A 227,108-nucleotide genomic window follows, 5' to 3' on the forward strand; every position below is an offset into this window, starting at 1 on the left:
AGCTCGATAGCTTGTGGGCGGCTGCCGGCCATCCGCATGCCGTGTTCAATCTCTCGCCCGAGGAATTGATCGCGCTGACGGGCGCACCGGTGGCCGATGTGGCGCTGCGGGCGTGAGGCCGTGCGGCGCCGCTGGCCCAGCCCTGGTTCGCGCTCGAGCGCGAACCGCTGGCCGCAAAAAGAAAAGCCGCTCGCCATAACGGACGAACGGCACAATTTTTTCGACGTGATCAGCGTCATATGGATGATACCGACGCGCGCTGCGTCGCCGCATCGGTGAAATCCCTGCACAGCCTGGCGCAGTTCGAGGCAAAGTAGCCGCGCTGGCGGCGGCGCGTCTCCGGGCAAGCCGGCCAGTCGCGAATTACTCGATTCCCCTGGCCAAACGGCGCCGCAGCTTGCCCTGCTTCATCGCCTGAGCCAGCTTCGATTTCCCCAAAGCCGGCCCCAAGTTGACGCCGGCCGCCGCCATCAGAATCATCGCCGCGCCGATCCATTGGATCCATTGCAGCGTCTGCCCAAACGCAATTCGATCGACGATGATCGCAACAACCGGGTAAATGAAAGACAGCGCCCCCGTCATGGCTGTCGGCAACTTCTGGATCGCCCCGTAGAGCAGGACGTACATCAACCCAGTGTTGACGATGCCCAGCGTCGCGAGATTCGCCCAAGGCCCGGCCGTCCGAGGCAGCGCATGAAAATCGACGAACGGCATCAGCATCAACGCACCGAGTGCGACCTGAATCAACGCGATCAAATGCGGTGGCGTGCCGGCCAGCCGCTTCGTGATGATCGACGAAACCGCGTAGCACAGCGCGGCGCCGAGTGCGAGACCGATGCCTTCGAGGTATTCGCCGGGCAGAGCCAGCACACTCGGTTCCACCTTTACGACGAAGACGAGCCCGACGAACGCGACGACGAGCCAAAGTACCGTGGACACCGTGATGCGTTCGCGGAAAACGATCGCTCCCAGCGCCACGAGCATGAACGGCTGCGTGTTGTAGGCAGCGGTCGCCATCGAGATCGAAGCCCGCGAATAGGCGGCGAAGAGCAGGACCCAGTTCGCCACGATAGCCGCGCCGCCGACCGAGGCCCAGCCGACGACGCGCCACGACAGCGCGTCTCGCCGGATCAATCCGAGCCGCGCGCAGACGATCGCGAGCGTGGCCGCGCCGAGAACGCAGCGCACGAATACGATATTCAGCGGCGATTGCCCGGATGTCACGACTAGCCAGCCGATCGTGCCCGACATCAGCATCGCCGCACTCATTTCAAGCGCGCCGCGCCGGATTCCCTGGTTTTGATTCGTCATTGCTTGGCTCCCTTCGGCATCGGTTTCGGTGCAGGTTCGACGCACTCCAGTCTAGCGATGACACACGCTCGAACACAGAGCTAAACTAAGGCCGTTTAGCGTATCGGACTTCGAAACGAAGGAAAAAATGGGCAAACGCCTTTCAGACCCGCCGGAGACGGCTGGCGGTGCGCTCGACGCGATCGATCGCACCTTGCTGCGGCTACTCGCCGAAGACGGGCGTGCGGCCATCGCCGATCTGGCCCGTGAGGTCGGCCTGTCGGCACCGAGCACGGCCGAGCGGCTGAGACGACTCGAAACGCAAGGGGTCATCGGTTGTTTCACGATCGAAATCGACCCGCGCGCGCTCGGTTACACGATGCAGGCCATCGTGCGCGTGCGGCCGCTGCCCGGGCAGCTTCATCTCGTGGAGGAAGCGATCCGGCGCATCCCGGAGTTCGTGGAATGCGACAAGGTCACCGGCGAAGACTGCTTCGTCTGCCGGCTCTATCTGCGTTCGATCGAAGACCTGGACGGCATTCTGTCGAAAGTCGCGGATCGCGCGGAAACGAACTCGGCCATCGTCAAGTCGACGCCGATTGCCCGCCGGCTTCCACCGCTCGACAAAGCTCCGGAGCCGGCATCGCGCGTCGCCAAACGGCCACGGTGAGGGAAAAGCGCAAGGAAGCCGTCGAATGAGATCGGCGCGGAGCCTTCGCCCGCCCGCGTTGATTCTTTTGCGCCGGGTTCAATGCATACGGGGGCTGGCTTCCGGCTCGAGCGCCTCGAAAAACCCGAGCATCTCGGCGACCAGCGCATCGGGCGCCTCCTCCGGCACGTAGTGGCCGCATTCGAGCGCGCGCCCGCTCACGTCGCGCGCAACGCGCCGCCACTCGGCCAGCGGGTCGAAGCATTTCGCGACGGTGCCGTCGGCGCCCCACAGCACGCGCAGCGGACACGCGATACGATGACCGCGCTCGATGTCGGCACGGTCGTGTTCGAGATCGATCGTCGCCGAGGCACGGTAGTCCTCGCACATCGCATGGACGGCACCCGGTTGACGCAGTGCGTCGATATAGGCGCTCAATGCCTGCGGCGCGAACGGCGCGAGCCCCGCATGGCGAGACCCCATGACACGCTCGATATAGACCTTCGGATCCGCGCCGATCAGCGTTTCGGGCAGCGGCTCCGGCTGAATCAGAAAGAACCAGTGAAAATACGCGGTCGCGAAAGCCCGCGTCGTGCCCTCGTACATCGCGAGCGTGGGCGCGATGTCGAGCAGCATGAGCCGCTCCACGGCATCGGGATGATCGAGCGCCATGCGATGCGCGACGCGCGCCCCGCGATCATGGGCGCATACGAGGAAACGCTCGAAACCGAAGTGCCGCATGACGGCCACCTGATCGGCCGCCATCGTCCGCTTCGAATAAGGCAGATGCGTTTCGTCGCTCGCCGGCTTATCCGATGCGCCGTAACCGCGCAAATCGGTCGCGATCACGGTGAAATGCTCGGCGAGCCGTTCCACGCACCGATGCCAGATCATATGCGTCTGCGGATGCCCGTGCATCAGTAACAGCGGTGCGCCCGAGCCGCCCTTGAGACCATGGATCTCGGCTCCGTCGGTCGCGACGCGAAACGGGGTAAAGTCGGCGAATGTCATCGGTTCGCTCCTGCCTCTTCTCATTGTTGGCGTAGCTTCACATTCTACGGATGTGGCCGCGCCCGGTTCGTTCTACGGCACACCAATCCTAGAACCTGAACACTCCCTCCAAACCTCTGCGCCGTATCGCGAACCGGCGCTCGTATAATCGAACGATCGTTCTCTTACCGATCGTTGCCGAAGGAGGCTGCACATGGCCTTGCCCGCCGTCCTCAAGAATCTGGCGCTGCCCGTCATCGCATCGCCGATGTTCATCGTCAGCTACCCCGAATTGGTACTTGCGCAATGCAAGGCGGGCATCGTCGGATCGTTTCCGGCGCTCAATGCGCGGCCGGCCGAGTTGCTCGACGAGTGGCTCACGCAAATCGGCGAAGGGCTTGCCGCGCATAAGGCGGCCCATCCCGACGCAATCGTCGGACCGATTGCCGTCAATCAGATCGTTCACCAGTCGAACGCGCGGCTCGAACAGGATGTCCGTGTGTGCGTCGAGCACAAGGTGCCGGTTTTCATTACGAGTCTGCGCGCGCCGGTGAAGGAAATGATTGACGCCGTGCACAGCTACGGTGGAATCGTGCTGCACGACGTCATCAATCTGCGTCATGCGCAAAAGGCGCTGGAAGCGGGCGTCGACGGGCTCATCCTCGTCGCGGCGGGCGCGGGCGGCCATGCGGGCACGCTGTCGCCGTTCGCGCTGGTGGGCGAAGTGCGGCGGATGTTCGATGGGCCGATCGTGCTATCGGGCGCGATCGCGAATGGCGGCTCGATCCTCGCCGCGCAGGCGATGGGTGCGGATCTCGCCTATATCGGCACGCGCTTCATCGCGACACGGGAAGCGCATGCGTTGGATAGCTACAAGCATGCGATCGTCAATGCCACGGCGGCCGACATCATTTATACGAACCTGTTCACCGGCGTGCATGGCAACTACATCCGCGAAAGCATCGTGAACGCCGGGCTGGACCCAGATGCACTGCCCGCGTCGGACAAGACGAAGATGAACTTCGCGGGCGATAAGGCGAAGGCGTGGAAGGACATCTGGGGCGCGGGGCAAGGCGTCGGTCTAATGGACGATATCCCGACCGTGGCTGAACTCGTGGCGCGGCTGGCGCGCGAATACGACGAAGCGCGCTCACGCCTCGCGGGGCGTGCGTGAGCTTCTTGCCCGTCGCGCTCACATCGTCCGCCGATACTGCCCGCCCACCTCGAAAAGCGCATGCGTAATCTGCCCTAGCGAGCATACGCGCACCGCATCCATCAGCACGGCGAACACGTTCTCGTCGTCGATTACGGCCTGCTGCAAGCGCGCGAGCATGGCCGGGGCCTCGTCGCGATGACGCGCCTGGAACGCAGCCAGGCGCGCGAGCTGGCTTTCCTTTTCCGATTGCGTCGAGCGCGCAAGTTCGAGCGGCGGCGGCGCCTCATGCCCGTGCGCACCGATAAACGTATTGACGCCCACGATCGGATAAGAGCCGTCGTGCTTGCGATGTTCGTACTGCATCGATTCGTCCTGAATCCGGCCACGCTGGTAGCCCGTCTCCATCGCTCCGAGCACGCCGCCGCGCTCGGTCAGCCGATCGAATTCGGCCAGCACCGCGGCTTCGACGAGATCGGTCAGTTCCTCGATGATGAAGCTGCCCTGATTCGGGTTCTGACTCTTCGCCAGTCCCCACTCGCGATTGATGATGAGCTGGATCGCAAGCGCGCGCCGCACCGACTCGTCGGTCGGCGTGGTGATGGCTTCGTCGTACGCGTTGGTGTGCAGCGAATTGCAGTTGTCGTAGACCGCGATCAGCGCCTGCAACGTCGTACGGATATCGTTGAAGTCGATCTCCTGTGCGTGCAGGCTTCGTCCCGAAGTCTGCACGTGGTACTTCAGTTTCTGGCTTCGCTCGCCGGCGCCGTACCGCTCGCGCATCGCAACGGCCCAGATGCGCCTCGCCACACGGCCCAGGACCGTATATTCGGGCTCCATGCCGTTCGAAAAGAAAAACGAGAGGTTCGGCGCGAACGCGTCGATCGGCATGCCGCGCGCCAAGTAAGCCTCCACGTAGGTGAAGCCGTTTGCCAGTGTGTAAGCGAGCTGCGTGATCGGATTCGCGCCTGCCTCGGCGATGTGATAGCCGGAGATCGATACCGAGTAGAAGTTGCGCACCTCGTGCTCGATGAAGTACGCCTGAATGTCGCCCATCACCTTGAGGCTGAATTCGGTCGAAAAGATGCAGGTGTTTTGTCCCTGGTCCTCCTTCAGAATGTCCGCCTGCACGGTACCGCGCACGTTGCGCAGCGCCTCGGCGCGCGCAGCGGCACGTTCGTCGGCGCTCGGCTCGGTGCCTGCCTCGGCCGCGCGCGCGGCAAGGCGTTCGAGCGCCTGATCGATCGCGACATTGAAGAACATCGCGAGAATCGTCGGCGCCGGACCGTTGATCGTCATCGACACCGACGTGTTCGGCGCGCACAGATCGAAGCCATCGTAGAGCGCCTTCATGTCGTCGAGCGTCGCCACCGATACGCCGGAATTACCGACCTTGCCGAAAATGTCGGGCCGTTCGTCCGGGTCCTCGCCGTATAGCGTCACGGAATCGAACGCAGTCGAGAGCCGCACCGCAGGCATGCCCTTCGAAAGGAGCTTGAAGCGGCGGTTCGTGCGCATCGGATCGCCCTCGCCCGCGAACATCCGCGTCGGATCCTCGTTCTCGCGCTTGAACGGAAAGACGCCGGCCGTGAACGGAAAATAACCGGGCAGATTCTCGAGCGAGAGCCAGCGCAACGTCTGCCCGGGATCGACGAACTTCGGCAGCGATACCTTGCGCATCGTCGTACCGGAAAGCGTCGTCACCGTCAGTGCATTACGCATTTCGCGACCGCGCACGGTCACGGTATGCTCGTCGCCCGAGTAGGCCGCCTGCGTGCGCGGCCATGCTTCGAGCAACGCTTTCTCGCGCGCGCCCAACTGCGTTTCGCGCGCCTCGATCAGCGCGTCGAGCCGTGAAAGATCGGCGGCCAGCGGAGCCCACGCGGGCGGCTGCGCGCCGCGCGCCGAGACATCCGCCTCAGCGAGCATGCGCCGCGCTTCGAGCAACTGCCAACGCTCGCGCGCGAGCGTCGCCTGCGCCTCGACCCGCTCGCGGTAGCGGCGGACGGCCTCCGCGACGTCGGACAGATAGCGCACGCGCGCAGTCGGTACGATCGCGCCGCGCGCGCTCGAATGGCGAACACTCACGCGCGGCAGCCGCCCGCCGCCCTCGGGCTGCGGCAGTCCGAGTTCGTGCAGCGATGCCGCGATGCGCTGATAGAGCGCGGTCACGCCGTCGTCGTTGAAATGGGCCGCTATGGTGCCGAAGACCGGCATCGCATCGGGCGACTCGCTCCATGCCTCACGGTTGCGCTGAACCTGCTTGGCAACGTCGCGCAATGCATCGGCCCCGCCGCTGCGGTCGAACTTGTTGATGGCAACGAAGTCGGCGAAATCGAGCATGTCGATTTTTTCGAGCTGACTCGCCGCGCCGAACTCAGGCGTCATCACGTAAAGCGAGCGAGCGGCGTGCCGCACGATGGCCGCATCGCCCTGTCCTATTCCCGACGTCTCGACGACGATCAACTGAAAGCCCGCGACCTTGCATGCGGCGATCGCATCGGGCAGCACGTCCGGGACTTCAGTCGCGGCCTCGCGCGTGGCGAGCGAGCGCATGAAGACACGCGGCCCGTGACCCCAGTCGCCGATCGCATTCATTCTTATGCGGTCGCCGAGCAGTGCGCCCCCCGATTTGCGGCGCGACGGGTCGACGGCGAGCACGGCAATCGGCAACGCATCGCCGTAGTCGAGGCGAAACCGCCGCACGAGCTCGTCGGTCAGCGAGGATTTGCCCGCGCCGCCCGTGCCCGTGACACCGAGTACCGGCACCTGTGCCGCGGCGGCGCGCGCGGCGAGCGCGGCACGCGTTGCGGCATCGACATAGCCGCTTTCCAGCGCCGAAATGAAGCGGGCAAGCGTTCTCCAGGCGCGCTCGCCCTCGGCGCATGGGAGATCGTCGAGATTTACCGGCACGCCGTGCTCTTGCGCCGGCGCGGGCGAGTGCTCGCGGCAGCGGGCGATCATATCGTCGATCATCCCTTGCAAGCCGAGCCGCTGGCCTTCGTGCGGCGAATAGATGCGCGCGACGCCGTAGCGTTCGAGCGCCTCGATTTCGTCGGCGACGATCACGCCCCCACCGCCCCCGAATACCCGAATACGCTCGCCTCCGCGTGCGCGCAGGCAATCGATCAGATAGCGGAAATACTCGATATGTCCGCCCTGATAGCTCGATACCGCGATGGCATCGGCGTCTTCGTCAAGTGCGGCGCGCGCCACTTCGTCGACACCGCGGTTATGGCCCAGGTGGATCACCTCCACCCCGCCCGTCTGCAGGACGCGGCGCACGATATTGATCGCGGCGTCGTGGCCGTCGAAAAGCGCGGCCGCAGTCACGAAACGCAGGCGGGCAGGCGCTTTCGGCGCCAAATCGCCGACGGGCTGCGGCGTCGATAAATCGGTCATGTCTCCCCCATTCTCACGGGTGCTTTTCGCAGTATAGGCAACTGCCGCGAGGGGGCTCGGCGCTCCCCGCGCCGTTATGCGAAACGGAGCACCGGGGGAGCGCAGCAGGGCATCAGAACTTCGCGCGGATGCCGGCGCCCACGGTTTGCCCCGTCGACAATCCGCTCAACTTGTCGTAGAGGTAGGCCGCGTAGACGTCGGTTCGCTTCGAGAGCGGGTAATCGTAGCCGAGCGCCCATGAGCGGCGCGTTTGATCGAGGCCGCCGCCATCACGCGAATAGGCGAACGAAGCCATGATGGAACCGGGCCCGGCCGGCACCGTCACGCCGCCTTGCCCCGTATTGACGTGCCAGCTGCCGCCGCCGAGCTGGTCGCTCTTCGTATACATGTATTGCGCATAGAACTTGGCGAACTTCAGATCGTAGCTGGCGCCGAGCTGGCCTACGCTCTGGCTCTTGAACGGCACGACGCTGCCGAACGCCGGCGGCACCGCGAGATCGCCGGGGCTGTTATTGAAATTGACGTACTGGAATACGCCGGTCGCGGCAAACGGCCCATGGAAGTAAAGAAATTGCGCGCTCCACTTTTTCGCGCCGTTCTGGCCCGCCTGATTCCCGAGCCCATACATCACGCTACCCGATAACCCGTTGAAATCGGGCGTCGAGTACTGCACCGCATTGTTCCATCCCGAGTCGCCGACCACGCCGATATCGGTTGCGTAGGTCGCGCCGGTCGGCACCGCCGTGTTGCCGAGGAACACGTGGTAGACCATCGGCGAGAACGTATACGAATCGATGAACGGGTTGAACAGGATCGTCGAGACGAACAGATGCGTCGTCAGACGGCCGGCCGTGACGGTCCCGTAAGGCGACTGAATGCCGACGTAAGCATTGCGCGAGAAAAACGAATCGCCCGTGAAGCGGCCGTAGTTGCCGTTTTGAGCCCGGAAGAAATCTTCGAGCGTGAAGACCGCCTTGTAACCGCCGCCGAGATCCTCCGCACCCTTCAAACCCCAGTAGGACGTGGACATTCCGCCACCGCCGACGGTCCATGCCTTCTGGATGCCAGGAAATTGCTGCATGCCAACCCAGGTATCGACCTGGCCGTAGAGTTGCACACTCGACTGCGCGTAGGCGGCCGAGCCTGCCGCGGCCACGCTCGCGGCGGCGGCCAGTCGCAAACTGATTTTCAGCGCACGGCTGACAGTGCTTTTCATGAATTCTCCTATCGACGGACTCGGCGCTCGCGCACTGTCCCGGTCAATGCTGTGGTTGATTGGCATACGTCCGCGCGAACCGCTATGCCCGGTTCGCTCCCGGTTGGGGCGATGTCATCGTCGCGGACCATTTTTCCGGACAAAAATACGTTTGCTTATTGCGGGTATAGCGGTTCGCATAACCGCGCGTTTTGGCGCGCCGATTTCGGGCTTGGGGATTATGTTGACGCAGGCCGATGCGAGGTCAAAATTGTTTTGTCTTACCAGTGCGATACGGCGGCGCGCAGCGCTGCTCGCATGCAAAAAGTGTGGCGTGTTTGCATCACCCGTGAACGCGACGCGGGCGCACGCGGCCAATACCTCCTACCGGCCTAGTTGCGGTAGATGGAGGGGTCGGGCGGTCGCGAGCTGGGCGCGGGGGGTCGGGGAACAGGGCGCGAGGTATCGCGCTCTTCGTTGTAGCGCGTCACCGCATCGCGGATCGAACCGGCGCGCAAATACGTGGCATTGCCTTGCGCCCGCGGCACGTTGCGTGCGTCCTGACTGATGGGCCGATAGGGGAAGCCGGAGGGCGACGCGCTCGGCGCACCGACGAGACGCCCGCCGCGGCGAGCGCCGCGAGCGAGGGGGCGCTTGGGGCCGCGCCGCTGACCCTCCTCGGTATGGGCAGTCTGATAGAAGCCGGGCTCGGACCGCCCGGCGGGACGCGGCGCCTGATCGAGCCCGAACTGGCTCGCATGCGGCCTGAAACTGATGTTGTCCGCGTGCGGCTGCGCCCGCGCGAGCGGAATCGCGGCCGCGCAAAGCGCAACTGCCGTCCAACGTAAGAGGGTGTTGAAACTCCAATCCGCCATGATCGATTCAATCGCCCCCAAGCCCGGCACCGGGCGGTGCCGCACGCCATCCTTACCTAAAGATCGTCGGAAGATCGGCTTTCGGGGGCCGCGTCCTGGTGTAATTTATGGGCCCCCCGGAAACGTGTCGAGGCAAAAAGTGTTAGGTGGGCGACGCCGTTGTAACGCGTTGTTACCGGTGGTGGTACTGTGGCGTCTTTTTCCTCAAACGTGGCGCGGCGGGCTGCCTCGATGAGCGCAGCATGCGTTCGTCGCCTGCCGTACGTCTCGTGGCCGCCCCATTCGAAAGGTCGTCATGCCCCGCCTGCCCTTCGTGATTCCCGATAACTTCACCCTCTCGCTCATCGGCACGGTCGCGCTGGCGAGCGTCTTGCCCTGCCGCGGCGAAATTGCCGTCGCCGTGAACGTCGTCACGAATGTGGCGGTCGCGTTGCTCTTCTTTCTGCACGGTGCCAAGCTCTCGCGCGAAGCCGTGATCGCGGGCGCCACACATTGGCAATTGCATCTGCTCGTGCTGGCGAGCACCTTCGTGCTCTTTCCGCTGCTCGGCCTGGCGCTGAAGCCGCTCATGGCGAGCTTCGTCACGCCGACGCTCTATATGGGCGTGTTGTTCCTCTGCACGTTGCCCTCCACCGTCCAATCGTCGATTGCCTTCACGTCGATCGCAAAGGGCAATGTGCCGGCTGCCGTTTGCGCGGCATCGGCCTCGAGCCTGATCGGCATTTTCGTCACACCGGCACTCGTCAGCCTCGTGCTCACGCATCAGACGAGCGCCTCCCGCTCAGCCTGGCATACCGTCGGCGATATCGTGCTGCAACTGCTCGTGCCATTCGTTGCGGGGCAGCTGTTGCGCCCGGTGATCGGACGATGGCTCGATCGCAATCGGCGCGTACTGCGATTCGTCGATCAGGGATCGATTCTGCTGGTCGTCTATATGGCGTTCAGCGAGGCGGTAATCGAGGGACTCTGGCATCACCTGTCCGCAGGCACGCTGGCCGCGCTATTACTGGTCAATGGCGCACTGCTTGGCGCCGCACTCGTCATTACGGCGTGGACCGGCAAGGCCTTACGATTCGACCGCGCCGATCGCATCACCCTTATCTTTTGCGGCTCGAAAAAAAGCCTGGCCTCGGGTATTCCCATGGCGAAGGTCATCTTTTCGGCTCAAGCGGTCGGCGCGATCGTGCTTCCGCTGATGCTCTTCCATCAGATGCAGCTCATGGTGTGTGCCGCGTTGGCTCAACGCTGGGGCCATCGCCATGCTCAAACCGCGGAGCGGCCGGCCGACGCGCCTTGAACGCGCCAGCGCCATAGCGGCGCAATTCGTCATATCAAATAAAAAAGATAATCGAATGGAATAGGCCGATGCCGTCGTGCGGCATAACCCTCCCGAATGCAAACGGCAAACGTTTGCAATTGTTTGCAATTCGGCCGCGATTATTACGGCCCGAAAACGGCAGATTCCGGCAAACTCTTTTGCCGACATGGATATCCCGCGGCGGGTACCGCGCAGGCGCCCCTGTCATACCGCGCACGATGCGGCGCAGCATTTTCCGTCGGGTTACGGAATATCGTAAAAATCATCGCGCGGCATATTGGACGATATTAGAATGGCGTCTGCGAGCGGGGGGCGCTTTCCAAAAACGCCGCAGTTGCACTTTCAAGAGAGAAAATAAATGAGCAGCGAGGACCAGACTGACGAGGACCGTCAGGGCACGGCTCATTGGCCTCGTCGCAAGAGACGCTGGCGGGGATGGCGCGCCACGACGATCGACACCTCCGATGACACTCCGTCGTTCGACGATTACGCCGCGGAACGCCTGTGGTCATTCCTGTGCGCGCAGTTGGGAACGGCGCTGTTCGGTTATGTGGCCTTCGTTGCCGGCGACATCTGGCTGCGCCATCACAGCGGCCACGCCGCGGCTGGGTGGCCCGGCGTTCTAAGCGAGCTGGGCGCGCTGCCCGCGATGCCGATTGCCGCCGCGCTCGTGGTTGCATGGAGCCGGCGCGGCGCGTTGCGCGCGAGCATCGCCGCGCTCGTCGCCATTGCCGCGCTCGAAGCCGGGCTCGCCTGGCATGTCCTTCAATGGGGCCCGCACGCCCAGTTGCTCCTGCCCGCGTTCGTACTGATTCCGCTGACGTTCAGTCCGGTGTTGTTGCGCGGCTGGGATTTCGCGGCCGCCACCGTGCTCTCCATGGCCGGCCCGCTGGTACTCGTGCAGTGGGGCGCGCCCTCGGCGGGCGAGCGGTTCGGGTTGATCCTCTCGATGTTCGTCGCCATTTGCACGAGCCTCGTCGCGAATCTCTTCGCGCTGCGCTCCCAAAAAAAGAGCTTCCGGCTCGAACAGCAGTTGCGAGCGTTCGCCGACATGGATGAACTGACTCAACTGCCGCGCAGGCGTCGTGTCTTCGAATTGGGCCGGCGCATACTGCAGCGCGCGGAACGCCATCATCAGCCGTTCTCCGTCCTCTATATCGATGCCGACCACTTCAAGTCGGTCAACGACCGGTTCGGCCACGAAGCGGGCGATCGGGCGCTGCGCCTGGTCTCGCGCGCGATCCAGGACGGTCTGAGGCCGAACGACGTCTGCGGCCGCTTCGGCGGCGAGGAATTCGTCGCGCTGTTGCCGAACACCGACCGGGACGATGCGGCGCGCGTCGCCGAACGGCTGCGCAAACGCGTCGAGGAGATGCGGCAGTTCGAGGTTGCGCTGACGATCAGCGTTGGCGTGGCGCAACACCTGCCGGGCGAACAGATCGACCGCGTGATCCGGCGCGCGGATGCGGCGCTGCTCGATGCGAAAGGCAGCGGACGCAATCGTGTGGTGATCGCGCCGCATCCGTCCGACACCGACCCAACCGCCGGCGTCGCGAAAGACGCCAGCCGCGTACCGGGCGCGCCACGCGAAGCTCAAACGGCGATACAGCGGCAGGAACTCGCCGCTGAGTGATGCCGAATTCGGCGAAGGACGCATCCGGGCGCATCCGGGCGCATCCGGGCGCGAATGGATGCCGATGCGAGGCGAACACGCAGCGGACAGGCGATATCGCTGCCCCGCAAGCGTCGCACCAGCGCAGTGCCCAAACCTTCCTGTTTAGTTGTTTTTACTAAACTACAGAATGTTCTGGTCGGCCTTGCCCGACTGGCTTTCGAGGGAATTCCACGGCATCCGAGGCCCGCATTTTCGCGATTTTTACTATACAATCGCCGAAACTCGGGATCGCAGGAATCGAAAGCGCCGCACAATGAGCACGACCATTCGCGATATCGCCCGCGCAGCAAACGTGTCGATCGGCACTGTCTCGCGGGCCCTCAAGAACCAGCCTGGTTTGTCGGAAGCCACGCGGGCGCGCGTCGTCGAGACGGCACAGCGCCTTGGCTATGACGCTGCGCAGTTGCGCCCGAAAATCCGGCGCCTGACCTTCTTGCTGCACCGGCAGCACAACAATTTCGCCGCAAGCCCGTTTTTCTCGCATGTCTTGCACGGCGTGGAGAACACCTGTCGTGCGCGCGGTATCGTGCCTTCCCTGCTGACGGCGGGGCCGACGGAAGACATCGGCGAGCAGTTGCGCCTGCACGCACCGGATGCCATTGCGGTAGCCGGCTTCGTCGAACCGGAAACGCTTGCGGCGCTCGTCGCGATGGACCGGCCGCTCGTGTTGATCGACCTGTGGGCGCCGAATCTGCGCTCGGTCAATCTCGATAACGGCGCGGGCGCCGCGCTGGCAATGCGACATCTGTTCGCCATGAACCGCACGCGCGTAGCGTTCATCGGCGGCTCGCTCGCCCATTACAGTATTGCCCAGCGCGCGCTCGGCTATCGCCGGGCCTTCTTCGACGCGGGGCTGCTCTTCGATCCATCGCTCGAAGCGACGATCGACGCGAGCCTAGCGCCGGATATGGCGGCGGCCCAGGCGATGCAGCGTCTGCTCGACACGCACACCGGGGCCGAGCGGCCGAACGCGGTTTTCGCCTACAACGACGTGGCGGCGCTGGCCGCGATGCGCGTGTGCCTGGCTCGCGGCTTGCGCGTGCCGGACGATATTGCGATCGTCGGGTTCGACGATATTCCCGCGTCGGCCCACGCCGCCCCGCCGCTCACCACGATCGCCGCCGACAAGGAGGCGCTCGGCGTGCGCGGAGTCGAACTGCTGCTCGACGATGCCCCCGGGGAAATCGACGTCCGCCTGCCCGTCGAACTCGTCGTGCGCGCAAGCAGCGCGGGCGCGGCAGCCTCCCATGACCCGCACGTGGCGCGAACCGCCGTGGCTCCAACGGAAACGACACCATGACGAAGCTACCCAACGCTGGTAAAACGACAAAGCCCGCGAACATGCTGTTCGGCCCCATCCATACGAACTCGACGGTCCCGCCCGTCGATGATTTTCGCGATCGCGAGTTCCTGCTCGGACATGTTGCCGATACGCTCGCGTTCTATGCGCCTTCGGCACACGATCCTTCCGGCGGCTTTTATCACTACTTCAAGGACGACGGCACCGTCTACGACCGCACGACGCGCCACCTCGTCAGCAGTTGCCGCTTCGTCTACAACTATGCGATGGCCTATCGCCACTTCGGCGATCCGCAATACCTCGACTATGCGCGTCATGCACTGGCTTTCCTGCGCGATGCGCACTGGGACGCCGAGCATGCGGGGTACGACTGGGAAATCGAATGGCGCCATCGCGAGAAGCGCACGCTCGACGGCACGCGGCACTGCTATGGGCTGGCGTTCGTGCTGCTCGCGCAGTCGCACGCCGCCGCGGCCGGCATCGAGGAGGCTCGCCGCCAGATCGCGGAAACGTTCGAGCTGATGGAGCGGCGTTTCTGGGACCCGGCCGCCGGCCTCTATGCCGACGAAGCCACCCCCGACTGGCATGTCTCGACTTATCGCGGCCAGAACGCGAACATGCACGCAACCGAGGCGCTGCTCGCGGCCTACGAGGCGACGGGCCATCTCGTCTATCTCGACCGAGCCGAGCGCATTGCCACGAATATCACCCAGCGCCAGGCGAAGCTTTCGCATAGCCTCGTCTGGGAGCATTTCCACGCCGACTGGTCCGTCGACTGGCACTACAACGAAGACGACAGCTCGAACATTTTCCGTCCCTGGGGCTTCCAACCGGGGCATCAGACCGAATGGGCGAAGCTGCTGCTGATCCTCGAGCGGCACCGCCCGCTGCCGTGGCTGCTGCCGCGCGCGGTGGAGCTTTTCGACGCCGCGCTGACGCACGCCTGGGACGACGAGCACGGCGGCCTGTGCTACGGCTTCGCGCCCGACGGCACCGTTTGCGATCACGACAAGTACTTCTGGGTGCAGGCGGAGACGCTCGCCGCGGCGGCGCTCTTGGGCCAGCGGACGGGCAGCGAGCGCTTCTGGGACTGGTACGACGAAATCTGGCGCTACAGCTGGACGCATTTCGTCGATCATCGCCACGGCGCGTGGTACCGCATCCTGACGTGCGACAACCGCAAGTACAGCGACGAGAAGAGTCCGGCCGGGAAGACCGACTATCACACGATGGGTGCCTGCTACGAAGTGCTGAACGCACTCGATGACGGACAGACGCCCCCTCAACCGGACGAACGTTCATGAGCACACCCCACGCTGCCGGTCTCCCGCTTTTCGTCAGCGCGGGCGATATCCTCACCGATCTCGTACGCGAACGGGATTCGCGTTGGCTCTCGCATCCGGGCGGGGCGGGCTGGAACGTCGCACGCGCGGTGGCGCGGCTCGGCGTGCCGAGCGCGTTCGCCGGTGCGATCGGCTCCGATTGTTTTTCGGACGAACTCTGGCAGGCGAGCCTCGACGCCGGACTCGACATGCGCTTCGTCCAGCGCACCCAACGCCCGCCTCTGTTGGCCATCGTCCATCAAGCCCACCCGCCCGCGTACTTTTTCATCGGCGAAGCCAGCGCCGATCTGGCATTCGATCCCGCACGCCTGCCGGAGGGCTGGAGCGCGGCCGCGCAGTGGGCGCACTTCGGCGGAATCAGCCTCGCACGCCAGCCGCTCGCGGCCACGCTTGTCGCGCTCGCGGCGGATTTGCGCGCTCGCGGCGTGAAAATCAGCTTCGATCCGAACTATCGCAACCTGATGGAGCACGGCTATCGTCCCACGCTCGAAACGATGGCCGCACTGGCCGATCTCGTCAAAGTGTCGGACGAGGATCTGCGGTGCCTGTTCGGCACCGATGAAGAGTCGGCGCTCGCCAGCCTGCGCGCAATGAACCCGCAGGCTGCGATTCTCGTCACGCGCGGGCCGCATACCGCCACGTTCCTCGCCGGGGGCGAAACGATCGAGGCAGCGCCGCCGCGCGTCGAAGTCGTGGACACGGTCGGCGCCGGCGACGCCTCGATCGGCGGTTTTCTGTTCAGCACGATGCGCTGGCCGCAGCGCAGCTGGCGCGAGCATCTGTCGTTCGCGCTGGCCGCCGGCGCGGCGGCGTGCGGGCATGCGGGAGCGCATTCGCCGACGCTCGACGAGGTGGTTGCGCTCATGCCCGCGCAGTAGCGGCCCGAAAGGCCCGCTGGCCATCGAAACGGGTCGTCCGACGCGTGCTAGGATGCAACAGCATCCACTCCAAATGAAAGGAGCGGCATCATGGACGACGTGACCTACACCAAGGGCATCTATACGGCGACGGCTGCCGTGCGACCGCTCGACAACGGGCAATTCCAAGGCGTCGTATCACTGGCCCGCGACGACGCTACGGCTCCCGAGACGACGGCTTACGAGGTGGAAGCGCCAAGTCCGAGTGCTGTCGAAGCCCTCGAGGAGGCCAAGGCGCTCGCGCATCGCATCCTCGGCGAGCTCGAGTTTTAGCGAGTCGCTCTGGAGGGCGTGGCAGGTCGCCTCGCTTTGTAGGCCTGCTTATGGCCATGCTTCATGGACCGCTTCGCGAACACCCTTTTTCGTTCGCAGACCCCTTTTCCCGAACTCGCGCCTGGCCAGCGCGGCAGGAGCCGAACATGGTCGAACAACTCTATCTTTATGGCGTCTATTCGATTCACGTCCGTGCGATCGAGCTCGAGGGCGCCCGCTGGGACGCGGAGTACGAAATCCGCCACCAGGACAAACCGGTGCAGAAGTGGACGACGGTCGGCGGCGACAGCGGCTATGCGACCGAAGACGAAGCGATCGACGGCGCGCACAAGCGCGCCGTGACCGACATCGAGCATGGCGCCGGCGTGCCGAAGCCCAAAGCGTTCCCCTGATCGGCAATCGCGCGGCACCGTGTTACGCTCGGGCCGCATCCACTCCGAGGCCCGCGCGAATGCCAGCCAATACGTCAGCACGCAACGGAACAACCGCTTCGCAAGAGGCGCCGGCAGGCCGCGCGCGCCAAGCGTCGGCAGGCGCCCCGGAGAGCGCAGGCGTGCGCGCGCGCCGCGGCCGCGTCTTACGCATGCAAACCGGAAACACGGTGGTATCGCACGGTCTGCCCGATCACGATCTGCACGATATCTATCACCGCGCATTGACGGCGAGCTGGCCCATGTTTTTCATGTCCCTCGCCGCTTTCTTCGTACTCCTGAATACGGTCTTCGCGAGCCTTTATCTGCTCGGTCACGAGCCCATCGCCAACCAGTCTCCAACCGGGTTTCTCGGCGCGTTCTTTTTCAGCGTGGAGACGCTCGCGACGGTCGGCTATGGCGATATGCACCCGCAGACGACCTATGCGCACCTGATCGCGACGCTCGAAATATTCACCGGCATGTCGAGCATCGCGTTGGCGACGGGCCTGATCTTCGTGCGCTTCTCGCGCCCTCGCGCGCGCATCATGTTCGCGCGCTACGCAGTCGTGCGCCAGCTCGACGGCCGGCTCACGCTGATGGTCCGCGCCGCCAATGCGAGGCAAAACGTCATAGTCGAAGCGGGTGCCAAATTGCGCCTCATGCGCTACGAGACCACCCCGGAGGGCTACTCGCTCTGGCGCATTTCGGATCTCGCGCTGCTGCGCGATCGCCATCCGATCTTCCTGCTCGGCTGGGTGTTGATGCATGTGATCGACGAGTCGAGCCCGCTTTACGGCGCAACGGCCGAGAGCCTCGCCGCGTCCCGCGCCTCACTGCTGATTCACATCGAAGGGTCGGACGAAACCACGACGCAATCGATGCAAGCGCGCTACACGTGGCCGAACGAACAGATTCTCTGGGACCATCGATTCGTCGATCTGCTGCAGGACGACGAACACGGCATCCGCCATATCGATTACACGCATTTTCACCAGGTCGTCCCCATCGAAGACGGAGACGACGCGCCCGCGGGCTCGACACGAGTCAGAAGTTGAATTCACTCCTATTCCGATCCATTCGGGCAGAAACTCGCACGATAAGCGCCACCGGCGCGCGATAAAGCAAAAACTCTCCACTATTGCCGCGAAAGAATGGAGGCTTGGCCTCTGGCGCGACGCCGCGTCGCGGGCCTGCCGCCTGCGCACGTACCGCGCGGCGCAATAACTGGAGACACCCGTCATGACCGCGCGCCTGGCCCTCGAGGGCACCCCCGCCCTATCCGAATATCGGCTCACCGATAACCTGAGCGCCACGCAGGGCCGCATCTTTCTCACCGGCACGCAGGCCCTCGTGCGGCTGATGCTGATGCAGCGGCGCCTCGACCGGGCACGCTCGCTCGATACGGCCGGCTTCGTGAGCGGCTATCGCGGCTCACCGCTGGGCATGGTCGATCAGCAGATGTGGAAAGCGAAAAAGCTGCTCGACGCGGACGACATCCGCTTCCTGCCCGCGATCAACGAGGAACTCGGCGGCACAGCGGTGCTCGGCACGCAGCGTGTGGAAGCCGACGAAGCGCGCACCGTCGACGGCGTCTTCGCGATGTGGTACGGCAAGGGGCCCGGCGTCGACCGCGCCGGCGACGCCCTGAAGCACGGCAATGCATACGGCTCTTCGCCGCATGGCGGCGTGCTGGTCGTGGCCGGTGACGATCATGGCTGTGTGTCGTCGTCGATGCCCCATCAAAGCGACTTCACGATGATGTCGTGGCAAATGCCGATCGTGAATCCGGCGAACGTTTCGGACATGCTCGAATTCGGCCTCTACGGCTTCGCGCTGTCGCGCTTCTCGGGCGCCTGGGTCGGTTTCAAGGCGATTTCGGAGACCGTCGAATCGGGGTCGACCGTCGATCTCGATGCACTCACGACGCAGTGGAACGCGCCGGTCGACTTCACGCCGCCCACCGATGGCCTGCATAACCGGTGGCCCGATCTGCCGAGTCTCGCCATCGAGGCACGGCTCGCGGCGAAGCTCGACGCGGTACGAGCCTTCGCGCGCGTCAACAGCATCGACCGATGGATCGCGCCGAGCCCGCATGCCACCGTCGGCATCGTTACGTGCGGCAAAGCGCATCTCGATCTCATGGAGGCCCTGAGAAGGCTCGACCTCACCGTCGAGGAGCTCGAGGCCGCCGGCGTGCGGATCTATCAAGTCGGTCTCTCGTTTCCGCTCGAAACGACGCGGCTCGATACGTTTGTCCAGGGCCTCGGCGAAGTCTTCGTCATCGAGGAAAAAGGCCCCGTCGTCGAACAGCAGATCAAGGAACACCTCTTCAACCGCGCGGCGGATACGCGCCCCCTCGTGCTCGGCAAACGCGATGCGAGCGGCGCCCCGCTGCTACCGGCGACGGGCGAATTGCGGCCCTCGCGCGTGCTGCCGCACTTCGCTCAATGGCTCGCTCGCGTCAAGCCCGCGCTCGACAGGCGCGAGCGCGTGGTCGACCTCGTCGCGCCGCAGATTCTCTCGAATGCCGCCGATGCCGTGAAGCGCACGCCCTACTTTTGCTCGGGTTGCCCGCACAATACGTCGACGCGCGTGCCCGAGGGCTCCGTCGCGCGAGCCGGCATCGGCTGCCACTTCATGGCTTCCTGGATGGAGCGCGATACGACGGGGCTCATTCAAATGGGAGGCGAAGGGGTGGACTGGGCCTCGCACTCGATGTTCACGAAGACGCGCCACGTCTTCCAAAATCTCGGCGACGGCACCTATTTCCACTCCGGCATCCTCGCCATCCGGCAGGCGGTTGCCGCGAATACGAACATCACCTACAAGATTCTCTACAACGATGCCGTCGCGATGACGGGCGGTCAGCCCGTGGACGGCAGTATCTCGGTACCGCAAATTGCGCGGCAGGTCGAAGCGGAAGGCGTGTCGCGTTTCGTCGTCGTCTCGGACGAGCCGCACAAGTACGACGGGCACCATGCGCTCTTTCCCAAGGGGACGACGTTTCACGATCGCAGCGAGCTCGATGCCGTGCAGCGGATGTTGCGCGAGATCGAAGGCGTGACCGTGCTCATCTACGATCAGACCTGTGCGGCCGAGAAGCGGCGGCGGCGCAAGAAGGGCGAGTATCCCGATCCCGACCGGCGCCTGTTCATCAACGAGGCCGTCTGCGAAGGCTGCGGCGACTGCGGCGCGCAGTCGAACTGCCTGTCCGTCGAACCCGTCGAGACGCCGCTCGGCCGCAAGCGCCGCATCGACCAGTCGTCTTGCAACAAGGACTTCTCGTGCGTCAACGGCTTTTGCCCGAGCTTCGTCACCGTGCTCGGCGGCACACTCAAAAAGGCCGCGGGCATCGCGTTCGACGAAGCTTCGCTGGCCCGGCGCGTCGATGCGCTGCCGCAGCCGGGCGCGGCGCTCGGCGACGCGCCTTACGATATTCTCGTCACGGGCGTGGGCGGGACCGGCGTCGTGACAGTGGGCGCCCTCATCAGCATGGCCGCGCATCTCGAGGGCAAGAGCGCATCCGTGCTCGATTTCATGGGCTTCGCGCAAAAAGGCGGCGCCGTGCTCTCGTATGTGCGCTTTGCCGCGCGCGATGCGTTCCTCAATCAGGTGCGCATCGATACGCAGCAAGCCGACGTACTGCTGGCCTGCGACATGGTCGTGGGCGCGAGCCCGGATGCGCTGCAAACGGTGCGGCACTCGCGCACCCGGATCGTCGTCAACACGCATGCCATTCCGAATGCCGCGTTCGTGCGCAACCCCGATGCGAGTCTCGAGAGCGAGGCACTGCTGGCCAAGATGCGACACGCCGCGGGCAGCGAATTCATGTCCACGTGCGATGCACAAAGCGTCGCGGCCAGGTTTCTGGGCGACACCATCGGCGCGAATATCCTGATGCTCGGCTTTGCCTGGCAACTCGGTCTCGTACCGGTCTCGCTCGCGGCACTCATGCGCGCGATCGAACTCAACAACGTTGCGGTGCCGATGAACCGGCTCGCGTTTTCGATTGGCCGCCTCGCGGCTGGCGACCCGGCCGGACTCGGCGCGTTATGGGACGAGCGGCACGCGCCACGCGGTGCTCGCTCGCACGGTTTCTCGACCGATGAGGCCGCCGATGGGGCTGCCGACTCTGCCGCCGGACTCGATGCCCTCGTTGCCGATCGCGAAGCGCGGCTCGCGGCCTACGGCGGTGCCCGCTATGTCGAACGCTACCGCGCCCTCGTGGGGCTCGCGCGCGAAGCCGACGCCCGCGCCCCGGGCGCAGGCATCGCGCAGGCGGTAGCCACGGCGTTTTATCGCCTGCTCGCAGTCAAGGACGAATACGAAGTCGCGCGGCTTTATCGCGATGCCGAATTTCGCGGCGCGCTCGAGGCGCAATTCGAAGGCAGCGCAGGCAAGGACTTCAAGATTCGCTTCAACCTTGCGCCGCCCGCACTTTCGAAGGCCAAGGCGGGCGGTGTGCCGCGCAAGATCGCATTCGGACAATGGCTGTGGCCCGTGTTCGGAGCGTTGGCTCGTTGCCGCGGGCTGCGCGGCACCGCGTTCGATCCGTTCGGCAGGACGCTCGAACGGCGCATGGAGCGCGCACTTGCTTACGACTACGAGCAAACCATGAAACGCGCATTCGCGATCGTCGGCACCGCGACGGCTGCCGACGTTGCGACGCTTGCCGGCCTTTACGCGCGCGTGCGCGGGTATGGCCACGTCAAGCTCGCGAATCTCGCGGCAATGAAACGCAGCGAGCGCGAGATCGCGGCTCGGCTGGCGATCGAGACGGCAACGAGCCCGGACGTGCAGCGCGCGCTCGACGAAGCGCGCGGCGTTCGAGCGCTGCGGGGGATACCGGTGGTCGTCGCGGGGAAGTAGAGAGCGGCTTTCATTCCATCGAGGCTTCGTCCTCTACCCAGTCGATATCGCCGCACAGCACGCATAGTCGTTCGCCTATCCGGACGGCGAGCGAGATCGTGACGCAGGGCAACGCCTCGTTGATCGAAAGATAGGGCTTCGTCGCGTGGACGCGATCGGGCATTTCCATCGCCGCCCGAAAATACGGCCGGCGCATCCAGTTCGCGCCCTCGGCGTCGGCAACCGGCATGAAACGCGCCTCTTGGCCCGGCCGATCCGCGCGCAGCACGATGTTGCGGCCCGCCTGGCGCCCTTCGGAATCGAGCAGAAAGCAGCGCGCGGCATGGTCGAGCGCCAGAAAATTCCAGCAAACCTCCTCCAACGGCTCGCCGGCCGCAATCCTTTCGCCGGCTCGCGCGAACGCGCGCAAATAAGGCGCGAGCCGCGCGGCACGGCGTCGCTCGCGCGATTCCGTCTCCGAGCGGTGATGAGCGGCGAGTTCCCCACGCGCGCGGCAGCGTAGCCGCTATCGGCCGGGCCCGCAGCCGGCCTGCCGAAGTAAAAGCCCTGAACGAAATCGGCGTCGCTGGCGAAGGCGAGTTGCGCCTCGTGTTCGGTCTCGACACCCTCGATCAGCACGAGCTTGCCGGCTTCGTGCAACAACGCGACGAAGCCCGGCAGAATCGCTGCCGCCGGCGTGCGATGCGCCGCATGCGACAGCATCATCCGGTCGATTTTGACGATGTCGGGGTCGAGCTGCCACACGCGCTCGAGATTCGAATCGCCGGCGCCAAAGTCATCGAGCGCGATGAGGAACCCGAGTTCGCGAAAACGCCGCGCCTCCTCGGCGATGCGCTCGAAATCGTGTATCCGGTCCTCGTGGATCTCGAGCACGATGCGCCGCGGCGGCAGAGCGAGCCTCGATAGACTCGCGGCAAACGCCGCCGCATGGTAGGACTCGGTCAGCGCACCCGCATGCACATTCAGGAACAGCCACTCGCGCTCGGCACCGAGCATCTTGAAGTTCTCGAGGTGCAGCGCCATCGCGAGCCGGTCCACATGATGGAGTTCGCCTTGCCGCGACGCCTCGCCGAATACGTCGAGCGGCGGCACCGGACAATCGAAGGAGTCGTGCGCGCGCAGCAAACCCTCGTAACCCACCGCGCGCAAGTGAGCCAGGCTGAAGATGGGTTGGAATACGCTCGTGAAGGTCAGCTCGCGGTGCCGCAGCGCGTAACGCTGCAGTCCGGAGACCATATCGAGTTCGAAACCGGCCGGCGGCGTCACCGGCGCGTCTTGCAACGCGCTCATCATGCGCGCCTCCGGCCGGCGTTTTCGATCGAAGTGAATGGGTTCATTGGCGGAGCTCCTCGGAATGATCTTATTGACGGCTACCGCCACCAAGCAAGCTCCGTGCGCAACCACACGGGATCGCGCAAACCGCGCCGCTCGCGCATCACGTCGGGGCACTGCGCGCAAGACGCACCGTGAAGGTGCGCATTTCGCGCCATGCGCGTGCCTCGCGCGCGATCAAAGCACCGGACCGGGTGCGGCTTCGCGCCGCAACAGTGCATAGAGGATAATCGCCCCGAATGTCGCGGTCCCGATCCCGCCCAGCGCGAAACCGCAGAACTTCAGTGAGAAGTCGCCCGCGCCGAGTACCAGCGTGACGGCTGCGACGATGAGGTTGCGGTTGTCCGAGAAGTCGACCCGGTTCGCCACCCAGATCCGCGCCCCCGTGACGGCGATGAGCCCGAAGACCACGATCGAGACGCCGCCGAGCACGGGCCCGGGTATCGTTTCGATCAACGCCCCGAACTTCGGCGAGAAGCCGAGCCCGATCGCAATGATCGCGGCGACGACGAACACGATCGTCGAATAGATCTTGGTGACCGCCATGACGCCTATGTTCTCGGCATAGGTGGTGACTCCCGTGCCGCCCGACATGCCGGACACGATCGTCGCCAGCCCATCGCCCACGAACGCGCGGCCAATGTAACGGTCGAGGTTCTGCCCGGTCATCGCACTCACGGCCTTGATGTGCCCAAGATTCTCGGCAACGAGGATCACCGCGACCGGCGCGATCAGCAGCATGGCGTGCGGATCGAAGACCGGCGAGCGGAAATGCGGCATGCCGAACCAGGCAGCATTGGCCACGCTCGCGAAGTCGATCGGCCGGCCGATGCCCATGCCATTCGCGAGCACCGCGTAGAGCGCGTACGCAGCGATGAGGCCGACGAGAATCAGCAGCCGCTGCACCATGCCGCGCGCGAACACAGCGACGATGCCAACGCACAGCACCGTGACGAGCGCCATCCACGAATCGAAGGCCGACGTGCTGACACCTCTCACGGCGATCGGTGCGAGGTTCAGACCAATGACCGCAACAACGGCTCCGGTGACGACCGGCGGCATCAGCGTTTCGATCCAGCGCGTGCCGATGGCCGCGACGATCAGGCCGATGACGACATAAGCCGCGCCACAGGCAACGATGCCGCCGAGCGCCACAGGGATGTTCGGATTCGGGCCGTGGCCGCCATAGGCCGTTACCGCGATGACGAGCCCGATGAACGAAAAGCTGGAGCCGAGATAGCTCGGCACACGTCCGCCCACGAGCACGAAAAAGAGCAGCGTGCCGATGCCCGACATGAAAATGCAGAGATTCGGATCGAAGCCCATCAGCAATGGCGCAAGCACCGTGGAGCCGAACATGGCGACGACGTGCTGTACGCCCATTGCGATCGTCTGCGGCCATGCGAGCCGTTCGTCGGGCCCGACGACACGGCCTTCGACGGCACGCGGCGCGAGGCGCCAGCGCGGGAAATAGGAATCGGCCATGCTCGTGGGGCTCCTTTTGTATCGGCGTCGACGCGCCGCGCAAACAGCGCCGCCTGTTGGTGGAATCACGCGCGAGTTTAAGGAGGGCCGGTTGCCCTGGCAAGCCGTGCGCCGTTCGAGGAAGCCCCGGTCTCGAGGCGCGCCGCTCTTCTCGACAGTCGGACTTCCTGCGGCGCGATGTCGCGATATGCCGCGCTTCGCCGCCAACGTCAGCGTCCTTTGATCTCGCTCAATACCCCCAACGCCACGAGGGCGACTATCACGCTGTGACATTTTCAATCCCGATCGAGCGCGCAAGGGACTGCAACGCGGGGAATGGGCGAGCGGCCCGCCCTCGCCTTCCGTGCGCGCCGCAACCCGGAGAGACTTCATGGGTATTGAATCGCCCCCCCTCGGCTCGCGACGAGGGCACACGCTCGAAATCTGGACGCCCGAGGACAAGGCGTTTTGGGAACGGGAAGGCGAAGCCATCGCGAAGCTCAACCTCTGGATCTCCGTTCCCGCGCTCTTCCTGGCGTTCGCGATCTGGCAGGTCTGGAGCGCCGTCGCCGTGCAATTGCCGCTGCTCGGCTTCACTTATTCGACGAATCAGCTCTTTTGGCTCGCCGCGGCACCCGCGCTCTCCGGCGCGACGCTACGGATCTTCTACTCGTTCATGGTGCCCATCTTCGGCGGCCGGCGCTGGACCGCGGTCTCCACCGCGTCGCTGCTGGTTCCCGCGATCGGCATCGGCTTTGCCGTGCAGGACAACACGACGAGCTATCCCACCATGCTCATCCTCGCGCTCCTGTGCGGCTTCGGAGGCGGCAACTTCAGCTCGAGCATGGCCAACATCAGCTTCTTCTTTCCACGCGAGCGCAAGGGTTCCGCACTCGGTGTGAATGCCGGCCTCGGCAATCTCGGCGTATCGGTGGTGCAGTTCTTGAGCCCGCTCGTCGTGACGGCCGGCATCTTCGGCGTGTTCGGCGGCGCATCTCAAACCATCGTGAAGAACGGTTTGATCGCTCAAGTCTGGATCCAGAACGCGGCATTCGTCTGGGTGCCCTGGATCGTGATCGCGGCTATCGCAGCCTGGTTCGGCATGAACGATCTGGCCGATGCGAAAGCATCGTTCGCCGCGCAAGCCGCAATCTTCCGCCGAAAGGACAACTGGCTGATGTGCGTACTCTACCTCGGCACGTTCGGCTCGTTCATCGGTTATGCCGCCGGCTTTCCGCTGCTCATCAAAAGCCAGTTCCCGGGCATCAACGCGCTTGCCTACGCATGGCTCGGCCCGTTGATCGGTGCCTCGATCCGCCCGTTCGGCGGCTGGCTGGCCGACAAGCTCGGCGGTGCGCCGGTCACGTTGTGGAACTTCGTCGTCATGGCATGCGCGGTAGGCGGGGTGCTCTACTTCCTGCCGTCGGGACCCTCGGGCGGCAGCTTCGCCGGGTTCTTCGTCAGCTTCCTCGTGCTCTTCATGACCTCGGGCATCGGCAACGGGTCGACGTTCCGCATGATTCCCGTCATCTTCCAGACGCTCAAGCTGCGCGAGGTGAACGCATCCGATCGCGAAGCCGTGCTGCACGCTACGAAGGAAGGCAACACCGAGGCTGCCGCAACGCTCGGATTTTCCGCGGCCATCGCCGCATACGGCGGCTTTTTCATCCCGAAGAGCTATGGCACATCGCTCGCGCTGACGGGCGGCCCCGAAGCGGCGCTCTATGTGTTCATCGGCTTTTACGCCATCTGCATCGCCGTGACCTGGTGGCGCTATGCGCGCCGTAACGCGCCGATGCCTTGCTGAAACGACGGATTGCCCACAAATGAGCCACTTTCTCGATCGCCTCAATCATTTCGCACTGCCGAAGGAATCCTTTTCCGACGGACACGGGGTCACCACCGGCGAGGACCGCACGTGGGAGGACGCCTATCGCAACCGCTGGTCGCACGACAAGATCGTGCGCAGCACGCACGGCGTCAACTGCACGGGTTCGTGCTCATGGAAGATCTACGTCAAAGGCGGGATCGTCACATGGGAAACGCAGCAGACCGACTATCCGCGCACCCGCTGGGACATGCCCAACCATGAACCGCGCGGCTGCGCGCGCGGCGCATCGTACTCGTGGTACCTCTATAGCGCCAACCGCGTGAAGTACCCGATGGTCCGCGCCCGCCTGCTCGAGCGCTGGCGCGCCGCGCTGACGGTATGCCGCGACCCCGTCGACGCATGGGCCTCGATCGTCGAAGACGATGCGGCCCGTCGCGACTACCAAAAAGTGCGCGGCATGGGGGGCTTTGCGCGCAGCAGCTGGGAGGAAGTCAATCGACTCGTTGCCGCAGCCAATGTCTATACGATCAAGCGGCACGGGCCCGACCGCGTGATCGGCTTTTCGCCGATCCCCGCCATGAGCATGGTCAGCTATGCCGCCGGCAGCCGCTATCTGAGCCTCATCGGCGGCGTATGCATGAGCTTTTACGATTGGTACTGCGATCTGCCGCCGTCGAGCCCGCAAGTCTGGGGCGAGCAGACGGACGTGCCCGAATCGGCCGACTGGTACAACTCGAGCTACATCGTCGCGTGGGGCAGCAATGTGCCGCAAACGCGTACGCCGGACGCGCACTTTTTCACGGAAGTCCGCTACAAGGGCACGAAGACCGTCGCGATCACGCCGGACTACAGCGAAGTCGCGAAGCTTTCGGACCTCTGGCTCCATCCGAAGCAAGGCACCGATGCCGCGCTGGCCATGGCGTTCGGCCATGTCGCGCTCAACGAATTCTATTTCAAGACCCGCAGCGCCTATTTCGACGACTACGCACGCCGCTACACCGACTTGCCGATGCTCGTGCTGCTTCGGTCGCGCACGCTCGAAGACGGCCGTACGGCGCTCGTGCCAGACCGCTACATCCGCGCGAGCGACTTCGACGGTTCGCTCGATCAAGCCAACCACCCCGAATGGAAGACGATCGCCTACGACACCGCCGGCCAGCCCGTGGTGCCGAACGGCGCCATCGGTTTTCGTTGGGGCGACGAGGGCCGGGACGATGCGGGCAAGTGGAATCTCGAGAACAAGGACGCGCGCGATGGACATGAAGTCAAGCTCAAGCTCTCTGTGCTCGAGAACGCGGACCAGGTGCCGGAAATCGCCGACGTCGCGTTTCCGTACTTCGGCGGCGTGAACTCGCCGCACTTTACCGCGAACGCACAGCAGGGGGACATCAATCTGGCGCGTGTGCCCGTCGCGCGTATGCGCCTCACGCAGGACGGCAAGGCGGTCGACGCGCTCGTCGCCACCGTGTTCGATCTGCAAGCCGCGCAATACGGCATCGATCGCGGCCTCGGCAGTGGCGCGGCGAGCTATGACGACAACGCGCCCTACACCCCCGCATGGGCCGAAGCGATCACGGGCGTGCCGCGCGAGCAGATCGTCACGGTGGCGCGCGAGTTCGCCGCTAACGCCGACAAGACGCAGGGCCGCTCGATGATCATCATCGGTGCGGGCATGAATCACTGGTATCACGCCGATATGAACTATCGCGGCGTGATCAACCTGCTGATGATGTGCGGCTGCATCGGCAAGAGCGGCGGCGGCTGGTCGCATTATGTCGGCCAGGAAAAGCTGCGTCCTCAAACGGGCTGGACCGCGCTCGCCTTCGCGCTCGACTGGATTCGTCCGCCGCGTCAGATGAACAGCACGAGCTTCTTCTACGCTCACACGGACCAATGGCGCTACGAGAAGCTCGGCGTCGACGAGATCGTGTCGCCGCTCGCCGACAAAGCGCAATTCGGCGGCAGCATGATCGATTACAACGTACGTGCCGAGCGTATGGGCTGGCTGCCGAGCGCACCGCAGCTCGATACCAATCCGTTGCAGGTTGCCAAGGATGCCGCCGCGTCGGGCATGGCGCCCGGCGACTATGTCGCGACATCGCTGAAGTCCGGATCCCTGCGAATGAGCTGCGAGGACCCCGACGCGCCGCAGAACTGGCCGCGCAACATGTTCGTCTGGCGCTCGAACCTGCTCGGCTCGTCGGGCAAGGGCCACGAATATTTCTGCAAGCACCTGCTGGGCACCGATAACGGCGTGCAAGGCAAAGACCTGGGCGCCGGCGATGCGAAACCTGCCGAAGTGCGCTGGCACGACGAGGCACCGCAAGGCAAGCTCGATTTGCTCGTCACGCTCGATTTCCGCATGAGCACCACCTGTCTCTATTCGGACATCGTGTTGCCCACCGCGAGCTGGTACGAGAAGAACGACCTCAATACGAGCGACATGCACCCGTTCATCCATCCGCTCTCAGCGGCCGTGGATCCGGTTTGGCAAGCCCGCTCCGACTGGGAGATCTACAAGGGCTTTGCCGAGGCCTTCAGCGACGTCTGCGTCGGCCATCTCGGCGTGGAAAAGGAAGTCGTGCTCACGCCGCTCATGCACGATACGCCCGGCGAGCTTGCCCAGCCATTCGACGTACGCGACTGGAAAAAGGGCGAATGCGAGCTGATACCGGGCAAGACCGCGCCGCAGGTCACCGTGGTCGAACGCGATTACCCGAATGTCTACAAGCGCTTCACCGCGCTCGGCCCGCTCATGAACCGCGTGGGCAACGGCGGCAAGGGGATCGCCTGGAAAACCGCCACCGAAGTCGAGCAGCTCGGCGAGCTGAACGGCGTGACGCTCGAAGAGGGCGTAACGAAAGGCATGCCGCGCATCGTCTCGGATATCGATGCCTGCGAAGTCATTCTGCACCTCGCGCCCGAGACGAACGGACATGTCGCCGTCAAGGCGTGGGAGGCGCTCACGAAAGCGACGGGCCGCGAACACAAGCACCTCGCGCTTTACCGCGAAGACGAGAAGATTCGTTATCGCGACATTCAGGCCCAGCCGCGCAAGATCATCAGCTCGCCGACCTGGAGCGGAATCGAAAGCGAAACCGTCAGCTACAACGCGGGCTATACGAACGTGCACGAGCTGATCCCCTGGCGCACGCTCACGGGCCGCCAGCAGTTCTATCAGGATCACCCGTGGATGATCGCGTTCGGGGAGGGGTTTTCGACCTACCGTCCGCCCGTCGATCTGAAGGCCACGGCCGGCATCAACGGCGTGAAGCCGAACGGCCATCCCGAGCTCGTGCTGAACTTCATTACGCCGCACCAGAAATGGGGCATTCACAGCACCTACAGCGACAACCTGCTGATGTTGACGCTCAATCGCGGCGGCCCCGTCGTCTGGATCAGCGAGGACGACGCCAGCCAAGCCGGCATCGAGGACAACGACTGGATCGAGGTCTTCAATGTGAACGGAGCGATCGCCGCACGCGCCGTGGTCAGCCAGCGTGTCAAACCCGGCATGGTGCTCATGTATCACGCGCAAGAAAAGATCATCAATACGCCGGGCTCGGAAATCACGGGAATACGCGGCGGGATCCACAACTCGGTGACGCGCATCGTGCTCAAGCCCACGCACATGATCGGCGGCTACGCGCAATTGAGCTACGGCTTCAACTACTACGGCACGATCGGCACGAATCGCGACGAGTTCGTGGTCGTGCGAAAAATGAGTCAGATCGACTGGCTCGATACGCCGCGTGACGAAGGCGCGAGCGGCGCGACGCAGCATCATGGAGACAAGCAATGAAAGTACGCGCACAAATCGGCATGGTGCTGAATCTCGACAAGTGCATCGGCTGCCACACCTGCAGCGTGACGTGCAAGAACGTCTGGACGAGCCGCCCCGGCATGGAGTACGCCTGGTTCAACAACGTCGAAACGAAACCGGGCATCGGTTATCCAAAGGAATGGGAGAACCAGGATAAATGGAATGGCGGCTGGGTGCGCCGCGCCGACGGCTCCATTGCGCCGCGCCAGGGAGGCAAGTGGAAGCTGCTCATGCGCATCTTCGCGAATCCGAATCTGCCGCAGATCGACGACTATTACGAGCCGTTCACGTTCGACTACGACCACCTGCAAAGCGCGCCCGAGATGAAGGCCTCTCCGACGGCCCGTCCGCGCAGCCTGATCACCGGCCAGCGGATGGAGAAAATCGTTTGGGGGCCTAACTGGGAAGAGATCCTCGGTGGCGAATTCGCCAAGCGCAGCAAAGATCGGAATTTCGACGACATTCAGAAAGACATCTACGGACAGTTCGAAAACACGTTCATGATGTACTTGCCGCGGCTGTGCGAACACTGCCTGAACCCGGCGTGCGTGGCTTCGTGCCCTTCCGGCTCCATCTACAAGCGCGAGGAAGACGGCATCGTCCTCATCGACCAGGACAAATGCCGCGGCTGGCGCATGTGCGTATCGGGCTGCCCATACAAGAAGATCTACTACAACTGGAAAAGCGGTAAGGCCGAAAAGTGCATCTTCTGCTATCCGCGCATCGAGGCCGGACAGCCCACCGTCTGCTCGGAGACCTGTGTCGGTCGCATCCGCTATCTGGGTGTGCTGCTCTATGACGCCGACCGCATCGAAGCGGCGGCCTCCGTCGAGAACGACCGCGATCTCTACGAGGCGCAGCTCGACGTCTTTCTCGATCCCAGCGATCCCAAAGTGATCGAGCAGGCGCGTAAGGACGGCGTGCCCGAGAACTGGATCCAGGCCGCGCGTATCAGCCCGGTCTACAAGATGGCGGTCGACTGGAAGGTCGCGTTGCCGCTGCACCCCGAGTATCGGACTCTGCCGATGGTCTGGTACGTGCCGCCGCTCTCGCCGATCACATCCGCGGCCAATGCCGGACACATCGGTGTGAACGGCGAGATTCCCGACGTCAACCAGCTGCGCATTCCGGTGCAATACCTCGCGAACTTGCTGACCGCGGGCGATACCGTGCCGGTCGTGCGCGCGCTCGAACGAATGCTGGCGATGCGGGCCTGGCAGCGCGGCAAGCATGTCGACGGCATCGAGAACCATGAGGCCCTCGCGCAGGCGGGTCTCAGCGTCGAGCAAGTCGACGAGATGTACCGCGTCATGGCGATCGCCAACTACGAAGACCGCTTCGTCATCCCCACCTCGCACCGCGAGTATGCCGAGAACGCGTTCGATGTCCGCGGAGGATGCGGATTCAGCTTCGGCAACGGCTGCTCGGAAGGTGTCGGCGAAACGAGCCTCTTCGGCGGCGCGAAGCGCCGGACGATTCCGATCAAGGCGGAGATCTGAGCGATGACCACTCTCGAGACCACCGCGAGCTGCGCAACGACGTTGCGCGCGCTCGCACGCTTGCTGAGCTATCCCGACGCGGCGCTGCGCGCCCACCTGTCCGAAATGCGCGCGGCGTTGCGCGACGAAGGCGCACTGCTCGACGGCCGGCTCGCGTCGATCGACGCGCTGATCGATCGCCTGGCCGGCAGTACCGGGCTCGATGCGGAAGCGGCATACGTCGATCTCTTCGATCGCGGTCGCCGCACCGCTTTGCACCTGTTCGAGCACGTGCACGGCGATTCGCGCGATCGTGGGCCGGCGATGATCGACCTCATCAAAACCTACGAGGACGCGGGGCTCGCGCTCGCATCGGACGAATTGCCCGATCATCTTTGCGTCGTGCTCGAATTCGCGTCGACGCAACCGCCCATTCAAGCTGCCGATTTTCTGCGCGAGATCGCGCACTTGCTGCGCGGCATTCATACCGCACTCGTCGAGCGGGACAGCGACTATGCGAGCGTGCTGGCCGCGCTCATCGAACTCGCCGGCGAATCGGCGGAGCCGGTCGTCCTCGCAAGCGAGCCGGCGCTCGACGACACATGGAGCGAGCCCGTTGCGTTCGGCGGCTGCTCGGTCGAAGGCCAATCCGCCAACCCGGATCGATCGCAGCCGATCCATATCGTGAAGACGCCGAACGCGGGCGGACACATGCCCCGCGCGCAAGGAGCCTGAGATGAGTCAAGCCGCCTATACCTTCTTTTTCAGCATCTATCCCTACATCTGCCTCGCCGTGTTCCTGCTCGGCTCGCTGTTTCGTTTCGACCGCGACCAATACACGTGGAAAAGCGATTCGTCACAGTTGCTGCGCGCGGGGCAGTTGCGCTGGGGAAGCAATCTCTTTCATGTCGGCATTCTGTTTCTGCTGTTCGGCCACACGGTCGGGCTCCTGACGCCTCATGCGCTCTACGAGTCGATGATCTCCGCGCAACAAAAGCAGATGCTGGCGATCCTCTCGGGCGGGATCGCGGGCTCGCTCTGCTTCGTCGGCCTCACGCTGCTCTTGCATCGAAGGCTCTTCGATCCACGCATCCGGTTGACGAGCCGCCGCACCGACATCGCGATCCTGGCGATTCTCTGGGTCCAGCTCGTGCTTGGCCTCGTCACGCTGCCTTTCTCCTATGCGGACCGCGAAACGGCGGGCACCATGCTGAGCCTTGCCAACTGGGCGCAGCATATCGTCACGTTGCGGCCCGATGCGAGCATGCTGAGCGGAGTCGAATGGCCGTTCAAGATTCATCTCGTGCTCGGCATGACGATCTTTCTGCTGTTTCCGTTCACGCGCCTCGTCCATGTCTGGAGCGGCTTCGGCGCCGTGAGCTACGCATTCCGTCCCTATCAGCTCGTGCGCGCGCGGCGGCTCAACCTGCCGCGCGGCCACACGCGCTCGCAACATCGAATCTGAGAGGCAAGAGATGACGATCCCACAAAACGGCAAGGTGGCCACAGTCAACGGTGTCGCGCTTCATCTGCCCGGCGAAACGCTGAGCGCGGAGGTGCTCAGACAGCGCGCCTGCACCGAGCTCTTGCGTCAAGCCGCGATCGAAGCCGGCCTGCTGGGCGATGACGATTCCGCGCCGGTGGACGGGGCTATCAGCGTGGAAGCTACCGCGGCGATCGAAGCGTTGCTCGACGATGCGTTGCCGGCACAAGAACCTTCCGACGAGGCGTGCCGCCGCTATCACGCGGCGCATGCACGCCGCTATGCCGTGGGCGCGCGCGCGCGAGCGCGGCATGTCCTGTTCGCGGTGACGCCGGGTGTCGATGTTGCGCAATTGCGTACGCGCGCCGAAGCATGCCTGCTCGATCTGCGCTGTCAGCCCGGCACGGACGATGGCCGATTCGCGCGCGCCGCCGGGCAATGGTCGAATTGCCCGAGCGGCGCCGAGGGCGGGAACCTCGGATGGCTGAGCGCCGAGGCATGCGCGCCCGAGTTTGCGCAGGAGCTTTTCGAAAACAAGGAAGTCGGCGTGCTCCCCCGGCTCGTGCTGAGTCGGTTCGGCTTTCACGTCGTCGAAGTGCTCGAGCGCGAGCCCGGCAACGAGCCTCCGTTCGAGAGCGTACGCGCCGCCGTCGCGCAAACGCTGCGGCAGCAGAGCTTTGCAACGGAGCTGCGTCGCTACCTCGATCGGCTGGCGCAAGCGGCGACGCTCGAGGGACTCGAATTCGAGGCCGAGCTCAGCGACGTGAACGCGCCGCCGCTCTGACGCTCGCCGCCAGCTGTTCCTCGAGCGTTGCGGCACGCCGTTCGCCGCGGCGCGCGCGTCTTGCCTCGCGCCGCAGCAGCGCCGCAAATGCGGCCTCGTCGGCCTTCAGGCCGTGGCGCGTGCGCACCTTCGGCAACGTATGCAGCTCGCCGGCCTCGAACACTTCGAGCACGGCCGGATGGATGTAGCAGCGACGGCAAACGGCCGGCGTATTGCGCAGCGTCGCGGCGACTTCCTTCACGGTTTCGACGACATGGGTGCGCATGTGCCGCTCGCCCGGCTGCAGCTCGATGCGGCGCAGCGCACCGAGCGCCAGCACGCTGCCCGCCCACGTGCGATAGTCCTTCGCGGTGAAGTCCGCGCCGCTTGCTTCGCGCAGATAGTCGTTGATGTCCGATGAGCCGACGGGATGCCGCACACCGGCATCGTCAACGTACTGAAAGAGCTCATGCCCCGGCAAATCGAGGCACTTGCGCACGATACGCGCGAGGCGCGGGTCTTCGACATCGATGTCGTGCTCGATCCCGCTCTTGCCGCGAAAGCGAAAGCGCAGGTGCCCGGCACGGACCGCCGCATGGCGCTTGCGCAACGTGGTCAAACCATAGGAATTGTTTTCCCGCACGTATTCGCGGCTACCGACGCGCGCGAGCGTGATGTCGAGCAGTCGGACCACCGTTGCCACGACCTTGTGCCACGGCATGCCGGGCAGCCGCAAATCGCGCGCGATACGTGCGCGGATTTTCGGCAGGACGTCCGCGAACGCAGCCATGCGCTCGAACTTGGTGGCGTCGCGCGTCTCACGCCAGCGCGGATGATACCGGTACTGCTTGCGCGCACGCGAGTCGCGGCCGGTCGCCTGCAAGTGTCCGAGCGGGTCGGGACAGATCCATACATCGGTGTAAGCGGGCGGAACGGCAAGCGCGTTGATGCGAGCGATTTCCCGCGCATCGCGAATGCGGCGGCCTTGCGGGTCGAAATAGGCGAAATGTCCGCGAATGAGCCTGCGCCGGATCCCGGGCTTCGTATCGTCGACGTAATGCAGGCCGGGCGGCACCTCGACCTCATGGTTGCGATCGGGCGAGCCAGCCGCGGCGCGGTGCGATGGGTCATTCGTGTGGCGGCTACGCGGCATGCGGGCTCGGCAATTCGATAGGTTCACACCCCGCACAGCACGCTTCGTGCCATGGGCAATGGGTGAACGTTCGTCGTTGCCGAGCCGCGCAATCCAGCCTCAGGCGTTCCCCTCAGCGCTCGGGCGCCACATCGAGCGCTTCGAGCACTCTCACTTGCGGCGGCTCGGCGAGCCAATCCGCGACCGTCGAACGAAACGTCTGGAAGTGGTCGCTCGCGAGATGGCTATCGAACGCGTTCCGGTCTTCATAAATCTCGTACAGATGCAGCACCGGCCCGCTCGGCGACGTCTCTCGAAAAAGATCGTAGCGGTGGTTGCCCGGCTCCTTGCGCGTCACTTCCACCATACTGCGCAACTGCTTTTCGACATCGGTGGCATGTTCCGGCTTCGGCGTGATCGTGGCGATGATATGGGCGCTCATTCCAACTCCTCCTGAAGAGATACGTCGGGGAACTTCGAAACCCTCGGCTCACGGCGCAAGGGCGGGCGTGCTGGTCACCGATTCTGCCACCGAGTGCCCTCGCGGTGCAGCGCAGTACGGCCATCGCTCGATGCGGCATTGCAGCATCGAGCGGGAAAGCCCGGGTTGACGCGAGAGCCGTATGGCCTGCGCTGGCCGGGCTCGTAAAACATCGTAACGGTTTCGGGCGGGAGCGAACCGTTTTGCGGGCATCACGAATTACTTTTTGCCACTGACGTCGACTACATTCGATCTTCTTACCACCGCATTTTTGCCGGCGGCTTTTCATGTGGATCGTCAACGTTGCGCTCAAACGGCCTTACACGTTCATCGTGATGGCCATTCTCATCGTGCTGGCGACACCGTTCGCGCTCATGAGAACGCCGATCGACATCCTGCCCGAGGTCGATATCCCTGTCGTCAGCATTATCTGGAATTACGCAGGGCTTTCGGCGCAGGACATGGCCAATCGCGTGACGTCGGTCAACGAGCGGGGGCTGACGACGACCGTCAACAACATCGAACATATCGAATCGCAATCGCTCGTCGGCGTCGCCGTCATCAAGCTGTTCCTGCAACCGAATGCGAATATTCAGACCGCCATCGCGCAGACGGTCGCGGTTGAACAGACCCAACTGAGGCAGATGCCGCCCGGCGCAACGCCGCCGCTCATCATCAGCTATTCGGCCTCCTCGATTCCGGTCATCCAGCTTGCCCTCTCGAGCAGCACGTTGGCGGAGCAGCGGCTCAACGACTTCGCGCTCAACGCGCTGCGGCCGCAATTGATCACCATTCCGGGCGCGGCCGTCCCCTATCCCTACGGCGGCAAGACGCGGCTCATATCGGTCGACCTCGACACGCGCGCGCTGCTTGCCAAGGGGCTCACGCCGCTCGACGTGGTCGGCGCCATCAATGCGCAGAATCTGATACTGCCGACGGGCACGGCCAAGATCGGTCCGCGCGAATACGCCGTCGAGATGAACGGCTCGCCGCCGACGATCGCGGGCCTCAACGAGATCCCGGTGCGCACCGTCAACGGCGCCACGACCTATCTCGGCGAAGTGGCCCATGTGCGCGACGGGTTCGCGCCGCAGACGAACGTCGTGCGCCAGGACGGCCGGCGCGGTGTGCTGATTTCGGTACTCAAGAACGGCAGCGATGCATCGACGCTCGCGATCGTCAACGAATTGCGCCACATCCTGCCGGTGGCGCAAACGACGCTGCCCCGCGAGCTCAAGGTCACGCCGCTGTTCGATCAGTCGATCTTCGTTCAATCGGCGATTTCGGGTGTGGCGCGCGAAGCCGTCATCGCGGCGGCGCTGACCGCGGCGATGATTCTGCTGTTCCTCGGCAATTGGCGCAGCACCTGCATCATCGCCATCTCCATTCCGCTATCGATCCTGGCCTCGCTGCTGGCGCTGCACGCGCTCGGCCAGACCATCAACATCATGACGCTGGGCGGCCTGGCGCTGGCGGTAGGCATCCTCGTCGACGACGCGACCGTCACGATCGAAAACATCGAGCGGCATCTGCACCTGGGCACGGACCTTCACGAAGCCATTCTCGACGGCGCCGGCGAAATCGCCGTTCCTGCCCTGGTCTCCACGCTGTGCATCTGCATCGTGTTCGTGCCGATGTTCTTCCTGACCGGCGTCGCACGATATCTGTTCGTGCCGCTCGCCGAGGCGGTGGTGTTCGCCATGCTCGCATCGTACGTGCTCTCGCGCACCCTGGTACCGACGCTCGCGATGCTGTGGATGGGGCACGCTCATACGCGCGACCCGCACGCGAAGCCGGGCCTTCTCGTTCGCCTGCATCACCGCTTCGACGCCGGCTTCGAGCGCATGCGCGCCGCTTATATCGTGCTGCTGAGCAGCCTGCTCGTGCATCGGCGAGCATTCACGCTCTCGTTTCTCGCGTTCTGCATGGCCTCGCTCGGCCTCGTGTTCGCGCTCGGCGCCGACTTCTTTCCACGCGTCGATGCGGGCAACATTCGTCTGCACTTTCGCGCCCCGACCGGCACGCGCATCGAGGAAACGGCACGGCTTGCCGACGAGATCGAGCGGGTCATTCGTCAGACGGTACCGCCGAAGGAACTCGCCACGATCCTCGACAATCTCGGTCTGCCCTATAGCGGCATCAATCTTTCGTACAGCAACGCGGGTACCATCGGCACCCTCGACGGCGAGATTCAGATCGCGCTCACCGCCGATCACGCGCCCACGCTCGGCTATATCGATCGATTGCGCGCCGTGCTGCCCCAGCGGTTTCCCGGCGTCGAGTTTTTCTTTCAACCGGCCGACATCGTGACGCAGATCCTCAACTTCGGGCTGCCTGCCGCCATCGACGTGCAGATCACGGGGGCGGACCAGCGCAGTAATTTCGCCGCCGCGAGCAAGCTCATGAAAGCCGTACGCGCGATCCCGGGAACGGTCGACACGCATATCCAGCAGAAATTCGACGAGCCCGCCATCCGCCTGCAAATGGATCGAACGCGGCTGCAGCAATTGAACCTCAGCGCGAGCAACGTCGCGCAGAATCTGCTCATTTCGTTGTCCGGCAGCTCGCAGACTTCCCCTGGCTTCTGGTTCAACGAGCAAAACGGCGTCGAATACAACGTGGCGGTGCAAACCCCGCAGTACAAGATCTCGTCGATCGACGAGCTGATGCGCACGCCCGTGGCGGCGGCCGGCAGCAACGCCCCGCCGCAGTTGCTCGGCAATCTCGTGCAGCTTCGCCCGTCCGCCCAGCTCGCCGGGGTCACGCATTACAACATCCGCCCCGTCGTGGACCTGTTCGTGAGCGTGCAAGGGCGCGACCTGGGCGGCGTCGCGAAGGAAGTCGACCGACTCGTCGAGCAAGCGCGCGCCACCCTGCCGCGCGGCAGCCAGATCGCCGTGCGCGGGCAAGTCCAGACGATGCAGCGCTCGTATCTGGGGCTCGGCGTGGGCGTCGCGATGGCGATCGTGCTCGTCTATCTGCTCATCGTCGTGAATTTTCAGTCGTGGATCGATCCGATCATCATCGTCAGTGCGCTGCCGGCCGCGCTGGCCGGTATCGTCTGGATGCTTTTCGTGACCGGCACGCATCTGTCGGTACCCGCGCTGACCGGCGCCATCATGACCATGGGCGTCGCCACGGCCAACAGTATTCTCGTGGTGGCCTTCGCACGTCAGCGCCTCACGGCCGGCGCGCCGCCCCTTACCGCCGCGCTCGAAGCCGGCGCGAGCCGCATCCGGCCCGTGCTGATGACGGCCTGCGCCATGATCATCGGCATGGTGCCGATGGCATTGGGCCTCGGCGAGGGCGCCGAGCAAAACGCACCGCTCGGCCGTGCCGTGATCGGCGGCCTGCTCTTCGCGACCCTCTCGACGCTTTTCTTCGTCCCGCTTTTCTTTGCCGGCGTCCACACACGGCTTGCCCACCGCAAGGCAAAACGCGCTCGGGCGGATGAGGCCGGCACGAACGCGAACGGGAGCACGAATTGAAGGCAGCTTGTTACCGGAATTGACGACATGACCGAAAAAAGTCACGCATCGCTGGCCATTCCCGCTCGCGAGCACGGCGAAGGGCCGATGCTGCCGCCGCGCGAACGCGTCTGGCGGCGCGCGAAGATCGCGCTCGTTGTCGTGCTGTTGCTGCTCGCCGCCCTTGCGCTGCGCACGGTCATCGCGGACATCGTCAACCAGCGCGAAGTCGCCGCCGCCACGGCGCGCAATGCGAAACTCTATGTGAACGTCGTCAGCCCCTTGCCGAGCGATGGCGGCAGCCGCGGGATGTTGCTCCCCGGCACGTTGCGCGGCTACGTGGAATCGCCGATCTACGCACGCGCAACGGGGTATCTGCTGCACTGGTACGTCGATATCGGCGCGCGCGTGAAGCAAGGGCAGGTGCTGGCCGACCTCGACACGCCCGAGATCGATCAGGAACTCGCACAGGCGATCGCGCAGCGCGATCAGATCAGTGCGAGTCTCGGGCTGGCCAAGTCTTCGCTTGCGCGCTGGCGGCAGCTGCGCGAGCGCGACGCCGTCTCGCAGCAGGAGCTCGACGAGCGGCAAAGCACCTATACGCAGGGGCTCGCGAATTTGACGGCGGCCAATGCGAACGTGAAGCGATTGCAGCAACTCGAATCGTTCAAACGCATCGTCGCACCGTTCGCGGGCGTCGTCACGCAACGCAACGTGGATGTCGGCGATCTGATCGATGCCGGCAGCAGTTCGCGTCGCGCGCTGTTCGCGCTCGCGCAGACGAATCCGCTGCGCGTGTTCGTCCAGTTGCCGCAGGCCTATGCGCAAAACGTCAAGGCCGGCATGCCCGTCATCGTTTCGCAGCCCGAATTACCGGGCCAGACCTTCCGCGGCACGATCGCGCATATCGCAGGCGCCATCGACGTGCCGACGCGTTCGCTGCAAATCGAAGTCTCGCTGCCCAATCCCGACGATAAGCTGCGACCGGGCGCCTACGTGCAAGTCGAGGTGCCGGGCACCGGTCATGCGCGCCTGACCGTTCCCGGCAACACGCTGCTTTTTCGGGCCGAAGGACCGGCCGTGGCCGTCGTGGACGCGCAGAGCATCGTGCATCTTCACAGCGTCGCGATCGCGCAGGATCTCGGGCAAACGCTCGAAATCGATAGCGGCATCGAAGCGGCGGATCGGATCATCGTCAACCCGAGCGATTCGATCGCCGATGGCGACCGCGTTGAAGTTTCGCCTCCCCCGGCCGGCGAGGCGCACTCATGACGCGGCTGACGCGGCGCTCGTTGCGCCTGGCCGCGGTGATGCTATGCGTCGGCTTCGCGTCCGCCTGCACGCTCGGGCCCGACTACCAGCGCCCCGAGGTCGAGACGCCGGCCGCCTGGCAGACCGATCCCGGATGGCGGCTCGCGGCCCCGTCCCACGCCCCGCTCGCGCTCGACTGGTGGCGCATGTTCGACGATCCGCTCCTCGATACGCTCGAAACGGGCGCGCTCGCCCAAAACCAGACGCTCGCGGCTGCCAGCGCGCACTACGCTCAGGCAACGGCCACGCTGGCGGCCATCTCTTCGCAAGAGCTGCCCGAGCTCGATCTGGACGCCAACGTCGCTCGTGCAAAGGTCTCGAAGAAGCGGCCTCAGCTCAACTACGCGACGCCGAATCAATCGACGGTTCAGAACCAGGTCGTCGTCGGCCCGTCGATCACGTACGACGTCGATCTGTTCGGGCGCATCCGCCGCGAGGTGGAGAGCGCCTCGGCATCCGCGGAACAAGCGGGCGACGATCTGGCCAACGCCCGGCTCGTGCTGACATCCGATCTTGCCACGGCCTACTACGCGCTACGTGAACGCGATGCCGAGATCGATGTACTCGATCGATCGGTGCAGCTACAGGAGAAGGCTCTCGACTACGTCAACGCCAAACACGAACTCGGGGCCGTCTCGGGGCTCGACCTTGCGCAACAGCAATCGCAGCTCGATTCCACACGTGTCCAGGCCACGTTGCTCAGGCAGCAGCGCGCCCAATACGAACATGCCATCGCCGCCCTGATCGGCACACCGGCGCCGCAGTTTTCGATCGCGCCGCGACTCGTGCCGATGGTCGTGCCCGACATTGCAGCCGGTGTTCCGAGCGAACTGCTCGAGCGCAGGCCCGATATCGCCGCGGCCGAGCGCGCGATGGCCGCGGCCAACGCGCAAATCGGCGCGGCAAAGGCTGCGTTCTTTCCCGATCTCACACTCTCGCCCGGGATCGGCTGGGAGAGTACGCGCTTCGCGAACCTGCTGAGTGCGCCGAGCCTGATGTGGACCGTCGGCGCAACACTCAAGCAAGCGGTCTTCGACGGCGGCCAGCGCAAGGCCAACCTGGCGTTCGCGAACGAGGGCTACCGTGCGACCGTCGCCAATTACCGGCAGGCTGTGCTGAGCGCGTTTCAGCAGGTGCAGGACGGCGTCACCGGGCTTGCCGTGCTCGCGCGCGCCGCCTCGCAGTCGCAGGCGGCCGTGGACGATGCGAAGCGTTTGCTCTCGCTCGCCAACGATCGCTATTCGGGCGGCCTCGTCGCCTACCTCGATGTCATTTCCGCGCAGCAGTCCCTGCTCACGAGCGAGCGCCAGGACGCCCAGGTCCGCGGCCAGCGAATCGCGCTGGCCGTCTCGCTCGTGAAAGCGCTCGGCGGCGGGTGGCAAGCGCAGACATCGGCCGGAACGGACGCCGTCGCGCAACGCCGGGGGTAGCGGCGCATCTCCGCGTCGATCGACCGCGATCCTCCTCGGACGAGCTTTTCCTCTCTTCGATCGCCGTTATCGATGCGGTCCTTTTTTCGAGTGTTGCTTCAATACAGATCCCATGCGGATATACCCAAACCGTATTGACATTCACGCACAATTCTGCAATCCGAATCAAACCCGCGTTTTAACCCCGTCATTGATTCAATCGGATTTCGTCTAAATCCCGCTTTATTTGAGCAATATCAATCATTCGCAAACGTTTGCCCTTTTCCCGATTTGAAAAGCACGATGAATGTGCTATCGCGCACATTCCGTAAGGGTCGCACCCGCTGGGTGTGTGGCCGATAGCACGGTGACGAATCGCAATCCCCCGGAGTTTTACTGACTGCGTTCGATGACGGACTTTCGTCGCGCAAAATGCCGATGCCCCAAAGACGCTTCTGCATCTTTGAGAGCACTCCAATCGACCTTACTCACTCAAATGGGGAAAACCATGCGATTCGACATTAGCTCCACATGCCGCCCTTTTCATGAAGCCGGCGAATTCAGCCAACTCTTGGCCTACTACGAGGAAGAACGCAACACTATGTGGATGATGCTGCGCTCCGAGCCGCGGCCATGCTTCAATCAGCAATTGGTCTCGGACATCATTCGCCTGGCTCGCGCAGCCAGGGAATCCGGCCTGCGATTCGATTTCTGGGTCACCGGCTCACTGGTCCCGGAAATCTTCAACGTAGGGGGCGATCTCAACTTTTTTGTCGACGCCATTCGCAAGGGCGATCGTGATCGGCTGATGGCTTATGCGCGCTCGTGCATCGACGGCGTCTGGGAGATCTATAACGGCTTCGGCACCGGCGCGGTCACCATCGCCATGGTGGAAGGCAGCGCGCTCGGGGGCGGCTTCGAGGCGGCACTCGCTCACCACTACGTACTCGGTCAAAGAGGTTGCAAGCTCGGATTTCCGGAGGTCGCCTTCAATCTTTTTCCCGGCATGGGCGGCTACTCGCTCGTGGCCCGCAAGTCGAACATGCGTGTTGCCGAAACGCTGATCAGCACAGGAGAGTCGCAATGCGCCGAATGGCACGCCGAGCGGGGTCTGGTGGACGGCGTTTTCGAGCCGGGCGATGCGCTGCTGCAGACGCGGACCTTCATCGACGTGACCCGGCCGATGCTCAACAGTACGCGCGCGATGCTGCGCACACGTCAGCGCGTGTTGCCGCTTTCACGCGCGGAGCTGATGGACATCACGGAAGATTGGGTGAATTCCGCCTTCATGCTCGAGGAGAAGGACGTCTCGTTCATGGAGCGCCTCGTCATGCTGCAAAACAGACGGGTGTCCAAGCTGAAGGCCGTATCGTAAGCGACGTTGAGCGACGGTCTCGTGCCGTCGCTCGACTCCGGGTTGCAAGCTCAGGCGATGAGCCTGAGCTTCTTTTTATCGGCAACCCACGCTTCGAACATATCCGGGGCCATCGGTTTCGAATAGAAGTAGCCCTGCGCGTAGTCGACGCCGATGTCCTTCAGGAACTGCATTTCGCGCTCCGTCTCGACGCCTTCGGCGACGATGGCGAAGCCGAAAGCTCGCGCGAGGCCCAGCAGGGAACGCACGAGCGACTGCGACTGATAATTCTGATCGATTCCGGTGATGAAGCTCCGGTCCAGCTTGATGACATCGATCGGCAGTCGCGTCAGTTGCGACAACGACGAATAGCCCGTGCCGAAATCGTCGAGCAGGATACGCGCGCCCAACTGCTTGAACTGCCTCATCAGATCGATTGCCGACTTTTCGTCCTCGATGAAGCAGCTCTCCGTCAACTCGATATCGACCAGCGTTCGTTTAGCGCCGCATTCTTCGATCAACTCGCGCAACTGGTTGACGATACCCGCGTCGCGCAGTTGCCGTGCCGACACGTTGACGGAAATTCTGACGCTGAGGCCGTTCTCGTTCCACAGGGTCGCTTGTCTCACGGCCTCGCGCATCAGCCATCGGCCGATCGGAATGATGAGGCCCGACTCCTCGGTGAAGCGGATGAACTCCGACGGCGCGACGAGTCCGCGACTGGACTGCCAGCGAATCAGCGCCTCGGCGCTATGGAGTTGGCCGGTATAGAGATTGACGATGGGCTGGTAGTGAAGGACGAACTGCTGTTCGTCGATGGCCCGCCGCAGTTCCGTATCGAGCCAGATGTACTTGGCGACCTTCTGGTTCATCTCGGGCGAAAAGACGCAGTAGGTGTGCTTGCCTGCCTCTTTGGCCGCATACATCGCCGTATCCGCGTGCGAGATGAGCGCCTCGAGCGTTTCGCCGTGCTGGGGGTAGACGGCAATTCCAATCGAGCAACTGGTATAGACGTCCATCAGATCGAGGTGAATCGCCGGACGGAAACGATCGATGATCGTTTGCGCAAGCGTCTCGAGCAGTTCCGGCGAGCACGGATCGACCAGGATCAGGAACTCGTCGCCGCCCAGGCGAGCGATCGTCGCGCCTTCGGGCAGCGATTCGCTGACCATCTCCGACACCCGCTTGATCAGCCGATCGCCATAGACATGGCCGTAGTGATCGTTGACGCGCTTGAAGTTGTCGAGATCGAGAAAGACGATGCCGAGCACGCGGTCAGGATCGCGGCGCGCATCCTCGAGCGCCTGCTCGATCTTCGCATTGATCGCATAGCGATTCATCAGGCCCGTCAGGACGTCTTGCGATGCAAGCTCCTTGAGCCGCTTCTGAGCGTTGCGCTCATCGGTGATGTCCGTGCCCGAGCAGATGATGAACTCTTCGTCCACGCCGCTGCCGCTATGAACGAACTTGTTCCGGAACTGGAACAGGCGCGGCCCTTTGATCGTGTTGATGACGCGCTCGACTTCGAACGACTGCCGGCTTTCGAAGAACCGCTTGATGTTGCTGCGTGACTGCTCGCCTTCATCGGGGCTCATGAACAATTCGAATGCGCTTTTACCGATGACGTCGACTTCTCGCCAACCGGTCACCTCTTCGCACATCCGATTGAAACGCTGCACAAAGCCGGTGCGATCGAGGATGACGACGAGCGAGTTGACCTCCGATACGACTTGCTCCGCCGACGCGAGCCCGGTCGACAGCGCTTCCGCGACCGAAAGCGTGTCCGAATCGCTGGATGCCGTCCCTGCCCAGTGGGTCATATTGATCTTCTTGCCGACGAGGTGAAGCGAGACTGCATTGCCAAAAAGCGATACGTCGAGCCGGATATGCGATGTCACGCCCGTCAGGTTGCGGATGTTGGCCGCCTGTTCCGCCGTGAGCGCGACACTGATGTTCGTCAGGCCGCGAACCGCCGCCAACTCCAGGGCGTTGCTGTCGCTGCCGAGGCGCCAGCAGGGGCTTTTCGTTCCAAGCAGGACCTCGAGCACCACGCAGTCATCATCGTCATCAAACATACCCCACCCCGCTGAACAAGCACTCAAGTGACACGCACATGAGTCGCGCGGTAAGAGCCGCGCTTCTTGGCAATGATTTATGCGCGCTTTGCATGGCGCATTTACGAATGCTTTTAACGCCGCGCTTCAATTCGATGGTCCTGCAACCCTTGTCTGGCAAAGGCTGGCGAGCGGTTGCCGCTCGAAGCTGCAACCGCCGCAGTTCCCGAATTGCCTATCAAAAACCGGCAAGAATTGCAACATTCATGCGCCAATATGCCAGTTCCTACCGGACTGCGCAATACGGTGCCTTTTCTGCAACAGGGTTTTGTGGCCAATTCGGCCAGTAATGCGAGCCTCGGCAACAGCGGTCACACGCGTGACACGAACACCGGTAAGCAGCCGCATACATCGTCGGCCGGTCGGCGAATTCCTGGCATCGTCTGCTGCAAAGCGGTGCATCCAGGCATCCCGTGCCGTCCGTTTGCCGCTGGCGTGCGTGCGTATTTGGCGCCCTCGCTTCGCATTCGCTTTCGAAAGCGGTGCCGACGCGGGCTACATTGGAATCGTCGCTTTCATCCGCTATCGGTGCAGGAATCTGGAATCATGGATGGCGTAAATCCTCTCAACCCGGCTCAACGTGGAGTCGTTCCTGAAGCGGGCGATACCACCGCAGATCCGAAACCTGCGCAGGAGCCCCAGGCCACTCAGCAGTCGGGGCAACCGGCGCTGCAGCGGCTCCCCGGCGGACGGTCCGCCTCCGCGCCTCGCCCCCTCTCGCCCGCGCCCGGCGGGGGCTCATCGGTGCTCGCGCGGCTTTCCGGACAAGTGCCGGCAAATGCAAATGCACCGGCCGCTGTCCAGCGCCCCGATAGTGCGGCATCGCGCGGCAATCCCACCGATGCTAAAGAGCAGCTCGCAGGGCTCGGGTTTACCAGCGCCCAAATAGCAGCCATGAGTCGTTCGGAGGAAACATTAGCCAAGGCCGTTGAAATTTGGCCCACGCTCAAAATACGAAATACGTTGGCGGGCAACACCCATGAACTGGTGGCACGCGTTGCGGCCCAAGAGGGGAGTTCAGGGCTGGACGCGTTGCATCGCTTGGCCCAGGAGCCGATGCACCAGTTTTACCTGGCCGAAAGAGTCAAGGATCTCGGGATAGATGGGCCCGAGGACACGGGCTCCGACTGGCAGCAGCCCCATCGGCTGGTTTGACCGTCACCGATCGAAGATGCCGCCCAGGTTCATCGACGGCTGGCCCGGCATCGAGTTGCAATCGATCGAGACCCGGCGAATAAGCAGTCCTACTCATCCGCCGGGTCGCATCACTCATTGCCGGCAACGGCATTGATCGGATCGCCCGATTGCCGGCAAAAGACGATTACGAACCGCTGGAGTCCGTCGTCGACGGTTTGGCGACCTTGTGATGCTTCATCGACGTACGCGTATGCGTCTTCGCTTTACCCGTCACGTCCGTGTTCGAGCGGTCCTCGGCGCGAGCCGTACCCTTGTCGGGATCGGTGGCAGTCGGGCCATTGGTGTTGGCCGCCCCTTCGGTGCTCATATGGCTCGACGACATGCCACCGGCACTGGTGCCGGCTCCCGTCGTACCGGGGGCGGGCGGCGTCGTCGCACCCAAATTCGAGCCGGCATTCACGCCAGCGCCAGCCCCGGCATTGGTTCCAGTCGTCGTGCCACCCGTACCGCTCGTATCGGTGCCAACGGTGGCGCTCGTGGTGCTCTTGGCGCCGAGCGAACCCGCGCCCACGGTACTGCCCGTATCGCTGCCTGCCGCGAATGCCATCGACGATGCAAGAACGGTTACACCGGTTGCAGCCAACAGAGTCCATCGCTTCGTCATCATCCGAATTCTCCAAAACAAGTTGCGGTGAGTGAATTCTAGGGAGACGCTTCGACCCGGACGTTACCGGTTGTTTCGGGAAGCAACAGCATGCACGGCGGTCGTACGGCTTTCCTATATGGAGCAGCGGCCTATCCGTCGGTCACCGTTGCATGCAGTCACATAGTTCACGATCTTCTATCATTCACGGACCGCCGCGGCGCGCTACTGCGATATCTCGATCGTTGGCCCACAGCGCCCACCGCCCCTTCACACCCCGCCCGGCGTGTCCTTCAAGAATCTCAAGCTATCGCGGGAACGCGCAATGACTGCCGATTGCGTCGCGAACACGCCGCTCTTTATCGGATTCATGGGATCGCTCAAATTCGAAACGTTCACCCCGGAGCCCGCCGGCAGCGCATATCGCCATTCGCCCAGCGGCGTAATGCTGACGAAATTGGCTGCAAATATCGATGTCGTTCCATAGTAAAGCAGCGTATCCGCCGGGGAATGCTCGGCAAACGGCGTCGCCACTGTCACCAGTTCAAGCGATTCACGTTGCTTCAAACGCCGCGGCAGCCTCATCGTCGTCGACGTTTCACCGTCGAGAACATGGAGGAACTCGGGCTGCCCAGGAAGCTGCAGCCATTTGACGACGACCTTCGTTCCTTGCCATACACGCTTCGCCCATCCTGTTCCGAATGGCGTCAGCGTGGCGATCGCATCCGGGTTTCGCGAAGTGCTCGTGCAGAATCCGAGGGCGTTGTTTTGCGGCTTCCCGTCGGGAAGCGAGACCAAATGCGTGGCCAGAGGAGGAAATTTCATGACGTTCGTGAGTGATCGAATGAATTGGAGAAAGTGAGTCCAACGGCTGCGGCGCAGTGCCTATCGCCCACCGTCCGGAAACGCGGTCTACTCTATTTCGATGCCCGTCACCGAACCCATAACGCATTAAAAAATCGGACGCGGGCTCGAAATCATGAAATATCTACATCCGCTTGAAGTTTCTCTCTCGATATGCCAAGGATTTTTCTTTCCGCAAGTTGCTCTCAACGCATTATCTCGCGCCATTGATCTCCTTCTTTGTACTGCACGGCACCGCATTTGCTACGAGCAGGGCCGACAACATCGAATTCGATCAACAAAAAATAAAAGGAGGCGCTCGTGAATGCGAGAACGATTCGAGCTCATATAGCCGGTTGGCTCATGTTGCTGGCGGTCCTGATGGCGGGCTGCTCGGGCGGCAGCAGCGACAGCGCCTCACAGCCGGGCAGTACCGCGGCACTCGCATTCCAGATGAACGCGGGTGGCCAGCTCAACGCGTTTTACCGCGAAGGCAGCGTGGCCGCGCATTTGTTGATGCGCTCGTCGGCACGGCCGCGACTGCTCGTCGTGTTTCCGGCCGGCAACAGCGGCACCGGGCTCTGGTTCGACGACACGGCTCGACCCGTCAACTGGAGCCTCGATACGCCCATCGCGCCGAGTGTCGGCCACGATCTGCTCGGTCGCACGCTCCAGGGCATCACCGCGAACGTATCGGTCGACACGACAACGCTCTCGATCCGGCAGGCGCTGCTGAGTTCGGTGCGCTTTCTGCGCGACTTCAATGGCGGTAACTCCGTGCCGCCCGAGATCGTGACGCCGCCGTTCGTGCAGAACAACACGATTCGCTGGCAGCGGCCTCGGGCCGACGGCGCGCCCGGCTATGCGCTCACCGTGACGGTGACCGGCGGCACGGTGTCGACGAACGCGAGCGGTGCGCTCGTGCTGCAGGCTGCGAATGGAAGCACCGCGCTTCATTTGCAGATTCAAGCGCTCACGGGCGAAACACCGCTTACACCGATTACCCATGCGAGCCTTTTCAATAATGCGGTGAATCCCGATACGCAGAGCCAGAACGTCGTCGAGTTCCTGAGCTATCAGGACAAGCTGCTCGCAGGCTCGTGGCAGTACGACACCTACTTCGGCCGCGACACGCTGATCTCCGTGCGCATGTTGATGCCTGTTCTGCAGCCGACGGCGATCGAAGCAGGTCTCACTTCCGTGCTGAGCCGTCTTTCTGCGGACGGTATGGTGGCGCACGAGGAGGGAATCGGCGAGTTTGCCGTCATCGACAATCGCAAGAATGGCCGTTCCAGCGATGCCGCACCGAGCTACGACTACAAGATGATCGACGGGGACTACATGCTCGCGCCGATCATGGCGGCGTGGCTCATCGACGATCCGCGCGGCGCCGCGCGGGCGGCGGCTTACCTCGCCCAGACCGAAAGCAACGGACAAACGAACGGCAGCCGTTTCGTGACCAACCTGCTGCGCGTCGCAAACACCGCGCGGGCGTTCACGCAGCAAAGCATCGCATCGAACCTGATCCATCTGCGCGCCGGGCAGATCGTCGGCAACTGGCGCGACAGCACCGACGGGCTGGGCGGCGGCGTCTATCCCTACGATGTCAACGCCGTGCTCGTTCCGGCCGCGCTTCGCGCGGCGAGCCGCTTCGTCGATAGCGGGTTGCTCGACCCGTACCTCTCCGGCGATGCGCGCGCGGCGCTTGCCGATGCCGCGCAGCAGGCGTCGGTCTGGGAATCGGCCGCGCCGCCGTTCTTTCAGGTGAATGTCACGCCCGCGCAAGCGGCAGCACAATTGCCGGCTTATGCCGCGCAAGCCGGCGTGCCGACCGGCACCTTGCCCACTTCGACGCTGTCGTTCTACGCCGTCTCGCTCGACGAGCAGGGCCACCCGATCCCGATCATGAACTCCGATGGCGGCTTCGCGCTGCTGTTCGGCACGCCGTCGGAAGACACGTTGCAACGCATCGTGTCCGCCGCCGTTCAGCCGTTCCCCACCGGGCTCGTCACCGATGCCGGTTTGCTGATCGCCAACGCCGCGTATGCGAACTCGTCGCTCTGGACGCGCTTTACGAACGCGGCGTACCACGGCACTGTCGTCTGGTCCTGGCAGCAAGCCATGTGGGTGGCCGGTCTCGATCGGCAACTCGGGCGCCAGGACCTGTCGGCCGATACGCGCACCTTGCTCTCGAGCGCCCGGCTGCGCGTCTGGCAGGTCATCTCCAACGCCGCTTCCATGCGAGCCTCGGAGATGTGGACCTGGTCCTATGTGAACGGTGGCTATCAGCCCGAAGCCTTCGGCACGCATGCCGCCGACGCGACGGAAGCCAATGCGGCCCAACTCTGGAGCACGACCTACCTCGCGATCAACGATCCGAACCTCAGCACCGGCCGGTTCTGGTGGCAACCGCGCGGCGCGTCGGCCGGGGCGTGGCGTCGATGACCGCGGCGCGACGGATTTTGCATCGCAGACCTAAAGTCGACGCCCGCGCGACCGTTATAGGTGACGTAAGCATGCCGCGCAACGACCGGCTGCCGAGAGGACACGCCGGCCGGCAAGCATGGGCAAGGCGAAACGCGCGTCTTGCGCACATCAGACGAAACGGTAGTACGAGGAGGCGAGTTGCATCGACGCATGCTCCGGTCCGCGGAAGCGGACCGCGACCGGTTTCTCGGACTCTACGTTTTTCTCGTGGCGGGCCTGGTCGCGGCAGCGGCGCTGTTCATCTACGAGGCGCGCCTCATCGTCGAAGACAACGCGAACGATGAAGAAGCGTTCGCCGTGCTGCTGGCCGGCAACCAGGTATTGCACGACCTCGAAAACGCGGAGACGGGCCAGCGTGGCTACCTGCTCACAGGCGGCAGCGCTTATCTCGAACCGTACCGCCAGGGCGTGGACGACCTCGACGACATGATGCCCAAACTGCGCCAAGCCGTAGCCGCGGACCCGGATTCGGTCGACCTCGTCCGCAAGATCGAGCGTGCCAAGTCGGAAAAAGTCATGGAGCTCGCACGCACGATCGGTCTGGCTCAATCCGGCAATCGCGAAGCCGCACTCGCCTTCGTCCGGACCGATGAAGGCAAAGGCATCATGGATGCACTGCGCCGCGATCTCGAGATCTTGCTGGACCGGTGGAGATACCGCCGCAGCTTGGCGACACGTGATGCGCATACCCGCGTGATCTTCGAAAGCGCGGCGCTGGCAGCGATTGCGGCACTCGTATGCGGCCTCATCGGCTATGCGGCTTTCGTGCAGCGTCGTGCGTTCGCGAGTGCGCGCGATGCTTCGATCTTGCTGACTGAACAGGCCACGCACGATGCTCTGACCGACTTGCCGAACCGCCGCCATTTGCTGAACGCGCTCGATGCGTTGACGATCGAGTGCGCCCAGGAAGGCGTCAGGGCTACCCTACTCTATCTCGATATCGATGGTTTCAAACCGGTGAACGATACGCTCGGTCATGCCGCGGGCGATGCGTTGCTCTGCGAACTCGCGCGCGCGTTGCGCGCGACGATCGACGAGGACGATCTGCTGGCGCGCGTGGGCGGCGACGAGTTCGTCGTGCTCACGCGGCGCAATGCGGATGACGCGCAGCTCAGGGCGCTCGCGCAACGGCTGATCGCATGCGTGAGCGCGACCGGGGAACGCGAGTACGGGGGCCGGTTCGCGATCGGGGTGAGCATCGGGATCACGACCATCCCCGATCGCGCGAGCACGGGCCTCGAGTTGCTCGATGTTGCCGACAGCGCGATGTATCGCGCGAAGCGGGCCGGTCGCTCGCAGTACGCATTCGGCGCCGCCTCGGACAAGCCGTTCTCGAACGTCGTGTCGCTGGTGCGTTAGCCGCGCCGCCAGGCGGACGGTCGGCTCGGGCTCGACGGAACGAACGACGCCCGCTATGCCGCGGTCGTCGACTGCGTCCGATGGATGTCTTCCAGACGTAGTTTTCGCGTCTCGATAGCACAGGCGAACGTCAAGACGGCGCTCAGCGTCATCGAAACGGCCCCCACCAGCGCGATGTTCGCGATCGAGGGTGCCGCAAATCCCGCCGCGGTCGACGCAATGATCGCCACGCCACCCGCCTTGCTGGCACCGGCGGCATAGCCGGTTCCGCGCGATCGCACGACGGTCGGATAAATCTCGGCGCTATAGACCGAGAGCACCGCCACGACGGAGCTGATTCCCCAGATAGGCACGGTCAGCAGCAAATAAAGCAAACTGCGATGCCGGACCACGAAGTCCGGGGCCAATGCGAATCCGAACAAGGCAGCGGCCGTCAACGACGTCAACACGACGATGGTCTTCTTGCTGCTCCAGAATCCATACATCCAGGCCACGACGAAAGTCAGGGGAAAACCCATCAATGCGGCATTGCGCAGCAGGGCATCGGGCTGCGTGAAACCGAGCATGCGCAAATTCGTGGGAATCCAGAGGTTGAAACCGAATAGAACCAGCCCCGAGCTGATTGCCAGACAACCGATGACGCCAGTGCTCGAGCGAAGCCGAGGACTCACGAGCTCGCGCCACCCATCGGTCGGTCGCGCCGCGGACGGCGGCATCGCTTCGCTTTCGACGATCGCGGCACCATAGCGCGCCATGACGATGCGCGCTTCGCGCTCGCGCCCATGACGAAGCAAGAACCGCGGAGACTCCGGCATCCATCGATTGAGCACGATGAAGAGCGCACCCGTGGGCAATCCGATCAGCCAGAGAATGCGCCAGCTGAAAAGCGGCACCAATGCGGCGGACAGCCAACTCGTCAATACATAAGCGCCCGCGATGTCCCCGCCGATCAGGATCATGACCCAGCCGCGATGGCGAGCGGGGATCGTTTCAGCCAGCAGCGCATAGCAAATCGGCAGCATCCCGCCCACCGCAAGCCCCATGACGAAGCACATGACGAGGTTCCACCCGAAGCTCGGCATCGCACCGCAGATCGACGTCCCCATGAATGCTATGCCCGCATAGAGAATCGATGCGCGCCTCCCGATCTTGTCGCCCAGCCATCCCCATAGGAACGAGCCGCATACGGTTCCCGTCGCCGAAGCGAGCGCGATCCAGACGACCGGAGTCGTGCCGGTCGGTACGAGCGGCGACTTGAGCCCGTATTCCAGCGCCATACCGGGCATGACGAAGGCCAAGGCCGTCGGCTTCATGACGTCGATTGTCACCGCCAATGCCATTGCGAGCAGCAAGCGGTAATGCGCCGGCCCGAGCGGCACATCGTCGAGCGCGGCCACTCGAATCCTCGAGCCTACGCGAGCTTCGCCGGCCGCCGCGGGAGGAACCAACCCATACAGACTGACGGCGAGGCCTACGATGATCGCGGCCATGCCGGCCACCATCGTCGCATCCATCGGCATACCGACGAGCCGATAGCCGATATGCCGGCCCATCAGATACATCGGCAAATGCGCGAGCACACCGGCGATGACGGCGATGACGCCGAGCCAGAACGCCGCCGGGCGATAAAAGGTCAGCCCGCGCGATGCGGCATCCTGCGCTACTCGATTCCGGTCCATCGGCATCCTATGGCGTAAAGCTGAAAATCGACGCTGTCCGGATCGAGCAGCGTGTCGAACAAAGGCGCTCGCGCGCAGTCTACCGGCCGAGCCGGAATAAACGACGCACGACGAGCAGCGGCAAGCGCAGCACGAAACCCACGAGCAAGCGCGCATGCATCCAGCTCAGCAGCGCGTTATCGCGGCAATAGTGAAAGTGCGAGACGCCACCTTCCTCACGCTTGAAATAGCGCACGGGCGCGTCGATGTTGATCGGTGCGACGCCGCGCCAGCAAAGCCGTACCGCCGCCTCGGGATCGAAATCGAAGCGCCGCATCCAGCGCTGGGCGTGCATCAGCGCGCGCAGCGGTGCGACGGGATAGACGCGAAACCCATAAAGCGAATCGCCGACGCCGGCCCACAGCGTTTCGACGTTCGCCCAGAAATTCGAGAGTTGGCGACCGAGCACGCGGATGCGCGGCGCGGTTTCGTCGAACAACGGCCGTCCGAGCACCATACATTCGGGGCGCGCCGTCGAGGCAGTCATGAAGCGGCCGATCAGCTCGGCCGGATGCTGCCCGTCCGAATCCATCGTGAGCACGTGCGTAAAGCCTTGTGCGGCGGCTGCGTCGAGCCCGGCGAGCACAGCGCCGCCCTTGCCCCCGTTGCGCGGCAAGACGATGACCCGCAAGCCCGGGTCCTGCTCGGCCATGGCCTGAAGGCGCGCGGCGCTGCCGTCGGTGCTCCCGTCCACGACGATCCAGACCGGATTCCACTGCTCGCGCGCGCGCCGCACCGTGTCGTAGACCTTCTCTCCCGGGTTGTAGCTCGGGATCAGGACGAGATGCGTGGTCGAGGCAAGGGTCATCGGCATGAGCGTGCGGGGGTGCGCGGCATCGATCAGCCCGCGGGCGAATCGTTCGCGAGTTCGGCCTCGTAATACGCGTGCAACTGCGCGACAAAGCTGCGCACCGCGTCCGGATTCGCTTGCGGCGGCGCAAAGCAGCGGCCGATTCGCACCCGGTAGGTCAGCGGCAGCACCGGCTTGCGCAAGATATGCCATCCCTTCGCGAGAAACGGCGAGCCGGCCTCCACGATGAGCGTCTGCACCGGAACGCTCGCCCGTGCGGCAACGAGCCCGATGCCGGCCTTCAACTGATTGACGGGCGGCGAGTCGGTGCGCGTGCCTTCGGGAAACAACAGCAGCGGATGGCCGCGCCGCAAATCGTCGACGGCGGCCTTGATCATTCCCTTCGGCGCATCGTTCACGATGTAGTCGGCAAGACGCGCGCCGGCACCCAGGAACACGTTGTCGGCGATGTCGCCCTTCATCACACAGCACACGCGCGGCACGCAGGACGCGATCAGCATTGCGTCGATCAGCGTCGGATGGTTGGGCGCAAGGATCATCGCCGGCTTGCCGCGCAGCGTCGCGAGCTCGGACAGATCGAAATGCGCCGCGCCGAGCGCCGAAAGCGCATGAAAGTAGAGCCGCCAGACATGTTGGATGACCGCGCGCCCCAGCGTGCGCGCGACATGTCGCGGCAGCAGCACCCGCAACAGAGCGGCAAACGGCAGCCAGCCCAGGCAGGCGATCGCGAGCAGCAGCAGACCGAAGTAGAAGACCGCGTACTGACGCAGCGCCGCGAGCCCGCGCAATACCGGGTCGATGCCGACGCGTTCGGTCGACGGAGGTCCGGCGTAGCTCACGCGAATACCTCGACAGGATGGCCGCCGCTCGCCTCGATCTCGAGCAGCAAGTCCGCGCGGCAAACGTCGGCGCGCAGATAGAGCACACGCAACGACGAACCGCACCGCGCGCGCAACACCTCGTCGATGGCGGCAAGCGCCTGCGCATCGTTCGCGTCGCGCACATAGACCTTGTAGGTCAGCTCGGCCAGTGCCGTTGTGTCCCGGGTTTGGCGTGCGGCTTCCTCGAGCACGGTTTCGATGTTGACGAGCGTCTCGCGCAACTGCGCGATGACATCTCCGCGATGAGCCGTTTCGTGTCCCACGATGCTCGCGGTGCCCGAAATGAACAGGGCCGATTCCCCATCGGGGTCGGCAGGGCTGCGCCATGCGGCCGCGCGCGCGAACGTCGGCGCGCTCGGGCCGTAGCGAGCCGGATAACGGTAAGCGCTGATTTGCCGGGGATTTTCAATCGCACGGTTGGGCGAGCGCGACGCCAGGAACGACACCGACAACGGCGTCGCGGGCGCCGCATCGCCGACAATGCCGGCCGCGCTGCCGAGTGCGCTTGCGGCCGGCACGCTATCGATGACGGGGCGCCCGCAGGCCTTGAACGCCCGCTGCCGCCCGGTGTTGAACTGGCGATAGCGCTCGCTGCCGAACTGATGCGCGTTGATTGCGGGCACGACGTTCCAGATTCTCAGCGGATGCCGCATGTCGAGCGCATCGAGCACGCTGAAGATCGCCTCGTAAGCCGCATAGGTGGCGCGTTCGAGTGGGGTCTCGCCGCTCGCCTGCGGCACATCTGCGTGCGCTTGCTCGTACACTTCGACGCTGCCGAACACGATGCCGGCCGATTCGCTGAACCGGTAGTGGAGCGGACCGTGGCGGCCGTTCGCGAGATCGGCGGCATCGCACTGCCAGATTTCGAAACAGGTATCGCTGCGCTCGTGCGCGGACTCCGAAGCGGGAACGAGCCTCGCCATATGAGCCGGCGCGAGCGGAAGATGAGGCGCCGCCTCGGCGAAGCTCGCCCATTGCGCCGGATCCCCGAAGCATGCGGCACCCAGCGCGCCCGGAAATGCGCGCTCGAACGCCTCGTTTCGCGCAGGGGCGGGCTCGGCTTGCAGCATCGCCGCAAGTCGTGCGCCCTCGAGTCGGACGAGCTTCAAAAACGGAACCGGCATCGAGACCACCTACCCCGCTGCCGTGCGGGCATCGTCGGCTTGCCGCAACATGCGGCGGCGCGCACGCCATGCACGCAGCGAATTGCGCGCATCGGCCAGCGCCGACAGGTAATAGATGATCTTGAACACCCGCAGCGACGGCCAGATCGGCGTGCTCTCGAAGATATCGCCGGCGAGCAGCGACAGCAGCGCCTCTTTCACGCGGAACATGTTGCGCGGATTCATGAACAGGTTGCGCATCGTCGGCGAGGTCATCCGGTAGATGAACCAGGCGAATTGCTTCGGCCCATGACGCACGCGCCGATCGAATTCGGCGAGCGCCGCGCTCGCGCGTGCCGGTTCGCGCAGGCACGTATCGATCGCTTCGGCGCCCATGAACGCGCTTTGCATTGCAAGCATGACGCCGGACGAGAACACCGGGTCGATGAACGCGAACGCATCGCCGAGCAACAGGAAATTGCGCCCGTGCGTCACGTCGCCCGAATACGAAAAATTGCCGGTCGCTTCCACACCGGTCACGAGCTCGGCGTGTTCGAGGCGCTTGGCGAGCGGCGCACACATCGCAATCGTTTCGAGGAAAAACGTCTCGAGCGAGGTGCCTGGCGCGCGCCGCTTCAGATAGTAGGGCCACACGACGGCACCGATACTCGTCGCTCCGTCGGCGAGCGGAATGAACCAGAACCAGCCGTGCTCGAACCAATACACGGTGATGTTGCCTTCGTCCGCCCCGGCATGGCGTTGCGCGCCGCGAAAGTGCGCGTACAACGCGCTGCTGTTGTGCTTCTTGTTGCGCTGCTTCGTGCGCATGCGATTGGCCAGCAGCGTATCGCGGCCCGATGCGTCGACGACGAAACGCGCGCGGCACCGATACGGCCGCCCATCGTCGTGCTTCGCGCTCACGATCGCGCCGCTGCGGTCGGCGAGAAACTCGACGTCGCGGACCTGACAACCTTCGACGACATCGGCGCCATGCGTCGCCGCGTTGCGCAACAGGATTTCATCCAGTTCCGAACGGCGCACCTGGTAGGCGTAAGGCATGGATTTGTCCCATGCCTCGGCGAACGGGAAGCGCTGCAGCCGCTGGTCGTGGAACGGCGAAACGAATTCGGCGGCCGGCTTCATCATGCCGATGTCGCGCACGGCCTCGCCGACCCCGAGCCGCTCGAACAGACGCAGGTTCGCGGGCAGCAACGATTCGCCGATGTGAAAACGCGGATGACGCGCCTTTTCGAGGAGCTGCACGCGATAGCCGGCATCGGCCAGCAAGGTGGCGGCGGTCGATCCCGCCGGGCCACCGCCGATCACGGCAACGTCCCACTCGGTCATCTCGTCAAGGTGCGGCGGATTATTCATGGGCTTGGCCTTCGCTTCGTTCGTGCGATATTTCGTGCGATATCGGTGTCTCGAGCCGGCCTGCTCAAGCCATACCGCCGTTGACCGACAGGACCTGCCCTGTCACATAGGCGGCGGCATCCGAGACGAGATAGGCCACCATCGCGGCGACCTCCTGCGGCGTGCCGCTCCTGCCGGCGGGCACGAGTTGCTTGATGCGCTCGGGCGGGAAGGCGGTTTCGGTCATCGGCGACGCGATGATACCGGGCGCCACGGCGTTCACGGTGATATGCCGCGACGCGAGTTCGAGGGCGAGCGATTTCGTGGCGCCGATCAGCCCTGCCTTCGCCGCGGCATAGTTCGTTTGCCCGCGATTACCGACGAGCCCCGTCACCGAGGCGATATTGACGATGCGGCCCCAGCGGGTGCGGATCATCGGCATCAAGAGCGGTTGCGTGACGTTGAAAAAGCCGTTCAGCGTGACGTCGATGACACTGCGCCACTGCTGTTGCGTCATGCCCGGCATGGGCGCATCGTCGTAGATGCCCGCGTTGTTGACGACGATCTGCACCGGGCCGCTTTCGAGCACGCGCTCGAGCGCCGCGAGCGATTCGGAGGCGTTCGTCACATCGAAGCCGATCGCATGGGCGTTGCCGCCCGAGGCCGCAATGCCCGCAACGACGGCCTCGGCGGCCGCCATGTTGCGGTGCCCGTGCACCCAGACTTCATGGCCCGCGGCGGCGAGCGCCTCGCTGATCGCGTGGCCCAGCGCACCGCTGCCGCCCGTCACCAATGCTTTCATCGCAAGCGCACCGGGTCAACGCACACGATGCTCGGCCACGTAGGCAGCCAAGGCACCGAGCGTCGAAAAGATCTTCGTGTTGTCGGGATGGTCCGACCTGAGCCCGAAGCCGTATTTTTTCGAGATGAGAAGCGCGATCTCGAGAATGTCGATGGAATCGAGCCCAAAGCCTTCACCGTACAAAACCGTGTCGCCGGATACGTCGGTGATCTTGATATCCTCGAGGTTCAATTCGCCGATGATCAATCCGGCGAGCTCTTGTTCCAATTCATTCATGATGCTTACGGCGAGCTGACAACAAGGATGCAGCCTGAAACGGCGGGCGCGCGGCGCTGGGCGAGCGGGCACGGCGTCGTTGGTCCGCTCCGGCTTATTGGGGGGTCCATCCGGGCCGATTAAGGGGTCCCTTCAGGTTCGAGCGATTCTAGACGAAGCGTTTCCTGCCGTATACCCGAATGGTTACTGAATGAAGCAGCCGAGCAACGGGCGGCCTCCCCGGACGAGGCCCCGTTGCGCACGGCGCCTGTTCGTTCGGAGCGGCGACGTGCGCTAAAATCCGGCGCTGCCCGCCGGTGATCGACTTGCAAAAAAGTTACAAAACGCAGCACCGGCGCCCACTGAACTCCGTATGATCGATCGCACAAAGCGACAGACTCAAAACTCGCGGGCGTTGCCGTCGGCGGGTCTTATTCGGGATGGCACTGATTTTTTTTCGCCGGGTTTCATTCGCGCGTAACACAAGGTACTGCAGCACGGGGAGCGTCGAATGAGCCGTTTGCGATCAATCGTTCGCGGCGCAGCCGGAGCCGCACTCATCGTCGGCTATGAGATCGGCGCGCATCGCGCCGTCAGCACGCCCGGCCTGGAGCCGCTCGGCCTTGCGCTCGTGCTCGCGCCGGCGCTCGTTCTCGCCCTCGGCTACGCGGCACGCTCGCCGCGGCGCGCCGTGTTGCTGCCGCTCGTGGCCATTGCCGCCGCGGGGCTGTGGCTCGCGCGGGGCGCGCTCGTGCGCCATTACGAGTGGGGGCTTTTCCTCGAACACGTGCTGTTCAACGGCGCGCTCGGGTACCTGTTCGGCCGCACGCTCGTGCAAGGGCGCGTGCCGTTGTGCACGCAGTTCGCCGCCCTCGTGCGCGGCAACCCGCTTGCGCCGGAAATCGCCGTCTATACGCGGCGGGTCACCGCTGCCTGGACGCTCTTTTTCGCGTTTGTCGTCGCTGTCTCGACGCTGCTTTTCGCGACTGTCACGATCGAAATCTGGTCGACCTTCGCCAACTACCTGACGCTGCCGCTGACCGCGCTCATGTTCATCGCGGAACATGCATGCCGCCGGTTCGCGCTGCCCGGTGTGCGGAGCTCGGGAATGGTCGCGAGCATTCGTGCTTATCGGCGCTCGACCGCGGGGCGGCCCGCCGCGCAGCGATGAATGTCCAGGAAAGGTCGGCCAGGCATCGCCTGCGAGCCGCCCGCTTACCGCTTACGCCAATTTGCTAGCAACGTTATGCCGAGTTTTCCGTTGGTCTCTCATGTATCGCTCGACCGGACCATCGCCTGGCGCGATGGGGCGAGCGTCACGGTACGTGAATTTCTCGTCGACGTCGGGACGCTTGCGGCCGCCCTGCCGGCGGGCCGGCATGTGTTCAATGTCTGCAAGGACCGCTACCGTTTCACGGTCGGCCTCGCCGCCACGCTGCTCGCCGAAAAGGTGAGCCTGCTGCCCTCGACCTACACGCCGCAAACCGTGCGGCAACTGCAAGCGTTCGCCCCCGACGCGTTCTGCCTTCACGACATGGAAGAGTGCACGATCGAGCTGCCGCGTTTTCGCTACCCTGCCGCGCCGCGCGCAGCGCTGGCGACGTACGACGATATCGCCGTGCCGCAGATCGACAGCGCGCGCATTATGGCGTACGTGTTTACTTCGGGCTCAACCGGCGCGCCGGTGCCGCACCGCAAGACCTGGGGATTTCTCGTCAAGAACGTGCGCGCCGCCGCGGCGCGGCTCGGGCTCGTCGAAGCGGCTGGCACGACGCTCGTCGGCACGGTGCCGCCGCAGCATATGTATGGGTTCGAATCCACGGTGCTGCTCGCGTTGATTGGCGGGCTCGCGTTCAGCAACGGTCAGCCGTTCTATCCCGACGATATCCGCGGCGAACTCGAAGCAGTACCGGCGCCGCGCGCGCTCGTCACCTCGCCGATCCACCTTCGCGCGCTGCTCGCGTCCGAGCCCGCGTTGCCGGGTGCCGCGCTGATTCTCTCGGCCACGGCACCGCTTTCGGAAAAACTGGCGAGACAAGCCGAAGCGCGCCTCGGCGCACCGCTGATGGAAATTTACGGCAGCACGGAGACGGGCCAGATTGCGACGCGCCGCACCGCGCAGAGCGCCGCCTGGGAGCTTTTCCCCGAAGTCACCTTGACGGCGCGCGACGCGGCGACCGGCAGCGACGAGGGTCCCGAAGTATGGGCGGCCGGAGGCCATGTCGAGGCGCCGGTACAAATGGGCGATGCGCTGGAGTTGATCGATGCAACCCGCTTCCTGCTGCACGGCCGCAAGGGCGATTTGATCAACATCGCCGGCAAGCGCTCCTCGATCGCCTATCTCAATCATCAGTTGATGGCGATTCCCGGTGTCGACGACGGCACCTTCTTCATGCCCGACGAAACCGCGACCGACCGATTGGACGCGGATACGCAAGGCGGTCCGCCTGTCACGCGGCTGATGGCGCTCGTGGTGGCACCGACGCTTTCGGCTGCCGAGCTGCAACGCAATCTGCGCGAGCGGATCGATGCCGCATTCATGCCGCGCCCGCTGCTATTCGTCGACAGTTTGCCGCGCAATGGCACCGGCAAGCTCCCGCGCGATACGCTGGCGCCGTTCGTGGCCGCGCTGCTGCAGCGCGGCGCAGCGCCCGCGAGCGAGGCAAACGCACCGCCGCCGAGCACCCGGAGTGCGGCCGAGGGCCAGCACGAACCGATCGTCTTCGAGATTCCGGCCGATCATCCGGCGTTGCCGGGTCATTTTCCGGGCCGGCCGATCGTACCGGGGGTCGTACTGCTCGACCATGCGATCGCGCGGATCGGCGCGGCCCTCGGGTGCGAGTTGAACGCATGCACGATCGGCTCGGCGAAATTCACCGCGCCTGCTTCGCCCGGTGAACCGCTCGCGCTCTCGTTCAGCTGCGACGAACGCGGCGCGATCCACTTCACCATCCGCACCGGCGAGCGCACGGCAGCCGCCGGTGTGCTGACACGGCGGCAACGGGCATGAGTACGAAAGCGAACCGCGATCATTCGACGTGGGCCGAACGCCAGGAGCGCGGAAACTTCGCCGTGCTGCGCATCATGACGTGGCTCTCGCTGCACTTCGGCAGACCGTTGACGCGCATCGTCCTGCACGGCATCACGTTTTACTTCCTGCTGGCCGCGCCGCTCGCACGCCGCGCCTCGCGCGCTTACCTCGCGCGCGTGCTGGGACGCCCCGCGCGTTGGCGCGAGATCTACCGGCATCTGCTCGTCTTCGCGACGACGATCCATGACCGCATCTATCTGCTCAACGAGCGGTTCGATCTGTTCGATATTCGCGTCGAAGGCGGTGCGCTCGTCGACGACGCGCTTGCCGCAGGGCGCGGCGCGTTTCTCGTCGGAGCGCATTTCGGCAGCTTCGAGGCGCTGCGCGCGATCGGCCGCACGCGCCCGAATCTGCGTGTCGCGATCATGATGTACGAGGAGAACGCTCGCAATATCAACGCAGTGCTCGCGACCGTCAATCCCGCCGTGAAGCAGGACGTCATCAGCCTCGGCCGGCCCGAAGCGATGCTCGAAGCCGTCGAATATCTCGATAGCGGCGCGATGATCGGCATGCTCGCCGATCGAACGCTGCGGCAAGAAGACGACAGCGCGCTGCAGCAGTGCGCGTTTCTCGACGGCCGCGTCGGATTTCCGCTGAGCCCGTTGCGCATGGCCGCGATGCTCAAGCGCCCGGTCATTTTCATGGCAGGGGTTTATCGCGGCGGAAACCGCTACGACATCCACTTCGAACGGCTCGTCGATTTCTCGGACGCCGGGGCCGGCGATCGCGCGGCGCGCGTGCAAGCCGCGGTCGAACGGTATGTCGGACTGCTCGAGCAGCACTGCCGCCGCGCCCCCTACAACTGGTTCAACTTCTTCGATTTCTGGCAGGACGGCGAGCCCACCTTGCCGTGCACATCCCAATCGGCGAGCGAGGTGGACGCATGAGGCGAACGTCTGACTTCAACGCTTTGCGCGCTAACGCGCACGCGGCGTGGGCCGTCGCCATACTGGCCGCCGCCACGTGCTGTCTGAGCGCCGCGCCCCTTGCCACGGCCGCGGCAACGCCTGCGGCTACGGCTGCGCCTGCGGCTGCGGCTGCCGGCACGGCGCAATGGACGCTCGACCGGCTCATGTCGACGCTCGCACACAACAAATCCGGTCGCGCGAGCTTCACCGAAACGAAATATCTCGCGATCGCGGACAAGCCCATCGAGTCGACGGGCGAGCTGGCCTTCGTCGCGCCCGATCACCTCGAGAAAGTGACGGTGAGTCCGAAGCCTGAGCGGCTCGTGGTCGACGGCGACAAACTGACGGTCGATCGCAATCAGCGCAAGTACACGGTCTCGCTCGCGCACTACCCCGAGCTCGCGGCATTTATCGAAAGCATCCGCGCGACGCTGGCCGGCAATCGTTATGTGCTCGAACAGCTCTACAAGGTCTCCATCGGGGGCCGCGGAGACGATTGGACCTTGACGCTGACGCCGCTCGATTCCCGGATGCTGAAGACGGTGCAGACGATCAAGCTCGACGGCACGCGCGATGCACTGCGCACCGTCGTGATCGAACAAGCCGATGGCGATCATTCGGTGATGCAGCTTCGCAACGCTTCGAGACAGTGATGCGAGACCCCATGGCGCACCGACCCGATTCCGGTTCTCCTCGCCGCGCGCTACTGCGCCGGCGTGCGGTGCAGCTCTGGTTGCTGTTTCTGATCGGCTGCGCGATCGCGATTCAACGCGCCCACTTCACGGCCGACCTTTCCGCATTCCTGCCGCGCGCGCCGAGCGCGCAGCAGCGTTTGCTCGTCGACCAATTGCGCGAGGGCGTCATCTCGCGGCTCATCATCGTCGCAATCGTTGGCGGCGATGCGGCCACGCGCGCCGAACTCTCGCGCGGCATTGCCGCCACACTGCGCCGCGATTCGCGCTTCGTTTCCGTGAACAACGGCGAGCCGGTCACGCAGGCGCGCGACGAGCGCTTCGTTTTCGAGCATCGCTATGTACTGAGCCCCGCAGTCACGCCGCAGCGGTTCTCTGCCGAGGGGCTGCACAGTGCGCTTGGCGAGAGCCTCGATCTGCTGAGTTCTTCGGCGGGGCTCATGTCGAAAGCGCTGCTGCCGCGCGACCCGACGGGCGAGGTGACGGCCATCGTCGGCCAGTTCGACGGCGAGGCACAGCCGGCCTCCGCCGATGGCGTATGGGCCTCGCGCGACGGCAAACGTGCGTTGCTCGTCGTGCAGACGGCCGGCGCCGGCTCCGACACCGACGCGCAGGAAAGTGCGATCGCCGCCGTGCGGGCGGCATTCGCCTCAGCCGCGCATGGCAAGCCAGCCGCATCGTCATGCCGGTTGCTGCTCACGGGGCCCGGCGTTTTCTCCGTCGAAACGCGCGATACGATCAAACACGATGTCGAGAAGCTGTCCGTCATCAGTCTCGCGCTGATCGTCGGGCTGCTGTTGCTCGTCTATCGTTCCCCGCTCACGCTGGCGCTCGGGCTCGTTCCCGTTGCGTCGGGCGTGGCTGCCGGCCTCGCGGCAGTGAGCCTTGCGTTCGGCACCGTGCACGGTCTCACGCTCGGATTCGGCACGACGCTGATCGGCGAAGCCGTCGACTATTCCATCTATCTGTTCATTCAATCGGCGCGGCATGACAAGCCGGAGGGCAATGGCGATGCGATGCGCGCATGGATCGCCCGTTATTGGCCGACGATCCGGCTCGGCATGTTGACGTCGGTCTGCGGCTTCGCGTCGATGCTGTTCTCAGGCTTCCCGGGGCTCGTGCAACTGGGCCTCTATTCGATGGTCGGCCTCGCGGCCGCCGCCGCGGTGACGCGTTATGTGCTGCCTCACCTGGGCACTCGCGCACCGGCCGTTCGCGATCTCTCGAGTCTCGGCACCTTGCTGGCTCGAGCGGCGGATGCGGCAGCTCGCCTGCGCTGGCCGTTCGCGGCGCTGATGATCGGCGCAGTGGCCGCCCTCGCGCTGCATCGCGGCCAGTTGTGGAGCCACGAACTGTCGTCGCTGAGCCCCGTCCCCGCGTCGAGCCAGGCGCTCGATGCGGCGTTGCGGGCTGATGTCGGGGCGCCCGATGTCCGCTATCTGGTTGTCGTCTCGGGCGCGAGCGAACAGGCCGCGCTCGAAGGCGCAGAAAAAATTGCCGCGCGGCTGCAACCGCTGGTCGACTCGGGCACGCTCGCCGGCTTCGACAGCCCGGCCCGCTATCTGCCGAGCGACACGACTCAACGCGCGCGGCTCGCGAGCCTTCCGCCGGCGGACGTGCTCGAAACGCGCATGCGCTCGGCGGTGGTCAACCAGACTATCGGCGTAAAGCCCGGCGTTTTCGCCCCGTTCATCGCCGATGTCGAGAAAGCGCGCAACGCTTCGCTTCTACGTCGCGAAGATCTGCGAGGTACGTCGATGGGGCTGGCCGTGGACGCACTGCTGACCGAGCGCGAGGGCCAGTGGCAAGCAATGCTTTCATTACGCGCGCCCGCGAAGCCGGGCGCTGCAACACAGCCCGCGAACGAGACGAGTCTCGACGCGCATGCGATCCAAACGGCCGTCGCCAGTGCCGGCGTAGCAGGCGCGCTTTTCGTCGACCTCAAAAAAGAAGCCGACGCCCTCTACGTGAACTACGTGTACGAGGACATTCGTTTGTCGCTGGCTGGATTCGCGGCAATTGTCGTGCTGCTGTTCGTCGCATTGCGCGCCCCGCGGCGCGTCGTCAGCACGCTCGTGCCGTTGATCGCGGCCGTGCTCGTCGTGACGGCCGCGTTCGCGCTGTTCCATGAGCCGCTCACGATCCTGCATTTGATCGGGCTGCTGCTGATTGTCGCGATCGGCTCGAACTATGCGCTGTTTTTCAATCGACGAAACGATGCATCGCGTGCCGATTCGACCGGGACGTCCCCCGCCGCACAGACCGTTGCACCGCTGACGCTTGCGTCGCTGCTGATCGCCAACCTGGCGACTGTCGCGGGATTCGGATTGCTGGCTCTCTCGCATGTGCCGATGCTCGAATCGTTCGGGCTCACTGTCGGGCCGGGCGCGATTCTGGCGCTGCTCTTTTCGGCGATTCTGGCGCCGCGCTCACCGCACACGGTATTGTCGCGGGCAACGACCGATGAACCGGGACAAAGGAAGACAGCATGAGCGAGCCAACGCCACTGCCGCTCGTCCAACCGCCTGCCGGTTCGCAGGCCGGCAGCCCGCGCCGCTGGCGCCCCACCCCGCTCGTCGGCGGCACGATCGCATTGCACGCAGGCGCCGTCACGGCACTGGCCGTGCAACCGGCGTGTTGGCCCTATGCGGCCGGCGCAGTCGCGCTTTCTCATACCGTGCTGACGGCCACAGGGCTGTGGCCGCGCAGCGTGTGGCTCGGACCCAACTGGACCGCGTTGCCCGAGTCCGCCGCTGACCGGCAGCAGATTGCGATCACGATAGACGACGGCCCCGATCCCGAGGTCACGCCGCGCGTGCTCGAGCTGCTCGATCGCTATGAAGCGCATGCGACGTTCTTCTGCATCGGCGAAACCGCGCGCCGCCATCCCGCGCTCGTCGAAGCGATTGCGACGCAGGGACACGCCATCGAAAACCACAGCCAGCATCATCGGCATCATTTTTCGCTGCTTGGGCCGGGCGGCCTGCAACGCGAGATCGATGCCGCCCAACGCACGCTGACGGAGTTGAGCGGTACGGTGCCGCTCTTCTTCCGCGCGCCCGCCGGACTGCGCAACCCGTTTCTCGAGCCCGTGCTGTGCCGGCTCGGCCTGCAGCTCGCGAGTTGGACGCGGCGCGGATTCGATACCCGGACATCCGATGCCGGTCTCGTCGCAAAGCGGCTGCTGCACGGCCTCGCACCGCGCGACATCCTGCTGCTGCATGACGGTCACGCCGCGCGCGACGTGCGAGGCCGGCCGGTCGTGCTCGAGGCACTCGAGACAGTATTGCGTGCGGCGCGCGACGCGCGACTGCAATGCACGACGCTGCGCGCCGCCATGACAGAGGTACCCGAGACCAACGCAACGGTAACGGTCGCCAAGACGACCGCTCATCATCGATAAAGCACATCGGCATCCGGATTGATTCCTGTGAAACCACTGCAACTGACCCACTTCACCGCGACGAGCTGCATCGGCAGAGGCCTCGACGCCACTTTGCAAGCGTTACGCGAGTCCCGCGGCGGCCTGGCGCCGTGCCGCTTCGAGCGTGCCGAACTCGAGACATGGATCGGCACCGTCGACGGCGTCGACGACACCCCGGTACGCGCCGATCTCAGCGCGTTCGATTGCCGCAATCATCGGCTCGCGCAACTCGGTCTGACGCAGGACGGTTTCGCCGAAGCCGTCGAATCCGCCGCGGCGCGCTACGGGGCCGCGCGCGTCGGCGTGTTTCTCGGCACGAGCACCTCGGGCATTCTCCAGACCGAGCTCGCCTATCGACGGCGCGATCCGCAAAGCGGCGCGCTGCCGGCCGACTTCCACTACGCCGAAACGCACAACACGTACTCGCTCGCTGCTTTCGTGCGTGCGTACTTCGGCCTCGTCGGGCCGGCGGCGGTCATTTCGTCGGCATGTTCATCGGGTGCGAAGGCTTTTGCTTCGGCCCGCCGCATGATCGAGGCCGGGTTGATCGACGCGGCCCTTGTCGGAGGCGTCGATTCGCTGTGTCTGACCACGCTTTACGGTTTCAACTCGCTCGAACTGCTTTCTTCCGAACCGTGCAAGCCATTCGATATAACGCGCAAGGGCATTTCGATAGGAGAAGCAGCGGCATTCTTCCTGCTCGAGCGCCCGCGCAACGGCCACCGTGCGGGGATGGGGGCGGAGACGAGCGATGACGCGATCCTGTTGCTCGGCATCGGTGAATCGAGCGATGCGCATCATATGTCGTCGCCGCATCCGGAGGGACTCGGTGCGCGGCGCGCGATCGAGGGCGCGCTTGCGACGGCCGGCTTGAGCCCAGCCGATATCGACTACGTCAATCTGCACGGTACCGCGACACCGAGCAACGATGTCGCCGAATCCCTTGCGCTCAATGCGCTGTTCGACGGAACGCCTGCGAGTTCCACCAAAGGTGCGACCGGGCACACGCTCGGCGCGGCAGGCGCGCTGGAGGCCGTTGTTTCGGCGCTCGCGTTGCGCCATCAGTTCGTGCCTGCCGGGGTCGGCACGACGCAGCCCGATCCGGTCTTGCAACTGGACTATGTCCTTGCAAGCCGGGACGCGCGAGTGCGTGCCGTCCTCAGCAACTCGTTCGGTTTCGGCGGCACCAATTGCAGCCTCATTCTTGGCCGCCGTAATAGCGTGCGCGGAGGAAGCGAAACATCATGAGCAAGACGAGCGCATATATCGACGGGCTCGGGCTCATCGGCCCCGGCTTCGCCAATTGGCCGCAAGCCGTGCCGGTACTGAGCGGCGCTCAGGCGTATGTCCACGCGCCGGCCGCCATTCCCGCACCCGCCGCCCTGCCATCGGCGGAGCGACGCCGCACGAGCCAACCGGTGCGGTTGGCGCTCGCAATCGGCTTCGAAGCGGCGCAAGCGAGCGGGCGTGACGCCGCCGCACTGAGCACCGTCTTCACGGCATCGGGTGGCGATGGAGAGAACTGCCATGCAATCTGCGAAACGCTCGCAGGCGACGAACGGGAGATTTCACCGACACGGTTTCATAACTCGGTTCATAACGCGCCCGCGGGATATTGGAGCATCGCGGCCCATGCCATGACCTCGTCGAACGTCTTGTGTGCCTACGATGGGAGCTTCTGCGCGGGGCTGCTCGATAGCCTTTGCGCGGTCAGCGTGGATGCGCAGGATTCGCTGCTGATCGCATTCGATACCGAATACCCGGATCCGCTGCGCGGTGTACGCCCTACGGCGGATGCATTTGGCGTCGCGCTGGTGCTGACGCCGCGCGAAAGCGAGCGCACCGTGGCGCGTATCGACATCGAGTTGACCGATGCGCCGGCGACGACCCTTTCGTCGCCGGCACTCGAAGCGGTGCGTCTCGGCAATCCTGCGGCGCGTGCATTGCCGTTACTCGAAGCGCTGGCCGCAAAGCAGGCCCGGACCGTTGTGCTCGATTATTTGGACCATTTGCGTCTGCGGGTGGAGGTCGTGCCCGTCGATGCTTGTAAAACCTGACGCAATGACTGCTGACAATCGATCCTCACTGCCACTCGATCATGCGTGGATCGCCGCGCACATTCCGCATAGTGGCGCGATGTGCCTGCTCGACGAAGTCGTGCAATGGGATGAAGAAACCATCCGCTGTACGGCAACGAGTCATCGTGATGCCGGTAATCCACTGCGCATGAACGGCCGTCTTGCCGCTGTTTGTGGGATCGAATATGCCGCGCAAGCGATGGCGGTACACGGCGCGGTGCTCGGCGCAGCCTCGGAGCGGCCGCGCGCGGGGTTTCTCGCGAGCGTGCGCAACGTGCAAACGCATGTCGAGCGGCTCGACACACTGGAGGCACCGCTTGTTGTCGAAGCCACGAGAATCAGTGGCGATGTCAACAATATCCTCTATCGGTTCGTTGTTAGCTGTGATCACCAGACGATAGTCGAAGGGCGCGCTGCCGTGATTCTCGACGCCTCGGCTGTCGGTGCCGTCGCGCGGCAAGAGGCCGGTTGAAAGGATGGCCGGTCTGCAGGACCTCCGATGAACTTTATGACGATGAAAAAGGAGCAATCATATGAGAACAACAGTCCGTCGTTTGCTGCTCGTCGCTTTGATTCCGGCGATATTGAGCCCTGCCGCTTATGCGGACGTGAAGGAAACGGCGCATGAGGCGAAAGAGAACGTGAAAGCCGCCGGCAAGAAATTCGGCGAGGATGCGCGCGAGGCTGCACATGGCGCGGCCAGTACTGCCAAGGCAGCCGGCCACGCCATCGCGAGCGGCGCGCGCAGCGGGTACTACGCGACCAAACATGCTGTCCGGAAGGCGGTCGGCAAGGATAAGGCGACGTCGGACGAAGAGACGAGCAAGTAGCCGAAGCCTGGGCGGTGGGCGGCGTTCGATGAGCTACGGCGATGGATTGCAGCGTTGCGACTGCTCTTACTCGATGTCATCTTGCGGTGGCGTCGACTCGCCCCGCCCCACCGCCAACGACGCAAGGTCGGTCGCCGGATCGAGCGGCCGCCCTGCTGCGACACGTTCGCTGTATCGGTCGACGAGGTAATCGGACCGCCCGCGTAGCAGCAACGTGAACTTCACGAGTTCCTCCATCACGTCGACGACGCGGTCGTAGTATGGCGACGGCTTCATACGCCCTTCGTCGTCGAACTCCTCGAACGCTTTGGCGACCGAACTCTGATTCGGGATGGTGAACATGCGCATCCATCGGCCGAGCTGGCGCAATTGATTGACCGTGTTGAACGATTGGGAGCCGCCGCTTACTTGCATGACGGCGAGCGTTCGGCCCTGCGTGGGGCGGATGCCGCCCATGAACAGAGGTAGCTGGTCGATCTGCGTCTTCATGACGCCGGAAATCGTGCCGTGACGTTCAGGACTGCACCAGACCTGGCCCTCGGACCAGATCGAAAGGTCGCGTAATTCCTTGACCTTCGGGTGGTCGTTGCCTTCGACCGCATCGGGGTAAGGCAGCCCGCGCGGATCGAATATGCGCGTCTCGGCACCGAAATGCTGCAGCAGGCGAGCGGCTTCCTCTACGAGCAAGCGGGAATAGGAACGCTGGCGCAACGAGCCGTAGAGCAGCAGGATGCGCACCGGTGGGGCGTCCGGCATGCCCAGGCGTGCCGCGATCGCAGTGTCGAGGAATTCGGGATTGGCGGCTGGGAGGAGAGGGTCCATTACGTCGATATTAAGGCAATTGTCTGCGATGCGATGAGCTCACCGCAACGGCTCGCATTTGCACTGGCAGAGGCGTTTGAGGGAGATTTGCTTGATCGCCAGACGCTTCGCGCGTGGCCGGCTGTCACCGATGATAACGGCTTCGGTTCCGCGGCCCGCGAGTTCGGTCATCAGTCTGGCATGGGCTTGATCTCGACCAGCCGCTGGACGCCGTGCCGAACGAGATACGTCGCGAGTTCGAGATCGGTGGGAATGGGTTCGTCTGTATCGCGACACACCCAAGGCTGTGCAAGCGATCGACCCAGTCGCGAGGCAATTTCCCGGTGTCGCTGCGTTTCGTCGGGTGATACCGCATTTGACGTATTTATCGCGGACCTGCTGTTCCCGTACCTTCCCAAATACGCGAGACGCGTCTCAGATCAGCCCCATCGATCCGAGCTATTCCGGTGTCGGCCCCGCAGCCGAAACGCATGACATACATCGCCAGCAAGTCCCCACATTGCTTTGAGAGGAGCAACGAACATGACTTACATCACCATCGCGGCTTTCAACATCGAGAAAAACGGGCAGTCGTCGGATCCCTTCAAGCAGCAAAAGGTTTCCGAGTTCGTCGACTTTTGCTGCAAGCGAGGGACGGACTTGATCTTTCTCTGCGAGGTGCACTCGGCGCGAATCCAAGACTACGTCGCTTTTCTAAAGAGTGTGTATTCCGAGCACTACCTTTGCGAATCGCTCGACGGTGGGCATAGCAATGCCTATGTCGTCATGCACAAGAAGTCCGTCGGCTTCAGTTTGTCCTACGACCAGCTGAACCACCTGAATCGCAACTTCCTGTTGTGTACGATCGAGAACAAGCTCGGAGTCGGATTTGCTCATTTCAAATCCGGTCAGACGGGCCTGACAAAAAACCAAATCGAGAACGCAGCCGAATTCATGCACGGTGCGCTCGGCGACACCTGGGCGATCGCGGGCGATATGAACTGGGATATGGCCAACTTCAACAAGCTCAACCTACCCGCCGGGTCCCATTGCGCGAGCTGCTGGCCCGATATGACGCAAGCTAGCGGCGGCATCCTGGATTGGTGTCTTGCAGGCAAGGGCGTCAAACTGGCGGCGGCGAACGGTTACACAGAGTTCCATAAGGACTTCCAGACGATGGATGGTCCTGATCACCGGCCGGTGCTGTTTCAGCTCGAGTTTTGATCGGGGGGTGGGAGTTAGCACGGTCCCTTTATCAGCGTATCGGCCACGGTTGCAAGCCCGATTTCGAGCTGCCGGATCGTCATGGGAGCAGCCATGGCGATCCTCACAGACCGGGTTGACGGCACATTAGGCGCAGCGAATGCGGCCAAGGGCGCAATCGCTACGCCTTGTCCTTTCAATGCGTCTACCAAGGCGTCAGGCCTCCATGGTTTGGGCAGATCGAGTAAGAAATGAAAACTAGTTGGGTGCGCCGTGATCGGCCATGCCCCGAGAAGACGTCGTGCAACCTCTTGCCGCAATCGCGCCTCGTTGCGCTTCGCGACGATCCAGCGAGCAAGCGTTCCGTCTCGCATCCACGCGGAAACCAGCCCGGCAGTGATTGCGCTTGCGGACCATAAGGTGGCATGCAGTCCTTCATAAAGTCGTTTTCTGAGCCGCGCGGGCGCGACCAGATAGCCCGTTCTCAAGCCCGGTGCCGCGCTTTTGGACATGCTGTGAATTTCCACCACCCTGTCCGGAGCCAAGCTTCGCAAAGTCGGTGGCGGCGAAGCCTCGAGAAATCCGTATACGCTGTCATCGACCAATAAGAGGTCGTGACGATGTGCGACATCAACCAGGGCGAGCCTGCGTTCGAGTGGCATGACCACACCGGTCGGGTTGTGGACTGTGGGCATCGTATAGACGACCCGAATTCGGCCCCGATGCTTGCGGCAAAGCTCATCCAGAGAATCCGGAACGATGCCGCTGTCGTCCATCTGAACGCCGACCAATGGGATGTCCAAAAGCTTTGCGGCATTTTTGAATCCGGGATACGTCAATGACTCGACGGCGACGAGATCATGCCGAGCGAGAAGGCTCGACAAAATCACGTTGAGGGCATGCTGGCTACCACTGCAGACCATGACGTCCGCGGTATCGATGGGAGCGTCGGCAGTGGATAACCACTTTGCTGCCGCCTCCCTGTCCTCCAGACGTCCGGGGGGCGGGTGATAGTCGAGCAACGTCGCTATGTCTCCCTTGTCCGATAGCGTTCGCAGCGCTCGACGCAACTGCACGGCTTGCTCAGGCAAAACCGGATAGTTAAACGCCAAGTCGATCAAATCCGCGTCACGCTCGCTGGTCTGCGAAAACTCCGCCGCGGCGCGCGTCACCTGCGTGCGGACAAACGTGCCGCGTCCTACTTCGCCTACCGCCAAGCCGCGCTCGATCAGTTCTCGATATACGCGGGCAGCGGTTGCCGCAGCAATGCCATGTGCTTGCGCGTAGTCGCGGTGGGCCATCAACTGACTCCCCGCGGCGAGCGAGCCATCTTGAATCAACGAAGCAAGTCTTTCCAGATGTTCTCGGTATCGCGCCGGAGCAGCCATGATCTCGATGAATTGATATTAGTGCAATGTAATGATTGCACTAGAAACGGAACGCAGCAATACTTTCGCAAAAATCAATTTTCGAAGGCGCCCATGAGCGATGTTCTTTTCCCATCCCGTTCACGTGCGGATCGATGGCCCGTCTACGTAGTAGCTTTGACACTTTTCCTCATTACGAGCGCGGTGAACCTTCAGGCGCCGCTCTATACGACTTACGCCAGAGCCAGTCACCTGGGCGCCGGGGCACAAACGATTGCCTTTGCCTGTTACGTGGCGGGATTATTGCCGACGTTGATCTTTCTGGGCGGCATATCGGATCGCTTCGGGCGTAAGTGGCCGTTGGCTATCGCGCTACTGCTCACGACTGTTGCAACAGCGGTGCCGATGAACTGGCCTCGACTGGAGGCTCTCGCGGCGGCGCGCATATTGTGCGGCATTGCCACAGGCCTGATGGCCGGTTGCGGAACCCAGTTCCTGGTCGAACTGCTCGGGTCTCGCTCGGCAGCGTCCACGCGAGCAGCGGTCATCGTGGCGGCATCGACCTCGCTGGGATTTGGTAGCGGCGCGCTCGCTACTGGCCTCTGCCTTCTGGCTGCGCCGTCTCAGCACACTCCGATAAGTTATGGTGCCTATATTGGTTGCGCCGTGTCGGGCATGGTCTTGCTGGCCATGATCCGAGAGTCGTCATTTTCGCGTTCGTCATCATGGCTGCGCATGCCGGTCTTCGTCGGCGGAACGCTGCCCTATGGCATCGCCGTATTCATTGCATGGTCTGCATCCGGAATGGTCATCGGTCTCGTTCCTGCAGCGCTCTCGTCCCATGGACACGATGCATGGACCGGTTTCGCGACGTTCTTCGTCATCTCGACCGGGCTCGTCGTTCAGCCGATGGCCCGCAAACTATCGCCTCTGAGTTCGCTGCGCATCGGGATGCTCCTCATACCGTGCGGTCTCACAGTCTTGATTGCCGGCGTAGTGCTTCAGTCATTGCCGGTGCTTCTGATCGGTGCAATGCTCGTCGGCGCCGCTTCCTACGGCTTTACCTATTCCGCGGGCCTCGCTGCAAATGCGGCCAGTGCGAGCGACGCCAACCGAGCACGAGCGACATCCGGCTATTTCCTTTTTGCATATTGCGGATTCAGCGTGCCCGTGGTCGCAAGTGGGCTAATGGCGGACCGCTTCGGCGTCAACCCGACGCTTTGGGTCTTCGACGGCGGGATCGTCATCGCAACGGCGTTGCTTGCGCTCTGGATGACGGTGTGCACGCGAGAAAGGACGCCCGCGTCCGCTTATGCGAAAGTCACCCCTGAAAATTGAGTTGACCATATAACGGTCCAGCGTGCCGATAGGCGATGCGCTCGTCTGGAAATGCGGTTTCGGCGAATCCGCTCAATTCAAAATGGCGATGGCCGCGCTCGGTCCACGCTGCATGCTGCACAAAAGCATGGTAGCCGTCCAACGATCGTGACCCGCCAGATGCCCTTTGAGCATTGGCACGATGCGATCGGCGAGCCCACCTCGCCGGGGAATCCATGTGCAAGCGTCGAAATGGTTTGAACCGTCGCCGAACGGTTTATCGGGAAATTCCATTTCGGGGTACATCTTTTCCACTTAAAAACGGTTACAGCGTCATTTAAACAACGCCGCATACGACCATCGCAGAAATAACGATCGTCTGTAATATTGAGTTTCATACGCAAATCGCATCGAAATCCGATGAACTTATGAAATAAATACTACATTGGGTGATTATACCTGTTAACTCTAACAGCTACTTGTATGTTCCCCGGAGAACTAGATTACGCAACAGGTGTCGTTTTAATAACTAAGGGACACGATGAGCCCGATATTTCACCATGCCAGCCCTCCTTGTGGCGCAGCAATTCACGGCACCACCACAGATTATCGCTTATTAATCTCAACGTAATCGATTTCAAGGGCGAAAAGCCCTCAGCTTTATCGCCGTCTTGTGCGCGAGAAGAAACCTGATCAAGCCGACACTCGACGACGAATCAAGGGAATAAGAACAGACGATGTACGGGGCATCGGTTTTGTCACCCTCACCTAAACATCGCTTCTGAGACGTCAATTTCGTTTGCTCCGCCCATGAAGGCGGATCTCGAAACCATCGGGGAGCACGGTGGGGGTTCACGCCTCGCCGGGTCTGCCCGACCACTTCTACAGGAGTTGTCAGTCATGACCCAGAAACTTCCCAGCATCAAGACGGCTGTGGCGCAAGCCGTGGCTAGGCCTTATGCCCGGGCAACCGACGCTTCCTCTCCCCGCATCGAGACCGAAACCAAGTTCATGCAGCAATACCGGATCGCTGCAGCCGTACATGGCGGGGGAGACATCGTCGCCATACGAAACGGCAACGGTCAGGTGGAAGCGTTCACTGTCGGCACCGATGGCACCGTCTGGAATTTCTTTCCCGATCCGACGAGCGACACCGGCTACAACGCAATGAGCACGGGATTGGCCGCGCGCTGGGTCGTCGCCGGCCTGAATTCCGCAGGCCGCATCGTACTGTTCGCGGCAAACAATCTCAACCTCAACTACGTTGTCGAGACCAGCAAAACGGGAGCCGCCCGCTGGGGAAGCATGATGACGGCCACTTTACCGCTGCCCGTGAACGCGACGGCTATTGCAGGCCTGTATGCCGCGCAGGTAGCAGGCAAGCTCTATGTGGCCGCACTGACCAAGTTCCAGAGCGCGTCCCCGGGCAGTTCCTATGCACTGGCGACCTCCGTTTGGGATCAAAAGCCGGGCGTATTTCAGTCCACGTCAGTGACCCTGTCTTCGCTCAATTGCGTCTGGTCCGGCTCGTCGGCCAGCACCGCCGAATTCACGGTGCTCGATACGGTGTACCTCGGCTACAACGTCTCGACGCAGCAGGTGAAGCGTTATCCGTTCGCCGCCACGTTCAAGTCCTTGGCGGTCACGACGAGCCTGGACACCGCCGGCAACAACAAGTATTTCAGCGTGCTGTCCGACGGAAACCTTTATCAGATGGTGGGCGGGTCGGGTGGCATCCCCTATAGCTGGGCTCAGGTCACCCAAAGCATGAGCTTCCGGGACGTGCAAAGCGCGGTGTCTGCGTCTGGGCAGATCGAACTGTTCACGCTCGACACCGGCGCGCATTTATGCCATTTCACACCGAACCAGCAATCGGCCACGGGATGGTCCAACACCATGGTGATCCAGACGGGTGTCGCGCTGCTCGGTGTGACTCAACTCGATCAGGGAGACATCGAAGCATTCACGGTGGGGACGGCCCAGGCCACGCTCAGCCTTCTCATCGAGCAGCAGGACAGCGGCAACTGGCAGATTACCGCCCTGGAGGTGCCAACTTCGGGGCAGGTCGAGGAGTTTATCTCGTACTCCACCGACATCATGGTTTATGACGCCGCTGGCGCCCCGATGCCGAACGCACCCGTACAGGTATGGGCGTCGTCGCAAACTCAGATCATCGTCAACGGGGCGAGCTACACCGTGGACGCCCATACGCCAGCAAACCTTACCTGTTCGCCCGGTGGATCGCTGAGCATCACGCAAGGCACAGGCATGCTCGGCATTCCCGCGCTGCAGATCAATCTCGTCAACGTGATGCCCTCAGGGCAAGCGATCGCGCTCGAACAATATGCCGGAGTACAGGCGCAACTCGCCACCGTCACCGGCAACGACTTGATGGACGCGCGCACGGCGGATGGACAGTACCTACTGCAAGACCAGTACCGCACCGTCGAACAGACCAATGAACTTGCCTCGGCCTTCAACGAGTGCATGGCGCTGACGCAGTCCGCTTCCGTGAAGCGATCGTTGCAAACACCTGTCCTGGGCGCGGCTCCCAAGCAGGGTGTGTCGTGCGTCGAAGCCGACCGAACCGCGGACTTGACCCGTTTGGGTGCCCCGACTCAAGCCCGGCATTGGCAGCTCGATTTCAGCGCGGGCAAGCCCAAGTTCCGCACGCTGACGGCGGAGCAGGCCGAGCACCTGATCCACGAAAAACGTGCCAAGCATGTGCTGACCACTCAGTCGGTTGGTGGCTTCATGGACTGGATCGGCAGCATTGGCGATTTCGTCGAGGGGGTGGTCAGCGGCATCATGGACGTCGTCGACACCATCATCACCACGGTCGGCAACGCCGTCAAAGCAGCCATCACCTTCGTGGTCAACGGTGTTCAGTACCTCTTCGAGACCATTGTGCAGTTCGTGCAAGACGCCTTCGACCTTGTCGAGGTGTTCTTCGCCCAGGTGAAGGTGATCTTCGAACAGATCTTCGAATGGCTCGGCTTCCTGTTCTCCTGGCCGGACATCCTGCGCACCCACGATGCGCTGTACTACACACTGGACCAATTCCTGGATTTCCTCCCCGGTGCGGTCGGCGGCATCCAGGTCAAGTTCGACCAGGCCATCGCTCAGGTCAAGGACCAGATAAGTATCATCTTCGATCAGTTGGTCAACAGCGTAGGCGGCACATCAACGCTGGGTGGCTACACCGATTCGCAAACGCCGACCGAGCCGGTCTACAGCTCGGGCAATTCCAACAATATCGTGCTTAACGCTACTGTGGAGAACTCGCCCGCAGCGAAGCAAACCACGGCGGTGCCCGCCTCCAACACCGGCCCTTGGGACATCTTGACCCAGCAGATACAGAGCCTCGCAACGTCAGTGGAGAACGATCCGGCGTTCAATGACGCGCTCGCGTACATGAACAACCTGGGCGGCAGTCCCGACCAAATCTTCAGCCAACTACTCAGCGCACTGTTGCGGGTCATGCAAGGCCTCGCCAACGCTATGCTCTCAGGCGTTCAAGCCGTCGTCGACGGGGTGCTGCAGTTGGTGCAGACCTTCCTGACTTCGCTGAAGGACCTGTTCACCGCCGATTGGAACATCCCGTTCGTGACGCAGTTCTACGCTTGGCTCACGAATGGATCGCAGATGAGCCTGGGTGACTTGTTTGCGCTCGTGCTCGCCATTCCCTCGACGATCATCTACAAGGCGATCTACGGCAAGGCGCCTTTCCCGGATCAGGCGAGCGTGGACAGCTTCAAGGCCTCCTTCAGCGCGCAAACGATGCTGACCAACTCTGGCCTCGCGGCGACCAGCGCGGCCGGCAAAGCCGTATCCGTCAAGGCATCCAAGGTGCAGGCCACGTCCGTCCAGGACAACACGCCGAGTGCAGCGCAAGAACTCTTGGGCATTGCCTCCATTGTCTCCACAACGGTTTACGCCTTCGTCTCCGCGGCCCTCGACGTGCGCCCTACTACCGGGGCCGGTGTCGTGGACCCTTTGGTCAAGACGCTCACGAAGTTTGCCCTGGGCGGCGAGATCGTCGCTCAGGCCGCAGCCTGTCCGTGGATTTTCTCGTCCGGCGGTCCGGACTGCGCCACTGCCGACGGTGCAAGCAAGTGGATGTACCTCTACACGACCCTGGGCGTGACGCTCGACTCGGCCTTCACGATCTACGACGAAGCGTTCCCGGAGAACAACGACACCGTCTGGGGCATTGTGCTGGCGTCGCTTTATGGCGTAGGTCACGCGGTGGTCACCGGAGTCACCTTCACAAAACTCTCGGGCTACTCGCAGGCTGGCAACATCGTGATGCTCATCCCGGAGATCGGCAAGCTGCTCAAGCTGCCCGCTGTCGAGACCGCGACGAGCGGGATTTCTCTGGTGGTGATCGCAGCGGCGGATGCGCTGTGCCTCACGTCTGCCGGCATCCTGGGATTCGCGGATCTGAACAATTCGAGCAACGAGTCGCGTCGCTTGGCAGCGGTGCCTGGCGCCGTGCCTCGCATCGGGCTCGACGCCATGCTTGGCGCAGTACGCGACGCCGCGCCCGGCGCTGCGCCTGACGCTGTGCCGGCTCTCGCACACTGAGCCACCTGAGCCAAGATGCCGGCAACAGTCGGCATCTTGGCTCGCCTCATAGCCATCGCTACCACCGACTTACTCAACCCTCCCAAAATAGGAGACCGCTATGCTCATTCGCACACCCAAGAGCTCAGCTTTCGTCAGCCGCACGCCTGTGGGCCTGCCGTTGGTCCTGGTCCAAGGCACGAGTGAATTCAATGGGACCTATATGCGTCCCAACTCGGGCAACACGGGAAGCGTCCCTGCCGGCGGCCCATACTCTGCGTCGCCGGACATCTGGTTCGCCGGCAGCACGCCCATCGCAAACTATCAAACCGCTCTCGCCACGGACTCGAGCTACGCCACGTCGTCGAACAACAACATCTACTCAGGCCAGACCAACATCCTCTACGTGCGCGGCAAGAACGGGGCGACCTCGAACAAGACCAACACGGTGCAGCTGTACTACGCCCCTTCCGGCATCATCAATGCGCCGAGCCAGTGGCAAAACAATGTCATCAAGACGGACACCGGCGGCACGTACGGCAACATCACCAACCTCGCTCCCGGCGCGGTGGGCGTGTCCGATGCGACCTTCGTGTGGACCAATGTCACTCCGCCCCCTCCGGGCAGCGATCACTACTGCGTGTTCGCCCAGTTCAACGACGCTAACAACAGCAATCCTTTTCCAAGCGTCGATACCGCGTTGGACATGGGCGCGTTGATCATGAACAACCTGGGCTGGGGGTGGCGCAACACATCGATGATCGCGGCCACGCCAACGTGGCAGTACACGACGCCGCTCAACATTCCGAGCGACTACCCAACCACCAATGCCTATTCCATCTTCATCGCCCCCACCGGCTATGTCGGCTGGGATGCGGAGTTCTACAGCAGCCGCCCGGACTCACAAGGCAATCCGATCAAGCTCGGCCGCACCAAGGTCACGCAAGACGGAATTCTTTTGGGCGTGTCATCCGCCGTTCTGGATCCGGGTTACCAGTCGCTCATGACGGTCAACATGTACAGCCCCAACGGCCAGCCGCCGACTTCAGGGGCACGCGTGCCGATGTCGGTCAATTACGTGGCAGGTACGCAAAGTTATCTCGAAGCAATCTCGCGCAACCTCATCGATACCGAGTTCATGTTGCGCCTGCGCCGTAGTTGTCCCGAGCTGATCGGCGTCGAGCCTACCGCTTGGATCATCCAGGGCACCTACAACTGGCAAGTTACGACCAACCCGGCCATCAAGTGACGGCCCCGAAGATTTCCGTCATCCCTAGAGCAAGGAGACTTTCAATGAGCACAGCATTTGCGCATGACGCAGCGCCTGCGCTGCAGGGAACCGCTTCGACCTACGACGGCCTGTATCTGCGAGACAACCTCAAGTCTCAAGGCACGCTTCCGGCCGTCGCCCCGTTCAATGCCTGCCCCGACATCATTCAGAGCAGCACGCCGGTTGCCGACCCGCAGAAGACTTTCGGCACGGTCAGCAGTTGGAACACGATCTATCCCACTTCTCCAACGCCGGGCAAAAACTACTACTACGTGCGCGGGCTTAACGGCTCGACGGAAGACTTCGACGGCGAAATCAGCCTGTTCTGGACGCCGGCCCAGTTGATCCTGTTTCCTTCGACCTGGAAGAACAATCCGCTGCTGACCGCTGCCGGCAGCGAAGGCGTGAAGGTGCAGGCCGCGCCGGGCTTTGTCGGGGTGGGCAACGACGGCTTTGTGCTCGACACCGGCGTCGAGTCACTGCCGAACCCCAACGCCTTCTATAGCTTCGTTGCGCAGAATAACGCGGCGGCCATCCCCACGATAAGCAGTTGGCTGGAGATGTCTCAACTGCTGACCCAGCAACTGGGTATCGGGTTTCGCAACGTACTGACCTTCGACCCAGTCAATGGTCCTCTGCTCGCCCGGATGGGATTCAACATTCCGATGAGCATCGGAGAATCCGCGACGTTGCAACTCACGATATCCACCCAAGGCATCCCAGCGGGCGACACCATAGCTCTGATCGGCGACTGCTTCACTCCTGAAATGAAGTCCATCCTGCTGCAGCCGATGAAGACCACGGGCAATAGCTACGTAGCCGGCATTCAGATCGACGTGGACCCTGGATTTAATTCATCCGTCGCGTTCCAGTACTGGAATACCTCAGGTCAAGTACCTGCTGCGGGCAGTTCCCTCACCCTGAGTGTGAACTACGAGGTGCCGCAAGAAAAATATGCTCGTGCGCTGGAACTTGGAGTGCTCGATTCACGGTATGCACAAGCTCCGCAGACGGTAGGCGTCGGGCCACAACAGATTGCACCGGTTGGGCAGGTGACCTACGTGGTGGCGGCGTCTAGCTAAGCAGTGCTCGGTTCGATACGCGACTCGCGGCGGCGAGGCGCGTATCGTGTCCCATCTTTGACCATTCCCTCTTCGTGCGTTAGGTGATGGTATCCCGATACGGCGATGCTTCAGCCTTGACGAGCGCCTGCAGGTTGGTGGGCCGATTTTAGAGCGCGGGCCGGTAGAGCGGGCCTATTACAAATGAGGGGCGGGGCGGCCGCTCACGCCGTGTGCTCCGGGGTGCGTCCTGCCTGTGGTTATTCGATTCACAATATCGGTTGCTTCGCCGTCCGTGCTAACGCTTCATGCTGCACGACAAGCTAAATCTTCGCGTTTCGCAGTCGCAGCGCGTTCGAAATGACGGAAGCTGAACTCAGGCTCATCGCAAGCGCTGCAATCATCGGCGAGAGCAGCAACCCGGTGAACGGGTAAAGCACGCCGGCCGCCAGCGGAACGCCGAATGCGTTGTACACGAACGCGAAGCCAAGGTTTTGCTTCATGTTGGCGACCGTTGCCTCCGATAGCTCTCGCGCCCGTGCAATACCGCGCAAGTCGCCCTTGACGAGCGTCACTTGCGCACTGCTCATCGCCACGTCCGTGCCTGTTCCCATCGCAACGCCGACATCGGCTTTCGCGAGTGCCGGAGCATCGTTGATACCGTCCCCAGCCATCGCCACGACATGTCGGGCTTGCTGAAGCTGTGTCACCAGTTCGAGCTTGTCGGCAGGCTTCACCTCGCCATGGAACTCATCGACGCCGAGCTTCTCGGCGACGGCCTTGGCAGTGACCATGCCATCGCCGGTCGCCATCACGACGCGAATACCGTTCTCCTTCAATGTCGAAAGCGCCTGAGACGTCGTCGCCTTTATCGGGTCAGCGACTGCCAGCAGTCCGGCCAGGCCGCCATCGGCCGCCAAGTACATGACACTGGCGCCTTGCGCGCGCATACCGTCCGCCTCCTTGGCCAGGGATTCCACAGAGACAGCGTCAGTCTGCATCAGCGCGGTGTTGCCAAGCGCGAGTGTTCTGCCGGCGACCTGTCCTCGCACGCCAATACCCGTCGCGGATTCGAAATTGTCCGGGCGGTCCAAAGTGAAATTCTTCTCACGCGCAGCGGCAACGATGGCTGCGGCAAGCGGATGCTCACTACCTTGGTCCAGACTCGCCGCCAAACGAAGCACTTCATCGCTCGTGTATCCGTTTGTGCCCACGGCCCGCTCGAAAGCTGGACGCCCCTCGGTCAGCGTTCCCGTCTTGTCGACAATGAGCACATCGACCTTGCGCAGATTTTCGATCGCGGCTGCATCTCGAAAGAGAATCCCGGTTGTGGCGCCTTTGCCGCTTGCGACCATGATGGACATCGGCGTCGCAAGGCCCAGCGCACACGGGCAGGCGACGATGAGCACCGCCACCGCGTTGATTAAACCGAATACCCAGCTAGGCTGGGGTCCAAAGATGCCCCACACAATGAAAGTGAGAAGCGCGACGCTGACGACCCCGACGACAAACACCCCGGCTACCTTGTCCGCCATACGTTGCATGGGCGCCCGAGACCGTTGCGCCTGAGCGACCATCTGGACGATTTGCGACAGTACGGTCTCGGAGCCGACCTTTTCTGATCGAATGACGAGACTGCCCGTCGCGTTCATCGTTGCGCCAATGACGTGGTCCCCAACGCGCTTCGTGACGGGAATGGGCTCGCCAGTAATCATGGACTCGTCCAGCGAACTCGAGCCATCGGTCACCACGCCATCCGTGGGGACTTTCTCGCCGGGTCGCACGCGAAGCAGGTCGCCCACATGCACATGGGACAACGGAACGTCTTCCTCGGAGCCGTCGGGGTTGATACGTCGGGCGGTCTTGGGGGCGAGCCCGAGCAGCGCCTTGATGGCTGCGGATGTTTGCGAGCGGGCCTTCAGTTCGAGCAATTGCCCGACAAGCGTCAGCGAAATGATGACCGCCGCCGCTTCGAAATACACGCTGACTCGACCGTGCGCGCTGTACGTTTCAGGAAATACGCTGGGGAAAAGGGTGGCGATGACACTGTAGATATAAGCCGCGCCTGTCCCTAGCCCGATGAGCGTCCACATGTTGGGGCTGCGGTTCATGAATGAACGCACGCACCGTTCGAAAAACGGCAGGCCTGCCCACAGGACGACTGGCGTAGAGACGATGAACTCGACCCAGTTTTCGGTGCCGGCGTTCATCAGTCCGAGGCGATGGCCAAACATCGCCAGCGCAAAAACTACGACGGTCAGTGGCAACGTCCACCAGAACCGGCGTCGGAAATCCACCAGTTCCGGATTCTCACCCTCGTCGACGCTGGGCAGAATCGGTTCGAGCGCCATGCCGCACTTCGGACATTGCCCGGGATGGTCCTGGCGAATTTCCGGGTGCATCGGGCACGTGTAGATGGTGCCCTCAGGCACTTCGTGTGGCTGCTGATGGCCCTGATGGTGATGAGCATGCGCGTCGTCTCCGTGCCTCGCGGAAGGGTCGTGCTTGTCCGTCTCAGGTGCGTCATGCCCGCCCGGTGACGCGTGGCCGGAAATCCGGTGACGATGAGGCTCGTCTGCTCCATGTTGACCGCTCATCTTGACGCTCCTTTTCTACTCTCCGCCAGCACCATGCGGATTCCTCGCGATTCACGGTTTTCATATCCGGTTTCTATCCTGGGTCAACCGCAATGCGGTTGACCAGCCAACTGCTGAATCTTCAACCTTCCCACAATGGCAAAGTCAAGAGCGCCATATTGCGAGTATCGGCCTATGGGCTCGGCCGCGGCGACTCTGGGATGCATCGGTCGCAACCGCCGGCATCGATCCGGGGCTTGCGGCGGTGCGCTGACAACGCCTTCGCCGAGAGCCGGTCAGCCCTCCGGAGCGCGCCGCAATCTACCGCGCCTTGAGTTCCCACAACGCGTCGAGCACGTGCTGTGTCGCGCGCTCGATCGGGCCCGCCCGATGGGCAATGCCCAGTTCGCGCGAGAGGGCTGGACGCAGCGGACGCATCACAATCCGCGCATTCGACTGCGGCGCCCCTGCCTCATGGGGCAGGAGCGCCGCACCATAGCCTGCGGCGACAAGGCTCTTGATTGCGTCGTTGAAATTGAGTTCGATCCGCGGCACCGGCCGGTAGCCGCCCAACGCGAACCATTCCGATATGAGCCGCGACAGGCGCGTGGTCGCATCGTTGAGAATCAGGGGTTGCTTCGCGAGCCACGCGGGCGTAATTCGGGCCGGGCAACGCCAGTCGGCAGGCAGGAAGGCCATGACCGGATCGCGGCGCCACGACCGGATCGCGAGTCCCGCGACCGGGGATTGCGGCAGGGCGACGAGCCCCACATCGAGCGTGCCTTGCGCGAGCCGCGCCAGCGTCTCCTGCGACGTGAGTACCGCGATCTGCACGTCGATGTCCGGGTACTGCTCGCGAAGTTGCGCTACCGACTGCGGCAACAAATGCGCGATCGCGCCGGTAGACGCGCCCAGGCGTACGCGCCCGGCCAGCCCCTGCACCTGCCGGCTAAGGTCGTCCAGCGTCGACTCGATCTCTGCAAGCAGATGGCGCGCCCGCTCCACCAGCACTTCGCCGATCGCCGACGGCCGCACGTTCCCTCGCTTGCGGGACAGCAACGGGGCACCGATGCGGTCTTCCAGTTCGGCGATGTGGAGGCTGACAGTCGGTGGTGCGAGATGCAGCAGCCGCGCCGCAGCTAAAAAGGACCCGTGGTCCGCGATCGCAACCAGCGTGCGCAGGCGGTCGAGACTGATCTCGCGCATCGAAATTCTCCAGTTTGCAAAAACTGAATCAGCTGCTCAGAAAATTCAACTTTTCCTATTCCAAGCAGAAGGTGGATGATACAGCTTCCCCACCGCATGATCGAATTCGAGGAGTGCAGCCACTATGAGCCTACCTACAGTTTTCATTGACGGCGACCAGGGCACCACTGGGCTGCAGATCCATGAGCGTCTGGGCGAGCGCGCCGACTTGCGGCTCGTCGCGCTGCCCGCCGCCGAGCGCAAGGACCCGCGGCGGCGAGCGGAGGCGATCAACGCATGTGACATCGCAATTTTGTGCCTGCCCGACGCGGCAGCGCGCGAATCAGTCAGTTTCATCCGGAATCCGCATGTGCGCGTGATCGATGCGAGCTCAGCCCATCGCACCCAGCCTGATTGGGTTTATGGCTTCCCGGAAATGGCCGACGGGCACGCACAGAGAATCATGGAGGCCCGGCGCGTTACCAATCCGGGCTGCTATCCGACGGGAGCGATCGCCTTGCTGCGGCCGCTTCTAGAGGCCGGCCTGCTGCCGCACGACTACCCCGTGGCAATCCACGCGATCTCCGGCTACTCGGGGGGCGGACGAGCAGCTGTCGACGCATACGAGTCGGACGGCGCCTCGCGTGCAGCACCCATTCAGGTCTATGGCCTCGCACTCGAACACAAGCACACGCCGGAGATCGAACTGTACGCGGGGCTCGCGCACCGTCCGTTCTTCGTACCGGCCTACGGCGCGTACCGGCAAGGTATCGTTCTCACGGTGCCGATTGAGTTGCGCCTGCTCCCCGTCCGGGTGGACGGCGAGCGGTTGCACGAATGCCTGGCGCATCGATATGCACACGCGCGTCATGTCGAGGTAATGCCACTAGCAGATGCGGACGCGCTAACGCATCTCGATCCGCAAGCGCTGAACGGAACCAACAACCTCCGGCTAGGCGTATTCATCAACGCGGACCGTGGCCAGGTGCTACTGTCCGCTGTCTTCGACAACCTCGGTAAAGGCGCATCCGGCGCGGCCGTACAAAACCTGGATCTGATGCTCGCCGCATAAGGGCGACAATGTCGGCCGACCGTGATGGCGGCCGAGGCGATCAGTGAACAGGTAAGCGAGGCCGTTCGGGTGCTTGCACAGGATTGGCCGCAGGACTATCCGGAAGTCGCAGTCGAGTGGCTATTGGTGGGAAGCGCGGGCCGCATCAATCAGGGCGTCGAACGGCCTGACTAACCACCCGCATTCAATGACGGCGGCCTGAAGGCGCCCCCGCGGTCGCAGAGCATGACATCGATTTTCCGAGGCATGCCGCGCTTCGACCATGCGTGGATGCCGTTGGAACAGTTTCACTTAAGCCCCGCCCCGCGGACGTTTGCGGGAATCTCATGGGGCATTAAGTAAAACTTCGGTGATTGCTTTAAGTGAAACTATTCGAAGTTGCTACGTGGCTGCAAGGGCAATCCCCCTCACTCCACCGTAACCGACTTAGCCAAATTCCGCGGCTTATCGACATCCGTCCCCCGCGCACAAGCGGTGTGATACGCCAACAACTGCAGCGGCACCACATGAAGAATCGGCGAGAGCATTCCATAATGCTCGGGCATCCGAATCACGTGAATGCCTTCTCCATTCCCGATCCGCGTATCTGCATCGGCAAACACATACAGCTGCCCGCCGCGCGCCCGCACTTCCTGAATATTCGACTTCAGCTTTTCGAGCAGCGCGTCGTTCGGCGCCACCGTCACCACCGGCATCGCCTCCGTCACGAGCGCGAGGGGCCCATGCTTGAGCTCTCCAGCCGGATAAGCTTCCGCATGAATATACGAAATCTCCTTGAGCTTCAACGCACCTTCCAGCGCGATCGGAAAGTGCATGCCACGCCCGAGGAACAGCGCATTTTCCTTGCGGGAAAACTCTTCCGACCAGGCGATGATTTGCGGCTCCAGCGCCAGCACGCTGTTCAATGCCGCGGGCAAATGCCGCAAGCTCTTCACATACTGCGCCTCGAGCTGAGCATCCACATGCCCGCGCAGCTTACCGAGCGTCACCGCCAGCACAAAAAGCCCAACGAGCTGCGTGGTGAAGGCCTTCGTCGAAGCCACACCGATCTCGCGCCCGGCCCGCGTCATAAACGCCAGTTCGGTCAAACGCACCATCGCGCTCGTCGAAACATTGCAAATCGCGAGCGTATGCTTATGCCCCAACTCCTGCGCATGCTTGAGCGCTGCAAGCGTATCGGCCGTCTCGCCCGATTGCGAAATCACCACCACCAGCGCCTTCGGATTCGGCACCGACTCGCGGTAGCGATACTCGCTGGCAATCTCGACCTGCGTCGGAATCTTCGCGATCGATTCGAGCCAATACTTCGCGGTCAGCCCCGAGTAATAGCTCGTGCCGCAAGCCAGAATCAGCAAGCTGTCGATCTCGCGAAACGCCCCTTCGGCGCCTTCGCCAAACAGCGCAGGGTCAAGCGTATCGCCCTGCGGCAACGTATCGGAGATCGCGCGCGGCTGCTCGAAGATCTCCTTTTGCATGAAGTGCCGATACGGCCCGAGTTCAACGGCACCGCCATACGCCTGAACCGTGCGAACTTCGCGCTGGGCGTCCTGCCCGGCACGATCGCAAATGCGCACGCCGTCGAGCGTCAGCTCGCAAACATCGCCCTCTTCCAGGAACATGAACCGGTCCGTGCTGCCGGCAAGCGCCAGCGCATCGGAAGCCAGAAAGTTCTCGCCCTCACCCAAGCCCACGACGAGCGGCGAACCTTGCCGCGCGCCCACCACCGTATTCGGCTCGTCCTTGTGCACGACGGCGATCGCATACGCGCCATGCAGTTGCCGCGTCGCCTCGCAAACGGCCTCGTAGAGACTGCCGCGATAGAGGCTGTGCACGAGATGAGCGATCACCTCCGTATCGGTCTGCGAAACGAACTCGTAGCCCTTGCCGCGCAGCATCTCGCGCAGCGACTCGTAGTTTTCGATGATGCCGTTGTGAACGAGCGCGACGGCATCGCGCGAGAAAATCGGGTGAGCGTTGTCGGTCACCGGTGCGCCGTGCGTGGCCCAGCGCGTATGCGCAATGCCGGTCACGCCTTCGAGCCGTCCGTCATGGACTTGCGCATCGAGGTCCGCCACGCGCGACACGCTGCGCGCACGGCGCGGCGCGTCGCCGGCCAGCACGGCCACACCGCAGGAATCGTAGCCGCGATATTCGAGGCGGCGAAGTCCTTCGATGAGAACGGAGACGATATTTCGCTGCGCAACCGCGCCGACAATGCCACACATGGTTCTATCCCTTCCTCGATGAAACTTCCGCCATTTGCAGCGCACGCCGCGCGCGCGCCGGTTCGTATTCTGATCGGCCTCGTCAGCCCTTTTTCTTCACCGGACGCACGTAACCCGTTCGGGTACGCTGCGTCTTCTCATTGAGCACCAGCGTATCTTCGGGTACATCCTTCCAGACGGTCGTCCCCGCGGCAATCGTGACGCCCCGCCCAACACGCACAGGTGCCACGAGCTGCGTATCGGAGCCCACGAACACGTCATCCTCGATCACCGTGCGATGCTTGTTCGCGCCGTCGTAGTTGCAGGTGATCGTACCGGCGCCCACATTGACCCGCGCCCCGACGTCCGCATCGCCGATATAAGTGAGGTGGTTCGCCTTGGAGCCCCGCCCGAGCGCGGCATTCTTGACCTCGACGAAGTTGCCGATATGCACCTCGTCCGCAAGCGCCGTGCCGGGCCGCAGCCGCGCATAAGGGCCAAGTACGGTGCGCTCGCCCACGGCCGCGCCATCGATATGCGTGAACGGCTCGATGCGCGTACCGGCGCCGATCGTTGCGTTGCGCAACACGCAGTGCGCGCCGACGCTCACCTCATCACCGAGCGTGACCTCGCCCTCGAACACGCAGTTGACGTCGATCGAAACGTCGCGCCCGCAGCTCAATGCACCGCGCACATCGAGCCGCGCGGGATCGGCCAGCGTCACGCCGGCTTGCAGCAACGCGTCGGCGACATTGCCTTGATGAATCCGCTCGAGCTCGGCCAGTTGCGCCTTGCTGTTCACGCCAAGGGTTTCCCATTCCTCGTCGGGCTGCGTCGTGACCACATCGAAACCGGCTTCGATGGCGCGCTCAACGACATCGGTCAAATAGTACTCACCCTGCGCGTTGTCGTTCTTCAGCGCGCCGAGCCACATCGCGAGCTGTGCCGTGGGCGTCACGACGATGCCCGTATTGATCTCGGCAATGCGCAGCTCTTCGAGCGTGGCATCCTTCTGCTCGACGATGCGCACGACATAGCCCGCGGGGTCCCGCACGATGCGGCCGTATCCGTGAGGATCGTCGAGCGTGACCGTGAGCAGGCCATAGCGGCCGTCCACGGCTGCGTCGACGAGGCGTTTGAGCGTCGACGCCTTCGTCAGCGGCACATCGCCGTACAGCACGAGCGTGGGCTGGGCCGGATCGAGCAGCGGCAGGGCCTGCTGCACGGCGTGACCGGTGCCAAGCTGCTCATGCTGCACGGCGAACTTGATGTCCGGGGCGGCCACGGCCTGCTGGACGGCCTCGCCGCCGTGCCCGACAACGACGACGATGCGGGTCGGAGACAGCATTCGCGCCGTTTCGATGACATGGGATAGCAATGGCCGGCCGGCCAATGGGTGGAGCACTTTGGGCAACGCGGAGCGCATCCGTTTGCCGGCGCCTGCGGCCAAGACGACGATATTCATTGCGTCGACACGAATAGAGAGGTATCAGGTGCGCGATTCTAACATCGCGCTCTTTACACCAAAGCGGCACGGCACACGCTCAGGGCGCGCCCGCGCATCAGAGGTCGTCGAATTGCGCGAACGAGATCGGTTGTGCTGCGCCGGCATCCCCGCCGCCCGCTCCGTCCGCTGAACAAGGGTCATCGTCGAAAGCGATGTCTCCAAGCGGATCGGCGTTGCCCGTCGCGCGCAATCCCGCAAACGGAAAAAGCCGCGGATCCATCAAATGCGACGGCACGACGTTCGAAAGCGCATTGAACATGTTCTCCACACGCCCCGGAAACCGTTTGTCCCACTCGCGAATCAGCGCTTTCATTTCCGCACGCTTCAGATTCGGCTGACTCCCGCACAGATTGCAGGGAATGATCGGAAACGCGCGTAGTTCGGCGTATTTCTCGAGGTCCGTTTCTTTCACATAGGCGAGCGGCCGGATCACGACGTTCTTGCCGTCGTCCGACTGCAGCTTGGGCGGCATGCCCTTGAGCTTGCCGCCGTAAAAAAGATTGAGCAACAGCGTCTGCAGGATGTCGTCGCGATGATGGCCGAGTGCGATTTTCGTGGCGCCGAGCTCGCCGGCCACACGGTAGAGAATGCCGCGCCGCAGCCGCGAGCACAGCGAACAGGTGGTCTTGCCCTCGGGCACGAGCCGCTTGACGATGCTGTAGGTGTCCTGGTTCTCGATATGGAACGGCACGTTCATGCTGCTCAGATACTCGGGCAGCACATGCTCGGGAAAGCCGGGCTGCTTTTGATCGAGGTTCACGGCCACGATATCGAAATGGATCGGCGCGCGCTCGCGCAGCCGCAGCAAAATATCGAGCAACGCGTAACTGTCCTTGCCGCCCGACATGCAGACCATGACCTTGTCGCCATCCTCGATCATGTTGAAATCGCCGATCGCCTGCCCGACCAGACGCGCAAGCCGCTTGAACAGCTTGTTGTTCTCGTAGGCTTCCTTCTGCTCGCGGCGCGTGAGCGCCTGGCGCGCTTGCCCTGCCTCGGCGTTCGCGGCGGCGTGTTCTGGCGCATTCATCTCAATCTTCCTCTTTGATGCGAAAGACTTCGACGCCCACGGCATCGCAGTCCGGATAAACATCAGGCTTTTCGGTCGATACGCTCACGGCCCTCACCTGCGGATGCGCGAGCAGCACGCGGGCGACGTCGTCGCACAGCGTCTCCTGCAAATGGATATGGCCGCGGCCGACGCGATCGGCGATCGTCGCGCGCATGAAGTCATAGTCGACAACCTCATGAAGCTTGTCGTCGACAGGCGTCGTCTGCGCGAGCGGCACGAACAGCTCGACGTTGATGACGACGCGCTGCTCGCCGCGCTTTTCGAACTCGTGCACGCCGATATTGATGAAAACTTCGTAATTGCGCAGAAAAAGCCTGCGACAGTCGGCGAGCCGGGGGTGCAAGAGAGCGCAAACCATATTCATTCCAATCAAAAAATGCGCACCGGCGATGCCTCATCGCATCCGGCCAAGCTCGCCAATCGAGCGTCGCGCCCGGCACAGGCGCCCCGTTCTCCCGAAACGCTACTTGCCTTCGGGCGTCAAAAACATCACATCGCGCGGCAGCGGCACGAGATGCTGGCCGCCATCCACGACGAGCGTCGCCCCCGTCACGCCCGACGCATCGGCGAGATAGCAGGCCGCCTGCACGATGTCCTCGAGACGGGACGCACGGCCGAGCGGCGTGACGCGGTGCGCGGCGGCAAAGCCGTCGGGCGTCTGATCGGCCGAGGGCAAGGTCAGCCCCGGTGCGATACCGACCACGCGCACTTTCGGTGCCAGCGCCTGTGCCAGCGCCACCGTTGCCGTTTGCAGCGCCGCCTTGGACAATGTGTAGGACAAATAGTCCGGATTCAGGTTGTAAAGCTTCTGATCGAGCACGTTGATGACGACACCGCGCTCGGCCTCGTCTTCGCAGGCGGCCGCGGGCGTCGCCGCATGCAGTGCGCGCGCCAGTACGAGCGGCGCGCCCAAGTTGACCGCCATCAGTTGCAGCAGCGTCTCGTAGCCGACGGTCACCGCCGTATCCTCGACGAAACGCGAAGCGTTGTTGACGATGCAGCGCGGTCGGCCCAGCGCGGCCGTGCAGGCCGGCACGAGCTGCGCCACGTCCTCCTCGACGGCCAGATCCGCTTCGAGCGCGCAAGCGCGGCGGCCCAGCGCGCGAATCTCGGCGACGACGCCCTCGGCCTCGCGGCCCGATGTGCCGTAATGGACGGCCACATCCCAGCCTTTTGCAGCGAAGCCGAGCGCCAGCGCCCGGCCAATGCGCCGCGCGGCGCCCGTGACGAGCACGACGCGCCCGTGCGCGTCAGCGCCACCGGCGGGCGTGGCGCGACTGGCACCTGCGTCAGGACTCGCGCGCGGATCGGAAGGGGCGCTCATTTACAATGCCGGAATGAATCAGAATGCTCACAAACCCGGTAGTTTACCCGTTCCGGACCCGGACGCGCTGGCGGCCTCCCAGGCGCTCGTCGCGCTCGTTCGAGACGACATCGCGGCGGCGGGCGGCTGGCTGCCGTTCGATCGGTATATGGAGCGCGTCCTGTATGCCCCGCGCCTCGGCTACTACAGCGGCGGAGCGCGCAAATTCGGCCTGCGCGCGCAAGACGGCAGCGACTTCGTCACGGCGCCCGAACTCTCCCCACTTTTTGCGTCGACACTCGCGCGCCCCGTCGCCCAAGCGCTGGCCGAGAGCGGCACACGCGAATTGATCGAATTCGGTGCCGGCACGGGCAAGCTCGCCGCGGGCCTGCTCACGACACTGGACGCGCTCGGCGTGCCGTTCGACAGCTACGCCATCGTCGAGCTGTCGGGCGAGCTGCGCGCGCGCCAGCGCGAGACGATCGAGGCGCTCGCCGGAGACCTCGCGCAGCGCGTACGCTGGCTCGATGCGCTGCCCGAGCGCTTCGCCGGTGTCGCGCTAGGCAACGAGGTGCTCGATGCGATGCCGGTCAAGCTATTTGTACGCACGGGCGGCGTATGGCATGAACGCGGCGTCGCGACGGGCGCGGACGGAAAACTGGGCTTCGCCGACCGCCCCACCGGGCGTGAAGACGCCAACGCTGAACACGGCGGCACGGTGCTCACCGATTACGATGCCGCCGTGCTGGCCGAACTCGACGAGCGGATCGACCCGTCGATCGACTACGTCGCGGAAACGCACGCGGCTGCCGCAGCCTTCACACGCACTGTCTGCACGATGCTTTCCAGCGGCGCGGCGTTTTTCGTCGACTATGGCTTTCCACGTCACGAGTACTACCATCCGCAACGTGCGCAAGGCACGCTCATGTGCCATTACCGCCACCACTCCCACGACGATCCGTTCTTTCACCCGGGGTTGCAGGACATCACCGCTCACGTCGAATTCACGGCGATTGCCGTTGCCGGAACGGAAGCGGGCGCCGATCTGCTCGGCTATACGGCGCAGGCCCGGTTTCTGATGAATGCGGGCATCACGGAGGCGCTGTCCGAACTGGACGCGTCCGACACGTCGCGCTTCCTGCCGGCTGCGAATGCGGTGCAGAAGCTGCTTTCCGAAGCCGAGATGGGCGAACTCTTCAAGGTGATCGCCTTCTCGCGCGGCATCGAGCGGACCTTGGATGCGTTCGCGCGCGGCGATCGTTCGCACACGCTATGACGTCATGAAGCGCCGGCGTCCTCGCTGAGCGCGTCGGGCGCCTGGCCCAGCGCCGCCGCCACGGCCGCGACACGAGCGCGATGCACGGCTTCCTTTATCTTCTCGGCTCCCGCGGGCTTGCCATCCTGCCCTTGCCCCTGCTGCGCCTGGGCTTGGGCGATGGCCCCGGCATCCACCGCCCGGGCGGCCACGAGCGCCACGCGCAACCGCTCGGCCTGAGGATACTCGCGCATTTCGAAGCCGAGCCGCCCGCGCGCATCCGATTCGCAGGCCTGTAGCGCTTCGGCGAAGCGCGCCGGCTTGCGCAGGGCATCGGAGCGCTCTAGAAGGCGCACGAGTGCCGCCGCGCCCATGTCCATCACGCGGTGGATGTTGCCGTGCTCGCGCGCCACGAGCAGCGCGAGATCGCGGCATTCGTTCGGCACACGCAACCGCTCGCACATCGGCCTGAGCAGATCGACGCTGCGCATCTCGTGGCCGATATGTCGCGGCAAGACGTCAGCCGGTGTCGTCGCCTTGCCCAGATCGTGCGTGAGTGCGGCAAATCGCACGGCCAGCGCATAACCGCGCGCGGCGGCGTAATCGACGACCATCATCACATGCACGCCGGTATCGACTTCGGGATGGTAGTCGGCGCGCTGCGCGACACCGAAGAGCGCGTCGACCTCGGGCAGTACGCGCGCCAGCGCCCCGCACTCGCGCAATGCCGCAAACATGCGCGAAGGCTTGTTTTCCATCAGGCCACGCGAGATTTCCTGCCAGACGCGCTCGGGTACGAGCGCATCGACTTCGCCGGCCGCGACCATCGTTTTCATCAGCGCCAGCGTATCGGGCGCCACGTCGAAATCGTGGAAGCGGGCCGCGAAGCGCGCGAGGCGCAAGATGCGTACCGGATCTTCGACGAACGCCTCACCGACATGCCGAAACCGCTTTTCAGCGAGATCGCGCTGCCCGTCGAACGGATCGATGACAGGCCCCGTCAGTTCGCCGTCGGGCCGGACTTCGCGCGCCATCGCGTTGATGGTCAGGTCGCGCCGTGCCAGATCCTCTTCGAGCGTCACGTCCGGCGCATAGTAGAACTGAAACCCGTGATAACCGGCGGCCGTCTTGCGCTCGGTACGCGCGAGCGCGTACTCCTCCTGGGTAGCCGGATGCAGAAAGACGGGGAAGTCCTTGCCCACGGGGCGATAACCCTGCGCAACCATCTGCTCGGGTGTCGCGCCGACCACGACATAGTCGCGGTCCGACACGGGCACGCCGAGCAGTTCGTCACGAATGGCACCGCCTACAGCGTAAATCTTCATTGCGGCGTTTCGTATTTGTCGAGCCGATGCGTTTCCCGCAGGGCGCTTTCGATCCACTCCCGCACCGCCGGCAACGCGGTGATGTGCCTGGCGTAAGCGCTCGCCGCCTCGGACAGCTTCGGGGCATAGGTATTGAACCGCATGACGACCGGCGCATACATCGCATCGGCGATCGTAAACGACGCGCCAAAGAGGAAAGGACCGCCGTAGCGCGCAAGGCATTCGGACCAGATCGCATCGATGCGGGCAATGTCGGCCAACGCACCGGGCGTGGCATTGGCGCCTGGCCACTTCGCCCGGATGTTCATCCACATGGCCGAACGAAGCTCGCCGAAGCCGCCGTGCATTTCGCTGGCGACCGAGCGCGCATGCGCGCGCGCCGCGGGTTCGCGAGGCCATAGCGCCAGCTCGGGAAAGCGCTCGGCGAGCGTTTCGGAAATGGCCAGCGATTCCCATACCGACTGACCATCGTCGGTGACGAGGCAAGGCACCTTGCACGAGGGCGAATACTGGAGAATCCGCGCGGGCGTGGACGCTTCGCCAAGCTCGATGGAAATTTCGTCGAACGGAATGCCCGCTTGGCGCATCAGCACCCAGGGCCGCATCGACCACGAGGAATAGTTCTTGTCACCGATTACGAGTTTCATATCGCGAGTTGTGATGAGAAGGTTGAGCAAGCGACTGACTACGGCACATCACGACGGCCGTCAACGACCGGCCGTCGTACGAAACGCACTGAAGCGCGATCTGAGCGAAGCATTGCCGAGATAGGCCGGCGCGATGGCCTCCATGCTCGCCGGCTCGATGCCGAGCTCGGGTGCAAGCGGGCCGCTCAGCACGGCATCGCGCGTCATCGAATCGAGGTTGTCTCGCGTGAGCACGGCTCCCGGCAGCATCTCGAACGTCATGGCCTGCATATAGGCGAAAGCATCGGGCAAGCGCACGATGCGCGCGTGACGCCCCACGGCGTCCCCGCAGAACTTCACGAGCGCTTCGAGCGTATAGACCGTCGGCCCGCCCAGTTCGTAGGTGCACCCGCTTGCCGCATCGAGATCGAGCGTATTCACGATCGCGCTCGCCACGTCCCCGACAAAGACAGGCTGAAACTTCGCATCGGACTTCGCGAGCGGAATCACCGGAAAGAGGCGCTGCAGTAGGGTAAAGGTATTCAGGAAGTTGTCTTGCGGCCCAAATACGACCGACGGACGAAAAATCGTCGTGGCCAGCCGCGATCCGGCGCGCACGGCTTTTTCGCCATCGCCTTTCGAGCGCAGGTACATGCTCGGCCCGGCGGGATCGGCATTGAGCGCGCTGATATGAACGAGCCGATGCACCCCCTTGCCCTCGCAGGCGGCCACGATCTTCGCCGGGAGCTCGACATGCGCGCTCGCAAATTCGCGCCCGTAGGGACGGCCCCGCCCGCCATGGAGCGTGCCGACCAGGTTCACGACCGCATCGGCGCCCTCGACGAAGCGCGCGAGCGCGACAGGATCGAAGACATCGACTTCGAGCACGTCGATGGGCAGCATCGTCAGATGACGTGCGCGTGCGCGACTTCGCGTGGCCAGCCGGACGGACTTGCCCGCCGCGACGAGCGCATTGGCCAGATGTGAGCCGATAAAGCCGGAACCGCCGATCAACGCTACGGATTGATGCCGCATCTTCGCCTCCTTTCGCTATGGCCGCCGAAGCACTCGCGCGCGCACGGCGCACAGCGAGCTGCGCACCGGGGCGGCCGCTAAGCGGCGTCAGTTTGGCAGGATGGCGCCGAGCCTGGCCTTCAGCGATTGCGGACGGCCTTCGAACAGCGCCGCGTAGTAGACCGTGTTCGACAGCACATTCTTGACGTAGTCGCGGGTCTCGTTGAACGGAATGGTCTCCGCGAAAATGGCCCCTTCGACGGCACGCGGCAACGCCGCCTGCCATTGCCGCGGACGCCCCGGGCCGGCGTTGTAGCCGGCGGTCGCGAGCACGGCCGAACCGTCGAACTGATTGTAGATCATCGACAGATAGGTCGTGCCGAGCAGGATATTCGTGTTGATGTCGTTGAGCTCGGCCGGCGAGACGGCGCCAAGACCGATCTTCCTCGCGACCATCTTCGCGGTGCCCGGCATCAGCTGCATCAGGCCGCCCGCGCCGACACCCGAGCGCGCGTCGATGATGAAGCGCGACTCCTGACGAATGAGCCCGTAGGCCCACTCCACGTCGAGCCCGTTGGTCTGGGCATCGCGCTCGACGATATCGCGAAACGGCGACAGGTAACGCAGCGAGAAATCATGCTCGGTTCGCGTGCGATCCGCCGTGTTGACGGTGCGATCGTAAAGCTGGATTCGGCGAGCATACTCGGCCACGGCCAGCAATTGGCGGTCCGTCATCCCGCGCAGCGGCCAATTCCACTCGCGATTGCCCTCGAGCCGCAGGTTCAGCGCAAAAAAGCGCCGCGCGAGCTCGAAGCCCGGCGTCTTGGCGACAGCCTCGACTTCCGCGTCGGTCACCGTGGTCTTGGGCGGTATTTCGATCTTGCGGCCCAGCTCTTCGGTGGCCAGTTGGCCATAGAAATCGAAGCGCGAGGCGATACGCTCGAATTCCTCGTTCGCCGCGGCCGTCTCGCCGGCCTGCTTCAGCGCGCGCGCGTGCCAGTAGACCCAGGCCGGCCTGCCGCGCAGCGGTGTGGGCATCTGCTCGATCGACCAGCGCACCATCGTCCAGTCGCCCGCCAGCAAGGCGCTGCGTGTGCGCCACTCATAGGCCGGGTACGAAAGCGGTGCATTCGCGGACAGGCGGAACCAATCGACCGCGCCCGGCACCTGCCGCGCCGCGGCCTGATAGCCGATCGTGCCCCAACCGATCGCACGTTCGGCGAGCGAAAGCTGCGGCGCGACGGTCGCGAAGGTGGCGGCCGCCGCGGCCGCGTCGTTGCGCGCCATGACGGTGATGGCCAACAGGGCGAGCTCGTGCGAGGCGGAATCCGCGCCGATACCGTTCGCGAGCAGGAGCGGCGGCGCGCTCGTCGCCTGTTCGAAGCGCGTCGCATCCGGTCGCGCCGCGCCGAGCGCGTCGGCGATACGGCTGCCCGTCGTCGTGGCGTTCTGCTCGTAGGCGAGCAGGATCTGCTGCCACACGTCCTCGGGCGTGAATTGCTTCTCAGCCGCAAGCGCGGTGATCAGATCGACGCAGCCGTCGCCGTAATAGCGCGGCTCCACGAGCAGCGCGCGCGCCGCATCGGCCACGTTTTCGCCGCGCGCGGCGCGCGACTCGAGCGCATAACATTTGACCTGCGTATCGTCGTCCAGCACGAAGCGGGCGTATTGGGCGTCGAAATTGCGCCAGTCGTGCCGCGCGCCGAGCACTGTCAGATAGTTGTTGCGCATACGGTCGGCGAGCGCTTCACCGTCGTGCCGCTTCAAGAAAGACAGCACGGGCTCGTCGGGCGCGTCGATCCGGGCATGGCCCGAGCTGTCGAAAAGCTGGGGCTTGATCTGGAAGTACTCGAGATAAGACGGCGCCGGATAGTCCGGGATCATGCTCGCGAGCTGCGCGGCGCGCGCCGCGTCGTTGTTGCGGGCCGCCTCGCGCAATTGCACGAAAATGCGGTCGTCGCTCATCGGAGCGGGGGCCGCGTGACGCCCGGCGGACGCGGTGCCGCACGCAACGAGTGCCGCCGCGGCGAAAGCGGAGCAGGCCGCGCGATATACTCGAAAGAAGCGTTTCGACATCATGATCGGTGGAGCAAAAATTGAGCGACAGCATAGCACGCAACGTTGCGTCGAATTCGAAAGCCGAACTGCGCAAAGCCTTGCGTGACGTGCGTCACGCGGCGGCTGCGGCAACCGGCGCGAATGCGGCGCTCGGCATGCATGTGCTCGAAGCGCTCGAGCGCTTCGCGCCGCACACGGTGGGGTTCTATTGGCCGCTGCCGGGGGAATTCGACGCACGCGACGCACTCTCGCGCTGGCTCGCGCAAGACATCCGCCGGCAAGCCGCTTTGCCCGTCATCGCGATGAAAGGCCATGCCCTCGTTTTTCATGCGTGGGCACCCGATACGCCGATGCGAATCGGCCATCACCGGATACCCGAGCCGCTCGACACACCCGCCGTGTTGCCCGACCTGCTGCTGATTCCATGCGTGGGCTTCGATGACGACGGCTACCGGCTCGGCTACGGCGGCGGCTATTACGATCGCACACTGGCGGGATGGCCAGGCACGAGCCGCCCAGCGACCGTCGGCATTGCTTATGACGCCTGCCGCATCGCCTCGCTGCCGCGCGAGCCGCACGATCTGCCGCTCGATGCCATCGTCACCGAAACGGGCGAGCGCGCGCGCTTTACGACCTGAGCGCGCCCGCCCAGACAAATGAACTGAGCGCCGCCGCGCCGCTACAGCGAAGCCGCCGCGCGCGCAGCCGTATCGTAAAGGCCCGATGCATTTCGCATGAGTTGCGCCGCCGCGCCGATCTGCTCGTTGACGAGGCCGCTTTCCTTGAGCGCGGCGATGAGGCAACGCTCGCGGACATCGCGGTACCGCGCGCAGAGCTCGCGCCCGATGGCGGTCGCCGAGAAGAACACTTCCTTGCCTGTCTTTTCGCTTTTTACATACCCTCTAGCCACGAGCTTCTTCAACGCATACGTGGCGACGTGCGTATCCTCGATGTTCAGCACGAAGCAGATGTCGGCGAGCTTCTTTTTGCGGTCCCGGTGGCTCACATGGTGCAGCAACGACACCTCGACAGGCGTCATGTCCTTGCCGCCGGCGGCTGCCATGCAGCGCACCATCCAGCGATTGAACGCATTGCTCGCCATGATGAGTCCATACTCGAACTCGGACAGCTCGGCACTGGTCTCGGAAACGAGGTGCTCCGAGGACACGATCTTGGTCGGTTGACGCGACATGGCAGCCACTTTGAATACGACGAAACGATGATGGTCGCAGTGTACGACGCGCGCGCCGCCCGCACGCTTGGCGAAAACTCTCATTTGTAAATTATCGATATTTTATCGATAATACGTTAGAAAGGAACGAGCGGCGGCTTTGGCGTGCCCTTTTTGGATCGATGTCAACGAGACTCCGGCGATGACCCCACCCCGCATCTTTCCGTTCGGCGACGCAGCCTTGGTCTGCGAAGTGCCGCCCCCCGCCACGCTCGAGTGCCAGGAGCGCCTCTGGGCCATGGCCGAGATTGCGCGGCACTGGCCGCACGTCGTCGAAGTCGTTCCCGGCATGAACAATCTGACGATCGTCTTCGATCCGCTCGCGGCCGATAGCGCAACGCTGGCCGGCGGGCTGGCGACAGCCTGGGAAAGCGCCGAAAGCGCCGCGACGGCGGGCCGCCTCGTCGAGATCCCCGTGCATTACGGGGGCGAATCCGGGCCGGATCTCGCCGATGTGGCGCGGCACACGGGGCTCGACGCGGAAGCACTCGCCAAGCGGCATGCCGCGGGCGAATACGTCGTGTTCTTTCTCGGCTTTCAGCCGGGCTTCGCCTACCTCGGGGGGCTCGATCCCGCACTCCATACGCCGCGCCGCGCGGTGCCGCGGATCGAAGTTCCGGCGGGCTCCGTGGCGATCGGCGGCGCACAGACCGGTATCTATCCGGCTGCGTCGCCGGGCGGCTGGCACTTGATCGGCCGAACGGCCGTGACGCTGTTCGATCCCGCTGCCACACCGCCCACGCTCTTGCAACCCGGCGATCGCGTCCGCTTCACCATTGCGGAGATCGAACGATGATCGAAGTACTTCGCGCAGGCATCCTGACTTCGGTGCAGGATCTGGGCCGCCCCGGCTACCGGCATCTCGGCATCGCCACGGCGGGCGCGCTCGACACGCTCGCGCTCGAAGTCGGTAACCGGCTCGTCGGCAATGCGCCGCAGGCCGCGGCCATCGAGGTGACGATGGGGCCGACCGCGCTGCGCTTCACGCAAGCCGCACGCGTTGCGATCACCGGCGCGCAGTTCGACGCCTCGCTCGACGGCAAGCCCATCTATGCGTGGTGGAGCCTTCCCGTGCGGGCGGGACAGGAACTGATCTTGCATGGGGCCGTGCGTGGCATGCGCTGCTATGTTTGCGTGCGCGGGGGCATCGATGTGCTGCCGATGCTCGGCTCGCGCAGCACAGACCTGTGCGCGCGCTTCGGCGGACTCGGCGGACGGGTGTTGCACGAAGGCGATCGTCTCGCCGTCGGCACGCCGTCGACACAACCGGGCTCGGGCATCCCCGTGCAGGCGCCGCCCTTCGGCGTCAAGGCACCTCAATGGTGCCGCTTCGCGGCGGCCGGCCAGGAACCGGTCCGGCGCGGCAAGCATCTGGCCGGGGCCGAGCGTGCGGTCGCGATACGCGTGCTGCGCGGCCCCGAATATGAAAGCTTCACGGCGCTCGCGCATGAAGCGTTATGGTCCGACGAGTGGCGCGTGACGCCGCAGAGCAACCGCATGGGCTACCGGCTCTCGGGCTCGGCGCTCGCGCGCGAAGCGCAAGGCGATTTGCCTTCCCACGCTGTCTTGCCGGGCACGATCCAGGTGCCGCCGAGCGGGCAGCCCATCGTGTTGCTGGCCGATGCGCAGACCACGGGCGGGTATCCGCGCATCGGAGCCGTCATTCAGGCGGATTTATGGAAACTCGCGCAACTGCGATTGAACGGCAGCGTACGGTTCGTACCGAGCTCTCGCGAGGAAGCCGTCCTCGCCCTCGGTGAAGAGCGCGCCTATCTGCGCCAGATCGATGTCGCGATGGTCATGTATGAGGAGCGGTTGCGACAGTCGGCACGCGCCGCTTGAGCGGTCTTGAACGAGGAAGTCATGGAAATCGATTTGAATGCCGATCTTGGCGAAGGCAGCGGCTCCGACGAAGCGCTGCTCGATCTCGTCAGCTCGGCGAATATCGCGTGCGGCTGGCATGCCGGCGGCTCCAACGCGATGCGCGACTGCGTGCGTCTCGCGCTTGCCAAGGGTGTCGCCATCGGCGCGCACCCGAGTTTTCACGACCCCGCCAACTTCGGCCGCAAGGAAATGGATTTGCCGGCCGAAGACATCTACGCCGGCATCCTCTATCAGCTCGGCGCGCTCGCGGCCATTGCGCAGGCTCAAGGCGGCCGCATCGTGCACGTGAAGCCGCACGGTGCGCTCTACAATCAGGCGGCGCGCGATTCGGCGATCGCCGATGCGATCGTCTCGGCCGTGCATGACTTCGATCCGTCGCTGGCCATTTTCGGTCTCGCCAACAGTGGTTTCATCGAAACGGCCCGACAAGCCGGCCTCGCGGCAATCGAGGAGGGCTTCGCCGATCGCGGTTATCGCGCCGACGGCTCGCTCGTGCCGCGCAGCGAACCCGGCGCGTTGATCGAATCGGAAGACGAAATGCTCGACCATGTGCTTTCGATGGTGCGCGACAAACGCGTGCGCACAGTCGACGGAACGTGGGTGCCGCTCAACGTGCGCACGCTGTGCCTGCACGGCGACGGTCCGCACGCGCTTGCGTTCGCGCGCCGGCTGCGTGCCGTCCTCGAATCGAACAACATCGACGTGCAACCCGCCTGGACCTTGCGTACGTAACGCCCGCGCACCTGTGCCCATCACGCCGGATCGACGACGAACCCCCGCTCGCGCAGCAGCGCGAGGACACCCTTCGGCCCACCCAGGTGCAGCGCGCCGATCGCCACGAATATCGGACGATTGGGCGCGGCGAGCTGGACCATGCGCGCCGTGAACCGGCGATTGCGCTCGAAGACGATCTTGTTGTCGAGCGAACGGGCAGCGGCCTTCGACGACGCGAGCCGTTCGGACTTCGCCGAGGCCCACGCCGAAATGGCATCGGCATCGCCCACGCGCCAGAGCCGGTGAAGCGTCTTGACATCGTCGACCGTCTGCTCCGGCGTCTCCTCCAGATCCTGCGCGAGCATTTCGCGCTGTTCGGCCAGCGTCAGATTCGTGAACGCGCGCATCTGCTCGCCGAGCGTCTCAAGACCGACCACCTTGCCGCGCGAGCGCAGGTAGACGTTTTGCAGCTGGGCCTCGGTGCCATATTCGGTCTGAAGACCCGCGCTCAACGATCCATAAGTCTCGACGAGCAGTGCCGCGAGCCACGGCCGCGTCTTCTTGATCTCGCGCAGCGCGGCCGGGTTCTCGCGCAGCCGCGCGGCGAGCTTGCGCATGAGCGGCGCCGGTAAAAGCCGCGGAAGGCAAGCGTAGTTGCACACGCCGTATTTCGATACGTCGTCTTGCGAGGCAATGAGGTCGTCCGGCGAAAGTTCCAGCGCGAGCGTGGGGGCGGCGGCAAGCGCCGCCAGCATCGGCCGTCTGAACGGCGCGCTCGGCGGATAGTCGGCCGGATCGCCGACGTGCAGCGTGCCAAGCACGTAGATCGTCGTCGTACCCTTCGTCGCCACGTAAAACGGCATATGCGCGGGCTGCGCGACCACCGGCCCGCTCGCACTCGTGCTCGACGCCTCGGGCGGCCCGTGAAACCCGGGAATGACGGGGGCAGGCGCCGCCGGGGGCGCGGCAACGGCCGAACCCGGAAGACGCACCGGCGGCATCGCGGTGCCGCTCGGTCCGGCCACCGCGCGCGCGAGCCCGAGCACCGCCTGCGCCTCGCAGTCGACGGCGTTCGACAGCAGCAGCACCAACACGAACGCGCGCAAGCGGCGCCGCCGCATGCCGGCGGCCGCGCCGCCACGCACGTGCCGCGCCGCCTGCGCATCAGGCATCCGCGTCCCCCACCTCCTCGGCGCGATGACAAGCCACGAGACGCCCGTCGACGTCCCGCAAGCGCGGCTCCTCGACGCGGCACTGCTCGATCGCATACGGACAACGCTGATGGAACGTGCAGCCCGACGGCGGATTGAGCGGCGACGGCAGCTCGCCTTGCAGCTTGATCTGGATGCGGCGGTCGGACTCGAAAATGGCCGGCGTCGCCGACATCAGCGAGCGCGTATACGGGTGGCGCGGATTGGCGAAGATCGTCTGCTTGGGGCCAAGCTCGGCGATGCCGCCGAAATACATGACCATCACGTCGTCGGCGATATGCTCGACGACGGCCAGGTTGTGCGAGATGAACACGTAGCTCGTCTTGAACTGCTCTTGCAGGTCCATGAAAAGATTCAGAATCTGCGCTTGGATCGAGACGTCGAGCGCGGAGACGGGCTCGTCCGCCACGAGGATGCGCGGGTCCAGAATCATCGCACGCGCGATCGCGATGCGCTGGCGCTGCCCGCCCGAAAACATATGCGGGTAGCGCTTGGCATGCTCGGGCCGCAGCCCGACCGTGCGCATCATATGAGCGACGCGTCCGGCGCGCTCCGACGCCGAGAGCGCCGAGTTGATCGCGAGCGGCTCGCCGAGCGTCTGCTCCACGGTCTTACGCGGATTGAGCGACGCGAACGGGTTCTGGAACACCATCTGCACATGGCGGCGCAACTGGGCAATGCGCTCGCGCGACGCACCGGCAACGTCCTCGCCCTCGATGACGAGCCGCCCCGAGGTGGGTGTCTCGATCATCGTCAACTGGCGTGCAAGCGTCGATTTGCCGCAGCCCGATTCGCCGACGACGGCCAGCGTCTTGCCGCGCGAGAGCGCAAACGAGACGTCGTTGAGCGCTTTCACCGTGGCGTGGCCGAAGAGACCGCGACGCACCGGATAGTGTTTCGTCAGCCCCTCGGCGACGAGCACGGTGTCGCCGCGCTCGGGCGCACGCGGTGCTTCGGGTACTGCGTTCATCGTGCGCCTCCGTGGGTCGAGCGAATCGAATCGAGATTGAGCGGCTTGATGCAGCGCGCACGCATGCCGTCGTTGCCCGCTTCCAGCGCCGCGAGTTCGGGCCGGCCTTTCCAGCAATCGTCGACGACATACTTACAGCGCGGCGCGAACAGGCACCCGCGCGGCCGGTCGTCCCGGCCGGGCACCATACCCGGCAGCGCCGCGAGACGCTTCGCGCCGAAATTATGCTCGGGAATCGCCGCGAGCAGCGCCTCGGTATACGGGTGGTGAGGGCTCGCGAAGATGTCGGGAACGCGATTCGTCTCGATGATCTCGCCCGCGTACATCACGGCAACCCGCTGGGCGACCTCCGAGACGACGGCAAGATCGTGCGAGATCAGCACGAGCGCCATCCCGCGCTGCTTTTGCAGGCTGACGAGCAAGTCCATGATCTGCGCCTGGATCGTGACATCGAGCGCCGTCGTCGGCTCGTCGGCGATCAACAGCTTCGGGTTGCAGGCGACGGCCATGGCGATCATGACACGCTGGTTCATACCGCCCGAGAGCTGATGCGGGAACGCGCCGAGGCGGTTTTTCGCATCGGGAATGCCGACCTGATCGAGCAATTCGAGCGCGCGGGCTTCCAGCGCCGCGCCGCGCAGGCCCTCGTGAAGCCGCAGGACCTCCTTGATCTGGTAGCCGACCGTATAACTCGGGTTGAGGCTCGTCAGCGCGTCCTGAAACACCATCGCGATGTCCTTGCCCACGGTCTTGCGGCGCTCCCTGGGCGAGGCGTTCATGAGATCGCGCCCGTCGAAGGCGATTTCATCGGCCGTCACGATGCCCGGCGCGTCGATGAGCCCCATGACCGCCATCATCGTCACGCTCTTGCCCGAGCCCGATTCGCCGACGACGCCGACGACCTCGCCCGGTGCGATGGAGAAGTTGACGCCGTCGACGGCAGGCGCGCCGCCGAACGTGACCGACAGATTGCGGATCGTCAGAAGGTCGCGCATGGCAGTATCCCGCGGTGAGTGTGGGGGTCGTTCCATTCATCCCATCCGTTTCAATTTGGGATCGAGCGCATCGCGCAACCCGTCTCCGAGCAGATTGATCGCCAGCACCGAGATCAGTATCGCGAGACCCGGCATCGTGACGATCCACCAGGCGTTGTCGATGTAATCGCGTGCGGAGGCGAGCATCGCGCCCCACTCGGGCGTCGGCGGTTGAACGCCGAGGCCGAGAAAACCGAGCGCGGCCGCATCGAGAATAGCCGACGAGAAGCCGAGCGTCGCCTGCACGATCAGCGGTGCGGTGCAATTGGGCAGCACCTGCGAAAACATGAGCCGCAACGTCCCCGCGCCGGCCACGCGCGACGCGAGCACGTACTCCTTGTGCAGCTCGCCTTGCGCCGACGCCCGGGTCAAGCGGACATAGCCGGGCAGCGCGACGATCGCGATCGCGAACATTGTGTTGACGAGACCCGGTCCGATGATGGCGACGACGGCCACCGCGAGCAGCAGCGAGGGCAATGCGAGCAGCACGTCCATGAGGCGCATGATCGGCGTATCGGCCCATTTGTCGAAAAAGGCGGCGACGAGCCCGAGCACGATGCCCGGAATGAGCGCCAGCACGACGGACACGCAGCCGATCCAGAACGACATGCGCGCACCGTAGATGAGGCGGGACAGGATATCGCGGCCCGCCTCGTCCGTGCCGAGCACGAAGTGCCAATTGCCGCCCGCGAGCCATGCGGGCGGAATCTTGACGAACTCGCGATATTGCTCGATGGGACTATGCGGCGCGACCATCGGCGCGGCCACCGCGAGCACGATGAACACGAGCACGATGACGCCCGCCGCCACCGCTCCGCGATTGCGCGAGAAGTTGTGCCAGAACTCGCGGGCGGCGAGCCTGCGGCCGCTCGCCGGTGTCACGGCCTCGGGAATTGCGTTTTGTATGTCTGCCATGTCGGGGCCTCGCTAGCGCGTGTGGCGGATGCGCGGATTGAGCACGCCGTAGAGCAGATCGACGGCAAGGTTCACGATGATGACGAGCGTGGCGATCAGCAGGATGCCGCCTTGCACGACCGGATAGTCGCGCCGGCCGATGGCGTCGATGAGCCACTTGCCGATGCCGGGCCACGAAAAGAGCGTCTCGGTCAACACCGCGCCGGCCAGCAGTGTGCCGACTTGCAGCCCGATCACCGTCACGACGGGAATCAGCGCATTGCGCAGGGCATGCACGATGACGATGCGCGCCGGCGAGAGCCCCTTGGCGCGCGCCGTGCGGATATAGTCCTCGCGCAGCACCTCGAGCATCGATGAGCGCGTCATGCGCGCCACGACGGCCAGCGGAATGGTGCCGAGCACGATCGAGGGGAGAATCAGGTGGCTCACGGCCGAGACGAACGAACCTTCGTCGGGCACGAACAGCGAATCGATGAGCAAAAAGCCCGTGACGCGCGGGATGTCGTACTCCACGGCGATGCGGCCCGAGACCGGTGTCCAGCCGAGCGTCACCGAAAACAGCATGATGAGAATCAACCCCCACCAGAAGATCGGCATCGAATAGCCGGCCAGCGCCGTGCCCATGACACCGTGGTCGACGACGGTGCCGCGCCTGAGCGCCGCGAAGATGCCCGCCGGCAGACCCAGCACGAGTGCGAACACCATCGCGCAGATCGACAGCTCGACGGTGGCCGGAAAACGCGCAAGAAACTCGCCCATCACGCTCGTGTTCGTGATGATCGATGTGCCGAGATTGCCGTGCAGGGCTCGCCACACGTAGTGGATGTACTGCAACGGCAGCGGCTCGTCGAGGCCGAGCCGGTGCAGCGCCGCCGCGTGCATCGCGGGATCGACGCCGCGCTCGCCCATCATGACTTCGATCGGATCGCCGGGAATGAGATGAATGAGCGCGAACGCGAGAATGGTGATGCCGATGAAAGTCGGTATCACCATTCCCACGCGGCGCAAAACGAATCGGAACATGGTTCGCCCCTTGATCTGCGTGGGGAAAAATGCGACCGGCGACGAGAGGCGCATGTCCTCTGTCGCCGGATCGATTGCGGCACCTTCCGGTTACCGCAAATGACGTCCATCGAACATACCGGAGCGACGCCGGCGGCTACTTGAGGCTCACCCCATCGAAACGCGTATAGCCGAGCGGATCGATCTTCATGTCGACGACGTTCTTCGTCGTCGGCTGATAGACCGTCGAGTGCGCGATCGGCGAGAACGGCAGCTGGTCGGCGAAGATCTTTTGCGCCTCTTCGTAGTATTTCGTGCGCTGCGCGCGGTCCGTCGTCGCGCGGCCCTTTTGCACGAGCTCGTCGAACGGCTTGTAGCACCACTTCGAGAAGTTGTTCCCGTTGATCGCGTCGCAGCCCAGCAACGTCCCGAGCCAGTTGTCGGGGTCGCCGTTGTCGCCGGTCCAGCCGATGAGGTAAGCGTCTTGCTCGCCCGCATGGCCGCGCTTGATGTACTCACCCCACTCGTAGGTCACGATCTTCGCCTTCACACCGATCTTCGCCCAGTCCGACTGGATCATTTCGGCCATCAGCTTCGCGTTCGGGTTGTAGGGACGCTGTACGGGCATCGCCCACAGCGCGATTTCAAAGCCGTTCGGATAGCCGGCCTTCTCGAGCAAAGCCTTCGCCTTCGCGGGATCGTACGAAGCGGCCTTCAGGTCCTTGGCGTAGGACCACTCGGTCGGCGGCATCGGATGCGTCGCCGCCTGACCCGCGCCCTGATAGACCGAGTCGACAATGGCCTTCTTGTTGATCGCCATGTCGAGTGCTCGGCGCACATCGACATTGTCGAGCGGCTTATGCTGCACGTTGTAGGCGAGATAGCCGAGGTTGAAGCCCGCTTGGCTCGGCATCTCGACACTGCTGTCGCTCTTGAGCGTGGCGATGTCGGCCGGCTTCGGATAGCTCATGACCTGGCATTCGTTGCGCTTGATCTTCTGGGCGCGCACGTTCGAATCGACCGTGATCGAAAAGATCAGCTTCGAGACCTTGACCGTGTTCGGCTTCCAGTAATCGGGGTTGCCGTCGAAACGGATCGTCGCGTCCTTCGTATAGCTGCGGAAGATGAACGGGCCCGTGCCGACGGGGAACTGGTTGATGTCGGAGGCCTTGCCGGCTTTCAGCAACTGGTCCGCGTATTCGGCCGAGAGAATCGACGCGTATTCCATCGCCAGATTCTGGATGAACGGCGCGTTGACCTCGTTCAGCTCGAAGCGAACCGTGTACGGATCGACCTTTTCGACCTTTTTGATGAGCTTATCGAGGCCCATATCGGTGAAGTACGGGAACGATACGTTGTACGCCTTGCGAAACGGCTGATTCGGATCGAGCATGCGCTCGAACGTAAAGACCACGTCGTCGGCATTGAATTCGCGCGTGGGCTTGAAGAACGAGGTCGTCTGGAACTTGACGCCGTGACGCAGATGGAACGTGTACGTCTTGCCGTCGGGCGTGACTTCCCATTTCTCGGCCAGCCCCGGCTCGATGTTCGTGCCGCCGCGCGCGAATTCGACGAGGCGGTTGTACACGGTAAACGTGTTGGCGCTGAAATCGACACTGGTCGTGTATTGCGCGGGATCGAAACCGGCGGGACTGCCTTCCGAGCAGTAGACGAGGGTCTTGTTGGGAATCGTCGCGGCCTGCGAGATCGTCGCGGCGCCAAGCGATGCCGTCACGGCTGCGGCCGCGAGAGCGGTGACCCGCGCGGCGCGCAACAGTTTGTTGAGTTCCATCATTCCTCCAAGTCGTAGTCCGGCTAGCCGGCGTAGCCGGATATTACTGACCTTTGATTACCCGAACAAGCGGTCGAAAATATATGATGGCGGGTTGGCCCCAGCGCCGGCGCGGGTCGCGAGAAGGGGGCCCGGCCTTTCCTCGGCCGAGATCGCTTGGATCATCAAGTGTGTTCGCGAACTGCTGGCGGAAGAGCCACTGCAGATTGATAGTACCGCCGGAACTCCGCGGCTGTAAGCCATGAAGCGAGGCGGCCATGACCCGAGTCCATATCAACGTTCCCCGTGCTGCAAGTCACTTCGGCAACGTCGAAACGTTGCTTTTCATTTCGCGAAGCGCTATCTAGGCAGCTCAAACGAAGGGACCAGGTATGGACGATTCGGTGATACAAACGCACGACGGCTGCGCCAAGAAGTTGATGGTTACAGCTGCGACGCAGCTCACGTCGGCCGCAGCGCTCATTGATAGCGTCACTCGCTCGCAACTTGAGCACGCTTTAGACGGGCAGCGGTGCGGCCCGAGAGTATACGAGAGCGTGAGGAGCCTGAACGAGATCATCGGTACACACTAGGCGACCGCGTCCTTTTCGAGCTGCTTCAGCACGCCCACGACGCGCACGCCGTCGGCGAGAAGGACGAGGTCGCCATCCACTTGCTGGTCGCCAACGACAACACGGGTTTTCTGCTCGTCACCAACGAGGGGTGCCCCTTCTCCGACTCAAACCTCGAGGCGATCCGCAACATCGGAACGAGCGATAAGGAAATCGGCGAAGGCATCGGAAACAAGGGCCTCAATCAGAGGCGCGTGCCAATCATGACCGGCCCGCGCTTGAACCTTTTAGTCCTGCGTCTCGTCCTTCAGCCGCTGCGACACCCATGACTGGCTGCGGCCGAGCACGGCGCCGCGTTGTTCCTGCGTGAAGTTGTTTAGATCCTCCAGCTTTTCGTCTTGCGATGCGCCCGGCAGCGGCAGCTTAATGGTGAGCATCGTGCGCGTTTTCGTCAAAACGACGTCGGGAGCGGCAACGGTCGTTTCGCCCGTTTCCAAATTGTGCGCCTTCGGGCGCGCGGCCAGCGGCCGGCGCGCGAGCGCACCACGGCAAGCGACATGGGGTTCTCCTCGGAGACGGGCCGGTGAATCATCAGCCTTTGAGATCGCGAGCGCCCAGAGCGAACGCCCTCTTATTGCGAGTGTGCGGCGCTGTTGCGTTTGGCCGGCGCCTGGCGTCGCGCGTTGCACGCACTGTAGCAACGGCGGATGTACCGAGCTAGGCGTCGGAGCCATCGTTGGCCGTTCGGCCTAGGTTCGCGGGGGTGGTGCCGTCCTGCTTTAGTTGGCGGGCCAAATATCCGAAACCCTTGTGTGCCAAGGCTTTTCTGCTTGCCTCGAACCGAGCTCGAGAGTAACATGGCCATGTGAATTAACGTGGCCAAGTGAAATAACATGGGCAAGTGATATGAGCGACCTGCACTTCGCAAGCGGAGCTGCCGACCGCCTCGCGCGCCACTCCGTGAATGCGCTTTTCCAGAGCCAGGGTTGGGACGTCCTTGAGAAGGGCGAGGACGGCAAGAGTGCGGATTTCATTCTGACGAGCCCCCGTGGCCAGACGTATCACGTTGTATTGAAGGCGCTGACCGAAGGACGTGCCGATCGCGCGATCCCGCTATTCTCGCAGGCTCTGCTGGAGTCGCGCGCACGCGCGAACGGACGGCACGACCGATCCCGCCCAGCTGTCATCCTCTGGGTGGGAGTCGCATCGCACGCTCTCATCAGAAAGCTCGTGGACTTCCAGAAAGAGTATGGGAGCGGTGAACCATTCGCCATCCTCTCAGACGTGCCGCTGTACGCTGATTTCCCCGAACTGGAGGCCGAAGAGCAGCCGGCGAGCGTGCGGCGCAGCAGCCATTCGGCACCGCCGACGCTCGTTTTCTCCGACCTCGCCCAATGGATGCTCAAGCTCCTGCTGGCGGCCGACATCAAGCGCGAGGGCCTGATAAGTGCCCCGCGAAAGACGTACATGACAGCGACCGAGCTTGCGCGGGAAGCTCGCGTATCTGTCATGAGCGCCACTCGGCTCATCAATGCCCTGAAAGAAGATGGTTTGGTCGAATTGGCACCTCATTTGCGGATCGTGCAGCGACGCAAGCTTGCGCAACGTTGGAAGGCAGCGTACGTGAAACCGGCCGTCGGCGTGCCGATGAAATATCTCGCAGGTGGCGTGCCCGAGGAGCAGCAGTTACGAAGGACGCTCAAGCGCGAAGAAGGAGCGACGCTGGGCCAGTTTGCCGCGGCTAACGGTCTGGGCGTAGGGCACGTTCATGGCGCGATAACGGCCCTCTGGGTGCTCGATCTCGCAGCGGCAGAACGATGGCGGGGTCTGAAGCGTGCACGCGACGGCGAACGGCCGGATCTGATCCTGAAGCAGCACCCGTATCCGCAATCGCTGCTTCGCGGGCGCGTGATGCGTGATGGAGCCTGGGTGTCCGACATCATCCAGACATGGCTTGATGTTTCCGCCGAACCGACGCGCGGTGCGGAGCAGGCCGCCGAGCTCGAGCACGGCGTTCTGGCAAAAGTAGTGGGAGAAAAAATGTGAGCGACTTCGCGGAATTCAGCAGACTTGCCATGACCCTGGAGCCGTGGCGCGCGCAGATTGTCTTCGTTGGCGGATGGGCATTCCGGCTCTATGGCTATGAGCCGCGCGCTTACACGGCGGACCACAAGCCCATCTTCACCCAGGACGCGGACGTGGCATACGACAAGCACGAGCTGCGCGAAGGCGATATCAAGGCGGCATTGGAAGGGGCTGGCTTCACTGAACAACCGAACCTTGCTGGCGGTTTCAGGCCGCCGGCGATGCGCTACAACCTGGGTGGCAATGAAAACGGGTTTTACGCTGAGTTTCTTACGCCGCTCACCGGCAGCGGGAAAAAGCGCGACGGAAAAGGAGGATGGGAGGAGGACGCCACCGAACTGCACGCGGGCGTCGTCGCGCAAAAGCTTCGGTTCCTCGAAGTTCTCCTGTTCAAACCCTGGCTTGTGACCATCCCGAAAGAAGAGTCCGGGCTTTACGAGGCTGTGGCCGATCTTCGCGTGCCGAACCCAGTGAGTTTCGTGGTCCAGAAGCTTTTGATCCGGAACAGACGGGAAGGGAAAAAGCGCGCTCAGGACGTCCTCTATATAAGTGACACGCTCAAGATCTTCTACGGAGCAATCGAGAGTGATCTAGTTCCAATCTGGAAGGAACTGGAGGCCACGCTGCATGCCAACCAGCGAAAGTCGGTTCGCGAAGGCGTGCGAGAGCTGTTCTCGGAGATGAACGACGTGATCCGCGAGGCGGCAGAGATTCCTGATGACAAGCGGGACCCTGAAGCGATGCTACAGCTTTGCAGGGAAGGCTTCGAAGAACTATTCGGCGAGGTCTAGTACGCCGCCTCGGCCCCGGGTTTCGCGCTAACGCAATCCCACGTTCCAGAACTGCGTCGGTCCGAACGGATCGATCTTGAAGCCCGTCACCTCCTTGCGCAGCGGCTGATAGACGAGCGAATGCGCGATCGGCGTGAACGGACGTTGATCGGCGAAAATGCGTTGCGCCTGCAGGTAGAGTTTCGTGCGCTCCGCTGTGTCGGTCGTTTCCCGCGCCTTGACGATCAGATCGTCGAACGGCTTGTAACACCATCTCGCGAAGTTGCTGCCGCCGACGGCCGAGCAGCCCAGCAATACGCCCAGCCAATTGTCCGGGTCGCCGTAGTCGCCCGTCCAACCGATCAGCAGCGTGTCGTATTCGCCCGCGTGCGCGCGTTTCACATATTCGCCCCACTCGTAGGTCACGATGTTCGCCTTCACGCCGATCTTCGCCCAGTCCGCCTGGATCATCTCCGCCATGAGCCGCGCATTCGGGTTGTAAGCGCGCTGCACCGGCATTGCCCACAATGTGATCTCGAAGCCGTCCTTGAATCCGGCATCGGCGAGCAGCCGCTTTGCTTTTGCGATACCGCGCGGCGCGTCGGCGATCGACTCGTCGTAAGACCACTGCGTGGGCGGCATCGGATGGCTCGCGATCAGGCCCGCGCCCTGATACACCTCGGCCAGAATCGCCCGCTTGTCGATCGCCATGTCGAGCGCGCGGCGCACGTCGACGTTATCAAGCGGTTTTTTCGTCGTGTTGTAGGCGAGATAGCCAAGATTGAAGCCGGCTTGCGACGGCACCTGCAAATCGGGATCGGCCTGGAGCGAGGCGATGTCGGCCGGGCGCGGGTAGGTCATGACCTGGCATTCGTTGCGCTTGAGCTTCTGTTCGCGCACACCCGCGTCAGGTGTAATCGAGAAAATCAGCCGCCTCAAGCGCACCGCGCCCGGCTTCCAGTAATCGGGATTGCCGTCGAAACGGATCGAGGCATCTTTCGTATAGCCGCGAAAAATGAACGGCCCCGTCCCGACGGGAGCGTTGTTGATCTCCGACGCCTTGCCCGCGTTCAGCAGTTGCTGCGCATACTGGGCCGAGAGCACGGACGCAAACGGCATCGCCAACTGCGAAAGGAACGGTGCATTGACGGACGCCAGTTTGAATCTCACCGTGTATGCATCTATCCGCTCGATGCGCTCGATGGTCCTGTCGAGGCGCAGGTCCGTGAAATAGGGAAACGCTACCGGATAGGCCTTGCGAAACGGCTGATTCGGATCGCGCATGCGCTCGAACGTGAAGACGACGTCATCGGCGTCGAACTCGCGCGTCGGCTTGAAGAACGAAGTCGTCTGGAACTTCACGCCGTGGCGCAGATGGAACGTATAGGACCTGCCGTCCGGTGAAACCTCCCAGGACTCGGCCAAACCCGGTTCGACCTTCGTGCCGCCATGCTCGAATTCGACGAGCCGGTTATAGACGGTATAGGCCGCGGCCGAATTTTCGACGCTGCTCGTGTATTGCGCCGGATCGAAGCCCGCGGGACTCGCATCGGAGCAATAGACGAGGGTTTTGGCGGGAAGCTCGGTGGCCCCGCAGGCAATGCTGCCGAATATGGCGCAGGCCACTGCGCCTGCTGAAACGATGAACGAAGTCGAACGAACGCCAAAAAGCGGATGACGGACCGACATGGGCACTCCCTCGGTAACCGGGCCGCACAAGCGTAGCACGGCGCGTTCGCATCGCGGTCCGCGGATCAGCGGATCAGCGGCCAGGGCGAATCGACGAGAAACCTGATTCGGCCAACGTCTTTGGGCCCGTTGCGCTGGAATCGGTCCGAGATTTTCGCGAATAACGCGGTCTCTTTCACCTGGCGGTTAGCCTGCTCACCGCAGTCGAGCGCGCGTTCGTCGCGTCTCGCGCTCCCGATTCGTTCACTCATAGAGGCATAGATGTTTCGTTGTTTATCGGTCCGTATCCGCACGATCCCCTTGGCATTGCTGCTAGCGACCACATCGGTCGTTTCGCTCGACGCGCTCGCCGATTCAGGCGACTACCGCATGCGAAGCGAAACGCGCTCGAACGGCGTAGGCATCCTTCAACAAGTCGATGCCAACACGTTTCCTCAATTTAAGGGTTCGCGCCCGGTGTCCTCCGCTCCTGACACGCCGGGCGTCGGGGCGAGCCACCTGCGAGCCATTCGCATGCTGGTGCCGAGAGCTGGCGATGTCGCCATAGCATCACAGGACGAATCGACCCAGTTCATCGTCGAGTTCTACAATCACGCTTTGTACGTGGTCTATGGCGGCCCCTCCCTTTCGAAATCCAAAAATCCCTTCCTGCGGACCGACAGAGGATCGACCTGGCGAGACGACACGCGCCGGTGGGCGCAGACAGTGAACGTCAGCTCTTCCCGCGCGACGCATTTCATCGTGACGCTGTATGTCGTTCCCCGTCTCGACGACACATCGTCGTCCAACGGCAAAGGCAACTTGCTTCTCACCGTCAACGAGGCCACCGTGCAAGGCATGCACGTTATCACCGGGCGAACGCTGGCCAATGACATTGCGCTCTCGGTGGATGAAAGCAACTGGTCGCATTGGCGGCAAGCACCGTTGCGTGCGGGGCTCGTACGCCGGCACCAGGACGACGTGCTCCATCCGCTGCGCACCTCTACCAGCCGCCTGCCCTTCATCGAACAGCGAACGCTCGATCTGCGCGCCGATTCGGGCGGACGCCGGCGCGACAAGCGATGCCTGAACAACGTCATCTTCGACATGAGCAATCTCATGCTGCCGTTGTCGCTGGACGTTTACTTCGGCCGCGCGGATCTGTGCTCATTCGATCCCCATCCCAACGAGGACATTGCCGCGCCGCTGCCGCTCGTGGAAGTGACCGATCCGCAGGACATCCCACGCCTGCCCGAGCCAACCGTTTTCGAGGCCTCCGCGCTCGAGCCGAGAGAGCTCGGTTACACCGATGCATTCGACGCCGCGATGGGCGTCCAGTTTTGCAATTCCAACCACCTCGCCGGAGAGGGCGAGCAGCCGTGCACGGACGAAGACCGGCGCGCGGTTGCGGCCATTGGCGAGCTCACCCCGCTGGAAGTCGACGAGTTGCTTGCCAGCATCGCTCGCATGTTCGCGCCCGATCAACAGGGCACGGGTACGCTGCGCACCGGCAACGCCGAACTCGATCGATGGCTCAACGCCGATCTGAACCGGGCCGAGCAGGCGCTCAACGCGGCCAAGGCGATCGTGCGCGTTTCCGATGCCGCGGCAAACGTCAACGAAACGATCAAAAAGAAGAAGAACAAGAAGGAAAAAGTCGTCAAGGCGAGCTGCGTCATCAAGCAGAAAGACGATGGCTCGGACGAGGTGAAAAACGGCGCGGACGACGAATTCACGCTTTGCGTCAAAAAAGCGAAGAGGCAGCTCGGGGAGACCGGCCCGACCGTGGCCCTGCCGCCGCATGTCGACGATAGCGACCGTTTCCATCTGCGCGGCACGCCGGGATTCACGCGACTCGTCCGGGAATTCCGCAACACGGGCAGAAGCCTGCCTCCAGGCATGGCCGGCGATCATTTCGCCCAATTCACGACAGCAATCGCCCGAGATCGCGCGCCGACCGGCGACAATCTCGGCCTGATCTACATCAACGATCCCACGCTGCGCGGCAATGTCCGGTTCAAATATGGAATCGAGCACATCTGGGCACCCGGCGCAGGCGGTGGGGACGACGCGGGGCACCGGGATGACTGGCAGACTCGTCTGCCGGGGCTCTCGGTAAGCGGGCGCGATGTGCTGACACAGGTGATCATGGCCGCCTTGACCGATCCATTCGCCCAGTTCAGGCAGACGCGCTCACGCAACGGCAACGTCGTACGCACGTTCGAGTACTTCACGTTCCGACAGGGCCAACGTCTTTTCGCCATCAGGAACGTGCGGATCGTGCTCGGTCAGAATGGAATGGTCATCACGGCATTCCCGCTGAAAAACGCCAGCGCGCAATCGCTCGAAATGTAAGCCGTTCCGGCTGCGGGGGAAGACATCCCCGCAGCATCGGTACCCGCCGGCGCCGGGACTGCTCGACGGATTCGGCGGCCGGCGGGCGTTCAGCCCAACCGCTCGCAAATCGCCTTCGTTGCCGCGGCTCCATTGAGCGTATAGAAATGCAGCCCCGGTGCACCTGCTTTTACGAGGCGCTCGCAAAGCCGGGTGACGACATCGAGCCCGAACGCGCGAATCGACTCGCGATCGTCGCCGAAGCTTTCGAGCCGGCGCGCGATCCAGCGCGGCACTTCCGCACCGCACATATCGGAAAAGCGCATCAGTTGCGTGTAGTTCGTGATCGGCATGATGCCGGGCACGATCGGCACATCGACGCCGAGCTTACGCACATCTTCGACGAAGCGGAAATAGGCGTCCGCGTTGTAGAAGTACTGCGTGATCGCCGAGTTGGCCCCCGCCTTCACCTTGCGTGCAAAGTTCTCGAGGTCTTTTTGCGGCGAGCGCGACTGCGGATGATATTCGGGATAGCCCGCGACTTCGATGCGAAACCAATCGCCGTATTCGGCGCGAATGAAGGCGACGAGCTCGGACGCATAGCGCAGCTCGCCGACCTCACCCATGCCCGAAGGCAAATCGCCGCGCAATGCGACGATATGGCGAATGCCGTGACTGCGATAGCGCTCGAGAATGTCGCGCAGGCTCTGCTTCGACGAGCCGATGCACGACAAATGAGGCGCGGCTTCGAGCCCGTCGCGCGCCAGTTCGAGGACGGTATCGAGCGTCCCTTGCTGGGTCGAACCGCCGGCCCCGAACGTGACCGAGACGAACTTCGGCGCGAGCCGCGCGAGTTGCGCGGCGGTGGCGCGTAGCTTCTCGACGCCGTCGGGTGTCTTTGGCGGGAAAAATTCGAAAGAGATTTCGATGGTGGCCATGGTGCGACAGAAGAACGGCAATCAGCCTAGGCTGCGATTGCCGAATATGAGGGCCGACAGCAACCACGACACGATGCTGTACAGAATCGAGCCGAAAAACGCCGACCAGAATCCCGACACTTCGAAGCCTTTCAGTAGCGACGCCGCGAGCCAGAAGCAAAGCGCGTTGACGACGAGAATGAAGACCCCGAGCGTAACGATCGTCACGGGCAGCGTGAGCAGAATCAGCACGGGACGAAGCACGGCATTGATGAGCCCGAGCACGAGCGCGACGATGAGCGCTGTACCGAAGCTGCGAATATGGATCGACGGCACCAGGTAGGTGATGATCAAGAGCGCGAGCGCATTGATCAGCCAGGTCAGCAGCACGGTCATCTCAGGACTCCTTTCGGTTTCGTTTCGGTTCGGTATCGGTTCGAGGTCGCCGCCGGACGCAAGGCGAGGCCCGCCGCCGGCCAAGGCTGGCAACGGGCGGCCGTCGGCCGGCGCGTTCCGCGCAAGCATGCCATACGCGCCGGCGCGGAGCCGACCGTTCAATAACGGTAGTGATTCGGCTTGAACGGACCGTTCTTGTCGACGCCGATGTAGCTCGCCTGATCGTTCGTGAGCTCGGTCAGCTGCACGCCGATTCGCGCAAGGTGCAAACGCGCGACCTTCTCGTCGAGATGCTTCGGCAGCACGTAGACCTTGTTCGCATACTCGGCGCCGCGCGTGAACAGCTCGATTTGCGCGAGCGTCTGGTTGGCGAACGAGTTGGACATGACGAACGAGGGGTGGCCCGTTGCACAGCCGAGATTCACGAGGCGGCCTTCGGCCAGCAAAATGATGCGCTTGCCGTCGGGGAACACGATGTGATCGACTTGCGGCTTGATGTTTTCCCACGTGTACTGGCGCGTGGAAGCAACGTCGATCTCCGAATCGAAGTGACCGATATTGCAGACGATGGCGTTGTGACGCATCGCCTTCATATGCGCGTGCGTGATGACGTGATAGTTGCCCGTGGCCGTGACGAAGATGTCGGCCTTGTCGGCCGCGTACTCCATCGTCACGACACGATAGCCTTCCATCGCGGCCTGCAGCGCGCAGATCGGATCGATTTCCGTGACCCAGACCGTTGCGCCGAGCCCGCGCAGCGATTGCGCGCAGCCCTTGCCGACGTCGCCGTAGCCCGCCACGACCGCGACCTTGCCGGCGATCATGACGTCGGTCGCGCGCTTGATGCCGTCGACGAGCGATTCGCGGCAGCCATAGAGGTTGTCGAACTTCGACTTCGTCACCGAATCGTTGACGTTGATGGCCGGGAACGGCAGGCGGCCGTCCTTTTCCATCTGATAGAGGCGGTGCACGCCCGTCGTGGTTTCCTCGGTCACGCCGCGGATCTGCGAGAGGCGCTTCGAATACCACGTCGGATCGATGGCGAGATGGCGTTCGATCGATTTGAACAGCGCCGTTTCCTCTTCGTTCGTCGGCTTGGCGATCGCGCTGCGATCCTTCTCCGCCTTCGAACCAAGGATGAGCAGCAGCGTGGCATCGCCGCCGTCATCGAGAATCATGTTGGCGAATTCGCCGTTCGGCCATTCGAAGATACGGTGCGAGAATTCCCAGTACTCGTCGAGCGATTCGCCCTTGAACGCGAAGACCGGCTTGCCGCCCTTGGCGATAGCCGCGGCGGCGTGGTCCTGCGTCGAAAAGATGTTGCACGAAGCCCAGCGCACCTCGGCGCCGAGCGCCTCGAGCGTCTCGATCAGCACGGCCGTCTGAATCGTCATATGCAGCGAGCCCGCGATGCGCGCGCCCTTGAGCGGCTGCGCGGCTTTGTATTCTTCGCGGATTTGCATGAGCCCGGGCATTTCGGTCTCGGCGATGTTGAGCTCCTTGCGGCCCCAGTCCGCAAGCGAGAGATCGGCGACAACGAAATCCTGCGAGTGATTCGATTCGATAACTGCGGCGTTCATCACGCCCTCCTTTCTAAATGAGTTCTAGAAATAGACGTGAGCGCCGTTCGATGGAACCGCCGCGCGTTTCATGCGGGGTCCGATTGAAGTTTCCGAGCCTGGCGGGCAAAGCCGTCGCAACGCTCCTCGGAAACGGGGGGAATTGTAGCAAAAACACGCGCGCAACGGTCCCGGCATCGCATGCTGCCGAGGCTTGCGATCCCGCAGTCGGATAAACGAGAGTTTTCTCGTTGCCGCTCTTGCAGCCGTTCCGGATAGTGCCCGGATGTTCTCGTCAAAAAAGGGATACCCGTGTCATTCGGATTGAACAGCCAATTTCGCAAGGCTACGCGAGGGTTCATCAGCCAGATGGCGATCTCCGCGAAGGCGATTCAGGCAGGCGGCCCCCACGGGACTGGTTTCGATTTGCGGATACCGTCGACCATCAAAGGACCGACCGTCCACCTCGGCTATTGGGGAGCGGGCAGCCGCTCCGACGAAATACTCCCCGGCTACTGGGTGCCGCAAGGCGGCTATTGCGACATCCCCAAGGCGCCTGAGGAAAAGTGCTTCGTCTTCACACCCGACTTCAGCGGTTGCTCGCTGCTGGTGGACCAGATCGGCAACGACGCGTATCGCGTCTATCACGTACAAGGCGGAAGCGCGCGTTTGCAGCCGGAGTATTACCGGCGCCACGACAGCACGCCGCAGCGGCTCGGCCTCGCCGCGGCGATGACGTTCGGTGACTATGGACACGTCTGCGGGGATCGGTTTGGAATGGGACAGGTCCGCACCGAACGACGTGGTTTCGCATTCCTCAAATACGAGCAAGGGCGCTGGTGGATCTACTTCCAGGGACAGCACGAGTTGACCGACTTGAACTGCGACGCATCGCGAGACCCTCTTACGCTCGGCGTGCGTAACGCAGGGCGCATCCCCGTGGCGGATCTCACGTGTGAAGTGCCGCGGATCAACGCGCGACACGATCCGCAGGTCGAGCGCAAGCGCAACGAGGCCTGCCTGCCGCCGAAAGCGCCTTTGCACGATCTGCCGATCAGCCGTCAGATCAAAGCCCAGCGGCGCCTGCTGCCCAACGACGAAGTATGGGCGGGCTTTTCTCCGGCATTCGGTCACTGAGGGCGCCGCGCCGGCGCTGGCCCCAACCGCGGCGCGTGTTACCCGAACGCGCTGCCGAGCAGCGAGCCGATCACCGGTGCAATCAGGACCATGACGACACCCGCGATCATCATCGTGAGGCTTGCGATCACGCCCTCCTCGCTGCCGAGCTCGCGCGCCTTTGCGGTGCCGACCGCATGGGCCGCCGCGCCGAAGAGCGCACCGCGGGCGAGCCGCGTGCGCAGCGGCATGAGCGCCAGGACGAACTCGCCGAGCAGCATGCCGCACACGCCCGTGGCGATGACGAACAGCGCCGTCAATTGCCGGGGCGCATGGATTTCATCGGACACGGCGAGCGCGAACGGTGTCGATACCGAACGCGTAAGCAGACTGCGCGCGACGTCCGGGGCCAGGTGCAGGAGCTTGGCCAACGCGAACGAGCCGCTCACGGCTACGACGATGCCGACGGACACGCCCGCCGCGAGCGAGAGCCAATGGCGCTTCATCAGTTCGCGGTATTCGTAGATCGGCACGGCGAATGCGACTGTCGCCGGCCCGAGTAGCCACATGAGCCAGCGCGTATCGGCAAAGTACACGGCATAGGGAATGTGGGCGATGACCACGAGCGTCGCGAGCAACGCGGGCACCACGACGAGCGGCGTCAGCCACGGGCGCGAAAATCGCGCATAGAGCCGCTTGCCCGCGGCATAGAGCGCGATCGTCAGCGCGAAGCAGACGGCCGCGATGGCTTGCGGACCGAAAGCGGACACCGGCGATGACAACATCGAGGCAAGCATGGTCATGTTCCGTTCAGGTGAGGCGATCCGACGCGTGGAAAGCGCGCGGGCGAGCCATCAGCCGCGCGCGACGCGCGCATGCCGCATGGCCAGCCGGCGTTCGAGACGCGCGGCCTGATCGACGGTGAAGGCCACTGCAACCATGACGGTCAACGTGCCGGCCACCACCACGAGCGCGAGCCGCCAGCCGTCGGACTTGAAAAGCCCGCCGTACTGGACGACCGCGACGGCCGCCGGAATAAAGAAAAGCAGCATGTTCGAAAGCAGCCAGTCCGCCCCCGCCTTCACCCACTTCGGCGCGATGCCACCGGTGAGCAGCAGTGCCAGCAACGTCGCCAAGCCGACCACGCTGCCCGGCACCGGCAGGCTCAAGCGCCGTGCGGCTTGGTCGGCGATGAACCAGAGTGCGGCCAGCAGCGCGCTTTGCGCGACGATTTGCGCGAGATTCCCGATGCGCTTGACGGTCATGGCAGAACTCCCTATTGACTTCATGAACCAAGTGTAGTCAGCTCGCGCCCATAAATAAAATGACTTAAAATCATCCGATCCATTCCAATTTGGAACAACATCGACCCGGGGCGGCCTCGCCCCGCACGGCGCTGGAGGGCACAGGCCATGGAATTGCGCGCGCTGCGTTATTTCGTCGAAGTCGTGCGGCAGCAGAGCTTCACGCTCGCAGCCGAGCGTCTTTTCGTCACACAGCCGACCATCAGCAAGATGGTGAAGGCTCTCGAAGAAGAGGTCGGTGCGCCGCTCCTGTTGCGCGAAGGCCGGCAAATGGTGCTCACCGACGAAGGCCGCATCGTGTTCCAGCGCGGCCAGGACGTATTGGCCGCGCACACGCGGCTACAGGCCGAGCTCGACGATATCGGCACGCTGGGGCGCGGCGAACTCACCGTCGGCATTCCGCCGATGGGCGGCTCGCTCTTTACGCCGGCCATCGCCGAATTCAAGCGTCGCTATCCGAAAATCGAGCTGAAGCTCTTCGAGCAAGGCTCGCGCGGCATCGAAGCCGCGCTCGCGGCGGGCGAGCTGGAGCTTGGCGGCTTGCTGCTGCCCGTCGACGCCGAGCTTTTCGACGTGCTCCCGATGTCGCGGCAGCTGCTGTGGCTCGTGGCGCGCACCGGCACACGCTGGGACAACGTGGAGCGCGTCGGGCTCGCCGACCTTGCCGAAGAACCGTTCGTCTTTTACGGCGAGAGCCTCGCGCTGAACGATGTCGTTACGCGTGCGTGCCGGCAATCGGGCTTCGCTCCGACGATCGTCGCGCGCAGCAGCCATTGGGACTTCATGGCGGCGCTCGTGCATGCGGGGCTCGGCATCGCGTTGCTGCCCGCCCCGTACTGCGACCGTCTCGATCCGGCACACTTCACCTGCCGCCCGCTGGGCGAGCCCGAAATCCCCTGGGAGATGGCAATCGGCTGGCGGCGCAACGGCTATCTCTCGCATGCCGCCCGTGCGTGGCTGGAGGTGGCGCGGCAAACGCTGCCAGGCCAGCCGGGCGACGATTTCGTCTATGCGCGCACCGGCAAGGCGGCCGGCAGTCCGGATGTTTGGTGAGCCGTGCGGGGCGTGAGTTCGTCGTCATCGGCGGTGCGCTCGATTGACAGCCGGCATGAGGCGTTCGATCGTTGTCGCGAGCCCTTCCTCTAATCGTTCGGCCCATTCAGAACCTATGATGCAGGTGCGATGCACCGACGACGCCCGCGGCGCCGCAGGAAGCGTCGCAGCCGCCAAGCGCAGCGACCGCCAGAACGGGCAGCGGGCGGCTGTAGTGTCCTCCTCGGACGAAAGTCCCAGGTTTCTCGGAGCAAACTCGGATGAAACCGCAGAGCACCCACGAAGTCACGAATCAAACGCCGCCGCTCGAAGGCTATAACCTCTTTGCGAGCGACCCGGTACTCGCCGCGGCCGTCGATCGCGAAGGCGCGCACTGGCACGCCGAGGCGCTCGTGCGCGATGGTGCACGCATCGGCAGGCGCGAGATTCTGGCGCTGGCCGACCTCGCCAATCGCCACGCCCCCGAACTCTTTACATACAGCCCGCGCGGCGAGCGCATCGACACACTCGAATTCCATCCCAGTTGGCACCGGCTGCTCGAATTGCTGCGCGAAGAGGGCCTGCACGCGCTGCCGTTTTCCGAGCCGCGCCCCGGCGCCATGGTCGCGCGATGCGCTGGCTACTTCCTGCACGCCCAGCTCGAATCGGGTTCGCTGTGCCCGTTGACGATGACGTTCGCGAGTATTCCGGTATTGCGCCGCGAGCCGGCGCTCTTCGCGGCGCTGGCCGACAAGCTTTATTCGCGCGAGCACGATCCGCGCGACGCGACGCTCGACGAGAAGCGCTCGATGCTGGTTGGCATGGGCATGACGGAAAAGCAAGGCGGCTCGGACGTTCGCTCCAATCGCACGAGGGCGTTCGCACTGGATCGGGGAGGGCGCGGCAACGCCTACCGGCTCGTGGGGCATAAGTGGTTTTTCTCGGTGCCGCAATCCGACGCGCATCTCGTTTTAGCGCGCGCCGACGGCGACGAAGGACTCTCGTGTTTCTACATGCCGCGCTTCGCCCCCGACGGCACGCGCAACGCAATCCAGATACAGCGGCTCAAGGACAAGCTCGGCAATCGCTCGAACGCGAGCAGCGAAGTGGAATTCCTGGATGCGTTCGGCATCATGATCGGCGAGCCGGGCAGGGGTGTACCGACGATCATCGAGATGGCGAACTACACGCGGCTCGACTGCGTGATCGGCAGTGCCGCACTGATGCGCGCGGCGCTCGTGCAGGCCATCCACCACGCCCGTCACCGGATGGCATTCGGCAAGCGGCTCGCCGAACAGCCGCTGATGCGCAATGTGCTGGCCGATCTCGCGCTCGAATCGGAGGCGGCGACGCTGCTCTTCATGAGGCTTGCCCGCGCGTTCGACGCACACCTCGCCGCCGATGCGGGCGAACTCGGGGCCGACAGCGATGCCGAGCGTGCCTGGCGGCGCATCGTCACGCCCGCGGCCAAGTTCTGGGTATGCAAGCGCGCCCTCGAGTTCACCGGCGAGGCAATGGAAGTACTCGGCGGCAACGGCTATGTCGAAGAGAGCCCGATGGCGCGCTTTTACCGCGAGGCACCGGTCAATTCGATCTGGGAAGGATCGGGCAACGTGATGTGCCTGGATGTGCTGCGCGCGATCGAACGCGATCCGCCCGGCATGCAAGCGCTACTGGCGCAATGGCGACGGAATGCTGACGGACACGCCGTGCTCAGCACCGCCCTCGCCGAACTCGAGGCCTTGCTCGGTGGCCCCCCGGACGCGCGCGAAGTGCTGGCGCGCCGGCTCGCGCAGCACATCGTCCTGTGCGCGCAAGCTGTGTCGATGCTCGAGGCGGCGCCTGCCGCGAGTGCCGACGCCTTCATTGCAACTCGGCTCGGGCAGGGTGCCGGCCGGTGTGGCCGCGTCTATGGAACGTTGCCGGCGTCATTCGACCACTCGGCCGTCATCGCGCGCGCATTCGAGCATTGAGCGAGCGCCGAACGCGCGTTGGATCGACACAGGGAGCGACGACGCCATGAACAACGATTTACCCGACGATGCAGCGCTCGGCGACTTGCTGCATGCTCAGCGTGCGGCCTTCCTGCGCACGCCGTACCCCGACTGGGCGCAGCGCGCCGCGCATCTGAAAGCGTTGCGCGCGATGCTGCTCGATCACCGCGACGCACTGGCGGCGGCCGTCGACGCGGATTTCGGCCAACGTGCGAAGGCCGAAGTCCTGCTCTCCGAGGTCTGGCTCATCAAAAACGAAATCGATGCGGCGCTTCGGCACGGCAAGCGGTGGATGCGCGCGCGCCGCCGCGCGACCGGCATCTGGCTGAGGCCCGCGCGCGCGAAAGTGATGCCGCAGCCGCTCGGCGTCGTCGGCATCGTCGCGCCGTGGAACTACCCGCTGCTGCTTTCCATCGGCCCGCTCGTCTGCGCGCTGGCGGCCGGCAACCGCGCGATGGTGAAGATGCCGGAACTTGCGCCACGCACGTCCGCGCTGTTCGCGCGTTTGATTGCACAGACGTTCGCCCGCGACCATGTGAGCGTCGTGACCGGCGACGCGGCGGTCGGCGCGGCGTTTTGCGGACTTGCATTCGATCATCTGCTGTTCACGGGCTCCACGGCGGTGGGCCGCGAGGTCATGCGCGCCGCGGCGGGCAATCTCACGCCGGTCACGCTCGAACTGGGCGGCAAATCGCCCGCGATCATCGGCCCGCACGCCCGCTTCGACGCCGCGGTGGACAGTATCGTCGCGGGCAAGACGCTCAACGCGGGCCAGACCTGCATCGCGCCCGACTACGTGCTGTTGCCGCGCGAGCGCGTGGCCGCCTTCATCGAGCGCGCCCGCGCCCGCGTGGCCAAGCTGTACCCCGATCTAGGCGGCAATCGCGATTACACGTCGATCGTGGCCGAACGGCATTATGCGCGGCTCATGCGCATGGCCGATGAGGCCGTTCGGGCAGGCGCCCAGCTCCATCCGCTGTCCGACGCGCCCAACGATGCGGCCCGCCGCGTTTTTGTACCGTGCGTCATCACGAACGCGCCCGAGCACACCGCCGCCATGCGCGAAGAAATCTTCGGCCCGCTGCTGCCGCTCGTGCCTTACGACACGCTCGACGAGGCGATTCGTTACGTCAATGGCCGCGAGCGCCCGCTTGCGCTCTATCTGTTCGACGACGATCGTTCGAACGTCGAGCGCGTACTGCGCCATACCGTCTCAGGCGGCGTTTCGGTCAACGAGACACTGCTGCATATCGCATGCGAGGGACTGCCTTTCGGCGGCGTGGGCGCGAGCGGAATGGGCGCGTATCACGGTTATGAAGGATTCGTGACTTTCTCGACGCTCAAGCCGGTGTTCGTGCAGGCGCGCGTAAACGCGCGATCGCTGCTGCTGCCCCCGTACGGGCTGCGCTTTCGGGCCATCATCGCCACGATGCTGAAACTCTGACCGTGGCGATTCCGATTCCAATTCCAATAGATGCTCAGACCGGCCAGAGCGGCCCTTCCTGCATCGCGCCGATTTGCTCACGCAGTTCGAGCACGCGCGCTTCCCAATAACGCTGCGTGTTGAACCACGGAAACGCGGCCGGAAACGCCGGGTCGTCCCACCGACGCGCGAGCCACGCCGCGTAATGGATGAGTCGCAGCGTGCGCAGCGCTTCCACCAGATGGAGCTCGCGCGGCTCGAAGTCGCAGAAGTCCTCGTACCCGGCAAGCAGATCGGTCAACGCGGCTGACGCATCGGCTCGTCCGCCCGGCAATAGCAGCCAGAGGTCCTGCACCGCCGGGCCCATGCGGGAATCGTCGAAATCGACGAAGTGTGGGCCGGAATCGGTCCATAGAACATTGCTCGCATGGCAGTCGCCGTGCAGCCGAAGGTGCGCCACCTCGCCGGCCGCCTCGAACGCGCGCTCGACCGCATCGAGCGCCATCGCAGCCGCCGCGGCATAGGCGTCGCGCAGCTCGGCCGGAATGAAGCCGTGAGCCAGCAGGTAATCGCGCGGCTCGCGGCCGAACGACGCGATGTCGAGCGTCGGACGCACGGCGTAGGGCACGCGCCGGCCCACCGCATGAATGCGCCCGATGAAGCGCCCCATCCATTCGAGCGTGTCGCGGCGGTCGAGATCGGGCGCGCGCCCGCCTCGCCGCTCGAAGACGGCAAAGCGAAAACCGTCGAATGTATGCAAGGTACGCGATTCGACGATACGGGCCGGCACAGCGGGAATCTCGTGCTCGACGAGCTCGGCGACGAAGGCGTGCTCTTCGAGAATCGCCTCGTCGGACCAGCGCTCGGGCCGATAAAACTTGGCGATGACCGGCGGGCCGTCTTCGACGCCGACCTGATAGACGCGGTTTTCGTAGCTGTTCAGCGGCAGCAGCCGCCCATCGGTGCGCACACCGGTCGGCGCGAGCACCGTATCGAGCGCATCGAGCACGCACTCGGGCGTGAGTCGCGTAAAGGGGTGCGTGGACGACTGATCGTCCATGCCAGGTCCATCGGGAAAATGATCGTTCATGCCGGCATTGTGCCGCAACGGCACGCGTACGGCATCCACGCAGTGTGGCGAAGCGGCATCGCCCCACGGCCCGCCTGTTGGGGCCGGCGTTGGCTGTCAGACGGCGGCTGTCAGACGGCGGCCGCCGTCAGTGGACGAGCGCGCCAGCCGGACGGGCGACGAGTTCGCCCGTATCGATGAGATCTTCGAGGAAAAAAGGCTCGGTGCTCAGTTGCAGCGATGCGCCGGGTTCACCGGCGTACCAGACGACCATCGCCATATCGCCGAGTATGCGCATGACGATGCCGCGCGCGCCCGTGGGCACGGCGATATGCACGGACCTGACGATCGAACCGACTTGCATGATGTTTCCCCCGTGTCAGTGGTGGATGATGAAGATGCGCGAAGACAACGCGCCCGAGCCGGCAGACAACCGTATGGCGGGGCAAAACGCACATTCGATGACACCTTGGCACATGCAGGCATTGTTGCCGGAACCGGCCGCAGTGCAAAGCAGAATGTAACGGGCTATCTGCCGTCACTTCCCGCGATCATCCTTACAAAGTACTGTCGAATTCGGCCTGCCGGCGGCGCGTGCCCGGGGTACGATTGGTGCTGTAGCCGGGGGCGGCTTTGCGCGTGATCCGAGACGCGCGTTTTCCACGGAGCGCGAGCGTGCCCCCGCTCGAGCGCTCGGAACAAGGAGATCATCGATGAACACGTTGCTGCCCTACGCGATTGCCGCCGTGTCCGGCGCTGCGATACTGGCCCTCGGCGGGTGCGCGCACGGGCCCGATTACGTCAAGCCGACATCGACCACCGCCAAGGTGTCCGATGCAGCGCCGGTCCAGCCGCTGCCCGAAGTCCAGCACCGACAACGCGGCGATCCACCCGCGCCCGGCGAACCCGCCGCCGCGAAGGCCCGCCCCGCCGCCCCTGGCGTCGACGGTTGAAACGGCACGTAAGGGCCTCTTCGCAGGTCCTAAGACCCAGCCCTTCGCGTATATGACGCAGCCCAGGATATAACCGCCAAGGGCGGCGCCATCTCCTATACTCGATCAATAACGCGCCGGGTTTTCGCCGGCGCGACGATTACAGCTTGCACCGGCAGCGAACCTGCTGCGGGCTGCGGACAAGGAGACGGGCATGGCGACGTTCACGGTCAGCGACTTCATTCTCATGATCCCGATGGCGCTCGCGGGCGCGCTGTTTCTCGGCGCTCTGCCGACCTCCTCGAAGTTCCTGCACAACGTGCTACGCGTGTTCGGCGCACTGCTCGGCGTCGTGTTCGCGGTCGCGCTCGTGGAAGGGTTGCCCGCGCTGGTGTAGCGGCGTGCGGCAGCGCGGGCGGACGCCGCCCTAGCGGATCGGCTGATCCGTCGAGGGCTTTTCCCAGAGGTTGATCCCACCCTCTGTCGCATAGCGATCGATTTCGGCGAGTTCTTCGGCCGAAAACGCGAGTTGCGCGAGCGCCCCGACGTTCTCGCGCACCTGCTCGGCCCGGCTCGCGCCGATCAGCACGGAAGTGACGCGCCCATCGCGCAGCGCCCAGGCCAGCGCCATTTGCGCCAGACTCTGGCCGCGCCGCTCGGCGATCGCGTTGAGTTTGCGCACGTGATCGATGTTCTGCGGGCTCAAATGGCCTTGCTGCAGCGAACCGCCACCCGGCTTGTTGATGCGCGCGTCGGCCGGGATGCCATTTAGATATTTGGAAGTCAGCACTCCCTGCGCCAGCGGCGTGAAGGCGATGCAACCGGTTCCAGTCTCCTCCAGCGCATCGAGCAGTTCGTGCTCGATCCAGCGGTTGAGCATGTTGTAAGCCGGCTGGTGAATCAGCAGCGGTACTTTGTACTCACCGAGCAACCGGGCCATTTCGCGCGTTTTTGCAGCCGAATACGACGAAATGCCGACATAGAGCGCCTTGCCTTGCTGCACTGCGCTCGCCAGCGCGCCGGCCGTCTCCTCGAGCGGCGTATCGGCATCGAAGCGATGCGAATAGAAGATATCGACATAGTCGAGACCCATTCGCGCGAGGCTCTGATCGAGGCTGGCCAGCACATATTTGCGCGAGCCCCCGCCCTGGCCATACGGTCCCGGCCACATGTCCCAGCCGGCCTTGCTCGAAATCAGCAATTCGTCGCGATAAGGGCGGAAGTCGTCCCTGAAAAGCCGCCCGAAGTTGGTCTCGGCGGTGCCGTAGGGCGGGCCGTAGTTATTGGCCAGATCGAAATGCGTGATGCCGAGGTCGAACGCGGTGCGCAGGATTTCGCGCTGCGTCGATAGCGGCGTCGTATCGCCGAAGTTGTGCCATAGGCCAAGTGACAAGGCCGGCAGCTTCAAGCCTGACTTGCCACAAGTGCGGTACTGCATGTCCGAATAGCGTTGCGAAGCAGCTTCATAGCCCATTGGAATTCCTTTCATGCGGGTCGACAAATGACGATGCGGTGCTGCCGATCCCTCGCGATTGCGCAGCGAAAAATCGGCAGCCGGATGCGCGCCGGGTGGACATCGACGGTGCAACTTTCATACACTGCGCCGTTAGCGTGCCAATGACGGAAACTTCTCCATGATCAAAGCGATCTCGATTGCGTTACTTGCGGGCGGCGTCATACTGCTCTATTTCGGCGGGCAATCGTTCCATTCTCTCGCCAACGACATGTCGCGCATGTTCACGGGCGCCCCGACGAACAAGACGATATGGCTCATTGCCGGCGGCATCGTGGCGACGCTCGCGGGTCTCATCGGGCTCATATCGACGGGCCCGGGCCGCAAAAGCTGATTCGCCCGCCCGCCGGCACTACAGTACGATCTCTGGTTTCGAAGCCGAACGCGTGCCCGGCAACGGTACGTTGCTCGCGCCATGGTAAGTGAAAACGAGCGAGAACTTGACCTCGTCGGTCTGGTTGCGACCGGCCGAATGCAGCGTGTTGCAGTGAAAGAAGACGACATCGCCGGTCTGCAGTTCGGGGCAGACGGCCGTGTCGATGATCGACTTGTTTTCGGGTAAGTCGGCACGGAAGAATTTCGCCGCGTCGAAACGGTCCGACGTGAAAGTCATGGCATGCGAGCCGGGTACGAGCCAGAGCGCGCCGTTCTCGACGAATTCGGGACCGAGCGCAAGCCACGTCGAAACGAGATCGTCGCGCTCGAACGACCAGTAGCGCGCGTCGCGATGCCATCCGGTCAGGCTGCCGTACGCCGGATGCTTCGTCATCATGCAGTTGTGATGGGCGCGCGACAGGTGCGGCGTCTCGCCGAAGTACAGCTCCATCCAGCCCCGGATCTCGGGCGAACTCGCCCATTCGCGCATCAGCGCATCGCGCGCATACGCATCGAGCAGCCGCCGGACCGTATGGCCGCCCGGCGCGTGTTTGGACTCGGGCGCGCCGGGATAGCGCAGGTCGGCCTCGTATTCGACCGGCTGCGCGGCTTCCCGCAATTGTTGCTGCGCGCGGGCCTTGATGGCGGCGCACCGCTCGGGCGATACCAAGCCCGGCACGACCACGAAACCGCGTTCGCGCAGCGCCTGCACCTGTTCTTTTTTCGAATGCTCTGACATGAAACGGTCCGTTCGCCGATGGCGGTTGGTCGGAAACGATTTATTTTAAAGCGCCGGAGCGTGCACGGCACGCGTGCCGGCGCACCGCCATTGTGCATGAATGCGCTCGGGTCGACCCCGACTTACGCACGTCACGATTCGCGTGTAGGCTGCCACCCATGTCGATAGTCCTACAATGCCCGCCGCGCACGCGCGCAGGTGCGGCTCTTCCTCCCGGTTTTGCCTCTCCGTTTCGCGATGGCATGGTTGCTGCGTCAAGCGCAGCGCCTCCCGTCGATCGCGACACCGTTTCCGTTTCGGTTCCCATGCACAGACGAATCGCCATCCGCCTCAAGCATGCCGCGCTCAAAGCCGCACGCCCCGCGCGGCGCGGCGTCGTTCGCGCGCTGCGCCATCACGCCGTGCGCGCACGCCGCAGCGTCCGCTCTTTCGATCATCAGGCGCCGACCGGCTTGCTGCGGTCCTGGCTGCGGGCCCTGGTCGCCGTGCTGCGCACGCGTCGTGCCGCGCGGCGCTTCTCGCTGCGGGCGCTCCTCGTGAAGCCGGCCGTGCGCCGTGTGCAAGCAGCGCAAGCGCGCTTCGTACACCAGGCGACGAGTCGGCGGCCGCGCAGGCTCGCGCCCAGCGCCGGATGGTTCGCGTTCGCCGCGCGTTGAATCGGCTGTCACCGAGCGTATCGAACCGGATGCACCCATCCGTCGCCTGACCCCGTTCCGGCGGCAGGGCTGGCATGCCGGCCGCGATAGCGGTTTAATGTCGGCATGAACACGCCATCTCGGGGCAGCCCCGATCCTCATCCGCACAAGCGCCCGTCGAAGCGGATGCTCACGGCGCTGACGTTCCTCGTCGGCTTCGCGACGCTCGGCCTCGGCATCGCCTGGCTTGTCTATAGCTGGATCGTCGACCGGGAAGTGCCTTACTTCGCCATCCCGCTCGTTCTTACGGTGCCTGTCATCGTCGCCGTCGCTTTTCGCAATTGCTGGGATTAGCGTCGTTCGCGGGAGTGACGATCTCGCGAACGTCGCCGCGACAATCAGGCGCATCAGGTGTCGATTTCGAACGGGCTCGTTCGTCGTCAAGCTGAACGGCAACGAGCCGTTCCGGCGAAATCCCCGCTGCTCATTCGACGAACGAGGCTCCGAATGTCATTGATTCTGTACGCGCACCCGTTTTCTTCCTACTCGCAAAAAGTCCTGGTCGCACTCTACGAGAACCACACGCCGTTCGAATGGCGGCAGCTCTCGCGGGAAAACCCCGAGGTGCTCGCTCAGTTCGCGGCGCTTTGGCCAATCAAGCGCTTTCCGCTACTGATGGACGGCACGCGCGTCCTGAAAGAGTCGACGATCATCATCGAATATCTCGCGCTGAATCACCCCGGGCCCATCCAACTCCTGCCCACCGATCCGCAGGCCGCACTGGAGGTACGCAGCATGGATCGCTTCTTCGACAATTACATTTCCAGACCGCAGCAGCAGATCGTCGCCGATGCGAGGCGTCCCGACGGCATGCACGATACGTATGGGGTGAAAGAAGCCAGGGAGATGCTCGAGACGGCCTATGCGTGGCTCGATAAAGTCATGGCCGAGCGACAGTGGGCCGCCGGCGACATGTTCAGCCTTGCCGATTGCGCGGCCGCACCGTTTCTCTTTTACGCGGATTGGTCGCACCGGATCGATCCGTCGTTTTCGCACGTCATCGCATACCGCAAGCGGTTGCTCGCGCGCCCCTCGTTTGCGCGCGCCGTCGATGAGGCGCGGCCCTATCGATCGTTGTTTCCGCTCGGCGCGCCCGACCGGGATTGATCGTCGGCCAAGACGGCCGATGCTGCCGTCTTCATGCGCTCGCCCTTTTTCGTAGTCGGGGCCGCGGCGGTCTCCCGCGACTGCCGTATGTTCGTGCCGCACCTGGCGCCGCGCACCCTATACTGACTCGCTCCCACCTCGCGAGGCGTCTGCTCCATGCACGAGACCACACTGGCCGTTTTCGCCGCTGTCGCCTTTGTCGGCATTGCCACTCCCGGCCCCACGGTGTTGCTCGCACTCACGAACGGCTCGCGGTACGGGCTTCGCCGTGCGGCCTACGGTTTCGCCGGCGCCGTCGCGTCAGACTTCGTCCTCATTTCGGCGGTGGCGATCGGCCTCGGCGCATTGCTCGCGGCCTCGACATTCTGGTTTTCGGTCGTCAAATGGGTCGGCGCGGCGTATCTCGCCTACGTCGGCGCGCGCCTGCTGATGTCGAGGGGTGCGTTCGAGCTCGATGACGAGCAAGCGTCCGGTGGACGTCAGCGCAATCGTGCGATCTTCCTCAAGAGCTTTCTGACAGCCGTGACGAATCCGAAGGGCTATCTGTTCTTTTCCGCTTTCTTGCCGCAGTTCATCACGCCCTCTGCACCGCTCGCGCCGCAGTATGTTGCGCTCGCAATCACTTTCGCGGCCCTCGATCTGGCGATCATGTTCGGCTATGCGTTGCTCGGTGCGCGCGCCATTAGCCTGCTCAAGCGCTCTGGCGCCCGTTGGCTCGAACGCGCCTGCGGTGGGATGCTGATCGGTCTTGCCGGCTCGCTGGCGCTTTACCGCAGACATGCGGCGTAAAGCCCAGGCGGGCGGCCCGCTTCGCTGACGGGGCATATACGTCACCGACGTGCCAATAAAAACCCCGACCTGAAGTCGGGGTTTTTTTCACACCGCGCATGATCGCAATGCGTTACGCCACAGCCGCGACAGCCTCCGTTCCGGCCGCCTGCGCAAGCGCGAGCGCTTTGTCCGTGCTTTCCCACGTGAATTCGGGTTCCTCACGGCCGAAGTGACCGTAAGCCGCCGTCTTTTCGTAGATGGGGCGCAGCAAATCGAGCATCTGAATGATGCCCTTCGGACGCAGATCGAAATGCTCGCGCACGAGTTGCGTGATCGTCGCATCGGACACGCGGCCCGTGCCGAACGTATTGACCATCACCGAAGTCGGCTGCGCCACGCCGATGGCGTACGACACCTGGATCAGACAGCGCGAGGCCAGCCCGGCCGCCACGATGTTCTTCGCCACGTACCGGCCGGCGTACGCCGCCGAGCGGTCGACCTTCGACGGATCCTTGCCGGAGAACGCGCCGCCACCGTGGGGCGCCGCGCCGCCATAGGTATCGACGATGATCTTGCGGCCCGTGAGACCGCAGTCCCCTTGCGGGCCGCCGATCACGAACCGGCCGGTCGGATTCACGAGGAACTTGATGTCGCCCTTGATGAGCTCGGCAGGCAGCGTCGGCTTGATCACTTCTTCGATGACCGCTTCGCGCAGCATCGACAAATCGATATCGGGCGCATGCTGCGTCGAAAGCACGACGGTGTCGATCGAATGGGCCTTGCCGTCGACATAGCGCACCGTGACCTGCGACTTCGCATCGGGGCGCAGCCACGGCAAGCGGCCATCGCGGCGCAGGCTCGCCTGACGCTCGACGAGACGGTGCGACAAGTGGATCGGCAACGGCATCAGCTCGGGCGTTTCGTCGCACGCATAGCCGAACATCAGACCTTGGTCGCCTGCGCCTTGATCGAGGTTGTCATCGTGCGCGCGATCGACGCCCTGCGCGATATCGGGAGATTGCTTGTCATAGGCAACCAGCACCGCGCAGCCGCGATAATCGATGCCGTAGTCCGTGTTGTCGTAGCCGATACGTTTGATCGTATCGCGCGCGACTTGAATGTAATCCACATTGGCCGTCGTCGTGATTTCGCCGGCCAGTACGACGAGACCCGTATTGCAGAGCGTTTCGGCGGCAACGCGGGAGTATTTGTCCTGCGTGAAGATGGCGTCGAGGATCGCGTCCGAAATTTGATCGGCGACCTTGTCGGGATGGCCTTCGGAAACGGATTCGGACGTGAAGAGGTAGTCGTTTGCCACGTTGCAGACTCCATTGGTTACGGTTGTCGATTTCACGTAGCCAGCTCCGGGAGCCTGAAGCGGCGACGCTTTAGCGGATTTCCCTTACCGCGAGTGGGCCTTTACGTGCCCCCTGCGGCTTCGCCCCGCAAGTTGTCTATTAACTCGGCGAAGTCCGTATTATAGCGACTTCTCGTTCCTGTCACAGAGTGAACTGCCGTGTCTTGTGCCCCCTGTTTGCCGCATTGCGCGCTTACACCGGTCCCGTCGTTCGTATCGGGCACCATGCCGCCACTCGCGCCGGCGCGACATGCGCCGCGCCCGCTGCCGACCGGAGCACGCGTATGTTGAGCCGCATCGGCACGAAGTTCGCCATCGGCTTGCTCAAGTTCCTCGCGATTCTGCCTTATGGCCTCGTCGCGCGCTTCGGCGACGGGCTCGGCTGGCTGCTCTATCAGGTCCCGAGCCGGCGCCGCCGTATCGTTCACACGAATCTGTCGCTCTGCTTTCCGCAGTGGAGCGACGAAAAGCGCGCACAGATCGCACAGCAGCATTTCCGCCATGCGATCCGCAGCTACGTCGAGCGCAGCGTTCAATGGTTCGGCTCGCAAAGCAAGCTCGAAAAGCTCGTGCAAGTCGACAGCGCCGTCGATCTGACCGATCCCGATCTGCCGCCCACGCTCTTTCTCGGCTTGCACTTCGTCGGCATCGAGGCGGGCTCGATCTTCCTCAACCACGCACTCGGGCGCCGTTGCGGCTCGCTCTATCAGCCGATGTCGAACCCCGAACTCGAGGCCGTCGCCAAAGCGGCGCGCGGGCGCTTCGGCGCCGATATGGCAAGCCGGGCCGACAGCGCCCGCGTGGTGCTGCGCTGGCTGCGCGACCGCAAACCGGTCATGCTCGGCGCCGACATGGATTACGGCCTGCGCAATTCGACCTTCGTGCCGTTTTTCGGGGTGCCGGCCTGCACGCTGACCGCCGTCGGCCGCTTCGCCAAGGTCGGCCACGCCCAGGTAGTGCCGTTCATCGGCGAAGTGCTGCCGAACTACAAGGGCTACCGGCTCAAGGTCTTCGAGCCGTGGCAGGACTACCCGAGCGGCGACGACGACATCGACGCGCGCCGCATGAACGCTTTTCTCGAACAACAGATTCCGCGGATGCCGGAGCAATACTACTGGGTTCACAAACGCTTCAAGACGCGTCCGCCCGGCATGCCGAGCGTCTACTGACCGGGCGTCGCCCGATACGCGCCGCGCGTCGCTTACAATAACGCCCATCATGAGACTTCAATTCACCAAGATGCAGGGTGCGGGCAACGACTTCGTCGTGCTCGACGGCTACAGCCGCCCGCTCTCGCTGACGAGCGAACAGGTGCGCGCGCTGGCCGATCGCCATTTCGGCGTCGGCGCCGATCAGCTGCTGCTCGTCGAGCGGCCGAGCGCGGCCGAGGCCGATTTCAAATATCGCATCTTCAATTGCGACGGCGGTGAGGTCGAACATTGCGGCAACGGCGCGCGCTGCTTCGTCAAGTTCGTGCGCGACGCCGGACTCACCGACAAGCGCAGCGTGCGCGTCGAAGTACACGGCGGAATGATCACGTTGACGATGCAGGACAACGGCGAAGTCGTCGTCGACATGGGTCGCCCCGTCTTCGATCCGGCGCGCGTGCCGTTCGATACCCAAGGCCTCGCCGCGCGCACCGAGGGTGCCGACGCGCTCTGGCCGCTCGAGGCGGCCGGCGAGCCGCTCGAAGTCTCAGTGGTCTCCATGGGCAACCCACACGCCGTGACGATCGTCGACGACGTCGAGGCCTACCCTGTTTCGTCGGTCGGTCCCGCGCTGGAACGGCACGCGCGCTTCCCGCAGCGCGTCAACGCCGGCTTCATGCAGATCGTCTCGCGCCATGAAATCGCGTTGCGCGTGTTCGAGCGCGGCGCCGGGGAGACGCTCGCCTGCGGCACGGGTGCTTGCGCAGCGGTTGCCGCCGGCATTCGGCGCCATCGGCTCGACTCGCCGGTCCTCGTGCGCACGCACGGCGGCACGCTGACCATCGCCTGGGACGGAGCGCGCGATGAAACGTCCGCGCTGACGATGGCCGGCCCGGCCGTGACCGTCTTTCGCGGCGAGATCGAATTGGCCGACTGAGAACCCGCCCCACCGTCCGCGCGCTTGCCGCTCACTTATCCGCCAAAAAACGCTCACACCATGAACGATCGCGAAGTCGCCGAATACCTGCTCGCCAATCCCGAATTTTTCGTGCAACACGCCGAGCTGCTCGCCGCGGTGCGACTCGCGAACCCGCATGGCAAAGCCGCCGTGTCGCTGCAAGAGCGGCAGATGGAAATGCTGCGCGAAAAGAACAAGCTGCTCGAAAGGCGCCTGGCCGAGTTGCTGCGCTACGGGCACGAGAACGACAGCATCGCCGCGAAGTTCAACCATTGGACCGCACGCGTCATCGCCGAGCGCGATCCCCACGCACTGCCGCGTACCGTCACGCATGGGCTCACCGAGGTCTTCGACGTTCCGCACGCGGCCTTGCGCCTCTGGGACGTGGCCGATGTCTACGCGCAGGCCGAGTTCGCCCGTCAGGTCGGCGAAGAAGTCCGCATCTTCGCCAACAGCCTGGGCGCCCCGTACTGCGGAGCGAACACCGGTTTCGAAGCCGCCCAGTGGCTGGGCGCGGGCGCGCAGCCGAGCGCCCCCGCTTCGGCCGAGGAAGCCTGCACGGCCCCGGGCGAAGCAGGCGGCATCCAGTCGGTCGTGCTGCTTGCGCTGCGCGATCCGCAGGCCGATGAAAGCGCGCCCGCCTTCGGCCTGCTCGTCATGGGCTCGCCCGATCCGCGCCGCTTTCACGAAGGCATGGCGACGGACTTCCTCATGCAGATCGGCACGCTCGCGAGTGCCGCGACGAGCCGCCTGCTTGCCCGCTGAGCCGGCTGCCGGCCGCATCCAGACCATCCCCGCGAAACGCCATGCAGCCGGCCGATACGGACCTGATCGCCGCCTACCTTGCGAGCCTCGCTCATGGACGGCGCCTGTCCGAGCACACGCTGCGCAGCTATACGCACGAGCTTCAGGGCTTGACCGCGCTCGCCAACGGCCGCCCGCTTGCGAGCCTTTCGGCTACGGATATCCGTTCGGCAGTCGCACGCGCGCATAGCGGCGGCTTGTCCGCGCGCTCGATCGCGCATCGGCTGTCGGCCTGGCGCGCGTTTTACCGATGGCTCGCGGAACGCATCGACTTGCCGGCCAACCCGGTAGCCACGGTACGTGCGCCGAAACAGCCGAAGCGCCTGCCCAAAGCGCTGTCCGTCGACGACGCCAACGCGCTGATGGAAGCCGCCTCGCCCGAAAGCGGCGAAGGGCTGCGCGACCATGCGATCCTCGAGCTCTTTTATTCGTCGGGATTGCGCTTGGCCGAACTGGTTGGGCTCGATGCCGGGTTCGCCGAGGGCGATGGATATCGTTCGGCGGGCTGGCTCGCTCTCGATACCGCTGAAGTGACGGTTCTCGGCAAAGGCAAGCGGCAGCGCACGGTACCCGTCGGCAAAAAGGCCATCGAGGCGCTCGAGGCCTGGCTCGCGGTGCGCGAGCAGTTCGTCAGGCACGACCCGCACCCGCTGTTTCTTTCGGTGCGTGGCGCGCGTATGTCGCCGAACGTCGTACGCGAGCGCATCAAGCGCGCCGCCCGTACCGCGGGGATTCCGGCGAACGTCCATCCGCACGTCCTGCGGCACTCGTTTGCAACGCATCTGCTGCAATCGAGCGGCGACCTGCGTGCCGTGCAGGAGTTGCTCGGCCATGCGAGCGTGGCGGCGACACAGATCTACACCTCGCTCGATTTTCAGCATCTCGCGCAGGTCTATGACACAGCGCATCCTCGCGCGAAAAAGCGCGACTAGTTGCAATCGATCGCAATGGGCCGCGGAGGCTCGGGTCGACACCCGATCCCCGGCTCACCTGCCGGTTCAGCCGAACCGGCAGCGATAACTCGTTTCTCATACCGCATGAATACCGTAACGCTCAAACCGTCGAAGGAAAAATCGCTGCTGCGCCGTCATCCGTGGGTGTACGCGAACGCCATCGAGCGGATCGACGGCAAACCCGCCTCGGGTGCGACTGTCGTCGTACGCGCGCACGACGGACGCTTTCTCGCGCGCGCCGCCTACAGTCCACACTCGCAGATCCGCCTGCGCGCCTGGAGTTTCGACGAAGCCGAACCGATCGATCACGCCTTTTTCAAGCGCCGCGTCCAGCAAGCGCTCGCGCATCGCCGATCGTTCGTACCTGACACCGGCGCCGTCAGGCTCGTCTTCGGCGAAGCGGACGGCCTGCCCGGCCTCATCGTCGACTATTACGTTCCCGATCTGGCAATGGCCGGCGGCCCAGCGCCGGCAGATCCAAACCCGACGCTCGCTACGCGGGCAAGCCGCCTGCCGCTGCCCGGCGACGAGGCCGCAGCACATGGCCAGCTCGTCTGCCAGTTCATGGCGGCCGGCGTGGAGGCGTGGAAAGATGCGATCGTCGCCGCTCTCACGGGCGCAACGGGCTGCCCCAACGTCTACGAGCGTTCCGACGTCTCGATCCGCGAAAAAGAAGGGCTCGCGCAGACGACGGGTGTCCTCGCCGGCGCTGCGCCCGCCGATACGCTCATCGTCGACGAAAACGGCGTGCGCTATCGCGTCGATGTCCGCAACGGCCACAAGACGGGCTTTTACATCGATCAGCGCGAGAGCCGAGCGCTCGTGCAGGAGTACTCCGCCGAGCGCGACGTGCTCAACTGTTTTTGCTATACGGGCGGCTTTTCTCTGGCCGCACTGAAGGGCGGCGCACGGCGTGTCGTATCGATCGATTCGTCGGGCGAGGCGCTCGCGCTCGCACGCGCAAACGTTGAGGCGAACGGCTTCGACGCCGCACGCGCCGAGTGGCTCGACGCCGACGCGTTTCGCACGCTGCGGCGTCTGGCCGACGAAGGCGAGCGCTTCGACCTCGTCGTGCTCGATCCGCCGAAGTTCGCTCCCGCCCGCGAGCATGTCGACCGGGCGGCGCGCGCGTACAAGGACATCAACCTCTCCGGTTTCCGGCTGCTGCGTCCGGGCGGCCTGCTTTTCACCTACTCGTGCTCGGGCGCGATCGATGCTGAGCTGTTTCAGAAGATCGTCGCTGGCGCCGCGTCCGACGCGCGGGTGGATGCCCGCATCCTCAAGCGGCTCGGCACCGGCCTCGATCACCCGCTGCTGGCTTCGTTTCCGGAGGGCGAATACCTGAAGGGGCTGCTGTTGCAAATTCTCTGAGCGCCCGCATCTGTTCCGCGCGAGAGCGCTCCGAGCGGGACGTCCCGCTTGACAGGTATGCTTCAATATTTCCAGGCCAGGGTGCCGGGCTGTACCGGCCCCGATTTCATCGAACAACAGGCGAGTCACAATGATTCCAGTCACCATCCTGACCGGCTTTCTCGGCAGCGGCAAAACCACGTTGCTCAAGCGCATCCTGAGCGAAAAGCATGGTATGAAGATCGCCGTGATCGAAAACGAGTTCGGCGAAGAGAACATCGACAACGAAATCCTCGTACAGAACGAAGCCGAACAAATCGTGCAGATGAGCAACGGCTGCATTTGCTGCACGATCCGCGGCGACCTGGCCCGCGCGCTCGGCGACCTGGCGGAGCGCAAGCGTTCGGGCGAAATCTCGTTCGACCGCGTCGTCATCGAAACGACGGGTCTCGCCAATCCGGGCCCCGTTGCCCAGACGTTTTTCATCGATACCCAGATTGCCGACGAGTTTCTGCTCGACGCGATCATCACCCTCGTCGACGCGAAGCACGCAAACGCTCAGCTCGACGAACACGAGGTGGTGCAACGCCAGGTCGGCTTCGCCGACCGCCTGTTCCTCACGAAGGCCGATCTCGTCGACGAAGCCACGCTGGGCGATCTACGCCACCGGCTCGTTCATATGAACCCGAAAGCGACGATCAAAACCGTGAACTTCGGCGACGCCGATATCAAGGAGATCTTCGATCTGCGCGGCTTCAACCTGAACGCGAAACTCGAGATCGATCCGGACTTCCTGGCCGAAGACGACCACGAGCATCACGATCATGACCATGACGGCCACGATCATGCCCATTGCGATCACGACCATGGCCAGTGCGAACATGACGGGCACGAACACGGGCACCACCATCATCACGCCCATCACGACGACCGGATCAAATCGTTCGTCTATCGCAACGACCGGCCTTTCGATCCCAACAAGCTCGAGGATTTTCTCGGTGGCGTGCTGCAAATCTACGGCGAGCGGCTTTTGCGTTACAAGGGCGTGCTCTATATGAAGGGCGTGGACCGCAAGGTCGTATTCCAGGGCGTGCATCAAATGATGGGCAGCGATCTGGCGGCCAAATGGCTGCCGGTGGAGAAAAAGACCAGCAAGATGGTCTTCATCGGCATCGATCTGCCGCAGGACTTGATCACCGACGGTCTCGATGCCTGTTTGGCGTGAGCGTGTACGATACCGCTCGCAGCTTGCACCCGGAGTTCGCTTTTTATAAATTCGCGCGTTATATTTTCGTGCTATTAGGGCCGCGCAGCAGGGTTTTCTCTGTTGCAGCGCGCAAGGGCGATTCAGTTACAATACGTGCCCGCTGGACCTTGACCAGTAAGCAGCGAAGCCCGCGCCCCATACGCGCGGGGCGTAGCGAACGGCGCCGGAAAACCTGATCCGGGCAACGCCGAACGAAAATGACAAAGCGGAATGCCGGGCGAAACCCCGGGCGACACGGCGCTTCGTGCCGGTGTCGCCCCAGGAAGGAGTGCCCGGCAAGGGACACCTCATCGAAACGGGAGTGCATCCAAGGATCGGTTTCCAGAGGAGTTCGGCCCCGCACGGGCGCTGGCCGTCAAGACTGCCAGACATGCCGAGTGGCGCACAGTGCGCTGCTTGCGGGCAACACGAAAGTGCGGGCAATATGTATGGGTTTTGCCTCACATTGAAGAAGCACGCAGATGACGACGAAACGACTCTTGACCGAAGCCGAAATCCTGAAGATGAGCGACAAGGATTACATGAATGAAGACCAGCTCGCCTTCTTCAAGAACCGGCTCGAACAGCTGCAGGCAGAGATTCTGCGCAATGCCGGCCAGACAACCGAGAACCTTCGCGAAACGGTGATCGTGCCGGATCCGGCCGATCGCGCGACGATCGAGGAAGAGCATGCGCTCGAGCTGCGTACGCGCGACCGCGAGCGCAAGCTGCTGAAGAAAGTGCAGCAATCGCTGGCTCGCATCGAAACGGGCGAGTACGGCTGGTGTGAGGAAACGGGCGAGCCGATCGGCATTCCGAGGTTGCTGGCACGTCCCACGGCCACGCTGTCGCTCGAGGCGCAAGAGCGCCGCGAGCTGCGCCAAAAGCTGTTCGGCGACTGACCGGACCAGACCCGCGCGGCGATGAAGGCCGCGCGTCTTGACGCTGCTTCGAAGAGGCGCGCGGCATCCCGCGCGCTTTTTCTTTGTCGACCGCGGTAAGTGCCTCGGCACTTCCGCAGTCCGATTCCTACTGAAGAACACCCCTTTTTGCCCGCCCGCTCGCCATCTCGCGCGAAAGCGCGTTGCGGCGCCCGCGGGGCGGCAATCCACGCGTACCTGCTGCGTTGGCTCTTGATAAAGCCGCACTCGCCCTAAAATGAATCCGACGTGCGTCATCCGCGAGCCGCGGCGCCGTTGTGACCGCAGCTCGTCCACCACCCGATTCCTCCGTCCGGCGCGTGTTGCCGGCGGTGCTTTCGACGTTTTTGAAGGAACGAGAATGGAGCAATTTCACGGCACGACGATCGTTTCCGTGCGACGCGGCAGCCAGGTCGCGCTCGGCGGCGACGGCCAGGTCACGCTTGGCAACATCGTCATGAAAGGCGGTGCGAGGAAGGTCCGGCGCATATACAACGACAAGGTGCTCGTCGGCTTCGCCGGCGGCACGGCCGACGCGTTTTCGCTGCTGGACCGCTTCGAGGCGAAGCTCGAAAAACACCAGGGCAATCTGACGCGCTCGGCCGTCGAACTCGCCAAGGACTGGCGAACCGACCGCATGTTGCGCCGCCTCGAAGCGATGCTGATCACGGCCGATGCACAAACGACGCTCGTCATCACCGGCAACGGCGACGTGCTCGACCCGGAGGGCGGCATTTGCGCGATCGGCTCGGGCGGCGCCTATGCGCAGGCCGCGGCCCGGGCGCTCGCTGAAAACACCGATCTGTCCCCGCGCGATATCGTCGAGAAATCGCTCTCGATTGCCGGCGACATGTGTATTTACACCAACCATAACCGCGTCATCGAGACGATCGAGTGAGGACACGATGAGCACTATGACACCGGCCGAGATCGTCTCGGAGCTCGACAAGCACATCATCGGACAGAACAAGGCCAAGAAAGCCGTCGCTGTCGCCCTGCGCAACCGTTGGCGCCGTCAGCAGGTTGCCGAGCCGTTGCGCCAGGAAATCACGCCCAAGAACATTCTGATGATCGGGCCGACGGGAGTCGGCAAGACCGAGATCGCGCGGCGGCTGGCCAAACTGGCCGACGCGCCCTTCATCAAGATCGAAGCCACGAAGTTCACGGAGGTCGGTTATGTCGGCCGTGACGTGGACAGCATCGTGCGCGATCTGATCGAAATCTCGCTGAAGCAGACGCGCGAATTCGAGATGCGCAAGGTGCGTTCGAAGGCGCAGGACCAGGCCGAGGACCGCGTTCTCGACATCCTGCTGCCCACCGCGCGCCCGGTGGGTTTCGGTTCCCATTCGAGCGAGGCGGGTGAAGACAACGCCACGCGCCAGACCTTCCGCAAACGGCTGCGCGAAGGGTTGCTCGACGATAAGGAGATCGAGCTCGACGTCGAACTGCCGCAAGTCGGCATGGACATCATGGGGCCGCCCGGCATGGAGGACATGACCGAGCAGATCCGCTCGATGTTCGCCAATCTCGGCGGCGGCAAGAAAACGCGTCGCAAGCTGAAGGTCAAGGAAGCGCTGAAGGTGCTGACCGACGAAGAAGCGTCGAAGATGCTCAATGAGGAAGAAGTCAAGGCGAAGGCCGTCCAGAACGTCGAGCAAAACGGTATCGTGTTTCTCGATGAGATCGACAAGATCGCTTCGCGCGGCGAAGTGGGCGGCGGCGAGGTGTCGCGTCAGGGCGTGCAGCGCGACCTGTTGCCGCTCGTGGAGGGCACGACGATCAATACCCGCTACGGGATGGTCAAGACCGATCACATCCTTTTCATCGCGAGCGGCGCTTTTCATCTATCGAAGCCGAGCGACCTGATTCCGGAATTGCAGGGCCGTTTTCCGATTCGCGTCGAACTCGATTCGCTGTCGGTCGAGGATTTCGAATCGATTCTCGTGGCCACCGACGCGAGTCTCGTGAAGCAGTATCAGGCGCTGCTTGCCACCGAAGAAGTCGAGCTCGAGTTCGGCGAGGACGGCATTCGGCGCATGGCGGAAATTGCGTATTCCGTGAACGAACGCACGGAGAACATCGGCGCGCGGCGGCTTTACACGGTCATCGAAAAGCTGCTCGAGGACGTGTCGTTCTCGGCCGGCAACCACACCGGCAAGAAGGTGCGCATCGATGCGGCGTACGTCGATAAAGCGCTGGGCGATGTAGCACAAAGCGAAGATCTGTCGCGCTACGTGCTTTGAGTCGAATGGCGGGATGGCCGCGACGGCCGTCCCGCCTCGCTACTACGCACCGTTATTCCGTCTGATTCGAAAAATCGAGACGAGCCCCGATTATTTCGACATCAATGATCGAGCCTCCCACCGGACGGTGGGGTCGTAGACCCACAGTTCAACCACAAAAGGAGGCAAGACTGTGAGAGTTTCGTTCGATCGTGTCACCCATCGTGCCGTTGTTGCGGCGCTCGCCGCCAGCGGCTCTCTCTTGTGCATCGCTCCCGGGGCTCATGCCGCCCGCGCGCCACTAGCCCCCGAAGTCCGGCTGACCGACGGCGTCGTCGAAGGCATCAAGATGCGTGGTCAGCATAAAGACATCCGCGTGTTTCGCGGAATTCCGTATGCGGCACCGCCCGTCGGCGAGTTCCGCTTTCGCGAGCCGCAGCCCGTCGCACGCTGGGCTGGCGCATTGCAAGCCCGTCAGTTCGGGCCTCGTTGCATGCAGGCGCCTGTCACCGGGGCCGCCAAGCCGGATTTCCGCTCGAAGGAGATGAGCGAGGATTGCCTCTACCTGAACGTCTGGACGCCGGCGAGCAATGCGGACGCCAAACTGCCCGTACTCGTCTATTTCCACGGCGGTGGATTCGTCTCGGGAGATGGCTCGGAGCCTCGCTATGACGGCACGGCCATGGCTTCGCGCGGCGTCATCGCCGTGACGGTCAACTACCGGCTCGGTGTATTCGGATTCCTGGCATCGCCCGATGCCACAACGGAATCCTCGAACGGTGCGATCGGCAACTACGGTCTCCTCGATCAAGTCGCCGCACTGCGCTGGGTACGGGACAATATCGCGCAGTTCGGCGGCGATCCGACGAAAGTGACGATCGCCGGCAATTCGGCCGGCTCGGTCGCGGTCAGCGCTCACATGGTCTCGCCGCTCTCGCGCGGGCTCTTTGCCGGAGCCATCGGCGAAAGCGGCGGCGCATTCGCGCCGAACCGCCTCTGGGCGCGGGAGCAGGCAGTCGCGGCGGCGACTCAGTTCTCGACGCGCGTCGGCGCAACATCGCAGCAGCAACTGCGCTCTTTGCCGGCACGCACGCTGCTGGCGGCGTCCACCCAGCTCAAGTTCGCGCCGGGCTCGGCGATTTTCTGGCCGCATGTCGATGGCCACTTCCTGCCTGCGTCGCCCGAACAGGTGTTCGCCAGCGGCGGGCAAGCGCAGGTGCCGCTGCTCGTGGGATCGAACGCCCAGGAACAGCCTTTCACGGCGCTGCTCGGCAAAGCGGCCCCCACGCCGGAGGCTTGGCGGGAAGCGATTCAAACGCACTTCAAGGATCACGCGGAAGAAGTCCTCGCGCATTACCCCGGCAACGATACCGAAGAGGTCAAGCATGCGGCGGCCGCGCTGGCAGGGGATCTGTTCGTCAACCACAGTACGTGGCGGTGGATGGATCATCATCGGCAGACGGGCCAGTCGCCCGTCTTCTATTACCGCTATACCCAACCTCTGCCGCCGGAGCTGAAAGCGTCGTCCGAGCCTGCTCAGCCGGACCAACCCGCGCCCGGGGCGGCGCATAACGCGCAGGTGGCCTACTCGCTGGGCAACCTGGAACACTTGCGGCACTACGCGTGGACGGCGGCTGATTACGACGTTTCGCGCGTGTTCTCGCGTTATATCGAGCAGTTCGTGAAGACGGGCAATCCGAACGGTGCAGCGTCAGGCGAGGCGGCAACGGAACAAGGCGTAGTGGCCACGGCGGGCTCCGTGCCGGATTGGGGCGCCGTTCGTACCGATAATCGCGGGATGTTGCAACAGATCATCGGGGAGAACACCCATGCTTCGTGGGATCGCAGCGCACCGCGGCAAGGGTTGATCCAGCGCCTCGTCGAAAGCGGGCAATTGAACGACTTCGCGCTTCCCATCCCTCAATAGCAGGCGTCTGTCATCCTGTAGCGCAGCCGTCATCCCATAACGGCTGCACCAGACCGGGCGTCGACGAGCGGGTCGACGCCCACCACAGCCCGCTGCGGCAGCTTCGCCGCTCATGCTTCTTCTTCAATCGCGGCGATACTTGCGCGCATATCGCTCCCTGACGAAGCGGCTGATGTAAGTGCTCAGTCCCGAGCCGGCGCGCGCGAGGCGCTGCATTTCGGCCACATCGTTGGCGCCTGTGCTTTGCGCGGTATACAAGTAGACCCAGCCGTCCTCGAACTCGACGGCGATGCGCTCCCGTCCGATCTCATACGACACGACGCCCGATCGGCCACTCACATTGCGGTAAATCTCCATCGCCGGTCCCTTCGCATGCGCCCAGAGCAAGTCGCAAACTGCGCTACTGCTTCACCGGCCGCTTCGCCAGCTTCCTTTGCAGCGTCCGCCGATGCATATTGAGCGCCCTCGCCGTGGCCGAAATGTTGCCGCCGTTCTCGGCCAGCGCGCGCTGAATATGCTCCCATTCGAGCCGCGCCACCGAAAGCAGCGCCGGGCTTTCGAGTGCCGCTTCCGCCTGCTCGACGCTCGCTTCTTCCTTCAGCGCGCTCAAGATCGACTCGATATTGGCAGGCTTCGCAAGGTAATTGTCTGCCCCATCCTTGACCGCTTGCACAGCCGTCGCGATGCTCGCATAGCCGGTCAGCACCAGCATGCGCGCGTCGGGCTGAAGCTCGCGCAGCGGCGCGACGAGGTTCAAGCCGGAATCGCCGCCCAGATGCAGATCGACCGTGATCAGATCGAACTTGTGCGCATTGGCAAGCTGAATCGCCTCCTGCGCGTTATGCGCCTGATGAACCTCGTAGCCGCGGCGCGTCAGACCGCGCGCAAGAATGCCCGAGAATACTTCGTCATCGTCGATGACGAGAAAAGGGGTGTCGCTCATCGTAGGGTCTCCCTGGAATCGGATGAAGAAGAGGCGGCGGGCACACGCAGAATCGCGCGCGTGCCTCGCGGCACACCATCGGCCAGCTCGATCGAGCCGCCCAGGCGCGCCGCCGCCGAAAACGCGAGATAAAGCCCGACGCCATGACCGCCTTGGGCGCTATCGACCGGCGTCGCGCCGAGTTGCGCACGCAGCGCGGGCGCGATGCCGGGCCCGCAGTCGCGCACTTCGAATTCAATGACGCCCGCCGACACCATCGCCGCAAGCGTCACGCTGTCGCGACTCACGCGCGCCGCGTTGTCGAGAAGGATGGTGAGGATCTGCCCAACGGCCGTCGTATCGTCGACCCACGCTTCGGCGCACGGTGCGCCGAGCCGCTCGTATTTCACGTGGGGATGGCGCAGCCGCCATTGCTCGGAAAAACGGCCCAACCATTGCTCGAGATTTTCGCGATGCGAAGATTCGGAGGCACGGCTGCGCAGCCGTGCGAGCGCCGACGTGCAAAGCGTCATCTGCTGCTCCAGCAGATCGAGGTCCGGCGCATAGGGCGCGAGGCCCTTGTCGTGCTGGGCTGACGCGCGCAACTCCTCGGTCAGCATGGCGATCGTCGAAAGCGGCGTGCCCATCTCGTGCGCGACGGTTGCCGCCTGCACCCCGAGCGCCACGGCGCGCTCGTCGCGCAAGAGCCGCTGCTGCGCCTCGCCGAGCGCGGCGTCGCGCTGGCGCAGCGCATTCGACATGCGTGCGACGAACCAGGCGATGAGCCCGACGCTCACCATGAAGTTGACCCACATGCCGGCGCGGTAGTAATCGAACAGATTGGCGGGGTTGTCCATATTGAGCGGCACGGAATCGAAGCCGAGCGCGACGTAGCAACACATCGCAAAAATCGCCAGCCAGATCATGTGCCGCCAGGGCAGCACCGCGGCGGCGATCGCAAGCGAGGGCAGATAAAGCGAAACGAATGGATTCGTCGTGCCGCCCGACAGAAAGAGCAGCCCCGAGAGCGCCGCGAGATCCACCCAAAGCTGGCCGAGCAACTCGAGATCGGTTTCCGGCCGGGCGCTGGCGACGCGAACCCAGGTCAACGCATTGAAAAGCACCTCGAGCCCGATGATCGCGAGCATCGCCGGCAGCGGCAGATGGACGCCGAAGAACTGCTCGACGACGGCGATCGTCGCAAGCTGACCGATGATGGCCAGCGAGCGGAGCCAGAACAGATGGGCCAGGTTCACGCGGCCGGTATTGGTGATTCGGTGCATCGAAAGACTCAGTCGGGAAACGCAGGCGTGGGCGGGCAGCGCGGCGCGCTCGCTTCGGCGAGACACCGCGGGCACAGGCACCCACACCCCGGTACGAGCCGCTCGGCCGCCACCGGCGGCAGCGAAGCACACCAGCACTCGAGGGGCTTCGCATCGCGGCCGCAATCGAACGGCGTACCGCACCGGGGACACCGGACAGGGCGCGCCGCCGCGCACTCGGGCGATTTGTGCTGCGAACGGCTCATGACGATTGCCCGCAAAAAACCGAAACATGGACGACAAGTGCATCATGCCAGCGTTCCCGGCACGGCGCATGCGTGCCCTCCCGCCAAGCCGCATGCGGCCGTGGGACCTGCGACCAAAAACCGCGGAACATAGCACCAGTCCTGTACAATTCGCCCTGTTTTCGCCTGTCCCACTCGTTCGAACCCCTGTTGCCTGCCGAGCTTGCCGCCATGTCCGAGCTTCACGACCTCGCCCAGATCGCGCCTACGCTGAAAGCCGAAATACTGGCCGAGGCCCTGCCTTATATCCGTCAGTACCACGGCAAGACCGTCGTCATCAAATACGGCGGCAATGCGATGACGGAAGAGAGGTTAAAGCAAGGATTCGCACGCGATGTGATCTTGCTCAAACTTGTCGGCATCAATCCCGTCATCGTGCACGGCGGCGGCCCCCAGATCGATCAGGCGCTCAAGAAGATCGGCAAGCAAGGCACGTTCATCCAGGGCATGCGGGTGACCGACGAAGAAACGATGGAAGTCGTCGAATGGGTGCTGGGCGGCGAAGTCCAGCAGGACATCGTCACGCTCATCAATCACTTCGGCGGCCAGGCCGTAGGTCTGACCGGCAAGGACGGCGGCCTCATCCATGCGCGCAAGCTGATGATGCCGGATCGGGACAACCCCGGGCAGTACGTCGATATCGGCCAGGTGGGTGAAGTGGAGGCGATCAATCCGGCCGTCGTGAAGGCGCTGCAGGACGACGCGTTCATCCCCGTCATTTCGCCGATCGGCTTCGGCGAGGACGGCCTGTCGTACAACATCAACGCGGACCTCGTGGCCGGCAAGCTGGCCGTCGTTCTCAATGCCGAAAAGCTCGTCATGATGACGAACATCCCCGGCGTCATGGACAAGGCCGGCAATCTGCTGACCGATCTGTCGGCACGCGAGATCGACGCGCTTTTCGCCGACGGCACGATCTCGGGCGGCATGCTGCCGAAGATCGCCTCGGCGCTCGACGCCGCTAAAAGCGGCGTGCGCTCGGTACACATCATCGACGGCCGGATCGAGCACTCGGTGCTGCTCGAAATTCTGACCGAGCAGCCGTTCGGCACGATGATCCGCTCTCACTGAGGCCACGAGCGCGGCTCGGCTGCCTGCGGCCCCGGCGCGCCGCGCCGCCCCCTGCCCGCCCACGTCATGCCAATTCCCGTTTCCCGCCGGCGCCGTCCCGCACATCGCGGCGGCGGCCCCGTCTGGCTGTTCGATCTCGACAACACGCTCCATAGCGCATCGCACGCGATCTTTCCGTCGATCAACGAGGGGATGACGCGCTACATCATCGACGCGCTCGGCATCGGGCGCGCCGAAGCCGATGAATTGCGGCTCGCCTATGTGCGGCGCTACGGGGCAACGCTGCTCGGCCTCGCGCGCCATCATCCGATCGACCCGCACGAATTCCTGCGCGTGGCGCACGCAATGCCCGAACTGCGCCAGATGCTGCGCGCCGAGCGGGGGTTGGCGCGCCTGATCGGCGCGCTGCCGGGCCGGAAGATCGTGTTGACCAACGCGCCCGAGGGCTACGCGCGGGCCGTGCTCGATGAACTCGGCATCGAGCGCCTGTTCGAGCGAGTCATCGCGATCGAACATATGCGCCGGCGCGGCCAGTGGCACGCGAAACCCGATCTCGCGATGCTGCGCCACGTGTTGCGCGCCGCGCGCGTGCGGCTCGCCGAAGCCGTGCTCGTGGAAGATACGCGCTCCCACCTGAAGCGCTACCGGCGCCTCGGCATCGGCACCGTGTGGATCGTCGGACACCTCGTCGCACCGGTGCGCGGCGCGGGCGGCGAGCGCCGCGCGGCTCGAATGCCCGGTACAGGACGCCCCCACTATATCGATAGCCGCATTCGTTCGCTAAAATCGCTCCGACGGGTCATCTCGCGGAGCTCCCATGCGCTCGACTGAACGGCAAGCAGCGATCCTCGACGGCGAGGCCGAAGGTGTAGCGAACCCCGTGGGGGCCGGCAAAGCGCCGCGCATGAAACCGGGCGAGCGGCGCGTGCATATCCTGCAGACGCTCGCCACGATGCTCGAAGCCCCGAAGGGCGAGAAAATCACGACGGCGGCGCTCGCCGCCCGGCTCGGCGTCTCCGAGGCAGCGCTTTATCGGCAATTCGCGAGTAAGGCGCAAATGTTCGAAGCGCTGATCGAGTTCATCGAAAGCACCTTTTTCGGGCTCATCAACCAGATCGCGGCCAAGGAGCCGAACGGCGTGCTGCAGGCGCGCGCGATCGGCGTCATGCTGCTGAACTTCGCGGCCAAAAATCCCGGCATGACACGGGTGCTGACGGGCGAGGCGCTCGTCGGGGAGCACGAACGCCTGAGCGCGCGCGTCACGCAGATGCTCGAACGCGTGGAGACCTCCGTGAAGCAGTGCCTGCGCGTCGCGCTCATGGAGGCGAACCAGGGCGCGCACGACGCGGCCGCGCCGCTGCCGGCCGACTACGATCCCGCGCTCCGAGCCAGTCTGCTCGTCAGCTACGTGCTCGGCCGCTGGCACCGCTATGCGCGAAGCGGCTTTGCGCGCGCGCCGGCCGAACACGCCGAAGCCGAATTGCGGCTGATTCTCCAATAGCGCAAGCACCGGATTTCCGCTATTCTTTGCCGTCTGCTTGCTGGATGCGGCCCCGGTCATGGGGTACCGTGTCGGGTGGCTCGAGGGTTCGAGCTCAAGCTGCGCGCCGATTTGTCGACTTGATTGCGGGCGCGCGAATCCCCCCGAAATGGGATTCACTATAAATGCGGCTAAAGAGGTCGTCAGCCGCGCCCGCCTTGCCCCGCGCATCGCCGACACCATTTAGCCGCCCTGTCATGAGGCGGAATGAATGGAATCGATCGGTATCGTCACGCCACAACGTATGCAGTTCAATGAGCCGCTCGCGCTGCAAAACGGCAGCACGCTCGCAGGCTACGATCTCATGGTCGAAACGTATGGCACGCTCAACGCCGCGCGCTCGAACGCGGTGCTCGTCTGCCATGCGCTCAATGCCTCGCATCACGTCGCAGGCTTCTATGCGGATCAACCCAAGGACATCGGCTGGTGGGACAACCTCGTCGGCCCCGGCAAGCCGCTCGATACGAACCGGTTCTTCGTCATCGGCGTGAACAACCTGGGCTCGTGCTTCGGCTCGACGGGGCCGATGAGCATCGATCCGGCCACCGGACGCCCGTATGGCGCGAGTTTTCCCGTCGTGACCGTCGAGGACTGGGTCAACGCGCAAGCGCGCGTGGCCGATGCGTTCGGCATCGAGCGTTTCGCCGCCGTCATGGGCGGCAGCCTCGGCGGCATGCAGGCGCTCGCCTGGAGCACGATGTATCCGGAGCGCATCGCGCACTGCATCGACATCGCTTCGACGCCGAAGCTTTCGGCACAGAACATCGCGTTCAACGAAGTGGCGCGCTCGGCGATCCTGTCCGATCCGGATTTTCACGGCGGCGACTACTACGCTCACGGCGTCAAACCGAGGCGAGGCCTGCGGGTCGCCCGCATGATCGGGCATATCACCTACCTGTCCGACGACGACATGGCGACGAAATTCGGCCGAGCGCTGCGGCGGGAGAACGGCGAGAACGGAGCCGCCGGTGGCGCCGCCTACAACTTCAACTTCGAGGTCGAATTCGAAGTGGAGTCGTACCTGCGCTATCAGGGCGACAAGTTCGCCGATTACTTCGATGCGAACACCTACTTGCTGATCACGCGCGCGCTCGATTATTTCGATCCCGCCCGCGCTTTCGGCGGCGATCTGACGGCCGCGCTCGCCGCGACGCGCGCGAAATATCTGGTCGTCAGCTTCACCACCGACTGGCGCTTCGCGCCGGCGCGCTCGCGCGAGCTCGTCAAGGCGCTGCTCGATCACAAGCGGCAAGTCACTTACGCGGAAATCGACGCGCCGCACGGTCACGACGCGTTCCTGCTCGACGACGCGCGCTATCACAATCTGCTACGCGCCTATTACGCGCGCATTGCCGAGGAGGTCGGCGCATGAACCAGTCCGCAATCGATTCGCTCGCCACACGCGCCGATTTTCGCGCCATCGCGCGCTGGGTCGAGCCCCGCTCGACCGTGCTCGACCTCGGCTGCGCGGACGGCACGCTGCTCGCGCTGCTCACCGAGGAGCTCGAGGTGCGCGGCTACGGCATCGAGATCAACGACGCCGGCGTGCTGGCGTGCGTCAAGCACGGCGTGAACGTCATTCAGCAGAATCTCGAAGATGGCCTGCGACTCTTCGAAGACGACAGCTTCGATTTCGCGATCCTCTCGCAAACGCTGCAGACGATCCATCAAACGGCGGCGATCCTGCGCGAAACGGTGCGCGTCGGCAAGGAATGCATCGTCTCCTTTCCGAATTTCGGTTACTGGCCGCATCGCCTGTCGGTGCTGCGCGGACGCATGCCCGTTTCGCGTTCGCTGCCTTATCAATGGCACAACACGCCGAACGTGCGCGTACTGACGATCGAGGATTTCGAAGCGCTCGCGCCCGTTGTGGGAATCGAGATCCTCGATCGCGTCGTCCTGCATGAAGGCCGGACGGTGCGCTGGGGCCGAAACTGGCGTGGTAGTCTTGCGGTCTATCGCGTGAAGCGCGCCGCACCGGGTGTTCCGTCCCCGGGCTGACGCCGCACCAATCCGAGAGGCCGCCTATCAAACGAGATATTCCGAACCCGCCGCACGAGCATGCCCCGCTGGGCGCTCACGAGGACCATCCCGGCTGGCGGGCATTCCTGAACCGGCACATGCTGATTTGCGTCTTTCTCGGCTTCACGTCGGGATTGCCGCTTTTTACGCTCGTCTATCTCGTACAAGCCTGGCTGCGCTCCGAAGGCGTCAATCTCAAGGAAATCGGCCTGTTCGCACTGATCCAGTTTCCCTATACGTGGAAGTTCGTCTGGGCGCCGTTGATGGACCGGTACGTCCCACGGCTGCCGGGCTGGCGTCCGGGGCGCCGTCGTGGCTGGATGCTCGTTACTCAGTTGCTCGTCGCCGGCGCGATCGCGGCGCTCGGGTTCGTGTCGCCTCGCGAGGAAATCTGGACCGTCGCGGCACTGACGGCGCTCGTCGCGTTTTTCGGTGCGAGCCAGGACATCGTCATCGATGCCTATCGCCGCGAGCTGCTCGCCGATACCGAGCAGGGACTGGGCAACGCGATACATGTGAATGCCTACAAGGTCGCGGCGCTCATTCCGGGCTCGCTTTCGCTGATCCTTTCCGATCATCTGCCGTGGACCGTCGTGTTCGCTGCCACCGCCGCATTCATGCTGCCGGGCATCGTCCTGACGCTCGTGGTGAAGGAGCCGCAGGTCAGCGGTAAGCCGCCGAAAAACCTGCGCGCGGCTATCGTGGAGCCATTCACCGAGTTCATTTCGCGCGACGGCTGGAGCGCAGCGCTGCTGATCCTCGCGTTCATCTTCCTCTACAAGCTCGGGGATGTGATGGCGACCACGCTGTCCACTTCGTTCTTTCTCGACATAGGCTTCGACAAGACCGCGATCGGGGTGATCGCCAAAACGACGGCGTTCTGGGCAAGCCTCGCGGGCGGCATCATCGGCGGCGCCTGGCTCGTGAAAGTCGGCATCGCCCGTGGGCTTTGGGTGTTCGGCGTGGTACAGATCGTCTCCACGCTCGGCTTCGCCTGGCTGGCCAAGATCGGCCCGTCGCCCGCGGCACTCGCGCTCATCTATGGGTTCGAGACATTTGCCACGGGTTTGACGCTGGCAGCCTTCACGGCCTACATCGCCAGCACCACCGATCCGCGCTACACCGCGACACAATTCGCGCTGTTCACGAGCCTCGCTTCCGTTCCACGAACGCTTGCCTCGGCGGCGAGCGGTTACATCGTTACGGAAATCGGCTGGTTCGACTATTTCTTTCTCTGCGCCTTGCTTGCGGTACCCGGCATGCTGCTATTGCCGAAAGTTGCCCCATGGAGTTCGCGCGCATGAAGCGAGGGGCCACCTCGCGCCGTTCGCGCCACTGCACGGGGCGGCCCCTCGTGCGAATACCCGCGCTGGCATCGGCTGCCCTCGCGTTGCTGGCGGCACAACCGGTGCAGGCCGCCAATCCCGGCGCCAGCTCGGCGGCGAATCCACCGGCCGCGGCACCCGCCCCGGCATCGAGCGCACTCGCGCCGAATGCGACCGTGCGTTTCGGCAGCGGCCCGACGTTCCGCAGCCTCATTCCGTCGCCGCTTCTCGAAGCACAGTCGGCCGTCGAGTACACGCAGTTGATCGAGCGGGCGCGCGGCGAGGGACGTCTGCTGCCGGCGAGCGACCCGCGCGTCGAGCGCGTGCATTCGATCCTCATGCGCGTGGCGCCTTACGGCGATAAATGGAGCGAGCGCGTCAAGGATTGGCGATGGGAAGTCAACGTCGTACGCTCGCGCGAGATCGGCATGTTTTGCCTGCCGGGCGGCAAGCTCGTCGTCTATAGTGGCCTGCTCGATCGCATGCGTCTCAAGGACGACGAACTCGGCGTACTGTTCGGCCACATGATCGCCCACGCGCTGCGCGAGCAGGTGCGCGACCGGCTCAGCGCCCAACAAGCGACACCGTTCGGTACCGATCCGCTGCCGCAGCTGTTCGGCGTGACCGAGTTCGACGGCTCACCGTCCCAGGCGCCGGGCCTTGGCAGTCCGATCCTGGCCATGCGCTACGATGCGACCGACGAAACGGAGGCCGACGTGATCGGCGCCGACATCGCGGCGCGCGCCGGCTTCGATCCCCGCGCGGCGCTGTCGCTCTGGGACAAGCTGGCCGACGCGACACGCGGCGACCGCGGCACCGGCTTCATTCACATCCACCCTTACAGCGAAGCACGCAGGCTCGATATCATCAAGCGCCTGCCCGACATGCTCGCGCAGTACGCGAAAGCGCGCGGCGTCGACCCCGACCGGCTGCCCGACTACCCCGGCGTCAAATCGCCGAAGGCGCGGCCTACGCGCGATCGTTGACCGCGACGCCCCGTCGCGATCAGCCCCAGTGATCGTAATCGACGGTAAGCGGCGCGTGATCGCTGAACTTGATGTCGCGGAAGATGGAGGTCCGTTTGGCCTTCGCGGCAATACCGGGTGTCGCGATCTGATAATCGATCCGCCACCCGACGTTCTTGGCGTAGGCTTGGCCCCGGTTGCTCCACCACGTGTATTGCTCGGGGCGCGGATCGAGCGTGCGAAAGACATCGACATAACCGACTTCGTCGAACAGCGTCGTGAGCCATGCCCGCTCCTCGGGCAGGCAACCAGAGTTCTTCTGGTTGCTCTTCCAGTTCTTGATGTCGATTTCCTTGTGGACGATATTGACGTCCCCGCAGAGAATGACCTCGCGCGATTCGCGCAGCTTGGCGAGATGCGGCATGAATTCGCCCATGAAGCGGTACTTGGCCTGCTGGCGCTCGTCGCCGCTCGAGCCGGACGGCACATACACCGAAACGATCGACAGTTCGCCGAAACGCGCTTCGACATAACGACCTTCCGGATCGAATTCCGCGCTGCCGAACCCGATGACGACATCGTCGGGCTTGCGCCGCGTGTAAAGGCCCGCGCCGCTATAGCCCTTTTTGACGGCGTGCTGGAAATAGCCCGTGAAATCGTGCGGCGCAAGGAACTCGGGCGTCATGTCTTCCTGCGAACACTTGACTTCCTGTACGCACAGAACATCGGCTTCCTGTTTGCCGAACCATTCGAAGAAGCCCTTTTTCGCGGCAGACCGAATGCCGTTCAGGTTGGCGGTAATCACGCGCAGCATGCTCGTTTCCTTTCGTTGCTCGTTGTTCGTTGATTCGACTGCGGCCCGCGATACCGAGGCACGCGTCAGACGACGGTCACGCCGGTGAGGGACGCCTTGGCGGGCGGATACTCGAGCGAAAGACTTTCGAATACGCGCAGCAGCAATGCCGCCACCATCACGTTCCGATGCGATTTCGAGTCCGCCGGCACCACGTACCAAGGGGCGTAGTCGGTCGATGTGGCCGCCAACGTGTCGCGGTACGCCTTCTGGTAGTCATCCCATTGTTTGCGCGCATCCAGATCGGACACGTCGAATTTCCAATGTTTGGTCGGGTCGTCGATGCGCGCCTGCAGGCGGCCGCGCTGCTCTTCCTTCGAGATGTGCAGGAAACACTTGAGAATCGCCGTCCCGGAATCCGCAAGGAGCGCTTCGAAATGACGGATATGGCGCGTGCGGGCGGCGAACGCCTCGTCGTTCAGTTGTCCGTGCACACGCGGCACGAGCAGATCCTCGTAGTGGCTCCGATTGAAGATCGTCAGCTCGCCCGCCGCGGGCGCGTGGACATGCACGCGCCAAAGAAAGTCATGCGCGGCTTCGTCGAGTGTCGGCGCCCGAAACTGCACGATGCGCAGGCCCAGCGGGTCGACCTCGTGGAACACCGCGCGAATCGTGCCGTCCTTGCCGCTCGTATCCATGCCCTGCAAGATCAGCAGGACACGCTCGCGGCGTTGCGCGTGCAAGCGCTCCTGCATTTCGTCGAGTTGGACGGCGAGCGCCGCCAGCCGCTCGCGATCGGCCTGCTTCGAGCGGGCGGAGAACGGCTTGCCGGCCGGGTCGAAGTCCGTCAGATCGAAGGCGTCGTTTTTCTTGCCGCTGTCGAAGAAGGGGACTCGGAAGTCGTCCAGATGCACTTGTTTTGCCATGACTTCATTCACGCCTTTCGAAGCCGCCGCCGTACCGCCTCATGAGAGCTTCTTCTTCAGTAGCTCATTGACCTGCTGCGGATTGGCCTTTCCTTTCGTCGCCTTCATCGCCTGCCCGATCAGCGCGTTGAACGCCTTTTCCTTGCCGGCCCGATACTCGTCGACCGATTTCGGATTGGCCGCCAGCACTTCGTCGATGATCGCTTCGAGTGCGCCCGTATCGGAGATCTGCTTCAAGCCCTTGGCTTCGATGATGCGGTCCGCCGCAGCGTCGTCGGTCGCCTTCTCGTCCCAGATCGCGAGGAAGATCTCCTTGGCGATCTTGTTCGATATGGTGCCGTCGGCGATCCGTTGCAGCACGAGCGCCAACTGCGCCGCCGACACCGGGCACGCGCCGATCTCGAGACCATCGCGGTTCAGTTGCGACGAGACCTCGCCCATCAGCCAGTTCGCGGCCGTTTTCGCCTGCGAGGCGCCCAGCTTCGCCACGACAGCCTCGAAGTAGGCCGCCATTGCCTTGCTCGATGTCAGTACGCCCGCATCGTAGGGCGTCAACCCGTACTGCTGCACGAACCGTTCCTGCATCGCGGCCGGCAATTCGGGCATTTCGAGCTTCACGCGCTCGATCCAGCCCGCATCGATCATAAGCGGCATCAGATCCGGGTCGGGGAAATAGCGATAGTCGTGCGCGTCTTCCTTGCTGCGCATCGAGCGCGTCTCGCGCTTGTCCGGATCGTAAAGACGCGTCTCCTGAACCACGGTGCCCCCGTCTTCGATCAGTTCGATCTGCCGGCGCACCTCGTATTGAATCGCCTCTTCGAGAAAACGGAAAGAATTGAGGTTCTTGATCTCGGCGCGCGTACCGAACTGCTCCTGACCTACCGGGCGCACCGAAACGTTGGCATCGCAGCGGAACGAGCCTTCCTGCATGTTGCCATCGCAAATGCCCAGCCAGACGACGAGCGCATGGAGCGACTTCGCGTAAGCGACGGCCTCCGCCGCGCTGCGCATGTCGGGCTCCGTCACGATCTCGAGCAGCGGCGTGCCGGCACGGTTCAGATCGATACCCGTCATGCCGGCGAAATCCTCGTGCAGCGACTTGCCGGCATCTTCCTCGAGGTGCGCGCGCGTCAAATGGATCGTCTTTTCATAGGCGGCGGTGCCCGTCTTCTCGTTGGCCGGAACCTGGATCGTGATCGCGCCGCCCTGCACGACGGGGATTTCGTACTGGCTGATCTGGTAGCCCTTGGGCAGATCGGGGTAGAAGTAGTTCTTGCGCGCAAAAATACTGCGCGGCGCGACCGTCGCGCCGACGGCCAGTCCCAGGCGAATCGCCCGCTCGACCGCACCCTTGTTCATGACCGGCAACACGCCGGGCAGCGCCAGATCGACGGCGCATGCCTGCGTGTTGGGTTCGGCGCCGAAGCGCGTCGAGGCGCCCGAAAAGATCTTGGAGGCCGTCGAGAGCTGCGCGTGCGTCTCGATGCCGATTACGACTTCCCATTGCATGGTCATGCCTCCGGCGCTCGTTGGTGCCAGTCGGTCGCGCGCTGATACGCGTGAGCGATCTGCAACATACGGGCCTCGTTGAAGTAATTGCCGATGATCTGCAAGCCCACCGGGCGCTTCGCGCCCGCACCGGCGCCGAAACCGCAAGGCACGCTCATGCCGGGCAGGCCGGCCAGGCTCACCGAGAGCGTGTAGACATCCGCCAGATACATCTGCACGGGGTCGTCGCCTTTTGCGCCGATATCCCATGCGACCGTCGGCGCGACGGGCCCCATGATGACATCGCAGTGATGGAAGGCTTCCTGGAAATCCTGCGCGATGATGCGGCGAATCTTCTGTGCCTGCAGGTAGTAGGCATCGTAGTACCCGTGCGAGAGCACGTACGTGCCGACGAGAATGCGGCGCTTGACCTCGGGGCCGAACCCTTCGGCGCGCGACTTCTTGTACATATCGAGAAGGTCGCCGTACTGAGCCGCGCGGTGACCGTAGCGCACGCCGTCGAAACGCGACAGGTTCGACGAGGCCTCGGCCGGCGCGATCACGTAGTAGACCGGGATCGACAGCTCGGTCTTCGGCAGCGAAACGGGCACGAGCGTCGCGCCGAGCGCCTCGTACTCCTTGAGCGCTGCATCGACGGCCGCGCGGACGTCATCGGCCAGACCGGCGCCGAAATACTCGTTCGGCAAGCCGATACGCAGGCCGGCAAGCGGTTTGTCGGCGCTGCCCGACGCACCCCAGGGCTTGTCGAGATAACGCCCGAAATCCTCGTCCTCTCTCGCGAGGCTCGTGGAATCGCGTTCATCGAAACCGGCCATCGCATTGAGCAGCAGCGCGCAATCCGCGGCGCTCTGGGCCATGGGCCCGCCCTGGTCCAGCGACGACGCGAACGCGATCATGCCGTAACGCGACACGCGGCCGTAGGTGGGCTTGATGCCGGTCACGCCTGAAAACGACGCCGGCTGACGGATCGAGCCGCCCGTATCGGTGGCGGTCGCGGCGGGCGCGAGCCGGGCGGCGACGGCAGCGGCCGAGCCGCCCGACGAGCCTCCCGGTACGGCTCGCGTATCCCACGGATTACGCACCGGCCCGAAGGCGGAGTTCTCGTTCGACGAACCCATCGCGAATTCGTCCATGTTCGTCTTGCCGAGCGTCACCATGCCGGCTCGCGCGAGCCGCTCGACGACGGTCGCATCGAACGGGCTCTCGTAGCCCGCGAGCATTTTGGAGCCGGCCGTGGAGTGCCAGCCGCGCGTCACGAACACGTCCTTGTGGGCCACCGGCACCCCGGTGAGCGGGCCGGCGTCGCCCGAGGCGATACGGGCGTCGGCCGCGCGCGCGGCCTCGAGCGTGCGCTCCGGCGCGACTTCGATGAAGGCGTTCAATTCGCGCGCGGATTCGATGCGCTCGAGAAAGAGCTGCGCGAGCTCGACGGCCGAGATCTGCCGCGTCGCGAGCGCGCGGGAGAGCTCGGTCAAACTGTTGGCGTGCATGTCTGGTTCGTTCCTGTCTTGAAGACGATTCGGTTACTCGATCACCTTCGGTACGAGGTAAAGGCCGTCCTGGACGGCCGGCGCGCACTGCTGGTTGCCTTCGCGGGCGACTGTTTCCGTGACGACATCGTCCCTGAGCCGCAACGCGACATCCTCGATCTGCTCGATCGGATGGGCGAGCGGGGCGATGCCGGCCGTGTCGACCGCCTGCATCTGCTCGACGAGGCCGAAAAACTCGTTGAGCTGGGCGAGCGTCGGCTCGGCGTCGGCCTCGGGCAGCTCGAGCCGCGCGAGATGGGCGATGCGTTTCACATCGGTCAGGGTCAAGGCCATGCGTCTCACCGGAGAAAAAGGGGCCTCGCGCGGTGCCCGAAACGGCGCCGCGCGAAACTGTTGGAGTGCCGCTCCAGACCCCCGAACAGCGGGCCGGGAACGGCAAAAAGGACCGTCCGTTTACTACAAATAGGTCGAAATTATAAGGTATCATTACGCGTTCGAACCAAACCCGGACCGTCCCTCGCAGGGGGTTTTGGCGCTGAAAACCACGCTGCCGCCTCGCCTCGTGCGGCCTTCCGGTCGAATTCATCGCAGCTTCGCGCTCGCGGTGGGCGGTACGCAGGTGTCGGCGCACCGTTCACGCCCGATCCCGAGGCTTTTATTTTTTCCGCTGCCGCGGCAGCGCCCAAGGTGGCGAAGCCCGGCTCTTCCCCGGCGAGACAGGAATTTCATGTTCGGCTTTTTGCGCAGCTACTTCTCGAACGATCTGGCGATCGATCTCGGCACCGCCAACACCCTCATCTACATGCGCGGCAAGGGCATCGTCCTCGACGAACCTTCCGTGGTATCGATCCGCCAGGAGGGTGGTCCGAACGGCAAGAAAACCATCCAGGCGGTGGGCCGGGAAGCCAAGCAAATGCTCGGCAAGGTGCCGGGCAACATCGAGGCGATCCGGCCGATGAAAGACGGCGTCATCGCCGATTTCACGGTCACCGAGCAGATGATCAAGCAGTTCATCAAGACGGCGCATGAATCGCGCATGTTCTCGCCGTCGCCGCGCATCATCATCTGCGTGCCCTGCGGCTCGACCCAGGTCGAGCGCCGCGCGATCAAGGAAGCCGCGCACGGTGCCGGTGCCTCACAGGTCTACCTCATCGAAGAACCGATGGCCGCGGCGATCGGCGCGGGCCTGCCGGTGTCGGAGGCCACGGGGTCGATGGTCGTCGATATCGGCGGCGGTACCACCGAAGTCGGCGTCATCTCGCTCGGCGGCATCGTCTATAAAGGCTCGGTGCGTGTCGGCGGCGACAAATTCGACGAAGCCATCGTCAACTATATCCGCCGCAATTACGGCATGCTCATCGGCGAACAAACCGCCGAAGCCATCAAAAAGGAAATCGGCTCCGCGTTCCCGGGCTCGGAAGTCAAGGAAATGGAAGTCAAAGGGCGCAACCTGTCCGAAGGCATTCCGCGCAGCTTCACGATTTCGAGCAACGAAATCCTCGAAGCGCTGACCGATCCGCTGAATCAGATCGTCTCCTCGGTCAAGATCGCGCTCGAGCAAACCCCGCCGGAACTCGGCGCCGATATCGCCGAGCGCGGCATGATGCTCACGGGCGGCGGCGCGCTGTTGCGCGATCTCGATCGCCTGCTCGCCGAAGAAACGGGACTGCCCGTGCTGGTGGCAGAAGATCCGCTCACCTGCGTGGTCCGCGGCTCGGGCATGGCGCTCGAGCGGATGGACAAGCTCGGCAGCATCTTCTCGTACGAGTGATGAGCTTCGCGGGCGCGGCGCATACGCCATCGCCGGGTCTCCCGGTGCGCTGAAGCACTGCGCCGCCGCCCGCTCACGATCACGCCCCCGGCGTCGACCATGGAATACAGTCCGCCGCCTCTGTTCAAGCAAGGCCCGTCCGCGCTTGCGCGGCTCATTTTCTTCGTTGCACTCGCACTTGCGCTGCTGATCTCGGACGCGCGTTTCAAAACGCTCGAAATCGTGCGCGGCGTGCTCGACGTCGGACTCTACCCGCTGCAGCGCGCGGCGCTGGTCCCGCGCGATCTCGCGCTCGGTGCCACGAGCTTTGCGGTGTCGACGGTTACGTTGCGCAGCGACAACCAGAAGCTCGCCGCAAAAAACCTTCAGCTTTCGGTCGAAGCCAATCTGAACGCCTCGCTGGCGGCACAAAACGCTCACCTGCGGGCGTTGCTCGATCTGAGCCACGAAATCGGCACCCAAACGACACCTGCGGAAATCCAATACGACACACGCGATCCGTTCACGCAAAAGGTCGTAATCGGCCGCGGTTCGCAGCAGGGCATTCAGAACGGCTCGCCCGTCGTCAGCGAAGACGGCATGATCGGCCAGGTCACGCGCGTATTCCCGATGCAATCCGAGGTGACGCTGCTCACGGACAAGGATCAGGCCGTGCCCGTGCAGATCGTCCGCACGGGGCTGCGTGGCGTCGTCTACGGCACGCCCGCGGGCAATGCGCTGGAGCTGCGCTTCGTGCCGATCAGCGCCGATATCGTCGCCGGCGACGAACTCGTGACGAGCGGGCTCGATGGCGTCTATCCGCCGGGATTGCCCGTTGCGAAGGTCGCGCGCGTCGACAAACTGGCCGATACGGCGTTCGCGCGCGTGATTTGCGTGCCTGTGGCCAAAGTGCGCGGTGCGCGCGCCGTCCTCGTGCTTCATTACCAGAGCAATCTGCCGCCACGTCCGGAGCCGCAGCCGGAGCCTGGCGCGAAAGACGCGAAAGGCAAGAAAGCCGGCAAGGGCGCGGATAAAGGGCAAAAGGGCGAGAAAGCGGCAGACAAGGCAGCAGACAAGGACGCGGAAAAAAACCCGGGCTCGGAAAAGGGCGCGGCGAACAGCGTGCCGAAGGCCGGCGAGAAACGGGCGGCTTCGCAGCCGCCCGCCGCGAAGCCGGCCGATCGCGCAACGACGCAAGCCGCGGCGCCGGCAGGAGCGCGGCGATGAACCGTCCGCAATACATTCTGCTGCCGGTCAATCCGTACTTCATCGCGTTCAGCCTCGCCGCGGCGTTCTTACTGAATCTGATGCCGTGGGGCCATCTCATCGGCGTGCCGGACTTCGTCGCGCTCGTCGTGCTGTTCTGGAACGTGCATCAGCCGCGCAAGGTCGGCATGGGCATCGCGTTTTTTCTCGGCTTGCTGATGGATGTACACGATGCGAGCCTGCTGGGCGAGCACGCCCTCGCTTACACGTTGCTTTCTTACGGGGCCATCACGATCCACCGGCGCGTGCTGTGGATGCCGCGCGGTCTGCAGGTGTTCGCCGTGGCGCCGCTGCTCGTCATCGCCCAACTCGTGCCGTTCATTACACGGCTTTTGATGGGCGCGGCATTCCCGGGCTGGGGCTATCTCGTGCACGGCTTCGTGGAAGCGGCGCTCTGGCCGCTTGCCTGCACGCTGCTGTTGATGCCGCAACGCCGTCCGGCCGATCCCGACGACACGCGGCCCATCTGAGCATGCAGAGCTCGCGCGCATGACCGAATTCAAGAACACCCAGCAGCAGCTCTCGCGGTTTCGCGTGCGCGTCGCGGCCGCGGGCCTGTTCGTGCTCGTGTGCTTCGGGCTGCTCGTCTTCCGTTTTCTGTTTCTGCAGGTCTGGCATTACAGCAAGTACTCGCTGCAAGCCGACGAAAACCGCATCTCGGTGGCGCCGATCGTGCCGAACCGCGGCGTCATCACCGATCGCAACGGCGTCGTGCTCGCGCGCAACTACTCGGCTTATACGCTCGAAATCACGCCCTCGAAGCTCGACGATTCGCTCGAAAACGTCATCGACAAACTGGCCACCGTCGTCAACATCGACGCGGTCGACCGGCGCCGCTTCAAAAAGCTTCTCGAGGATTCGAAGAATTTCGAGAGCCTGCCGATCCGCACCCGGCTCACCGACGAGGAAGTCGCGCGCTTCACGGCGCAGCGCTTTCGTTTTCCGGGTGTCGATGTCCGCGCGCGGCTGTTCCGTCAATATCCGCTCGGCATGACGGCGGCACACGTAATCGGCTATATCGGGCGGATCTCGCAGCGCGATCAGGAGCGCATCGACGCGGCCAGCGAGCAAAACGACAGCGATCCGGATCATTACGATCCGCGGCTCGACGCGAACAACTACAAAGGCACCGACTACATCGGCAAGATCGGCGTCGAGCAAAGCTACGAAACAGAGCTGCACGGCCTGACGGGTTTCGAGGAAGTGGAGGTCACGGCCGGCGGCCGCCCGGTGCGCACGCTGTCGCGCACGCAGGCCACGCCGGGCAACAATCTCGTGCTGTCGCTCGACATCGGGCTGCAGCAAGTGGCCGAGCAGGCGTTTGCGGGAAGGCGCGGGGCGCTCGTGGCCATCGAGCCCGCGACGGGCGACGTGCTCGCGTTCGTGTCAGCGCCGAGTTTCGACCCGAACGCGTTCGTCGACGGCATCGATCAGCCGACCTGGGATGCGCTGAACAACTCGCCGGACCATCCGCTTTTGAATCGGCCGCTTCACAGCGCCTATCCGCCGGGCTCGACTTACAAGCCGTTCATGGCGCTGGCCGCGCTCGCGCTGAAAAAGCGGACGCCCGAATGGGGATTCCACGATCCGGGCTTTTATACGTTCGCCGGCCACACGTTCCGCAACAACGTGCCGCAGGGGCAGGGTTGGATCGACATGAACCGCGCGATCATGGTGTCGAACGACACCTATTTCTACATGCTCGCGCACGATCTCGGCGTCAACGCGATCGCCAACTTCATGAAACCCTGGGGTTTCGGCCAGATCACGGGCATCGACATCTCGGGCGAGGCGCGCGGCATTCTGCCTTCGACGGACTGGAAGAAAAAGGCGTATCGCAAGCCCGAACAGCAGCGCTGGTACGAAGGCGAAACGATCAGCCTCGGGATCGGCCAAGGCTATAACTCGTTCACGATGCTGCAGCTCGCGCACGCCACGGCGACGCTCGCCAACGACGGCGTCGTCATGCGGCCGCACCTCGTCAAGGAAATCGAGAACCCGATCACGCATCAGATGCGCCTCACGGTGCCGCATGAAAGCGGACGCATCACCACCGTCACGCAATCCGATCTCGATCTCGTGAAACGGGCGATGGTCGCCGTCACGAGCAATCCGTCCGGCACCGCCTATCAGGTGTTCCGCAATGCGCCCTATGTCGTCGGCGGCAAGACGGGGACGGCGCAGGTGTTTTCGTTGCAGGGCCAGAAATATCATGGCGGCGCGCTGGCCGAGCATTTGCGCGACCATTCGCTTTTCATCGCGTTTGCGCCGGCCGACCATCCTCAAATCGCCGTTGCGCTCATCGTCGAAAACGGCGGCTGGGGGGCGAGCGTCGCCGCGCCGATCGTGCGCAGCGTGCTCGACTACTACCTGCTTCAACGCAACAAGCCCGGTGTGCTGCAAGCCGCCGTCGCAACCGCGGCCTCGGCCACGCAGGCGGCATCGGAGCCGGCAATCGGGCAGCCCGCTGCCCAGCCTGCAAGCGCGGCCACACCGGTCACAGTGGCACCGGGCTTCAAGCCGCTGCCGCTACCCGAGGTTCCGGCCTCGGCAGCCGCGGCGCCGGCACCGTCGGCGGCCGCACCGCAGCCCGCACCACAGCCCGCGCCTACACCGCCCAAGCCGCACACCGGATCCGACGAGGCCCTGGCGCCGGCGCGCGACAATCGCGCGGTGCGGACATCGGGCACGGCAAGCGCGAGGCCGGCTTCGGCCGGCGCCGACGATTAACGGAGGGCCACTTGAACTTCGATAAACGGGTCTGGCTCGAACGGCTCAAGAGCATGTTCATCGGCTTCGACCGCCCGCTCGCGCTGACTGTCTTTCTGCTGCTTTGCGTCGGTATCGTCACGCTATACAGCGCGAGCCTCGACGTTCCCGGGCGCGTGGAAGATCAAATGCGCAACATCGTGCTCACGTTCTTGCTGATGTGGGTGCTCGCCACCGTGCCGCCGACCACCCTCATGCGCTTCGCCGTGCCGCTCTACACGTTCGGTATCGCGCTGCTCGTGGGCGTAGCGGTCTTCGGCATCACGAAAAAGGGCGCCAAACGGTGGATCAACGTCGGTGTCGTCATTCAACCGTCCGAGATCCTCAAAATCGCGACGCCGCTGATGCTGGCCTGGTATTACCAAAAACGCGAAGCCGGTCTGCGCTGGTACGACTTCATCGTCGGTTTCGCCTTGTTGCTGCTGCCGGTCGGTCTGATCGCCAAGCAGCCCGATCTCGGCACGGCGATGCTCGTGTTCGCGGCCGGCTTCTTCGTCATTTACTTTGCGGGCCTCTCGTTCAAATTGATCGCGCCGGTGCTGATCGCGGTGGTCATCGGCGCGAGCTCGGTCGCCATTTTTCAGGATCGGATCTGTCAGCCTGAAGTGCAATGGCCGCTCATGCATGATTACCAGAAGCACCGCATCTGCACGCTGCTCGATCCGACATCGGACCCGCTCGGCAAGGGCTTCCATACGATCCAGGCGGTGATAGCAATCGGTTCGGGCGGACCGCTCGGCAAGGGCTGGCTGAAGGGCACGCAGGCGCATCTCGACTTCATCCCCGAAAAACATACCGACTTCATCTTCGCCGTTTTTGCCGAGGAATTCGGGCTGCTTGGCGAAGTGGTGCTGCTATTGCTCTATACGGCGTTGATCGCGCGCGGCCTGTTCATCGCCGCCAATGGCGCCACGTTGTTCGGGCGATTGCTGGCCGGTTCGCTGACGATGGCGTTTTTCACCTATGCGTTCGTCAATATCGGCATGGTGAGCGGGGTCCTGCCCGTCGTGGGCGTGCCATTGCCGTTCATGAGCTACGGCGGTACCGCGCTGACGACGCTTGGTATCGCCGTGGGCCTCATCATGAGCGTCGGGCGGCATAAGCGGCTGATGAAAAGCTGAACCGCCGGGCGGCGTTCAGTTCGATTTGGGCGGGCTCTTCGCCTCGCGTTGCAACTCGAGGCTCAGCTCCCTGAATTTGAGCCGCGCCGCCGGATCGCCCTGTGCCGCCGCAGCCGCGTAGTAGGCACGGGCGATATTGAGATTGCGCGTCACACCGTCCCCGCCGCGTTCGTAAAACGAACCCGCGACATATTGCGCCGTGGCGTCGCCGCCCTCCGCGGCCTTTTTGTACCAATAGAACGCTTGCTGGTTATCTCGCGGGGTGCCGCGCCCGTCGAGGAACTGATTGGCGAGCGATAGCTGCGCTTGCACGTGGCCTTGCCGTGCGGCTTTCAAGAACCACCGGTGTGCTTCGGCGGGATCCCGCGCGACGAACTCGCCATCGTCGTACATCCTGCCGTAGACATACTGCGCATGCGACATGTTCGCGTCGGCCGCTTTGCGCAACCACTTGCGCCCTTCGTCGACATTCGCCGGCCCCCCTTCGCCGTTGAGCAGCATCATCGCGTAGTCGAACTGGGCCAACCGGCTGCCATGCTCGGCCGCGTGGCGAAAACCTTTGAGCGCGGCCTCGAAAGCGCCGGCGTTGTAGTCCGCGACCGCGCTTTGCGTCTCGGCATCGGCCGCGGCCTGGGGTACCCCGGCTAACGGCGAGGCGCCCTGGGCGAGCGCGAATTCGCCGGGACCCGCCGCAGCGACGCCCAATGCGAGCATCGCCAACGCTTTGAGGGGATTCGTGAATGGGCTCATCGTGCGCCTCCTCGCGCCAACCGGCTCTCACGATCATACCGTGACAATCGAGCCAGGGCTGTTCACGCTGACGGCAGGCCGGCGAACGGGGCCTTTTAAGCGCCGCGTGCGAAATCGGCCCAGCAGTTCGGCGTTTCGAAGAGCCGCACACGCGCGAGCCGCAAATTGACGCCATAGTGCGCGTCATAGACCGCGGCCAGCGTCTCGAAGGCAATCGCCGCGAGATTCTCGACGGTCGGTATCCGATCGAGTACGACGGTCTTATGCCCGGGCATCGAGTCGAGAAACGTCCGCACCGGCGTATCCCCGGCATAGACGAGAAACGCGTGATCCCAGCGATTGACGAGATGCTCCATCGCCAGCGATTTCACATCGGCGAAATCCATCACCATGCCGCGATCCGGCGCGCCTTCCGTCTCCACGATATCGCCTTGCAGCGTGATCTCGAGCACGTAGCGATGGCCGTGCAGGTTGCGGCATTGGCTGCGGTGGTCGGGAATGCGGTGCCCCGCATCGAACTCAAGTTTTCGGGTAATCGTCAGCACGAGAGGCTCAGGGAATATTCAAATACTTATGGGTTTGCATCGACAGCCGCCACAACGGATGCCGCTTGCACCAGTCGATCGCGAGCCGCGTATTGAGGTCGCGCGCCGGCCCGTCCATCGGTTGCACGAGGAAATGCTCGAAATCGAGCAAAGCGTACTCCGCGAGGCGCTGATTGTCCTGAGGAATCACGACCTTCAACTCATTGCCTTTCGTCACGACGAGCGGTGCGTCCGCTTTGGGGCTCACGCATACCCAATCGATCGATTCGAGCACGGGCAGCGTTCCGTTCGTTTCGATGGCGACCTCGAAGTCCGCCGCGTGCAGCGCATCCACGAAGGCCGCATCGATCTGCAGCATCGGTTCGCCGCCCGTGCAGACGACGAAGCGGTGAGCCTCGCCGTCCGGCCACAGCGATGCGATCGTCTCGGCGAGGGCAGCCGCGTCCCGATATTTGCCGCCATTTTCGCCGTCGGTACCGACAAAATCCGTATCGCAAAAACGGCAGACGGCTTGCGCGCGATCTTCTTCCCGGCCCGACCATAGGTTGCAGCCGGCGAATCGGCAAAACACGGCAGGCCGGCCAGCGTTCGCGCCTTCGCCCTGCAGCGTGTAAAAAACTTCCTTGACCGCGTACGTCATGATTTCTTTCTGTCCATCTCGATGGGCCGGGCGGCGAATGAACGAGCGCCCGTACCGATATCGCCGAGCCGCCCTACGTCGCTACGTCGGCGCCTGCGTCACTTTTTCGCCCGCGCGAAACGCCTCGTAACCGCGCTTTCGCAGGCGGCATGCCGGACATTCGCCGCAGCCGAAACCCCAATCGTGCAGCTCGGAGCGCTCGCCGACGTAGCAGGTGTGGGTCTCCACGCGGATCAACTCGACGAGCGCGTGGCCGCCGAGCGATTCGGCGAGCCGCCATGTATCGGCCTTGTCGAGCCACATGAGCGGCGTCTCCAGCACGAACCGGCTCGCCATACCGAGATTGAGCGTGACTTGCAGCGCCTTCATCGTATCGTCGCGGCAATCGGGGTAGCCCGAAAAATCGGTTTCGCACATGCCGCCGACGAGTACTCGCAGCCCGCGCCGGTAAGCGAGCGCCGCCGCAATCGTCATGAACATCAGATTGCGTCCGGGTACGAAAGTGTTCGGCAGTCCATTCGCCGCCATCTCGATCTCGATTTCGCGCGTCATGGCCGTATCGCTGATCGCGCCGAGCACCGACAGATCGACCGTATGGTCTTCGCCCAGACGTTCGGCCCACGCAGGAAATGCGCGCGAAAGCTGCTCGCGCACACCCTCGCGGCATTCGAGCTCGACGCGATGGCGCTGGCCGTAATCGAAGCCGATCGTCTCCACGGTGTCGTAGCGATCGAGGGCCCACGCGAGACACGTGGCCGAATCCTGCCCGCCCGAAAACAACACGAGCGCGCCGTTCTTAGCGTCTGTCTGAACCACCGTTAGAAACTCCGTGAACCAGGATGGGCGCGAATGCTCGCGCAGCGCCACCCGTGCAGTATATGCCTCGGCTTTTGGGGACAGGCGCCGTGGCGCTTATACGCAGTACCCGCCGTGACGCATACGGATGCCGGGCCGATGCCATGAGAAAAACCCCCAAGGACCTTTCGGTTCTTGGGGTTCGATACTGCTGGTGGCCTGGGGCGGAATCGAACCACCGACACGCGGATTTTCAATCCGCTGCTCTACCAACTGAGCTACCGGGCCACGAAGAAGCGAGAGTATATCAAGGACCTAGGACGTGCTCAAGTGCTTTTGGAGCACCGCTCATTCGCCCTTGTTCTTGCCGAGATCGACACCGAGCTGTTTGAGCTTCCGGTAAAGATGCGTGCGCTCGAGCCCTGTCTTCTCGGCAACGCGCGTCATGCTGCCGTTCTCGCGCGCCAGATGGTATTCGAAGTAGGCACGCTCGAACGCGTCACGCGCATCGCGCAGCGGAATATCGAACGAGATCGATGCGGTCTGCGCCACGGCGGCAGTGCCCGCCAGGTTGTCGGAAGCGAGGACGGGCAACGCGACGGCCGCCGCGACGGCGTTCGAAGGGCCTCCAGAGGCCGCCTTGGCAGCCGCCGCGGCGGCTGCCGGCAGCGCGGTGCCGCGCGCAAGCCCTTGCTCGACCGCTTTGAGCAGCTTTTGCAGCGCGATCGGTTTTTCGAGAAAGTTCAGCGCGCCGATTTTGGTGGCCTCGACGGCCGTATCGATCGTCGCATGCCCCGACATCATGATGACCGGCATCGTCAACAGGCCCTGCGCCGCCCACTCCTTGAGCAAGGTAACGCCGTCGGTATCCGGCATCCAGATATCGAGCAGCACCAGATCGGGCGTCTGACGCAAGCGGTATTCGCGCGCGTACTGCGCGTTTTCCGCGACTTCCACGGCATGTCCCTCGTCGCTCAGGATTTCCGAGAGCAACTCCCGAATACCCATTTCGTCGTCTACCACCAGGATGGTCGCCATTTATGCTGCCCTTATCTGCGCTATTGCTTTTGTCGTTCCCGGCGATGCGCCTGAACGCGTTGCCGCCTGCCCCGATTCGAGCGGGGCGCTGTCGTCCGCCATTTGCAGGAACAGAATCGAGATCTGCGCACCTTCAACCGCCGCGTCTTTACCGCGATTGCGAATGTCGATGCGTGCACCGTGCTCGTCGACGATCTTCTTGACCATGGCGAGCCCGAGCCCCGTGCCTTTTGCCTTCGTCGTCACGTAAGGCTCGAACGCGCGCGTCAAGATGCGCGCGGGGAAGCCCGGTCCGTTGTCCGACACCGTCAGGCGCACGGCGACGCGCACTTTGCCCTGCGCGTCGGGATCGCCATATTCTACTGTCTTGGTTTCGAGCACGACACGCGGATTTTCAAGCTCGGCCACCGCGTCCTGCGCGTTTTGCAGCAGATTGTGTATGACTTGGCGCAGCTGCGTCGCATCGCCCTTGATAACCGGAAGATCGTGCATGTTCACGACGATCGGACTCTTGCCTTCCTCGATGCCGTATAACGCGAGCACTTCCGCAACGAGATCGTTGAGCTGCAAATTGACCAGCACCGCGGGCGGGGTGCGCGCGTAATCGCGGAAATTGTCGACCATCCGCTTCATCGCCGCCACCTGGTTGACGATCGTCGTCGCACCGCGCTTGAGCACATCCGCATCGTGCGGCGACAGCTTGTCCGCAAGCTTCATCTGCAGGCGCTCGGCCGACAGCTGGATCGGCGTCAACGGGTTCTTGATCTCATGCGCGAGCCGCCGCGCCACCTCGCCCCAGGCCGCCGAGCGCTGCGCCGAGATCACGTCGGAGATGTCGTCGAATACCACGACATAGCCCGCCGTGCGACCCTCGTCCGGCACGCTGTCGACCGTGCCCGACATCAGGCGCGAACCGCGCACGAGCAGCGTGACAGGCTCGCTCTCGCCCGGCAATTGAACCGCGAACTGCTGCTGCCAATGCCCATCGTCGAGTTCGCCGTGATCGGCGGCGTCACGGTCCGCGAACGCCTTGCGCACCATGGCACCGAACTCGGCCGCCACACCGATGTGCTCGAGCGAGGCACCGAGCATCGACTGAAACGGCTGCCGGAAAATACGCTCGGCACCGCGATTGGCCGTCGTCAGCCGGAATTGCCGGTCGAGCACGAACACGCCCGCCGTGAGGTTCGCCAGAATGCGCTCGAGATAAGCCTTCGAATGCTCGAGCGCGATGCGATTTCGTTCGACGGCCGCGCGTGCCTCGGAAAGCTGCCGCGTCATCGCATTGAACGACTGCGTCAGAAAGCCAAGCTCGTCGCGGGTCTTGATCTCGCGCTTGGGCGTGTAATCGCCCTCCGCCACTTCCTTCGTGCCCTGCGCGAGCAAAAAGAGCGGCCGGGCAAGCTGATTGCCGAGCGCGAGCGCCAGCATCATCGCGATGAACGTGGCGAGAAAAAGCGCGAGCGTCAGCGTGCCGATGTACATCTTGCGCAAGCCCGTGCGCCCCAGGGCCTTTTCCTGATACTCGCGATAGGCGCGCTGTACCGCATCGGCATTGCGGGCAAGCGTCGGCGAGACCGGCTGCGTGATCTGCAAGAAGCGCTCGGTCGGCTGCAACAGCGAGGTCGTCGCGTCGGGCACGCGCTCGACGACGCGCAAGCGCAGCGAGCCTTTGCTACCCGTCGCATGCGGATCGCCGTCGATCTCGCCCTCGATGGCCGCAAAGCCGCGACCGCGCGCCTGATCGATCATGAGCGGGGTCGGCAGATCGTCCGGCACGAGCTTGGCGATGTTGTTCGACGCCTGCGCCAGCACGTGCAGATCGGGCGAGGCGCCCACTCCGCGCGTCGTCTCGATCAGCATGGCCTCGTGCACGCCGAACTGATCGCGCAGCCGCAGCAGCGTGATCGTGGTGTTGGCAGGATTCGCGCTCGCGAGTTGCTCGGACATCAGACGCGCCTTGGTCTGCAGATCCGAGAGCGACGCGTCGAGCATGCCGCGCCCGAGATTGAGGCCTGAAGTCAGCGCGGTCTCGATGTTCACATCGAACCATGATTCGATGCTGCGCGAGACGAATTGATACGAAACGACGTAGATGATCCCGCCCGGCACGACGCCGACGAGTGCGAAGAAAATCGCGAGCTTCGCCAGCAGCCGCGTGCCGAACTTGCCTTTGCGCAGGCGCGCGAGAATCATCGCGACGAGTGCGACGACGACGAGCAGGAAGACGAGCGCGACCGCGATATTGGCCGCATAGAGCCACGAGTAATAGCGGTCGAAAAACTCGGTGTTCGCGCTCGCCGCCGCGAGCAGCACCAGCAGCAGCAGCGCGACGACGGCGACCGTCGCCACGAGCACGCGCAAGACGATGCTCTTCACATTCGCAATGCGGCGCACGCTACTTAGCATGTTCGTTCACCGTGAAAGTAAACCGCTTCCAGTCCGATGCCAGCGCCCAGTCGCGATTGTTCACCGCATCGACCTGAAACGGCTTCGGCATCAATGCGGTGTCGAGCTCCATGCGCACCGATGCCGTGTAGCTTTCGCCGGGCCGCACCTGCGTGCGATCGATCACGTGCCACGAGCTCACGTGTTTGATCACGGCGAGCGCATCGGCGAGCGAGGCGAAGCCGAGCTGCAGCCCGCCGCTCGAGACGCGATATTCGCGCGTGAGCGGCTGAAACGACAGCCGCAGCGTCTGCGATGCCGATACGGGCTGCTCGTCGAACCAATACCAGCGCGCACGCGTGAGGTCGAACTCGGTCGTGAAGTACAGCGGAATGCCTTTGTTGACGGCATCCTCGAGGCTGTTGTTGAGCTCGAACTCGAAACGGGCATCCAGGCTCCATCCCGTGCCGTCCGCCTGCAGCGACGCGCGCTGCACGGCGATGGAATCGGCGAACGCCGACGCCGCCGCGGCAACGCAAAGGGTCAGCCCGATCAGGAGCACGGCCACGAGCCGAAGCGGAAAAGAGCGTTTGCTGATCGTCACCGTTTCTGAAAGCGCGCGTAGAAAAAACCGTCGTGGTCGATGTCTGACCCGGTGCGCCCGGCGGCGCGCATTCCGGCCGATACGAGAGCGCCGGATGGAAGTGCCGCGCCGGCCGAGACCGGCGCCAGCTGCCCTGGCGCGTCCAATCGTACCGCATCTTGATGAACGCGTTCAAACCGCGCGGCCTGAGCCTCGCCTTCTTCCGGGAAGATCGAGCAGGTCACGTACAGCAGCTCGCCGCCGGGCGCCACGAGCGGCCATAACGCATCGGCAATGCGCGCTTGCTCGGCCGCGAGCGCGGCGATGTCGCCCGGCCGGCGCAGCCAGCGAATGTCGGGATGACGCCGGACGATGCCCGAGGCCGAGCAGGGGACATCGGCGAGAATTCGGTCGAAAGGCCGTCCGTCGTGCCAGGCGTCCGGCGCGCCGGCATCGCCGATCCGCACCTCGGCCGAAAGCCGCAGCCTGTCGAGGTTTTCGACGATGCGCCCGGCGCGCGCGGCGTCGCTTTCAAGCGCAACGAGCGTCACATCGGCCAACTCGAGCAGGTGCCCTGTCTTGCCGCCCGGCGCGGCGCAGGCATCGAGCACGCGCATGCCGTCGCGCACGCCGAGCCACTCGGCCGCCAGTTGCGCGCCCGCATCCTGTACCGAGACCACGCCGTGGGCGAAGCCGGGAATACGTTCGACCGGCATCGGCGACGCAAGCCTTACCGCGTACTGTCCGATGGCGGCCCCCTCGATCCCCGCCTCGCGCAGCGTTCGGAGATAGTCGTCGACCGTCGTGCGGCGCGCGTTCACGCGCAATGTCAGCGGCCCGGGCGCATTACCGCTCGCGAGGATGGCCTCCCACTGCGCCGGCCAGGCATGCCGAACCGCGTCGATCCACCAGCCCGGATAGTTCCAGCGCGCCACCGGGTCGGCCTGCGCGCTTTCGATGAGTGTCTCCCGCTCGCGCAGGAAGGTTCGCAGCACCGCGTTGACGAGTGCTTTCGCAAATGCGAGATCGCGCCGCGCACCGACGGCATGCACCGTCTGATCGACAACCGTATGCCCGGCATAGGCCGCGTTTGCCGCGTCGTCGATCAACAAGGCGAGCGCGCATACGAGCAGATTGCCGACATGCGGAGGCGGCGCCTTGCGCACGAGCCGCGCCACGATCCAATCCGCTGTGCCGAGGCGGCGCAACGTCCGGTAGGCGATGTCCTGGGCCGCTTGGCGCGACAGCTCGGCTGCTGCCGGCGGGGAACTCGCACGAACGGCAGCCAGCGCCGCAGGCAATGCGCGGCCGGCGCGCACCGCCGCCACGGCCTGCGCGGCGGCATCGAGCGCGAAGCCTAGCGAATCGGGCACGAGCGGAAGCACCGGCAGACGCTTTTCACGGACGGCTCGCGGCGAGCCGTGCTGCCGGTGCGCTGAAGAGGATCGGGTCATGGAGACAACGGTGGAGCGAGGGCGCCACGTGACGCCCTCGGCAGGACAAACGCAGCATTTTAGCGCGCTTGTCCGACGAGCTCGCCGCGCGATATGCGCGGCGGCCGCGCAGGAATCGCGGCGCGTCAGTCGTAGCGGCCCGTGCGCGCCATTTCCATCAGGCGCGCGATACGCTCCTCCGTCGCCGGGTGCGTCGAGAACAGATTCGCGATCCCACCGCCCGACAGCGGGTTGAGAATCATCATCTGGGCGGTCGTCGGATGAGCCTCGGCGGCCGCAAAAGGAATCCCCGCCGCATAACGGTGGATCTTGTCGAGCGCCGAAGCGAGCGCCTGCGGATCACCCGAGAGCTCCGCGCCGCCACGATCGGCTTCGAATTCGCGCGCGCGCGAGATGGCCATCTGAATCATGGCCGCAGCGATCGGCGCGAGCAAGGCAACGGCGATGCTGGCGATCGGGTTGGCGGGACGCCCTTGCTCGTCACGTCCGCCGAAGAACATGGCGAAGTTGGCGAGCGCGGAGATGGCACCGGCCATCGTCGCCGAAATGGTCGAGATCAGAATGTCGCGATGCCTCACGTGCGACAGCTCGTGCGCCATGACACCGCGCATCTCGCGCTCCGAGAGAACGCGCAGGATACCCGTCGTGGCAGCCACGGCCGCGTGTTCGGGATTGCGTCCCGTCGCGAAAGCGTTCGGCGCGTCTTCGTTGATCAGATAGACGCGCGGCATCGGCAAATTCGCCCGCGTCGCGAGTTCGCGCACCATTCGATAGAACTGCGGCGCACTGGTCTCGTCGACTTCCTGAGCGTTGTACATGCTGAGGACCATCTTGTCCGAGAACCAGTACGAAAAGAAATTCATCGCGAGTGCGATGACCAGCGCGATCGTCATGCCACGCGAGCCGCCGATCATGCCGCCGATCACGACGAACAGGGCCGTGATCGCCGCCATCAGCATTGCGGTTTTGACCCAGTTGAACATGAGCTCTCCTTTTCCCGTTTGCCTGGTGCCTGGGGAACCGCGCGGCGACAATACGCCCACGGCGGTCACCGATCGATTGTAAGCGATTCGTTAGTTTGCGGCGCGGGCAAAAAATTCAACCCCCGGTACGGAAAATCAACGCTGAGCCGTGGCGAGCTTCAGCCCGAGCCCGACGAACGCGCTGCCGACCACGCGGTCGAGCCACTTTTTCACGCCGGGTTTGCCGCCGAGACGCTCGGTCACGCTGCCCGCAACCCATGCAACGAAGCTGTTCCAGACGGTGCTCATGGCGACGAAAACCAGGCCGAGAAAGAGGAACGCCAGCGCCTTGGCGTCGCTATCGGCCGAGACGAATTGCGGAAAGAACGAAACGAAGAAAAGCACGACCTTGGGATTCAGCACGTTCGTCCAGAACCCTTGCACGAACAGCTGCCCGAGAGGCTTGCGCCCACCCGTGGCGCCCCGCGGCTGCTCGAGCTGCGCTTGCCGCGGTTCGCCACGCGACGCGAACAGCATGCGCGCGCCCAGATAGATCAGATAAATGGCGCCCACCAGCTTGATGACCGTGAAGGCGGTGGCCGAAGCGGCGAGCAGCGCCGTCAAGCCGAATGCGCACGCCAGCGAGTGCACGCAACAGCCAGCCGAGATACCCAGCGCGGAGACCAGCCCCGCGCTGCGCCCCTGCGCCACGCTGCGCCCGACGATGTATGCGGTGTCGGGGCCGGGCGTCACGTTCAGCAAGAAAACGGCTGCCAGGAACAACGGAAAGTGAACGATGCCGAACATGCGCGAAATCTCCTGACCTCAAACTTCCAAAACCCGTGATTCGACAGGCTGCCGAGCGCACGCGCGGCGCGGCAGTCTTCAGCTTTGCTGCGGCAACACGAACCGCTGCCCGGCCGCGAGCGCACTGCCGGCGAGAAATTCGCGCACCGGCAGGCGTTTGCCGCCCGGCTTTTGCAGCTGCGTCAACCGGAGTGCGCCCTCGCCGCAGGCCACGACGATGCCGTCCGGCGACACCTCTACGATCGTACCCGGCGCGGCACCCGGCGCCCGCACCGCGGTGGGCTGCGCAGCCCAGACCTTCAGCACCGCGCCGTCCTCGAGCGTCGCCGCGCCACCCGGGAATGGGTCGAACGCGCGGATTTGCCGGGCCAGTGCGTCGGCCGGCCGACGCCAATCGAGCGCCGCTTCGTGCTTGCCGATCTTCTCCGCATAGGTGGCGCCCGCTTCCGGCTGAGGCGTCGCGGCTAGCGCGCCGTTGCGCTCGAGCTCGCCGAGCGCCTCGACGATCAACCGCGCACCCAGCGTGGCGAGCTTGTCGTGAAGCGTCGCCGTCGTGTCTTGCGGATCGATCGGGACGCTGGCCGCGTGCAGCATCGCGCCCGTATCGAGTCCCGCATCCATCTGCATGAGCGTGATGCCCGTTTCGGTATCTCCGGCTTCGAGCGCCCGATGGATCGGCGCGGCGCCGCGCCACCGCGGGAGCAGCGAAGCGTGAATATTGATACAGCCGTGGCGCGGAATGTCGAGCACTTCCTGGGGCAGCAGCAACCCATAAGCGGCTACGACCATCACATCGTGCGGCGTTTCGCGCAGCGCATCGATGGCCGCGCTCGCTTCGGCCGGATATTTGCCGTTACGGCGCAGCGAGGGTGGCTGGGCCACCGGCAAACCGTGCTCGAGGGCATAACGCTTGACAGCACTTGCCTGCAGCTTCATTCCACGCCCGGCCGGGCGATCCGGCTGCGTTAGAACGAGCGCGATCGGAAACCCGGCCGCATCGATCGCGGCGAGCGCCGCGGCCGCGAATTCCGGCGTACCGGCAAAGATGACGCGCAGCGAATGTGTCATGGATTCCAACGGGGACGGGCCGCTCACATCGCGTGGGCGAGCTTTTTCATCTTTGTCTTGATGCGGGTTTGCTTGAGCGGCGAAAGGTACTCGACGAACACCCGCCCCATCAAGTGATCCATCTCGTGCTGAATGCAGACAGCCAGAAGACCTTCGCAATCGATCTCGAATGTCTCGCCACGCTCGTTGAGCGCACGCACGCGAACCTTCTCGGCCCGCTCGACGCTGTCGTAGATACCCGGCACCGAGAGGCACCCCTCTTCGGCGAGCTTGCGCTCATCGCTGGACCAGACGATCTCGGGGTTGATGAACGCGCGCAGCTCGTCATGCGTCTCCGAGACATCGATGACGATGACGCGCTCGTGAACGTCCACCTGGGTTGCGGCGAGGCCCACGCCCGGGGCGGCATACATCGTTTCCGCCATATCGGCGACAAGCTTGCGGATGCGCTCGTCGACGGTCGCGACGGGCTTCGCGATCTTGTGCAGGCGTTTATCGGGGTAATGCAGGATGTTCAGTAATGCCATGGTCGGAAAGTTACTGGCGCTCGAGCAGCCACGCTTCAGTGGTGCCGCGCGCGAATCAACAATTGCCGCATGCGGCGATAGGCCGTTCGGCTGGCTTGTGCCGCCGTGCTCGCACATCGAAGATAGCGCGATGTCATGCGTCGCTTCGCCGCGGGAATCAGAGCAGGCGAGCGTTCGCGTCGCGTTTACGAGGGCACGGGGGGCTTTTTCGGATGGTGAAAATTTTAACATGCCGCGGGGGTCTGCGCAGGCGGCCGGGGCGGGCGCGATGAAAGCGCTACCGATGACCGACGATGAACGGGCGGCGTGGTTGGCGTTGGCCGCCACCCGCAGTCTCACGCCCGCCGCGCTGCGGGCATTGCTTGCCGCCTTTGGAATGCCGCACGCCTTACGCAGCCAATCGTTCGACGCGCTCGCGGCGGTCGGGGGCGAAGCCGCCGCGCGGGCCATCCTCGCACCGTTGCCCGCGGGCTGGGACGCGCAGGTGGCCCGCGTCGCGAGATGGTGCGAACAGCCGGGCAACGCACTCGTCTCGCTCGCCGATCCCGCCTATCCGCCCGCGCTGCTCGCGATGCCCGATCCGCCGCCACTGCTGTACGTCAAAGGGCAATTGGAACTGCTGCACGCGAGCGCGATCGCCCTCGTGGGTAGCCGCAACGCCACGCCGCAGGGGCTCGAAGACGCCGCGCAATTCGCCCGCGAGCTCGCGGCGGCGGGTCTCGTGATCGTGTCCGGTCTCGCGCTCGGCATCGATGCGGCGGCGCACTGGGGCGCGCTCGCAGTCATGGGCCACACGGTGGCTGTCATCGGCACGGGTATCGACATCGTCTACCCCTTGGCGCACCGCGAGCTTGCTCAGCGGATCGCCTCGCACGGGACGCTCGTCTCCGAATGGCCGCTCGGCACACCGGCTCGGCCTTCGCACTTTCCTCAGCGCAACCGGCTCATCGCCGGGCTCGCGAAAGGTGTCCTGATCGTCGAGGCAGCGCTTCGGTCCGGCTCACTCATCACCGCGCGGCTCGCCAACGAGATGGGGCGCGACGTCTTTGCGTTGCCTGGGTCCATCCATTCGCCGCTTTCACGCGGCTGCCATCGCCTGATCAAGGAAGGCGCCCGGCTGACCGAGGAGTCCGCGGAGATTCTCGAAGAACTGGGGCTCGTCGGCATGGCTCGGTCTCACGCCGATGTTGCAGCCCCGGGCCCCGGCGCGCCAGCGACACCGGCAGTCGCACCGGCAGCGCAGGCAGGCGCCGACGCGCGCACGGCGCCATCCTATGCGCAAGGCAGCGCCGCGGCACGCGTGATCTCCGCACTCGGCCACGCACCGGCCACCCTTGAAGTTCTCGCCAGACGCACCGACATGGGTGGCGCGGCATTGCAGGCCGCGCTGCTCGAGCTCGAATTGGCCGGCCACGTGAATGCGCTGCCGGGTGGCCGCTTCACGCGTACGGCAACGCGCCGGGGCTAAAGCAGCGTGCGCAGGTCTGCAATTCGCGCCGGCAGGCCTCGACGCTGTACAACGGCCGCCGTGCTACATTCGCTCGAAACGCACTTCGACCGACACAGGAAGACCCAGCATGCCCGCGCTGAACCTCGATACCGACTCCGACCGGATCGCCGAGCGCGTCACCGACAGCGACACGCTCCTCGTCGCCTGCCTTTGCGCACAGTGGTGCGGCACGTGCCGCGATTACCAGGCCGAATTCGACCGCCTGGCCGAGGCGCACCCCGAGATCTGCTTCGTCTGGATCGACATCGAAACGCACGCGGACCGATTCGACGACCTCGACGTCGAAAACTTCCCGACGCTGCTGATCGAGGACGGCGTCACGACACGCTTTTTCGGCACGGTACTGCCGCATATCGCGATCGCCGAGCGCCTGCTGTCCGATCTGACCGCGTTGCCGCCGGCAGTCGGGGCGCCCAAATTGAGGCCCGCACTCGTCGCAGCCTGACCCTTTTTGTTCTTCCCGCGCCGCGGTGCTCCGGCACGTGCGATGCTCGCGTTCCGCGTTTGCGCAGACTCTGGAAAAAACCGGCTTGAAAACACAGGCCTTTTCCGATCGTGGGGCGCCCCAAGGGCGCCGTATGCTATAAAGCGGTCGTTAAAGGAACCACCATACGGGGATCGACCCCGGAGACTATTACATCCTGTCATGTCCAAAGCACTGATCATTGCGGAGAAGCCCTCTGTCGCGAACGACATCGCGCGAGCACTCGGCGGCTTCACCAAACATGACGAGTACTACGAAAGCGACGAGTACGTTCTCTCGTCCGCAGTCGGCCATCTGCTCGAGATCGCCGCGCCCGAGGAATACGAAGTCAAGCGGGGCAAATGGAGCTTTGCTCATCTGCCGGTCATTCCGCCGCACTTCGACCTCAATCCGATCGCCAAGAGCGAATCGCGGCTCAAGGTGCTGACCCGGTTGATCAAGCGCAAGGATATCGACCGCCTCATCAACGCATGCGACGCGGGCCGTGAAGGCGAGTTGATCTTCCGTCTGATCGCCCAGCACGCGAAAGCGAAACAACCCGTTCAGCGGCTGTGGCTGCAATCGATGACGCCGGCCGCGATTCGCGAAGGTTTCGCGCACTTGCGCAGCGATGGCGACATGCAGCCGCTGGCGGATGCCGCCCGCTGCCGCTCCGAGGCTGACTGGCTAGTCGGCATCAATGGCACGCGCGCGATGACGGCATTCAACAGCAAGGGCGGCGGCTTTTTCCTGACCACCGTCGGGCGCGTGCAGACGCCGACACTATCGATCGTCGTCGAGCGCGAGGAGAAAATCCGGCGCTTCGTGCCCCGCGATTACTGGGAGGTTCGCGCCGAGTTCGTCTGCGCGGGCGGTTTTTACGAAGGGCGGTGGTTCGATCCGAAATTCAAGCGCGACGAATTCGACCCGGAGAAACGCGATTCGCGGCTGTGGAGTCCGGCCGCCGCCGAGACGGTCGTGGCGGCCTGCCGCGATCAGATCGGTGTCGTCAGCGAGGAGTCGAAGCCTTCGACGCAGCTCTCGCCGCTGCTGTTCGATTTGACGAGCCTGCAGCGCGAGGCGAACGGACGTTTCGGCTTTTCGGCGAAGAACACGCTCGGGCTCGCGCAAGCGCTCTATGAAAAGCACAAGGTGCTCACTTACCCGCGAACCGATGCGCGCGCGCTGCCGGAAGACTATCTCGGCACCGTGACGAGCACGCTCGAGATGCTGAAGGAAAGCAACAACTACCTTCCGTTTGCGAAACAGGTGCTCGACAAGAACTGGGTCAAGCCCAACAAGCGGATCTTCGACAACTCCAAGATCAGCGATCACTTCGCCATCATTCCGACGCTGCAGGCTCCGAAGGCACTCTCCGAGCCCGAGCAGAAACTTTACGATCTCGTCGTCAAGCGCTTTCTGGCCGTATTCTTTCCGGCAGCCGAATATCGCGTGACGACGCGCATCACCGAAGTGGTTGGCCACCACTTCAAGACCGAGGGCAAGGTTCTCGTGGAAGCGGGCTGGCTGCAAGTCTATGGACGCGAGACGGGTGGCGAGGAAGCCAACCTCGTGCCGGTGCAGAAGGACGAGAAGGTCAAGACCGACAAGATTGCCGCCCATGAACTGACCACGAAACCACCGGCGCGCTACAACGAAGCGACGCTGCTGTCAGCCATGGAAGGTGCGGGCAAGCTCGTCGAAGACGACGAGTTGCGCGAAGCGATGGCCGCGAAAGGGTTGGGCACGCCGGCCACGCGCGCGGCCATCATCGAAGGGCTGCTCGGTGAGAAATATCTGGTGCGCGAGGGGCGCGAGCTCATCCCCACCGCAAAGGCATTCCAGCTCATGACGCTGCTGCGCGGGCTGGGCGTGAAAGAGCTCACCGCCCCCGAACTCACCGGCGAATGGGAGCACAAGCTGGCGCAGATGGAGCGCGGCAAGCTTGCGCGCGACGCCTTCATGCAGGAAATCGCGCGCATGACGCAAACGATCGTCAAACGGGCGAAGGAATACGATTCCGATACGATCCCGGGCGATTACGCGACGTTGACGACGCCCTGCCCGAACTGCGGCGGCCAGGTAAAGGAAAACTACCGGCGGTTCGCTTGCACACAATGCGAGTTCTCGATTTCGAAGATTCCGGGCAGCCGCCAATTCGAGATCGACGAAGTCGAAACGCTGCTCGCCAAGAAAGAGATCGGGCCGCTCTCCGGTTTCCGCAGCAAGATGGGCCGGCCTTTCTCGGCCATTCTCAAGCTGACGTTCGATGACGAAATCAAGAACTACAAGCTCGAGTTCGATTTCGGTCAGGATCAGGGCGGCGAGGACGGCGAGGCACCGGACTTCTCGGAACAGGAAGCCGTCGGCGCATGTCCGAAATGCCATGCGCGCGTCTTCGAGCACGGCATGAGCTACGTGTGCGAGAACTCGGTCGCCGTGCCGAAGACCTGCGATTTCCGCTCCGGCAAAGTCATCTTGCAGCAGGAGATCGCGCGTGAGCAGATGGCGAAGCTGCTCGAGGCGGGCCGCACCGATTTACTGACCGGCTTCAAGTCGTCGCGCACCGGACGCAACTTCAAGGCGTATCTCGTCAAGCAGAGCGACGGCAAGATCGGCTTCGAGTTCGAGAAGAAGGAGCCCTCGGCCAAGACGGCGGCCAAATCGAGCGCTCGCACCGCGGCTGCCTCGGCCGCCGCGTCCGATTCGGCTGCGGACGAGGCGGGCGACACGACCGTGGCGACGGCCCGTAAGACAACGGCTAAGACAGCAACCAAGACGGCCGCAAAGACAGCCGCCAAGCCGGCAGCGAAGGCTCCGGCCAAGAAGGCTGCCGCCAGAAAAGTCGGCGCGTGAGCGCGTAGCCGCTACGAGCCGCGGCGGCGCGCGCTTCGGCGTTAGCTCTATCGGCCGGAATGCCTGCCTCGGCAGACGTTCCGGGCCGTACAGCGCTGTGCGACGGCGCGCAGGGGACGCCGTCGGCCGTCCCCGCACCCCATTCATTCAGAGCGGCGTCGGCGTACTCATGCGCGAGCGGCCCGCGCGGGGCACTTTCGCGAGGGTACCGTCGTGGCGAGCCCCGGCGTACCGCTTTTCCCCGTCCTCGAGCGGCTGCGCTGTTTCGTGCTCTTGCGCGGCCACCGGAGCCGGAGCCGGCAGCGCCGTGCCGTCCTTGAGCCACAGTTCGCCCAGCGTGCCGTTCGGCGTCTGGCTGAAGTGCTCGACGAGATGGTCGATGAAAGTCCGCACCTTGGCCGGCAAATGGCGCCGGCTCGGATAGCCGATGTTCACCTCGACCTGCGGCAGCCGATAGTCCGACAGCACGCGCACCAGGTTGCCGCGCGTCGCGTCGCTACCGATCAGGTAACTCGGCAAAATCGCGACACCCATGCCGAGCAGCGCGAATTGACGCAGCATTTCGGTGTTGTTCGCCACGATCACGTTCGACGGACGCACGCGCACCTCGCCCTCGGGGCCCGTGAATACACGTTCATCTCCCCAATATTCCGAGGGCAGGCTCAGGCAGGCGTGATCGGCCAGTTGCTCGGGCCGTGTCGGCGTTCCGTGCTTCTCGAGGTACGCGGGCGTGGCGCAAACGATCATGCAGCCGGTCGTCAGGCGGCGCGTGACGATGCTCGCGCTGCGCATTTTCTGGGCGATGACGATGCCGACGTCGAAGCCTTCTTCGACAAGATCGACACCCCGGTCGACGAGCGTCAGATCGGGCAGTACTTTCGGGTAGCGTTGGACATAGGTCTGGAGCACCGGCGCGAGGTTGTGCAGCCCGAAAACGACGGGCGCCACGATGCGCAGGGTGCCGACCGGCTCATGGTTGCGGGCGACAACCATTTGCTCGACGTCTTCGAGTTCGTCGAGGATTTGTCTGGCGCGTTCGAGATAGACCTGGCCCGATTCGGTCAACGAGAGGCTGCGGGTGGTGCGGTTGAGCAACCGCGTGCCGAGCCTGGCCTCCAGGTCGGCGACATGGCGCGTGGCGACGGCGTTGGAGATATCCATCGCGCCTGCCGCGCGAGCAAAACTGCCGAGATCCGCCACTTTCACGAACACACGCATCGACTGCAAATGATCCATTGACGACTCCTGCCGCTGTGATTACTCAGAAAAAAAATTCCGAGCCAATTCGTAATTGTCCTACGACTCCGAAAACAGCGCAGAGTTGCTTCGCATCGCCGAATTTTCGAGACTAAAATCGCGACGGATCACATTAGCGGGGAAAAGGCGACGCTCAGCATGCGTAATACGTAAAAGAATCGCCCCGAGCCGGCGATTCCCTACGTACAAGCTGTCGAAGCGGTCGGATTGAACTGGAGCGAGCGAAGGCCGGCCCACGCGGGCACGGGGGCACGGCGGCACGGCGCGGGAATGATCGAATCCCCGCGCCGTCGAAAGGTCGTCGTCAGGAGGCCGCGAGCCGGCTTTCGATGCCCGCCTTCGTGCGAGTCAGCGCATCGGGCAAGCCATGACGGAGTTTTTCGAAGAGCTCGGCATGCAACGCGAGTTCGTCACGCCAGGCCGCATCGTCGATCGAGATCACCTGCTCGAACTGGTCGCGCGTGAAACCGAGGTTCGTCCAATCGATATCCTCGTAGCGCGGCGAGATGCCGAATGCGTGCTCCACGCCCTCGGCCTGGCCTTCGATGCGGCCGATCATCCAGCGCAGCACGCGCATGTTTTCGCCGAAGCCCGGCCAGACGAACTTGCCGTCGGGGCCCTTTCGGAACCAGTTGACGCAGAAAATCTTCGGCACCTTGCCGCCGAGCGACTCGATGCGTTCGCCCACGCCCAGCCAATGGCCGAAGTAATCGGCCATGTTGTAGCCGCAAAACGGCAGCATCGCGAACGGATCGCGCCTCACCACGCCTTGCTGTCCTGCCGCCGCGGCCGTCGTTTCCGAACCCATCGTCGCGGCCATATAGACGCCTTCGACCCAGTTGCGCGCCTCGGTCACGAGCGGCACCGTACTCGAACGGCGGCCACCGAAAATGAAGGCATCGATCGGCACACCGGTGGGATTCTCCCAATCGGGATCGACCGAGGGACACTGCGCCGCGGGTGCGGTGAAGCGCGCGTTCGGGTGAGCCGCCTTGCGCCCTGTCTCCTTGGCGATCGCGGGCGTCCAGTCCTGTCCTTGCCAGTCGATGAGATGCGCGGGCGGCGTATCGGTCATGCCCTCCCACCAGACGTCGCCATCGTCGGTCAGCGCCACGTTCGTGAAGATGACGTTGCCCTTGAGCGTCGCCATGGCGTTGTAATTGGTTTTCTCGCTCGTGCCGGGCGCCACGCCGAAATAGCCCGCTTCAGGGTTGATGGCGTAAAGGCGGCCGTCCTTGCCGGGCTTGATCCAGGCGATATCGTCGCCGATCGTCGAGATCGACCAGCCGCTCATGCTGGGTGGCGGGATCAGCATCGCGAAGTTCGTCTTGCCGCAGGCCGACGGAAACGCCGCCGCCACGCGGTACTTCCGCCCCTCGGGCGAGGTGACCGTGAGAATCAGCATATGTTCGGCAAGCCATCCTTCGGAGCGGCCCATCGTCGATGCGATGCGCAGCGCGAAGCATTTCTTGCCCAGCAGCGCATTGCCACCATAGCCGGAGCCGAAGCTCCAGATCTCGCGCCTTTCCGGAAAATGCACGATGTATTTTGTGTTGTTGCACGGCCATGGAACGTCGGGAGTGCCGTCGACGCGCGGCGCGCCGACCGAATGCACGCAAGGCACGAAGCTGCCATCCGTGCCGAGCACCTCGTACACCCGCCGCCCCATGCGCGTCATGATTCTCATGTTGACTACGACATAGGGGCTATCCGTGAGCTCGATGCCGATGTGCGCGATGGGCGAGCCGAGCGGCCCCATCGAGAACGGCACGACATACATCGTCCGCCCGCGCATCGCGCCGTCGAACAAGCCGTCGAGCTTCGTGCGCATCTCTTGCGGATCGAGCCAGTTGTTGGTCGGCCCGGCGTCTTCGCGGCGCTCCGAGCAAATGAAGGTTCGGTCTTCGACGCGAGCGACATCCGAGGGTGCCGAGCAGGCGAGATAGGAGTTGGGCCGTTTGGAGGGGTTCAGGCGCTTGAGCGTTCCCGCCTGGACCATTTCGTCGCAAAGACGGTCATACTCTTCCTGCGAGCCGTCGCACCAGACGATGCGCGCGGGCTTCGTCAATGCCGCGACGCGCTCGACCCACTCGAGCAACTCGCGATGTCTGACGTATGCCGGCGCTTCGATAGTCGGGGCGCCCGCCGGGGCAGATGATTGATTCATCGAGCTTGTCTCCGTTTTATGTTCGTGGAAGGGAAACGGTGGGCTCGCTGACGCTGCATGCGAGAGGCATGTGCGCAGACCTACGTCGCGCGGGCGCCGGTGGGACGGCGCGTCAGGAGCATCGCAGCTTGCGCGTCGCCGCTGCAAGCTGCTAAATAGGAACGGTCCTGCCTATCGAAGGAGGCAATCAGCATCGTAGCCCAAGCCGGTGCATGGTTCATGCCAGCTCCTTTTTTTCGATGGGTGGAACCGAGAAGGATATCACCGCGTCTATTGCGTTCATCGTGCGCTGCAAAACCAAACTTGCCCTATGAAAATTGCCATACTCGACGACTACCAGGATGCAGTTCGAAAACTCGATTGCTTTCAAATGCTTGCGAACCACGAGGTCAAGGTGTTCAACAACACCGTGCGCGGCCTCGGACAGTTGGCAAGCCGTCTGGCGGAAGTCGACGCGCTCGTGCTGATTCGCGAGCGTACGCGTGTGACCTCGCAATTGCTCGACAAGTGCCCGCATCTGCGGATGATCAGTCAAACGGGTAAGGTATCGAGCCATATCGATCTCGATGCCTGTACCGAGCGCGGCATTGCGGTGCTCGAGGGCGTCGGCTCGCCCACCGCGCCGGCCGAGTTGACCTGGGCGCTCATCATGGCCGCGCAGCGGCGCATCCCGCAATACGTTGCGAATTTGAAGCAGGGCGCGTGGCAGCAGTCGGGACTGAAAACCTCGGCTCTGCCGCCGAACTTCGGCCTCGGACAGTTGCTGCACGGGCATACGCTCGGCATTTGGGGCTATGGGAAGGTCGGGCGGCTCGTAGCGGGCTATGGAAAGGCGTTCGGCATGCGGGTGTTGGTCTGGGGGCGTGAGCACTCGCTCGAAGCCGCGAAAGCCGACGGCTATGAGGCGGCCGAAAGCCGCGAGGCCTTCTTCGAACAGAGCGATGTCCTCTCGATCCACCTCCGCCTGCACGACGACACACGCGGCATCGTCAAACAAGCCGATCTGTTGCGCATGAAGCCAACGGCGCTTTTCGTCAACACGAGCCGCGCCGAGTTGCTCGAGGAGAACGCGCTCGTCAACGCGCTCTCGCATAACCGGCCGGGGATGGTTGCGATCGATGTTTATGAGAGCGAGCCGATCCTTCAGGGTTATGGGCTGCTACGGATGGAGAACGTGATCTGCACGCCGCACATCGGGTATGTCGAGCGCGAGAGCTACGAGCTCTACTTCAGTGCCGCCTTCAAGAACATCCTTGCGTTCGACGATGGCGACGTCTCGAGTGTCGCCAATCCGGATGCGTTGTCGGTCGTCAAGCGCCGTTGAGCGAAGGGCGCGCGTGTCGGTTGGGCTCACGCCGCATGCGCGTTTGCTTGCCCGAAGCGGACATCACGCGGCCACGTCGACAGCACCGTCGGCGTGGTCGAGTTGCGGCAGGCGGCGCAAGAACGCCTCGCCATCGCGCCGGCCGAGTTCGTAGGCGGGGCGCATCAGTGCGGGCTGAGTGTAATCCCAGCTCGAGATCGGTACTTTGCTCGATGGCTGCACGTAAAGACGCCGCTGTTCGCCGTGCGCGACGACGAACATCTGTGGGCGTGGATAGCGGCGTGTCACCATGACGAGCACACGCCCCGCCGAAGAGTCGAGCGCGTCGACCGGGACATTGTCGACCATGCCGCCGTCGAGCACGGGTTTGCCATCGCGACGCAAAACGGGCGTGAAGGGCGGTGTGCAGGACGACTGGAGAATCAGGTCCGCGAGCGCATCGACGTTCGCGCAGTCCTGCGCGCGCACGTACTCCGGCCGAAAGCCAAGCGTGCGGCCTAGCGTCGGATGCAACGTCTTGCGCACGTGTTTTTCGATGTTGTAGGCGATGAGTCCCGCTGCGACCGATACGTGTGCGCCGAGCCAGCGCGGTATGTGCGAGACGCCGATGCGGATCTCGGGCGCGCTGGCCAGTTCGGCGAACGACTCGCCATAAATGTCGAGCAAGGCCTGGCGGTAGATTCGATAGTGCGGAAACACCGATGCGCCGCGGCGCAAGAGGTTGCCCCAATAGGCGTTTTTCGTGTTGCCGCGTAGCACGTCTTCGTAATAGCGCATGACCCACTGCGAATTTCGGGTGTAGAGCATGCAGGCGGTGGCGGCACCAGCCGAAATCCCGGCAATGACGCGCGGCTTCAACCCGAGTTCGGGCTGCACGACTTCCCAGAATCCGGCCTGCCACCAGCAGCGGTTGCCGCCGCCGGCGAAGACGACTTGATCGAACATGTTCGGGCGGTTTTTGAGGTTTTTGCGGATTTTTGGGCAGACTGTGCAGCGGGCCGCGGCATGGAGGCTGCGCAAGGCGCCATGATACTGGCCGCCGTCGTCTCGAATCAAAGAGGGAGTGCTCGGGAAGATGCGGGCCGTGGAGCCAGGGCTCGTGACGCTGGGGAGAGGGGCCTCGGGTACCGGCCGCGGATTTTTTTGCGAGAAATGCGTACCGGCACTAGCCAAGCAAAAAAAAGTCCTGCATAATTGACGATCTGTTGGGGCGTTAGCTCAGTTGGTAGAGCAGCGGACTCTTAATCCGTAGGTCGAGTGTTCGAGTCACTCACGCCCCACCAAAGAATTCTGTAGGTGAAAATCAAGCACTTGCGAGCGATCGCGGTGCTTTTTTTTCGTCTGTAGCCCGCATGTGTAGGCGTCAAAAACTGGCCTTTGCCGGAAATCTGCCGGAACGGAAGAATTCAGACCAAGCGATCCCAATCTGTCGCATGGAGTCTGGAAATGGCCTACATCAGCCAGCGCGGCGCTTATTGGCGCGCTGAAGTCCGCCGTCGCGGATACAAGCCCGTCTATCGTTCGTTCGACACCAAACAGCAGGCTCAGCAATGGGCTCGAAAGGTGGAGACGGAGATTGACGGTGGCGCATACGTCGATCGCACACAAGCCGAGCGAACTACGCTCCGTGCGGCACTGGAACGGTATCGGCGCGAAATCGTCCCCGAGAAGCGCCACCCCTATCAGGAAAATCGCCGCATCCAACGCTGGATCGACAACCACCTGTCACATCGAACTCTAGCGAACCTGCGTGGGGCGGATTTCGCAAAGTATCGGGACGAACGCAGGGCAGCCGGACGCGCAGAAAACACCATTCGGCTCGAGCTCCAAGCCATCAGTCACGTCTTCGAGATCGCTCGCAAAGAATGGGGCATGGAAGCGCTCGTGAACCCCCTTGAAGAACATTCGCAAACCGTCCGGCAGCGAAGCGAGGGATCGACGTCTGCGCCCCAGCGAATTCGAAAAGCTGCATGCACTCCTCTCGGCCAGCGGCGCGATGTTCGACGCCTTACTCTGCGTAATCCGCCATCGCCTTGGATCCCCGGTTTCGAGCCGCCGAACAACGCGTTCGAATTTCACGCCTCTGATCGACCGGTGGATAGGAACCTCATCGCTCAGGACTTTCTGGACGCCGACAGATAAGCCTCGACGCGCTTGTGCAGGCCAGGCGCCGCCGCCGAGCGCACCAACGCCGCGAGATCCGTATCGGCTTGCTCGGTATCCAGCGCTCGGCGCAACAACGCTCGACTTTCCGCGGGCAAAGCGCTTACGCGCTCTACGGCGTCCTCGATCACTTTAGAGTGCTCGTCCGGGCCAGCAATGCGTTCGACGAACCCGTTCGCACGAGCACGGTCGACATCGAACGTTTCAGCCGTTTCGAGAATACGTTGCGCCTCACGTGTCCCTACGATGCGCGCAAATCGGGCCGATCCCAAGACCAACCCGAATTTCAATCCCGGCATGCGAAAAGTCGATCCGGGTGCTGCGACCCGTAGGTTGCAGGCCGCAACCAGGTCGACGCCGGCACCGAAGGTTCTCCCGTGCGCGAAGGCCACGGTAAAGCATGGCGAACTCGCAACCTTATTCAGGAGCGTTTCGATTCGGATGAACCGCAGAACAAGATCTCCCTCGCTTTGCTCCAGTGCCTCGCTCATGTCAAACCCGGCGCTGAAGCAGCGGCCCTCCCCCTGCAAGACAACGACCGAAGCTTTGGCCGCTTCGGCTTCGTCGAAAGCCTGAATCAGATCTTCAACGATGCTTGCCGAAAGTGCGTTCAGCTTGTCAGCACGATTGAGCGTGATCAGCCAGTGCGTAGGTTGCCTGTCAATAACAATACTGCTCATGCCTCGATCTCCGACTTGTTGAGTAACTCGGCGTTATGCTCACCGAGCGCGGGTGGACGCAGCCGAATTTCTGACGTCTTGCCAGAGAACTTCACGGGAGATCCAAACGTCTTCGTCTGCACGCCGTTGGGCAATTCGAGCGGCTGCACCCACTCCATATGCTGCACTTGCGTGTCCGACAGTACTTGCGAGTATGTGTTGATGGGGGCGCATGGCACGCCTGCTTCGCGAAACCGCTCGATCCAGTGCTCGGCGTCTTCGTTGGCGAAGATCGCTTCCAATGACTCGCGCAGCTCGACCTGATGCTGCGCACGCAGCGTAGTCGATGTGTATCGGGCGTCTTCCTCAAATTCCGGACGCTCGACGACTCTACACACCGACTTCCACAGCGCGTTGTTGCCGGCAGCCATGCCGAAATATGTGTCGCGCGCTTTGAACGCTTGATAGGGCGCATTGCGGGGGTGCGCCGAGCCGAGCTTTTGAGGATCGCGACCCGTCCCAAAATATTCTGAAGTCTGCAATGCGGCGATGGCGAGAGTAGCGCCGAGCATCGGCACATCGATGTGTGTGCCCTCGCCGGTACGCGCGACTCCGCGTAACGCGGTCGCGATTGAGAACGCGGCATAGAGGCCAGCAGAGAAGTCGGCTAGAGGCACGCCACATTTGACTGGCGCTCCACCGGGCTCGCCGGTGATACTCATGATTCCGCTCATCGCCTGTACGGTAAGATCGAAGCCACCCTCTTGCGAGCGCGGCCCCGTTTGTCCGTAAGCGGAAATCGAACAGTAGACGATGTTTGGCTTCATCGAGCGAATACGTTCGTAGCCAAGGCCAAGGCGACCCATCACGCCGGGGCGGTTGTTCTCGATGACGACATCGGCCGTCCTGATGAGAGACTTCGCATGCTCGATGTCGTCGGGGTTCTTCAGGTCCAGCGTGACCGAGCGTTTATTGCGATTCAGCGAGGCGAAATTCTCGCTGTACCCTTCGGAGATCGGTGGCCAGGCCCGAAGCGTATCGCCCCCTTGCGGATGTTCGATCTTGATGACGTCCGCCCCCATGTCAGCGAGCAGCATGCCGCAAAAAGGCCCTGCGGCCACGTTGCAAAACTCGATGACTCTAATTCCCTGCAGCGGTTGATCCATACTTTTCCTCCAAGCGATCCGTCAAGACTATTCCGGCCTTCGCGCTCAATCGCAGCGCGTCTTGCGCCCCGCCAACATGGCGAAGCGCACATAACCGATCCATTTTTATTTCATCACCCGCCTGCCCATCCCGGCACAACCAGCAGATATAGAAAGCCGAGGAGGGAGCCAGCGGTCAGGAAGATCACGAGCGTGAATCCCAGGACACGTTGCACACCTACACCCGCGATTGCGACCACAGGTATCGCCCAGAATGGTTGCAAGAGACTGCCCGCCATCTCGCCTGCCGCGATCGCCATCGAGGTGCCTGGCAGTGATGCCCCAAGCTGAATTGCCGCCGGTATCGTGAACGGACCTTGTACCGCCCAATGGCCGCCGCCGCTGGGAATGAACAAAGTGATGACGCCGGAAGCGAGATAACTCAGAAACGGCAGTGTCGGTCCCGATGCGATTTGGATATAGGCGTGTGCCACCGTCTCGTCGAGCCCGGTCGCCCCCATGATGCCCATGATTCCACCGTAAAACGGGTACTGAAGAAGCATCGGTCCGGTAACCTTGGCTGCCTCCGTAACTGCTCCCACGTAGCGCCGCGGGCTGCCGTGCAGGCACAGTCCGGCCAGCAAAAAAATAAAGATCACCGTGTTGATGTCAAGACTCACGCCACGACGCGTCCACTGCATCGCGAGATAGCCCGCACCCGCCAACACGAACACGAGCGCACAGAGACGCGAACGGTCCAGCACACTGGCAAAGGTGCGTGTCGTCGGCTCGGCTGCTTCTTCGAGCTTCTTTTCTTCAGCTTCAAGCAGAGCGACGTCCGCGGCGATGATGTCCTTCTCAGCGGGCCGCATGAGAATGAACACGATCGGGATGAGGATCATCGCTGCGACGCCGCCTAGGAGGTTCCAGCTTGTGAACACGGTCTGCGACAGCAAAACGGCCGCGTGCGTATGCTTTTCCACGATATTGAGTGGATTACCTGGCGACGCTATCGACAACGCAATGGAACTGGACATTCCAGTGAACGCCCACAGCACCCACGAACTGTAGGCCGCGGCCACCAGCCATGCGAAGTCCACCCTGACCTTCTTGGCTACTTGCTTCGACAAGAGGGCTCCGACGACGAGGCCAAACCCCCAGTTCAGGAATGTCGCTATTGCGCCGATACCAAATACCAGAAGCACGGCCGATATCGGCCCAACCGCGAGCCGACTTATATTGCGCAATCCGGCTTTGATCAACGGCGCACTAGCAAGCGCATAACCCGTGACGAGCACAAGCACCATCTGGAACGCGAACGTGAAAATGCCGAATATGCCTTTGTACCAACCGGACAAAATCACGTCGGGCGTGCCTTTCGGCGCGAAAGCGAGTGCGAAGCACGCCACCGTCACCGTCAGCAGAATGACGATGACGAACGGGTCCGGCATCATCCGTTCGAACACATATACGCATGATGATACGGCGCGCTGTAGCAAGGTCTTGCGATCGGTCGTGTCATCCTGGACGGCTTGGGGCCTTACGGCCAACGACGAGGTATCGTGGGTTTCCATAGTGTGTCTCCTGAAGCAGGGTCGATGTTCTCGTATGTGAGGCCGCCCGGCCCATTTCGGGTATCGAATCGTTCTGTTTCAGGCGGCAGTGACCTCTCGGTTTATTACGCCACTGCGGATTCCCTCGAAGGCGCGTTTTGCTCGATTGGAGCGATTTGAAGCTCGCGTTCCTTGCGCTGCAGACCCATCAGAATCTGACGCGCGCGGCGCAGCGCTTTGTCGGTCTTGAGGAACAGCTCCGAGTACCCGTCGTCTGGATACTCCATCATGCGTTGCTGACGCTCCAGCGCCCACTGGTCCTGAGCGACGACCGCTGGAAACATCTCCGCGACCTTCCTCGCGGTCTGCATGTTCGGGTCGCTCAGCGTCGTGTGCCAGTTTTTGCAGGACACGTTCCATCGCCAGACGAGGTTGCGCTCGTCCACCGGAAAGTGGAGATGAAGAAGGGTATAGCCGCGCTCCTTCTCGGTGCCCAGCTCGCCTTCGGGTGCGACACGCATCACGACGCGGGTCAGGCCGGGACTGACCATGCAGTGCGTATGGATACGCTCGACCTCGTCGTAGAGAAACCACTCCTTGAGATACGGCGGCTGCCTGTAGCCGTGCACGTGGCGCGTCGTGCGCACGAAGGTGTGACCCTCGCTGTCACCCTCTTCCAGTGCCACTGGAATCTTGCTGTTCTCCTTGTCACCGATATTGCCGTCGTGGAGCGGATAGAAGTGTGTGATGTCCAGCAGGTTCTCAATGAGCAGCAGATAATTCGCTGGCACATGCAGCGGTGCGGGCGAGCCAATTGACAAGTTCTCGGCGTCATTGACCTCTTGGGTGCGCGGCGGGTTGACGCGTTTCGACGCCGCAGGATTTCCAGGCCAAACCCAGACTACGCCGTCCTGCTCGTGCACGGGCACTGGACTCAGGCGGGCTTGCGGAGGAATGGGCTTGTCTGGCGCGGAGGGAATCGCCGTGCACTTTCCCGAGGTGTCATAGCACAGGCCGTGGTATGCGCACTCGAGTTGTCCGTTGTCGAGCAATTTGCTTTGAGAAAGCGGAAAACGCTTATGGCAGCATCGGTCGTCGAATGCAACGACTTCGCCGCTGTCCGAACGCCACATTACGATGGGGCGACTGACAATCTTGTGCCCCTGCAACTGTCCGACGGGAAACTCGGACGAAAAGCCAATCGGGTACCAGCAATCTTTCACGTATTCGAATGTACTCATGACGTGAGTCCTTTCCAGGTCGATGGGGAACACTGAGCGGCGCGGAGAGCGACGCTCAGACTGTTGAGTTGAACAGCGTTTGGTTCTAAGTTAGAGATCGAGGACGAGCTTTGGGCTCTTCGAGCGCGAGCAGCAGATCATCATGAATTCCTCCCTATCTTCGTCATCGAGCACCGTGTCGCGATGCATCGGCTCGCCTTCGAGATAGCGCGTCATGCAGGTGCCGCAATGGCCCTCGCAACACGATGTGTCAACTTCGAAGTCATGTGAGCGCAGCACGCTAACGATCGACTCACCCGGTTGCACAGTGAAGCTCTTCCCGGTGCGTCGCAGCTCAACTTCGAACGGCGTGTCACTGGTACTCTCGCCGTTTGAGGCGTCGATGGAGGACGGCGCGACAGCGCCGCTCGCGGAGAAGCGCTCGCAGTGACGCGTGCCGGAGCTCCAATGCGAGCTAGCTGCCTCGATGGCATCCATGAAGCGACCCGGTCCGCAGTAGTAAAGGTGCGTGCCTTCCGAACAGCCCTGCAGCGTAGACACCAGATCGAGGCCCTTCCGCGGATCGCCGTCGTCGAAATGTAGCGACACGAGTCCTTGATCGATGAAAGGCCCGAGCTTGTCGAGAAACGCAGCGCGTTGCGGCGCACGCGCGCAGTAGTAGAGATGAAACGTCTCCCCCCGCTTTTGCACCTCGGCGATCATGGACATGATCGGTGTGATCCCGATCCCGCCGGCGATAAACAAGTGCCTTCGCGCCGATTCGGCAAGGGAGAAATGATTGCGCGGCGACGAAATTACGACGTTCTGACCCACTCGAAGTGTGTCGTGCATCGCCACGGATCCTCCACGCCCTTCGGGATCCTTTAGAACGGCCACCACATAACGATGACGTTCGCTCGGTTCATTGCAAAGCGAATATTGACGGATGACCGCGCCTGGGAGATGGACGTCGATATGCGAACCTGCCGAAAACGCTGGTAAGGGATTACCATCGGCACTCACAAACTCGAAAGCGTTGATATTCTCTGCAAGCGACGTGATGGACTTGAGCGTTACGTCGAGCTTCTTGGGCCGCGCATCGTCAGGACGAGCGAGCGCCTCCTCGCGCATGAGGACCGCTTCCATGTGTCTTCCTCCTTATCTCACAGCACAGTCGGGGCGAGTCCTGCGGGGACATGCGCTGTGCTCGAGGTCAAAGATAGGCTTGCAAGAGCACAAACTCAAACGAGTAATTTGCGCGAGGATCCATTAAAAAAATTGAAGTTGCGTTGCGCAGTGCACGATTACCACTACGTCTTGACGATCTTCGTTTGCTGGAAGTCGCTCACCTCGCACGCTAATTGAGCGATCGCGCGAGCGAGCGAATATGTCTGGCCGACGGGGCAAGCTGCTATGAATTCGACCGGTGCAAGGGGGGGCGTCACCTGGACGATTGCGAGCTTGTTTTGCGCGATCTCCTGCTCGTAAGAGCGTACTGGCAGGTAGGAAACCCCCATGCCCGCGATCGTCATCGAGGCAGCCACGGTGACACTCTTGCACCGGGCAAGATAACGACAGCGCGCATGTTCGATCAGAAACCAGTCTTCCAGCGCCGTGTAATGAAATGAAGATTCCTTCATACCGATGATGGGGAACTCCGCGAGGTCGCGAGGCGAATATGTTTGCCCGCCCAGTCCGAGGCCGGGGCTGGCCATCCATTGAAAATCGACCGTACCCAGAGAGAGCGTCGACACGCCGGGCGTACGTGTATGTCCTGGCGCTAGGACCAGATCCAGTTCGGCCTGGTTCAGGCTCGCCATGAGTTCCGCTGTCAGCGCTTCTTCAATCTCGAGCCGCACGTTGGGAAAACGCTCGGCGATGAGCGTAATGAGTCGCGGCAACCAGGTCGTGGTGACGACCTCTGCGACTCCGAAGCGAACGGTTCCCGATACGGCTTCCGGTGCACTCAGGCGATGCTCAAGCTCCGTCGATAGATCAAGGATGCGGCTTGCATAGTCCATCAACTCCCGTCCCTTGAGTGTGAGCCGTGCGTTTCGATGCGTTCGATCGAACAGATCGACGCCTAAGGTGCGCTCTAGTTCTCGCACACGCATCGAGACTGCGGACTGAGTCGCATACAAACGCTCCGCGGCAGCAGAGAAGCTGCCAAGCTTCACACTCCAGAAAAACGTCTCCAATTGCTGAAGGGTCATGATTGCTCCGCGTCGTATTTGTTCGAACGCCGCTTGCAAGCTTACGGGGTTCCCGCTGGCATGTTCACCAGTGAAAACGCCCTCTTGTCGTCCCACGATCCACCGCAGACTACACCGGTATCGTCGCGTGCGACGCACCCGGTCTGGGTGTCAAGGATCGGACAAAACTCCCGACTTTCAACGGAGGGCTTACCGTGCTCGGTTTCCGTTACCCCGTTACGAGTGAGATCGAGCACGACATAGCGTCCGTCGTGCGAACGCGCGCTAGCGTCAACAGTCGAAAAAATAACTCCGCCATCGGCGGTGAGTGTTTCGTCCGGGACGATCGGCAGCGTGCTGCCGTCAGGTCGAGTGATTGTGAAACGTGTCCAACCGGGTCCGAAGGTACGACTCAGGTCAGGCGATACCGGGGGCCGAGTAGACCAGTCGCGCATGGTTTGGAAAATCCATCTCGGACCGATCCTGTGCGCACCACACCAGTTGGGAAGCCAGTAACGCAGTGGCCAATAAAGAGAATCGAGCTACAGTAGTCATGTTTATTGACTGGCGGCGTCGAAGTTTGCCGCCCGGTAACGTGGCGCGCCCCCTTCGGAGACCGAGACACGACAAGCGGCAACTGCTCCGCCGGAACTATCTTCGCCAGCGAGGCGAAGCGACGTTCACTCATCCGTCGGATCAGCCCTAATCGGCGGAGTTGTAGGTCCAGATCACGAGTCCCCAGTCCGTCGATTTAATGTCCGGAAATTTCTCCCCCGACTTGAAATAACGCCGCCCGTGTTCACTGCCAAGTGCCGGACTGACCCACCATCCGCTCTGCGGTACCTGCTCACCGGGCAAGCCCTTCAACTTCGGCCGAGCGACCTGGGGGGCGGGTTTGCTGGAATCAGGCACAACTGGACACCATTCGATGGTATGCCGATTCTCCGTACTACCGACAGAAACGGCACGGCGCGCCTCCGGCGTATCGTCGAACCGAGTCCGGTAGGTCATGTGACCCTGCTGAACGTCACCAAACGTGCCGCCAAGAAACCGTACACCCGTCAGGTCCGCACCCCGGAAGTCCACTCCGCTCAAGTCGCAATTCTCGAATGTGACATTGACCAGCCGCCCGCCGTCGAACCTCGATACCGTCAGTCTGCACTCCACGAAGCGGGCCGCGACGAAATCGCATCGTGTCATCGTGTTCCTGCGCCATCGGTTTCGCTCGACCAGCACGCCAGAAAAATTGCAAACGGTGAGTTCGGAACAATCCAGACCTCCGTCAGAAAAAGTCGCACCGGAAAAGTCGGCGTTCTTCAACTTGGCATAATCAATAAACGATTTCCGGAATCGCGCGTGGCGGAAATCGGTGCCGTCACCGTAGATGGGAAGCATCTGCGCCAGATAGAAGTCACATCCTCGGAAGGATGCGCCATCAAGGATCGCGCCTTGAAACCCGACCTCCTCGAACTGCGTACCATCGAACACTCCGATGCCAAGATGACTGCCGGCCAATTCCAAGTTTTTCAGCTTGCAAGCAAGTAGCACGGCACTGCGCAGGTCAAGCGTTGGCGATCCATCCACAAAATGAGGCAGGGTGTCACACAAAGGCACCCATGCGTCGTCCGGCAAGGCACCCTTAATCGCCTCGAGCACGTCCTTGTACTTTCCTGCCTTCCATCGATCGCGCAACTCGCGCACGTCGGCATCGTTCGTCTGCATGCAATTTCTCTAGCCCTATCCGTGATTACCTTGGCAGCTTATCCGCCCTCAGCTTCCCTCTAATCATCACCACCTCGTACCCGCGGCCATCGGCCCGAATGCCCAGCGCAAAATACACGGCCTTGTTTTTGACCGTGCCTTCGTCGCGGATCTTCAGCCGCAGGGCGTCGAAATAGACGATCGGATACATCGCCTCGAGCGGGCGTTGCTGCCATTGTTCGACCTCGGCCAGCACCTCATCGGTGACGGTCGAAATCAGATCGGGCGAAACTTGCAGCCCATACAGCTCCAGCAAATGACCCTGGATCTCGCGCACGCTCATGCCGCGAGCGTACATGCTGATGACGTGATCGTCGAAGCCCGGCAGCCGGCTGCTGATATTTGCCCACCAGCTGCGGCTCGAACGTCGCCTGTCGATCGCGCGGAATATCTAGCTTCAGTTCGCCATTGGGCGTGAGGACCGTCTTGGCCCTCGTGCCGTTGCGGTGGTTGCTGCTCTTGCCTTGCTCAGCTTCGGTTGCCAGGTGGTGGCTCAGCTCCGCCACCAGCACGCGCTCAACCAGTTGCTTCTTCAGTTGCCCGGCCAGGCCCGATTCGCCGACAATCGACTCGGCATCCTTGTTCTGCACCTGCGCCAGCAGTTGATCGATTAGCTCACCGGGGAACAGCTTCGGCGCCTTGGGGTTCTTGCTCTTCTTGGTCACAGTTGCTTCGTCATAGGGCGTAATTTCCGCTATCGTCTCATGACCTCGTCACACTAACGTTGAGCAATCTGATAGGAGGCTTCGTCGTAGATCGCTTCGGGTTTGCGACCGGATTCGTGGCGCTGTCGATGGCGGCGACCGCCGCATTCGCCGTATTCGCGCTTTTCATGCCGCAGATTCGGCCTTCGGGAGAATCCGACGATGCGCGAATCGGGCTGCGTGCGTTACACGTCGGCAAATCCGTTACCGGCGCGGCTGAATGACCGGCATACATCGATCGGATGTGATAATGAGCGCCACTTTCCACCGCCGCGCAATGCCCACCCAATGCTCTGCCGCACTCGCCTTGCCCTCGCGCTGTCGCGAATCTCGTTGGTTTGCCTGTTATTGCCGGCAAACATCGCACTGGCGCATCCGCACGTCTGGATAAAGTACGCGGCGATCGTCCAAACGGACGGTACCTCGATCGTCGCGATCGAGGAGCATTGGCGCTTTACGGAAGGCTTTCCGGTGCAGCTCGTCGGCGTCGACCAGTTGCCGGCGAACGGGCCGCTCGATGCGGCTCAAACGAAGCGTTTCCACGATCAAGCCTTTGTATCGCTCGCGCACAGTGGCTACTTCACGCATGTTTTCGTCGACGGCGACCCGAAAACCGTCGGCGAGCCGACCGGATTCAAGGTATCCGTGGATGGCGGCAAGATCGTCTATTCGTTTCGGCTACCGCTTGTTTCACCGGTCGATGTGAGGGGCAAGAAAGTAGTCCTCGGCATCTGGGACCCCTCGTACTACGTCGATTACGAACCCGAGGCGGACTCGCCCGTATCGTTCGGGCCTGGTTCGCCGCACAACTGCTCGACTCGATCATTCGTCGACAAGATGCACCCGATTTTCAACGGCTTCGTCTTGCCGAGCGCGAGTGAAATCACATGTTAGCCGCCGCACGCCTATCCTCTCGTCGCGCGTATGCCGGCTTGGCGAACGCACGCTCGTGCGCACGGCGATATATCCTCCGCGCCCCAAACAGGTTATCGGTGGTCTGTGTGTTGGTCGCGCTCGCGCTGTTCAGCGCTTGCATCGGCGCGCAGGCTCAAGCGCTCGACGTATTCGGCCAACCGGCAGATTCCGCTGCAACGGCAGCCTCGGCACCACCGAGCGCCGCCGCGCCGCCGTCATGGTGGATCCGCAATATGCCGAGCGCGGTGCGCTCGGCCATCGGCAACTGGCTGCATGTCCAGGCGGACTTCAACGCCCGCATTGAAAGCTTCCTGGCGCAGTGGCCGCATGGCGCATCATGGGCCGCGTGGGCGACTTTGGTGATCGTGTCGTTCGGCTACGGCTCGCTGCATGCGCTCGGACCGGGTCACGGTAAGCTCGTCGTCACTACCTATCTGGGCTCTCGCAGGGCCCGCGTTGGCGATGCTGTCCTGTTGAGCACATGGACAGCGATCGTTCAGGCACTGACGGCAATCGGCCTCGTGCTGGGCGCAGCATGGTTCGCCCACGCCGGGCTCACGCGTGTCATGCCGCACGCGGCATCCATGGAGATCGTCAGCTACGCGCTGCTCTGCGCGACGAGTGCATGGGCGATCAGATCGAGCCGCGCGCGCGATCGATGCTGCGACGAACCGCCGGCTGTGCGGTTCCCCCGTGGCGATGAAATCGGCCCACCTCTCACGGTTTCAACCGCCGTCGATGCTGCACGCCCCGACGACGCAACAACACAAGGCGTCTATTTGCGCAGCCCCCTGGCAAGCCTGTCGAGCATGCCGCGCGGCAATACATCGCCTCGATTTCAAACGGCAATCGACGTACCGGCTATGGGCAACGACGCATCGCGCTCGCGGCTCAAGCAGATCTTCATGCTCGGGCTGGCCTCCGGCGCGCGCCCGTGCGTCGGCGCGATTTTCGCGCTCGTTACATCGATGGCGGTTCACGCTACCGCTGCGGGCATCGCAGCCACCTTCGCGATGGCGGCCGGCGTAGCGACCACCGTCGCACTGATCGGTCTAGGCAGCATCGGGGCGAACAGGGCGCTTGCGCGCGTCGCATTGCGCTACCGCTTTCGCACGACACGCGCCCGTCGTGCGCTCGCCATCGGTGCGATCGGCGCAATCTTGGTATTCTCCGCGTTGCAGCTCGCGCTGTTGTTCAGCGGAGCCGCCACGGCGTCTCTCTATTGATCGGCACCGATCCTTCAGCAGGCCCCGTGTGGCCTATTGCCGGCCTTTCTCCCCTCCCGTTCCAATCGATGCGAGGTCAGCTAACATGAAACGCACTGTTGTCGCTGCACGGTTCGTGGTGAGTCTCTCAGGGCTCGCCCTTATCGTCCTTGGCTTCCTGTTTTGGTCGGGCCACGCACTGTCGCTCGTCCCGCTGCACATGCTGCTTGGCGCGCTGTTGGTTCTATCGCTTTGGGTGCTGGTGGCGTTGGCGCTGCTCGCACGGGTTCGTCTCGGCTTCGTACTGTTCGCGCTTGCCTGGAGCGTGATCGTGCCGGTGCTCGGCGTCGCGCAGCTGCAGCTGTTGCCGGGTTCGCTCCACTGGGTGGTCCAATTGGCTCACTTTGCCGTCGGCTTCATTGCGATGGGGCTCGGGCATGCTCTCGCCAGAGCGATTGTCCAAGGAGCCGCAGTGGTCCGCGCGGCTCCGGAGCAGGCATGAAGCGTTGCACGGCCGTGCCGTTTCACGGCTAACGATTCATGCAGTGCAATTCGTACTGCGACGAACTTCGCAGTACGAACCGATGCGCATCAGTGCAGCTGATGCTTGAAATCGGACAATTCGTTATGCAGCGTATCGACGCACTGCTTCACTTTCGCGTCGAGTCCGCCGGCGCTCTTGCACGCGCGCTCCGCGCGATCGCTGATGCTCTCCATCTGATCGATGCATTCACGCATCTGATCCTGGTCCTGAGAAGCCATGACGGACTGCGCCTTCTGGCATTCGCTGTCGAGCTGCTCGACACATTTTTTCAGATCTTGCGGGACCGATTGGCTGCTTCCGCAGGTGCGCGATGCTTCGCCGATGGTTTGTTGTAGATGACTGAAGCGTTTCTGGATCTCGCTCGTTTGCAACATGATGGGACTCCTTCGTTGACCTTCGTTCCAGATGAGCCCGGGCAGCGGTGTGACTTCGCGGCCCTTGCCGTCATTCGCCCGCTGGAGTCGGTTCGGCTGCGGCGCCCGATTCGTCGGAGCCGTCACCCCGGCCGGCAGACGGCACTCCCCAGTGTAGGCGATGGGCGCATGCGCGCAACGGGCATCGTCGGACCTTCGGTCTGCGGCTCAGGGAGCCATCGCAGCTCAATGCGCGTTCATCGCCGTTCCGTTTTGACAGCACTAAACGTACCCGCACCCAACAATTCGCCGACGACATCGCCGAGTGCTGCCTCGGGCTGCGCCTCGAGCGCCCGCGCCGCCGCCGCATCGAACGGCTGGCCCACGGCGCACGCATCGAGAAACACATAGCCCGCCACGCTAAGCGGTTGCCATGTGACTTCGCCGAAGGCACGGAGCAGCAACGCCCGCTCGCCTTGCCACACGAGATCGTCCGGAACGTCCCACCCTTCTCGGTTCGCGCGCCAGATCGTGAATGCCGGCATCGTATCGAACGCGATCCAGCGGGCGGTAGCATGCGGGCGCAATATCGCTTGGCCGAGCACCTCGGCCGATAACGTCGCCACCGCGCCGGCATCGATCGGTACCTCATCAGGCGCTGTATGCGCTTGCACCCAAAGCGCATCGAGGCGGGCCACTTCCGCAAGATATGGCATGCCGCGCGCCGGCTCAAAATCTTCGAGGAAAGCGGCGAAGTCCGCACCGTAGTGGACAAGACGCGCGTCGGCCGGCGCATGCTCACCGACGTAGCTCGCAGCAGCCGAGCGAAACCACGCCTCGCCGACGAGCCGCGCTACAGCCGGAAAATTGGCTTGCAACGCATCGACGCAGCCCTTGAACACCGTATTGCGATATACCGAGAAGCCGGGCTGTTCGTGAAGGCGTGCCACGCGTTCGTCGCCGGGTTGGGCACCGAAAAGCGCATCGGCGAATGCGTCCTGGAAGCGCTCGAGCGAACCGTTCATGCGCCCACCTCGTTCTCGGTCCGGCTGCCGTCGCGACCGTATCGGGCCGCACCATCGAGCAACGCCTGTGCGACGCCGCGCTCGCCGCAGAGTACGTCGAACGCCGGGATGTTGTCGTCGCGCTCGATCAACGTCGGTCGCGGGCCCACTCGCTCGATGACATGCCTATAGAGTGCCCAGACGGCATCGTCAATCGCGGCGTCATGCGAATCGATGACGAGCGCCGGTGAGGTGCCGGCATCGAGCGAATGACCGGCGAGATGGATCTCCATGATGCGATCGGCCGGGACTGCGTCGATATATGCGTGCGCGTCGACGCCCACGTTGCGCGCACTGACGTAGACATTATTGACATCGAGAAGCAGGCCGCAGCCGGTGCGCTGGCACAGTTCGCGCAAGAAATCGGTTTCGCTCCACTCATGCCCCTCGATCGTCAAATAATGAGCGGGGTTTTCGATGGCGATCGGGCGGCCGAGCACTTCTTGCGTACGTTCGATATTCGCGGTGATGCGCGCAAGCGCCTCGTGGGTGCGCGGAAACGGCAGCAAATCCGGAAGATAATGCCCGCGCCAGGCTGACCACGCGAGATGCTCGGAAACCAGCGCCGGCTGCACGCGTTGCGCGAGCGTTTTCAGGCGTAGGAGGTGGGTTTCGTCTGGCGGTGCGGCCGCCGCCAGCGAAAGCGCTACGCCGTGCAGCGATATCGGGTGATGTGCGCGAATCGTCTCGAGCCACGCCAGGCGCGGGCCGCCGTCGACCATGTAATTCTCGGGGTGCACTTCGAACCAGAGCCCGGGCATACGTGCGCTCCGGGCGTCCTCGTAGTGCGCCGGCTTGAGGCCCAGGCCAGCCCCGAGCAGTATCGGCTGCGGCTGCGTGCTCATAGCCCTGCCGTTCATTGGTACACCGAAACGATCGTTCGGATACTTCCGCCCATGTCGCTCGCATGCATGATGTAAGCCTTCATCAATATGAGAATAAAAACGGACGAAAACCATCGCGCCCGCGACTGCTTCTTAGTTCGCACGATACGGGCCGACGGTTACACAAACCGCACACTTTCGAACGATAATCGCGATTTCGCCCCGCGCTGTAACCGCAACGGCGCGCGCAGCGAACTATATTCATGAACCGAGGTATATGGACATGGAAACCGATTTACTGGTCTCGTTGCTAGCAAAAGGCGTCACACCGGTCGATCGGCACGTGGTGGCCCGGCGCTTCGGCTGGGCGCTGCTTGCAGCCGCGCTCGGCGCGACGCTGCTGGTCGTGACCGTCTATGGCGTCCGGCCCGACATTGGCACCGTGTCGGCCACGCCGATTTTCTGGGCCAAGGTCGCGCTGCCCGTCGCGCTCGCCGCCGGCGCGCTCGGCGTCACGATCCGGCTCGCACGCCCGGGCGCACGCGTCGGTCTGGCGTGGGCCGGGATCGGCGTGCCCGTCGCCGCCGTCTGGCTGGCGGGGCTCATCGTCGTGCTGCTGGCGCCGGCAGGTGCGCGCGTCGCGCTGGTGATGGGCGAAACTTGGCGCTCCTGCCCTTTCAATATCGCGTTCTTGTCGATTCCAGGGTTCGTGGCCTCATTTGCGGCCGTACGTGGGCTTGCGCCGACTAACCTGCGCCTCGCCGGCGCGGCCACGGGGCTGCTGGCCGGCGCCACGGCCACTATCGCCTACTGCCTGCATTGCCCGGAGATGAGCGTCGCGTTCTGGGCGCTCTGGTATGTCCTCGGCATGCTCGTGCCGACCGTGGCCGGGGCACTGCTGGGCCCCAAATGGCTGCACTGGTGAATTCGCCGACGGATACGACGTGCAATCGGTAGAGACTCGCCTTAGAGCCCTGCTCATCGATGCAATGGCCGGGGACGCGCTCGCTTATCAGACGTTTCTGAGCGAGCTGACGCGCCATCTTCGCGGCTTCCTGCGCAGACGCATTCCGCAATTGAGCGACGACGTCGAAGATCTCGTGCAGGAAATCCTGCTCGCGGTCCATAACGGGCGCCACACCTATCGGGCGGACGAACCGCTCACGGCGTGGGTGCACGCCATCGCACGCTACAAGTTGATGGATTTCTTTCGCGCGCGGGCGCGGCGCGAGTCGCTGCACGATCCCATCGACGATTACATCGATATCTTCGCCGTGTGCGACGACGAGCCCGCCTCGGCCCGCCGAGATCTGGGCAAGCTGCTGCAGCAACTCCCCGACAAGCAGCGCCTGCCGATTCAGCATGTGAAGCTCGAGGGACTTTCCGTCGCCGAAACGGCGCAACTGACGGGGTTGTCCGAATCGGCGGTCAAGGTGGGCGTGCATCGGGGCTTGAAAGCGCTCGCGGCCAAGCTTCGCACGATCGCGTAGGGGGACGACTCGTTACTTGATACCGAGCCACCGGTCGAGCGAAACGGAGCCCGCGCCGCGTGCAACCAGGTAAAGCAACAGTCCTGCCCATGAAAGATGCGTAGGCCACGCATCGGGATAGACGAACACTTCGATCACGGTCGTCATACCGAGCAGTGCCAACGCCGCGCCACGCGTAAAGAGCCCAAGCACGAGCAGCAACGGAAAGAAATGCTCGGAATAGGCGGCGATGTGCGCGGCAATTTCCGGGGGAATCAACGGAATCTTGTATTCGTCGCGGAACAGTTGGTAGGTGCCGGGCGTCAGCGTCAGCAATCCGGCGACCTTGGTGCGCCCCGAAAGAAAGAAAATCGCTGCAATGGCCGCGCGGCACACGAGTGCCAGCAATGAATGGCTGATGCTTCGCGACGCCAGATCGGCGAGCCGGTTCCATCGTCCGCGCAGGCCCGTTACGGCAGGGGAAGCCGCGGCCCCGGAATGAGCAGTTTGCATGTCGGTCTCCATCGAGAAGATGCACGGGGCCGACGCATCGCGCGAGAGGCGTCGGCCGATCAAGGAAGCTGTGCATTAATTCGCGATGTCCGCATACGCGGTTACAGCCTGCGTCGTTTTATTTTCGACGGCATGCTGCGGCACGACGAGAACTCAGTCCTTCGCGGGGCGGCCGGTTTTCACCGTTTCGACCGTCGAGACCGCTGCGACGAGACGTTTGCTCGGCAATGCGTCGAGCAGGATCAGCCCGGCGCGCAGCAACTCGCTCTTCTTGACCGCGACGCCGGCGTCGAGGCACTTCTGCTTGAGCGACGCAATCCGCTCGTAGTCCGATTTGGGCATCGTGAAACTGTCGCGCACCACCTTCTCTTTCTTCTGGCGCTTGGTTTTTTCGGGCGCCGGCACGGCTGCGGCCGTCTTCCCGGTTCTGCCCTTTTTCCCCGCCTTGACGGAAACATGCGCCGGCTCAGTAGCTGCTTCATTCACTTGAATGGACCGAGCGTCGCTGTGCGCTCTCGCATGCCCGTTCGCGTGTTTCGGCACGCCCGCCGTCCTGCCCGTAGCGCGCTTCGGCGTGGTTGCATCAGTCATGGTGGTCTTCCTGTCGGCAAACGATGCAAACAGTATATACCGTTTCTGAGAACCGACCGCCACGCATACGATCAGACGTGCTGCAACGTTATGACGGCTTTGCCACCGAGCTGCTCGATCACCCGCAGCAGGTACGCTCTGTCATGGCTGTCGTGCCACAGGCGGTCCGCATGCCTGCGCAGTTCGGTCAGCGGCGCCCACCTGTTTTCCATGCTTTCCGTCCCGGCGATCACTTCAACCACTTTATCGACAGCTTCGTCGTGGGCCAAAGGCGGCAATCGATAAAGCAGCGCGGTAAGCGTTGCGAGCCGCGCGGCCCGTTCCGGGGTGTCTTCCGACGCCATCACCGCGGCATACATATGCTTGAAGACTTGCTCGCATTCGTCCGGAAACCATTCGTCGTACACCAGTGTCTGCGCTGAAACGTTCAAATTCGGATCGCGGCAAACCAAGTGGAGCGCGCGATCGAGCAACTCGCCCCGCGGCGTATCCTGAAACGACGCGATCGCACGAAAGACGGCCTGGGCGAGATCGTCGTTCATCGCGGCGCGCCCGGTCTCGCATTTATCAAGAATGCTTCCGATCTCGAGGTAACGCACCGTCTCGTTCTCGAAGTCCACGAGCGCCGCAGCCAGTTCGACGAGGTCGGGGCCCGGGGTGCTGGAAAAGCGCGCGCCGCGATTGTCCACGGGTGCGCGCCCAGCGCCGGCGTCTTCATGGTGTGAGCGAGCCGAGTCCGCCGAGCCTTTGTTCGCTGAAGGAAGCGGCGCGAGGCGGGTGAACAACGAACGGGCCAATGGCTGCGGCAACACTTTGCGCAGCCCGTTCTCCAATCGTCGAAGCCCGCCCAACGTCGAAGGCAGCGAGTTCGCTGCGGGCTCGGTCGCAACCCGCGCATGCCTCGGTCCGGGTCGATCGGCGCTATCGCCAACGCCGTGAGCCGATGTGCGTCTGAATAACGAAATAGTCATCGCTTGCCCCTCTCTCGAATACGAAGCCCAATTTAATACGGCAAGGGGGACGAGCTCCTTTGACGAGGCGAAGCACCGTGACGGACACCGAAGCCCTTCGCTGTCCGTATCGACAGTTCGTGGCCGCATTGCCTTCGCGTCATACGCGTACTACGCCTATACTTGAAAAACTTTTTCAGCAGATTGGCTATGGACAGAATAGACGCGCAAATAATTACGCTATTGCAGGAAGATGCTTCGCTCGGCCTGAACGAAATCGCAAGCGCCGTCAATCTGTCGCCGACGCCCTGCTGGCGGCGCATCCAGCGGCTGCGCGAGGAAGGCGTGATTCGCAAGCAGGTGGTGCTCTGCGATCCGGCGAAGCTCAATCTGGGGCTCACCGCTTTCGTCATGATTCGCGCGAGCCAACACAACGATGCCTGGACCGCACGGTTTCTGAAGGGCGTCGCGACGGTACCCGAGATCGTCGAGATCTATCGCATGTCGGGCGAGGTCGACTATCTACTGAAGGTGGTCGTGCCGGACATCGCGGGGTACGACAGTGTGTACAAACGGCTGATCAAAGTCGCCGAGCTGCTCGATGTGAGCGCCAGCTTCGCCATGGAAGTCGTCAAGCAGACCACCGCCTTGCCACTCGATCACGCGGTAATGAGCGGCAAGGCTCGTGCGAGCGCTCGCACGGAATGAAGATCGTCGTTGCGCCGCGCCTGCGGACGCGGGGCAACGATAGCTACGGCCGCTGGCTCGCATAGTACTGCGCCGCAGCCTCGATCTCACCTGCCGTCATCTGTCGAGCGACATTGCGCATTTGTTCGCTCGTATCGTTATGGCGATCGCCCGACGCGAACGCCTGCAATTGCGCACGAATATAGACGGCGGGCTCGCCCTCGAGCCACGGTGCGCCCAGCTTGCGATCCGCTGCGCTGTGGCATGACGCGCACGGCGCAATGTTGCGCATCGGCGAGCCGACCGCAACGATATCGGGCACCGGCTGCGATGCGGGGTGATAGCCGGCCGGACGCGGCAAGCCCGCGTAGTAGGCCGCCAGGTCGCGCATGTCCTCATCGTTCAGCGTCGCGACCATCGGCGTCATGACGGCATTGGTGCGCGCACCGCTTTGAAAATCGCGCAACTGCTTGTAGATGACCAACGCATATTGGCCGGCCAGATTGGGCGAGTTCGCCTGGCTCAGCCCCTGCGGACCGTGGCACATCGTGCACCGCAACGAAAGCGTGGCGCCGCGGCCGATCGAAAGTGCATCGACATTGCCGAGCGTGGACGGCGTCAACACCACATCGCTCGTCTTCACGCGCGAGGTGAGCGGAGTCGAGATCAGCCACTTTTGCGGCACGCCCGCCGCGCTGCAGATCGCATTCCAGATGCCGGTGAACTGCGCATCGGTTTGGACCGAAGGCAGCCAGACGAAGCCGATGAGCGCCGCCACGGCCGCGATCCCAACCGTCGATCCGACGCTCAGTGCGAACCATCGGTTGCGCAGCGAGAAAAGCCGTTCCGTCGTCATCGCTGGCCCCCCATCCAGACCGCGGGCACCGCGGTCTCCTTGAGCACGAGCAGTTGCGCGATCGGGTAACCGTAGTTGACCACCGTCAGCCCGATCATCAGCGCAAGCCATAACCCGAAGCTGTTGAGCGCGACGGGAAGCGTCTTGGGCGGATGCACGGCCGTCGCGAATTCGAACTGCGCGGGCGTCACCGCGGCACCGCGATGCCCGCGCACCAACACCATGAAAAACAGGACTGCGGATGCGACCAGGATCAACGCGCCGACGGTCGACATCGTGACGGTGATCGCCTCGGGCGCCAGGGCCGGATTGCTGAAATCGAAGTACGCCATGCGTCGCGGCATGCCGAGAATGCCGGCGTAGTGCCACGGAAACGTCGTCACGATCATTCCGATGAACCATAGCCAGAGCTGCCACTTCATCAGCGTGACACTCGATAGCGCACGCCCCGTCAATTGCGGCCACAGCTCGTAGGCGATGGCGAAATACATGATGACGATGGCGCCGCCGAAGATCAGATGGAAGTGGCCCGTGATCCACTGCGTGTTGTGAATGGTCGAATCGAGCTGGTAGCTCATGTTGATGAGCCCGCCCGCGCCGCCGAAACCCAGCATGACGAACGAAAACGCCACGGCGAGCATCATCGGTTCGTGCCACGGCAGCACGCGCAGCCAACCGAATGCGCCGCGGCCCCCGCGCAGCCGCCCGGCGATTTCCACCGATGCGCAGATTGTGAAAACGGTCAGCAGTGTCGGCACCGAAACGAGCGCCGTGAAGACCGACTGCAGGAACTTGAAGCCCGAGCCCACCTGCGGGTCGGCGAACAGGTGATGGATGCCGATCGGCATCGCCACGACGAGAAACAGAATGAACGAAATGCGCGCCATGCCATCGCTGTACAGGCGCCCCCCGACGGCGCGCGGCACGAGCGTGTAGTAGGCGATGTAAGCGGGCATCAGCCAGAAATAAACGATCGCATGCAGTGTCCACGAGAAAAACACGCGGGCAAGCCCGGAATCGATCGTCGACTTGAGCCCGAACGCGACAGGCAGAATCTGAAACAGGATTTCGAGCGCGGCGCCGACAGCGGTCCAGCCCCACAGATACGATCCCGCCACGTTAGCGAACATCGGCAACGGCACGGGCTTGCCCGGGTTCGCGCGTTTCCAGACGTGCAGATTGATCGACATCAGCGCAACCCATATCCACGACCCGACGACGACGAGCACGACGCCCAGGTAATAGAAAGGACTGCCGATCATCGGCGGATAGAACGTGTAGAGCACCGAGGCACTGCCGAGCGCGACGGTCACCATCGCCATGAGCGAGCCGACCACGACGAGCCACCAGCCCGCCCATGCCCAGCGTTTGCCGCGCAGCGTCTGGCCCAGCGAAAGCTCGGTGATCGCATAGCCGAAACCCATCGCGATCAGCGTCGGGAAGACGTAGCCCATGACGGAGCCGTGCGCCGTGACCGAGCGGTAGTAGAGCTCGGGCTGGCGAAGCCATGCATGCAGCGGGGAACGCACGTACATCTGCCACGCGCCGAGCAGCAGCGCCACGCCGAAGGTCGCGAACGCGAACCAGAAGTGCGCAAGCACGAGACGTCGGTTATTTAACACAGCTGAGTCTCCGGTCAGTTGCCGCGAGCTTGTCGAATTCGGCGCGATCGATCGCCTTCACATTGGCCCACATCCCTTCGTGACCTGTGCCGCAGTACTCGTGGCATGGCATCAGATGCTCGGCCGGCTTGTCGAACTTCGTCTTGAAGGTCGATACGTAACCGGGCTCGACCATGGAATTGATATTGGTATCGGTGACGAGAAAGCCATGCACGACATCGGCGCTCGTCACACGAAACGTCACCGGAGTGCCGGCCGGAACGAGAATGCACTGCGGCGTGAACGAGTATTGCTGCGCGACGACGCGCACCGTCACCGAGCCATCGGCTTCGCGCGCCGTGCCGAGATTGCTCTCGATGAATTCGCCCGTCACGTGCAGCGTCGTCGGGTCGATGGTCTCGACGCGCGACGGCGGCATCATGGCCCAATGCAAGCCCGTATAGACGACCATGGCGACGAGCACGGCGATGAGGCCGACCGCAACGATCGCCCAGTTGCGCTCGATGCGCTCTACGACGTCCGCGCCGTCCGAGTGGCCGGGGTGGGGAGTGTTCGACATGTCGTTCGATCAGTAAATGACGCCGCGAGGTAGAAAGACGAGGAAGTAGAACGCGAACCACAACGCGATGACGATGGCCGTGGCGATGCCCGCAACGGCGAGGGCGCCGCGCGGCCCGGAGCGGACGATTTCCTCGACCTGCCGGTCATCGCCGGGCTCGACCGGCGCGCGCACTTCGTTGGTGTTCATGGCGTCCTCCAATCAATACAAGGCAGCGGAGCGCAGTGCGTTCGCTTCCTTCGCCGAGACAGGCGCGCCGCGGTTGCCCCAGGCGGTCCGGATATACGTGACGACAGCAGCCACTTCATCGTCGGTCAGCGATTGCGCGAAAGGCGGCATACCGTACGGCATCGGGTTGCGGGCCGTGCCGGGGGCGTATCCCCCGTTGAGCACCATGCGGATCGGATTGACGGCCGATGTCATTTGAATCGACTGGTTGTTCGCAAGCGGCGGGAAGTCGGGCAGCTTGCCCTCGCCGGACTTGCCATGACAACTGGCGCACTGCGCCTGATAGATCTTGCCGCCGAGCGTGAACAGCAGTCCCCGTTCTTCGCGCGATACGTTCCCGTTCGAACCGCTGGTCGCTCCGCCGTGTTGCGGCAACGACTTCAGGTAGACCGCCATCGCACGCACGTCGTCGTCGGACAGGTATTGCAAGCTGTCGTAGACGACTTCCGCCATCGGTCCATACACGGCTCCGCGGCGGGAAACGCCCTTTTGCAGCAGATCGGCGATGTCGGAGATGCTCCAATCGCCGAGACCGGCCTCCTTGTTCGACGTGAGCGATGGCGCGTACCAGTCCTGCATCGGAATCAGACCACCTTCGAACGCCGTCGATTCGGAGCTGCCTCCGAGCGCGTTGATAGCGGTGTGGCACATCGAGCAGTGGCCGAGCCCATCGACCAGATAGGCGCCGCGATTCCATTCGACGGAGCGGGTCGGGTCGGGCTGGTATTCGCCTTCGTGAAAATAGAGCGTGCGCCAACCGATCAGAAGTTGCCGGTTGTTGTACGGAAAGCGCAGTTCATGCGGCCGATTGGGTTGCCGCACGGGCGGCACGGACTTCAGATAAGCGAAGATCGCGTCACTGTCGGCCCGCGTGACTTTCGTGTAGGCACCGAACGGCATCGCGGGATAGAGCAGCGCGCCGTCGCGCGAGCGGCCGGTGTGCATCATCGAGTAGAACTCGTCGGCGCTCCATTGCCCGATGCCGGTTTCGTTATCGGGTGTGATGTTCGGCGAATAGAGGGTACCGAACGGTGTCGGCATGGGCCGGCCACCGGAGAAAAGCTTGTCGCCCGGTTTCGTATGGCACGCGATGCAGTCGCCGGCGCGCGCGAGATATTCGCCGCGCTTGACCGTATCGGCAGCCGTGGGGCTCGGGCCTTGAGCGAACGCGACCGTGCACGAGGCAGCGAGCACGAAAGGTGCGCAGAGGCTCGTCAGCCTGTGTCGAAGGAAGAGGAAAAATGCGGACACCGGATACTCCGTCATTGCGGTTCGCTGCCGCAGGCGAGCGGCAATTTCAGGCTTCCCCTGGCGACGGGCGCCGGATTGGCCGGTCCGGGCGATGCCGCGAGCCACGCGGCAACCGCCGTGATGTCATCGTTCGAAAGACGCGATGCGACGGTATGCATGCAATCGGGCGCGACCGATTTGCGCGTGCCATAGCGCCAGGCGCCGAGTTGTGCGCTCACGTACTCGGCGTGCAATCCCAGCAGTCCCGGAATGCCGGGCTCCCTGCCGGTCAACGCGGCACCGTGACACGCGGCGCAGGCGGGAATGTCGTTCGCCGGATCGCCGCTTTTTACGAGCTGCGCGCCGCGCGCGAGCAGCGCAGCCGGGATGGCCGGTGTCAAAGGCGGCGGATAGGGGGGACGCTGAGCGGCGAAGTAATCCGCAATCTTGCGCAGATACGCATCGGGCAGATAGGCGAGCAGGTAGTTCATCGGCGGGTATTGCCGCTGCCCATCGCGAAACGCGATCAACTGGTTGTAGAGGTAGCCGGCGGGCTTGCCCGCCAATCGCGGGAAGTAATCGTTATTGGTGCCTTCGCCGTGCCCACCGTGGCAAGCGGCACAGCCCAATACGCGCGCCTCCATGGTATCCGGCGCGCGTTCGCCAACATGATCCTCAGCGCGGACCATGCTCATCCAGACAAGGCACGACAAGGCGACAGCGACAGTTCTTCTTAGCATCAGTCATCGTCTCCGGCGACGGATCGATAGGCGACTCGGTGTACGCGAAGGCACGCACACAGTGCGAACCGGAACGGCAATGCGACTTTGTGTGGCTGTGCCGATGATTCTAGTCAATGACACGCAATGATGGAAATCCTGCGATATCGTCCGGCCGAGCTTCACCGCGCGCCCCGGAGCTGGGCGCACGGTACGTTCCCACGAGCGCGCGAGGCGGTGTCCGGCGTGATGATGCTCGCCCGGCTCCGCGACGATATCGCGGCCCAACCATTGCGGCCCCGAAACTGCCCCATTAAACCAATATCGCTACGGCCAGCCCTTGATCCATGTCATGGACAGTGCCGATTTGCCGCAGGCCACCCTCGCCGCCGCGCGCCGTCTGGCCTGAGCCGCAACGGCCTGTCGCGGCCGATGCCAATGCAAACGCGCAGTGCGACGGTTGGCCGCGGCCGATCGAGTGACAACGGCCCGCCAAACAGCGAAGCTTGCTTCAAATGCATTGAGGAGAACGAAATGTTAGTCGCTCGCGAGCGTGCTTCCGAACGGTACGGATACGAGGTCCCGCATTCCTCGACGACGGCCAGGCCGCTGCCGGCCGAATCGTGCAAGAGTTGCGCAATGCGGCAGTTTTGCGCAATGAACCCTGAGGATCTGGCATGCACCCGGGAAATGGACGATCTCGTGCTCGCCTATCGCCAGATCAGGAAGGGCGAAGCACTTTATCGCGTGGGCGATACGTTCAAGAACGTCTATGCGGTGCGCACGGGCTCCTTCAAGAAGGTAACCCTGCTCCCCGACGGTCGCGAACAGGTCACCGGCTTTTATCTTGCCGGCGAGCCGCTGGGACTCGACGGCATCTCGAACGGGCAATGCGCGAGCGACGCGATCGCGCTCGAAGACAGCAGCGTATGCGTGATGCCATTTCAGCTGCTTGAATTGCTTAGCCGTGAAGTGAAGGCGGTGCAGCATCATGTCTATCGCATGCTCTCCGCGGAGCTCGTACGCGAGAATGGCCTCATGCTGCTGCTGGGTACGATGACGGCCGACGAGCGTGTCGCGAGCTTTCTGCTGGATCTGTCAGGGCGGTTACGAGCGCGCGCCTATTCACCGACGCAATTCGTATTGCGCATGACGCGCGAGGAACTGGGCAGCTTTCTCGGTATCAAGCTCGAGACCGTGAGCCGATCGCTCTCGCGCTTTCAGAAGGACGGGTTGATCGAGGTCAACGGCAAGGATATTCGGATTCTCGATCTGCGCAGATTGAGTGAGGCGCAGCAGGGGCGGTGTCCGGCTTAGACTTCAGGGAAGCACGGCGGGCAGCGAACTCAGCCCGCCCCGCCCTCGGTGGCACGCGCCTTGCTGGATATGCGGTATGACTAGCGATGCGGAGGTTGCATCATGATTCAGTTCGTACGATTCAAGCGCGCTCGAATAGGTGCCCTCGTCGCCGCGCTGACGCTGCTCGGTGGGTGCACGCTCGGTGGTGCGGCGGCGGGCGGCTACGCGGGCAACAAGCTCACACATGGCAGCACCGTCGGTACAGTGGGCGGTGCGGTTGCAGGCGGCATCGTCGGCTATGAACTGGGCAAATAAATTCATGCAATGAAAAAGCGAGGGCGTACCCTCGCTTTTTTTGCAGATTAACGGGCGCAAACAGCGGACGCAAAATCCTACCGTCGGCAGCGCACTTCGGTCCCGCTCATGCTTCGAAGCATCGAATCATGCCGGCGGCCACCGTATGATGCGTGGCCTCGTCGATGAGCACGAACGCGCCCGTCGCCGGCTGCTCGTCATATACGTCGCACACCACCGGCTTTTGCAGCGTCAGCGACACGCGTCCGATGTCGTTCATCGTCAGCGCATGACGCTCGCTCGTGTGCGCGAGCGTATGTACGTCGAGCACTTCCTTGAGCGCCCCCACGCGCGCGAACACCGTGTTCGTCGTCTGCTTGAGCAGATACTTGCGCTGCGTCGATAGCGGCTCCTCGTCGAACCAGCACAAGTCCGCCTCCAGCTTCTTCGCCGGCTGCGGCGCACGCTGCGCCGCCACGAACGTGTCGCCGCGCGAGACGTCCACATCCTCCGTCAGCCGGATCGTCACCGTCTGCCCGGCAAACGCGCGCGTCACCGCCGCCGTGCCGCCCACCACCGGCGCCACGATCTCCGCCACCGTCGCTTCACGCCCCGCCGGCAGCACCGTCACCACGTCGCCCACGCGCACCTCGCCCGCTTCGACCCGGCCCATGTAGCCGCGGAAGTCGTCCGCGCTCGCGCCGTCCTGGCGCGCCACCCACTGCACCGGAAAACGCAGCGCCTCGCCCGTGGGCGGCGCCACCGGCAACGCCTCGAGCACGTCCAGCAGCGCCTCGCCCGCGTACCACGGCATGCGCTCGCTCGCCCGCACGATGTTGTCGCCCTTGAGCGCCGACACCGGCACGAACCGCACCCCGTTCAACCCCAGTTGCTGCGCGAGCTGCACGTACGCATCGCGAATCTCGTTGAAACGCGTCTCGCTGTACTCCACCAGGTCCATCTTGTTGATCGCCACGATCACGTGCTGCAGCCCCAGCAGTTTCACGATCGCGCTATGGCGCTTCGTCTGCGGCAGCAGCACTGCCTGGCCCGCCTCGAACGTCACACGCGTCGCATCCACCAGGATGATCGCCGCATGCGCCGTCGACGCGCCCGTCACCATGTTGCGCGTGTACTGCTCGTGGCCCGGCGTGTCCGCGATGATGAACTTGCGCTTGGCCGTGGCGAAATAGCGGTACGCCACATCGATCGTGATGCCCTGCTCGCGCTCGGCCTCCAGGCCGTCGGTCAAGAGCGACAAGTCGATCTCGTCGCCCACCGTGCGCTTCATCTTCGCGCGCGAAAGCGCCGAGAGCTGATCCGAAAGCACCGCCTTGCTGTCGTACAGCAGCCGTCCGATCAACGTGCTCTTGCCGTCGTCGACGCTGCCCGCCGTGATGAAGCGCAGCACCCCGAGATCCGCCGGTTCATGTGTGTTCATAAGTCCTGCCTCGTGTCCTTCGTGTCCTTCGTGTGCTGGGCGCTTAGAAGTAACCCTGCTTCTTGCGCTGCTCCATCGCCGCTTCCGACGCCTGGTCGTCCATGCGTGTCGCGCCGCGCTCCGTGATGTCCGTCACCGCCGTCTCGGCAACGATCTTCTCGACGTCGTCCGCATCGCTCTCGACCGGGCACGTGCAGCTGATATCGCCCACCGTGCGAAAGCGCACGCGCGCCTTCTCGCTCGTCTCGCCTTCGCGCAGCGGCGTGAGCGGCGTCACCGGCACCAGCAGCCCGTTGCGCCGCACGATCTCGCGCTCGTGCGCGTAGTAGATCGACGGCAGCTCCAGCTGCTCGCGCCCGATGTACTGCCATATGTCCAGCTCGGTCCAGTTCGAGATCGGAAACACGCGCAGATGCTCGCCCGCGTGCAGCCGCGCGTTGAACAGACTCCACAGCTCCGGGCGCTGCGCCTTCGGATCCCACTGGCCGAATTCGTCGCGAAACGAGAAGATGCGCTCCTTGGCACGCGCCTTCTCCTCATCGCGGCGCGCCCCGCCGATCATCGCCGTATAACCGTGCTGCGCGATCGTCTCGAGCAGCGTGACGGCCTGCGCGGCATTGCGCGAGTCCGTCTCGCGACGCAACCGCACGGTGCCGCGCTTGATCGAATCTTCCACATGCCCCACCACGAGTTCGGCGCCAAGCTCGGCCGCGCGCCGGTCGCGAAACTCGATCACTTCAGGATAGTTGTGACCGGTGTCGATATGCACCAGCGGAAACGGCAGCACCGTCTTGCGGTTCGCGCCCAGCCCGAACGCCTTGAGCGCCAGGTGCAGCACCACCACCGAGTCCTTGCCGCCCGAAAACAGCAGCGCGGGCTTGGCGCATTCCGCTACCAGCTCGCGCAGAATGTGGATCGATTCCGCTTCCAGCCAGTCCAGGTGGTCCATGCGGTTCGTCGTGACGGTGCGCGTCGCCATGACCGAGTCTTCCGATCGATAAATAGTACTCATGTGTTCGTCTCAGGTTCTACGATTGTTCGTTGGAGGGTAGCCGGCGGTTCAGCGCGGCGCGCTACTACGATAGGCGATATAGGCCGCGATTGCGATCAACACCAGGGCGAACAGCCGGCGCAGAAGCGCGCCGCGCCGCGCAAGGGTCTTCGCCATGCGCATGCCCGCACGCCCACCCACCAGCCCGCCGCCGACGAGCGATAGCGCAAGCGGCACGCTGACCTTGCCGGCCATCGCATAGTTGAGGCCCGTCGTCGTGCCGAACGCGACAACGGAAACAAGCGACGACGCCACCGCTTCGAGCATCGGAATGCGCGCAATCAAATGCAGCGCCGGTACGGAAAGAAAGCCGCCGCTCACCCCGAAAAAGCCCGATACGCTACCGACGGCAACGCCCGCCCCCGCGGTTGCCAATCCGCGCCCGCGCGGCAGCGGGCCCGGCTCGGACGCGTTGCCGCCCTGCGCACGCGAGAACATCAGCGCGCCGACAACCGCCACGATGCCGGCCAACAGCAGCAGCATGGCGCTACCGTCGACGCGCAATGACCACGTGGAGCCGGCAAACGCGCCCACCACGCCCGCCGTCGCGAACAGCGCGCCCGTGCGCCAATGCACGAGACCGGCGCGCGCATAGGTGATGAGATTGACGAGTGCCGTCAACGCAATCGCCACGGCCGTCGTGCCGATCGCAAGATGCGGATCGCCAATTTTAACGACGTACAGCAACAGCGGGACGGCCAGCGTGCCGGCGCCGCCGCCGACGAGCCCGAGCGTGAAACCGATCGACAAGCCGGATGCGCCGGCAAGCGCAATTTGCGCTTGCAGCCAGGACAAAGGCACAGACATGGGACCCTCCTTGGGTCTGTATAGACGATGCGCCGCAACCGATCGCGCGCTCAGTCGGTCACTTCGAACGGCGTCACGAGTTCGTCGAGCCGCTGCCGGTCCGCTACGCCAGCCGGCTGGCGCGCGGTGCGCAACGTCTCCATACGAACGCGCACGGTCGCGAGATACTCGGCGCGCTGGCGTCGCAATACGTAGTCGCGGAAATTCGTTGCCTCCAGAGTTCGCCATGCTTCGTGCTTACGCTCATCCGAAAGACGGCGCGCCGCATCGAAGGCCGATGGATCGATCTCGATCGCCGCATCGGTCGCCAACTCATAGCCGTAACGCCGCATATACCGCGCGGTCAGCGTTTCGATGATCGCGATCTCGTCGATCGACAGTTGCGCTTTGTACTTGTCGATATTCGCCGGGATCGGCGCAAAACAGTTCGACGACCAGAGCGCGGACATCTGCGCAATCTGCTTTGCCTCCACCGAGCGGGACACGTCGAGCATCTGCGGCAAATAGTCGATGCCGAAAAACCCGCAGATCTTCCTCAGCGTAGCCTCCTGGTCCTCGAGGAAATCCTCGTAGCGAATCGTCATCGCGCGCTCCGGATAGCGCTCGAGCAGCGAATCGGCCGCCCGATGCGCCTCGACCCATGTCCGCGCATTGAGCAGCGTATCGAAGTCGTGAATGATCGCCTTGTTCATCGACGCGATTTGCGCGCGCGGATCGCGCACGACGTTCAGAAACCGCATATCGGGCATGAGCCGCATCAGCTCGTCGGCGTAGTGAACGCTGTCGAGCGACTTGTCCATGACGATGCGTGCGCCCCGTGCCTCCCCCGAGCGCAGCAGCAGTTCCCATACGATGCGGTGCACGCTGCGCGGCGCGCGGCGGATGGCCTCGAATATTTCGACCGGATCGAACACGACGCCAGGCCACTTGACCATGCTGACGGCCTGCAGGCCAACCACATCGCTCACCAGACGGAAGTAGGCGTGGTCGTCTTCGAGGTCGCCGTAAAGCGGCAAAAGCGGCATGAAGTCGACGATATGCAGCGGATACGGCGAGTAGAACTGCGGATTGAAATTGAGTCGCAGCCGCAGCGCGTGCGATCCGCAGCGGCGCAGCGGAATCATCAGCACGGGCACCGGACGGTTCCCGTTTCCCCCGGTCGGGTTGCTCTTGTTCATAGACAGGAGTCCTTATCGTTTGGTCTCGGTCGAATGAGTAGGTTAGGTTGGATCGGGTCCCGGTCCCGGCGCTCTCCCGCTCGGATCGGTCCCGGTGAAATAGCTGCGAAATGCAGCAAGAAAAGCCTCGATTTCATCCGCGGGCAATCGATTGATGCCTGCAGCCGCACGCCGCCCGCCGCCGCTCGCGAAGCGCTCGCACAGCACGTTGGCAGGCCGCGCCCGCGCGTCGCCCGAGCGAACGCTGACGCCATACGCACCGCTCGCGCATTCAGTGAGGACTGCGAACGAACACCCCGGTTCGCACTGCGTAAGCCGGTTCGCCAGCACGCCCGAAATCCGCCGTGCCCAGCCGGCATCGGGCAGCATATAGACGGACGCACCCTCGCACCGCCAATACGGCTCGACGGACGCCACGCGCGCGAGATCCGCACGATAGCCGGCGGCCAGCGCCTTGTAGCACTCGGCATCGGCAATGAAGGCGAGCGGATCGTCGTATGGGTGCAGCTCGCGATAAAGCCGGTCCGGAGGAATGTGCAGATCGGCGAGCGTTTCGCCGTAGGCGTTGTAGTTGAGGATGCGGCCAAGCGTCTCGAGCGCATCGGTCTCGTTCGCCGTGCATCCATCGTCGGCTGCCAGCCGCCGCGCCACGCCGTCGAGGTTGTCGCCGAACGCGGCCGCGATCGCCCAGCGGCGAAACCGCCCGCCGAGCTCGCGATCGACGATGAGACTCGTACACACGTTTGGCGAGTCGTCCCATACGAAACGCAACTGCGTATGCGCGAACGCATGGCTCGCCGCATGATGGTCGAAATAGACGACGCGCGCGCCTGCATCGAGCAGATCGACGAGCGCCGCATGATTCGCATCGAGCGAGATGTCGAGCACCGTGACCTCGATACCCGCGCTTCGCGGCACCCGCTCGAGCAGCGAGATATCGCGCTTCACGCCCGTCACCAGTGCGGCCGACAACGGTCGCGCGAGCCTCAGTTGATGCAAGGCGCATATGCCATCGGCGTCGCCGTTGAAGACATCGTAAGCCCGCGCCGCATGGGACTCGGGCACGCTGCTCGCACGATCAGCCATGAGCGACACGATCGACACCTCCGCTTTGCTCACGCAGGTAGGCGTGAAGAACTGCCGCCGCACTGGCCGGCGTCAACGCGGCCGTATCGACGACCAGCGCGGGCTCAGCGGGCGGCTCGTAGGGCGACGAAACGCCCGTGAATCCACGAAGCTCGCCGCTGCGCGCCTTGCGATAGAGCCCCTTCGGATCGCGCGACTCGCATACATCGAGCGAGGTGCTCACATGGACTTCGACGAACCGGTCAGCGCCGACGATCGCCCTAGCAGTCTCGCGATCGGCGCGGTACGGCGATACGAGCGATGCTACGACGACCAGCCCGTTCTCGTTCATCAAGCGGGCGACCTCGGCCGTGCGCCGCACGTTTTCATGACGATCGCGCTCCGAAAAACCGAGGTCGCAGTTCAGTCGGTGCCGCAGGTTGTCTCCATCGAGCACCGCGCACGGCTGCCCGTCGCGAATCAGCAGGTTTTCGAACTCGTATGCGATCGTCGACTTGCCGGCACCGCTCAAGCCGGTCAGCCAGAAGGTGAGCGGTGCGCAGCCGAAGCGGCGCGCGCGTGCTTCGCCGGAAACGGTGCCTGCGTGCCAAAACACATTCGCCGGTGCGCACGGCTCGCGGCGCTCGGCGCTCGGCCCGAACGCACTCACGGTCGCATGCCGCTCCTGTGCGTGGGTCTCGGTATGTTCGGTGCCAGAGGAGGAGCTCAGCGCTTTGCAGCTCATGAACGGTCCCTTCCTTCGAGTTCAGCCCCCGCTATATGGCCGCATTGCCCGTGCCGCATGGTCGCGGCACCGCAGCCGGCGCGTGATATCGCGCGCGGCGGCCATTCAAGCGAACGTGTGATGAATATAGATTGCGATGCTCAGGCCGGCTGCACGTCGTGAGCGATGAGCGCCGCCGCGGGCCGGGCGAGGCGCCGGGGCGCGCTCGCCGATGCCGGCACGCCATGCGTCACCGCCTCGACCTCGTATGCACCGCCCGGCTGCTCGAGTTTGAACACGCCGACCGCGTGGACGAGCGCTGCGGTTTGCTCGCGCATCGACTCGGCGGCTGCCGCGGCCTCCTCGACGAGCGCCGCGTTTTGCTGCGTGACCTGGTCCATCTGCGTGAGCGCCTGATTGATCTGCTCGATGCCGGTGGCCTGTTCTTCGCTCGCACTCATGATCTCGACCATGATCAGCGTTACGCCTTTCACGCTATCCATCACTTCGCTCATCGTCGTGCCGGCTTCCTGTACGAGCTTGTTGCCGAGCGCGACCTGCTCGACCGAGCCGCCGATGAGCGCCTTGATTTCCTTGGCCGCGGTGGCCGAACGCTGAGCGAGCGAGCGGACTTCGCTCGCGACGACGGCGAAGCCGCGCCCCTGCTCGCCGGCACGCGCGGCCTCGACAGCCGCGTTGAGCGCGAGGATATTGGTCTGAAAGGCGATACCGTCGATGACGCTGATGATTTCGACGATCTTTTGGGAAGCCTCGTGGATGCTGCCCATCGTCTGCACGACCTCCGACACGACCGAACCGGCCCGCTCCGATACACCCGATGCCGACGTGGCGAGCACATTCGCCTGGCGCGCGTGCTCCGAGTTGCGGCGCACGGTGGCGGTAAGCTCTTCCATCGATGCGGCGGTCTGTTCGAGCGATGCGGCCTGCTCTTCAGTGCGCGACGAGAGATCGAGATTGCCGCTCGCAATCTGGTTCGCCGCGGTCGCAATCGCGCCAGTGCTGCGGTGAACCTGTCCCACGATGCCGACGAGGCTGTCGCGCATCGTCTTCATCGCGTACATCAGGCTAGCGTCGTCTCCGGGCTGAGTCGCCACGCGCACGGTCAAGTCGCCGGTAGCGACGCGGTTGGCCGCTTCCGCTGCTGCTGCGGGTTCGCCACCGAGCTGCTTGAGTACGCTGCGCGTAATGATCAATGCCGACGCGACGCTCAGGATGACCGCGAGCACGGTGAGTCCGATCATCAGCGTGCGGCTCATGTCGTACAACTGCTTTGCGCTGGCCGTTTCGATGTCGTTTTGCTGGCGCTCGAGCTCGCGCAATTCGCGCACGAGCTTCCACCACTTGGCCTGTACAGGACGCAGATCGGCGCGCAGCACATGATAGGCCGCCTCGCGCTGACCGGCCAGTGCGAGTTCCTTCGCCTTCATCATCAGCGGCAACGAGAGCTCACCTTGCTGACGAATCTGGTCGAGCAGCGCGCGCTCTTCGGGTGTCGTCTGCGGGTTCTGGAACATCGTCGCCAGCTTGGCGCGCGCGTCCTCGTAGATCTGCGTTTCCTTGTCGAAGCGCGTCGTCTCGATCGCGATCTGGTCTTGCTGATCGGCTTGCAGGAGGATCAAGTTGCGCAGCGCGAGTGCTCGATTGGAGATGGTGTGATCGAGCTGATTCGCCAGTCCGGCTTCGACGGCATTGATATCGGTGATTTCGACCATCGACGACTCGAGTTGAGCCATTCGATAAAGCGCGAATATGGTGACCGCGACCAGCAAGCATGAAATCAGGCTAAAACCGATACCGAGCCGAGTCGCTACCTTCGTGTGGGATAAGTCCATGTTTTATGACGCCTTTAAAAGTCCCGATCAACGCACGAGCCGACGCACTGCTCTCTCAGCGCGTCGGACGTCGCAGCCGCTCTCCCGGCTACATAGTGGTCAACGGCACGACAGTCGCCGGCTTGAGCAACTCGTCATACTTATGAGAAAAAAATATCGGTCGGCGAGCGATCAGAACCAAATGGCTACAACTTGTCGGCGGTTCCCTACACAACCCTAGGATCGGATTTTTATACGTGTCGGGCGCACGGGAACGCACCGAACCGCTGAGCGAGGACGCGTCGGAACAAGAGAGCGAGGGGACGAATTGCGGGCGTCAATGACGATGCAGCAGACTGCGCAGAGGGTGGCGCCAATCGATGCGCCGCATGCCCGGCACCCGGGTTTCCTTGCGGTGCTCCTGCCACAATTCATCGGAGAAAAGAAACGCGACGATGACCAGCGGCAACACGAGAAAGGTTCCCAATATGAAGTGCTCGATCACGATGAACCTCCGTCCTGTTCCCGTGGCAACCGATGCAACTCATTGTAGTCCAGCGTGGCCGCGCCGACCGGCTGCGACGTGCCGCGCTAAGCGTCGCAGCGCGCATTCGGCGCCGAGCGGGAGGCGCCGCAAGCAGCGCGCACAGCGCAGGCGTGCAGCAGCAGCGCGGATCGCGCGTCAGGCACTGGCCTTCCAGCTTGCCGCAAGCAGACCCGCGCCCACGAGCATCGTGCCGCCGGTGCGGTTGACCGCGCGCTGAACCTTACGGCTGCGGATGGCGCGTCGCGCGCTCGATGCAAGCATGGCGTAGCCCAGTGCATTCAACGAGGCAAGCACGACGAAGGTGGCCTCGAGGACGACGGCTTGCGGCCACATCGGCGCGTGCAGGTCCATGAACTGCGGCACGAATGCAACGAAAAAAACGATGCTCTTCGGGTTCAACGTCGTCACCGCATACGCGTGAGCGAAGACCCGGGCGGTGCGCGTTTCCGATACGTCCGGCGCATCGCGTTCGACGACAGGCGCGCGCCACAGCTTCACCCCCAGATAGACGAGGTAGGCCGCCCCCACCCACTTGATCGCGGTGAACAAGGTGGCCGACGCCGCCAGCACGGCACCGAGGCCGACCATCGACGCCGTCATCGAGGTCAGGTCGCCCAACGCCACACCTGCGGTCGTGGCCAGAGCATAGCGGCGACCGTGGCCGAGCGCGTAAGAGACGACCAGCAAGACCGTCGGCCCGGGAATGACGATGACGATTGCCGATGCGATCGCGAATGGCAGCCAATGCGCAAAGCTCATGAGAAACCCCCAAGGGAAAACCCGATTAATCCATGAGTCGATGCGTAATGCAACAAAAAGCCGGCCGCGATGCCGGATAACCGATGCGTGAGGGGTTGCCACCGTCGATTTGGGTTGCCAGCGTCGATTTATCGACCGGGCATTGTTTTTATTCAGTAACCAGCTAATTCGTTCGAGTGATTTCCGGGATTCCCGGGGCCTTCTTGTGTGCACTGCACCAATATCGAACTGATCAATTGAGGCAGTTGCGGACCGCCGACGCGATGTAAGTCGCTCGCGCCGCAAAGCCTTACCACTCGGCCCTGAGCAGTTTCGCTCGCGCCTCCGCCGGTGGGGCTGGACGGGAGCTTGACGATGCAATTCGCATGCTTTAGCCGCTGCGCCACAGCTGCGACAATCCGTCGCTTTTGCAACCGCACACAAATTGTGCTTGTTCTTTTTCGCGCCTGTTCTATGTTCAAAACCATGGGTTTTAGTTTGCCTTTAAACACATAGCTAACCTAAGTAAAAACCCGCATTGGGAGGCAGGAAATGAGGAAGTACGTCGCATCGCTTTTCGTGTTGGTGGGTTTTGGCACTGCAGTCTCGATTGCACAGGCGCAAGATAACGTCATCAAGCCGCAGCAAACCTTCGAACTCCGATCCGGCGCCTATGGCTGCCTGTCGAAAGACAAATTCGATGCGGCCGATCGGCACGCACAGGCCGGCGAGCAACAGAAAATGCAGGAATTCTTCGCGGGCTATGAATGCTTGTCCACGCCTGAACACTCGGCGTTCCGGGCGGTTCGAGTCGTTGGCCATGACGTCGAATTCGTCAACGCGGGCAATGGCGATACTCAAGGCCTCTGGACGCACGATCGGTTCATCAAGCAGTAGCACCCCTGCCTGATCCGCTATCATCACGCGCCGGCATGCGATGCCGGCGCGGTGTCGTGTTTGTAGCTCTCAGCGTCATGCACCTTTGCAGTTCCCCAAAGGTGCGCCACGGCCCGCGAAACGCTATTTTTCCGGTGCCGTATGGCTCTCAAATCGACGATCCACAAAGCCGAGTTGCAAATCGCCGACATGGATCGGCATTACTACGCCGACCATTCCATCACCGTCGCCCGCCATCCGTCTGAAACCGACGAAAGGATGATGGTGCGCATCGTCGCGTTCGCGCTCTTCGCGAGCGAACGGCTCGAATTCTGCAAAGGCCTTTCCGACACGGACGAGCCGGATCTGTGGCAAAAGGATCTGACCGGCGCCATCGAAACCTGGATCGAGCTGGGCCAGCCCGACGAGCGGCGCATGGCAAAAGCTTGCGGACGCTCCGGCCATGTCGTCGTGATCGCGTATGGCGGCCGAACGTCCGATATCTGGTGGCAGGGCGTACGCAGCAAGGCCGAGCGCCTCGCCAACTTGCGTGTGTGGTCGTTGGCCGAAGGGACCGCCGCTGCCCTCGCGCGGCTCGCCGAACGGACGATGCGGCTTCAGGTGACGGTTCAAGACGGCTCCGCATGGGTGAGCGGCGGCGAAGCCGAGCCGGTGGCCGTCGAGTGGACGGAGCTCAAACCGGCGGCAGGCTGAGTGGCCAGATGCTCACGCAAGCGTTTCGGGCGGTCCCTTGAGCTCGACCATATTGCCCTCCGGGTCGAATAGATAAAGCGAGGGGCCGTACCCCTCGGCGCCATAGCGCCGGCCTTCCTCGCCCAGCGTTGCGCCGTGCGCTTCGAGATGAACGCGCAGCCGGGCGGGATCGTAGTTCTCGACGCGCAGGCAAAGGTGGTCCATGTTGCGGCCGGTGCCCGGCGCACCGCTTTGGGCCCGGTCGAGCGGGCCGCCCACGGCGAGCAGATCGATCAGCGCGCGCCCGGCCCGAAGCTGCGTGAGACCGAGCTCGGGCTGGTCCTTCTCGGACTCGCAGCCCAGCGCATCGCAGTAAAA

Annotated in this window: 202 protein-coding genes, 2 tRNA genes, 4 pseudogenes and 1 riboswitch (2 of these 209 running past the window's edge); of the genes and pseudogenes, 101 read left to right on the plus strand and 107 right to left on the minus strand. The window is 63.6% G+C overall.

What is annotated here, in order from left to right; genetic code table 11:
* A protein-coding gene (locus tag ACR9ZC_RS25595) for a YbaK/EbsC family protein (RefSeq protein ID WP_414720248.1) crosses the window boundary here: on the plus strand, positions 1-116 show its end. It extends 427 nt beyond the left edge of the window; 116 of the gene's 543 nt are visible here — the last part of the coding sequence; its start codon lies beyond the left edge, outside the window; its stop codon occupies positions 114-116.
* A 247-nt stretch (positions 117-363) separates the two neighbouring features.
* Here the strand turns inward: ACR9ZC_RS25595 and ACR9ZC_RS25600 are convergent, their stop codons facing one another.
* The gene (locus tag ACR9ZC_RS25600) at positions 364-1,311 is read right to left on the minus strand and encodes a DMT family transporter (protein WP_481582398.1); all 948 of its coding nucleotides are present in this window, start codon (positions 1,309-1,311) and stop codon (positions 364-366) included.
* A 127-nt stretch (positions 1,312-1,438) separates the two neighbouring features.
* On the opposite strand from ACR9ZC_RS25600, the gene ACR9ZC_RS25605 reads away from it, so the two are divergent.
* A complete protein-coding gene (locus ACR9ZC_RS25605; protein WP_481582399.1) occupies positions 1,439-1,960 on the plus strand; it encodes an Lrp/AsnC family transcriptional regulator in 522 nt (173 codons plus the stop codon).
* Between the two features lie 78 nt (positions 1,961-2,038).
* Here ACR9ZC_RS25605 and ACR9ZC_RS25610 read toward each other — a convergent pair whose 3' ends face one another.
* On the minus strand, positions 2,039-2,950 hold the full coding sequence (locus ACR9ZC_RS25610; RefSeq protein ID WP_481582400.1) for an alpha/beta fold hydrolase: 912 nt from the start codon (positions 2,948-2,950) through the stop codon (positions 2,039-2,041).
* Positions 2,951-3,143: 193 nt separating this feature from the next.
* Between ACR9ZC_RS25610 and ACR9ZC_RS25615 the strand changes: the two genes are divergently transcribed.
* Positions 3,144-4,103 (plus strand): NAD(P)H-dependent flavin oxidoreductase, encoded by a 960-nt coding sequence (locus tag ACR9ZC_RS25615; protein WP_481582401.1) that lies wholly within the window; start codon positions 3,144-3,146, stop codon positions 4,101-4,103.
* An 18-nt stretch (positions 4,104-4,121) separates the two neighbouring features.
* Here the strand turns inward: ACR9ZC_RS25615 and icmF are convergent, their stop codons facing one another.
* From icmF to ACR9ZC_RS25630, 3 genes are all read right to left on the minus strand, one after another.
* On the minus strand, positions 4,122-7,484 hold the full coding sequence (gene icmF / locus ACR9ZC_RS25620) for a fused isobutyryl-CoA mutase/GTPase IcmF (protein WP_481582402.1): 3,363 nt from the start codon (positions 7,482-7,484) through the stop codon (positions 4,122-4,124).
* A gap of 112 nt (positions 7,485-7,596) precedes the next feature.
* Entirely contained in the window at positions 7,597-8,700 is a 1,104-nt protein-coding gene (locus ACR9ZC_RS25625) for a porin (protein ID WP_481582403.1), read from the minus strand.
* Positions 8,701-9,071: 371 nt separating this feature from the next.
* Positions 9,072-9,554, minus strand: coding sequence for a hypothetical protein (locus tag ACR9ZC_RS25630; protein WP_481582404.1), 483 nt, complete (start codon positions 9,552-9,554; stop codon positions 9,072-9,074).
* Positions 9,555-9,849: 295 nt separating this feature from the next.
* Between ACR9ZC_RS25630 and ACR9ZC_RS25635 the strand changes: the two genes are divergently transcribed.
* The 9 genes from ACR9ZC_RS25635 (at position 9,850) to ACR9ZC_RS25675 (ending at position 21,662) form a co-directional block, all read left to right on the plus strand.
* Positions 9,850-10,851 (plus strand): bile acid:sodium symporter family protein, encoded by a 1,002-nt coding sequence (locus ACR9ZC_RS25635; protein ID WP_331570113.1) that lies wholly within the window; start codon positions 9,850-9,852, stop codon positions 10,849-10,851.
* Positions 10,852-11,230: 379 nt separating this feature from the next.
* Positions 11,231-12,505 carry a GGDEF domain-containing protein gene (locus ACR9ZC_RS25640; protein WP_481582405.1) on the plus strand — a complete coding sequence of 425 codons (1,275 nt, stop codon included), beginning with the start codon at positions 11,231-11,233 and terminating at the stop codon, positions 12,503-12,505.
* A 295-nt stretch (positions 12,506-12,800) separates the two neighbouring features.
* Positions 12,801-13,847 carry a LacI family DNA-binding transcriptional regulator gene (locus ACR9ZC_RS25645; protein WP_481582406.1) on the plus strand — a complete coding sequence of 349 codons (1,047 nt, stop codon included), beginning with the start codon at positions 12,801-12,803 and terminating at the stop codon, positions 13,845-13,847.
* Positions 13,844-15,151, plus strand: a complete 1,308-nt coding sequence (locus tag ACR9ZC_RS25650; RefSeq protein ID WP_440560052.1) for an AGE family epimerase/isomerase — start codon at positions 13,844-13,846, stop codon at positions 15,149-15,151. The genes ACR9ZC_RS25645 and ACR9ZC_RS25650 overlap by 4 nt, the downstream gene beginning before the upstream one ends.
* Positions 15,148-16,068: a carbohydrate kinase family protein gene (locus ACR9ZC_RS25655; RefSeq protein ID WP_481582407.1), complete on the plus strand. Its 921-nt coding sequence runs from the start codon at positions 15,148-15,150 to the stop codon at positions 16,066-16,068. The genes ACR9ZC_RS25650 and ACR9ZC_RS25655 overlap by 4 nt, the downstream gene beginning before the upstream one ends.
* Positions 16,069-16,158: 90 nt before the next feature.
* Positions 16,159-16,380, plus strand: a complete 222-nt coding sequence (locus ACR9ZC_RS25660; RefSeq protein WP_331570123.1) for a hypothetical protein — start codon at positions 16,159-16,161, stop codon at positions 16,378-16,380.
* Between the two features lie 146 nt (positions 16,381-16,526).
* The gene (locus ACR9ZC_RS25665; protein ID WP_481582408.1) at positions 16,527-16,772 is read left to right on the plus strand and encodes a DUF6566 family protein; all 246 of its coding nucleotides are present in this window, start codon (positions 16,527-16,529) and stop codon (positions 16,770-16,772) included.
* Between the two features lie 191 nt (positions 16,773-16,963).
* Positions 16,964-17,848 carry an ion channel gene (locus tag ACR9ZC_RS25670; protein ID WP_481582409.1) on the plus strand — a complete coding sequence of 295 codons (885 nt, stop codon included), beginning with the start codon at positions 16,964-16,966 and terminating at the stop codon, positions 17,846-17,848.
* A 184-nt stretch (positions 17,849-18,032) separates the two neighbouring features.
* Positions 18,033-21,662: an indolepyruvate ferredoxin oxidoreductase family protein gene (locus ACR9ZC_RS25675; protein ID WP_481582410.1), complete on the plus strand. Its 3,630-nt coding sequence runs from the start codon at positions 18,033-18,035 to the stop codon at positions 21,660-21,662.
* Positions 21,663-21,672: 10 nt separating this feature from the next.
* Here the strand turns inward: ACR9ZC_RS25675 and ACR9ZC_RS25680 are convergent.
* Together ACR9ZC_RS25680 and ACR9ZC_RS25685 are read right to left on the minus strand one after the other, a co-directional pair.
* Positions 21,673-22,955 (minus strand): annotated as a pseudogene (locus tag ACR9ZC_RS25680) (sensor domain-containing phosphodiesterase).
* A 216-nt stretch (positions 22,956-23,171) separates the two neighbouring features.
* Positions 23,172-24,479 (minus strand): solute carrier family 23 protein, encoded by a 1,308-nt coding sequence (locus ACR9ZC_RS25685; protein WP_481582411.1) that lies wholly within the window; start codon positions 24,477-24,479, stop codon positions 23,172-23,174.
* A gap of 370 nt (positions 24,480-24,849) precedes the next feature.
* On the opposite strand from ACR9ZC_RS25685, the gene ACR9ZC_RS25690 reads away from it, so the two are divergent.
* From ACR9ZC_RS25690 to ACR9ZC_RS25715, 6 genes are read left to right on the plus strand one after another with little or no spacing between them, the layout of a single operon-like run.
* Positions 24,850-26,265 carry a NarK family nitrate/nitrite MFS transporter gene (locus ACR9ZC_RS25690; RefSeq protein ID WP_481582412.1) on the plus strand — a complete coding sequence of 472 codons (1,416 nt, stop codon included), beginning with the start codon at positions 24,850-24,852 and terminating at the stop codon, positions 26,263-26,265.
* 19 nt (positions 26,266-26,284) lie between these two features.
* Positions 26,285-30,091 carry a nitrate reductase subunit alpha gene (locus ACR9ZC_RS25695; protein ID WP_481582413.1) on the plus strand — a complete coding sequence of 1,269 codons (3,807 nt, stop codon included), beginning with the start codon at positions 26,285-26,287 and terminating at the stop codon, positions 30,089-30,091.
* The gene (narH, locus tag ACR9ZC_RS25700; RefSeq protein ID WP_481582414.1) at positions 30,088-31,611 is read left to right on the plus strand and encodes a nitrate reductase subunit beta; all 1,524 of its coding nucleotides are present in this window, start codon (positions 30,088-30,090) and stop codon (positions 31,609-31,611) included. The genes ACR9ZC_RS25695 and narH overlap by 4 nt, the downstream gene beginning before the upstream one ends.
* A gap of 3 nt (positions 31,612-31,614) precedes the next feature.
* A complete protein-coding gene (narJ, locus tag ACR9ZC_RS25705; protein ID WP_481582415.1) occupies positions 31,615-32,325 on the plus strand; it encodes a nitrate reductase molybdenum cofactor assembly chaperone in 711 nt (236 codons plus the stop codon).
* 1 nt (position 32,326) lies between these two features.
* Positions 32,327-33,055 (plus strand): respiratory nitrate reductase subunit gamma, encoded by a 729-nt coding sequence (narI, locus tag ACR9ZC_RS25710; protein ID WP_481582416.1) that lies wholly within the window; start codon positions 32,327-32,329, stop codon positions 33,053-33,055.
* Between the two features lie 10 nt (positions 33,056-33,065).
* Positions 33,066-33,857: a peptidylprolyl isomerase gene (locus tag ACR9ZC_RS25715; RefSeq protein WP_481582417.1), complete on the plus strand. Its 792-nt coding sequence runs from the start codon at positions 33,066-33,068 to the stop codon at positions 33,855-33,857.
* Here the strand turns inward: ACR9ZC_RS25715 and ACR9ZC_RS25720 are convergent.
* Positions 33,829-34,989 carry a DNA topoisomerase IB gene (locus ACR9ZC_RS25720; protein ID WP_481582418.1) on the minus strand — a complete coding sequence of 387 codons (1,161 nt, stop codon included), beginning with the start codon at positions 34,987-34,989 and terminating at the stop codon, positions 33,829-33,831. The two genes, ACR9ZC_RS25715 and ACR9ZC_RS25720, sit on opposite strands and share 29 nt — an antisense overlap.
* A gap of 112 nt (positions 34,990-35,101) precedes the next feature.
* Entirely contained in the window at positions 35,102-35,410 is a 309-nt protein-coding gene (locus tag ACR9ZC_RS25725) for a putative quinol monooxygenase (RefSeq protein WP_481582419.1), read from the minus strand.
* 326 nt (positions 35,411-35,736) lie between these two features.
* On the opposite strand from ACR9ZC_RS25725, the gene ACR9ZC_RS25730 reads away from it, so the two are divergent.
* From ACR9ZC_RS25730 to ACR9ZC_RS25745, 4 genes are all read left to right on the plus strand, one after another.
* Positions 35,737-38,937: an efflux RND transporter permease subunit gene (locus ACR9ZC_RS25730; RefSeq protein WP_481582420.1), complete on the plus strand. Its 3,201-nt coding sequence runs from the start codon at positions 35,737-35,739 to the stop codon at positions 38,935-38,937.
* Between the two features lie 27 nt (positions 38,938-38,964).
* A complete protein-coding gene (locus tag ACR9ZC_RS25735) occupies positions 38,965-40,188 on the plus strand; it encodes an efflux RND transporter periplasmic adaptor subunit (RefSeq protein ID WP_481582421.1) in 1,224 nt (407 codons plus the stop codon).
* Entirely contained in the window at positions 40,185-41,657 is a 1,473-nt protein-coding gene (locus ACR9ZC_RS25740) for an efflux transporter outer membrane subunit (protein ID WP_481582422.1), read from the plus strand. Before ACR9ZC_RS25735 ends, ACR9ZC_RS25740 begins: the two co-directional genes overlap by 4 nt.
* Positions 41,658-42,144: 487 nt before the next feature.
* Positions 42,145-43,011 carry a crotonase/enoyl-CoA hydratase family protein gene (locus ACR9ZC_RS25745; RefSeq protein WP_331570155.1) on the plus strand — a complete coding sequence of 289 codons (867 nt, stop codon included), beginning with the start codon at positions 42,145-42,147 and terminating at the stop codon, positions 43,009-43,011.
* 50 nt (positions 43,012-43,061) lie between these two features.
* Here ACR9ZC_RS25745 and pdeR read toward each other — a convergent pair whose 3' ends face one another.
* Entirely contained in the window at positions 43,062-45,065 is a 2,004-nt protein-coding gene (pdeR, locus tag ACR9ZC_RS25750; protein ID WP_481582423.1) for a cyclic di-GMP phosphodiesterase, read from the minus strand.
* Between the two features lie 174 nt (positions 45,066-45,239).
* Between pdeR and ACR9ZC_RS25755 the strand changes: the two genes are divergently transcribed.
* Entirely contained in the window at positions 45,240-46,259 is a 1,020-nt protein-coding gene (locus ACR9ZC_RS25755) for a hypothetical protein (RefSeq protein ID WP_481582424.1), read from the plus strand.
* A 166-nt stretch (positions 46,260-46,425) separates the two neighbouring features.
* On the opposite strand, the gene ACR9ZC_RS25760 is transcribed toward ACR9ZC_RS25755, so the two are convergent.
* Positions 46,426-46,908, minus strand: coding sequence for a hypothetical protein (locus tag ACR9ZC_RS25760; protein ID WP_481582425.1), 483 nt, complete (start codon positions 46,906-46,908; stop codon positions 46,426-46,428).
* A gap of 246 nt (positions 46,909-47,154) precedes the next feature.
* Positions 47,155-47,709: a hypothetical protein gene (locus tag ACR9ZC_RS25765; RefSeq protein ID WP_481582426.1), complete on the minus strand. Its 555-nt coding sequence runs from the start codon at positions 47,707-47,709 to the stop codon at positions 47,155-47,157.
* A 381-nt stretch (positions 47,710-48,090) separates the two neighbouring features.
* Here ACR9ZC_RS25765 and ACR9ZC_RS25770 point away from each other — a divergent pair, with 381 nt between their 5' ends.
* Positions 48,091-50,172, plus strand: coding sequence for a hypothetical protein (locus ACR9ZC_RS25770; RefSeq protein ID WP_481582776.1), 2,082 nt, complete (start codon positions 48,091-48,093; stop codon positions 50,170-50,172).
* A 192-nt stretch (positions 50,173-50,364) separates the two neighbouring features.
* Positions 50,365-51,573 carry a diguanylate cyclase gene (locus ACR9ZC_RS25775; RefSeq protein WP_481582427.1) on the plus strand — a complete coding sequence of 403 codons (1,209 nt, stop codon included), beginning with the start codon at positions 50,365-50,367 and terminating at the stop codon, positions 51,571-51,573.
* 53 nt (positions 51,574-51,626) lie between these two features.
* On the opposite strand, the gene ACR9ZC_RS25780 is transcribed toward ACR9ZC_RS25775, so the two are convergent.
* From ACR9ZC_RS25780 to ACR9ZC_RS25810, 7 genes are all read right to left on the minus strand, one after another.
* Entirely contained in the window at positions 51,627-53,252 is a 1,626-nt protein-coding gene (locus tag ACR9ZC_RS25780) for an MFS transporter (protein ID WP_481582428.1), read from the minus strand.
* A gap of 79 nt (positions 53,253-53,331) precedes the next feature.
* Positions 53,332-54,105, minus strand: coding sequence for a glycosyltransferase family 2 protein (locus tag ACR9ZC_RS25785; RefSeq protein ID WP_481582429.1), 774 nt, complete (start codon positions 54,103-54,105; stop codon positions 53,332-53,334).
* 26 nt (positions 54,106-54,131) lie between these two features.
* A complete protein-coding gene (locus tag ACR9ZC_RS25790; protein WP_481582430.1) occupies positions 54,132-54,941 on the minus strand; it encodes a lysophospholipid acyltransferase family protein in 810 nt (269 codons plus the stop codon).
* Positions 54,938-56,107: a chorismate transformation FkbO/Hyg5 family protein gene (locus ACR9ZC_RS25795; protein ID WP_481582431.1), complete on the minus strand. Its 1,170-nt coding sequence runs from the start codon at positions 56,105-56,107 to the stop codon at positions 54,938-54,940. Before ACR9ZC_RS25795 ends, ACR9ZC_RS25790 begins: the two co-directional genes overlap by 4 nt.
* Positions 56,108-56,116: 9 nt before the next feature.
* On the minus strand, positions 56,117-57,460 hold the full coding sequence (locus ACR9ZC_RS25800) for an NAD(P)/FAD-dependent oxidoreductase (RefSeq protein ID WP_481582432.1): 1,344 nt from the start codon (positions 57,458-57,460) through the stop codon (positions 56,117-56,119).
* A gap of 64 nt (positions 57,461-57,524) precedes the next feature.
* Positions 57,525-58,241: a 3-oxoacyl-ACP reductase FabG gene (gene fabG, locus ACR9ZC_RS25805; protein WP_481582433.1), complete on the minus strand. Its 717-nt coding sequence runs from the start codon at positions 58,239-58,241 to the stop codon at positions 57,525-57,527.
* Positions 58,242-58,256: 15 nt separating this feature from the next.
* Positions 58,257-58,517, minus strand: coding sequence for a phosphopantetheine-binding protein (locus ACR9ZC_RS25810; RefSeq protein ID WP_481582434.1), 261 nt, complete (start codon positions 58,515-58,517; stop codon positions 58,257-58,259).
* Between the two features lie 490 nt (positions 58,518-59,007).
* Between ACR9ZC_RS25810 and ACR9ZC_RS25815 the strand changes: the two genes are divergently transcribed.
* From ACR9ZC_RS25815 to ACR9ZC_RS25860, 10 genes are all read left to right on the plus strand, one after another.
* Positions 59,008-59,667 carry a COG4648 family protein gene (locus ACR9ZC_RS25815; protein WP_481582435.1) on the plus strand — a complete coding sequence of 220 codons (660 nt, stop codon included), beginning with the start codon at positions 59,008-59,010 and terminating at the stop codon, positions 59,665-59,667.
* A 75-nt stretch (positions 59,668-59,742) separates the two neighbouring features.
* Positions 59,743-61,506 carry an AMP-binding protein gene (locus tag ACR9ZC_RS25820; RefSeq protein ID WP_481582436.1) on the plus strand — a complete coding sequence of 588 codons (1,764 nt, stop codon included), beginning with the start codon at positions 59,743-59,745 and terminating at the stop codon, positions 61,504-61,506.
* On the plus strand, positions 61,503-62,474 hold the full coding sequence (locus ACR9ZC_RS25825) for an LpxL/LpxP family acyltransferase (protein WP_481582437.1): 972 nt from the start codon (positions 61,503-61,505) through the stop codon (positions 62,472-62,474). Before ACR9ZC_RS25820 ends, ACR9ZC_RS25825 begins: the two co-directional genes overlap by 4 nt.
* Complete coding sequence (locus ACR9ZC_RS25830; protein ID WP_481582438.1) at positions 62,471-63,148, plus strand: outer membrane lipoprotein carrier protein LolA; 678 nt, start codon at positions 62,471-62,473, stop codon at positions 63,146-63,148. Before ACR9ZC_RS25825 ends, ACR9ZC_RS25830 begins: the two co-directional genes overlap by 4 nt.
* Positions 63,149-63,159: 11 nt before the next feature.
* On the plus strand, positions 63,160-65,679 hold the full coding sequence (locus ACR9ZC_RS25835) for an MMPL family transporter (RefSeq protein WP_481582439.1): 2,520 nt from the start codon (positions 63,160-63,162) through the stop codon (positions 65,677-65,679).
* Positions 65,676-66,590, plus strand: coding sequence for a polysaccharide deacetylase family protein (locus ACR9ZC_RS25840; protein ID WP_481582440.1), 915 nt, complete (start codon positions 65,676-65,678; stop codon positions 66,588-66,590). The genes ACR9ZC_RS25835 and ACR9ZC_RS25840 overlap by 4 nt, the downstream gene beginning before the upstream one ends.
* 27 nt (positions 66,591-66,617) lie before the next feature.
* Positions 66,618-67,859 (plus strand): beta-ketoacyl-[acyl-carrier-protein] synthase family protein, encoded by a 1,242-nt coding sequence (locus ACR9ZC_RS25845; RefSeq protein ID WP_481582441.1) that lies wholly within the window; start codon positions 66,618-66,620, stop codon positions 67,857-67,859.
* Entirely contained in the window at positions 67,856-68,668 is an 813-nt protein-coding gene (locus tag ACR9ZC_RS25850; protein WP_481582442.1) for a beta-ketoacyl synthase chain length factor, read from the plus strand. Before ACR9ZC_RS25845 ends, ACR9ZC_RS25850 begins: the two co-directional genes overlap by 4 nt.
* A gap of 4 nt (positions 68,669-68,672) precedes the next feature.
* The gene (locus ACR9ZC_RS25855) at positions 68,673-69,161 is read left to right on the plus strand and encodes a hotdog family protein (RefSeq protein WP_481582443.1); all 489 of its coding nucleotides are present in this window, start codon (positions 68,673-68,675) and stop codon (positions 69,159-69,161) included.
* Between the two features lie 61 nt (positions 69,162-69,222).
* A complete protein-coding gene (locus ACR9ZC_RS25860; RefSeq protein ID WP_481582444.1) occupies positions 69,223-69,519 on the plus strand; it encodes a hypothetical protein in 297 nt (98 codons plus the stop codon).
* 66 nt (positions 69,520-69,585) lie between these two features.
* Here ACR9ZC_RS25860 and arsH read toward each other — a convergent pair whose 3' ends face one another.
* Positions 69,586-70,341: an arsenical resistance protein ArsH gene (arsH, locus tag ACR9ZC_RS25865; protein ID WP_481582445.1), complete on the minus strand. Its 756-nt coding sequence runs from the start codon at positions 70,339-70,341 to the stop codon at positions 69,586-69,588.
* A 522-nt stretch (positions 70,342-70,863) separates the two neighbouring features.
* On the opposite strand from arsH, the gene ACR9ZC_RS25870 reads away from it, so the two are divergent.
* Positions 70,864-71,544 carry an exonuclease/endonuclease/phosphatase family protein gene (locus ACR9ZC_RS25870; RefSeq protein WP_481582446.1) on the plus strand — a complete coding sequence of 227 codons (681 nt, stop codon included), beginning with the start codon at positions 70,864-70,866 and terminating at the stop codon, positions 71,542-71,544.
* A 14-nt stretch (positions 71,545-71,558) separates the two neighbouring features.
* Here ACR9ZC_RS25870 and ACR9ZC_RS25875 read toward each other — a convergent pair whose 3' ends face one another.
* Positions 71,559-72,824: an aminotransferase-like domain-containing protein gene (locus tag ACR9ZC_RS25875; RefSeq protein ID WP_481582447.1), complete on the minus strand. Its 1,266-nt coding sequence runs from the start codon at positions 72,822-72,824 to the stop codon at positions 71,559-71,561.
* A 30-nt stretch (positions 72,825-72,854) separates the two neighbouring features.
* Between ACR9ZC_RS25875 and ACR9ZC_RS25880 the strand changes: the two genes are divergently transcribed.
* On the plus strand, positions 72,855-74,228 hold the full coding sequence (locus ACR9ZC_RS25880; protein WP_481582448.1) for an MFS transporter: 1,374 nt from the start codon (positions 72,855-72,857) through the stop codon (positions 74,226-74,228).
* Between the two features lie 72 nt (positions 74,229-74,300).
* Here ACR9ZC_RS25880 and ACR9ZC_RS25885 read toward each other — a convergent pair whose 3' ends face one another.
* On the minus strand, positions 74,301-74,501 hold the full coding sequence (locus ACR9ZC_RS25885) for a hypothetical protein (protein WP_481582449.1): 201 nt from the start codon (positions 74,499-74,501) through the stop codon (positions 74,301-74,303).
* A gap of 606 nt (positions 74,502-75,107) precedes the next feature.
* Between ACR9ZC_RS25885 and ACR9ZC_RS25890 the strand changes: the two genes are divergently transcribed.
* From ACR9ZC_RS25890 to ACR9ZC_RS25900, 3 genes are all read left to right on the plus strand, one after another.
* Positions 75,108-78,794, plus strand: a complete 3,687-nt coding sequence (locus ACR9ZC_RS25890) for a PLL family lectin (RefSeq protein ID WP_481582450.1) — start codon at positions 75,108-75,110, stop codon at positions 78,792-78,794.
* 100 nt (positions 78,795-78,894) lie between these two features.
* Complete coding sequence (locus ACR9ZC_RS25895) at positions 78,895-80,022, plus strand: hypothetical protein (RefSeq protein WP_481582451.1); 1,128 nt, start codon at positions 78,895-78,897, stop codon at positions 80,020-80,022.
* Between the two features lie 44 nt (positions 80,023-80,066).
* The gene (locus ACR9ZC_RS25900) at positions 80,067-81,125 is read left to right on the plus strand and encodes a hypothetical protein (RefSeq protein ID WP_481582452.1); all 1,059 of its coding nucleotides are present in this window, start codon (positions 80,067-80,069) and stop codon (positions 81,123-81,125) included.
* 302 nt (positions 81,126-81,427) lie between these two features.
* On the opposite strand, the gene ACR9ZC_RS25905 is transcribed toward ACR9ZC_RS25900, so the two are convergent.
* Positions 81,428-83,506 carry a copper-transporting P-type ATPase gene (locus tag ACR9ZC_RS25905; RefSeq protein ID WP_481582777.1) on the minus strand — a complete coding sequence of 693 codons (2,079 nt, stop codon included), beginning with the start codon at positions 83,504-83,506 and terminating at the stop codon, positions 81,428-81,430.
* A gap of 495 nt (positions 83,507-84,001) precedes the next feature.
* On the minus strand, positions 84,002-84,886 hold the full coding sequence (locus tag ACR9ZC_RS25910; RefSeq protein WP_481582453.1) for a LysR family transcriptional regulator: 885 nt from the start codon (positions 84,884-84,886) through the stop codon (positions 84,002-84,004).
* 124 nt (positions 84,887-85,010) lie between these two features.
* Between ACR9ZC_RS25910 and argC the strand changes: the two genes are divergently transcribed.
* Entirely contained in the window at positions 85,011-85,937 is a 927-nt protein-coding gene (gene argC / locus ACR9ZC_RS25915) for an N-acetyl-gamma-glutamyl-phosphate reductase (protein ID WP_481582454.1), read from the plus strand.
* A 407-nt stretch (positions 85,938-86,344) separates the two neighbouring features.
* Here argC and glmS read toward each other — a convergent pair whose 3' ends face one another.
* The 5 genes from glmS to ACR9ZC_RS25940 form a co-directional block, all read right to left on the minus strand.
* Entirely contained in the window at positions 86,345-88,162 is a 1,818-nt protein-coding gene (glmS, locus tag ACR9ZC_RS25920; RefSeq protein ID WP_481582455.1) for a glutamine--fructose-6-phosphate transaminase (isomerizing), read from the minus strand.
* An 82-nt stretch (positions 88,163-88,244) separates the two neighbouring features.
* Complete coding sequence (glmU, locus tag ACR9ZC_RS25925) at positions 88,245-89,606, minus strand: bifunctional UDP-N-acetylglucosamine diphosphorylase/glucosamine-1-phosphate N-acetyltransferase GlmU (RefSeq protein WP_440563817.1); 1,362 nt, start codon at positions 89,604-89,606, stop codon at positions 88,245-88,247.
* Between the two features lie 97 nt (positions 89,607-89,703).
* Entirely contained in the window at positions 89,704-90,678 is a 975-nt protein-coding gene (ttcA, locus tag ACR9ZC_RS25930; protein ID WP_331572046.1) for a tRNA 2-thiocytidine(32) synthetase TtcA, read from the minus strand.
* Between the two features lies 1 nt (position 90,679).
* Positions 90,680-91,078 (minus strand): dihydroneopterin aldolase, encoded by a 399-nt coding sequence (locus ACR9ZC_RS25935; protein WP_331572048.1) that lies wholly within the window; start codon positions 91,076-91,078, stop codon positions 90,680-90,682.
* 105 nt (positions 91,079-91,183) lie between these two features.
* Positions 91,184-92,044, minus strand: a complete 861-nt coding sequence (locus ACR9ZC_RS25940) for an SDR family oxidoreductase (protein WP_481582456.1) — start codon at positions 92,042-92,044, stop codon at positions 91,184-91,186.
* A gap of 13 nt (positions 92,045-92,057) precedes the next feature.
* Here ACR9ZC_RS25940 and ACR9ZC_RS25945 point away from each other — a divergent pair, with 13 nt between their 5' ends.
* On the plus strand, positions 92,058-93,299 hold the full coding sequence (locus ACR9ZC_RS25945) for a class I SAM-dependent methyltransferase (protein ID WP_481582457.1): 1,242 nt from the start codon (positions 92,058-92,060) through the stop codon (positions 93,297-93,299).
* A gap of 2 nt (positions 93,300-93,301) precedes the next feature.
* Here ACR9ZC_RS25945 and ACR9ZC_RS25950 read toward each other — a convergent pair whose 3' ends face one another.
* From ACR9ZC_RS25950 to ACR9ZC_RS25965, 4 genes are all read right to left on the minus strand, one after another.
* On the minus strand, positions 93,302-94,603 hold the full coding sequence (locus tag ACR9ZC_RS25950) for a multifunctional CCA addition/repair protein (RefSeq protein WP_481582458.1): 1,302 nt from the start codon (positions 94,601-94,603) through the stop codon (positions 93,302-93,304).
* A complete protein-coding gene (locus ACR9ZC_RS25955) occupies positions 94,600-95,250 on the minus strand; it encodes a glutathione S-transferase family protein (RefSeq protein ID WP_481582459.1) in 651 nt (216 codons plus the stop codon). The genes ACR9ZC_RS25950 and ACR9ZC_RS25955 overlap by 4 nt, the downstream gene beginning before the upstream one ends.
* A 60-nt stretch (positions 95,251-95,310) precedes the next feature.
* Positions 95,311-96,264 (minus strand): complex I NDUFA9 subunit family protein, encoded by a 954-nt coding sequence (locus tag ACR9ZC_RS25960; protein ID WP_481582460.1) that lies wholly within the window; start codon positions 96,262-96,264, stop codon positions 95,311-95,313.
* A gap of 87 nt (positions 96,265-96,351) precedes the next feature.
* Positions 96,352-98,319: a lytic transglycosylase domain-containing protein gene (locus ACR9ZC_RS25965; protein ID WP_481582778.1), complete on the minus strand. Its 1,968-nt coding sequence runs from the start codon at positions 98,317-98,319 to the stop codon at positions 96,352-96,354.
* Between the two features lie 20 nt (positions 98,320-98,339).
* Here ACR9ZC_RS25965 and ACR9ZC_RS25970 point away from each other — a divergent pair, with 20 nt between their 5' ends.
* Positions 98,340-98,939, plus strand: a complete 600-nt coding sequence (locus ACR9ZC_RS25970; RefSeq protein WP_481582461.1) for a 5-formyltetrahydrofolate cyclo-ligase — start codon at positions 98,340-98,342, stop codon at positions 98,937-98,939.
* Between the two features lie 41 nt (positions 98,940-98,980).
* Here the strand turns inward: ACR9ZC_RS25970 and ACR9ZC_RS25975 are convergent, their stop codons facing one another.
* Positions 98,981-99,493 carry a winged helix DNA-binding protein gene (locus ACR9ZC_RS25975; protein ID WP_481582779.1) on the minus strand — a complete coding sequence of 171 codons (513 nt, stop codon included), beginning with the start codon at positions 99,491-99,493 and terminating at the stop codon, positions 98,981-98,983.
* 181 nt (positions 99,494-99,674) lie between these two features.
* Between ACR9ZC_RS25975 and pxpB the strand changes: the two genes are divergently transcribed.
* From pxpB to pxpA, 3 genes are read left to right on the plus strand one after another with little or no spacing between them, the layout of a single operon-like run.
* On the plus strand, positions 99,675-100,328 hold the full coding sequence (pxpB, locus tag ACR9ZC_RS25980; protein ID WP_481582462.1) for a 5-oxoprolinase subunit PxpB: 654 nt from the start codon (positions 99,675-99,677) through the stop codon (positions 100,326-100,328).
* Positions 100,325-101,374, plus strand: coding sequence for a 5-oxoprolinase subunit C family protein (locus ACR9ZC_RS25985; protein ID WP_481582463.1), 1,050 nt, complete (start codon positions 100,325-100,327; stop codon positions 101,372-101,374). The genes pxpB and ACR9ZC_RS25985 overlap by 4 nt, the downstream gene beginning before the upstream one ends.
* A gap of 21 nt (positions 101,375-101,395) precedes the next feature.
* Positions 101,396-102,148 (plus strand): 5-oxoprolinase subunit PxpA, encoded by a 753-nt coding sequence (gene pxpA / locus ACR9ZC_RS25990; protein WP_481582464.1) that lies wholly within the window; start codon positions 101,396-101,398, stop codon positions 102,146-102,148.
* A gap of 20 nt (positions 102,149-102,168) precedes the next feature.
* Here pxpA and ACR9ZC_RS25995 read toward each other — a convergent pair whose 3' ends face one another.
* The 7 genes from ACR9ZC_RS25995 to ACR9ZC_RS26025 all read right to left on the minus strand — a co-directional run bounded on the left by ACR9ZC_RS25995 (position 102,169) and on the right by ACR9ZC_RS26025 (position 110,042).
* Positions 102,169-103,302 carry a TraB/GumN family protein gene (locus tag ACR9ZC_RS25995; protein WP_481582465.1) on the minus strand — a complete coding sequence of 378 codons (1,134 nt, stop codon included), beginning with the start codon at positions 103,300-103,302 and terminating at the stop codon, positions 102,169-102,171.
* Positions 103,295-104,311 (minus strand): peptide ABC transporter ATP-binding protein, encoded by a 1,017-nt coding sequence (locus ACR9ZC_RS26000; RefSeq protein ID WP_331572069.1) that lies wholly within the window; start codon positions 104,309-104,311, stop codon positions 103,295-103,297. The genes ACR9ZC_RS25995 and ACR9ZC_RS26000 overlap by 8 nt, the downstream gene beginning before the upstream one ends.
* On the minus strand, positions 104,308-105,306 hold the full coding sequence (locus ACR9ZC_RS26005; RefSeq protein ID WP_481582466.1) for an ABC transporter ATP-binding protein: 999 nt from the start codon (positions 105,304-105,306) through the stop codon (positions 104,308-104,310). Before ACR9ZC_RS26005 ends, ACR9ZC_RS26000 begins: the two co-directional genes overlap by 4 nt.
* Before the next feature lie 36 nt (positions 105,307-105,342).
* Entirely contained in the window at positions 105,343-106,260 is a 918-nt protein-coding gene (locus ACR9ZC_RS26010) for an ABC transporter permease subunit (RefSeq protein WP_331572073.1), read from the minus strand.
* Between the two features lie 12 nt (positions 106,261-106,272).
* Entirely contained in the window at positions 106,273-107,283 is a 1,011-nt protein-coding gene (locus ACR9ZC_RS26015; protein ID WP_481582467.1) for an ABC transporter permease subunit, read from the minus strand.
* Between the two features lie 136 nt (positions 107,284-107,419).
* Positions 107,420-109,054: an ABC transporter substrate-binding protein gene (locus tag ACR9ZC_RS26020; RefSeq protein ID WP_481582780.1), complete on the minus strand. Its 1,635-nt coding sequence runs from the start codon at positions 109,052-109,054 to the stop codon at positions 107,420-107,422.
* Between the two features lie 838 nt (positions 109,055-109,892).
* Positions 109,893-110,042, minus strand: coding sequence for a hypothetical protein (locus ACR9ZC_RS26025; protein ID WP_481582468.1), 150 nt, complete (start codon positions 110,040-110,042; stop codon positions 109,893-109,895).
* A gap of 373 nt (positions 110,043-110,415) precedes the next feature.
* Between ACR9ZC_RS26025 and ACR9ZC_RS26030 the strand changes: the two genes are divergently transcribed.
* Together ACR9ZC_RS26030 and ACR9ZC_RS26035 are read left to right on the plus strand one after the other, a co-directional pair.
* A complete protein-coding gene (locus ACR9ZC_RS26030) occupies positions 110,416-111,651 on the plus strand; it encodes an RpiR family transcriptional regulator (RefSeq protein ID WP_481582469.1) in 1,236 nt (411 codons plus the stop codon).
* The gene (locus tag ACR9ZC_RS26035) at positions 111,648-112,481 is read left to right on the plus strand and encodes a GSU2403 family nucleotidyltransferase fold protein (RefSeq protein WP_481582470.1); all 834 of its coding nucleotides are present in this window, start codon (positions 111,648-111,650) and stop codon (positions 112,479-112,481) included. The genes ACR9ZC_RS26030 and ACR9ZC_RS26035 overlap by 4 nt, the downstream gene beginning before the upstream one ends.
* A 27-nt stretch (positions 112,482-112,508) precedes the next feature.
* On the opposite strand, the gene ACR9ZC_RS26040 is transcribed toward ACR9ZC_RS26035, so the two are convergent.
* Positions 112,509-114,149 (minus strand): ABC transporter substrate-binding protein, encoded by a 1,641-nt coding sequence (locus ACR9ZC_RS26040; RefSeq protein WP_481582471.1) that lies wholly within the window; start codon positions 114,147-114,149, stop codon positions 112,509-112,511.
* Between the two features lie 300 nt (positions 114,150-114,449).
* On the opposite strand from ACR9ZC_RS26040, the gene ACR9ZC_RS26045 reads away from it, so the two are divergent.
* Positions 114,450-116,483, plus strand: coding sequence for a hypothetical protein (locus tag ACR9ZC_RS26045; RefSeq protein ID WP_481582786.1), 2,034 nt, complete (start codon positions 114,450-114,452; stop codon positions 116,481-116,483).
* An 89-nt stretch (positions 116,484-116,572) separates the two neighbouring features.
* Here the strand turns inward: ACR9ZC_RS26045 and metF are convergent, their stop codons facing one another.
* From metF to ahcY, 3 genes are all read right to left on the minus strand, one after another.
* Positions 116,573-117,400: a methylenetetrahydrofolate reductase [NAD(P)H] gene (gene metF, locus ACR9ZC_RS26050; protein ID WP_481582472.1), complete on the minus strand. Its 828-nt coding sequence runs from the start codon at positions 117,398-117,400 to the stop codon at positions 116,573-116,575.
* A gap of 21 nt (positions 117,401-117,421) precedes the next feature.
* On the minus strand, positions 117,422-117,775 hold the full coding sequence (locus ACR9ZC_RS26055) for a phage holin family protein (protein WP_173255805.1): 354 nt from the start codon (positions 117,773-117,775) through the stop codon (positions 117,422-117,424).
* Between the two features lie 158 nt (positions 117,776-117,933).
* Positions 117,934-119,355 (minus strand): adenosylhomocysteinase, encoded by a 1,422-nt coding sequence (gene ahcY, locus ACR9ZC_RS26060; protein WP_481582473.1) that lies wholly within the window; start codon positions 119,353-119,355, stop codon positions 117,934-117,936.
* A gap of 31 nt (positions 119,356-119,386) precedes the next feature.
* A riboswitch (S-adenosyl-L-homocysteine riboswitch) is annotated at positions 119,387-119,489 on the minus strand.
* 157 nt (positions 119,490-119,646) lie between these two features.
* On the opposite strand from ahcY, the gene ACR9ZC_RS26065 reads away from it, so the two are divergent.
* Positions 119,647-120,471 carry a hypothetical protein gene (locus ACR9ZC_RS26065; protein ID WP_481582474.1) on the plus strand — a complete coding sequence of 275 codons (825 nt, stop codon included), beginning with the start codon at positions 119,647-119,649 and terminating at the stop codon, positions 120,469-120,471.
* Positions 120,472-120,509: 38 nt separating this feature from the next.
* Here ACR9ZC_RS26065 and ACR9ZC_RS26070 read toward each other — a convergent pair whose 3' ends face one another.
* Positions 120,510-121,247 carry an LrgB family protein gene (locus ACR9ZC_RS26070; RefSeq protein ID WP_331567866.1) on the minus strand — a complete coding sequence of 246 codons (738 nt, stop codon included), beginning with the start codon at positions 121,245-121,247 and terminating at the stop codon, positions 120,510-120,512.
* A gap of 57 nt (positions 121,248-121,304) precedes the next feature.
* On the minus strand, positions 121,305-121,715 hold the full coding sequence (locus ACR9ZC_RS26075) for a CidA/LrgA family protein (protein WP_481582475.1): 411 nt from the start codon (positions 121,713-121,715) through the stop codon (positions 121,305-121,307).
* Between the two features lie 147 nt (positions 121,716-121,862).
* Between ACR9ZC_RS26075 and ACR9ZC_RS26080 the strand changes: the two genes are divergently transcribed.
* The 3 genes from ACR9ZC_RS26080 to ACR9ZC_RS26090 all read left to right on the plus strand — a co-directional run bounded on the left by ACR9ZC_RS26080 (position 121,863) and on the right by ACR9ZC_RS26090 (position 126,224).
* Positions 121,863-122,807: a LysR family transcriptional regulator gene (locus ACR9ZC_RS26080; RefSeq protein ID WP_440558936.1), complete on the plus strand. Its 945-nt coding sequence runs from the start codon at positions 121,863-121,865 to the stop codon at positions 122,805-122,807.
* Between the two features lie 260 nt (positions 122,808-123,067).
* Positions 123,068-124,759, plus strand: a complete 1,692-nt coding sequence (locus ACR9ZC_RS26085; RefSeq protein ID WP_481582476.1) for an isovaleryl-CoA dehydrogenase — start codon at positions 123,068-123,070, stop codon at positions 124,757-124,759.
* Positions 124,760-124,805: 46 nt separating this feature from the next.
* Positions 124,806-126,224, plus strand: a complete 1,419-nt coding sequence (locus ACR9ZC_RS26090) for a coniferyl aldehyde dehydrogenase (RefSeq protein WP_481582477.1) — start codon at positions 124,806-124,808, stop codon at positions 126,222-126,224.
* A gap of 34 nt (positions 126,225-126,258) precedes the next feature.
* Here ACR9ZC_RS26090 and ACR9ZC_RS26095 read toward each other — a convergent pair whose 3' ends face one another.
* Entirely contained in the window at positions 126,259-127,293 is a 1,035-nt protein-coding gene (locus ACR9ZC_RS26095; protein ID WP_440562026.1) for a serine/threonine protein kinase, read from the minus strand.
* 127 nt (positions 127,294-127,420) lie between these two features.
* Positions 127,421-127,636, minus strand: a complete 216-nt coding sequence (locus ACR9ZC_RS26100) for a hypothetical protein (RefSeq protein ID WP_173255814.1) — start codon at positions 127,634-127,636, stop codon at positions 127,421-127,423.
* Here ACR9ZC_RS26100 and ACR9ZC_RS26105 point away from each other — a divergent pair.
* The 3 genes from ACR9ZC_RS26105 to ACR9ZC_RS26115 all read left to right on the plus strand — a co-directional run bounded on the left by ACR9ZC_RS26105 (position 127,635) and on the right by ACR9ZC_RS26115 (position 128,601).
* Positions 127,635-127,796 carry a hypothetical protein gene (locus tag ACR9ZC_RS26105; protein ID WP_481582478.1) on the plus strand — a complete coding sequence of 54 codons (162 nt, stop codon included), beginning with the start codon at positions 127,635-127,637 and terminating at the stop codon, positions 127,794-127,796. The two genes, ACR9ZC_RS26100 and ACR9ZC_RS26105, sit on opposite strands and share 2 nt — an antisense overlap.
* A gap of 189 nt (positions 127,797-127,985) precedes the next feature.
* Entirely contained in the window at positions 127,986-128,225 is a 240-nt protein-coding gene (locus ACR9ZC_RS26110; protein WP_481582479.1) for a hypothetical protein, read from the plus strand.
* A 193-nt stretch (positions 128,226-128,418) separates the two neighbouring features.
* On the plus strand, positions 128,419-128,601 hold the full coding sequence (locus ACR9ZC_RS26115; protein WP_440562020.1) for a hypothetical protein: 183 nt from the start codon (positions 128,419-128,421) through the stop codon (positions 128,599-128,601).
* 30 nt (positions 128,602-128,631) lie between these two features.
* Here ACR9ZC_RS26115 and mgrA read toward each other — a convergent pair whose 3' ends face one another.
* The gene (gene mgrA / locus ACR9ZC_RS26120) at positions 128,632-129,678 is read right to left on the minus strand and encodes an L-glyceraldehyde 3-phosphate reductase (protein ID WP_481582480.1); all 1,047 of its coding nucleotides are present in this window, start codon (positions 129,676-129,678) and stop codon (positions 128,632-128,634) included.
* 160 nt (positions 129,679-129,838) lie between these two features.
* Between mgrA and ACR9ZC_RS26125 the strand changes: the two genes are divergently transcribed.
* The gene (locus ACR9ZC_RS26125) at positions 129,839-130,051 is read left to right on the plus strand and encodes a DUF3185 family protein (protein WP_481582481.1); all 213 of its coding nucleotides are present in this window, start codon (positions 129,839-129,841) and stop codon (positions 130,049-130,051) included.
* An 18-nt stretch (positions 130,052-130,069) separates the two neighbouring features.
* Here the strand turns inward: ACR9ZC_RS26125 and ACR9ZC_RS26130 are convergent, their stop codons facing one another.
* On the minus strand, positions 130,070-130,831 hold the full coding sequence (locus ACR9ZC_RS26130; RefSeq protein ID WP_440562012.1) for a phytanoyl-CoA dioxygenase family protein: 762 nt from the start codon (positions 130,829-130,831) through the stop codon (positions 130,070-130,072).
* A gap of 305 nt (positions 130,832-131,136) precedes the next feature.
* On the opposite strand from ACR9ZC_RS26130, the gene ACR9ZC_RS26135 reads away from it, so the two are divergent.
* The 4 genes from ACR9ZC_RS26135 (at position 131,137) to ACR9ZC_RS26150 (ending at position 133,422) form a co-directional block, all read left to right on the plus strand.
* Positions 131,137-131,487: a hypothetical protein gene (locus ACR9ZC_RS26135; protein WP_481582482.1), complete on the plus strand. Its 351-nt coding sequence runs from the start codon at positions 131,137-131,139 to the stop codon at positions 131,485-131,487.
* 105 nt (positions 131,488-131,592) lie between these two features.
* A complete protein-coding gene (locus ACR9ZC_RS26140) occupies positions 131,593-131,820 on the plus strand; it encodes a hypothetical protein (protein WP_173255746.1) in 228 nt (75 codons plus the stop codon).
* A 153-nt stretch (positions 131,821-131,973) separates the two neighbouring features.
* Entirely contained in the window at positions 131,974-132,633 is a 660-nt protein-coding gene (locus ACR9ZC_RS26145) for a glutathione S-transferase family protein (protein WP_481582483.1), read from the plus strand.
* Between the two features lie 156 nt (positions 132,634-132,789).
* Positions 132,790-133,422 carry a LysE family translocator gene (locus ACR9ZC_RS26150; RefSeq protein WP_481582484.1) on the plus strand — a complete coding sequence of 211 codons (633 nt, stop codon included), beginning with the start codon at positions 132,790-132,792 and terminating at the stop codon, positions 133,420-133,422.
* A 112-nt stretch (positions 133,423-133,534) separates the two neighbouring features.
* On the opposite strand, the gene metK is transcribed toward ACR9ZC_RS26150, so the two are convergent.
* Complete coding sequence (gene metK, locus ACR9ZC_RS26155; protein WP_481582485.1) at positions 133,535-134,722, minus strand: methionine adenosyltransferase; 1,188 nt, start codon at positions 134,720-134,722, stop codon at positions 133,535-133,537.
* Between the two features lie 323 nt (positions 134,723-135,045).
* Here metK and ACR9ZC_RS26160 point away from each other — a divergent pair, with 323 nt between their 5' ends.
* From ACR9ZC_RS26160 to ACR9ZC_RS26210, 11 genes and pseudogenes are all read left to right on the plus strand, one after another.
* Positions 135,046-135,930 (plus strand): lipid A biosynthesis lauroyl acyltransferase, encoded by an 885-nt coding sequence (locus tag ACR9ZC_RS26160; RefSeq protein WP_481582486.1) that lies wholly within the window; start codon positions 135,046-135,048, stop codon positions 135,928-135,930.
* 49 nt (positions 135,931-135,979) lie between these two features.
* The gene (dapF, locus tag ACR9ZC_RS26165) at positions 135,980-136,846 is read left to right on the plus strand and encodes a diaminopimelate epimerase (RefSeq protein WP_481582487.1); all 867 of its coding nucleotides are present in this window, start codon (positions 135,980-135,982) and stop codon (positions 136,844-136,846) included.
* Between the two features lie 60 nt (positions 136,847-136,906).
* The gene (locus ACR9ZC_RS26170; protein WP_481582488.1) at positions 136,907-137,632 is read left to right on the plus strand and encodes a DUF484 family protein; all 726 of its coding nucleotides are present in this window, start codon (positions 136,907-136,909) and stop codon (positions 137,630-137,632) included.
* Between the two features lie 41 nt (positions 137,633-137,673).
* Positions 137,674-138,603 carry a tyrosine recombinase XerC gene (xerC, locus tag ACR9ZC_RS26175; RefSeq protein WP_481582489.1) on the plus strand — a complete coding sequence of 310 codons (930 nt, stop codon included), beginning with the start codon at positions 137,674-137,676 and terminating at the stop codon, positions 138,601-138,603.
* Between the two features lie 105 nt (positions 138,604-138,708).
* Positions 138,709-139,062: pseudogene (locus tag ACR9ZC_RS26180) on the plus strand (23S rRNA (cytosine(1962)-C(5))-methyltransferase RlmI); the annotation flags it as partial.
* 102 nt (positions 139,063-139,164) lie between these two features.
* Positions 139,165-139,995 (plus strand): annotated as a pseudogene (locus tag ACR9ZC_RS26185) (class I SAM-dependent rRNA methyltransferase); the annotation flags it as partial.
* A gap of 130 nt (positions 139,996-140,125) precedes the next feature.
* On the plus strand, positions 140,126-141,199 hold the full coding sequence (locus ACR9ZC_RS26190) for a CobW family GTP-binding protein (protein WP_331567862.1): 1,074 nt from the start codon (positions 140,126-140,128) through the stop codon (positions 141,197-141,199).
* A 503-nt stretch (positions 141,200-141,702) separates the two neighbouring features.
* On the plus strand, positions 141,703-142,122 hold the full coding sequence (gene dksA, locus ACR9ZC_RS26195; RefSeq protein ID WP_173255829.1) for an RNA polymerase-binding protein DksA: 420 nt from the start codon (positions 141,703-141,705) through the stop codon (positions 142,120-142,122).
* Between the two features lie 379 nt (positions 142,123-142,501).
* On the plus strand, positions 142,502-143,038 hold the full coding sequence (hslV, locus tag ACR9ZC_RS26200; protein WP_331567863.1) for an ATP-dependent protease subunit HslV: 537 nt from the start codon (positions 142,502-142,504) through the stop codon (positions 143,036-143,038).
* A gap of 7 nt (positions 143,039-143,045) precedes the next feature.
* Positions 143,046-144,383, plus strand: a complete 1,338-nt coding sequence (gene hslU, locus ACR9ZC_RS26205) for an ATP-dependent protease ATPase subunit HslU (RefSeq protein ID WP_331567864.1) — start codon at positions 143,046-143,048, stop codon at positions 144,381-144,383.
* A 172-nt stretch (positions 144,384-144,555) separates the two neighbouring features.
* Positions 144,556-146,289 carry a carboxylesterase/lipase family protein gene (locus tag ACR9ZC_RS26210; protein WP_481582490.1) on the plus strand — a complete coding sequence of 578 codons (1,734 nt, stop codon included), beginning with the start codon at positions 144,556-144,558 and terminating at the stop codon, positions 146,287-146,289.
* Between the two features lie 123 nt (positions 146,290-146,412).
* Here the strand turns inward: ACR9ZC_RS26210 and ACR9ZC_RS26215 are convergent, their stop codons facing one another.
* The 4 genes from ACR9ZC_RS26215 to ACR9ZC_RS26230 all read right to left on the minus strand — a co-directional run bounded on the left by ACR9ZC_RS26215 (position 146,413) and on the right by ACR9ZC_RS26230 (position 148,739).
* The gene (locus tag ACR9ZC_RS26215; RefSeq protein WP_481582491.1) at positions 146,413-146,628 is read right to left on the minus strand and encodes a hypothetical protein; all 216 of its coding nucleotides are present in this window, start codon (positions 146,626-146,628) and stop codon (positions 146,413-146,415) included.
* A gap of 61 nt (positions 146,629-146,689) precedes the next feature.
* On the minus strand, positions 146,690-147,232 hold the full coding sequence (locus ACR9ZC_RS26220; protein WP_173255832.1) for a response regulator transcription factor: 543 nt from the start codon (positions 147,230-147,232) through the stop codon (positions 146,690-146,692).
* Positions 147,229-148,494 (minus strand): ATP-binding protein, encoded by a 1,266-nt coding sequence (locus ACR9ZC_RS26225; RefSeq protein WP_481582492.1) that lies wholly within the window; start codon positions 148,492-148,494, stop codon positions 147,229-147,231. Before ACR9ZC_RS26225 ends, ACR9ZC_RS26220 begins: the two co-directional genes overlap by 4 nt.
* Positions 148,495-148,502: 8 nt before the next feature.
* Complete coding sequence (locus ACR9ZC_RS26230) at positions 148,503-148,739, minus strand: cysteine-rich CWC family protein (protein WP_481582493.1); 237 nt, start codon at positions 148,737-148,739, stop codon at positions 148,503-148,505.
* Between the two features lie 210 nt (positions 148,740-148,949).
* Between ACR9ZC_RS26230 and argB the strand changes: the two genes are divergently transcribed.
* The 7 genes from argB (at position 148,950) to ACR9ZC_RS26265 (ending at position 155,722) form a co-directional block, all read left to right on the plus strand.
* Positions 148,950-149,849, plus strand: coding sequence for an acetylglutamate kinase (argB, locus tag ACR9ZC_RS26235; protein ID WP_481582494.1), 900 nt, complete (start codon positions 148,950-148,952; stop codon positions 149,847-149,849).
* Between the two features lie 66 nt (positions 149,850-149,915).
* On the plus strand, positions 149,916-150,680 hold the full coding sequence (locus ACR9ZC_RS26240) for a pyrimidine 5'-nucleotidase (RefSeq protein ID WP_481582495.1): 765 nt from the start codon (positions 149,916-149,918) through the stop codon (positions 150,678-150,680).
* Positions 150,667-151,350 carry a nucleoid occlusion factor SlmA gene (gene slmA, locus ACR9ZC_RS26245; protein ID WP_331571192.1) on the plus strand — a complete coding sequence of 228 codons (684 nt, stop codon included), beginning with the start codon at positions 150,667-150,669 and terminating at the stop codon, positions 151,348-151,350. The genes ACR9ZC_RS26240 and slmA overlap by 14 nt, the downstream gene beginning before the upstream one ends.
* Positions 151,351-151,600: 250 nt before the next feature.
* A complete protein-coding gene (gene metX, locus ACR9ZC_RS26250) occupies positions 151,601-152,761 on the plus strand; it encodes a homoserine O-succinyltransferase MetX (RefSeq protein ID WP_331571194.1) in 1,161 nt (386 codons plus the stop codon).
* Entirely contained in the window at positions 152,758-153,390 is a 633-nt protein-coding gene (gene metW / locus ACR9ZC_RS26255; RefSeq protein WP_481582496.1) for a methionine biosynthesis protein MetW, read from the plus strand. Before metX ends, metW begins: the two co-directional genes overlap by 4 nt.
* A gap of 38 nt (positions 153,391-153,428) precedes the next feature.
* Positions 153,429-154,715: an AmpG family muropeptide MFS transporter gene (locus ACR9ZC_RS26260; protein ID WP_481582781.1), complete on the plus strand. Its 1,287-nt coding sequence runs from the start codon at positions 153,429-153,431 to the stop codon at positions 154,713-154,715.
* Positions 154,712-155,722 carry a M48 family metallopeptidase gene (locus tag ACR9ZC_RS26265; RefSeq protein WP_481582497.1) on the plus strand — a complete coding sequence of 337 codons (1,011 nt, stop codon included), beginning with the start codon at positions 154,712-154,714 and terminating at the stop codon, positions 155,720-155,722. Before ACR9ZC_RS26260 ends, ACR9ZC_RS26265 begins: the two co-directional genes overlap by 4 nt.
* A 19-nt stretch (positions 155,723-155,741) precedes the next feature.
* Here the strand turns inward: ACR9ZC_RS26265 and ACR9ZC_RS26270 are convergent, their stop codons facing one another.
* The 5 genes from ACR9ZC_RS26270 to gatC all read right to left on the minus strand — a co-directional run bounded on the left by ACR9ZC_RS26270 (position 155,742) and on the right by gatC (position 160,752).
* The gene (locus ACR9ZC_RS26270; RefSeq protein ID WP_481582498.1) at positions 155,742-156,515 is read right to left on the minus strand and encodes an exodeoxyribonuclease III; all 774 of its coding nucleotides are present in this window, start codon (positions 156,513-156,515) and stop codon (positions 155,742-155,744) included.
* A gap of 65 nt (positions 156,516-156,580) precedes the next feature.
* A complete protein-coding gene (locus tag ACR9ZC_RS26275; RefSeq protein ID WP_481582499.1) occupies positions 156,581-157,420 on the minus strand; it encodes a PPK2 family polyphosphate kinase in 840 nt (279 codons plus the stop codon).
* Positions 157,421-157,459: 39 nt separating this feature from the next.
* Entirely contained in the window at positions 157,460-158,935 is a 1,476-nt protein-coding gene (gene gatB / locus ACR9ZC_RS26280) for an Asp-tRNA(Asn)/Glu-tRNA(Gln) amidotransferase subunit GatB (protein WP_481582500.1), read from the minus strand.
* Complete coding sequence (gatA, locus tag ACR9ZC_RS26285; RefSeq protein ID WP_481582501.1) at positions 158,932-160,419, minus strand: Asp-tRNA(Asn)/Glu-tRNA(Gln) amidotransferase subunit GatA; 1,488 nt, start codon at positions 160,417-160,419, stop codon at positions 158,932-158,934. Before gatA ends, gatB begins: the two co-directional genes overlap by 4 nt.
* A 33-nt stretch (positions 160,420-160,452) precedes the next feature.
* A complete protein-coding gene (gatC, locus tag ACR9ZC_RS26290; RefSeq protein WP_331571208.1) occupies positions 160,453-160,752 on the minus strand; it encodes an Asp-tRNA(Asn)/Glu-tRNA(Gln) amidotransferase subunit GatC in 300 nt (99 codons plus the stop codon).
* A gap of 394 nt (positions 160,753-161,146) precedes the next feature.
* On the opposite strand from gatC, the gene ACR9ZC_RS26295 reads away from it, so the two are divergent.
* The 5 genes from ACR9ZC_RS26295 (at position 161,147) to rodA (ending at position 167,325) form a co-directional block, all read left to right on the plus strand.
* Positions 161,147-162,190: a rod shape-determining protein gene (locus tag ACR9ZC_RS26295; protein WP_017772379.1), complete on the plus strand. Its 1,044-nt coding sequence runs from the start codon at positions 161,147-161,149 to the stop codon at positions 162,188-162,190.
* A 99-nt stretch (positions 162,191-162,289) separates the two neighbouring features.
* Positions 162,290-163,396, plus strand: coding sequence for a rod shape-determining protein MreC (mreC, locus tag ACR9ZC_RS26300; protein WP_481582502.1), 1,107 nt, complete (start codon positions 162,290-162,292; stop codon positions 163,394-163,396).
* Positions 163,393-163,905: a rod shape-determining protein MreD gene (gene mreD / locus ACR9ZC_RS26305; RefSeq protein ID WP_173255846.1), complete on the plus strand. Its 513-nt coding sequence runs from the start codon at positions 163,393-163,395 to the stop codon at positions 163,903-163,905. Before mreC ends, mreD begins: the two co-directional genes overlap by 4 nt.
* A gap of 19 nt (positions 163,906-163,924) precedes the next feature.
* Positions 163,925-166,165: a penicillin-binding protein 2 gene (gene mrdA / locus ACR9ZC_RS26310; RefSeq protein ID WP_481582503.1), complete on the plus strand. Its 2,241-nt coding sequence runs from the start codon at positions 163,925-163,927 to the stop codon at positions 166,163-166,165.
* 11 nt (positions 166,166-166,176) lie between these two features.
* Positions 166,177-167,325 carry a rod shape-determining protein RodA gene (gene rodA / locus ACR9ZC_RS26315; protein WP_331571214.1) on the plus strand — a complete coding sequence of 383 codons (1,149 nt, stop codon included), beginning with the start codon at positions 166,177-166,179 and terminating at the stop codon, positions 167,323-167,325.
* A 15-nt stretch (positions 167,326-167,340) separates the two neighbouring features.
* Here rodA and ACR9ZC_RS26320 read toward each other — a convergent pair whose 3' ends face one another.
* The 13 genes from ACR9ZC_RS26320 to def all read right to left on the minus strand — a co-directional run bounded on the left by ACR9ZC_RS26320 (position 167,341) and on the right by def (position 178,882).
* Complete coding sequence (locus tag ACR9ZC_RS26320) at positions 167,341-168,075, minus strand: tetratricopeptide repeat protein (RefSeq protein WP_481582504.1); 735 nt, start codon at positions 168,073-168,075, stop codon at positions 167,341-167,343.
* A gap of 95 nt (positions 168,076-168,170) precedes the next feature.
* A complete protein-coding gene (gene queD, locus ACR9ZC_RS26325; protein WP_331571270.1) occupies positions 168,171-168,617 on the minus strand; it encodes a 6-carboxytetrahydropterin synthase QueD in 447 nt (148 codons plus the stop codon).
* 10 nt (positions 168,618-168,627) lie between these two features.
* Entirely contained in the window at positions 168,628-169,260 is a 633-nt protein-coding gene (queE, locus tag ACR9ZC_RS26330; protein ID WP_481582505.1) for a 7-carboxy-7-deazaguanine synthase, read from the minus strand.
* A gap of 81 nt (positions 169,261-169,341) precedes the next feature.
* The gene (gene queC, locus ACR9ZC_RS26335) at positions 169,342-170,076 is read right to left on the minus strand and encodes a 7-cyano-7-deazaguanine synthase QueC (RefSeq protein ID WP_481582506.1); all 735 of its coding nucleotides are present in this window, start codon (positions 170,074-170,076) and stop codon (positions 169,342-169,344) included.
* A gap of 191 nt (positions 170,077-170,267) precedes the next feature.
* Positions 170,268-170,343: transfer RNA gene (locus ACR9ZC_RS26340), tRNA-Phe, on the minus strand.
* A gap of 60 nt (positions 170,344-170,403) precedes the next feature.
* Entirely contained in the window at positions 170,404-171,093 is a 690-nt protein-coding gene (esaR, locus tag ACR9ZC_RS26345; RefSeq protein ID WP_173255850.1) for a response regulator transcription factor EsaR, read from the minus strand.
* Positions 171,094-173,502, minus strand: a complete 2,409-nt coding sequence (locus ACR9ZC_RS26350; protein WP_481582507.1) for a sensor histidine kinase — start codon at positions 173,500-173,502, stop codon at positions 171,094-171,096.
* A complete protein-coding gene (locus ACR9ZC_RS26355) occupies positions 173,492-174,085 on the minus strand; it encodes a DUF4390 domain-containing protein (RefSeq protein ID WP_331571224.1) in 594 nt (197 codons plus the stop codon). The genes ACR9ZC_RS26350 and ACR9ZC_RS26355 overlap by 11 nt, the downstream gene beginning before the upstream one ends.
* Entirely contained in the window at positions 174,082-175,518 is a 1,437-nt protein-coding gene (rsmB, locus tag ACR9ZC_RS26360) for a 16S rRNA (cytosine(967)-C(5))-methyltransferase RsmB (RefSeq protein WP_481582508.1), read from the minus strand. The genes ACR9ZC_RS26355 and rsmB overlap by 4 nt, the downstream gene beginning before the upstream one ends.
* A 125-nt stretch (positions 175,519-175,643) precedes the next feature.
* Positions 175,644-176,501: a zinc metalloprotease HtpX gene (gene htpX, locus ACR9ZC_RS26365; RefSeq protein ID WP_331571228.1), complete on the minus strand. Its 858-nt coding sequence runs from the start codon at positions 176,499-176,501 to the stop codon at positions 175,644-175,646.
* A gap of 135 nt (positions 176,502-176,636) precedes the next feature.
* Positions 176,637-177,287, minus strand: coding sequence for a LysE family translocator (locus tag ACR9ZC_RS26370; RefSeq protein WP_481582509.1), 651 nt, complete (start codon positions 177,285-177,287; stop codon positions 176,637-176,639).
* A 78-nt stretch (positions 177,288-177,365) separates the two neighbouring features.
* On the minus strand, positions 177,366-178,355 hold the full coding sequence (gene fmt, locus ACR9ZC_RS26375) for a methionyl-tRNA formyltransferase (protein ID WP_481582510.1): 990 nt from the start codon (positions 178,353-178,355) through the stop codon (positions 177,366-177,368).
* 23 nt (positions 178,356-178,378) lie between these two features.
* Positions 178,379-178,882 carry a peptide deformylase gene (def, locus tag ACR9ZC_RS26380; RefSeq protein WP_481582511.1) on the minus strand — a complete coding sequence of 168 codons (504 nt, stop codon included), beginning with the start codon at positions 178,880-178,882 and terminating at the stop codon, positions 178,379-178,381.
* Between the two features lie 268 nt (positions 178,883-179,150).
* On the opposite strand from def, the gene dprA reads away from it, so the two are divergent.
* From dprA to ACR9ZC_RS26395, 3 genes are all read left to right on the plus strand, one after another.
* On the plus strand, positions 179,151-180,350 hold the full coding sequence (dprA, locus tag ACR9ZC_RS26385; protein WP_481582512.1) for a DNA-processing protein DprA: 1,200 nt from the start codon (positions 179,151-179,153) through the stop codon (positions 180,348-180,350).
* Between the two features lie 109 nt (positions 180,351-180,459).
* Entirely contained in the window at positions 180,460-180,837 is a 378-nt protein-coding gene (locus ACR9ZC_RS26390) for a thioredoxin family protein (protein WP_440563711.1), read from the plus strand.
* A 201-nt stretch (positions 180,838-181,038) separates the two neighbouring features.
* Positions 181,039-183,711, plus strand: coding sequence for a DNA topoisomerase III (locus ACR9ZC_RS26395; RefSeq protein ID WP_481582513.1), 2,673 nt, complete (start codon positions 181,039-181,041; stop codon positions 183,709-183,711).
* Between the two features lie 147 nt (positions 183,712-183,858).
* On the opposite strand, the gene ACR9ZC_RS26400 is transcribed toward ACR9ZC_RS26395, so the two are convergent.
* Together ACR9ZC_RS26400 and ACR9ZC_RS26405 are read right to left on the minus strand one after the other, a co-directional pair.
* Positions 183,859-184,947: a LysR family transcriptional regulator gene (locus ACR9ZC_RS26400; RefSeq protein ID WP_414720281.1), complete on the minus strand. Its 1,089-nt coding sequence runs from the start codon at positions 184,945-184,947 to the stop codon at positions 183,859-183,861.
* A gap of 325 nt (positions 184,948-185,272) precedes the next feature.
* On the minus strand, positions 185,273-187,135 hold the full coding sequence (locus ACR9ZC_RS26405) for a phosphoenolpyruvate carboxykinase (GTP) (RefSeq protein WP_481582514.1): 1,863 nt from the start codon (positions 187,133-187,135) through the stop codon (positions 185,273-185,275).
* A 310-nt stretch (positions 187,136-187,445) separates the two neighbouring features.
* Between ACR9ZC_RS26405 and ACR9ZC_RS26410 the strand changes: the two genes are divergently transcribed.
* A complete protein-coding gene (locus ACR9ZC_RS26410; protein ID WP_331571244.1) occupies positions 187,446-188,459 on the plus strand; it encodes a D-2-hydroxyacid dehydrogenase family protein in 1,014 nt (337 codons plus the stop codon).
* 63 nt (positions 188,460-188,522) lie between these two features.
* Here ACR9ZC_RS26410 and ACR9ZC_RS26415 read toward each other — a convergent pair whose 3' ends face one another.
* Positions 188,523-189,404: a patatin-like phospholipase family protein gene (locus ACR9ZC_RS26415; RefSeq protein ID WP_481582515.1), complete on the minus strand. Its 882-nt coding sequence runs from the start codon at positions 189,402-189,404 to the stop codon at positions 188,523-188,525.
* A gap of 262 nt (positions 189,405-189,666) precedes the next feature.
* On the opposite strand from ACR9ZC_RS26415, the gene ACR9ZC_RS26420 reads away from it, so the two are divergent.
* Positions 189,667-189,742, plus strand: a tRNA-Lys gene (locus ACR9ZC_RS26420).
* A gap of 163 nt (positions 189,743-189,905) precedes the next feature.
* Positions 189,906-190,601: a site-specific integrase gene (locus ACR9ZC_RS26425; RefSeq protein ID WP_481582516.1), complete on the plus strand. Its 696-nt coding sequence runs from the start codon at positions 189,906-189,908 to the stop codon at positions 190,599-190,601.
* On the opposite strand, the gene ACR9ZC_RS26430 is transcribed toward ACR9ZC_RS26425, so the two are convergent.
* From ACR9ZC_RS26430 to ACR9ZC_RS26465, 8 genes and pseudogenes are all read right to left on the minus strand, one after another.
* Entirely contained in the window at positions 190,574-191,302 is a 729-nt protein-coding gene (locus ACR9ZC_RS26430) for an enoyl-CoA hydratase/isomerase family protein (RefSeq protein ID WP_481582517.1), read from the minus strand. The genes ACR9ZC_RS26425 and ACR9ZC_RS26430 overlap by 28 nt on opposite strands.
* Entirely contained in the window at positions 191,299-192,447 is a 1,149-nt protein-coding gene (locus ACR9ZC_RS26435) for a CaiB/BaiF CoA transferase family protein (RefSeq protein WP_481582518.1), read from the minus strand. The genes ACR9ZC_RS26430 and ACR9ZC_RS26435 overlap by 4 nt, the downstream gene beginning before the upstream one ends.
* Positions 192,448-192,560: 113 nt before the next feature.
* The gene (locus ACR9ZC_RS26440; RefSeq protein WP_481582519.1) at positions 192,561-194,000 is read right to left on the minus strand and encodes a TIGR00366 family protein; all 1,440 of its coding nucleotides are present in this window, start codon (positions 193,998-194,000) and stop codon (positions 192,561-192,563) included.
* A 104-nt stretch (positions 194,001-194,104) separates the two neighbouring features.
* Positions 194,105-195,220: a Rieske 2Fe-2S domain-containing protein gene (locus ACR9ZC_RS26445; RefSeq protein ID WP_481582520.1), complete on the minus strand. Its 1,116-nt coding sequence runs from the start codon at positions 195,218-195,220 to the stop codon at positions 194,105-194,107.
* Positions 195,221-195,310: 90 nt separating this feature from the next.
* Entirely contained in the window at positions 195,311-196,345 is a 1,035-nt protein-coding gene (locus tag ACR9ZC_RS26450) for a PDR/VanB family oxidoreductase (protein ID WP_481582521.1), read from the minus strand.
* Positions 196,346-196,509: 164 nt separating this feature from the next.
* Positions 196,510-197,412: a LysR family transcriptional regulator gene (locus tag ACR9ZC_RS26455; RefSeq protein ID WP_481582522.1), complete on the minus strand. Its 903-nt coding sequence runs from the start codon at positions 197,410-197,412 to the stop codon at positions 196,510-196,512.
* 681 nt (positions 197,413-198,093) lie between these two features.
* Positions 198,094-199,113 (minus strand): pentapeptide repeat-containing protein, encoded by a 1,020-nt coding sequence (locus ACR9ZC_RS26460; RefSeq protein WP_481582523.1) that lies wholly within the window; start codon positions 199,111-199,113, stop codon positions 198,094-198,096.
* Positions 199,114-199,198: 85 nt separating this feature from the next.
* Positions 199,199-199,754, minus strand: a pseudogene (locus tag ACR9ZC_RS26465) (IS256 family transposase); the annotation flags it as partial.
* A 122-nt stretch (positions 199,755-199,876) separates the two neighbouring features.
* Between ACR9ZC_RS26465 and ACR9ZC_RS26470 the strand changes: the two are divergent.
* The 4 genes from ACR9ZC_RS26470 (at position 199,877) to ACR9ZC_RS26485 (ending at position 202,478) form a co-directional block, all read left to right on the plus strand.
* Entirely contained in the window at positions 199,877-200,080 is a 204-nt protein-coding gene (locus ACR9ZC_RS26470) for a hypothetical protein (protein WP_481582524.1), read from the plus strand.
* Between the two features lie 64 nt (positions 200,081-200,144).
* The gene (locus ACR9ZC_RS26475; RefSeq protein WP_481582525.1) at positions 200,145-200,750 is read left to right on the plus strand and encodes a DUF1007 family protein; all 606 of its coding nucleotides are present in this window, start codon (positions 200,145-200,147) and stop codon (positions 200,748-200,750) included.
* A gap of 107 nt (positions 200,751-200,857) precedes the next feature.
* Positions 200,858-201,997 carry a nickel/cobalt transporter gene (locus ACR9ZC_RS26480; protein ID WP_481582526.1) on the plus strand — a complete coding sequence of 380 codons (1,140 nt, stop codon included), beginning with the start codon at positions 200,858-200,860 and terminating at the stop codon, positions 201,995-201,997.
* A gap of 85 nt (positions 201,998-202,082) precedes the next feature.
* The gene (locus ACR9ZC_RS26485) at positions 202,083-202,478 is read left to right on the plus strand and encodes a hypothetical protein (RefSeq protein ID WP_481582527.1); all 396 of its coding nucleotides are present in this window, start codon (positions 202,083-202,085) and stop codon (positions 202,476-202,478) included.
* An 89-nt stretch (positions 202,479-202,567) separates the two neighbouring features.
* On the opposite strand, the gene ACR9ZC_RS26490 is transcribed toward ACR9ZC_RS26485, so the two are convergent.
* The 3 genes from ACR9ZC_RS26490 to bufB all read right to left on the minus strand — a co-directional run bounded on the left by ACR9ZC_RS26490 (position 202,568) and on the right by bufB (position 204,782).
* Complete coding sequence (locus ACR9ZC_RS26490; RefSeq protein ID WP_440560755.1) at positions 202,568-202,894, minus strand: hypothetical protein; 327 nt, start codon at positions 202,892-202,894, stop codon at positions 202,568-202,570.
* Positions 202,895-203,130: 236 nt separating this feature from the next.
* Complete coding sequence (locus ACR9ZC_RS26495; RefSeq protein WP_481582528.1) at positions 203,131-203,898, minus strand: HvfC/BufC family peptide modification chaperone; 768 nt, start codon at positions 203,896-203,898, stop codon at positions 203,131-203,133.
* The gene (gene bufB, locus ACR9ZC_RS26500; protein ID WP_481582529.1) at positions 203,895-204,782 is read right to left on the minus strand and encodes an MNIO family bufferin maturase; all 888 of its coding nucleotides are present in this window, start codon (positions 204,780-204,782) and stop codon (positions 203,895-203,897) included. The genes ACR9ZC_RS26495 and bufB overlap by 4 nt, the downstream gene beginning before the upstream one ends.
* Before the next feature lie 262 nt (positions 204,783-205,044).
* Here bufB and ACR9ZC_RS26505 point away from each other — a divergent pair, with 262 nt between their 5' ends.
* Both ACR9ZC_RS26505 and ACR9ZC_RS26510 read left to right on the plus strand, forming a co-directional pair.
* On the plus strand, positions 205,045-205,686 hold the full coding sequence (locus ACR9ZC_RS26505; RefSeq protein ID WP_331570278.1) for a DUF1109 domain-containing protein: 642 nt from the start codon (positions 205,045-205,047) through the stop codon (positions 205,684-205,686).
* Between the two features lie 19 nt (positions 205,687-205,705).
* Positions 205,706-206,251, plus strand: coding sequence for a sigma-70 family RNA polymerase sigma factor (locus tag ACR9ZC_RS26510; protein WP_481582530.1), 546 nt, complete (start codon positions 205,706-205,708; stop codon positions 206,249-206,251).
* 12 nt (positions 206,252-206,263) lie between these two features.
* Here ACR9ZC_RS26510 and ACR9ZC_RS26515 read toward each other — a convergent pair whose 3' ends face one another.
* The 3 genes from ACR9ZC_RS26515 to ACR9ZC_RS26525 all read right to left on the minus strand — a co-directional run bounded on the left by ACR9ZC_RS26515 (position 206,264) and on the right by ACR9ZC_RS26525 (position 208,023).
* A complete protein-coding gene (locus ACR9ZC_RS26515; protein ID WP_481582531.1) occupies positions 206,264-206,743 on the minus strand; it encodes a DoxX family protein in 480 nt (159 codons plus the stop codon).
* Positions 206,744-206,896: 153 nt separating this feature from the next.
* On the minus strand, positions 206,897-207,334 hold the full coding sequence (locus tag ACR9ZC_RS26520) for a hypothetical protein (RefSeq protein WP_481582532.1): 438 nt from the start codon (positions 207,332-207,334) through the stop codon (positions 206,897-206,899).
* Positions 207,335-207,405: 71 nt separating this feature from the next.
* Positions 207,406-208,023: a hypothetical protein gene (locus tag ACR9ZC_RS26525; RefSeq protein WP_481582533.1), complete on the minus strand. Its 618-nt coding sequence runs from the start codon at positions 208,021-208,023 to the stop codon at positions 207,406-207,408.
* Between the two features lie 471 nt (positions 208,024-208,494).
* Between ACR9ZC_RS26525 and ACR9ZC_RS26530 the strand changes: the two genes are divergently transcribed.
* The gene (locus tag ACR9ZC_RS26530; RefSeq protein ID WP_481582534.1) at positions 208,495-208,992 is read left to right on the plus strand and encodes an Lrp/AsnC family transcriptional regulator; all 498 of its coding nucleotides are present in this window, start codon (positions 208,495-208,497) and stop codon (positions 208,990-208,992) included.
* Positions 208,993-209,035: 43 nt separating this feature from the next.
* Here ACR9ZC_RS26530 and ACR9ZC_RS26535 read toward each other — a convergent pair whose 3' ends face one another.
* The 6 genes from ACR9ZC_RS26535 to ACR9ZC_RS26560 are packed head-to-tail and all read right to left on the minus strand — an operon-like array spanning position 209,036 to position 214,161.
* Positions 209,036-209,827: a c-type cytochrome gene (locus tag ACR9ZC_RS26535; protein WP_481582535.1), complete on the minus strand. Its 792-nt coding sequence runs from the start codon at positions 209,825-209,827 to the stop codon at positions 209,036-209,038.
* Positions 209,824-211,449 (minus strand): cbb3-type cytochrome c oxidase subunit I, encoded by a 1,626-nt coding sequence (locus ACR9ZC_RS26540; RefSeq protein ID WP_331570292.1) that lies wholly within the window; start codon positions 211,447-211,449, stop codon positions 209,824-209,826. Before ACR9ZC_RS26540 ends, ACR9ZC_RS26535 begins: the two co-directional genes overlap by 4 nt.
* Positions 211,439-212,008, minus strand: a complete 570-nt coding sequence (locus ACR9ZC_RS26545) for a cupredoxin domain-containing protein (RefSeq protein ID WP_481582536.1) — start codon at positions 212,006-212,008, stop codon at positions 211,439-211,441. The genes ACR9ZC_RS26540 and ACR9ZC_RS26545 overlap by 11 nt, the downstream gene beginning before the upstream one ends.
* Positions 212,009-212,017: 9 nt before the next feature.
* A complete protein-coding gene (locus ACR9ZC_RS26550) occupies positions 212,018-212,197 on the minus strand; it encodes a cytochrome c oxidase subunit 2A (protein ID WP_481582537.1) in 180 nt (59 codons plus the stop codon).
* A gap of 12 nt (positions 212,198-212,209) precedes the next feature.
* Positions 212,210-213,502: a c-type cytochrome gene (locus ACR9ZC_RS26555; protein ID WP_414720255.1), complete on the minus strand. Its 1,293-nt coding sequence runs from the start codon at positions 213,500-213,502 to the stop codon at positions 212,210-212,212.
* Positions 213,499-214,161: a c-type cytochrome gene (locus tag ACR9ZC_RS26560; protein WP_481582782.1), complete on the minus strand. Its 663-nt coding sequence runs from the start codon at positions 214,159-214,161 to the stop codon at positions 213,499-213,501. The genes ACR9ZC_RS26555 and ACR9ZC_RS26560 overlap by 4 nt, the downstream gene beginning before the upstream one ends.
* 558 nt (positions 214,162-214,719) lie before the next feature.
* Here ACR9ZC_RS26560 and ACR9ZC_RS26565 point away from each other — a divergent pair.
* The gene (locus tag ACR9ZC_RS26565; protein ID WP_481582538.1) at positions 214,720-215,502 is read left to right on the plus strand and encodes a helix-turn-helix domain-containing protein; all 783 of its coding nucleotides are present in this window, start codon (positions 214,720-214,722) and stop codon (positions 215,500-215,502) included.
* A 102-nt stretch (positions 215,503-215,604) separates the two neighbouring features.
* Positions 215,605-215,799 carry a glycine zipper 2TM domain-containing protein gene (locus tag ACR9ZC_RS26570; protein ID WP_331570298.1) on the plus strand — a complete coding sequence of 65 codons (195 nt, stop codon included), beginning with the start codon at positions 215,605-215,607 and terminating at the stop codon, positions 215,797-215,799.
* Between the two features lie 106 nt (positions 215,800-215,905).
* Here ACR9ZC_RS26570 and ACR9ZC_RS26575 read toward each other — a convergent pair whose 3' ends face one another.
* The 9 genes from ACR9ZC_RS26575 to ACR9ZC_RS26615 form a co-directional block, all read right to left on the minus strand.
* Positions 215,906-217,219, minus strand: coding sequence for a sulfate adenylyltransferase subunit 1 (locus tag ACR9ZC_RS26575; protein WP_481582539.1), 1,314 nt, complete (start codon positions 217,217-217,219; stop codon positions 215,906-215,908).
* Between the two features lie 43 nt (positions 217,220-217,262).
* A complete protein-coding gene (gene cysD, locus ACR9ZC_RS26580; RefSeq protein WP_481582540.1) occupies positions 217,263-218,231 on the minus strand; it encodes a sulfate adenylyltransferase subunit CysD in 969 nt (322 codons plus the stop codon).
* A gap of 48 nt (positions 218,232-218,279) precedes the next feature.
* Positions 218,280-219,077, minus strand: a complete 798-nt coding sequence (locus ACR9ZC_RS26585) for a sulfite exporter TauE/SafE family protein (protein WP_481582541.1) — start codon at positions 219,075-219,077, stop codon at positions 218,280-218,282.
* A gap of 50 nt (positions 219,078-219,127) precedes the next feature.
* Positions 219,128-220,255: a sulfotransferase family protein gene (locus tag ACR9ZC_RS26590; RefSeq protein WP_481582542.1), complete on the minus strand. Its 1,128-nt coding sequence runs from the start codon at positions 220,253-220,255 to the stop codon at positions 219,128-219,130.
* A 42-nt stretch (positions 220,256-220,297) separates the two neighbouring features.
* Complete coding sequence (locus ACR9ZC_RS26595; protein ID WP_481582543.1) at positions 220,298-221,341, minus strand: DHH family phosphoesterase; 1,044 nt, start codon at positions 221,339-221,341, stop codon at positions 220,298-220,300.
* The gene (gene cysC, locus ACR9ZC_RS26600; RefSeq protein WP_481582544.1) at positions 221,334-222,065 is read right to left on the minus strand and encodes an adenylyl-sulfate kinase; all 732 of its coding nucleotides are present in this window, start codon (positions 222,063-222,065) and stop codon (positions 221,334-221,336) included. The genes ACR9ZC_RS26595 and cysC overlap by 8 nt, the downstream gene beginning before the upstream one ends.
* A 140-nt stretch (positions 222,066-222,205) precedes the next feature.
* Positions 222,206-223,897, minus strand: coding sequence for a methyl-accepting chemotaxis protein (locus ACR9ZC_RS26605; RefSeq protein WP_481582545.1), 1,692 nt, complete (start codon positions 223,895-223,897; stop codon positions 222,206-222,208).
* A gap of 316 nt (positions 223,898-224,213) precedes the next feature.
* Positions 224,214-224,381, minus strand: coding sequence for a hypothetical protein (locus ACR9ZC_RS26610; protein ID WP_331573640.1), 168 nt, complete (start codon positions 224,379-224,381; stop codon positions 224,214-224,216).
* A gap of 177 nt (positions 224,382-224,558) precedes the next feature.
* Complete coding sequence (locus ACR9ZC_RS26615; RefSeq protein WP_440558667.1) at positions 224,559-225,182, minus strand: LysE family translocator; 624 nt, start codon at positions 225,180-225,182, stop codon at positions 224,559-224,561.
* A gap of 531 nt (positions 225,183-225,713) precedes the next feature.
* On the opposite strand from ACR9ZC_RS26615, the gene sap1 reads away from it, so the two are divergent.
* Both sap1 and ACR9ZC_RS26625 read left to right on the plus strand, forming a co-directional pair.
* Positions 225,714-226,058, plus strand: a complete 345-nt coding sequence (gene sap1 / locus ACR9ZC_RS26620; protein ID WP_481582546.1) for a surface attachment protein Sap1 — start codon at positions 225,714-225,716, stop codon at positions 226,056-226,058.
* Between the two features lie 141 nt (positions 226,059-226,199).
* On the plus strand, positions 226,200-226,751 hold the full coding sequence (locus tag ACR9ZC_RS26625; protein WP_481582547.1) for a YaeQ family protein: 552 nt from the start codon (positions 226,200-226,202) through the stop codon (positions 226,749-226,751).
* Positions 226,752-226,763: 12 nt separating this feature from the next.
* On the opposite strand, the gene ACR9ZC_RS26630 is transcribed toward ACR9ZC_RS26625, so the two are convergent.
* Positions 226,764-227,108 carry the 3' portion of a VOC family protein gene (locus tag ACR9ZC_RS26630; RefSeq protein ID WP_331573634.1) on the minus strand. It continues 69 nt past the right edge of the window, so the window shows 345 of its 414 coding nt (coding positions 70-414); its start codon lies off the right edge, out of view — the gene reads right to left on this strand; its stop codon occupies positions 226,764-226,766.

The organism is Trinickia sp. HAY1-2D, assembly GCF_056754935.1.

What these genes read in the sequence shown, in the direction of transcription:
- ACR9ZC_RS25600 (WP_481582398.1), bottom strand. Translation starts at nt 1,311, where the DNA reads ATGACGAATCAAAACCAGGGAATCCGGCGCGGCGCGCTTGAAATGAGT.
- ACR9ZC_RS25605 (WP_481582399.1), top strand. Translation starts at nt 1,439, where the DNA reads ATGGGCAAACGCCTTTCAGACCCGCCGGAGACGGCTGGCGGTGCGCTC.
- ACR9ZC_RS25610 (WP_481582400.1), bottom strand. Translation starts at nt 2,950, where the DNA reads ATGACATTCGCCGACTTTACCCCGTTTCGCGTCGCGACCGACGGAGCC.
- ACR9ZC_RS25615 (WP_481582401.1), top strand. Translation starts at nt 3,144, where the DNA reads ATGGCCTTGCCCGCCGTCCTCAAGAATCTGGCGCTGCCCGTCATCGCA.
- icmF (WP_481582402.1), bottom strand. Translation starts at nt 7,484, where the DNA reads ATGACCGATTTATCGACGCCGCAGCCCGTCGGCGATTTGGCGCCGAAA.
- ACR9ZC_RS25625 (WP_481582403.1), bottom strand. Translation starts at nt 8,700, where the DNA reads ATGAAAAGCACTGTCAGCCGTGCGCTGAAAATCAGTTTGCGACTGGCC.
- ACR9ZC_RS25630 (WP_481582404.1), bottom strand. Translation starts at nt 9,554, where the DNA reads ATGGCGGATTGGAGTTTCAACACCCTCTTACGTTGGACGGCAGTTGCG.
- ACR9ZC_RS25635 (WP_331570113.1), top strand. Translation starts at nt 9,850, where the DNA reads ATGCCCCGCCTGCCCTTCGTGATTCCCGATAACTTCACCCTCTCGCTC.
- ACR9ZC_RS25640 (WP_481582405.1), top strand. Translation starts at nt 11,231, where the DNA reads ATGAGCAGCGAGGACCAGACTGACGAGGACCGTCAGGGCACGGCTCAT.
- ACR9ZC_RS25645 (WP_481582406.1), top strand. Translation starts at nt 12,801, where the DNA reads ATGAGCACGACCATTCGCGATATCGCCCGCGCAGCAAACGTGTCGATC.
- ACR9ZC_RS25650 (WP_440560052.1), top strand. Translation starts at nt 13,844, where the DNA reads ATGACGAAGCTACCCAACGCTGGTAAAACGACAAAGCCCGCGAACATG.
- ACR9ZC_RS25655 (WP_481582407.1), top strand. Translation starts at nt 15,148, where the DNA reads ATGAGCACACCCCACGCTGCCGGTCTCCCGCTTTTCGTCAGCGCGGGC.
- ACR9ZC_RS25660 (WP_331570123.1), top strand. Translation starts at nt 16,159, where the DNA reads ATGGACGACGTGACCTACACCAAGGGCATCTATACGGCGACGGCTGCC.
- ACR9ZC_RS25665 (WP_481582408.1), top strand. Translation starts at nt 16,527, where the DNA reads ATGGTCGAACAACTCTATCTTTATGGCGTCTATTCGATTCACGTCCGT.
- ACR9ZC_RS25670 (WP_481582409.1), top strand. Translation starts at nt 16,964, where the DNA reads ATGCAAACCGGAAACACGGTGGTATCGCACGGTCTGCCCGATCACGAT.
- ACR9ZC_RS25675 (WP_481582410.1), top strand. Translation starts at nt 18,033, where the DNA reads ATGACCGCGCGCCTGGCCCTCGAGGGCACCCCCGCCCTATCCGAATAT.
- ACR9ZC_RS25685 (WP_481582411.1), bottom strand. Translation starts at nt 24,479, where the DNA reads ATGGCCGATTCCTATTTCCCGCGCTGGCGCCTCGCGCCGCGTGCCGTC.
- ACR9ZC_RS25690 (WP_481582412.1), top strand. Translation starts at nt 24,850, where the DNA reads ATGGGTATTGAATCGCCCCCCCTCGGCTCGCGACGAGGGCACACGCTC.
- ACR9ZC_RS25695 (WP_481582413.1), top strand. Translation starts at nt 26,285, where the DNA reads ATGAGCCACTTTCTCGATCGCCTCAATCATTTCGCACTGCCGAAGGAA.
- narH (WP_481582414.1), top strand. Translation starts at nt 30,088, where the DNA reads ATGAAAGTACGCGCACAAATCGGCATGGTGCTGAATCTCGACAAGTGC.
- narJ (WP_481582415.1), top strand. Translation starts at nt 31,615, where the DNA reads ATGACCACTCTCGAGACCACCGCGAGCTGCGCAACGACGTTGCGCGCG.
- narI (WP_481582416.1), top strand. Translation starts at nt 32,327, where the DNA reads ATGAGTCAAGCCGCCTATACCTTCTTTTTCAGCATCTATCCCTACATC.
- ACR9ZC_RS25715 (WP_481582417.1), top strand. Translation starts at nt 33,066, where the DNA reads ATGACGATCCCACAAAACGGCAAGGTGGCCACAGTCAACGGTGTCGCG.
- ACR9ZC_RS25720 (WP_481582418.1), bottom strand. Translation starts at nt 34,989, where the DNA reads ATGCCGCGTAGCCGCCACACGAATGACCCATCGCACCGCGCCGCGGCT.
- ACR9ZC_RS25725 (WP_481582419.1), bottom strand. Translation starts at nt 35,410, where the DNA reads ATGAGCGCCCATATCATCGCCACGATCACGCCGAAGCCGGAACATGCC.
- ACR9ZC_RS25730 (WP_481582420.1), top strand. Translation starts at nt 35,737, where the DNA reads ATGTGGATCGTCAACGTTGCGCTCAAACGGCCTTACACGTTCATCGTG.
- ACR9ZC_RS25735 (WP_481582421.1), top strand. Translation starts at nt 38,965, where the DNA reads ATGACCGAAAAAAGTCACGCATCGCTGGCCATTCCCGCTCGCGAGCAC.
- ACR9ZC_RS25740 (WP_481582422.1), top strand. Translation starts at nt 40,185, where the DNA reads ATGACGCGGCTGACGCGGCGCTCGTTGCGCCTGGCCGCGGTGATGCTA.
- ACR9ZC_RS25745 (WP_331570155.1), top strand. Translation starts at nt 42,145, where the DNA reads ATGCGATTCGACATTAGCTCCACATGCCGCCCTTTTCATGAAGCCGGC.
- pdeR (WP_481582423.1), bottom strand. Translation starts at nt 45,065, where the DNA reads ATGTTTGATGACGATGATGACTGCGTGGTGCTCGAGGTCCTGCTTGGA.
- ACR9ZC_RS25760 (WP_481582425.1), bottom strand. Translation starts at nt 46,908, where the DNA reads ATGATGACGAAGCGATGGACTCTGTTGGCTGCAACCGGTGTAACCGTT.
- ACR9ZC_RS25765 (WP_481582426.1), bottom strand. Translation starts at nt 47,709, where the DNA reads ATGAAATTTCCTCCTCTGGCCACGCATTTGGTCTCGCTTCCCGACGGG.
- ACR9ZC_RS25770 (WP_481582776.1), top strand. Translation starts at nt 48,091, where the DNA reads ATGTTGCTGGCGGTCCTGATGGCGGGCTGCTCGGGCGGCAGCAGCGAC.
- ACR9ZC_RS25775 (WP_481582427.1), top strand. Translation starts at nt 50,365, where the DNA reads ATGCTCCGGTCCGCGGAAGCGGACCGCGACCGGTTTCTCGGACTCTAC.
- ACR9ZC_RS25780 (WP_481582428.1), bottom strand. Translation starts at nt 53,252, where the DNA reads ATGGACCGGAATCGAGTAGCGCAGGATGCCGCATCGCGCGGGCTGACC.
- ACR9ZC_RS25785 (WP_481582429.1), bottom strand. Translation starts at nt 54,105, where the DNA reads ATGCCGATGACCCTTGCCTCGACCACGCATCTCGTCCTGATCCCGAGC.
- ACR9ZC_RS25795 (WP_481582431.1), bottom strand. Translation starts at nt 56,107, where the DNA reads ATGCCGGTTCCGTTTTTGAAGCTCGTCCGACTCGAGGGCGCACGACTT.
- ACR9ZC_RS25800 (WP_481582432.1), bottom strand. Translation starts at nt 57,460, where the DNA reads ATGAATAATCCGCCGCACCTTGACGAGATGACCGAGTGGGACGTTGCC.
- fabG (WP_481582433.1), bottom strand. Translation starts at nt 58,241, where the DNA reads ATGAAAGCATTGGTGACGGGCGGCAGCGGTGCGCTGGGCCACGCGATC.
- ACR9ZC_RS25810 (WP_481582434.1), bottom strand. Translation starts at nt 58,517, where the DNA reads ATGAATGAATTGGAACAAGAGCTCGCCGGATTGATCATCGGCGAATTG.
- ACR9ZC_RS25815 (WP_481582435.1), top strand. Translation starts at nt 59,008, where the DNA reads ATGAGCCGTTTGCGATCAATCGTTCGCGGCGCAGCCGGAGCCGCACTC.
- ACR9ZC_RS25820 (WP_481582436.1), top strand. Translation starts at nt 59,743, where the DNA reads ATGCCGAGTTTTCCGTTGGTCTCTCATGTATCGCTCGACCGGACCATC.
- ACR9ZC_RS25825 (WP_481582437.1), top strand. Translation starts at nt 61,503, where the DNA reads ATGAGTACGAAAGCGAACCGCGATCATTCGACGTGGGCCGAACGCCAG.
- ACR9ZC_RS25830 (WP_481582438.1), top strand. Translation starts at nt 62,471, where the DNA reads ATGAGGCGAACGTCTGACTTCAACGCTTTGCGCGCTAACGCGCACGCG.
- ACR9ZC_RS25835 (WP_481582439.1), top strand. Translation starts at nt 63,160, where the DNA reads ATGGCGCACCGACCCGATTCCGGTTCTCCTCGCCGCGCGCTACTGCGC.
- ACR9ZC_RS25840 (WP_481582440.1), top strand. Translation starts at nt 65,676, where the DNA reads ATGAGCGAGCCAACGCCACTGCCGCTCGTCCAACCGCCTGCCGGTTCG.
- ACR9ZC_RS25850 (WP_481582442.1), top strand. Translation starts at nt 67,856, where the DNA reads ATGAGCAAGACGAGCGCATATATCGACGGGCTCGGGCTCATCGGCCCC.
- ACR9ZC_RS25855 (WP_481582443.1), top strand. Translation starts at nt 68,673, where the DNA reads ATGACTGCTGACAATCGATCCTCACTGCCACTCGATCATGCGTGGATC.
- ACR9ZC_RS25860 (WP_481582444.1), top strand. Translation starts at nt 69,223, where the DNA reads ATGAGAACAACAGTCCGTCGTTTGCTGCTCGTCGCTTTGATTCCGGCG.
- arsH (WP_481582445.1), bottom strand. Translation starts at nt 70,341, where the DNA reads ATGGACCCTCTCCTCCCAGCCGCCAATCCCGAATTCCTCGACACTGCG.
- ACR9ZC_RS25870 (WP_481582446.1), top strand. Translation starts at nt 70,864, where the DNA reads ATGACTTACATCACCATCGCGGCTTTCAACATCGAGAAAAACGGGCAG.
- ACR9ZC_RS25875 (WP_481582447.1), bottom strand. Translation starts at nt 72,824, where the DNA reads ATGGCCCACCGCGACTACGCGCAAGCACATGGCATTGCTGCGGCAACC.
- ACR9ZC_RS25885 (WP_481582449.1), bottom strand. Translation starts at nt 74,501, where the DNA reads ATGGAATTTCCCGATAAACCGTTCGGCGACGGTTCAAACCATTTCGAC.
- ACR9ZC_RS25890 (WP_481582450.1), top strand. Translation starts at nt 75,108, where the DNA reads ATGACCCAGAAACTTCCCAGCATCAAGACGGCTGTGGCGCAAGCCGTG.
- ACR9ZC_RS25895 (WP_481582451.1), top strand. Translation starts at nt 78,895, where the DNA reads ATGCTCATTCGCACACCCAAGAGCTCAGCTTTCGTCAGCCGCACGCCT.
- ACR9ZC_RS25900 (WP_481582452.1), top strand. Translation starts at nt 80,067, where the DNA reads ATGAGCACAGCATTTGCGCATGACGCAGCGCCTGCGCTGCAGGGAACC.
- ACR9ZC_RS25905 (WP_481582777.1), bottom strand. Translation starts at nt 83,506, where the DNA reads ATGCACCCGGAAATTCGCCAGGACCATCCCGGGCAATGTCCGAAGTGC.
- ACR9ZC_RS25910 (WP_481582453.1), bottom strand. Translation starts at nt 84,886, where the DNA reads ATGCGCGAGATCAGTCTCGACCGCCTGCGCACGCTGGTTGCGATCGCG.
- argC (WP_481582454.1), top strand. Translation starts at nt 85,011, where the DNA reads ATGAGCCTACCTACAGTTTTCATTGACGGCGACCAGGGCACCACTGGG.
- glmS (WP_481582455.1), bottom strand. Translation starts at nt 88,162, where the DNA reads ATGTGTGGCATTGTCGGCGCGGTTGCGCAGCGAAATATCGTCTCCGTT.
- glmU (WP_440563817.1), bottom strand. Translation starts at nt 89,606, where the DNA reads ATGAATATCGTCGTCTTGGCCGCAGGCGCCGGCAAACGGATGCGCTCC.
- ttcA (WP_331572046.1), bottom strand. Translation starts at nt 90,678, where the DNA reads ATGAATGCGCCAGAACACGCCGCCGCGAACGCCGAGGCAGGGCAAGCG.
- ACR9ZC_RS25935 (WP_331572048.1), bottom strand. Translation starts at nt 91,078, where the DNA reads ATGGTTTGCGCTCTCTTGCACCCCCGGCTCGCCGACTGTCGCAGGCTT.
- ACR9ZC_RS25940 (WP_481582456.1), bottom strand. Translation starts at nt 92,044, where the DNA reads ATGAGCGCCCCTTCCGATCCGCGCGCGAGTCCTGACGCAGGTGCCAGT.
- ACR9ZC_RS25945 (WP_481582457.1), top strand. Translation starts at nt 92,058, where the DNA reads ATGAATCAGAATGCTCACAAACCCGGTAGTTTACCCGTTCCGGACCCG.
- ACR9ZC_RS25950 (WP_481582458.1), bottom strand. Translation starts at nt 94,603, where the DNA reads ATGAAGATTTACGCTGTAGGCGGTGCCATTCGTGACGAACTGCTCGGC.
- ACR9ZC_RS25955 (WP_481582459.1), bottom strand. Translation starts at nt 95,250, where the DNA reads ATGAAACTCGTAATCGGTGACAAGAACTATTCCTCGTGGTCGATGCGG.
- ACR9ZC_RS25960 (WP_481582460.1), bottom strand. Translation starts at nt 96,264, where the DNA reads ATGCGGCATCAATCCGTAGCGTTGATCGGCGGTTCCGGCTTTATCGGC.
- ACR9ZC_RS25965 (WP_481582778.1), bottom strand. Translation starts at nt 98,319, where the DNA reads ATGTCGAAACGCTTCTTTCGAGTATATCGCGCGGCCTGCTCCGCTTTC.
- ACR9ZC_RS25975 (WP_481582779.1), bottom strand. Translation starts at nt 99,493, where the DNA reads ATGTCGCGTCAACCGACCAAGATCGTGTCCTCGGAGCACCTCGTTTCC.
- pxpB (WP_481582462.1), top strand. Translation starts at nt 99,675, where the DNA reads ATGACCCCACCCCGCATCTTTCCGTTCGGCGACGCAGCCTTGGTCTGC.
- ACR9ZC_RS25985 (WP_481582463.1), top strand. Translation starts at nt 100,325, where the DNA reads ATGATCGAAGTACTTCGCGCAGGCATCCTGACTTCGGTGCAGGATCTG.
- pxpA (WP_481582464.1), top strand. Translation starts at nt 101,396, where the DNA reads ATGGAAATCGATTTGAATGCCGATCTTGGCGAAGGCAGCGGCTCCGAC.
- ACR9ZC_RS25995 (WP_481582465.1), bottom strand. Translation starts at nt 103,302, where the DNA reads ATGCCTGATGCGCAGGCGGCGCGGCACGTGCGTGGCGGCGCGGCCGCC.
- ACR9ZC_RS26000 (WP_331572069.1), bottom strand. Translation starts at nt 104,311, where the DNA reads ATGAACGCAGTACCCGAAGCACCGCGTGCGCCCGAGCGCGGCGACACC.
- ACR9ZC_RS26005 (WP_481582466.1), bottom strand. Translation starts at nt 105,306, where the DNA reads ATGCGCGACCTTCTGACGATCCGCAATCTGTCGGTCACGTTCGGCGGC.
- ACR9ZC_RS26010 (WP_331572073.1), bottom strand. Translation starts at nt 106,260, where the DNA reads ATGGCAGACATACAAAACGCAATTCCCGAGGCCGTGACACCGGCGAGC.
- ACR9ZC_RS26015 (WP_481582467.1), bottom strand. Translation starts at nt 107,283, where the DNA reads ATGTTCCGATTCGTTTTGCGCCGCGTGGGAATGGTGATACCGACTTTC.
- ACR9ZC_RS26020 (WP_481582780.1), bottom strand. Translation starts at nt 109,054, where the DNA reads ATGGAACTCAACAAACTGTTGCGCGCCGCGCGGGTCACCGCTCTCGCG.
- ACR9ZC_RS26025 (WP_481582468.1), bottom strand. Translation starts at nt 110,042, where the DNA reads ATGCTCACCATTAAGCTGCCGCTGCCGGGCGCATCGCAAGACGAAAAG.
- ACR9ZC_RS26040 (WP_481582471.1), bottom strand. Translation starts at nt 114,149, where the DNA reads ATGTCGGTCCGTCATCCGCTTTTTGGCGTTCGTTCGACTTCGTTCATC.
- metF (WP_481582472.1), bottom strand. Translation starts at nt 117,400, where the DNA reads ATGGCCACCATCGAAATCTCTTTCGAATTTTTCCCGCCAAAGACACCC.
- ACR9ZC_RS26055 (WP_173255805.1), bottom strand. Translation starts at nt 117,775, where the DNA reads ATGACCGTGCTGCTGACCTGGCTGATCAATGCGCTCGCGCTCTTGATC.
- ahcY (WP_481582473.1), bottom strand. Translation starts at nt 119,355, where the DNA reads ATGAACGCCGCAGTTATCGAATCGAATCACTCGCAGGATTTCGTTGTC.
- ACR9ZC_RS26070 (WP_331567866.1), bottom strand. Translation starts at nt 121,247, where the DNA reads ATGCTTGCCTCGATGTTGTCATCGCCGGTGTCCGCTTTCGGTCCGCAA.
- ACR9ZC_RS26075 (WP_481582475.1), bottom strand. Translation starts at nt 121,715, where the DNA reads ATGACCGTCAAGCGCATCGGGAATCTCGCGCAAATCGTCGCGCAAAGC.
- ACR9ZC_RS26080 (WP_440558936.1), top strand. Translation starts at nt 121,863, where the DNA reads ATGGAATTGCGCGCGCTGCGTTATTTCGTCGAAGTCGTGCGGCAGCAG.
- ACR9ZC_RS26085 (WP_481582476.1), top strand. Translation starts at nt 123,068, where the DNA reads ATGAAACCGCAGAGCACCCACGAAGTCACGAATCAAACGCCGCCGCTC.
- ACR9ZC_RS26090 (WP_481582477.1), top strand. Translation starts at nt 124,806, where the DNA reads ATGAACAACGATTTACCCGACGATGCAGCGCTCGGCGACTTGCTGCAT.
- ACR9ZC_RS26095 (WP_440562026.1), bottom strand. Translation starts at nt 127,293, where the DNA reads ATGAACGATCATTTTCCCGATGGACCTGGCATGGACGATCAGTCGTCC.
- ACR9ZC_RS26105 (WP_481582478.1), top strand. Translation starts at nt 127,635, where the DNA reads ATGATGTTTCCCCCGTGTCAGTGGTGGATGATGAAGATGCGCGAAGAC.
- ACR9ZC_RS26100 (WP_173255814.1), bottom strand. Translation starts at nt 127,636, where the DNA reads ATGCAAGTCGGTTCGATCGTCAGGTCCGTGCATATCGCCGTGCCCACG.
- ACR9ZC_RS26110 (WP_481582479.1), top strand. Translation starts at nt 127,986, where the DNA reads ATGAACACGTTGCTGCCCTACGCGATTGCCGCCGTGTCCGGCGCTGCG.
- ACR9ZC_RS26115 (WP_440562020.1), top strand. Translation starts at nt 128,419, where the DNA reads ATGGCGACGTTCACGGTCAGCGACTTCATTCTCATGATCCCGATGGCG.
- mgrA (WP_481582480.1), bottom strand. Translation starts at nt 129,678, where the DNA reads ATGGGCTATGAAGCTGCTTCGCAACGCTATTCGGACATGCAGTACCGC.
- ACR9ZC_RS26125 (WP_481582481.1), top strand. Translation starts at nt 129,839, where the DNA reads ATGATCAAAGCGATCTCGATTGCGTTACTTGCGGGCGGCGTCATACTG.
- ACR9ZC_RS26130 (WP_440562012.1), bottom strand. Translation starts at nt 130,831, where the DNA reads ATGTCAGAGCATTCGAAAAAAGAACAGGTGCAGGCGCTGCGCGAACGC.
- ACR9ZC_RS26135 (WP_481582482.1), top strand. Translation starts at nt 131,137, where the DNA reads ATGCACAGACGAATCGCCATCCGCCTCAAGCATGCCGCGCTCAAAGCC.
- ACR9ZC_RS26140 (WP_173255746.1), top strand. Translation starts at nt 131,593, where the DNA reads ATGAACACGCCATCTCGGGGCAGCCCCGATCCTCATCCGCACAAGCGC.
- ACR9ZC_RS26145 (WP_481582483.1), top strand. Translation starts at nt 131,974, where the DNA reads ATGTCATTGATTCTGTACGCGCACCCGTTTTCTTCCTACTCGCAAAAA.
- ACR9ZC_RS26150 (WP_481582484.1), top strand. Translation starts at nt 132,790, where the DNA reads ATGCACGAGACCACACTGGCCGTTTTCGCCGCTGTCGCCTTTGTCGGC.
- ACR9ZC_RS26160 (WP_481582486.1), top strand. Translation starts at nt 135,046, where the DNA reads ATGTTGAGCCGCATCGGCACGAAGTTCGCCATCGGCTTGCTCAAGTTC.
- dapF (WP_481582487.1), top strand. Translation starts at nt 135,980, where the DNA reads ATGAGACTTCAATTCACCAAGATGCAGGGTGCGGGCAACGACTTCGTC.
- ACR9ZC_RS26170 (WP_481582488.1), top strand. Translation starts at nt 136,907, where the DNA reads ATGAACGATCGCGAAGTCGCCGAATACCTGCTCGCCAATCCCGAATTT.
- xerC (WP_481582489.1), top strand. Translation starts at nt 137,674, where the DNA reads ATGCAGCCGGCCGATACGGACCTGATCGCCGCCTACCTTGCGAGCCTC.
- ACR9ZC_RS26190 (WP_331567862.1), top strand. Translation starts at nt 140,126, where the DNA reads ATGATTCCAGTCACCATCCTGACCGGCTTTCTCGGCAGCGGCAAAACC.
- dksA (WP_173255829.1), top strand. Translation starts at nt 141,703, where the DNA reads ATGACGACGAAACGACTCTTGACCGAAGCCGAAATCCTGAAGATGAGC.
- hslV (WP_331567863.1), top strand. Translation starts at nt 142,502, where the DNA reads ATGGAGCAATTTCACGGCACGACGATCGTTTCCGTGCGACGCGGCAGC.
- hslU (WP_331567864.1), top strand. Translation starts at nt 143,046, where the DNA reads ATGAGCACTATGACACCGGCCGAGATCGTCTCGGAGCTCGACAAGCAC.
- ACR9ZC_RS26220 (WP_173255832.1), bottom strand. Translation starts at nt 147,232, where the DNA reads ATGAGCGACACCCCTTTTCTCGTCATCGACGATGACGAAGTATTCTCG.
- ACR9ZC_RS26225 (WP_481582492.1), bottom strand. Translation starts at nt 148,494, where the DNA reads ATGCACCGAATCACCAATACCGGCCGCGTGAACCTGGCCCATCTGTTC.
- ACR9ZC_RS26230 (WP_481582493.1), bottom strand. Translation starts at nt 148,739, where the DNA reads ATGAGCCGTTCGCAGCACAAATCGCCCGAGTGCGCGGCGGCGCGCCCT.
- argB (WP_481582494.1), top strand. Translation starts at nt 148,950, where the DNA reads ATGTCCGAGCTTCACGACCTCGCCCAGATCGCGCCTACGCTGAAAGCC.
- ACR9ZC_RS26240 (WP_481582495.1), top strand. Translation starts at nt 149,916, where the DNA reads ATGCCAATTCCCGTTTCCCGCCGGCGCCGTCCCGCACATCGCGGCGGC.
- slmA (WP_331571192.1), top strand. Translation starts at nt 150,667, where the DNA reads ATGCGCTCGACTGAACGGCAAGCAGCGATCCTCGACGGCGAGGCCGAA.
- metX (WP_331571194.1), top strand. Translation starts at nt 151,601, where the DNA reads ATGGAATCGATCGGTATCGTCACGCCACAACGTATGCAGTTCAATGAG.
- metW (WP_481582496.1), top strand. Translation starts at nt 152,758, where the DNA reads ATGAACCAGTCCGCAATCGATTCGCTCGCCACACGCGCCGATTTTCGC.
- ACR9ZC_RS26265 (WP_481582497.1), top strand. Translation starts at nt 154,712, where the DNA reads ATGAAGCGAGGGGCCACCTCGCGCCGTTCGCGCCACTGCACGGGGCGG.
- ACR9ZC_RS26270 (WP_481582498.1), bottom strand. Translation starts at nt 156,515, where the DNA reads ATGCTGCGCGTGATTACCGCCAACCTGAACGGCATTCGGTCTGCCGCG.
- ACR9ZC_RS26275 (WP_481582499.1), bottom strand. Translation starts at nt 157,420, where the DNA reads ATGGCAAAACAAGTGCATCTGGACGACTTCCGAGTCCCCTTCTTCGAC.
- gatB (WP_481582500.1), bottom strand. Translation starts at nt 158,935, where the DNA reads ATGACCATGCAATGGGAAGTCGTAATCGGCATCGAGACGCACGCGCAG.
- gatA (WP_481582501.1), bottom strand. Translation starts at nt 160,419, where the DNA reads ATGCACGCCAACAGTTTGACCGAGCTCTCCCGCGCGCTCGCGACGCGG.
- gatC (WP_331571208.1), bottom strand. Translation starts at nt 160,752, where the DNA reads ATGGCCTTGACCCTGACCGATGTGAAACGCATCGCCCATCTCGCGCGG.
- ACR9ZC_RS26295 (WP_017772379.1), top strand. Translation starts at nt 161,147, where the DNA reads ATGTTCGGCTTTTTGCGCAGCTACTTCTCGAACGATCTGGCGATCGAT.
- mreC (WP_481582502.1), top strand. Translation starts at nt 162,290, where the DNA reads ATGGAATACAGTCCGCCGCCTCTGTTCAAGCAAGGCCCGTCCGCGCTT.
- mreD (WP_173255846.1), top strand. Translation starts at nt 163,393, where the DNA reads ATGAACCGTCCGCAATACATTCTGCTGCCGGTCAATCCGTACTTCATC.
- mrdA (WP_481582503.1), top strand. Translation starts at nt 163,925, where the DNA reads ATGACCGAATTCAAGAACACCCAGCAGCAGCTCTCGCGGTTTCGCGTG.
- ACR9ZC_RS26320 (WP_481582504.1), bottom strand. Translation starts at nt 168,075, where the DNA reads ATGAGCCCATTCACGAATCCCCTCAAAGCGTTGGCGATGCTCGCATTG.
- queE (WP_481582505.1), bottom strand. Translation starts at nt 169,260, where the DNA reads ATGACGTACGCGGTCAAGGAAGTTTTTTACACGCTGCAGGGCGAAGGC.
- esaR (WP_173255850.1), bottom strand. Translation starts at nt 171,093, where the DNA reads ATGGCGACCATCCTGGTGGTAGACGACGAAATGGGTATTCGGGAGTTG.
- ACR9ZC_RS26350 (WP_481582507.1), bottom strand. Translation starts at nt 173,502, where the DNA reads ATGCTAAGTAGCGTGCGCCGCATTGCGAATGTGAAGAGCATCGTCTTG.
- rsmB (WP_481582508.1), bottom strand. Translation starts at nt 175,518, where the DNA reads ATGACCCGATCCTCTTCAGCGCACCGGCAGCACGGCTCGCCGCGAGCC.
- htpX (WP_331571228.1), bottom strand. Translation starts at nt 176,501, where the DNA reads ATGTTCAACTGGGTCAAAACCGCAATGCTGATGGCGGCGATCACGGCC.
- ACR9ZC_RS26370 (WP_481582509.1), bottom strand. Translation starts at nt 177,287, where the DNA reads ATGTTCGGCATCGTTCACTTTCCGTTGTTCCTGGCAGCCGTTTTCTTG.
- fmt (WP_481582510.1), bottom strand. Translation starts at nt 178,355, where the DNA reads ATGACACATTCGCTGCGCGTCATCTTTGCCGGTACGCCGGAATTCGCG.
- def (WP_481582511.1), bottom strand. Translation starts at nt 178,882, where the DNA reads ATGGCATTACTGAACATCCTGCATTACCCCGATAAACGCCTGCACAAG.
- dprA (WP_481582512.1), top strand. Translation starts at nt 179,151, where the DNA reads ATGAAAGCGCTACCGATGACCGACGATGAACGGGCGGCGTGGTTGGCG.
- ACR9ZC_RS26390 (WP_440563711.1), top strand. Translation starts at nt 180,460, where the DNA reads ATGCCCGCGCTGAACCTCGATACCGACTCCGACCGGATCGCCGAGCGC.
- ACR9ZC_RS26395 (WP_481582513.1), top strand. Translation starts at nt 181,039, where the DNA reads ATGTCCAAAGCACTGATCATTGCGGAGAAGCCCTCTGTCGCGAACGAC.
- ACR9ZC_RS26400 (WP_414720281.1), bottom strand. Translation starts at nt 184,947, where the DNA reads ATGGATCATTTGCAGTCGATGCGTGTGTTCGTGAAAGTGGCGGATCTC.
- ACR9ZC_RS26405 (WP_481582514.1), bottom strand. Translation starts at nt 187,135, where the DNA reads ATGAATCAATCATCTGCCCCGGCGGGCGCCCCGACTATCGAAGCGCCG.
- ACR9ZC_RS26410 (WP_331571244.1), top strand. Translation starts at nt 187,446, where the DNA reads ATGAAAATTGCCATACTCGACGACTACCAGGATGCAGTTCGAAAACTC.
- ACR9ZC_RS26415 (WP_481582515.1), bottom strand. Translation starts at nt 189,404, where the DNA reads ATGTTCGATCAAGTCGTCTTCGCCGGCGGCGGCAACCGCTGCTGGTGG.
- ACR9ZC_RS26425 (WP_481582516.1), top strand. Translation starts at nt 189,906, where the DNA reads ATGGCCTACATCAGCCAGCGCGGCGCTTATTGGCGCGCTGAAGTCCGC.
- ACR9ZC_RS26430 (WP_481582517.1), bottom strand. Translation starts at nt 191,302, where the DNA reads ATGAGCAGTATTGTTATTGACAGGCAACCTACGCACTGGCTGATCACG.
- ACR9ZC_RS26435 (WP_481582518.1), bottom strand. Translation starts at nt 192,447, where the DNA reads ATGGATCAACCGCTGCAGGGAATTAGAGTCATCGAGTTTTGCAACGTG.
- ACR9ZC_RS26440 (WP_481582519.1), bottom strand. Translation starts at nt 194,000, where the DNA reads ATGGAAACCCACGATACCTCGTCGTTGGCCGTAAGGCCCCAAGCCGTC.
- ACR9ZC_RS26445 (WP_481582520.1), bottom strand. Translation starts at nt 195,220, where the DNA reads ATGAGTACATTCGAATACGTGAAAGATTGCTGGTACCCGATTGGCTTT.
- ACR9ZC_RS26450 (WP_481582521.1), bottom strand. Translation starts at nt 196,345, where the DNA reads ATGGAAGCGGTCCTCATGCGCGAGGAGGCGCTCGCTCGTCCTGACGAT.
- ACR9ZC_RS26455 (WP_481582522.1), bottom strand. Translation starts at nt 197,412, where the DNA reads ATGACCCTTCAGCAATTGGAGACGTTTTTCTGGAGTGTGAAGCTTGGC.
- ACR9ZC_RS26460 (WP_481582523.1), bottom strand. Translation starts at nt 199,113, where the DNA reads ATGCAGACGAACGATGCCGACGTGCGCGAGTTGCGCGATCGATGGAAG.
- ACR9ZC_RS26475 (WP_481582525.1), top strand. Translation starts at nt 200,145, where the DNA reads ATGCTCTGCCGCACTCGCCTTGCCCTCGCGCTGTCGCGAATCTCGTTG.
- ACR9ZC_RS26485 (WP_481582527.1), top strand. Translation starts at nt 202,083, where the DNA reads ATGAAACGCACTGTTGTCGCTGCACGGTTCGTGGTGAGTCTCTCAGGG.
- ACR9ZC_RS26490 (WP_440560755.1), bottom strand. Translation starts at nt 202,894, where the DNA reads ATGTTGCAAACGAGCGAGATCCAGAAACGCTTCAGTCATCTACAACAA.
- ACR9ZC_RS26495 (WP_481582528.1), bottom strand. Translation starts at nt 203,898, where the DNA reads ATGAACGGTTCGCTCGAGCGCTTCCAGGACGCATTCGCCGATGCGCTT.
- bufB (WP_481582529.1), bottom strand. Translation starts at nt 204,782, where the DNA reads ATGAGCACGCAGCCGCAGCCGATACTGCTCGGGGCTGGCCTGGGCCTC.
- ACR9ZC_RS26505 (WP_331570278.1), top strand. Translation starts at nt 205,045, where the DNA reads ATGGAAACCGATTTACTGGTCTCGTTGCTAGCAAAAGGCGTCACACCG.
- ACR9ZC_RS26515 (WP_481582531.1), bottom strand. Translation starts at nt 206,743, where the DNA reads ATGCAAACTGCTCATTCCGGGGCCGCGGCTTCCCCTGCCGTAACGGGC.
- ACR9ZC_RS26520 (WP_481582532.1), bottom strand. Translation starts at nt 207,334, where the DNA reads ATGACTGATGCAACCACGCCGAAGCGCGCTACGGGCAGGACGGCGGGC.
- ACR9ZC_RS26530 (WP_481582534.1), top strand. Translation starts at nt 208,495, where the DNA reads ATGGACAGAATAGACGCGCAAATAATTACGCTATTGCAGGAAGATGCT.
- ACR9ZC_RS26535 (WP_481582535.1), bottom strand. Translation starts at nt 209,827, where the DNA reads ATGACGACGGAACGGCTTTTCTCGCTGCGCAACCGATGGTTCGCACTG.
- ACR9ZC_RS26545 (WP_481582536.1), bottom strand. Translation starts at nt 212,008, where the DNA reads ATGTCGAACACTCCCCACCCCGGCCACTCGGACGGCGCGGACGTCGTA.
- ACR9ZC_RS26550 (WP_481582537.1), bottom strand. Translation starts at nt 212,197, where the DNA reads ATGAACACCAACGAAGTGCGCGCGCCGGTCGAGCCCGGCGATGACCGG.
- ACR9ZC_RS26555 (WP_414720255.1), bottom strand. Translation starts at nt 213,502, where the DNA reads ATGACGGAGTATCCGGTGTCCGCATTTTTCCTCTTCCTTCGACACAGG.
- ACR9ZC_RS26560 (WP_481582782.1), bottom strand. Translation starts at nt 214,161, where the DNA reads ATGAGCATGGTCCGCGCTGAGGATCATGTTGGCGAACGCGCGCCGGAT.
- ACR9ZC_RS26565 (WP_481582538.1), top strand. Translation starts at nt 214,720, where the DNA reads ATGTTAGTCGCTCGCGAGCGTGCTTCCGAACGGTACGGATACGAGGTC.
- ACR9ZC_RS26570 (WP_331570298.1), top strand. Translation starts at nt 215,605, where the DNA reads ATGATTCAGTTCGTACGATTCAAGCGCGCTCGAATAGGTGCCCTCGTC.
- ACR9ZC_RS26575 (WP_481582539.1), bottom strand. Translation starts at nt 217,219, where the DNA reads ATGAACACACATGAACCGGCGGATCTCGGGGTGCTGCGCTTCATCACG.
- cysD (WP_481582540.1), bottom strand. Translation starts at nt 218,231, where the DNA reads ATGAGTACTATTTATCGATCGGAAGACTCGGTCATGGCGACGCGCACC.
- ACR9ZC_RS26585 (WP_481582541.1), bottom strand. Translation starts at nt 219,077, where the DNA reads ATGTCTGTGCCTTTGTCCTGGCTGCAAGCGCAAATTGCGCTTGCCGGC.
- ACR9ZC_RS26590 (WP_481582542.1), bottom strand. Translation starts at nt 220,255, where the DNA reads ATGAACAAGAGCAACCCGACCGGGGGAAACGGGAACCGTCCGGTGCCC.
- ACR9ZC_RS26595 (WP_481582543.1), bottom strand. Translation starts at nt 221,341, where the DNA reads ATGGCTGATCGTGCGAGCAGCGTGCCCGAGTCCCATGCGGCGCGGGCT.
- cysC (WP_481582544.1), bottom strand. Translation starts at nt 222,065, where the DNA reads ATGAGCTGCAAAGCGCTGAGCTCCTCCTCTGGCACCGAACATACCGAG.
- ACR9ZC_RS26605 (WP_481582545.1), bottom strand. Translation starts at nt 223,897, where the DNA reads ATGGACTTATCCCACACGAAGGTAGCGACTCGGCTCGGTATCGGTTTT.
- ACR9ZC_RS26615 (WP_440558667.1), bottom strand. Translation starts at nt 225,182, where the DNA reads ATGAGCTTTGCGCATTGGCTGCCATTCGCGATCGCATCGGCAATCGTC.
- sap1 (WP_481582546.1), top strand. Translation starts at nt 225,714, where the DNA reads ATGAGGAAGTACGTCGCATCGCTTTTCGTGTTGGTGGGTTTTGGCACT.
- ACR9ZC_RS26625 (WP_481582547.1), top strand. Translation starts at nt 226,200, where the DNA reads ATGGCTCTCAAATCGACGATCCACAAAGCCGAGTTGCAAATCGCCGAC.